Origin of the sequence: Bacillus sp. RC240 (genome assembly GCF_044907945.1) — a bacterium.
GTDB classification, from domain to species: Bacteria; Bacillota; Bacilli; order Bacillales; family Bacillaceae_G; genus Bacillus_A; species Bacillus_A mycoides.
On record NZ_JBIYCT010000001.1, the window covers coordinates 288,358 to 519,043 of the forward strand.

General features: G+C 34.7%; 220 protein-coding genes, 19 pseudogenes, 4 riboswitches and 1 other annotated feature (2 of these 244 running past the window's edge). Of the genes and pseudogenes, 175 read left to right on the forward strand and 64 right to left on the reverse strand.

What is annotated here, in order from left to right; genetic code table 11:
• The 7 genes and pseudogenes from ABH955_RS01405 to ABH955_RS01435 form a co-directional block, all read left to right on the forward strand.
• A protein-coding gene (locus tag ABH955_RS01405; RefSeq protein WP_404444303.1) for a sensor histidine kinase crosses the window boundary here: on the forward strand, positions 1 to 483 show its final stretch. 675 nt of this gene lie to the left of the window's left edge; 483 of the gene's 1,158 nt are visible here — the last part of the coding sequence; the start codon falls outside the window, past its left edge; the stop codon is at positions 481 to 483.
• A complete protein-coding gene (locus ABH955_RS01410) occupies positions 480 to 1,148 on the forward strand; it encodes a response regulator (protein WP_002087571.1) in 669 nt (222 codons plus the stop codon). Before ABH955_RS01405 ends, ABH955_RS01410 begins: the two co-directional genes overlap by 4 nt.
• Positions 1,149 to 1,248: 100 nt before the next feature.
• Positions 1,249 to 1,707 (forward strand): CcdC protein domain-containing protein, encoded by a 459-nt coding sequence (locus ABH955_RS01415; protein ID WP_002137524.1) that lies wholly within the window; start codon positions 1,249 to 1,251, stop codon positions 1,705 to 1,707.
• A gap of 420 nt (positions 1,708 to 2,127) precedes the next feature.
• On the forward strand, positions 2,128 to 3,408 hold the full coding sequence (gene aceA / locus ABH955_RS01420; RefSeq protein WP_404456722.1) for an isocitrate lyase: 1,281 nt from the start codon (positions 2,128 to 2,130) through the stop codon (positions 3,406 to 3,408).
• 633 nt (positions 3,409 to 4,041) lie between these two features.
• Positions 4,042 to 4,320, forward strand: a pseudogene (locus ABH955_RS01425) (hypothetical protein); the annotation flags it as partial.
• A gap of 294 nt (positions 4,321 to 4,614) precedes the next feature.
• Positions 4,615 to 4,809, forward strand: a pseudogene (locus ABH955_RS01430) (hypothetical protein).
• A gap of 116 nt (positions 4,810 to 4,925) precedes the next feature.
• A complete protein-coding gene (locus ABH955_RS01435; protein WP_002137521.1) occupies positions 4,926 to 5,084 on the forward strand; it encodes a hypothetical protein in 159 nt (52 codons plus the stop codon).
• A 352-nt stretch (positions 5,085 to 5,436) separates the two neighbouring features.
• Here the strand turns inward: ABH955_RS01435 and ABH955_RS01440 are convergent, their stop codons facing one another.
• Positions 5,437 to 6,018 (reverse strand): TetR/AcrR family transcriptional regulator, encoded by a 582-nt coding sequence (locus ABH955_RS01440; RefSeq protein ID WP_002066413.1) that lies wholly within the window; start codon positions 6,016 to 6,018, stop codon positions 5,437 to 5,439.
• Between the two features lie 275 nt (positions 6,019 to 6,293).
• Between ABH955_RS01440 and ABH955_RS01445 the strand changes: the two genes are divergently transcribed.
• The 3 genes from ABH955_RS01445 (at position 6,294) to ABH955_RS01455 (ending at position 9,717) form a co-directional block, all read left to right on the forward strand.
• Positions 6,294 to 7,553, forward strand: coding sequence for an MFS transporter (locus ABH955_RS01445; protein ID WP_215586666.1), 1,260 nt, complete (start codon positions 6,294 to 6,296; stop codon positions 7,551 to 7,553).
• Positions 7,554 to 7,653: 100 nt separating this feature from the next.
• Positions 7,654 to 8,727 (forward strand): LLM class flavin-dependent oxidoreductase, encoded by a 1,074-nt coding sequence (locus ABH955_RS01450; protein WP_215586665.1) that lies wholly within the window; start codon positions 7,654 to 7,656, stop codon positions 8,725 to 8,727.
• A 51-nt stretch (positions 8,728 to 8,778) separates the two neighbouring features.
• Positions 8,779 to 9,717, forward strand: coding sequence for an alpha/beta hydrolase (locus tag ABH955_RS01455; protein WP_404456727.1), 939 nt, complete (start codon positions 8,779 to 8,781; stop codon positions 9,715 to 9,717).
• Between the two features lie 920 nt (positions 9,718 to 10,637).
• Here ABH955_RS01455 and ABH955_RS01460 read toward each other — a convergent pair.
• Positions 10,638 to 11,399, reverse strand: a complete 762-nt coding sequence (locus tag ABH955_RS01460) for an MBL fold metallo-hydrolase (protein WP_404456730.1) — start codon at positions 11,397 to 11,399, stop codon at positions 10,638 to 10,640.
• Positions 11,400 to 11,758: 359 nt separating this feature from the next.
• On the opposite strand from ABH955_RS01460, the gene ABH955_RS01465 reads away from it, so the two are divergent.
• The 3 genes and pseudogenes from ABH955_RS01465 to ABH955_RS01475 all read left to right on the forward strand — a co-directional run bounded on the left by ABH955_RS01465 (position 11,759) and on the right by ABH955_RS01475 (position 15,234).
• Positions 11,759 to 12,169 carry an Lrp/AsnC family transcriptional regulator gene (locus tag ABH955_RS01465; protein ID WP_002087562.1) on the forward strand — a complete coding sequence of 137 codons (411 nt, stop codon included), beginning with the start codon at positions 11,759 to 11,761 and terminating at the stop codon, positions 12,167 to 12,169.
• Positions 12,170 to 12,571: 402 nt separating this feature from the next.
• The gene (locus ABH955_RS01470; protein ID WP_404456734.1) at positions 12,572 to 13,660 is read left to right on the forward strand and encodes a phosphotransferase enzyme family protein; all 1,089 of its coding nucleotides are present in this window, start codon (positions 12,572 to 12,574) and stop codon (positions 13,658 to 13,660) included.
• Between the two features lie 144 nt (positions 13,661 to 13,804).
• Positions 13,805 to 15,234 (forward strand): annotated as a pseudogene (locus ABH955_RS01475) (IS4 family transposase).
• 324 nt (positions 15,235 to 15,558) lie between these two features.
• On the opposite strand, the gene ABH955_RS01480 reads toward ABH955_RS01475, so the two are convergent.
• Positions 15,559 to 16,317 carry an NAD-dependent epimerase/dehydratase family protein gene (locus ABH955_RS01480; protein WP_061675664.1) on the reverse strand — a complete coding sequence of 253 codons (759 nt, stop codon included), beginning with the start codon at positions 16,315 to 16,317 and terminating at the stop codon, positions 15,559 to 15,561.
• Positions 16,318 to 16,459: 142 nt separating this feature from the next.
• Between ABH955_RS01480 and ABH955_RS01485 the strand changes: the two genes are divergently transcribed.
• From ABH955_RS01485 to ABH955_RS01535, 11 genes and pseudogenes are all read left to right on the forward strand, one after another.
• Complete coding sequence (locus tag ABH955_RS01485) at positions 16,460 to 17,347, forward strand: LysR substrate-binding domain-containing protein (RefSeq protein WP_002142572.1); 888 nt, start codon at positions 16,460 to 16,462, stop codon at positions 17,345 to 17,347.
• Between the two features lie 147 nt (positions 17,348 to 17,494).
• Positions 17,495 to 17,740, forward strand: a pseudogene (locus ABH955_RS01490) (GNAT family N-acetyltransferase); the annotation flags it as partial.
• Between the two features lie 390 nt (positions 17,741 to 18,130).
• Positions 18,131 to 18,805 (forward strand): response regulator transcription factor, encoded by a 675-nt coding sequence (locus ABH955_RS01495; RefSeq protein ID WP_001142154.1) that lies wholly within the window; start codon positions 18,131 to 18,133, stop codon positions 18,803 to 18,805.
• Complete coding sequence (locus ABH955_RS01500) at positions 18,802 to 20,169, forward strand: sensor histidine kinase (RefSeq protein ID WP_404456738.1); 1,368 nt, start codon at positions 18,802 to 18,804, stop codon at positions 20,167 to 20,169. Before ABH955_RS01495 ends, ABH955_RS01500 begins: the two co-directional genes overlap by 4 nt.
• 181 nt (positions 20,170 to 20,350) lie before the next feature.
• Positions 20,351 to 21,331 (forward strand): alpha/beta hydrolase, encoded by a 981-nt coding sequence (locus ABH955_RS01505; RefSeq protein ID WP_404456741.1) that lies wholly within the window; start codon positions 20,351 to 20,353, stop codon positions 21,329 to 21,331.
• Positions 21,332 to 21,620: 289 nt separating this feature from the next.
• Positions 21,621 to 21,716 (forward strand): annotated as a pseudogene (locus ABH955_RS01510) (YjcZ family sporulation protein); the annotation flags it as partial.
• Between the two features lie 742 nt (positions 21,717 to 22,458).
• On the forward strand, positions 22,459 to 22,569 hold the full coding sequence (locus ABH955_RS01515; protein WP_000540371.1) for a YjcZ family sporulation protein: 111 nt from the start codon (positions 22,459 to 22,461) through the stop codon (positions 22,567 to 22,569).
• A 312-nt stretch (positions 22,570 to 22,881) separates the two neighbouring features.
• Positions 22,882 to 23,628: a CPBP family intramembrane glutamic endopeptidase gene (locus ABH955_RS01520; RefSeq protein ID WP_002084319.1), complete on the forward strand. Its 747-nt coding sequence runs from the start codon at positions 22,882 to 22,884 to the stop codon at positions 23,626 to 23,628.
• A gap of 404 nt (positions 23,629 to 24,032) precedes the next feature.
• A complete protein-coding gene (locus ABH955_RS01525; protein ID WP_002016748.1) occupies positions 24,033 to 24,563 on the forward strand; it encodes an RNA polymerase sigma factor SigX in 531 nt (176 codons plus the stop codon).
• 3 nt (positions 24,564 to 24,566) lie between these two features.
• On the forward strand, positions 24,567 to 25,544 hold the full coding sequence (locus tag ABH955_RS01530) for a DUF4179 domain-containing protein (protein ID WP_404449762.1): 978 nt from the start codon (positions 24,567 to 24,569) through the stop codon (positions 25,542 to 25,544).
• Between the two features lie 800 nt (positions 25,545 to 26,344).
• Entirely contained in the window at positions 26,345 to 26,782 is a 438-nt protein-coding gene (locus ABH955_RS01535; RefSeq protein ID WP_404449760.1) for an NUDIX hydrolase, read from the forward strand.
• A gap of 784 nt (positions 26,783 to 27,566) precedes the next feature.
• On the opposite strand, the gene ABH955_RS01540 is transcribed toward ABH955_RS01535, so the two are convergent.
• Complete coding sequence (locus ABH955_RS01540; protein ID WP_002035240.1) at positions 27,567 to 28,199, reverse strand: lysozyme family protein; 633 nt, start codon at positions 28,197 to 28,199, stop codon at positions 27,567 to 27,569.
• 1,448 nt (positions 28,200 to 29,647) lie between these two features.
• Here ABH955_RS01540 and ABH955_RS01545 point away from each other — a divergent pair.
• Positions 29,648 to 29,842, forward strand: coding sequence for a hypothetical protein (locus ABH955_RS01545; protein WP_033732005.1), 195 nt, complete (start codon positions 29,648 to 29,650; stop codon positions 29,840 to 29,842).
• Between the two features lie 168 nt (positions 29,843 to 30,010).
• On the opposite strand, the gene ABH955_RS01550 is transcribed toward ABH955_RS01545, so the two are convergent.
• The gene (locus ABH955_RS01550; RefSeq protein ID WP_404456744.1) at positions 30,011 to 31,267 is read right to left on the reverse strand and encodes an ATP-binding protein; all 1,257 of its coding nucleotides are present in this window, start codon (positions 31,265 to 31,267) and stop codon (positions 30,011 to 30,013) included.
• A gap of 1,009 nt (positions 31,268 to 32,276) precedes the next feature.
• Between ABH955_RS01550 and ABH955_RS01555 the strand changes: the two genes are divergently transcribed.
• Entirely contained in the window at positions 32,277 to 35,558 is a 3,282-nt protein-coding gene (locus ABH955_RS01555) for a VaFE repeat-containing surface-anchored protein (protein ID WP_404456747.1), read from the forward strand.
• Positions 35,559 to 35,639: 81 nt separating this feature from the next.
• On the opposite strand, the pseudogene ABH955_RS01560 reads toward ABH955_RS01555, so the two are convergent.
• Positions 35,640 to 35,738 (reverse strand): annotated as a pseudogene (locus ABH955_RS01560) (3'-5' exonuclease); the annotation flags it as partial.
• Between ABH955_RS01560 and ABH955_RS01565 the strand changes: the two are divergent.
• The 3 genes from ABH955_RS01565 to ABH955_RS01575 are packed head-to-tail and all read left to right on the forward strand — an operon-like array spanning position 35,729 to position 37,024.
• Positions 35,729 to 35,938, forward strand: a complete 210-nt coding sequence (locus tag ABH955_RS01565; RefSeq protein ID WP_033708038.1) for a hypothetical protein — start codon at positions 35,729 to 35,731, stop codon at positions 35,936 to 35,938. The pseudogene ABH955_RS01560 and the gene ABH955_RS01565 sit on opposite strands and share 10 nt — an antisense overlap.
• Before the next feature lie 32 nt (positions 35,939 to 35,970).
• Positions 35,971 to 36,651 carry a hypothetical protein gene (locus ABH955_RS01570; protein ID WP_002128350.1) on the forward strand — a complete coding sequence of 227 codons (681 nt, stop codon included), beginning with the start codon at positions 35,971 to 35,973 and terminating at the stop codon, positions 36,649 to 36,651.
• Between the two features lie 49 nt (positions 36,652 to 36,700).
• Positions 36,701 to 37,024, forward strand: a complete 324-nt coding sequence (locus tag ABH955_RS01575; RefSeq protein WP_002185308.1) for a hypothetical protein — start codon at positions 36,701 to 36,703, stop codon at positions 37,022 to 37,024.
• 340 nt (positions 37,025 to 37,364) lie between these two features.
• Here the strand turns inward: ABH955_RS01575 and ABH955_RS01580 are convergent, their stop codons facing one another.
• Positions 37,365 to 37,619 (reverse strand): SunI/YnzG family protein, encoded by a 255-nt coding sequence (locus ABH955_RS01580; RefSeq protein ID WP_002128348.1) that lies wholly within the window; start codon positions 37,617 to 37,619, stop codon positions 37,365 to 37,367.
• Between the two features lie 244 nt (positions 37,620 to 37,863).
• On the opposite strand from ABH955_RS01580, the gene ABH955_RS01585 reads away from it, so the two are divergent.
• Together ABH955_RS01585 and ABH955_RS01590 are read left to right on the forward strand one after the other, a co-directional pair.
• Positions 37,864 to 38,607, forward strand: a complete 744-nt coding sequence (locus ABH955_RS01585) for a M15 family metallopeptidase (RefSeq protein ID WP_033709884.1) — start codon at positions 37,864 to 37,866, stop codon at positions 38,605 to 38,607.
• 1,280 nt (positions 38,608 to 39,887) lie between these two features.
• The gene (locus ABH955_RS01590; RefSeq protein ID WP_404490813.1) at positions 39,888 to 40,259 is read left to right on the forward strand and encodes a hypothetical protein; all 372 of its coding nucleotides are present in this window, start codon (positions 39,888 to 39,890) and stop codon (positions 40,257 to 40,259) included.
• A 68-nt stretch (positions 40,260 to 40,327) separates the two neighbouring features.
• On the opposite strand, the gene ABH955_RS01595 is transcribed toward ABH955_RS01590, so the two are convergent.
• Positions 40,328 to 40,534 carry a hypothetical protein gene (locus tag ABH955_RS01595; RefSeq protein ID WP_000834521.1) on the reverse strand — a complete coding sequence of 69 codons (207 nt, stop codon included), beginning with the start codon at positions 40,532 to 40,534 and terminating at the stop codon, positions 40,328 to 40,330.
• 503 nt (positions 40,535 to 41,037) lie between these two features.
• Between ABH955_RS01595 and sigI the strand changes: the two genes are divergently transcribed.
• From sigI to ABH955_RS01610, 3 genes are all read left to right on the forward strand, one after another.
• Positions 41,038 to 41,760 (forward strand): RNA polymerase sigma factor SigI, encoded by a 723-nt coding sequence (gene sigI / locus ABH955_RS01600; RefSeq protein WP_078422320.1) that lies wholly within the window; start codon positions 41,038 to 41,040, stop codon positions 41,758 to 41,760.
• Complete coding sequence (locus ABH955_RS01605) at positions 41,753 to 43,198, forward strand: anti-sigma factor domain-containing protein (protein WP_404490814.1); 1,446 nt, start codon at positions 41,753 to 41,755, stop codon at positions 43,196 to 43,198. Before sigI ends, ABH955_RS01605 begins: the two co-directional genes overlap by 8 nt.
• Before the next feature lie 184 nt (positions 43,199 to 43,382).
• Complete coding sequence (locus tag ABH955_RS01610) at positions 43,383 to 43,649, forward strand: ArsR/SmtB family transcription factor (protein WP_000661861.1); 267 nt, start codon at positions 43,383 to 43,385, stop codon at positions 43,647 to 43,649.
• Between the two features lie 247 nt (positions 43,650 to 43,896).
• Here ABH955_RS01610 and ABH955_RS01615 read toward each other — a convergent pair whose 3' ends face one another.
• Positions 43,897 to 44,220 (reverse strand): winged helix-turn-helix transcriptional regulator, encoded by a 324-nt coding sequence (locus ABH955_RS01615; protein WP_002033301.1) that lies wholly within the window; start codon positions 44,218 to 44,220, stop codon positions 43,897 to 43,899.
• A 124-nt stretch (positions 44,221 to 44,344) separates the two neighbouring features.
• Between ABH955_RS01615 and ABH955_RS01620 the strand changes: the two genes are divergently transcribed.
• The 6 genes and pseudogenes from ABH955_RS01620 to ABH955_RS01645 all read left to right on the forward strand — a co-directional run.
• Positions 44,345 to 44,878, forward strand: a complete 534-nt coding sequence (locus ABH955_RS01620) for an NAD(P)H-dependent oxidoreductase (protein ID WP_242310998.1) — start codon at positions 44,345 to 44,347, stop codon at positions 44,876 to 44,878.
• 210 nt (positions 44,879 to 45,088) lie between these two features.
• Positions 45,089 to 46,591: a class I adenylate-forming enzyme family protein gene (locus ABH955_RS01625; RefSeq protein ID WP_404456757.1), complete on the forward strand. Its 1,503-nt coding sequence runs from the start codon at positions 45,089 to 45,091 to the stop codon at positions 46,589 to 46,591.
• A 144-nt stretch (positions 46,592 to 46,735) separates the two neighbouring features.
• Entirely contained in the window at positions 46,736 to 47,299 is a 564-nt protein-coding gene (locus tag ABH955_RS01630) for a GNAT family N-acetyltransferase (RefSeq protein ID WP_215551954.1), read from the forward strand.
• Positions 47,296 to 48,000, forward strand: a complete 705-nt coding sequence (locus ABH955_RS01635; RefSeq protein ID WP_098167796.1) for an SDR family NAD(P)-dependent oxidoreductase — start codon at positions 47,296 to 47,298, stop codon at positions 47,998 to 48,000. The genes ABH955_RS01630 and ABH955_RS01635 overlap by 4 nt, the downstream gene beginning before the upstream one ends.
• Complete coding sequence (locus tag ABH955_RS01640; RefSeq protein ID WP_141506922.1) at positions 47,997 to 48,773, forward strand: GNAT family N-acetyltransferase; 777 nt, start codon at positions 47,997 to 47,999, stop codon at positions 48,771 to 48,773. The genes ABH955_RS01635 and ABH955_RS01640 overlap by 4 nt, the downstream gene beginning before the upstream one ends.
• A 31-nt stretch (positions 48,774 to 48,804) precedes the next feature.
• Positions 48,805 to 49,056: pseudogene (locus ABH955_RS01645) on the forward strand (PhzF family phenazine biosynthesis protein); the annotation flags it as partial.
• Positions 49,057 to 49,091: 35 nt separating this feature from the next.
• Here ABH955_RS01645 and ABH955_RS01650 read toward each other — a convergent pair.
• Entirely contained in the window at positions 49,092 to 49,301 is a 210-nt protein-coding gene (locus ABH955_RS01650) for a hypothetical protein (RefSeq protein WP_000801639.1), read from the reverse strand.
• A gap of 84 nt (positions 49,302 to 49,385) precedes the next feature.
• Here ABH955_RS01650 and ABH955_RS01655 point away from each other — a divergent pair, with 84 nt between their 5' ends.
• The 7 genes from ABH955_RS01655 to ABH955_RS01685 all read left to right on the forward strand — a co-directional run bounded on the left by ABH955_RS01655 (position 49,386) and on the right by ABH955_RS01685 (position 54,444).
• A complete protein-coding gene (locus ABH955_RS01655) occupies positions 49,386 to 50,135 on the forward strand; it encodes a Nif3-like dinuclear metal center hexameric protein (protein ID WP_098167798.1) in 750 nt (249 codons plus the stop codon).
• 5 nt (positions 50,136 to 50,140) lie between these two features.
• Positions 50,141 to 50,635: an NUDIX hydrolase gene (locus tag ABH955_RS01660; RefSeq protein WP_215551955.1), complete on the forward strand. Its 495-nt coding sequence runs from the start codon at positions 50,141 to 50,143 to the stop codon at positions 50,633 to 50,635.
• Positions 50,636 to 50,746: 111 nt separating this feature from the next.
• Positions 50,747 to 51,592, forward strand: a complete 846-nt coding sequence (locus ABH955_RS01665; RefSeq protein ID WP_404456764.1) for a phosphotransferase family protein — start codon at positions 50,747 to 50,749, stop codon at positions 51,590 to 51,592.
• A 32-nt stretch (positions 51,593 to 51,624) separates the two neighbouring features.
• Positions 51,625 to 52,182, forward strand: coding sequence for a DUF7010 family protein (locus ABH955_RS01670; RefSeq protein ID WP_404456767.1), 558 nt, complete (start codon positions 51,625 to 51,627; stop codon positions 52,180 to 52,182).
• Positions 52,183 to 52,211: 29 nt separating this feature from the next.
• A complete protein-coding gene (locus ABH955_RS01675; protein ID WP_404456770.1) occupies positions 52,212 to 53,036 on the forward strand; it encodes an MBL fold metallo-hydrolase in 825 nt (274 codons plus the stop codon).
• Between the two features lie 16 nt (positions 53,037 to 53,052).
• On the forward strand, positions 53,053 to 53,619 hold the full coding sequence (locus tag ABH955_RS01680) for an SGNH/GDSL hydrolase family protein (protein ID WP_404456773.1): 567 nt from the start codon (positions 53,053 to 53,055) through the stop codon (positions 53,617 to 53,619).
• 348 nt (positions 53,620 to 53,967) lie between these two features.
• Positions 53,968 to 54,444, forward strand: coding sequence for a heme-degrading domain-containing protein (locus ABH955_RS01685; RefSeq protein WP_404456776.1), 477 nt, complete (start codon positions 53,968 to 53,970; stop codon positions 54,442 to 54,444).
• A gap of 69 nt (positions 54,445 to 54,513) precedes the next feature.
• Here ABH955_RS01685 and ABH955_RS01690 read toward each other — a convergent pair whose 3' ends face one another.
• On the reverse strand, positions 54,514 to 54,687 hold the full coding sequence (locus tag ABH955_RS01690) for a DUF1272 domain-containing protein (protein ID WP_001162783.1): 174 nt from the start codon (positions 54,685 to 54,687) through the stop codon (positions 54,514 to 54,516).
• A gap of 195 nt (positions 54,688 to 54,882) precedes the next feature.
• On the opposite strand from ABH955_RS01690, the gene ABH955_RS01695 reads away from it, so the two are divergent.
• Entirely contained in the window at positions 54,883 to 55,737 is an 855-nt protein-coding gene (locus tag ABH955_RS01695; RefSeq protein ID WP_002185327.1) for a pentapeptide repeat-containing protein, read from the forward strand.
• Between the two features lie 20 nt (positions 55,738 to 55,757).
• Positions 55,758 to 56,294 (forward strand): hypothetical protein, encoded by a 537-nt coding sequence (locus ABH955_RS01700; protein WP_404490815.1) that lies wholly within the window; start codon positions 55,758 to 55,760, stop codon positions 56,292 to 56,294.
• 20 nt (positions 56,295 to 56,314) lie between these two features.
• On the opposite strand, the gene ABH955_RS01705 is transcribed toward ABH955_RS01700, so the two are convergent.
• Positions 56,315 to 57,202, reverse strand: coding sequence for a DMT family transporter (locus ABH955_RS01705; RefSeq protein WP_404448502.1), 888 nt, complete (start codon positions 57,200 to 57,202; stop codon positions 56,315 to 56,317).
• A 344-nt stretch (positions 57,203 to 57,546) separates the two neighbouring features.
• On the opposite strand from ABH955_RS01705, the gene ABH955_RS01710 reads away from it, so the two are divergent.
• A complete protein-coding gene (locus tag ABH955_RS01710; RefSeq protein WP_404448590.1) occupies positions 57,547 to 58,332 on the forward strand; it encodes a glycosyltransferase family 2 protein in 786 nt (261 codons plus the stop codon).
• Here the strand turns inward: ABH955_RS01710 and ABH955_RS01715 are convergent.
• The 4 genes from ABH955_RS01715 to rfbF are packed head-to-tail and all read right to left on the reverse strand — an operon-like array spanning position 58,301 to position 62,281.
• The gene (locus ABH955_RS01715) at positions 58,301 to 59,224 is read right to left on the reverse strand and encodes an NAD-dependent epimerase/dehydratase family protein (RefSeq protein WP_404456782.1); all 924 of its coding nucleotides are present in this window, start codon (positions 59,222 to 59,224) and stop codon (positions 58,301 to 58,303) included. The two genes, ABH955_RS01710 and ABH955_RS01715, sit on opposite strands and share 32 nt — an antisense overlap.
• Complete coding sequence (locus ABH955_RS01720) at positions 59,221 to 60,444, reverse strand: methyltransferase domain-containing protein (RefSeq protein ID WP_404456785.1); 1,224 nt, start codon at positions 60,442 to 60,444, stop codon at positions 59,221 to 59,223. Before ABH955_RS01720 ends, ABH955_RS01715 begins: the two co-directional genes overlap by 4 nt.
• A gap of 12 nt (positions 60,445 to 60,456) precedes the next feature.
• Entirely contained in the window at positions 60,457 to 61,512 is a 1,056-nt protein-coding gene (gene rfbG, locus ABH955_RS01725; RefSeq protein WP_404448508.1) for a CDP-glucose 4,6-dehydratase, read from the reverse strand.
• Between the two features lies 1 nt (position 61,513).
• Entirely contained in the window at positions 61,514 to 62,281 is a 768-nt protein-coding gene (gene rfbF, locus ABH955_RS01730; protein ID WP_404456788.1) for a glucose-1-phosphate cytidylyltransferase, read from the reverse strand.
• 276 nt (positions 62,282 to 62,557) lie between these two features.
• On the opposite strand from rfbF, the gene ABH955_RS01735 reads away from it, so the two are divergent.
• The 4 genes from ABH955_RS01735 (at position 62,558) to ABH955_RS01750 (ending at position 65,643) form a co-directional block, all read left to right on the forward strand.
• The gene (locus tag ABH955_RS01735) at positions 62,558 to 62,962 is read left to right on the forward strand and encodes a MerR family transcriptional regulator (protein ID WP_078178706.1); all 405 of its coding nucleotides are present in this window, start codon (positions 62,558 to 62,560) and stop codon (positions 62,960 to 62,962) included.
• Between the two features lie 119 nt (positions 62,963 to 63,081).
• A complete protein-coding gene (locus tag ABH955_RS01740; protein ID WP_002137356.1) occupies positions 63,082 to 64,404 on the forward strand; it encodes a hemolysin family protein in 1,323 nt (440 codons plus the stop codon).
• Between the two features lie 53 nt (positions 64,405 to 64,457).
• Positions 64,458 to 64,871, forward strand: a complete 414-nt coding sequence (locus tag ABH955_RS01745) for an ATP synthase subunit I (RefSeq protein ID WP_002190205.1) — start codon at positions 64,458 to 64,460, stop codon at positions 64,869 to 64,871.
• Between the two features lie 220 nt (positions 64,872 to 65,091).
• Entirely contained in the window at positions 65,092 to 65,643 is a 552-nt protein-coding gene (locus ABH955_RS01750) for a DUF2179 domain-containing protein (protein ID WP_002190204.1), read from the forward strand.
• Between the two features lie 157 nt (positions 65,644 to 65,800).
• On the opposite strand, the gene ABH955_RS01755 is transcribed toward ABH955_RS01750, so the two are convergent.
• From ABH955_RS01755 to ABH955_RS01765, 3 genes are all read right to left on the reverse strand, one after another.
• Positions 65,801 to 66,028, reverse strand: a complete 228-nt coding sequence (locus tag ABH955_RS01755; protein WP_404448513.1) for a DUF3923 family protein — start codon at positions 66,026 to 66,028, stop codon at positions 65,801 to 65,803.
• A gap of 75 nt (positions 66,029 to 66,103) precedes the next feature.
• Positions 66,104 to 66,490, reverse strand: a complete 387-nt coding sequence (locus tag ABH955_RS01760) for a hypothetical protein (RefSeq protein ID WP_404448515.1) — start codon at positions 66,488 to 66,490, stop codon at positions 66,104 to 66,106.
• A 228-nt stretch (positions 66,491 to 66,718) separates the two neighbouring features.
• Complete coding sequence (locus ABH955_RS01765) at positions 66,719 to 67,915, reverse strand: MDR family MFS transporter (RefSeq protein ID WP_404456792.1); 1,197 nt, start codon at positions 67,913 to 67,915, stop codon at positions 66,719 to 66,721.
• Positions 67,916 to 68,027: 112 nt separating this feature from the next.
• Here ABH955_RS01765 and ABH955_RS01770 point away from each other — a divergent pair, with 112 nt between their 5' ends.
• From ABH955_RS01770 to ABH955_RS01780, 3 genes and pseudogenes are all read left to right on the forward strand, one after another.
• A complete protein-coding gene (locus tag ABH955_RS01770; protein WP_078176842.1) occupies positions 68,028 to 68,570 on the forward strand; it encodes a CGNR zinc finger domain-containing protein in 543 nt (180 codons plus the stop codon).
• A 41-nt stretch (positions 68,571 to 68,611) separates the two neighbouring features.
• Positions 68,612 to 69,367, forward strand: coding sequence for a class I SAM-dependent methyltransferase (locus tag ABH955_RS01775; protein ID WP_404456794.1), 756 nt, complete (start codon positions 68,612 to 68,614; stop codon positions 69,365 to 69,367).
• Positions 69,368 to 69,544: 177 nt separating this feature from the next.
• A pseudogene (locus ABH955_RS01780) lies at positions 69,545 to 70,363 on the forward strand (collagen-like protein); the annotation flags it as partial.
• Between the two features lie 79 nt (positions 70,364 to 70,442).
• On the opposite strand, the gene ABH955_RS01785 reads toward ABH955_RS01780, so the two are convergent.
• Both ABH955_RS01785 and ABH955_RS01790 read right to left on the reverse strand, forming a co-directional pair.
• Complete coding sequence (locus tag ABH955_RS01785) at positions 70,443 to 70,586, reverse strand: hypothetical protein (protein WP_000945246.1); 144 nt, start codon at positions 70,584 to 70,586, stop codon at positions 70,443 to 70,445.
• 99 nt (positions 70,587 to 70,685) lie between these two features.
• Positions 70,686 to 70,828: riboswitch (cyclic di-AMP (ydaO/yuaA leader) on the reverse strand.
• Positions 70,813 to 71,328: a GNAT family N-acetyltransferase gene (locus ABH955_RS01790; protein WP_404490816.1), complete on the reverse strand. Its 516-nt coding sequence runs from the start codon at positions 71,326 to 71,328 to the stop codon at positions 70,813 to 70,815. It overlaps the preceding riboswitch by 16 nt.
• Positions 71,329 to 71,559: 231 nt before the next feature.
• On the opposite strand from ABH955_RS01790, the gene ABH955_RS01795 reads away from it, so the two are divergent.
• Together ABH955_RS01795 and ABH955_RS01800 are read left to right on the forward strand one after the other, a co-directional pair.
• A complete protein-coding gene (locus ABH955_RS01795; RefSeq protein ID WP_002033357.1) occupies positions 71,560 to 71,808 on the forward strand; it encodes a GlsB/YeaQ/YmgE family stress response membrane protein in 249 nt (82 codons plus the stop codon).
• A 64-nt stretch (positions 71,809 to 71,872) separates the two neighbouring features.
• A complete protein-coding gene (locus ABH955_RS01800; protein ID WP_404456798.1) occupies positions 71,873 to 72,994 on the forward strand; it encodes an AI-2E family transporter in 1,122 nt (373 codons plus the stop codon).
• Between the two features lie 28 nt (positions 72,995 to 73,022).
• Here ABH955_RS01800 and ABH955_RS01805 read toward each other — a convergent pair whose 3' ends face one another.
• The gene (locus ABH955_RS01805) at positions 73,023 to 74,180 is read right to left on the reverse strand and encodes a 1-deoxy-D-xylulose-5-phosphate reductoisomerase (RefSeq protein WP_404456800.1); all 1,158 of its coding nucleotides are present in this window, start codon (positions 74,178 to 74,180) and stop codon (positions 73,023 to 73,025) included.
• 138 nt (positions 74,181 to 74,318) lie between these two features.
• Positions 74,319 to 74,525, forward strand: a binding site (T-box leader).
• Between the two features lie 5 nt (positions 74,526 to 74,530).
• Between ABH955_RS01805 and ABH955_RS01810 the strand changes: the two genes are divergently transcribed.
• From ABH955_RS01810 to ABH955_RS01825, 4 genes are all read left to right on the forward strand, one after another.
• Positions 74,531 to 75,568: a tryptophan--tRNA ligase gene (locus tag ABH955_RS01810; protein WP_404456802.1), complete on the forward strand. Its 1,038-nt coding sequence runs from the start codon at positions 74,531 to 74,533 to the stop codon at positions 75,566 to 75,568.
• Positions 75,569 to 75,645: 77 nt separating this feature from the next.
• Positions 75,646 to 75,795 carry a hypothetical protein gene (locus tag ABH955_RS01815; protein ID WP_002014003.1) on the forward strand — a complete coding sequence of 50 codons (150 nt, stop codon included), beginning with the start codon at positions 75,646 to 75,648 and terminating at the stop codon, positions 75,793 to 75,795.
• On the forward strand, positions 75,788 to 76,546 hold the full coding sequence (locus ABH955_RS01820) for an ABC transporter ATP-binding protein (RefSeq protein WP_016100977.1): 759 nt from the start codon (positions 75,788 to 75,790) through the stop codon (positions 76,544 to 76,546). The genes ABH955_RS01815 and ABH955_RS01820 overlap by 8 nt, the downstream gene beginning before the upstream one ends.
• Complete coding sequence (locus ABH955_RS01825; RefSeq protein WP_404490817.1) at positions 76,543 to 79,032, forward strand: FtsX-like permease family protein; 2,490 nt, start codon at positions 76,543 to 76,545, stop codon at positions 79,030 to 79,032. The genes ABH955_RS01820 and ABH955_RS01825 overlap by 4 nt, the downstream gene beginning before the upstream one ends.
• A gap of 42 nt (positions 79,033 to 79,074) precedes the next feature.
• Here ABH955_RS01825 and ABH955_RS01830 read toward each other — a convergent pair whose 3' ends face one another.
• Together ABH955_RS01830 and ABH955_RS01835 are read right to left on the reverse strand one after the other, a co-directional pair.
• A complete protein-coding gene (locus ABH955_RS01830; RefSeq protein ID WP_404456806.1) occupies positions 79,075 to 79,524 on the reverse strand; it encodes an NUDIX hydrolase in 450 nt (149 codons plus the stop codon).
• 17 nt (positions 79,525 to 79,541) lie between these two features.
• Positions 79,542 to 80,381, reverse strand: coding sequence for a DUF2785 domain-containing protein (locus ABH955_RS01835; protein WP_404456808.1), 840 nt, complete (start codon positions 80,379 to 80,381; stop codon positions 79,542 to 79,544).
• A 123-nt stretch (positions 80,382 to 80,504) separates the two neighbouring features.
• On the opposite strand from ABH955_RS01835, the gene ABH955_RS01840 reads away from it, so the two are divergent.
• From ABH955_RS01840 to ABH955_RS01850, 3 genes are all read left to right on the forward strand, one after another.
• Complete coding sequence (locus ABH955_RS01840; RefSeq protein WP_002128297.1) at positions 80,505 to 81,227, forward strand: GNAT family N-acetyltransferase; 723 nt, start codon at positions 80,505 to 80,507, stop codon at positions 81,225 to 81,227.
• Between the two features lie 180 nt (positions 81,228 to 81,407).
• Positions 81,408 to 82,439, forward strand: coding sequence for a tyrosine-protein phosphatase (locus tag ABH955_RS01845; RefSeq protein ID WP_404456810.1), 1,032 nt, complete (start codon positions 81,408 to 81,410; stop codon positions 82,437 to 82,439).
• 152 nt (positions 82,440 to 82,591) lie between these two features.
• A complete protein-coding gene (locus ABH955_RS01850; RefSeq protein WP_404490818.1) occupies positions 82,592 to 83,302 on the forward strand; it encodes a YjjG family noncanonical pyrimidine nucleotidase in 711 nt (236 codons plus the stop codon).
• 426 nt (positions 83,303 to 83,728) lie between these two features.
• Here ABH955_RS01850 and ABH955_RS01855 read toward each other — a convergent pair whose 3' ends face one another.
• Positions 83,729 to 84,226 (reverse strand): DinB family protein, encoded by a 498-nt coding sequence (locus ABH955_RS01855; protein ID WP_002013992.1) that lies wholly within the window; start codon positions 84,224 to 84,226, stop codon positions 83,729 to 83,731.
• A 536-nt stretch (positions 84,227 to 84,762) separates the two neighbouring features.
• Between ABH955_RS01855 and ABH955_RS01860 the strand changes: the two genes are divergently transcribed.
• Complete coding sequence (locus tag ABH955_RS01860) at positions 84,763 to 85,725, forward strand: tubby C-terminal domain-like protein (RefSeq protein ID WP_404456816.1); 963 nt, start codon at positions 84,763 to 84,765, stop codon at positions 85,723 to 85,725.
• Positions 85,726 to 86,028: 303 nt separating this feature from the next.
• On the opposite strand, the gene ABH955_RS01865 is transcribed toward ABH955_RS01860, so the two are convergent.
• Together ABH955_RS01865 and ABH955_RS01870 are read right to left on the reverse strand one after the other, a co-directional pair.
• Entirely contained in the window at positions 86,029 to 86,229 is a 201-nt protein-coding gene (locus ABH955_RS01865; protein WP_002084410.1) for a helix-turn-helix transcriptional regulator, read from the reverse strand.
• On the reverse strand, positions 86,217 to 86,576 hold the full coding sequence (locus ABH955_RS01870; protein ID WP_404456841.1) for a DUF3796 domain-containing protein: 360 nt from the start codon (positions 86,574 to 86,576) through the stop codon (positions 86,217 to 86,219). Before ABH955_RS01870 ends, ABH955_RS01865 begins: the two co-directional genes overlap by 13 nt.
• A gap of 331 nt (positions 86,577 to 86,907) precedes the next feature.
• Here ABH955_RS01870 and ABH955_RS01875 point away from each other — a divergent pair, with 331 nt between their 5' ends.
• From ABH955_RS01875 to ABH955_RS01900, 6 genes are all read left to right on the forward strand, one after another.
• Positions 86,908 to 87,102, forward strand: coding sequence for a hypothetical protein (locus ABH955_RS01875; RefSeq protein ID WP_002066080.1), 195 nt, complete (start codon positions 86,908 to 86,910; stop codon positions 87,100 to 87,102).
• Between the two features lie 88 nt (positions 87,103 to 87,190).
• A complete protein-coding gene (locus ABH955_RS01880) occupies positions 87,191 to 87,916 on the forward strand; it encodes an ABC transporter ATP-binding protein (protein ID WP_002066081.1) in 726 nt (241 codons plus the stop codon).
• A complete protein-coding gene (locus tag ABH955_RS01885; RefSeq protein WP_404456821.1) occupies positions 87,909 to 89,573 on the forward strand; it encodes a putative ABC transporter permease subunit in 1,665 nt (554 codons plus the stop codon). Before ABH955_RS01880 ends, ABH955_RS01885 begins: the two co-directional genes overlap by 8 nt.
• Positions 89,574 to 89,629: 56 nt before the next feature.
• Positions 89,630 to 90,388, forward strand: coding sequence for an SDR family oxidoreductase (locus ABH955_RS01890; RefSeq protein WP_404456824.1), 759 nt, complete (start codon positions 89,630 to 89,632; stop codon positions 90,386 to 90,388).
• 336 nt (positions 90,389 to 90,724) lie between these two features.
• Positions 90,725 to 91,450: a hypothetical protein gene (locus ABH955_RS01895; RefSeq protein WP_002185367.1), complete on the forward strand. Its 726-nt coding sequence runs from the start codon at positions 90,725 to 90,727 to the stop codon at positions 91,448 to 91,450.
• A 248-nt stretch (positions 91,451 to 91,698) separates the two neighbouring features.
• Complete coding sequence (locus ABH955_RS01900) at positions 91,699 to 91,986, forward strand: hypothetical protein (protein ID WP_002013976.1); 288 nt, start codon at positions 91,699 to 91,701, stop codon at positions 91,984 to 91,986.
• Between the two features lie 54 nt (positions 91,987 to 92,040).
• Here the strand turns inward: ABH955_RS01900 and ABH955_RS01905 are convergent, their stop codons facing one another.
• Positions 92,041 to 92,499, reverse strand: coding sequence for a hypothetical protein (locus tag ABH955_RS01905; RefSeq protein ID WP_016096650.1), 459 nt, complete (start codon positions 92,497 to 92,499; stop codon positions 92,041 to 92,043).
• A 241-nt stretch (positions 92,500 to 92,740) separates the two neighbouring features.
• Positions 92,741 to 93,115, reverse strand: coding sequence for a winged helix-turn-helix transcriptional regulator (locus tag ABH955_RS01910; protein ID WP_016127314.1), 375 nt, complete (start codon positions 93,113 to 93,115; stop codon positions 92,741 to 92,743).
• Between the two features lie 109 nt (positions 93,116 to 93,224).
• On the opposite strand from ABH955_RS01910, the gene ABH955_RS01915 reads away from it, so the two are divergent.
• Positions 93,225 to 93,911, forward strand: coding sequence for an NAD(P)H-dependent oxidoreductase (locus ABH955_RS01915; protein ID WP_404456829.1), 687 nt, complete (start codon positions 93,225 to 93,227; stop codon positions 93,909 to 93,911).
• 84 nt (positions 93,912 to 93,995) lie between these two features.
• Here the strand turns inward: ABH955_RS01915 and ABH955_RS01920 are convergent, their stop codons facing one another.
• Positions 93,996 to 95,669, reverse strand: a complete 1,674-nt coding sequence (locus ABH955_RS01920) for an alkaline phosphatase (RefSeq protein WP_404490819.1) — start codon at positions 95,667 to 95,669, stop codon at positions 93,996 to 93,998.
• A gap of 267 nt (positions 95,670 to 95,936) precedes the next feature.
• Between ABH955_RS01920 and ABH955_RS01925 the strand changes: the two genes are divergently transcribed.
• Together ABH955_RS01925 and ABH955_RS01930 are read left to right on the forward strand one after the other, a co-directional pair.
• The gene (locus tag ABH955_RS01925) at positions 95,937 to 96,989 is read left to right on the forward strand and encodes a pyruvate kinase (protein WP_404458290.1); all 1,053 of its coding nucleotides are present in this window, start codon (positions 95,937 to 95,939) and stop codon (positions 96,987 to 96,989) included.
• 363 nt (positions 96,990 to 97,352) lie between these two features.
• Positions 97,353 to 97,634 (forward strand): DUF1292 domain-containing protein, encoded by a 282-nt coding sequence (locus ABH955_RS01930; protein WP_003190466.1) that lies wholly within the window; start codon positions 97,353 to 97,355, stop codon positions 97,632 to 97,634.
• A 195-nt stretch (positions 97,635 to 97,829) separates the two neighbouring features.
• Here ABH955_RS01930 and ABH955_RS01935 read toward each other — a convergent pair whose 3' ends face one another.
• Positions 97,830 to 99,125, reverse strand: coding sequence for a histidine--tRNA ligase (locus tag ABH955_RS01935; RefSeq protein ID WP_404458305.1), 1,296 nt, complete (start codon positions 99,123 to 99,125; stop codon positions 97,830 to 97,832).
• A gap of 342 nt (positions 99,126 to 99,467) precedes the next feature.
• Between ABH955_RS01935 and ybaK the strand changes: the two genes are divergently transcribed.
• From ybaK to ABH955_RS01970, 7 genes are all read left to right on the forward strand, one after another.
• Complete coding sequence (gene ybaK, locus ABH955_RS01940) at positions 99,468 to 99,944, forward strand: Cys-tRNA(Pro) deacylase (RefSeq protein ID WP_097833175.1); 477 nt, start codon at positions 99,468 to 99,470, stop codon at positions 99,942 to 99,944.
• A 696-nt stretch (positions 99,945 to 100,640) separates the two neighbouring features.
• Entirely contained in the window at positions 100,641 to 100,823 is a 183-nt protein-coding gene (locus tag ABH955_RS01945) for a hypothetical protein (protein WP_000875167.1), read from the forward strand.
• Between the two features lie 178 nt (positions 100,824 to 101,001).
• Positions 101,002 to 101,877, forward strand: a complete 876-nt coding sequence (locus ABH955_RS01950) for a PhzF family phenazine biosynthesis protein (RefSeq protein WP_404448557.1) — start codon at positions 101,002 to 101,004, stop codon at positions 101,875 to 101,877.
• A 342-nt stretch (positions 101,878 to 102,219) separates the two neighbouring features.
• Positions 102,220 to 103,344, forward strand: a complete 1,125-nt coding sequence (locus ABH955_RS01955) for a helix-turn-helix domain-containing protein (RefSeq protein WP_404448559.1) — start codon at positions 102,220 to 102,222, stop codon at positions 103,342 to 103,344.
• Positions 103,345 to 103,360: 16 nt separating this feature from the next.
• On the forward strand, positions 103,361 to 104,386 hold the full coding sequence (locus ABH955_RS01960) for an alpha/beta hydrolase family protein (protein ID WP_404448561.1): 1,026 nt from the start codon (positions 103,361 to 103,363) through the stop codon (positions 104,384 to 104,386).
• 186 nt (positions 104,387 to 104,572) lie between these two features.
• A riboswitch (purine riboswitch) is annotated at positions 104,573 to 104,676 on the forward strand.
• A 177-nt stretch (positions 104,677 to 104,853) separates the two neighbouring features.
• Positions 104,854 to 105,735, forward strand: a complete 882-nt coding sequence (locus tag ABH955_RS01965; RefSeq protein ID WP_404458296.1) for a 5'-methylthioadenosine/S-adenosylhomocysteine nucleosidase — start codon at positions 104,854 to 104,856, stop codon at positions 105,733 to 105,735.
• Positions 105,736 to 106,210: 475 nt separating this feature from the next.
• Positions 106,211 to 107,038, forward strand: coding sequence for an endonuclease I family protein (locus ABH955_RS01970; RefSeq protein ID WP_016135002.1), 828 nt, complete (start codon positions 106,211 to 106,213; stop codon positions 107,036 to 107,038).
• Positions 107,039 to 107,180: 142 nt separating this feature from the next.
• Here the strand turns inward: ABH955_RS01970 and ABH955_RS01975 are convergent, their stop codons facing one another.
• The gene (locus ABH955_RS01975) at positions 107,181 to 108,611 is read right to left on the reverse strand and encodes a YfcC family protein (RefSeq protein ID WP_404448563.1); all 1,431 of its coding nucleotides are present in this window, start codon (positions 108,609 to 108,611) and stop codon (positions 107,181 to 107,183) included.
• A 198-nt stretch (positions 108,612 to 108,809) separates the two neighbouring features.
• Here ABH955_RS01975 and rraA point away from each other — a divergent pair.
• From rraA to ABH955_RS02020, 9 genes and pseudogenes are all read left to right on the forward strand, one after another.
• Positions 108,810 to 109,295 (forward strand): annotated as a pseudogene (gene rraA / locus ABH955_RS01980) (ribonuclease E activity regulator RraA).
• A 395-nt stretch (positions 109,296 to 109,690) separates the two neighbouring features.
• On the forward strand, positions 109,691 to 111,475 hold the full coding sequence (locus ABH955_RS01985; RefSeq protein ID WP_404490820.1) for a DUF4430 domain-containing protein: 1,785 nt from the start codon (positions 109,691 to 109,693) through the stop codon (positions 111,473 to 111,475).
• A gap of 56 nt (positions 111,476 to 111,531) precedes the next feature.
• Positions 111,532 to 112,344 carry a DUF4430 domain-containing protein gene (locus ABH955_RS01990; protein ID WP_404490821.1) on the forward strand — a complete coding sequence of 271 codons (813 nt, stop codon included), beginning with the start codon at positions 111,532 to 111,534 and terminating at the stop codon, positions 112,342 to 112,344.
• Positions 112,345 to 112,372: 28 nt separating this feature from the next.
• Positions 112,373 to 113,257, forward strand: coding sequence for an energy-coupling factor transporter transmembrane component T (locus ABH955_RS01995; protein ID WP_404448570.1), 885 nt, complete (start codon positions 112,373 to 112,375; stop codon positions 113,255 to 113,257).
• A 478-nt stretch (positions 113,258 to 113,735) separates the two neighbouring features.
• Positions 113,736 to 114,375, forward strand: a pseudogene (locus ABH955_RS02000) (IS607 family transposase).
• Positions 114,335 to 115,465, forward strand: a pseudogene (locus ABH955_RS02005) (RNA-guided endonuclease InsQ/TnpB family protein). Before ABH955_RS02000 ends, ABH955_RS02005 begins: the two co-directional pseudogenes overlap by 41 nt.
• A 144-nt stretch (positions 115,466 to 115,609) precedes the next feature.
• On the forward strand, positions 115,610 to 117,271 hold the full coding sequence (locus tag ABH955_RS02010) for an ABC transporter ATP-binding protein (protein ID WP_404453068.1): 1,662 nt from the start codon (positions 115,610 to 115,612) through the stop codon (positions 117,269 to 117,271).
• Positions 117,244 to 117,945 (forward strand): ECF transporter S component, encoded by a 702-nt coding sequence (locus ABH955_RS02015; RefSeq protein ID WP_002165382.1) that lies wholly within the window; start codon positions 117,244 to 117,246, stop codon positions 117,943 to 117,945. The genes ABH955_RS02010 and ABH955_RS02015 overlap by 28 nt, the downstream gene beginning before the upstream one ends.
• 184 nt (positions 117,946 to 118,129) lie before the next feature.
• Entirely contained in the window at positions 118,130 to 118,852 is a 723-nt protein-coding gene (locus ABH955_RS02020) for a YwiC-like family protein (protein WP_404453070.1), read from the forward strand.
• Between the two features lie 31 nt (positions 118,853 to 118,883).
• Here the strand turns inward: ABH955_RS02020 and ABH955_RS02025 are convergent, their stop codons facing one another.
• Positions 118,884 to 119,075, reverse strand: a complete 192-nt coding sequence (locus tag ABH955_RS02025; protein ID WP_002084448.1) for a hypothetical protein — start codon at positions 119,073 to 119,075, stop codon at positions 118,884 to 118,886.
• A gap of 121 nt (positions 119,076 to 119,196) precedes the next feature.
• Positions 119,197 to 119,295: riboswitch (SAM riboswitch) on the forward strand.
• Between the two features lie 38 nt (positions 119,296 to 119,333).
• Here ABH955_RS02025 and ABH955_RS02030 point away from each other — a divergent pair.
• The 4 genes from ABH955_RS02030 (at position 119,334) to ABH955_RS02045 (ending at position 121,245) form a co-directional block, all read left to right on the forward strand.
• The gene (locus ABH955_RS02030) at positions 119,334 to 119,654 is read left to right on the forward strand and encodes a hypothetical protein (protein WP_002084449.1); all 321 of its coding nucleotides are present in this window, start codon (positions 119,334 to 119,336) and stop codon (positions 119,652 to 119,654) included.
• 253 nt (positions 119,655 to 119,907) lie between these two features.
• Positions 119,908 to 120,297 carry an SWIM zinc finger family protein gene (locus ABH955_RS02035; protein WP_002165383.1) on the forward strand — a complete coding sequence of 130 codons (390 nt, stop codon included), beginning with the start codon at positions 119,908 to 119,910 and terminating at the stop codon, positions 120,295 to 120,297.
• Between the two features lie 22 nt (positions 120,298 to 120,319).
• Entirely contained in the window at positions 120,320 to 120,895 is a 576-nt protein-coding gene (locus tag ABH955_RS02040; protein WP_404448577.1) for an NAD(P)H-dependent oxidoreductase, read from the forward strand.
• Positions 120,892 to 121,245 carry a group-specific protein gene (locus ABH955_RS02045; RefSeq protein WP_404453072.1) on the forward strand — a complete coding sequence of 118 codons (354 nt, stop codon included), beginning with the start codon at positions 120,892 to 120,894 and terminating at the stop codon, positions 121,243 to 121,245. The genes ABH955_RS02040 and ABH955_RS02045 overlap by 4 nt, the downstream gene beginning before the upstream one ends.
• Before the next feature lie 40 nt (positions 121,246 to 121,285).
• Here ABH955_RS02045 and ABH955_RS02050 read toward each other — a convergent pair whose 3' ends face one another.
• The gene (locus tag ABH955_RS02050) at positions 121,286 to 122,632 is read right to left on the reverse strand and encodes a short-chain fatty acid transporter (protein ID WP_404453074.1); all 1,347 of its coding nucleotides are present in this window, start codon (positions 122,630 to 122,632) and stop codon (positions 121,286 to 121,288) included.
• Between the two features lie 514 nt (positions 122,633 to 123,146).
• Between ABH955_RS02050 and ABH955_RS02055 the strand changes: the two genes are divergently transcribed.
• Together ABH955_RS02055 and ABH955_RS02060 are read left to right on the forward strand one after the other, a co-directional pair.
• Positions 123,147 to 123,917, forward strand: coding sequence for a putative protein N(5)-glutamine methyltransferase (locus tag ABH955_RS02055; protein ID WP_404453076.1), 771 nt, complete (start codon positions 123,147 to 123,149; stop codon positions 123,915 to 123,917).
• Between the two features lie 83 nt (positions 123,918 to 124,000).
• Positions 124,001 to 124,462 (forward strand): annotated as a pseudogene (locus tag ABH955_RS02060) (hypothetical protein).
• 112 nt (positions 124,463 to 124,574) lie between these two features.
• Here the strand turns inward: ABH955_RS02060 and ABH955_RS02065 are convergent.
• Both ABH955_RS02065 and ABH955_RS02070 read right to left on the reverse strand, forming a co-directional pair.
• Positions 124,575 to 124,922 carry a VOC family protein gene (locus ABH955_RS02065; protein ID WP_404448583.1) on the reverse strand — a complete coding sequence of 116 codons (348 nt, stop codon included), beginning with the start codon at positions 124,920 to 124,922 and terminating at the stop codon, positions 124,575 to 124,577.
• A 44-nt stretch (positions 124,923 to 124,966) separates the two neighbouring features.
• Complete coding sequence (locus ABH955_RS02070) at positions 124,967 to 125,896, reverse strand: phosphotransferase (RefSeq protein ID WP_404453895.1); 930 nt, start codon at positions 125,894 to 125,896, stop codon at positions 124,967 to 124,969.
• 743 nt (positions 125,897 to 126,639) lie between these two features.
• On the opposite strand from ABH955_RS02070, the gene ABH955_RS02075 reads away from it, so the two are divergent.
• Both ABH955_RS02075 and ABH955_RS02080 read left to right on the forward strand, forming a co-directional pair.
• Positions 126,640 to 128,280: a M20/M25/M40 family metallo-hydrolase gene (locus ABH955_RS02075; protein ID WP_404453078.1), complete on the forward strand. Its 1,641-nt coding sequence runs from the start codon at positions 126,640 to 126,642 to the stop codon at positions 128,278 to 128,280.
• Between the two features lie 403 nt (positions 128,281 to 128,683).
• The gene (locus tag ABH955_RS02080; protein ID WP_219375737.1) at positions 128,684 to 129,352 is read left to right on the forward strand and encodes a protein kinase family protein; all 669 of its coding nucleotides are present in this window, start codon (positions 128,684 to 128,686) and stop codon (positions 129,350 to 129,352) included.
• A 759-nt stretch (positions 129,353 to 130,111) separates the two neighbouring features.
• Here ABH955_RS02080 and ABH955_RS02085 read toward each other — a convergent pair.
• Positions 130,112 to 130,645, reverse strand: a complete 534-nt coding sequence (locus ABH955_RS02085; protein ID WP_404453081.1) for a GNAT family N-acetyltransferase — start codon at positions 130,643 to 130,645, stop codon at positions 130,112 to 130,114.
• A 396-nt stretch (positions 130,646 to 131,041) separates the two neighbouring features.
• Here ABH955_RS02085 and ABH955_RS02090 point away from each other — a divergent pair.
• Both ABH955_RS02090 and ABH955_RS02095 read left to right on the forward strand, forming a co-directional pair.
• Positions 131,042 to 131,329, forward strand: a pseudogene (locus ABH955_RS02090) (uridine kinase); the annotation flags it as partial.
• Positions 131,330 to 131,578: 249 nt separating this feature from the next.
• Positions 131,579 to 133,063: a WD40/YVTN/BNR-like repeat-containing protein gene (locus tag ABH955_RS02095; protein ID WP_404453083.1), complete on the forward strand. Its 1,485-nt coding sequence runs from the start codon at positions 131,579 to 131,581 to the stop codon at positions 133,061 to 133,063.
• A gap of 702 nt (positions 133,064 to 133,765) precedes the next feature.
• Here ABH955_RS02095 and plsY read toward each other — a convergent pair.
• Together plsY and ABH955_RS02105 are read right to left on the reverse strand one after the other, a co-directional pair.
• Positions 133,766 to 134,398: a glycerol-3-phosphate 1-O-acyltransferase PlsY gene (gene plsY, locus ABH955_RS02100; protein ID WP_404449694.1), complete on the reverse strand. Its 633-nt coding sequence runs from the start codon at positions 134,396 to 134,398 to the stop codon at positions 133,766 to 133,768.
• 119 nt (positions 134,399 to 134,517) lie between these two features.
• Positions 134,518 to 134,698, reverse strand: a pseudogene (locus ABH955_RS02105) (hotdog family protein); the annotation flags it as partial.
• A 146-nt stretch (positions 134,699 to 134,844) separates the two neighbouring features.
• Here ABH955_RS02105 and ABH955_RS02110 point away from each other — a divergent pair.
• A complete protein-coding gene (locus ABH955_RS02110) occupies positions 134,845 to 135,834 on the forward strand; it encodes a ketoacyl-ACP synthase III (RefSeq protein WP_404490822.1) in 990 nt (329 codons plus the stop codon).
• A 302-nt stretch (positions 135,835 to 136,136) separates the two neighbouring features.
• Here ABH955_RS02110 and ABH955_RS02115 read toward each other — a convergent pair whose 3' ends face one another.
• Positions 136,137 to 136,382 carry a hypothetical protein gene (locus tag ABH955_RS02115; protein ID WP_404453087.1) on the reverse strand — a complete coding sequence of 82 codons (246 nt, stop codon included), beginning with the start codon at positions 136,380 to 136,382 and terminating at the stop codon, positions 136,137 to 136,139.
• A gap of 493 nt (positions 136,383 to 136,875) precedes the next feature.
• On the opposite strand from ABH955_RS02115, the gene ABH955_RS02120 reads away from it, so the two are divergent.
• The 4 genes from ABH955_RS02120 to ABH955_RS02135 all read left to right on the forward strand — a co-directional run bounded on the left by ABH955_RS02120 (position 136,876) and on the right by ABH955_RS02135 (position 138,990).
• Positions 136,876 to 137,442, forward strand: a complete 567-nt coding sequence (locus ABH955_RS02120; protein ID WP_404453091.1) for an SMI1/KNR4 family protein — start codon at positions 136,876 to 136,878, stop codon at positions 137,440 to 137,442.
• 349 nt (positions 137,443 to 137,791) lie between these two features.
• Complete coding sequence (locus ABH955_RS02125) at positions 137,792 to 137,920, forward strand: hypothetical protein (protein WP_404453093.1); 129 nt, start codon at positions 137,792 to 137,794, stop codon at positions 137,918 to 137,920.
• Positions 137,921 to 138,036: 116 nt separating this feature from the next.
• A complete protein-coding gene (locus ABH955_RS02130) occupies positions 138,037 to 138,567 on the forward strand; it encodes a hypothetical protein (protein ID WP_404453095.1) in 531 nt (176 codons plus the stop codon).
• 147 nt (positions 138,568 to 138,714) lie between these two features.
• Positions 138,715 to 138,990, forward strand: a complete 276-nt coding sequence (locus ABH955_RS02135; RefSeq protein WP_002084476.1) for a hypothetical protein — start codon at positions 138,715 to 138,717, stop codon at positions 138,988 to 138,990.
• Positions 138,991 to 139,512: 522 nt separating this feature from the next.
• Here ABH955_RS02135 and ABH955_RS02140 read toward each other — a convergent pair.
• The 4 genes from ABH955_RS02140 to ABH955_RS02155 all read right to left on the reverse strand — a co-directional run bounded on the left by ABH955_RS02140 (position 139,513) and on the right by ABH955_RS02155 (position 143,037).
• Complete coding sequence (locus ABH955_RS02140) at positions 139,513 to 139,884, reverse strand: cupredoxin domain-containing protein (RefSeq protein WP_404453097.1); 372 nt, start codon at positions 139,882 to 139,884, stop codon at positions 139,513 to 139,515.
• Between the two features lie 159 nt (positions 139,885 to 140,043).
• Entirely contained in the window at positions 140,044 to 141,303 is a 1,260-nt protein-coding gene (locus ABH955_RS02145) for a serine hydrolase domain-containing protein (RefSeq protein WP_242311006.1), read from the reverse strand.
• 99 nt (positions 141,304 to 141,402) lie between these two features.
• Positions 141,403 to 142,602 (reverse strand): MFS transporter, encoded by a 1,200-nt coding sequence (locus ABH955_RS02150; protein WP_404453099.1) that lies wholly within the window; start codon positions 142,600 to 142,602, stop codon positions 141,403 to 141,405.
• Positions 142,603 to 142,617: 15 nt separating this feature from the next.
• Positions 142,618 to 143,037: a MarR family winged helix-turn-helix transcriptional regulator gene (locus tag ABH955_RS02155; RefSeq protein WP_002013810.1), complete on the reverse strand. Its 420-nt coding sequence runs from the start codon at positions 143,035 to 143,037 to the stop codon at positions 142,618 to 142,620.
• A gap of 189 nt (positions 143,038 to 143,226) precedes the next feature.
• Between ABH955_RS02155 and phaZ the strand changes: the two genes are divergently transcribed.
• From phaZ to ABH955_RS02205, 10 genes and pseudogenes are all read left to right on the forward strand, one after another.
• A complete protein-coding gene (phaZ, locus tag ABH955_RS02160) occupies positions 143,227 to 144,129 on the forward strand; it encodes an intracellular short-chain-length polyhydroxyalkanoate depolymerase (RefSeq protein WP_404449678.1) in 903 nt (300 codons plus the stop codon).
• A 140-nt stretch (positions 144,130 to 144,269) separates the two neighbouring features.
• Positions 144,270 to 145,466, forward strand: coding sequence for an MFS transporter (locus tag ABH955_RS02165; RefSeq protein ID WP_404449676.1), 1,197 nt, complete (start codon positions 144,270 to 144,272; stop codon positions 145,464 to 145,466).
• The gene (locus ABH955_RS02170; protein WP_000166302.1) at positions 145,450 to 145,650 is read left to right on the forward strand and encodes an NETI motif-containing protein; all 201 of its coding nucleotides are present in this window, start codon (positions 145,450 to 145,452) and stop codon (positions 145,648 to 145,650) included. The genes ABH955_RS02165 and ABH955_RS02170 overlap by 17 nt, the downstream gene beginning before the upstream one ends.
• A gap of 448 nt (positions 145,651 to 146,098) precedes the next feature.
• Positions 146,099 to 146,686, forward strand: coding sequence for a hypothetical protein (locus ABH955_RS02175; RefSeq protein WP_404453101.1), 588 nt, complete (start codon positions 146,099 to 146,101; stop codon positions 146,684 to 146,686).
• Between the two features lie 78 nt (positions 146,687 to 146,764).
• Positions 146,765 to 147,088, forward strand: a complete 324-nt coding sequence (locus tag ABH955_RS02180) for a hypothetical protein (RefSeq protein WP_404453103.1) — start codon at positions 146,765 to 146,767, stop codon at positions 147,086 to 147,088.
• A 698-nt stretch (positions 147,089 to 147,786) separates the two neighbouring features.
• Complete coding sequence (locus ABH955_RS02185) at positions 147,787 to 149,022, forward strand: CapA family protein (RefSeq protein ID WP_404453105.1); 1,236 nt, start codon at positions 147,787 to 147,789, stop codon at positions 149,020 to 149,022.
• A gap of 48 nt (positions 149,023 to 149,070) precedes the next feature.
• A complete protein-coding gene (locus tag ABH955_RS02190) occupies positions 149,071 to 149,802 on the forward strand; it encodes a M15 family metallopeptidase (protein ID WP_404449668.1) in 732 nt (243 codons plus the stop codon).
• 441 nt (positions 149,803 to 150,243) lie between these two features.
• Positions 150,244 to 150,405, forward strand: a pseudogene (locus ABH955_RS02195) (alpha/beta fold hydrolase); the annotation flags it as partial.
• 249 nt (positions 150,406 to 150,654) lie between these two features.
• On the forward strand, positions 150,655 to 150,966 hold the full coding sequence (locus ABH955_RS02200) for a DUF3895 domain-containing protein (protein ID WP_404449666.1): 312 nt from the start codon (positions 150,655 to 150,657) through the stop codon (positions 150,964 to 150,966).
• A gap of 382 nt (positions 150,967 to 151,348) precedes the next feature.
• The gene (locus ABH955_RS02205; RefSeq protein WP_404490823.1) at positions 151,349 to 151,807 is read left to right on the forward strand and encodes a hypothetical protein; all 459 of its coding nucleotides are present in this window, start codon (positions 151,349 to 151,351) and stop codon (positions 151,805 to 151,807) included.
• A 170-nt stretch (positions 151,808 to 151,977) separates the two neighbouring features.
• Here the strand turns inward: ABH955_RS02205 and ABH955_RS02210 are convergent, their stop codons facing one another.
• Positions 151,978 to 153,225, reverse strand: a complete 1,248-nt coding sequence (locus tag ABH955_RS02210) for an MFS transporter (protein ID WP_404453109.1) — start codon at positions 153,223 to 153,225, stop codon at positions 151,978 to 151,980.
• Positions 153,226 to 153,446: 221 nt separating this feature from the next.
• Here ABH955_RS02210 and ABH955_RS02215 point away from each other — a divergent pair, with 221 nt between their 5' ends.
• The 3 genes from ABH955_RS02215 (at position 153,447) to ABH955_RS02225 (ending at position 157,693) form a co-directional block, all read left to right on the forward strand.
• Positions 153,447 to 154,028 carry a TetR/AcrR family transcriptional regulator gene (locus ABH955_RS02215; RefSeq protein WP_404453111.1) on the forward strand — a complete coding sequence of 194 codons (582 nt, stop codon included), beginning with the start codon at positions 153,447 to 153,449 and terminating at the stop codon, positions 154,026 to 154,028.
• A 432-nt stretch (positions 154,029 to 154,460) separates the two neighbouring features.
• The gene (locus tag ABH955_RS02220) at positions 154,461 to 155,222 is read left to right on the forward strand and encodes a DnaD domain-containing protein (RefSeq protein ID WP_404490824.1); all 762 of its coding nucleotides are present in this window, start codon (positions 154,461 to 154,463) and stop codon (positions 155,220 to 155,222) included.
• A gap of 80 nt (positions 155,223 to 155,302) precedes the next feature.
• A complete protein-coding gene (locus tag ABH955_RS02225; protein WP_404449658.1) occupies positions 155,303 to 157,693 on the forward strand; it encodes a penicillin acylase family protein in 2,391 nt (796 codons plus the stop codon).
• A gap of 259 nt (positions 157,694 to 157,952) precedes the next feature.
• Here ABH955_RS02225 and ABH955_RS02230 read toward each other — a convergent pair whose 3' ends face one another.
• The 3 genes from ABH955_RS02230 to ABH955_RS02240 all read right to left on the reverse strand — a co-directional run bounded on the left by ABH955_RS02230 (position 157,953) and on the right by ABH955_RS02240 (position 161,961).
• Positions 157,953 to 159,740: a response regulator gene (locus tag ABH955_RS02230; RefSeq protein WP_404453115.1), complete on the reverse strand. Its 1,788-nt coding sequence runs from the start codon at positions 159,738 to 159,740 to the stop codon at positions 157,953 to 157,955.
• 114 nt (positions 159,741 to 159,854) lie between these two features.
• A complete protein-coding gene (locus ABH955_RS02235) occupies positions 159,855 to 160,433 on the reverse strand; it encodes a sensor domain-containing protein (protein WP_404453117.1) in 579 nt (192 codons plus the stop codon).
• 202 nt (positions 160,434 to 160,635) lie between these two features.
• Positions 160,636 to 161,961, reverse strand: a complete 1,326-nt coding sequence (locus ABH955_RS02240) for an erythromycin esterase family protein (protein WP_404449654.1) — start codon at positions 161,959 to 161,961, stop codon at positions 160,636 to 160,638.
• A 360-nt stretch (positions 161,962 to 162,321) separates the two neighbouring features.
• Here ABH955_RS02240 and ABH955_RS02245 point away from each other — a divergent pair, with 360 nt between their 5' ends.
• From ABH955_RS02245 to ABH955_RS02275, 7 genes are all read left to right on the forward strand, one after another.
• The gene (locus ABH955_RS02245; protein ID WP_113935888.1) at positions 162,322 to 163,209 is read left to right on the forward strand and encodes a type II CAAX endopeptidase family protein; all 888 of its coding nucleotides are present in this window, start codon (positions 162,322 to 162,324) and stop codon (positions 163,207 to 163,209) included.
• A gap of 402 nt (positions 163,210 to 163,611) precedes the next feature.
• The gene (locus ABH955_RS02250; RefSeq protein WP_404449650.1) at positions 163,612 to 164,679 is read left to right on the forward strand and encodes a glycoside hydrolase family 113; all 1,068 of its coding nucleotides are present in this window, start codon (positions 163,612 to 163,614) and stop codon (positions 164,677 to 164,679) included.
• An 88-nt stretch (positions 164,680 to 164,767) separates the two neighbouring features.
• Entirely contained in the window at positions 164,768 to 164,959 is a 192-nt protein-coding gene (locus tag ABH955_RS02255) for a DUF378 domain-containing protein (RefSeq protein WP_002084566.1), read from the forward strand.
• Between the two features lie 209 nt (positions 164,960 to 165,168).
• Complete coding sequence (gene serC / locus ABH955_RS02260) at positions 165,169 to 166,251, forward strand: 3-phosphoserine/phosphohydroxythreonine transaminase (RefSeq protein WP_404453119.1); 1,083 nt, start codon at positions 165,169 to 165,171, stop codon at positions 166,249 to 166,251.
• 12 nt (positions 166,252 to 166,263) lie between these two features.
• The gene (locus ABH955_RS02265; RefSeq protein ID WP_404449646.1) at positions 166,264 to 167,436 is read left to right on the forward strand and encodes a 3-phosphoglycerate dehydrogenase family protein; all 1,173 of its coding nucleotides are present in this window, start codon (positions 166,264 to 166,266) and stop codon (positions 167,434 to 167,436) included.
• A 13-nt stretch (positions 167,437 to 167,449) separates the two neighbouring features.
• Positions 167,450 to 168,697 carry a DUF1015 domain-containing protein gene (locus tag ABH955_RS02270; protein ID WP_404490825.1) on the forward strand — a complete coding sequence of 416 codons (1,248 nt, stop codon included), beginning with the start codon at positions 167,450 to 167,452 and terminating at the stop codon, positions 168,695 to 168,697.
• 86 nt (positions 168,698 to 168,783) lie between these two features.
• Positions 168,784 to 169,161 (forward strand): hotdog family protein, encoded by a 378-nt coding sequence (locus ABH955_RS02275; RefSeq protein WP_404449642.1) that lies wholly within the window; start codon positions 168,784 to 168,786, stop codon positions 169,159 to 169,161.
• A 118-nt stretch (positions 169,162 to 169,279) separates the two neighbouring features.
• Here the strand turns inward: ABH955_RS02275 and ABH955_RS02280 are convergent, their stop codons facing one another.
• Together ABH955_RS02280 and ABH955_RS02285 are read right to left on the reverse strand one after the other, a co-directional pair.
• Complete coding sequence (locus ABH955_RS02280; RefSeq protein ID WP_404449640.1) at positions 169,280 to 170,116, reverse strand: CPBP family glutamic-type intramembrane protease; 837 nt, start codon at positions 170,114 to 170,116, stop codon at positions 169,280 to 169,282.
• A 359-nt stretch (positions 170,117 to 170,475) separates the two neighbouring features.
• Positions 170,476 to 171,507: a S66 family peptidase gene (locus ABH955_RS02285; RefSeq protein ID WP_404449638.1), complete on the reverse strand. Its 1,032-nt coding sequence runs from the start codon at positions 171,505 to 171,507 to the stop codon at positions 170,476 to 170,478.
• Between the two features lie 311 nt (positions 171,508 to 171,818).
• Here ABH955_RS02285 and ABH955_RS02290 point away from each other — a divergent pair, with 311 nt between their 5' ends.
• The 7 genes and pseudogenes from ABH955_RS02290 to ABH955_RS02320 all read left to right on the forward strand — a co-directional run.
• Positions 171,819 to 172,460 (forward strand): hypothetical protein, encoded by a 642-nt coding sequence (locus tag ABH955_RS02290; RefSeq protein ID WP_404453121.1) that lies wholly within the window; start codon positions 171,819 to 171,821, stop codon positions 172,458 to 172,460.
• 215 nt (positions 172,461 to 172,675) lie between these two features.
• Positions 172,676 to 172,945 (forward strand): 2TM domain-containing protein, encoded by a 270-nt coding sequence (locus tag ABH955_RS02295; RefSeq protein ID WP_002128109.1) that lies wholly within the window; start codon positions 172,676 to 172,678, stop codon positions 172,943 to 172,945.
• A gap of 350 nt (positions 172,946 to 173,295) precedes the next feature.
• Positions 173,296 to 174,135, forward strand: a complete 840-nt coding sequence (locus ABH955_RS02300; protein WP_000747487.1) for a YitT family protein — start codon at positions 173,296 to 173,298, stop codon at positions 174,133 to 174,135.
• A gap of 227 nt (positions 174,136 to 174,362) precedes the next feature.
• Complete coding sequence (locus ABH955_RS02305) at positions 174,363 to 175,040, forward strand: response regulator transcription factor (RefSeq protein WP_000781971.1); 678 nt, start codon at positions 174,363 to 174,365, stop codon at positions 175,038 to 175,040.
• 1 nt (position 175,041) lies between these two features.
• Positions 175,042 to 176,418: a sensor histidine kinase gene (locus ABH955_RS02310; protein WP_098169107.1), complete on the forward strand. Its 1,377-nt coding sequence runs from the start codon at positions 175,042 to 175,044 to the stop codon at positions 176,416 to 176,418.
• A gap of 531 nt (positions 176,419 to 176,949) precedes the next feature.
• A complete protein-coding gene (locus ABH955_RS02315; RefSeq protein ID WP_404453125.1) occupies positions 176,950 to 177,450 on the forward strand; it encodes a GNAT family N-acetyltransferase in 501 nt (166 codons plus the stop codon).
• A 149-nt stretch (positions 177,451 to 177,599) separates the two neighbouring features.
• Positions 177,600 to 177,728 (forward strand): annotated as a pseudogene (locus ABH955_RS02320) (DinB family protein); the annotation flags it as partial.
• Between the two features lie 227 nt (positions 177,729 to 177,955).
• Here the strand turns inward: ABH955_RS02320 and ABH955_RS02325 are convergent.
• Together ABH955_RS02325 and ABH955_RS02330 are read right to left on the reverse strand one after the other, a co-directional pair.
• On the reverse strand, positions 177,956 to 179,215 hold the full coding sequence (locus ABH955_RS02325) for an MFS transporter (protein ID WP_404449936.1): 1,260 nt from the start codon (positions 179,213 to 179,215) through the stop codon (positions 177,956 to 177,958).
• A gap of 69 nt (positions 179,216 to 179,284) precedes the next feature.
• On the reverse strand, positions 179,285 to 179,908 hold the full coding sequence (locus ABH955_RS02330) for an ArsR/SmtB family transcription factor (protein ID WP_016101052.1): 624 nt from the start codon (positions 179,906 to 179,908) through the stop codon (positions 179,285 to 179,287).
• Between the two features lie 184 nt (positions 179,909 to 180,092).
• On the opposite strand from ABH955_RS02330, the gene ABH955_RS02335 reads away from it, so the two are divergent.
• Together ABH955_RS02335 and ABH955_RS02340 are read left to right on the forward strand one after the other, a co-directional pair.
• Positions 180,093 to 181,157 (forward strand): ABC transporter permease, encoded by a 1,065-nt coding sequence (locus tag ABH955_RS02335; protein ID WP_002185435.1) that lies wholly within the window; start codon positions 180,093 to 180,095, stop codon positions 181,155 to 181,157.
• On the forward strand, positions 181,157 to 181,828 hold the full coding sequence (locus tag ABH955_RS02340) for an ABC transporter ATP-binding protein (RefSeq protein ID WP_002128101.1): 672 nt from the start codon (positions 181,157 to 181,159) through the stop codon (positions 181,826 to 181,828). Before ABH955_RS02335 ends, ABH955_RS02340 begins: the two co-directional genes overlap by 1 nt.
• 72 nt (positions 181,829 to 181,900) lie before the next feature.
• On the opposite strand, the gene ABH955_RS02345 is transcribed toward ABH955_RS02340, so the two are convergent.
• Entirely contained in the window at positions 181,901 to 183,025 is a 1,125-nt protein-coding gene (locus ABH955_RS02345) for an LPXTG cell wall anchor domain-containing protein (RefSeq protein ID WP_002185437.1), read from the reverse strand.
• Between the two features lie 145 nt (positions 183,026 to 183,170).
• Positions 183,171 to 183,500: pseudogene (locus ABH955_RS02350) on the reverse strand (ATP-binding protein); the annotation flags it as partial.
• 129 nt (positions 183,501 to 183,629) lie between these two features.
• On the opposite strand from ABH955_RS02350, the gene ABH955_RS02355 reads away from it, so the two are divergent.
• From ABH955_RS02355 to ABH955_RS02365, 3 genes are all read left to right on the forward strand, one after another.
• Positions 183,630 to 184,103: a DUF4188 domain-containing protein gene (locus tag ABH955_RS02355; RefSeq protein WP_002128099.1), complete on the forward strand. Its 474-nt coding sequence runs from the start codon at positions 183,630 to 183,632 to the stop codon at positions 184,101 to 184,103.
• A 190-nt stretch (positions 184,104 to 184,293) separates the two neighbouring features.
• Positions 184,294 to 185,214, forward strand: a complete 921-nt coding sequence (locus tag ABH955_RS02360; protein WP_404453130.1) for a class I SAM-dependent methyltransferase — start codon at positions 184,294 to 184,296, stop codon at positions 185,212 to 185,214.
• Between the two features lie 67 nt (positions 185,215 to 185,281).
• On the forward strand, positions 185,282 to 185,416 hold the full coding sequence (locus ABH955_RS02365) for a hypothetical protein (protein WP_016127259.1): 135 nt from the start codon (positions 185,282 to 185,284) through the stop codon (positions 185,414 to 185,416).
• 88 nt (positions 185,417 to 185,504) lie between these two features.
• Here the strand turns inward: ABH955_RS02365 and ABH955_RS02370 are convergent, their stop codons facing one another.
• A complete protein-coding gene (locus tag ABH955_RS02370; protein WP_404449915.1) occupies positions 185,505 to 185,942 on the reverse strand; it encodes an Lrp/AsnC family transcriptional regulator in 438 nt (145 codons plus the stop codon).
• A gap of 142 nt (positions 185,943 to 186,084) precedes the next feature.
• On the opposite strand from ABH955_RS02370, the gene ABH955_RS02375 reads away from it, so the two are divergent.
• From ABH955_RS02375 to ABH955_RS02425, 11 genes are all read left to right on the forward strand, one after another.
• Entirely contained in the window at positions 186,085 to 186,666 is a 582-nt protein-coding gene (locus tag ABH955_RS02375; RefSeq protein WP_404453133.1) for a DJ-1/PfpI family protein, read from the forward strand.
• A gap of 216 nt (positions 186,667 to 186,882) precedes the next feature.
• A complete protein-coding gene (locus tag ABH955_RS02380) occupies positions 186,883 to 187,518 on the forward strand; it encodes a LysE family translocator (protein ID WP_404453136.1) in 636 nt (211 codons plus the stop codon).
• Between the two features lie 536 nt (positions 187,519 to 188,054).
• The gene (locus ABH955_RS02385; RefSeq protein ID WP_404490826.1) at positions 188,055 to 188,558 is read left to right on the forward strand and encodes a VOC family protein; all 504 of its coding nucleotides are present in this window, start codon (positions 188,055 to 188,057) and stop codon (positions 188,556 to 188,558) included.
• Positions 188,559 to 188,714: 156 nt separating this feature from the next.
• Positions 188,715 to 188,954, forward strand: a complete 240-nt coding sequence (locus ABH955_RS02390) for a hypothetical protein (RefSeq protein WP_404453142.1) — start codon at positions 188,715 to 188,717, stop codon at positions 188,952 to 188,954.
• 65 nt (positions 188,955 to 189,019) lie between these two features.
• Positions 189,020 to 190,132 (forward strand): aminopeptidase, encoded by a 1,113-nt coding sequence (locus ABH955_RS02395; RefSeq protein WP_404490827.1) that lies wholly within the window; start codon positions 189,020 to 189,022, stop codon positions 190,130 to 190,132.
• Between the two features lie 271 nt (positions 190,133 to 190,403).
• Positions 190,404 to 191,642 (forward strand): DUF4073 domain-containing protein, encoded by a 1,239-nt coding sequence (locus ABH955_RS02400; RefSeq protein WP_404453147.1) that lies wholly within the window; start codon positions 190,404 to 190,406, stop codon positions 191,640 to 191,642.
• A gap of 21 nt (positions 191,643 to 191,663) precedes the next feature.
• Positions 191,664 to 191,927 (forward strand): hypothetical protein, encoded by a 264-nt coding sequence (locus ABH955_RS02405; protein WP_113709891.1) that lies wholly within the window; start codon positions 191,664 to 191,666, stop codon positions 191,925 to 191,927.
• Entirely contained in the window at positions 191,914 to 192,909 is a 996-nt protein-coding gene (gene cuyA, locus ABH955_RS02410; RefSeq protein WP_001046600.1) for a D-cysteate sulfo-lyase, read from the forward strand. Before ABH955_RS02405 ends, cuyA begins: the two co-directional genes overlap by 14 nt.
• Before the next feature lie 134 nt (positions 192,910 to 193,043).
• A complete protein-coding gene (locus ABH955_RS02415) occupies positions 193,044 to 193,673 on the forward strand; it encodes a class I SAM-dependent methyltransferase (RefSeq protein WP_404453151.1) in 630 nt (209 codons plus the stop codon).
• Between the two features lie 537 nt (positions 193,674 to 194,210).
• Entirely contained in the window at positions 194,211 to 195,656 is a 1,446-nt protein-coding gene (locus ABH955_RS02420) for a L,D-transpeptidase family protein (protein WP_133116657.1), read from the forward strand.
• 349 nt (positions 195,657 to 196,005) lie between these two features.
• The gene (locus tag ABH955_RS02425; protein ID WP_193665134.1) at positions 196,006 to 196,221 is read left to right on the forward strand and encodes a hypothetical protein; all 216 of its coding nucleotides are present in this window, start codon (positions 196,006 to 196,008) and stop codon (positions 196,219 to 196,221) included.
• A gap of 302 nt (positions 196,222 to 196,523) precedes the next feature.
• On the opposite strand, the gene ABH955_RS02430 is transcribed toward ABH955_RS02425, so the two are convergent.
• Together ABH955_RS02430 and ABH955_RS02435 are read right to left on the reverse strand one after the other, a co-directional pair.
• The gene (locus ABH955_RS02430) at positions 196,524 to 197,897 is read right to left on the reverse strand and encodes a sensor histidine kinase (RefSeq protein ID WP_404453154.1); all 1,374 of its coding nucleotides are present in this window, start codon (positions 197,895 to 197,897) and stop codon (positions 196,524 to 196,526) included.
• The gene (locus ABH955_RS02435) at positions 197,894 to 198,568 is read right to left on the reverse strand and encodes a response regulator transcription factor (RefSeq protein ID WP_219303061.1); all 675 of its coding nucleotides are present in this window, start codon (positions 198,566 to 198,568) and stop codon (positions 197,894 to 197,896) included. The genes ABH955_RS02430 and ABH955_RS02435 overlap by 4 nt, the downstream gene beginning before the upstream one ends.
• A gap of 176 nt (positions 198,569 to 198,744) precedes the next feature.
• On the opposite strand from ABH955_RS02435, the gene ABH955_RS02440 reads away from it, so the two are divergent.
• On the forward strand, positions 198,745 to 199,215 hold the full coding sequence (locus tag ABH955_RS02440; protein ID WP_002128054.1) for a hypothetical protein: 471 nt from the start codon (positions 198,745 to 198,747) through the stop codon (positions 199,213 to 199,215).
• Between the two features lie 20 nt (positions 199,216 to 199,235).
• Positions 199,236 to 199,559 carry a PepSY domain-containing protein gene (locus ABH955_RS02445; RefSeq protein WP_002161193.1) on the forward strand — a complete coding sequence of 108 codons (324 nt, stop codon included), beginning with the start codon at positions 199,236 to 199,238 and terminating at the stop codon, positions 199,557 to 199,559.
• 147 nt (positions 199,560 to 199,706) lie between these two features.
• On the opposite strand, the gene ABH955_RS02450 is transcribed toward ABH955_RS02445, so the two are convergent.
• Entirely contained in the window at positions 199,707 to 200,378 is a 672-nt protein-coding gene (locus tag ABH955_RS02450) for a hypothetical protein (RefSeq protein WP_061674497.1), read from the reverse strand.
• Between the two features lie 334 nt (positions 200,379 to 200,712).
• Here ABH955_RS02450 and ABH955_RS02455 point away from each other — a divergent pair, with 334 nt between their 5' ends.
• Positions 200,713 to 200,874, forward strand: coding sequence for a hypothetical protein (locus ABH955_RS02455; RefSeq protein ID WP_002190108.1), 162 nt, complete (start codon positions 200,713 to 200,715; stop codon positions 200,872 to 200,874).
• 320 nt (positions 200,875 to 201,194) lie between these two features.
• Positions 201,195 to 201,593 carry a DUF1259 domain-containing protein gene (locus tag ABH955_RS02460; protein ID WP_404453156.1) on the forward strand — a complete coding sequence of 133 codons (399 nt, stop codon included), beginning with the start codon at positions 201,195 to 201,197 and terminating at the stop codon, positions 201,591 to 201,593.
• A 204-nt stretch (positions 201,594 to 201,797) separates the two neighbouring features.
• Here the strand turns inward: ABH955_RS02460 and ABH955_RS02465 are convergent, their stop codons facing one another.
• Positions 201,798 to 202,394: a hypothetical protein gene (locus tag ABH955_RS02465; protein WP_404453159.1), complete on the reverse strand. Its 597-nt coding sequence runs from the start codon at positions 202,392 to 202,394 to the stop codon at positions 201,798 to 201,800.
• A 527-nt stretch (positions 202,395 to 202,921) separates the two neighbouring features.
• On the opposite strand from ABH955_RS02465, the gene ABH955_RS02470 reads away from it, so the two are divergent.
• From ABH955_RS02470 to ABH955_RS02490, 5 genes are all read left to right on the forward strand, one after another.
• Entirely contained in the window at positions 202,922 to 204,400 is a 1,479-nt protein-coding gene (locus ABH955_RS02470; protein ID WP_404449214.1) for a DHA2 family efflux MFS transporter permease subunit, read from the forward strand.
• Positions 204,401 to 204,907: 507 nt separating this feature from the next.
• Positions 204,908 to 208,105 carry a bifunctional P-450/NADPH--P450 reductase gene (gene cypD, locus ABH955_RS02475; RefSeq protein WP_404490828.1) on the forward strand — a complete coding sequence of 1,066 codons (3,198 nt, stop codon included), beginning with the start codon at positions 204,908 to 204,910 and terminating at the stop codon, positions 208,103 to 208,105.
• Positions 208,106 to 208,391: 286 nt separating this feature from the next.
• Positions 208,392 to 209,141: a class I SAM-dependent methyltransferase gene (locus tag ABH955_RS02480; RefSeq protein WP_404453164.1), complete on the forward strand. Its 750-nt coding sequence runs from the start codon at positions 208,392 to 208,394 to the stop codon at positions 209,139 to 209,141.
• A 180-nt stretch (positions 209,142 to 209,321) separates the two neighbouring features.
• On the forward strand, positions 209,322 to 209,627 hold the full coding sequence (locus tag ABH955_RS02485) for a monooxygenase (protein ID WP_149190667.1): 306 nt from the start codon (positions 209,322 to 209,324) through the stop codon (positions 209,625 to 209,627).
• Between the two features lie 286 nt (positions 209,628 to 209,913).
• A complete protein-coding gene (locus tag ABH955_RS02490; protein WP_002142404.1) occupies positions 209,914 to 210,246 on the forward strand; it encodes a DUF1904 family protein in 333 nt (110 codons plus the stop codon).
• Between the two features lie 52 nt (positions 210,247 to 210,298).
• On the opposite strand, the gene ABH955_RS02495 is transcribed toward ABH955_RS02490, so the two are convergent.
• Complete coding sequence (locus ABH955_RS02495) at positions 210,299 to 210,622, reverse strand: hypothetical protein (protein ID WP_404449208.1); 324 nt, start codon at positions 210,620 to 210,622, stop codon at positions 210,299 to 210,301.
• A gap of 145 nt (positions 210,623 to 210,767) precedes the next feature.
• Positions 210,768 to 211,160 (reverse strand): VOC family protein, encoded by a 393-nt coding sequence (locus ABH955_RS02500; protein WP_404449206.1) that lies wholly within the window; start codon positions 211,158 to 211,160, stop codon positions 210,768 to 210,770.
• A 115-nt stretch (positions 211,161 to 211,275) separates the two neighbouring features.
• Between ABH955_RS02500 and ABH955_RS02505 the strand changes: the two genes are divergently transcribed.
• Both ABH955_RS02505 and ABH955_RS02510 read left to right on the forward strand, forming a co-directional pair.
• Positions 211,276 to 213,585, forward strand: coding sequence for an AAA domain-containing protein (locus ABH955_RS02505; RefSeq protein WP_404453167.1), 2,310 nt, complete (start codon positions 211,276 to 211,278; stop codon positions 213,583 to 213,585).
• 75 nt (positions 213,586 to 213,660) lie between these two features.
• Positions 213,661 to 213,762, forward strand: a riboswitch (SAM riboswitch).
• Between the two features lie 88 nt (positions 213,763 to 213,850).
• Entirely contained in the window at positions 213,851 to 215,056 is a 1,206-nt protein-coding gene (locus ABH955_RS02510; RefSeq protein WP_404490829.1) for a M20 family metallopeptidase, read from the forward strand.
• 105 nt (positions 215,057 to 215,161) lie between these two features.
• Here ABH955_RS02510 and ABH955_RS02515 read toward each other — a convergent pair whose 3' ends face one another.
• Together ABH955_RS02515 and ABH955_RS02520 are read right to left on the reverse strand one after the other, a co-directional pair.
• Complete coding sequence (locus tag ABH955_RS02515) at positions 215,162 to 215,695, reverse strand: DUF2199 domain-containing protein (RefSeq protein WP_328012272.1); 534 nt, start codon at positions 215,693 to 215,695, stop codon at positions 215,162 to 215,164.
• Positions 215,696 to 215,829: 134 nt separating this feature from the next.
• Positions 215,830 to 216,270 carry an Lrp/AsnC family transcriptional regulator gene (locus ABH955_RS02520; RefSeq protein ID WP_404449198.1) on the reverse strand — a complete coding sequence of 147 codons (441 nt, stop codon included), beginning with the start codon at positions 216,268 to 216,270 and terminating at the stop codon, positions 215,830 to 215,832.
• A gap of 166 nt (positions 216,271 to 216,436) precedes the next feature.
• Between ABH955_RS02520 and ABH955_RS02525 the strand changes: the two genes are divergently transcribed.
• The 6 genes from ABH955_RS02525 (at position 216,437) to mntA (ending at position 221,981) form a co-directional block, all read left to right on the forward strand.
• A complete protein-coding gene (locus ABH955_RS02525) occupies positions 216,437 to 217,201 on the forward strand; it encodes an SDR family oxidoreductase (RefSeq protein ID WP_404453173.1) in 765 nt (254 codons plus the stop codon).
• A gap of 205 nt (positions 217,202 to 217,406) precedes the next feature.
• On the forward strand, positions 217,407 to 218,390 hold the full coding sequence (locus tag ABH955_RS02530; protein WP_404453175.1) for a phosphotransferase enzyme family protein: 984 nt from the start codon (positions 217,407 to 217,409) through the stop codon (positions 218,388 to 218,390).
• Positions 218,391 to 218,442: 52 nt separating this feature from the next.
• Positions 218,443 to 219,042 carry a DJ-1/PfpI family protein gene (locus tag ABH955_RS02535; RefSeq protein WP_404490830.1) on the forward strand — a complete coding sequence of 200 codons (600 nt, stop codon included), beginning with the start codon at positions 218,443 to 218,445 and terminating at the stop codon, positions 219,040 to 219,042.
• A gap of 373 nt (positions 219,043 to 219,415) precedes the next feature.
• On the forward strand, positions 219,416 to 220,165 hold the full coding sequence (locus ABH955_RS02540; protein ID WP_002084653.1) for a metal ABC transporter ATP-binding protein: 750 nt from the start codon (positions 219,416 to 219,418) through the stop codon (positions 220,163 to 220,165).
• Positions 220,162 to 221,028: a metal ABC transporter permease gene (locus ABH955_RS02545; RefSeq protein ID WP_002165479.1), complete on the forward strand. Its 867-nt coding sequence runs from the start codon at positions 220,162 to 220,164 to the stop codon at positions 221,026 to 221,028. Before ABH955_RS02540 ends, ABH955_RS02545 begins: the two co-directional genes overlap by 4 nt.
• Positions 221,029 to 221,045: 17 nt before the next feature.
• A complete protein-coding gene (gene mntA, locus ABH955_RS02550; protein ID WP_404453182.1) occupies positions 221,046 to 221,981 on the forward strand; it encodes a manganese ABC transporter substrate-binding protein/adhesin MntA in 936 nt (311 codons plus the stop codon).
• 151 nt (positions 221,982 to 222,132) lie between these two features.
• Here mntA and ABH955_RS02555 read toward each other — a convergent pair.
• Positions 222,133 to 222,819, reverse strand: a pseudogene (locus ABH955_RS02555) (IS4 family transposase); the annotation flags it as partial.
• Positions 222,820 to 223,031: 212 nt separating this feature from the next.
• Here ABH955_RS02555 and ABH955_RS02560 point away from each other — a divergent pair.
• The 8 genes and pseudogenes from ABH955_RS02560 to ABH955_RS02595 form a co-directional block, all read left to right on the forward strand.
• Entirely contained in the window at positions 223,032 to 223,604 is a 573-nt protein-coding gene (locus tag ABH955_RS02560; RefSeq protein ID WP_016101094.1) for a histidine phosphatase family protein, read from the forward strand.
• 185 nt (positions 223,605 to 223,789) lie between these two features.
• Positions 223,790 to 224,173: a hypothetical protein gene (locus ABH955_RS02565; RefSeq protein WP_404453184.1), complete on the forward strand. Its 384-nt coding sequence runs from the start codon at positions 223,790 to 223,792 to the stop codon at positions 224,171 to 224,173.
• A gap of 392 nt (positions 224,174 to 224,565) precedes the next feature.
• Entirely contained in the window at positions 224,566 to 225,477 is a 912-nt protein-coding gene (gene menA / locus ABH955_RS02570; protein ID WP_404453187.1) for a 1,4-dihydroxy-2-naphthoate polyprenyltransferase, read from the forward strand.
• 287 nt (positions 225,478 to 225,764) lie between these two features.
• Entirely contained in the window at positions 225,765 to 226,091 is a 327-nt protein-coding gene (locus ABH955_RS02575; protein ID WP_404453189.1) for a hypothetical protein, read from the forward strand.
• 316 nt (positions 226,092 to 226,407) lie between these two features.
• A complete protein-coding gene (locus tag ABH955_RS02580) occupies positions 226,408 to 227,094 on the forward strand; it encodes a response regulator transcription factor (protein WP_404453192.1) in 687 nt (228 codons plus the stop codon).
• A pseudogene (locus ABH955_RS02585) lies at positions 227,091 to 228,874 on the forward strand (sensor histidine kinase). Before ABH955_RS02580 ends, ABH955_RS02585 begins: the two are co-directional and overlap by 4 nt.
• A gap of 183 nt (positions 228,875 to 229,057) precedes the next feature.
• The gene (locus ABH955_RS02590) at positions 229,058 to 229,900 is read left to right on the forward strand and encodes a polysaccharide deacetylase family protein (protein ID WP_002013627.1); all 843 of its coding nucleotides are present in this window, start codon (positions 229,058 to 229,060) and stop codon (positions 229,898 to 229,900) included.
• A 275-nt stretch (positions 229,901 to 230,175) separates the two neighbouring features.
• A protein-coding gene (locus tag ABH955_RS02595; RefSeq protein ID WP_404453195.1) for an alpha/beta hydrolase crosses the window boundary here: on the forward strand, positions 230,176 to 230,686 show its 5' portion. 200 nt of this gene lie beyond the right edge of the window; 511 of the gene's 711 nt are visible here — the first part of the coding sequence; it begins with the start codon at positions 230,176 to 230,178; its stop codon lies off the right edge, out of view.

Sequence of the window (230,686 nt, forward strand, 5' to 3'; positions counted from 1 at the left end):
GTTGAAGAACTTTTAAAGGTGGCACGAAAAGGAATGGAAGAAATCCGCGTCGCTGTTAAGGAATGGACAAGTGATGAAAAAGATCTCGGGCTTACTTCATTAAAAGGATTGATTTCACAGGTTCAAGCGAATTCTTTATTACAAATTGAGTTCATTCAAACTGGAAATATAACAGAGTGGACGATGGAGGAAAGTACAATTCTGTATCGCATTCTACAAGAGTCTTTAACTAATGTCTTACGACATTCTAATGCAGATTCTGTTATTGTAAACGTAACAGAAATAGACGGAGTAGTAAAACTCACAATTGATGATAATGGTATATATACAGGGGATAAGCCATTAAAATATGGCTTTGGACTCAATGGTATGATAAAACGCTGTAAATCAGTTGGAGGTAATTGTTCCTTTTTTCTAAATGAACCAAAAGGACTTCGAGTTGAAGCCACTATTCCAATTCAGAAAAATGGAGGAGAAGTATGACAGAAAAGATTCGTATTGTGCTAGCTGATGATGAACCATTTGTTCGAAAAGGCCTATGCTATATTATTGAAATGCAAGATGACATGGAGATAGTTGGGGAATGTAAAGACGGTAAGGAAGCAATTAAAGTGGCTTTAGAAACTGCACCAGATATGGTAATTATGGACATTCAAATGCCTGACTTATCAGGCATTATGGCTACTAAAAATATTATGAGTATATTACCAAACACAAAGGTTGTTCTATTAACAACATTTGATGTACAACAATATGTCTTAGATGGTATTCGAGCTGGTGCAGTGGGTTATATATTAAAAGATACTGAGACGGAGGAAATGTTAGATAGTATTCGATCTATGAATAGAGGGGCAATGATTTATAATAGCACGACAGCAAATCAAGCTTTTACACAATTTATAAAACACGATAATAATGATTATAATTTAGCTAGCGAAGAACTTGAATATACGGAAACTCTAACTAAGCGAGAGATTGATGTTTTACAATTATTAGCTTATGGAAAACAAAACCATGAAATAGCTAAAATCCTTTATGTTTCCGAAGGGACAGTCAAAACTCATATCCACAATATTCTTCAAAAACTAGATGTAACAGATCGTACACAAGCAGCTGTAATGGCAATTCGAAAAAAAATTGTAAAGTGATATCTACTGTATGTAGTAAAAAGAATAAAATTTTAAATTAACATAGTGTTTTTCTAATTGAAATTAAACAGATCATAATAAAAAAGAAGGAGAGTATAGCATGGATAATACAACTGGTCTTATTATTTTAATTCTTATAATTCTCCTTAAACTAAAAGAAAGGGAATTGAAAGTTCAACGAATGTGGATTGCTCCTGTATTAATCGCATACTATACATTTACTCATGTATTTAACGATCTCACATTAATAGAAACAGGTCTATTTGTAGTATTACTTGCTCTTGGAGGAATTGTAGGAGCTGTGCGTGGTTCTACAACTATAATACGAATCGATAAAAATAATGGGAAGGTTTATGCTAAAAATTCTTATATCGCCTTAGGTATATGGATTGTTGTATTTATTTTACGTTTTATTGTAACGTATATTTTTAAAGGTTCAAGTCAGTATGCGCTAGGTTTAGTAACGAATGGTATTTTTTGCTTTATTGCGGCGAGTGAGTGTATAAGAAAAGGGATTCTATACTTAAAAGCAAAAAGTTTGATGCATTCAAAACATTAAGTATTGCTAAGGGTAATTTTTGTAGTATAGCAAATTTCAGTGTTTTTCTAACATCAACACATTGCCATCAAGTTAAGAAACTCATTGTTCCTCAAAAATGAAAAAATGTTATGCTCTCTGTATATTCCTACAGAGAGCATAACATTTTTTATGACTCTTTCTATTCAAAATGAACTACAATTGTTTACTGAGAAATTCCCCAGACATATGTCATCACATATCTTGGATAAATTAGCTAGAGAAATAGGATTTGTTCAACAGGAAAATAAATATTAGCATCTTTCTTCCAAGAACAAATAAAAGAAAGCGTTGATTCTTATCTTCATTATCCAGGAATATACTCAGGCGGCCAAGAAAATATTTAGTGCAATAGTTACTCGAAAGAATAACTGAAAAATAACATACGAGGAGATGGAAGAAATGAAAAACGAAAGAATTCAACAATTACAAGAAAATTGGGAGTTAGATAAACGTTGGAAAGGGGTAAAACGCCCGTATTGTGCCGAAGATGTTATTCGTCTTCGAGGATCTATCGATATTGAACATACACTAGCACGCCACGGTGCAGAGAAACTTTGGCAATCGCTTCATATAGAAGACTACATCAATGCGCTTGGTGCATTAACAGGAAATCAAGCAATGCAGCAAGTGAAAGCAGGCTTAAAAGCAATTTGTGTAAGTGGTTGGCAAGTAGCTGCTGATGCCAATTTATCTGGACATATGTATCCAGACCAAAGTTTATATCCAGTGAATAGTGTGCCCTCTGTTGTAAAAAGAATCAATCAAACGTTGCAACGTGCTGATCAAATTCAGCATATGGAAGGTGGCAGTGATATAGATTATTTCGTACCAATTGTTGCAGATGCAGAAGCTGGTTTTGGTGGGCAATTAAACGTATTTGAATTAATGAAAGGAATGATTGAAGCAGGTGCAGCAGGTGTACATTTTGAAGATCAGTTGTCTTCAGAAAAGAAATGCGGACATTTAGGTGGAAAAGTATTATTACCGACACAAACGGCGGTACGTAATTTAATTTCTGCTCGTTTAGCTGCGGATGTTATGGGCGTGCCGACAGTAATCGTGGCAAGAACAGATGCAGATGCAGCAGATTTAATTACGAGCGACATTGATCCAATTGATCAAGAATTTATTACAGGAGAAAGAACAACGGAAGGTTTTTATCGTACAAAAGCGGGGCTCAATCAAGCAATTGCACGTGGCCTAGCATATGCACCGTACGCAGATCTTATTTGGTGTGAAACGTCTGAACCAAATTTAGAAGATGCGAAGCTTTTTGCAGAAGCAATTCATGAGAGATACCCAGGAAAGTTACTCGCATATAACTGTTCACCGTCGTTTAATTGGAAACAAAAATTAGATCAAAAAACAATTGAAAACTTTCAAAAAGAAATGGCATCATATGGTTACAAACTCCAATTTGTAACACTTGCAGGATTCCATTCGTTAAACCACAGTATGTTCGAATTAGCACGCGGCTATAAAGAACGTGGTATGGCAGCGTATTCTGAATTACAACAGGCCGAATTTGCAGCAGAAGAGCATGGTTATTCTGCTATGCGTCATCAACAAGAAGTCGGAACAGGTTACTTTGACGAAGTAGCACAAGTGATTACGGGTGGAACTTCATCTACGACAGCGCTGAAAGGTTCTACGGAAGAATTGCAGTTTAAAGATAATTAATTCAGTTATTGTGGAGAAAGTCTTAAATAACATTGGCATTTTGAACAAAAATTGCATGAGAAACATATATATATAATATTCAATTTATTTTGAATTTTATCAATATGGTTGTTGCATTTTTAAATTATAATATAAGTAACTCTTTTTATTGCTATATATCTGTCATTTCTTGTTACAGAATCCTTATTACAAGGATTCTGTTTTTTTGCATTAAATTTCTACAAACAAAAAAGATAAGGTCGGAGAATTCAATCTTATCTTTAGTACAAGGAGTAAACATAAGGGATAATCATCATATTTTTATCACGCTTTATAGTTTAAATTTTGAATATTCAAACTATAAATAACAAGTATATCTATATTGAGAAATTTATTGCAAATTTAGTTGTAAATGTTTCAAATTAGAAAAGGTTAGCTCCTCACTTCACCCCAGCCAAAAACCTTACACCCAAAAACGAAGGGTAACTCAATTATCAAACTCATATTAAGTTTCAATCTTGCCTAAGCACCCATTAGGATATACAATTGATCATCTATTTTTCTTTACATAATCTCCAGATACAGTCCATATCAACTATAGATTCTTGTCTTATGCTAAATGTAGTTCCAAACAAAACAAGGAGGTAATGAAAAATGATTAAAACATTATTAGCAGGAGCACTTTTAAGTACAGGATTGGTAGCGGGGGGTGCAGTAGGTGCAGATGATGCGAAAATGGACAATTTAAAATCAAATGAAGATAGTTCAAATCAAGTAATTACACGGAGTGCAGATGGAACAACGTCTTTCTCACAAAACTTTGATGTACCTAAAGATGCAGTGCCAGCAACTCCTAAAGGAGATGCAAAAACTGTTGAAAGAACAGAAGGTACAGGTTCTCAAGAAGGAAAAATGGTACCAACAAAAGAAGGAAATTAAATACTATATAGTTATAACGAAGAGCATCCAAAAAGTGGTGCTCTTTTTATATTATAGGGATCAACTGGTTTTATTCAATATAGAACTGTAGTGGGAATTCAAGCTAGAATATGGGTTACTGTCTCTTCAAATCATGGTGTTTGAAGCACTAGTTTTGATGGTAACGTTACAACATAAACATTTTATTAGAGATTTTTTAAATTTACATACACTCTAGATAAACTACATATCAACTTCAGATACTTGTTTTATGATACAAGTAATCAAACAAAAGGAGGGCAATACAAAATGATTAAACAGTATTAACAGGGCACTCTTTTAAGTACAGGAGATTATTAACAGGTGGAGAAAATGTTGAAGATGTACAGACAGATAAACATATTCCATATGAACAAAATGAATTGTAACAAACTCTAGAAAAGTACGATTCGAAGAAATTTGAGTTATAAAAAGAAAATAGATAAATATAGTGAAAATAGATAAATTGACAAGAGAAAAGCACTTTGTGTATATCACAGGTGCTTTTTATTTTCATTTTAATATAGGGCTTGCATTAAATTTTTACACTAAAATATATACGGCAAAAAGGGGGGAGTTCATTGCACAAAGTTATTTATGGAATATTAATTTTAATTTATACTTTGTATTCATTTTTTGTAAGTGATGGAAGTGAAGTAGGGTTTATTATGGTGTTAACTATAGTACTTATCTTTTCTGTGGTTTTAGAAAAAGGAAATGCAAACAAAACGACTGATTAAAGGTCTTTTTGTTTGCATTTTTTAGTTGGCTATTACAGTCCAGATGTTTTAGGGATAGCACCAAATCGCCATCAAGCTTAAAGAACGATTTATCCCCCAACAATAAATACGAGCAACATGCATAAAATTTTCGTTCTGGAGGTGGTATGAGATTTTGAGTTGATGGGCATGTGGTGTTCCCCCATACCCATCAACTTAAGAATTCAGAATTACCCCGAAATGAAAAAATGAGCAATTTTGTTACAAGTTAGCACAAAATTTCGTTCTGGGGGTACTATAAAATTGTAGCTTGATGGAAATTTGACGTTACCCCTATAAAGGTGTGGTTTTCGTACTTTTAAATACAATCATGTCACTTAAGTAATGTGAGCGTCGCTGCTATTACATTGTCCACAAATGAACGTTGGGGGCGAGATTTCATCATAACCGTTAGACCGATTAACGCTACAATCAGTGCCTGTGCCAAAGACTTTGCATCTGTGTTGAATTCCAGCTCACCTGATTGGATTCCTCGTTCGATCGTCTCCTGAAAAATGACGGCGAGGTACATTTGATGTTCTCTGGTCAAAATTTCAAATCTCTCATCATGAGGTGCTAATTCAACCATTGTATTGATACAAAAACAACCTTTACTAAGATCCCCTGCGTATTCTTCATTGACGACATCGGCAAAGAAAATAGAAAATGCCTCTTTTACAGAGGAGTGACTTTGAAGCCTATTTCGTATATCAGAGGCCCGAGACATTGTATACCTGCGAAGTGCGGCTTCAAACAATTCTTTCTTATCTCCAAAAGTCGAATAAATACTAGGGCGTTGAATGCCCATTCTAGAAGTAAGATCACTTAATGAGGTAGCCTCATATCCCTTCTCCCAAAATAACTGCATTGCTGCATCTAAAACTTGATCCTCATCAAATTCACGGGTTCTTGCCATTAAGAATTCTCCTCCTCAAACTTTGATTTTATTAATTGTTTTAGGATAGGTGTGTAGGTAATTACAATTGTTGTTTTTATTACCAAACAGTATGTAATTATTATATAATTAGCCATTCTTCCTGTCAAATCAAGCTCCATTCATTTAATGCAATATTAACTTTAGTGCAAAAAATCGTTGACATCATGAATAAGGCTAAGTTATATTTACCAGTAATCATATTGTACTGAACGGTATGTTATGATTGAAAATCTAATGTGATTGGAGGTTAAGGTATGTGCAAAACAGAGACAAATATAGAAGATGATCCACTCTACACTAAGATAAGTCATAAATCTTCCATAACAAAACCTAATTTGAATCAACAGCCATCCATGTCTCACGCTTTGGCATTATTGTTTGCGACTGCCTGTGGAATGTCTGTTGCCAATATTTACTTTGCACAGCCGTTGCTTGATCAACTATCTAATGAGTTTAGTATTAACCATTCCATTATTGGTATTGTTATTACCGTTACACAAATTTTTTATGGAGTGGGCTTACTGCTACTCGTACCGCTTGGAGATTTGCTAAACCAGCGACGTCTAATTGTCGGTCAGATGCTATTATCTACAACAGCTCTGGTTATAGTTGGTACTGCTTCCTCCAGCATGGTACTTTTCGCAGGTATGGCTTTGGTGGGTCTGCTTGCAGTTGTGACACAGACTCTCGTGGCGTTTGCAGCGACCATCGCTTCCCCTACAGAAAGAGGACGTGTCGTTGGCATTGTAACAAGTGGGATTGTTATTGGCATACTTCTTGCACGTACTTTTGCTGGTATATTAACAGATGTTGCGGGATGGCGTTCTGTATATCTATTTTCTGCTGCGCTCATGCTTTTGATGGTTTTTATGTTTATAAAGATGTTGCCCAATGTTGAGCGCGAGGTAAAATCGCTATCTTACCCTCAGTTGATTAGATCGGTGCTTGCTTTGTTTATTCAAGAACGAACGTTACGCGTTCGCTCCGTTCTAGCCATGCTGATTTTTGCTGATTTCAGCATTTTGTGGACTTCACTAGTACTGCCACTTAGTACACCTCCAATTGCTCTATCTCATAGTGCAATTGGCGCATTCGGTCTTGTAGGTGTGGCTGGAGCCTTAGCTGCGGCACGGGCAGGGAAATTGGCCGATCAAGGTTACGGACAACGAACGACAGGTATTGCTTTAGCTCTATTATTGATTTCATGGTTGTTCATCAGTTATATAGAGCAGTCGTTAATCGCATTAGTGATAGGGATAGTTCTACTTGATTTGGCCGTACAGGCAATACATGTCACGAATCAAACCATGATCCTTCCATTGCATACAGAAGCACGGAGTCGACTTACTGCTGGATATATGGTGTTTTATTCTATCGGCAGTGCTGGTGGTTCAATTGCTTCGACTCAAATATACGCACACTTTGGCTGGGGAGGGGTTTCCTTACTTGGAGCCTCTGTCAGTGCTTTCGCTCTTCTTTTTTGGGCTATGACCAGACGAGTTAAGATTTCATGAAATAAACGTGTGTTAGCCAATATGAGAAACACGTTACTACCATAAAGGAAATGCTTAATTTTTTTGACTTAAAATCTAATTGGACTAGGAGAGATAACAAATGGAAATAGGTATTACGTCTTTTGTAGAAACGAAACCAGATGTACATAGTGGTGAAGTGATAAGTCACGCACAGCGATTGCGTGAAGTTGTTGAAGAAATCGTTCTTGCTGATCAAGTAGGACTTGATGTGTTTGGTGTTGGTGAGCACCATAGGAAGGATTATGCAGCATCCTCTCCAGCGATGGTTCTATCAGCGGCGGCACCACAAACGAAAAAGATACGGCTCGCGAGTGCAGTAACCGTGCTTTCTTCAGCTGATCCTGTGCGCGTTTTTCAGGATTTTTCTACACTGGATGGCATTTCAAATGGACGCGCAGAGATTATGGCGGGTCGTGGCTCCTTTATCGAATCTTTTCCATTGTTTGGCTATAACTTGAAAGACTATGAAGAACTGTTTGAAGAACATTTGGACCTACTGCTCAAAATACGTCAGTCCGAAAAAGTGACTTGGGAAGGCGGACATAGACCAGCAATCAATAATTTAGGTGTGTATCCAAGACCTGTTCAAAATCCTTTACCGATATGGGTTGGTAGCGGTGGGAATCAGGAATCTGCTATCCGTGCCGGTTTTCTGGGATTACCACTTATGCTGGCGATTATTGGTGGTAGCCCAATGCACTTTGCACGAATTGTACAGCTATATAAGAAAGCGGCGGCTCACGCTGGTCATGATGTATCAAAACTTCAGGTGGGATCTCATTCAATTGGATTTGTTGGAGAGAATACGGAATTGGCAGCAGATACATTTTTCCCTTCCACTCAGGCAGGCATGAATAAACTTGGTAAAGAGCGGGGGTGGCCTTATTATGATCGTTCCAGCTTTGATGCTGCACGAAGTTTTGAAGGGGCGTTGTATGTTGGTGATCCAGATACAGTCGCCGAAAAAATCATACATCTTCGTAAGCATGTAGGGATTACACGCTTTATGATGTATGTACCATTAAGTACCATGCCACATGATCAAGTCATGCGTGCCATAGAATTGCTTGGAACAGAAGTTGCCCCTCGTGTAAGAGAGGAAATTGCCAAATGGGAAGTTGAAGGAGAACAGGAGACACATCTATTCCGTTAATTATTCCATAAGGATTGCATCAAGTTCCATTATTTAATTGGAGGAATTTATATGAAAATTGACAGTCGAGTATTACCAGAATTAAAACAGGCTTTCTCACAATTTCCAGGCTTTCAATTAGAGGGGGATTTGGAGGCGAGTCGAAGTCTCTTGTCGAATCCACATTTGGAAAAATCAGAGCTTGTACACATGACCAAGCGAATGATTCCTGGCGCAGCCGGCGATATGTTAGTTAAAATTTACGAACCCGTTGAGAAAAATCTTGATAAACTTCCAGCTATGCTGTGGATTCACGGTGGTGGATACGTAATGGGCCACCCTGATATGGACGATGTTTTGTGTGAACGCTTTGTTCAGACTGCTGAATGCGTTGTTGTGTCTGTCGATTATCGACTTGCGCCCGAACATCCTTATCCAGCGGCTATTGAAGATTGTTATGCATGCTTGGTTTGGATGACAAATGAGGCAGACTCGCTTGGAATTGATGTGAATCGAGTTGCGATCGCCGGTGCAAGTGGAGGCGGTGGACTAACAGCGGCACTTGCGTTAATGGCTCGTGATAAAGGAGGTCCATCTATTATTTTTCAGATGCCGCTGTATCCGATGCTTGATAGCCACAACATAACACCATCAAGCTATGAGATTATAGAAGACAATGCAACATGGAATAGATCAAACAATTTAACGGCTTGGAATATGTACTTGGGAAAGAAGAACGATACTAACGAATCATCTCCCTATGCCGTACCTTCGAGAGCAGACAACTTAGCAGGACTACCGCCAACTTATACATGTGTAGGTCAACTCGATTTATTCCGAGATGAAATTATTGAATATGTAACACGACTTGCACAAGCAGGAGTAGATGTTGAATTTCATCTCTACCCCGGCTGCTTCCATTGCTTTGAAGTGCTTGTGCCTGAAGCCGAAGTGAGTCAGCGTGCCAGTCAGAATTATTTTGATGCGATGGCACGGGCGCTTCATCCATAACTTATCTTAGTTCAGTCATCGGGGTGTTCAACTGAAGGCATGAGTGATAGCTCTAAATTTATTCGATGAGTAGAGATTACAGAAAGAAGTACAAATAGTGCCACCATATACTTTGAATTTTGCCCCTTACTCATTGATTAAAAACAGGAAATACTTCAAAGTTGGAATAGTTAACCAAGGTTTCAAAATAGTGTGCTAGCAATTCAACTTTTTTACTGCGGTTACGATGATAAGCACAATCAAAACTTTGGAGCGGTTTTTTTCGTAAGTCGAGTTACTTTTTTAATCGCATTCATACTAAACAGCAGCAGGAAAGGGAGCCAATTGAACATTGGCACCGTTTATAAGAAGCGATAGACTGCATCCTTAGCTGGATATTCATTTCAAGCTCGGAAAAAATAGAATTAAGTTCTTTTGGTAGTTGATGATATTGGTTATTTTGAGCTATTGTAGTTAAGGCACCTCTTCTGTGGTAGTGATTTCTAGGTAATCTCACTATACCAAGGATCGAGGTGTTTTTCATTTTACTCAAGTTGTACAGTACACAATTGATAGACTCTAAATTCAATATAGCTAAATCTCCCCGCTTATTTTATAGGTGCGAAAGTTGAGTTATGTAATTCCCATCTTAATGAAGAATTATTGAAATATATTTCTCCATTAGAATGGGAACACATTAATATTCTAGGAAAATACCGATTTAGTATAAAAGAAATTGCATCATTAGACTCCCTACGATCACTACAAACAACTTAACAGTAAAAAGCCAATTATTCTCTTAGAGTACCGTTGAAGTGCACCCCGATTGTTAGACTGTGTCTAACAATCGGGGTGCACTTCAGAATAATCGGCTTTTAAAATAATTAATGAGACCCTTTACGGATCTCATGTTTAGCTAAGATTGCTGTGTGTTTCTTTACCTAAAACGTGTAAGATTCACCATCGTCTGGTATTAACACATTAGACGTGATTCCTTTTTCATGAATAAAGCTCTTTAATTCTTCTCTAGACAATGCCCAATGGTTTATAGCTTCCATATGAACAGCAATAATTTTTGCGTTGGGAGCAGCCTTATACACTTCATAAACATCATCTTTCCCCATGACAAGAGAACCACCTTCAAAGAATTGGTTATCTCCAGCATTTACTACAATGATTTCTGGTTTATGTGTATCAATCACTTCTTGGACAGCGTCGTACCATACTGTATCCCCAGCTACATACAATGATTGCTCAGTTGAGTGCTTGAAGACAAAGCCACACACTAAACCAGTAAGTTTTAAAATTTCTCCTCTTCCGTGTTCGCCTTTTGTTTTGATTAATTGGATATTCTCAAAGACTGTATCCTCTTGTAAAACCTCCACATTTTGAAAACCGGCGTTTCTAACTTCTGTAGCATCCTCTTCATTTTGTATAAACATTTTTATATCTTTTGGCAATATTCTTTGAGCTGCCTCATCAAAGTGATCTAAATGCAAATGAGTCAAAATGACAGCATCTATATTATTAATAATATTTTCAACGGATACTGGTAAGCTAACTAAAGGATTATTTTGATCTTGTCTTGGTGAATTTGGAAAAGGTGAGTAAGTACCTTTCTCAGCTAACATTGGATCTATTAAAAACTTTTTTCCTGCATATTCTACAACGATCGTTGCATTCCTAATTTGTGTGATCTTCATATTTACACTTCCTTTTATTTTTGTTTAGTAACTTACGTATATTCTATAACACTTGCAATATATATTTACATAGATAAAATCAAGTGTTTTTGTAGTTTGACTTGAATTTTGAAAGACCCAACATGTTTTTGTGTTCATGAGTATTAATTAAGCTAAACCACATTTCAATTGAAGAAAATATAAAGATTCATTTAAAATAATGTGTGGAGAAAAAGAGTCACTTTATTCTTTTTTAAGTAAATGTGCTGAGCTATTTCCAAAAATTTTGTCATCAGCACAATTTTTAGCATTAACAAACTTATTAAAAAGCAATTCATTTACATAAAGATTTTTATACTTTTTTGAAAGGATTTGATTTTATGCTGGATCATACAGACATGCGAATATTAGAAGAATTATCTGGAAATAGTCGTATCACTATGAAAGAATTAGGAGAGAAAGTTCATTTGACAGGACAAGCCGCCGCATCTAGAGTTGCTAAATTAGAGGATAATGGGGTAATTGAAGGTTATAGCATTAAAGTAAATCAAGTTAAATTAGGTTGCTTTATGTATGCTTTTATTAATATCTATATAAAAGATACACATCATCAACCGTATCTTTCATTTATTAAAACATATGAGAAACACATCATAAATAACTATAAAATTAGTGGGGAAGGTTGTTATCTTCTTGAATGCAGATTTCCATCTAATGAATCATTAGATCAATTTTTGATGGATTTAAACAAGTATGCAAACTATAAATTATCCATTGTAATCAAGAAATAATGCAGCACTAAAAATGTTCGTTTAATTCAAAATAGATAACTAATAAAAAGAAACGATTTTGAAAAAAGTTTTAAATAAACTAATCAAAACAGTTTCTTTTTCTTATGAAATTTTGCTTAGCGTACGAAATTCGCGTTTTGATGGTGCTATCCCATGCCCATCAACTTAAGAATTCAGAATTACCCCAAAACGAAAAAATGAGCTTTTTTGTTACAAGTTAGTACAAAATTTCGTTCTGGGGGTGCTATAAAATTTTAGCTTGATGGCGATGTGGTGCGACCCCATACCCATCAACTTAGGGAATTCATCGTTCCCCAAAGCAAATAAAATAATTGTGAAATTTCCCTATTCACAATATGATAATAATGCAAGGAAAAATAAGGAAGCGGGGGACGTCGATTTATGAGTGTAGGTATTATGACCCATAACGAGGTTATTAGAATCGGTGATGCATATTTACTTCCATTAGTATCAAACTTGTACGGGTTGCAAGGCTATGAAGTCAAGCCGGTTAAGGCACATACCGGAGGGCGTAATGTCGTTTATACCTGTGAGAAAGAGGGCACTGATGCCAAGATACTTAGAATCTCCTTTTTAAATGACAGAAGCCAAGAAGATTTTCTGGGAGAAGTTGAGTACATCAGGTATTTATTCAAGCATGGAGGAAGTGTATCGGATGTAATCAGCTCTAAGAAGGGGAAACTGCTGGAAGAGATTATCTATAATAATCATACCTTTTTTATCTGTCTATTTAAAAAGGCAAAAGGAAAAATGCTTGTGGAAAATAATTATAGGTACCGGGAAGGAGTTCCGATCTCCGAGTATTATTATAATTGTGGTAAATCCCTAGGAAAACTGCACCAAATATCAAAGGGGTATACTCCTGTCCACCACCGGAATAGTTTTTCTGAAAAGTATAATGCCGAATATGTCGATAAACTTATACCTGACTCGTTATCGCTACTTAAGGAGAAGATGATACAGCTCCTTAAAACCTTAGAAGGATTGGACAGGAACAGTGAGTCTTTCGGTATGGTCCATTTTGATTACAACGATGGGAATTATTCGATAGATTTTGATACGGGGCAAATAACCGTATATGATTTCGATAATTCATGTTACTGTTGGTATATGTTTGACCTTGCAAGTCTCTGGACAAACGGAATGGGTTGGATACAATTTGAACCAGATGCGGATAAACGTAAAAAGTTTATGGATAATTATTTTGAAGTAGTCCTCGCAGGATACAAATCTGAGACCAAAATTGAAAATGCGATGTTAGAAAAGTTACCCTTATTTATCAAGGTAAACCTCATGGAATCTATTATAGAGGAATTCGACTGTATGCGGAACAATGGTCAAGAACCGGAATGCGATGAAGAGTTGTCATATCGCATAAAATGCTTGGAAGACGATATTCCGTATATGGGATTTTTTCATAAAATTTACTCGTGCAAAGAACCCTTTGAGTATGAGGAGCGAAATATATAGTCTTTTTGTAGCAACCTTTAATAATTTCTTAAGTTGATGGGTATGGGGTAGCACCACATCGCTATCAAGCTAAAAAATTGTATCCATAAAACGAAAAAAACGCTATTCTTTTTGTAGAAATATACAGAAAGGATAGCGTTTTTGATGAATCCTATCATTTCAAATGAACTGAATCTTTTCGCACAAGAGCTACAATACTTTTTATCTCCAGTATTCCTACAAGATATCGCCAAACAAGTTGGCTTTGTACAGCGATCTAGCAAGTATCAAGCCAACGAACTCATTGCCCTTTGCGTATGGATCAGCCAAGAAATTGCTAGCACATCACTTACACAATTGTGCAGTCAGTTAGAAGTTTCCACTGGGGTACTTATGAGCTCAGAAGGACTGAATCAACGCTTTAATCCAGCAGCTGTCGCATTTCTTCGAGAAGTCTTTACTTCTCTTCTCACACAAAAACTCTGTTCAAATCACTCACTTTCTGCACACGTGATCTCTACTTTCAATCGTATCCGTATTTTAGATGCAACAGTGTTTCAACTGCCTGACCATTTCGCCACTGACTATCAAGGTTCAGGTGGGAGTAGTAATACCGCAGGCGTGAAAATCCAATTGGAATATGATTTACTTAGTGGTCAATTTCTTAACGTGCAGCTTGGACCAGGAAAGAATAATGATAAAACATACGGTACTATCTGCCTTGAAACCGTAGAAGCGGGCGATTTGTGTTTACGTGATCTTGGTTACTTTGATTAGGAGACTTACAAACCATTCATGATAAAAAGGCTTATTATATCTCGAGGTTGAAGTTGAATACACGCATTTATATCAAGAACCCTGAACCAGAATACTTCAACAATGGTACGTTAAAAAAGCAGACAGAATATATCCAACTTGATATGACACAAATGATGTCTGGTCTAATCCCTGGTGAAACGATAGAAATCCCCGAGGTATACATTGGCCAAAACCAGAAACTTCCAGTATGTGTTATTATCCATCGTTTAACCGATGATCAAACGCAAACACGCCTGAAAAACCAAGCGATACGTGAAAAGAAGAAAGGCATTGTCATGAAGGATAAAAGTAAACGTTTAATGGGCATGAATGTATATATCACGAACACGTCGCTAGAAGAAGTACCGACGAACTACGTGCATTCATTATATTCACTTCGTTGGCAGATTGAAATTTTGTTTAAAACGTGGAAGTCATTCTTTGAAATTGATGAATGTAAAAATATTAAAAGGGAACGCCTAGAGTGCCATTTATATGGACAACTCATGGGCATTCTCCTCTGTTCTTCTACAATGTTTCAAATGCGACAGTTTCTGCTTGAAAAGAAAAAGCAGGAGCTGAGTGAATACAAAGCGATTTATATGATTAAAGATTACTTTCCTTTACTGTTTCAAGCGATAGCCGTTGGCACAGAAGAGCTTTTAAAAATTCTGCATCGCCTTTATCAGCTGCTCAAAAAAAACGGTCGTAAATGTCATAGGTATAAGAAGATGACCGTCTTTGATATTCTAGGGATTGTGTATAAAACGACGGTGAAGCATAGACAAGCTGCCTAGCGAAAAAATCGCATTTTAATAGGCTTCTTTAGCATGCCTACTTTTTTATCACTTGCTAGTTTTGAAACAAGAATCATTTCGTATCTAGTAATTTACTTGGTTAGCTTGATGGGCATGTGGTGCTCCCCCATTATGTTGAAAAGGAAAAGAACATCTGTGGAACTAGTGGTGACAATAGAGTTGTTCCACAAATGAGACAGAAGAATAGTGTGCTCTATCTGGGAAAATTGGAATATTTATGATTATAGAAACTGTAGCTATTGAAAATAGAACAAATAAAAGCTAAATAACAATAATATAATCTCTTTTCTAGATATGCCTTTATCAAGAATCAAAAAACTTAATACCACTTAGTACAAAAGCATCAGAACTTGGGCTATAACCAACTAACTTTCTTGTTCCTTCAATATCAATTCGTTTAAACCTGTTGTTAGATACACCATGTAAAATTGAAAATGGAGGTAAGTTCTTTGCCGTCATCGACTTTAAGAGAAGGTCCATAAAATCTTCTGGGCTTAAGTATGCACTCATATCTCTAGCTGTTAGTGGTTTACCATATGGATTATAATCATCATATGCACCTATACGAATAGCAAGACTTTGTAACCCTTCTTCATAAGCAAAATAAGAAGCAACAGCCTCTGCAAAACACTTACTTACCCCGTACATATTTTTGGGTCTCGTGGGTGAATAAGCATGTGGTTGATAATCCAAAGGATAGCCTTCAATTGTTTGAGCACTGGAAGCAACTATCACTTTGGATACATTATTATCGCTAGCAGCTCTAAAAATATTATAGGTTCCCTTTATATGATTTTCTAATAAGGAGCCATAAAAATCAGCATTTGGCGAAGGATTACCTGCCAAGTGTATAACTATATCTATACCTTTCGTAAATTCTTGACAAGCAGCTAAATCAGAAACATCTAAATATACGATTTCATGATTTGTATCTTTAAAAGTTTCTAAAGCAGATAAGTTAATATCTGCTAGCCGTAACTGGTAATTCCCTTGCTTATCTAGGAATCTTGTAACATCTTGGCCAATTTTACCTGCAGCACCTGTAACTAAAATTTTTTGCATTTCACTTCATCCTTCCATAAAAAATACATCCCTTGTCAAGGGTCATATAATAGAGCATGCACTTATTGTATGTTGGTAATGGCATTAAATAAAACGAAGAAATATAATGGAGACATGAATAAAATTCATGAGGAGGACCATAGTGACTTTAACAAAATATGAAATATTTAACAAAGTGGCAGAACTCAATAGTTTTACAAAAGCTGCAGAAGTGTTAGGTTTCACCCAATCTGCTGTAAGTCATGCAATTAGCAGTTTGGAAAAAGAGTTTTCCTTTCCTTTATTTATTCGTAATCACTCTACTTTAACATTGACCAAAAATGCAGAGGAGCTTTTAATTACCGTTCGGAAAATTTTATACTATAACAACATGCTGAAGCAGGAAGTAGCCGCTATCAATGGGTTCCAAAAAGGAACAGTAAGAGTGGGGGTTTTTTCGAGTATTTCTAAAAACTGGATTCCTGGTATTCTTAAAAAAATGGAGGAAAAGTTTCCAAATATTGAAATCGAATTACTGGAAGGAAACTATGCTGAGGTTGAGAATTGGTTACAAAACGGGAGATTAGATTGTGGATTTATTAATAATGATACTTACTTTGAATCATTTGAAAAATCCTTTGAAATCGTACAATTGAAGAGGGATCGACTTTTATGTGTTGTATCTAACCAATCCCCATTATGTAAGGAAAACCAAGTATCAATGCAACAAATAGAAAATGTACCTTTTATTATGCCAACATATCAGTGTTATGATGATATTCAAAAAATATTTAGGGAGAATAAAGTTAGCCCCAATATTCGATTCGAAAATATGAATGAATACTCAGTGATCTCCATGGTGGAGAATAATCTAGGAATTAGTATATTGCCAGAAATGATTATACCGACATCAAAAATTTCTTTTGCAGCCATTCCACTTGAAAGTGATAGCTATCGAACTATTGGATTAGCTATAAGAAAACCAACCTCACTCGCGACTAAGAAATTTTCTGAGATTACTAAAAGGTGGGTATCATTTGAATCAATTTAATTTTGCCAAAATCTGAGTTATTTAAACTGATAGGGTTCTTCTTGAACGGAGCAGATTAGTTCAATAAGCAATGAGAAAAAGTTATATATTATGTGTTGATGTAGAACTATAATATAAAAAAATCAGGAGGTAATTATATGGTAATATATAAATTATACGACAGAATACCCTAATAACTTTGACTAATTACTAAACCTATATGAATCTTTATGGTGGAATTCACTTAAATTAACAAGTATTGATTTGGAACGAATGTGCAATCAAAGTTGATACGCCATTTACGCATTTGATGAAAAATAATTAGTGGGTATGGGGCGTGTTATTTCAGATGGTGTAATTACTGGAGTAGTTTGGGGAATATGCGTTCTACCAATCTATCTGTCCGAAGGAATCGCCGCCATGTAAAAATCGCGCTGGGCAATTGAATCATTTTTCCGCTGGATTTAGCTGAATTTGAACGTTTCCGTATTGTTTGGCACAACATCCAATGCGTTGTTCAATCAGTTATTCACAGCTATAATTAATTGCCTATGCTTTGCTGAAATTTCTTCGTGCACAAGGCCAAAAGACAAAATAAACGCTTGTCATTTGCAGGTTTCACACGCCTGTTTCTTTGTGAAGCCTTGTCAATTGAGTGGCAAATTAGTTTGAAAGAAACACTTGAATTCTACAGGTCGATAAATCAAGAAACTGTATTACTTTGGTTAATCAACATACGTGTTAATTTATAGTATAATGATTGCTTGAAATAATGCGGTGGAAAACAGGGGGAAGAGGGAACCGATGCCTACTATACTAGTTGCTGACGACGATGCGAACATTCGCGAACTCGTCTGTTTATTTCTACGCAACGATGGATTCGCAACAGCTGAAGCAGCGGATGGCAAGGAAGCACTGGCCGTCTACATCTCAACGAATGTCGATCTTGTCGTACTTGACATTATGATGCCGATTATGGATGGTTGGACGTTAAGCAAGGAGCTCCGAAGAGCCAATCCTGATCTACCTTTACTTATGCTGACTGCGAGAGGAGAAACATGGGAGAAAGTGAAAGGTTTCGAACTTGGGACGGACGATTATTTAACCAAACCATTCGATCCGTTAGAGTTGACGGTTCGTGTTAGGGCACTACTCAAACGATACAAGATTGGCTCCACGCAGACGATCCATTTAGGGAACGTCATCCTTGATCGACAGACCTATAAGGTGATGAAAGGGACGGAGTCGCTTACGTTGCCGCTAAAGGAGTTCGAATTGCTGTATAAGCTCGCTGGAACACCCGGACAAGTCTATACGCGCGTGCAGTTGATCGATCAGATTTGGGGTATCGATTACGCCGGAGATGATCGAACGGTAGACGTACATATTAAACGGCTGCGTGAACGGTTCGCGACAACACCCGATTTTCGGATCGAAACGGTGCGCGGGCTTGGGTATCGGCTTGAGGTTTATGAATGATCAGATCCTTATATATACGTGTTGTCCTGACATTTTTAGTCTCCATCATCGGGGGCACGATCATTTCTTTTTTGGTGTCAACTTGGATATTCGAAGATAAATTGAACGAAAACGCTCAAATCAACTCACGTAACTTTGGCCAAGACATCGTCCGGATTTACAAGACCTTTCCGTTACGTGAAGCGGACTTGTTCGTAAGTGAAATGAAGCAGCTCGATTCTTATTATATTCGAATTTATGAAGCAACGGGTCAGTTCAAGTCTTACGGTAAACTTCACGGACACAAACCTGCGCCTGTGACGATGGAGCAACTAAAGAAAGTATTAGATGGAGGTGTTGTTCAGGACACTCCTAATGGTATTGCCACGGTCCTCTTAGGGTTGCCGTTGAAAACGGAAATGGGAACGAAAGCGATATTTTTGGAAGCGCTCGCCCCTCCTTCAGCCTCTTTTGTCACAAAGTGGGCATTGGTCTTTGCAACATGTTCGTTGATTGCAGGAAGCTTATTGATTCTAGTTGCCTCTGTATTCCTGGTAAGACCGATAAAAAAGCTGACAAAAGCGACCAGGCGGATAGCATCTGGAGATTTCAACGTCAAGTTGAATATTAAGCAAACGAGTGAGCTGGGTACTTTGGCTCGCAGCTTCGAAGAAATGATGCACGATCTGCAGCAACTTGAGCAGATGCGCAGGGAATTCGTAACGAACGTGTCGCACGAGGTTCAGTCTCCGCTCACTTCGATATCCGGTTATGCTCTAGTGCTTAAGCAAGTTGACCTTTCAGAATACGAACGAAGCCGTTATCTTGATATTATCATCGCTGAAGCGAAAAGGATGTCCAAAATGAGCGATAACCTGTTAAAGCTGAGTTTTCTTGAATCGCAGTCAAAGCAACTGCGGCTCGTCACGCTCAGCCTCGATGAACAAATCCGACGGATAATTGTGGCGCTCCAGCCACAATGGTCTGCTCGCGATATACATTTCGAGCTTGATTTACAGACAGTTAAAGTAACGGCTGATCATGACCTGTTAAATCAGGTATGGACGAATATCCTCAGAAATAGCATCAAATTTTCCGAGGATACCGGCGTGATTAACGTAAGCATCAAACAAGATATCAAAAACGTCACAATCCTAATATCCGACACTGGTATTGGTATTCACCTTGACGACCAGAAGCGTATATTCGAGCGTTTTTTTAAGGCCGATCGTTCCCACAGTCGTAAGTATGATGGAAGTGGTATGGGACTCGCTATCGTTAAACAGATCGTGTTGCTTCATCAAGGTGACATCCGAGTGAAAAGTGAACTTGGTCAAGGAACGACCTTCATTGTCACCTTGCCAATCACTACACCAACAGATTAGTTAGATTCATTCTCTATGCTACGACTCATATGCAAGCTTACTTGTATATAGAGCCGTAGCATTTTTTTGGCAGTTCATATTCAGTTCATATTGTCGTCATGGTGAGTACATCTTCATTGGTTAAGTTTTCATTACAGGCACATGAAGGAAGGCAAACAGATCAGGACAGGAGAAGATGACAGTGACACAACAAGAGGAAAAGAAAACGCTGAGTGGAATGAAAATAAAGAAAGTGCGAAACATCTTACTTAAAATCATAGGAGCAATCGTTCTAGCCATTGTACTTTTTTTAGGTATTGTTTATATCGTAAATGTGATGAGTAGTCATTCGGAGCAAAAACGAATAGTGCCCTACGGTCAGCACGTATCTGTAGACGGGAAAAACATGAATGTGTTAATTCAAGGCGAGGGCGAGGAAACGATCGTGCTCCTGCCTGGTTATGGAACAGCTACTCCAGGGCTTGATTTTAAGTTTCTTATCGATGAATTATCTCCATTTTACAAAGTTGTTGCGGTAGAGCCTTTCGGTTATGGATTAAGTGATGAAACTGTAAAAGAGCGAACCACGGAGAATATGGTAAGTGAAGTTCATGAAGCTCTACAGCAGCTTAATATTAACAGATACATGCTCATGGGCCACTCCATTACAGGCATTTATGGAATTGATTATGTGAACAAATATCCAAACGAGGTGACTGCATTTGTCGGAATCGATAGCAGTGTTGCAACACAACCGGGTATGGATATTAATTTCCCATTAAAAACGTTTGCATATCTCAAAAAATCAGGTCTCTTAAGATTGGCTATGAAAATCAGTGCTGACCCCTATGCTGGACTGGCATTTGATGAAAAAACCGTAGAGCAAATGAAAATGATTTCGAATAAAAACATGTATAATGAGACAACCTTGAATGAGATGGATCATATTTCGTCTAATTTTAAAGGGGCTCAAGGTTTAATCTTCCCTAAATATCTTCCACTTCTTCTCTTTGTACAAGCGAATAATGAAGATGTAGCAGGATGGATACCTCTGCATGAAGGGCAGATCAAAGACTCGGTACATGGAAAAGTAGTAACCATGGATGGATCACATTATTTACACCATACCAAATTCAAAGAAATCGCTGAAAACGTTAGACTATTTATGAAAGAAGTAAAGTAAGTGTTCAGAGAAAGGTTCATTCGTTATTTTATGCATTTGTCTACAGTTTGCAAGACCATCATTTTGATGGTCTTTTTTATGTCCAAACAGTTGTATATTTCCAAGCCAAGATTATACTTTCGCCTGAAAGACATTGGGTTTCATTTTCATATTAACTAACGAGGCAGGTGTGCGGCCGAGCCTAGGTCGTATCATATAACGGGTGGGATTCTCGTCGAGTAAGAACTAGCCATTCGCTCGTAGCGAGTCTTGGAGAAAGGTAACTTTAGTCTTTAAGCGTAGACAGTTAGGTGGCGGATTTGCTTTACTGATCGTTCTATTCATCCTGTTAATCATTATAGGATGTAGTTGTTGGGGCGGCGGTAGCGGCGGATTCGGTTACTAAAAGAAGGGTACTCATAAGAGTGTCTTTTTTCTCAATATAAGAACTCTAAGAATATGATATTATTTTAATGCAAATTCCCTTTTGTGCAATGAGATAGTAATGCCCAACAAAAAACCCACCTATTTCCGTAGGTGGGCCTTATCTTTATTACACAATATCAAAGTATACGCTCTTTTTCTCGTAAATTTTATGTAATTATACATATTTGTAAAAATTACATAAAATAAATATTACATGTAGTAAAATATAAATTGTGGACACGTTCTATAAAGCTGATTCTCCGATTAGAAGGCGTAACACATCTCAACCATATAGGTGTGGCGTTGCTTTAATCTAGCCAAACAAACGATCTCGATTCTCTTGTATTTGTACACTAACAATCTGTTGAAAATAAATGATTCTGTTTTATAGGACGTGTTTACTTAATGTCCAATACATATTATTAAATTAAAGTGGTTCAAGTCGGAGGAAGGCACCGGCACCTTAGGGTGTCTTTTTTTTATGTAATAATGCATAGAATATTAAATTTAACAGATATTATGATATACTCTCAAGGTGTGATACATACTTTCTTTAAATTGGAAAACTAAACCTTATCTACCCAATTGTGGGGGACGCCTTATGGCGTCTTTTTTTAGGACCTGCTCAATTCAGGCGTAAAAACATAAGGTAAAGTGAACCCGTTAAAATACATGGAATGAACCCTAGTTTCACCCTCTTATCTAAAGGAGGAAATATTATTATGGGATATGGTGGTAGTTGCGGCGAAGGCTGCGGTTTTGCTGGAGGATTTGCTTTACTTGTTGTATTATTTATTTTATTAATCATTATCGGATGCAGTTGCTTCTGCTAAAAAACTATTGGAAAAGACACTCTTATATGGGTGTCTTTTCTTTATGGGGTCTCACCACATCGCCATCAACTAAAAAAATATATAAAACCCCCAAAAAGGAATTTTATATATTTTCAATTTGAAGAGATCAATTTTCTCGTTTGAGGTATTTGTTTACCTTATCATGAGGATAATAAAGTGTTTTATGTTATATTTTTTGAAATATCAGTAAATTATTTGATGAATTAATAAGTTACTATTAATCTATAAATAGTAACAGTGCAGTAATCCAAAAGAAAAATGCTCAAATCGATAAATAGGGGAGGATTCTAGATGAAGGTAAATCAGAATATTGTTTTAAAAATTATTGGGTTAGAATTTTTATTAATGATTTTTTACACGCTTAACGGGGCCTATCAAACTATTACTAAGCCATCCAGTCCAGTATTACAATTTATTGGACTTGTTCCTTTAGCAGTGGGAATTTTAATATATTTAACAATAAAGAACAAGTGGAAATTCTATTTCTTTGATATTAAGTTAAATAATTCAATGAAGAATACCATTTTATTAAATTCCCCATTAGTGATTGTTCTATTAGTAATACTACTTGGTAATAAAGGATTAAACACAACATCGGTATCTGACTTATTTTTTATGTTTATCATGCAATTTTTTGTTGTTGCATTTATTGAGGAAATCTTTTTTCGTGGATTTATGCTCAAAATGTTGTTTTCAAAGGGGATAAAAAAATCAGTTTTGATTTCGAGTTTTTTGTTTGGTCTCACCCATTTATTACAACTAATTGGTGGGCAGTCTATTGAAGATACCATTTTACAAATCATATATGCATTTTTAGTTGGACTTGTTCTGTCCTTACTTATCGTAAATAAGCAATCAATTATTATCACCATTACTTTCCACACTTTTAATAATTTCTTTAATTTTATGGGGAATGTTCAAGCCTCGTCGCTTTTTGCATATGTTATTATTGCAATTTTATTCTTCTACACCATATATTTATGGAAACGTGCTAATAAAAAAGAGTGTATTCGACAGGAAATAAATATAGCAGTTTGAGTTGTGATATTACCTTTTCAGTATAGAGGGCAGCCTGGTACCGCAATATTACCTTTAAAGGGGCTTGCTGCATGCTCATCAACTTAAGAGATTAATTATTCCCCTAAAATGAAAAAATACGTTATTCTTTCTGTAGAATCATAGGAAAGGATGGCGTTTTTTTCATTCTAGGGGGCATTTCTTTTTATTAGCTTGATAGCGATGTGGCGGTACCCCATTAATAGAAAACTACTGAAAGAGTTATAGTTTTATGTTTTCATTTCCCTTTTTGCATTTATCTTTTAATCAGATGAATGCTTTTTTTAGTACATAATAAAAAAATAACCAGAAAAACTGTCACAAAATCCGTTTTTCTGGTTTCTCTATAATACAGGCATCAAATTGAAAGTGAGGTTTAAACTAACATGTTAACCATAGAAAATGAGGAAAGTCATGCTTCTGATATGCCTTTTGAAGATTTATTTAAGCAGTACTATGCTTATGCTGTGAAACAGATTATATGGATTGTTAAAGATCAATCTATCGCTGAAGAGTTAGCACAAGAAGTGTTTTTACAATTATATCGTAGCGACTGGAAAGTAATTGAAAACATACCTGGATGGTTGATTAAATCTTCTACTTATGTAGCTTATAACCATTTGCGATCTGAAAAAAGGCAACAAGCGAAGATTGATAAAGAAATACAATACCATGAAGTACAAAATGTTTCATCATTAGACGATGATTGGATAAGAAAAGAAGAAATTACAAAGGTACAAACGATACTAAATAAAATGAATGATCGAGAACGAACCCTTTTACTAATGAAATTCTCTGGTTTTCAATATAAAGAAATTGCAGAAATACTTCAAATTGAAATATCTTCTATTGGAACATTATTGGTTCGAGCCAAAATGAAATTTCGCAAGATTTATAAACAAATGGAGGAGGCATAACAAATGAAATGTTATGATATCGGATTTATTCAAACATATATTGATGGAGAACTTTCTCATGATATAAGAAAGGAATTCACAAAGCACCTAGATACATGTGAAGCATGCCAAGATTTATTAGTAGAAATCAGTAAATTAAATCAATGGGAGAACGTAATGCTAGATGAAGAATCTGCAAATTCACCACAAGAAATCAAAATTGATATAGAACAAGCATGGAAAACATTTGAAAGTCGTTCCAAGCTAGACAATGTTTCTAATATAAATCACAAAAAACAACAGAAGAAGGGACTCTTTACAAACATGAGTAAAAAATCAAAACGTTTCATGTATACAGCAGTAGCTGCAGCAGCACTTTTCACAACAGCAATGATTCCACAAGTACAAGTAGCGGCTACAAATGTTGCCTCATATTTTTCTGATGCAATTACAAATGATAAAGTTGTAAATGAAGGAATACAAGATGAAAATGGTGTCACACAAGATATGATGAAGAATGGTAAATATATTCCTATTGATGAAAAAATTACAGATCAAGGTATTACTGTACATTTCAAAGAATTATATATCGCAGATTCACGTATATCAGTTCATTATAGAATGGAAAAAGCTGACGGAAGTTTAGTACCATTTGAATTTGATACATCAGGATTAGAGCTCGAAAGTGATGGTAAAATTAATGGGCAACAAGAGGGAAACCCTGAGATTAAACATGAAGGGAGACTATCATTTATCCATGATTCAGATGACCGTCTTCCTTTTGAACTTATGGCAGCAGGTAAAAAATTAAATGATGTAGGTATTCGTGATAATGATAAACCCGAAGGTGTTGCTACATTTGTTATAGTTTCTGAGGGAAGAGACGATTTTAAACAGCCCCTTACTTTAGATGTAAATATAAATAGAATTGGAAAAGTAATTGGATCTTGGAAAGGTGAAATTCAAATTGATACTTCACATCTGAAAAATAATACTAATTAAAATGAAAAAAAGAATAGGACAATATGTATCTAATGCTCAGTTTATATGTTTTCTTGTTTTCGTTACATTTATTTCTTATATAGTTTTTACTCTATCTTTTATTTATGATTTAAGTTTATAACCTTAAATCAATCATTTAAGACCATTACGAGAAAAACCTCCCTAAAAAAGTAGGAAAATAAATAACCGGTCCCTTAACGTATAAGGAATCGGTTATTTTGTATCTAAAATGTGTCTAAACTTACAATTTTCTTTTTTGATATGGTGCCCCTATAGAGAAAGAATTTTTTCGTTTAGGGGGTACTTCAAAACCTTAACTTGATGGCGATGGGGTCCCGCCAACATAACGCGAATTTCGTACGCTAAGGAATTTTTTATTTAAAAAACTTGGTTTTCCGTACATTAAGAGTGTTCCATAAACGGTATGTGATGTTTGATATAAAACTTAGTTTTTGGTAATGAGTTTTTGAACTGAATTTTAAACATATTTCAGTCAGTTTTGATAGATATAAATAAAGTTCCTTAAACGACCGTTTTAGGGACTATTTGGACTGGTTAGTCAACATGTGATACCGCCAGCATTTCGAAAAAAAACACGCTAAGCAAATTAAATAAGAAATAAGCAGGTTTTTATCACGTTAAGAGTAAACCTATTTATGAAAAATAAAATTCTTAAAAAATGGAGAGCCGATACCATAAACCTGCATTATTAATGTAGAATTTTGATGTTGGCTCTTTATTTACTAAAATAGCAAGTTAGTGAATAAATTGTTCATATTTTTTCGAGAGGAGGTTAAGCAATGAGAGCGCCGTATCAAGTATTGATATTTCCTTATATAAAAACTGATGATTCCATTCAATATGGCATTTTTAATCGAAGTGATTATGGTTATTGGCAAGGAATAGCTGGTGGTGGAGAAGATGGTGAGACTCATATTGAATCAGCAAAACGGGAAGCGTTTGAAGAGGCTGGTATTATAAGAGAATGTCCATATATAAAACTAGATTCTGTGTCTTCACTACCAGTAGAGGATGTAGTTGGTGAATTTCTTTGGGGAGAAGATGTTTATGTAATAAAAGAATTTTCTTTTGGAGTTAAAGTTCCTACAAAAAATATTAAATTATCTAAAGAACACTTCAATTATAAATGGCTGTGCTTTGAGGAAGCCGTAACGCTTTTAAAATGGGATAGTAACAAAAAAGCTTTGTGGGAATTAAACAAAAGGCTGTTAAAATAATTTAAGTGTTAGTTAACAAAGCCGATAATAGAAATCACACATTAAACATATATTTATACGCGTTGTTACTACACGCTAAGGAATAGTAATAAAAAGATGATGCCGATAAACCTATATAAAAAACAAAAGAATCCTAAGATGGGGAATGTTTTATGAAAATTAAGCATAGTAAACCTCCTTGGATATATAAAGTATTATAATACATCGTTGGTCTATTTAGAATACTAACCATGAATGAATTGGATGACATTAGGCATGGTTAAACTAATAGAAATGATACATTAAACGTATTTAATGAGTCTGCTAGGTATAAAGATAATTGATAATCATACAATGATATGGAAGGGCCTTTTCTAACGTGTTAGTTACCTCAACGTATATGTATCTCTTGGCGCCTGGGCGAGGGTGCTTTTTTTATTGCACATTATAATATAGACAAGCATAATATTATGTAACAGGACGAGTTCTTCGTGTCCTATTCAATGCTCAGGATAAACCCCAATTCACATTGAGAGCACCAATAGCGAGGGTACTCTCTTTTTATTGAATCTACATTTATTTTTATGCCTAATGAATTCGCTAAGTGGATACTATTTCATGTAAAATGGTGATTTTATTTATATTCTGAATAGATTTCTTGCGAAATATGTAACTAGAGCCGTATTTAAATTGAAATATGATACGATAGTTGTATATATACATTTAGATGGTAAGAGGGGATAAAAGTTGATGAAAAACCATATAAAAGTAAATGGAAAACTCCTTCAAACAAATATATACAATTTTAATTTTTTTGGAGGCGTTCTTCAATAAGTTTTGCTTTTTCATTCACTTTTGTTGTATATGTGAAATCACCGTAACAATATGGATATCTAAAATTTTGTTTATTTCCACCACAAGTGTATGTAGCTGGATTCTGATCAACTTTCAACTTAGAAAACTGTTTAGCTGTATCTTCCGAGTGTTGTTTAGCTTCTTGATTGGCAATAAAATCAATATAGCCTGGCCCCATATTATAGCTTTGGATAATTGTATCCATGCTAACACCTTTTTCTTCTCCATATCTATACATTTGAACAAAGTGCTTTACCCCTTGTTTAATGCTCAAGTTTATCTCTTGGATTTCATTTGGCTTTAATCCAAGTGATTCGGAAGATTGCATAGGGTCGTTGCCCTCACCCCTACTCTCGTGGTACATAATTCCTAGTAAAATTGCTGTTTTTTCTCCCAAATTATATTTTTCTAATTCTTTTTTCATGATGGGCTCATATTGCAATAAACGTTCCTCGGTAGCAAACGCTTTATTTTTTTGAGTATTGGTTTTGTCATTAAAATATAGTATCCCGATTATTGTTCCTAACCCTAAAATACTAATAAAGAATAATATAATAGTTTGTACTTTTCTCTTATTCTTCAAATATTACTCCTCCTTTTACAAGAAACCCTATTTTCAATGGTGGCTGGTTATTAAAAAAATTCAATAATTCTCTATTTCCCAGCTTTTTTAGACTCGAAAATTTTTTTCTAAATGCTAAGTTTAATAGAAAAATTTAAAGATAAGGTAAAGATAAGATAAAGATAAAATAAAGTCCATTTTTTAGGGTATCTATTATGTGTTCTAAAGGCTCTAGATTCAAGAGATATATTATCTACATAACCCATAAGAGAGAAGGAGGTAAGCAAAATATCACTTGAAACAGATATAATTCTTTCTTTATTAGATATAAAACTGTGGATGGCCCATCATTCGGAAATTAGTCGCTTAAAAATAAAAAAATTAAAATCAGAACCGTACCTCAATAAGTCTTCAAGTGTTAATAAAAGAAAGCTATATAAGGTGAGGGAATAAAGATTCAACACCAATGATTATCAATAATTGAAGTGCTAATGATTATAATAAAAAGAACCTTCAATAGGCTCTTTTTTATAGTTGGTAAATATGTTATCAACAATAGATGGTAATAAAGATAGAAATTTAGACACTTTTTATTAATGGGCTAAGTTTTCTTAGGAAGAAATCTATTTCTCATGACTGATCGCTAGATATAACAGGATATATCATTTATTAATTTGGGTGGGTGATTTAGCTTTTTGAGTTTACCAAACTAAAATTTAAATTTTGTTTAGGGACAAAATGTTAAAGTGTTACATTCTGAATTAACAGAAAATTAAAGTGGTAAAAATCCTATTAAATCTTTTATCAGGTAACTCATATTTCTTTGGCCTTATTTTCATGGTATTACCGAACGTTTATATGTCTCTAAGGGAAAGAAATACTTTAAGTTTTATTACCATCTAATGTTTGATTAAGATGGTAACATGAAAATAAAACGTTTACAACTAGAAAATAAAGAAAAAATATAAAAATTCGACTTTTTTCGACATTACAACTATGAGAGAAAGAATCTAAATTAAGTAAATCTTATATTTAGAGGGGATATTTACCTTATACATAACGGTTAAAACATTTGCAAATGTTTCACGAGTAATTAAAAACGTCGAATATAAAATTATATTGTGACAATTTTAAACGAATATACTTTATAATTCATACTTAGACTAATAAATTAATTACTAATAAATTAAATACGCTATATTTAATAGAGTATAATACGGAATATTTAACTTTAATATTCCGTATTATATATAATTATGAATAATTTAACATATTTGTTGCGGAAAATTTTGACATAAGATATTTTAAATATTAAGCACAGAAACATTTCAAAGAAAAAGAGCTATTTTAAAATGTACCCTAAAAACGTTTTTCCTAAAAGTAGTAAGATTTTGCAAAATGTTTCTGTGCCTAATTAGATGAAAATAATATGATAAATTGTTTAAAAGAGATAAAAATAAGTTGCTTTTATGGAGAAATATACGTCCCATACTATTAGAATTATGTCAAATTGTAGTTTGCAAATTACATTTCAAAGTATAAAAGGGGCATTTATTGCAGCTCGAATATCTATTACTGATTTATTGCATAAAAAGGTAGCTGCACAAAAGTACAGCTACTTTTTTCTTGAAAACATTATTATGCAAATAGCATACTTAACGTAAACTTGCGCTTAACGGTACTTGTGAATAAATTGTGAAATTGCTACTCTATGTTTCTAACTAACATTTTTGCACCAGAACCATATAAAAAGAGGACGAATAGTTACGTCTTCTTTTTATATGGTTATATTAGCTACAAAATAATATCATTTAAATAAATCTTCTATTATATTAGCAGGGGATAGTGATAGAAAAGTGTGTTCCTTTTCCTAGTTCACTTTCTATCTCTATATCTCCGTTTAATTCTTTAATAATACTGTAAGCAATCATAGTACCAAGCCCAGTGCCTTTTTCTGTTGTTGAATAAAATGGCAAGGCAATACGTTTTATTTGTTGGGAAGACATTCCTATTCCTGTATCAATAATATCAATTACAATATTACCTTTTATTTTTTGTATATTTATTTGTAATACGCCACCATTTTTCATAGCCTCAATTCCATTTTGTATGATGTTGGTTAGACATATTTTTAATTTTTCAGTATTAGCATTTATGTAAAGGGAATCTGTTGTAATATGCTGTTTTATTTCAACATTATATGAAAGAGCGAGTGGTGAAATATTATCTTTCACTTGATTTAATATGTAATTAATATCTAGTTCCTCTTTTATAATGTTTTGTGGTTTGGTTAAAGATAAATAGTTATTAATAGTAGATTGTATTTGCTGCATTTCAAGTAACATAATTTCTAAGTACTTATCTTGAGACATCTTAGCACTCTCATCTTCATTTAGTAATTGAGTGAATCCACGTACCGTGGTCAGTGGATTATGAATTTCATGCGCAATCGATGCAGCTAGTTCGCTAGCTATATAAAATTTTTCTGCTCTTTGCATTCTTTCTTTTATTTTATATTTCTCGATCATTCCTTCTATTAAATAAACTGATAATAATACTGTGAAAATATTTATGATTATATAATTGAATAAAAATTCAATGAGAGTAGAGTCAATTTTACCACCTGTATTTATTTGCGTTACAATACCGCAGATAGAAAGGGAAGTTGTACATATCAAAATAAGTAGAATACTTAATAATATCTTCTTTTCCTTGAAATAAGTAGGTGACAAGTAACGAAACATGATTGTAATAACAGAAATAACAGTAAAGATAATAAATGATGGGAAGACTCCGCTTCCACCTAAGTAAAATCTATAAGAAAGATATAAAACTCCAATACAAAAAATGCTCTTTGTATTTCCATATAGAAAAACTAATATAATGGGAATAAAACGTAAATCATAAATGAACCCAGCGTGTAAATGAAAAGGAAAAGTCATACAAAAAATAACTGCAATGGAGGAAAGTACAGAAATTAATATATTATTACATGCCATTTTTTCTTTATGTTCTAGCCAAAATACTTGGTAACTAAGGATACAAATAATAATAATAAATGTATTTAATAATAGTGTAGGAATTCCCATAGTTTATACCTCTCTAAGAGTTTGTAAGTAGGATTATGTATGTGTTTAATCTAGGTGTTTGATTTTATTAGATTTTCTATCTTTAAAAAAGAAAAGGAAGGGCACTTGAAAAAGTGCTTTTTTACCATTTATATTAAAATCGATGAGGAAGATAGAATAAAAAGTTACTTTTACTTATGAACAAAAAAATTGAAAGTAGCCCTTGTATAGGTAAAAGATGAAGCAAATTACTGAAATAGTTACGTTTCTCTGGAGTGAATATTCCGAAAAAACATTGTGTATGGCGAAATCCATTTTATAACCTTCGCCATATTAACATGCAACTTATTAAATTACAAAGAAAAAATTAAAAATTATTATTTTTTTGTTATTTTAATTTATTTAAAAACGTAAAAGTATTCAAGAGGTTACCATTAAGATGCTAGGGTACTTAGACCAATATTCGAACTTTGTAATAACGTTGTTACTTTTTTACTAATATTCTTAATACTAATTTTAGTATAATTAATCGATTGAAAGTTCCGATAATTATCTGCGTACCCCTTTTTTTATATCATTTTATATTAAATACAATGATATTTATTGTCACATAATAATGCAAATTTCCAGTAAACTAATAGAAAAAATCCTATAAAAACATAATTTACTATCTTTTATATAAACATTGCAGGTGTAAATGCAATAAAATTTCATTATTAATACATATATTCAATTTGAAAATATCTTTGTAGTGGTCCTTCATGCGAAGAATCGTTTCCGTACTCCAACTACCGTTATTCTAGTATTTTACCAAGTTTCTTATTTTGTTAAGGCATCCTAATATTGTTACTTTTGTGAAATAAAATGTTTTAATATTATAATTTATAGTGGATGTTGAGAAAATGAATAATTTGTAAAAATAATATAATATTTGTAACTTTATGTCTTATAATATGAAATATCTTCGTTGTGATTATTTTAAATATTTGAATAATACATCGGATTCATTTTATCTAGGGAGGTTTTAAAATTGGGGAGAAGAGTTGTTAAAAGAGTTTTTGCATTATTATCAGTACTAGCATTATTCTTTAATGTCTTTCTACCGAAGGCAAATGCGGAGGTTATGACGCATGAAAAGTATTCAATGAACTGGAGTTATAGCAACAGTTTAGGTAAGTACATTCGAACTGAAATTATTAAAAATTCAAGCGGTCAAATTGCTTATTGTTTAACTCTTGGCTTAAAATCACCAAATGGTGAAGATCTTCCTGAAATGGGGAAAACAGATAATGTAGTATATAGGGTTCTATCAAATGGTTTCCCACAAAAAAGTGTAGAACAACTGGGAGTAGCTAATAAGAATGAAGCACATTATGCAACTCAGCTTGCGGTTTGGAATGCATTAGGTCAACTTGATGTAAATGAATTAAAGCATGAAAATAAAAATGTTGAAAAAGCGGCTAAGACAATTATTAATGCTGCAAATACAAGTGAAGATACTCAAGATATTTTTATGAATGTGATTCCTGCTGAAAAGCAAAAGGCAGAATTAAAGGGTGAGTTTTTTGAAACAAACCTTTACACAGTACAAACAAATGCTAAAAGTGGTTCTTATAAGGTAGTTGCGAAAAATGCACCTAATGGAGTAAAAATTGTTAGTGAAAATGGAGAAGTGAAAGATCAACTTTCAGTTGGGGAAAAATTCCGTATCCAGATTCCTAAAGATACAAAAACAGGCGAATTTAATCTAAGTGTTGCTGCTAACTTAACAAAAGTTCAAGCAATTGCTTACCGCGGTACTGATACTGTCCAGAATGCTACAGTGCTACTAGAAAGAAATGAGGAAAAGCTTAGTAGTGACCTTGCAGTAAATTGGGAAGCTGCTGGTTCTTTAAAAATTAAAAAGGTTGGGGAAAATGGAGAAATATTAGCTGGTGCAGTATTTGAAGTCTTTAATGCAAATAATGAATCAGTTGGAAAAATCACGACGGGTGCTGATGGTACTGCAGAATTAAATAACCTACCAATTGGTACCTACACAGTAAAAGAAATTAAAGCACCAACAGGTTATGTTTCAGGTGATAAACCACAAACTATTGAAGTTAAGACAGGGGAAATAGGAGCTGTTCAAGTAGTAAACAACAAAGTAAAAGGTAACATCGAAATAAAAAAACTTAGTGATTCAGGTAAGATGTTACCTAATGTTGAATTCACGGTCTTTACTGAAGATGGAAAAGAAGTGAAAAAAGTAGTAACAAAAGAAAATGGAATTGCAAATGTTGATGGTCTTACGTATGGTAAATATTATTTCTTAGAGACAAAAACACCTAATGGATATATTGGAAATAAAACAAAGTATCCTTTTGAAATTAAAGAGCACAATAAAACACTTACTTTTACAGTGGAAAATACAGAAGTGAAAGGTAGTGTGAAATTACTAAAAGTAGATAATGAAGATATCAGTAAAAAATTAGAAGGTGCAGTATTCGAGCTAAAAGATGCAAGCGGGAAAGTAATTGGGGAATATAAGACAGATAAAAATGGTGAAGTTAACGTCAAAGATTTAGCGTATGGTAAATATTCATTTGTAGAAAAGGCTTCTCCAAATGGTTACGTTCTTATTACAGAACCAATTGTGTTCGAAATAAAGGAACACGGAAAAATTATTGAGCTATTAGCAGTTAATCATCTTATCAAAGGTGATCTAGAAATTACAAAAGTTGATGTAGCTGATGGAAACAATAAGCTTCCGAATGCAGAGTTTACTATTTATAATGAAGCAGGAAAAGAAGTAGTTAAAGGGAAAACAGACGATAAAGGTATCGCGAAGTTTGAAAAGTTACCATTTGGAAAATACACATATAAAGAAACTGTTGCACCAAAAGGTTATGTATTGAATGAAGAAATATTCTCTTTTGAGATCAAAGAGAATGGTCAAATAATTAAACATATTGTCAAAGATGAAAAGATTCCATCAGTAAAAACAACAGCTACTGATAAAACCGATGGTACAAAAGAAATGCACACTTCTAAGTCTGTAACAATCCAAGATAAAGTGGAATACAAAGACCTACAAGTAGGTAAAGAGTACACTTTAAAAGGTAAATTAATGGATAAAGAGACTAATAAACTATTAGTTGTAAATGGTAAAGAAGTAACTGCTGAAACTAAGTTTACACCAAAAGAAGCAAATGGTTCTATTACACTAGATTTCACTTTTGATGCAACTGGTTTAGAAGAAAAAGAAGTAGTAGTATTCGAAGAGTTACTGAAAGACGGAAAAGTTATTACTATACATGCTGATATCAATGATAAAGGTCAAACAGTTAAGTTCGTTAAGCCATCAGTAAAAACAACTGCTACAAACAAAGCTGATGATGGAAAAGAGATTCATTCAAAAGATTCTATCACTATTCAAGATAAAGTAGAGTATACTAACTTAGTTGTAGGTAAAGAGTACACTGTAAAAGGTAAATTAATGAACAAAGCTATTAACAAACCATTATTAATTGATGGTAAAGAAATAACAGCAGAGACTAAGTTCATTGCAAAAGAAAAGAATGGTTTTGTAACATTAGACTTTACTTTCGTTGGTGCTGAACAGCAAGGAAGAGAAGTAGTTGTGTTTGAAGACTTATTGCATGAAGGTCAAGTAATTGCAACTCACGCTGACATTAACGATGTAGGTCAAACAGTTCGATTTGTAGAGCCTTCCATTAAAACAACAGCTACAAACAAAGCTGATGGTTCTAAAGAGTTAGACGCTTCTAAATCTGTAACAATCCAAGATAAAGTGGAATACAAAGACTTAATCGTGGGTAAAGAGTACGTTGTAAAAGGCAAACTAATGGATAAAGCAACAAACAAACCATTATTAGTTGATGATAAAGAAGTAACAGTAGAATCTAAGTTTACTGCAAAAGAAAAAAATGGTTCTATCACATTAGATTTCACATTTAATGCTTCTGCATTACAAGGTAAAGAAGTAGTAGTATTTGAAGAACTGTATCAAGATAATATTTTAGTAGCTATTCACGCTGAATTTGAAGATAAGGGACAAACAGTGAAATTCAAAGAGGTAAAACCGGAACAACCTAAACCAGAACAGCCGAATCAAGATAAAAATACTCCAACATCAGAGCAACCTAAAGAGCAAGTAAAAGAGCAACCACAACCTAAGAAAGAAATTCAATCTAAAATTGGATGGTTACCCCAAACAGGCGCTGACCTTACAAGTTGGATCTCTATGGCTGCAGGTGCATTATTGTTAATTGTTGGTGGAGTGATTTTCCTAAAACGTAAAAATGCATAAAAATTAAAAAATAAGCACATCTGTTTTTTTACAAGATGTGCTTATTTTTTATGTTAATAATTTAGTCCTATTTACAGTATTTTAATCTATTTGCTTATTTTTGAGTTGTTGTAATAATTCCAGGACAGCAAAACAGTCAGCAGCTGCTCGGTGTTTAATCGTTAATTCCGTTGCTCCAAGCCAAGTTTTCTACCATACAAAAAGCTGGGGCATCACTTCATAAACAAGCGGTAATGGCTGATGGACTAATTAATAGTGTCTCAACGCATGTTGCAGAAGCTCAACAAGCATTCCCAACCTTGCATACAGATATCATGTCTGGATTAGATGCTGCCAATAACATTATGGACTCTGCTATAAGATTTCAGGCTATAAAATAGATACGTCTAATATAGCTAAAAATGTTGGAAACATGGATGGTTTATCTACTCGCCTCAAAGATTTTGGTGTACCACCTGAAAAAATGGAAGAGTTTTTGGCAGAACAGAAGCGTACAAATGAACTTGGATCGATGTCACTTGATTTCATTCCAGTTATTGGGCAAATCAAACAAGGGCTACAACTCATTAACGGCAAAGAATATTTCACTAATAGAGAGTATGACAAAAACGACTATGTATGGGGAACCGTTTCTACTGTTTTTGGTGGGGCTCCTAAAGTTATTGGACGTGTATTCGGTAAATATGGTGAGTTAGAACAAAAAGCGAAGGATTTAGGAAAAGTATCAAAGGTAACTGAAGAGATTGGATGGAGTATGCCAAGAGGCGGAGGGGTCATTGATGGGCGTAAGTATACTGAACATGCTCTTGAAAGAATGGCACCTGATACAATTCAGGTTCGGGCAGAACTTACGAAGCGTGCACGTGAAAGAGCTGAAAGGAATGGTTACACATTCGGATCAAAAGAATATATGGAGGAATTAAAAAAAGTTGATCCGCGAGGTGTAACACCAAGCGTAGTAGAAGAAACAATTAAGCATGATACTAAAAAACCAGGAAATAAACCTGGTCTATGGCAATACGATGGGAAAGATGTTAGAGTCGTATTGAATGATAGTGGCGATGTTGTTTCCGTTGTACCTAATAAATCGTGAATATTATAAATAAAGTAGATTGAGCCCATTCACGAAAGGAGTTGTTAAAATGAATATTCAATATGATGAATACGAATTATTAGAAATATTCGAGAGTGAACCAGAAGATTATTTTATTCCTGGTGCAGGTGCATATAGATATAATAAAATAGATAAATTAGGATTTGAATTAGTAATGATTATGTGTTATTACGAGGAAACTGTTGAATTACAATTGTATTACAAAAATAAATGCATATTTGAAACCAAGATACATTCGGCGAAACGAATCTATACCCGTAATGACTCATTATATGTCCAAGGCGGCGTAGAAAACAAAACAATCGAAGTAAAATTCAAGCCACATTTTACAGTTCAAATAGAGAAGTTCTAGATAGATGAAATAAGAAAACACCTTATGCATATAAGGTGTTTTCTTATACAAAAAGCGCCTACATAGACGCTTTTTGTGCCACTTAAAAGGATTTAAGATACGTTTACTTGAGTTCTTTAGGTAGCTAGGGTTTGAAATACTAACTTAAAAGAAAAATGTTGAGCAGTTCATCTTTATTATTAATATATCTGAATTAAAGATGCAATTTTGCATCCCAATTTCTGCGGCATCAATTACATGCTACCCTCACAAATATAGAAAAAGGTGCGAAGTCAATTCTATGACTTTGCACCTTTTTATTTCACTTGAACTTTGTTTAAGCGCGTTTATCTACTCATTGTTACGCGTGAATTGCGTTTAAAATCGACACTTTATTCGTAGTAAATAATACATAATTTTGTTTTACAGTTTTAATTAATATACGATCAGTTGTCCCATATGCTGTTCCGATACGGATTGCACTTGGTTCTTCAACACCCGCATAGGTAGCATCTTCGGTAACCTCAATCACATCACGTAATGGAATCGTGACCTCCGCAAATTGCCATGAAATAATTAGCTCCTCTTTTGTTTTTTTGACATCAATGCCTAGCATTATACCAAGACCTTTCTATAACAGAATGCTACACTTCATATCTTATTATACAAATCTTTAGATTATTTTTCTACATGTATAAATAGAGCTGATATTTTAAGGGTATCAAAAGAACGGGAAGATATACTATCAATCTATTAAGGAATGCGTTATGAAGAAAAGTTCACAAGGAATTAATATGGATTTGATATGGTTGAAGTATGATGAATGAGTAACAGTAGGAGTTGCAGGAAGGAAATGAATGATGAGACTTAAATTAGTAGGAACCTTAACTTGTATAGTAGTAATGCTAGGTATCTTTATCATTTACACCAATATATCTATTGGTAAAGAACCATATAAGACAAACCATGAAACTAGTGAAAACTCCATAAATAAAGAAAAAAATAGTAAGCAAAATGGGACTTCAAATAAGATAGCAAGTTCCTTTGCTAGTATACAGGCTGTAGTAAATAAGGAATATGGTTTACCCGAAGACTATATGCCAGAGGATTTAGTTGTACCAAATGTACCGTTCTCATTTAGTGGAACGGTAGAAAAGAGTCATCTTCGTAAAGAAGCAGCGGAAGCGTTAGAAAAACTATTCCTTTTAGCTAAGCAAGATGGGATCCAGTTGAATGCTGTTTCAGGATTTCGTTCCTATGAGTATCAAAAAGGTCTGTATGCCAACAATGTTAAAAAGAAAGGGCAAGAGCATACGGATCGCTTCTCTGCAAAGCCAGGGCATAGCGAACATCAAACAGGGCTAACGATGGATGTTTCTTCTAAAAGTGCGAACAATGAACTAGAGCTATCCTTTGCGAATACGAAGGAAGGAAAATGGCTGAAAGAAAACGCGCATCGTGCAGGGTTTATCATTCGTTATCCTAAGGGGAAGGAAAGTATTACGGGTTATGCATATGAACCTTGGCATATTCGCTATGTAGGAGATATTGCTGAAAATATATATAAGGAAAAACTGACTTTAGAAGAATATATGAATCTGTGAAAATAGAATTGAAGAGTTAAACTGTATTCATTGTTTATGAATGCTACTTTTTCTATTAAAAAGCCTAATTTCTCAATGTTTTGTAGAGAAATTAGGTTTTTTTCATCACTTCATTAGAGTTTTTTAGGCTTCGTTCGTTGGTATACTTCACACAATATTATAAAGGAAATAGAACTTACTGAAGATAACATATGAATGTTTTATAAATGTATCAAAAAAGTGAACAAAATCGTTATTTTGCACAACAAGGTAGTCAGCTTAATGAAATAACTGCTTGTAAAAAAAGAAGCCCTACAGGAAATATTACAGGGCTTCACCAAGTTGAGTTATGTCGTATTCACAAGGGATTTTAACATGATATTTGTGTTGAATAAACTGGTAAATGTGTCCAAGTAATTTGGAGCTATTTTATAAAAAAAGAGAAGCGCTTAATCAGGACGCTCCTCTTAATGCCAATACACAATAACTATCCCATTATACTATATAAGCGTAAAATATTTAACAATTACCTTCATGGTAAATATTTCATTTTGTCTTAGTACCTTTAAATCACGAAAAAAGGTTCTGCTGTTTCCAACAGAACCTTTCCTAAAATGGCAAAGAGTAACTCTTACCTTACTCTTTGTTCATATACTACAGGAGTTTTAATGAAAATCCAAGGCTCCTTATATTGAGAAATAAAGAAGAATCATTATAAAAAAATTTATCTTTTTTCATAAATAAAAGAGCAGCTAGCAAAAACTAACTGCTCAATACAAGGAGATACAGAGAAAACTAAATGGATTTTGGCATACAGCCTATCAACATTATGGACATAATATTGATTTTTATTCGAAGGAATTCATGTTTTACAAATCAGATTATGATAGTCGATATTCTCCATATTGACCAGAAGAGAACCAAGAATTCTAGTGAAATTCCAAGTGTTCTTTTCCTAGTTTTTTGAAATTCTTTTGCTAAATAGCCAATAGCGCTAATTGCTAGAAGAATGAAAAGAATAAGTTCTAGTGTAACTGGCATTTGATCTACTCCTAATCCATTATTTTAATTTAGTATATAACGATTATAAGATATTTTTTTGTGGTTAGTGGTGAGAAATTAAACAAAACCATCTCTTTACGAAAAAAGGTCCTGTTGTTTCCAACAGAACCTTTCCTAAAATGGCAAAGAGTAACTCTTACCTTACTCTTTGTTCATATACTACAGGAGTTTTAATGAAAATCCAAGGCTCCTTATATTGAGAAATAAAGAAGAATCATTTAAATTGTTTTTGAGTAGAAATGAAAATAGGGGTTTGCCTTAAACCTTTATTATTAATCAAGAATATGAGTATAGAAACAGGCTTAAATTTTGTAATGGTGGAGGGGATTGTTGTGGACATAACTCAAAGTGTGGTAAGAATAGTGGTTAATGGGAAAGACCTTCCGTTCACTTCAGTTCAAACCTCTGCATGGAATCATGGACCTGTAAATGATTTAATCGTTTCGACGAATCAGAGAGTGAATGAGCTTTATCAATTCATGTGGTCACAAGTACCAGTTACGATCTCGGTGTATTTTCTTCAAGGGGCGGACTTAATGAGATTCGCTAGGATCGCTGGAATTAATGAACGTGTAACGGGAGAATATATATATCATTTCATTTGGGGATAAGAAGAATTCAAAGTAGCTTAACAGCTGCTTTTTTATTTTGCATAGAAAAAGGAACCATAATAGGCTCCTTAATTTGATTCAGAAGTTGTGTAGTTTTTCTTGATGATATCTTTTATGTTGATAATTAAGGATATAAGGAATCCAGCAGCTAGGATACCGTTTACCCAGTAATATGTATTCCCGGATGTAAATTTATTATAAAAGGAATCGATATTATAATACACTAAGCCTGCTGAAATGACGGTAGAGATTACTAACGTACCAAAACTTTTCATGACGCTGCCCTCCGATTCTGAAATTTTAGACTTTTAATACAATTATACATTTAAATAAAAAGGTTTACAAAGGAATTACCATAAGGAGGAGTTATAACGAGTTTCTTCCAATTGATGGTTTTTATTTTTGAAAAAATAACTATTTTATAAAAAATATTTTTTTGACCCCCATAAAATTATTTGTTCCTTCGAATATATATAAGTAGAAGAAAAAGCTAAAATTACCAAAAATATAGCGAAGAGTTATTCAAAGATTGCAGCTAAAATAGAAAAGAGCAAGAAGAACAAGTGGTATTGCAAAAGAAAACAAGAAAGTAATACAAAATACAGACTTCACTTTAGTACAAGTGGAAAAAATAGTCATATAAAAAGTCGGCCTCGAAAAATATGAGCACCAGCAAGAAGACAAGCCCAAAGAAAAGTACTAAGAAAATGTGGTTAAATGGTCACTTGTTTAGTGGCCATTTTGCTATTTGAAGCAGAAGGAGGCAGGGAGATTACTAGTGTTGAGTTTAGTAATGAAAATCTTAAAAAAAACGAAAATAGAAGATATCGTATTTAACATACAAAACAACGGAGGAGATAAGGAAGCTTTTATCATACAGTATCAGCCGTTTATTAGAAAATCAATCTCGTCTGTCTGCCGCAGGTACATTACAGAACAGGATGATGAATATAGTATTGGATTGTTTGCGTTTAACGAAGCAATTGAACAGTATTCATATAAAAAAGGAAAATCTTTTCTAGCGTTTGCTGATCTTCTTATAAAAAGAGATGTAATTGACTATATACGCAAGGAGTCTAAGCATAATCTTGTCTTTTTAAAAGAAGATAAGCAAGAGGAAATATTAGAAATACAAGTATCGCTTACGGAGTATATGAAAGAGATGGAAAATAGTAACCGTAAGGAGGAAATTCTTCATTTTCAAAGTGTGCTAGCTGAGTTTAAAATCACATTTTCAGAGCTTGCTAAGGAATCCCCTAAGCATCGTGATACGCGTGAGCACTTAATAGAAATTGTAAAGATTATTATAAAAGACGAGAAAATGATGGAAGAGCTGTTCCGAAAGAAAAAGTTACCCCTTAAACATATTGAACCACGTGTTAGGGTAAGTCGTAAAACGTTGGAGCGACATCGAAAATACATTATTGCGATGTGTATTATCTTTGCAAACAACTATACATATATTCTGGATTATATAAGAGGGGAGAAGCATGATGAATAAAGGAATTGTGATGGATATAAAGAAACATAACGTAGTTGTTTTAACTCCAAATGGAGAGTTTATTACGTTTAAAAGAAAAGTACACTCTTACATGATTGGAGAGGAAATCTCGTTTAACGAACAAGAGCAAAGAGCACCGCGTTTTTCAATCCCTTCTTTCTTAAAGCCTGCATCATTACTTGTTACTTGTTTTCTATGTGTGTTGCTGTTTTTCTACAACCAACCGGAAGAAAAAGTATTTGCTTATGTCTCAGTTGATATAAATCCAAGTTTAGAGGTGAGCGTAACAAAGGATCTTCGTGTTATAGATTTGCGAGCTTGTAATGATGATGGAAGGCGTATTTTAAAAGAAATGAAAGGGTGGGAAAATAAGCATCTGCAAGACGTAATACGTACTATTATAAAGCAGAGTCAAGGGGATAAGTACTTAACGAATGATAAGCAAGTTATGCTAACAGCTGTTACAAAGGACAAGTCGTTAGAACCACAGTTGGAAAAGGTTATGCAGGAATTAAAGAAAGAGTATGAGATAAAACATATTACAGTTGAATATCAAAGCAGTACGATGCAAATGCGGGAGGATGCCAAGAAAGCAGGGATTGGAACGGGCGTTTATATAAAACAAGAGAATGAGAAGCAAAAATCGCTTACTCCACCTGCACCTCCGTCTAATCAAGAACAACAAAAGTCATCTTCTGATGCATCATCGGACGCATCTCCTGTAAAAGAAGAAAGCAACGAGAAGAAAGAGCATATAGAACAAAAGCAATCTAAGGAACAACAACCGAAGCAAATAAAAGAAAATAATGGGAATCAGCAAGAGAACAACGGAAGAGGATCACAAGGAAATAATGGGAATGGGCAAGGAAACAACGGCAGAGGGTCACAAGGAAATAATGGAAATGGGCAAGGAAACAACGGCAGAGAGTCACAAGGAAATAATGGAAATGGGCAAGGAAACAAAGGCAGAGGGTCCCAAGGGAATAATGGAAACCAGCAAGGGAACAACGGAAGAGAATCGCAAGGGAATAATGGACATCAGCAAGAAAACAACGGTAGAGGTCCACAAAAAGAAAATAATGGACACCAGCAAGAAAACAACGGTAGAGGTCCACAAAAAGAAAATAATGGACACCAGCAAGAAAACAACGGTAGAGGATCCCAAGGGAATAATGGGCATCAGCAAGAGAATAACGGAAGAGAATCGCAAGGGAATAATGGAAATGGTCAAGGGAACAACGGAAGAGAATCGCAAGGGAATAATGGGAATGGTCAAGGAAACAACGGAAGAGAATCGCAAGGGAATAATGGGAATGGTCAAGGGAACAACGGAAGAGAATCGCAAGGGAATAATGGGAATCAGCAAGGGAACAACGGCAGAGGGTCCCAAGGGAATAATGGACATCAGCAAGAGAACAATGGCAGAGGGTCTCAGTAAGGAAAGCTCCTACCACATAATATTTAGTGAAAGAAAAATCTATAGAATATTGAACGGAGGGGAGATTCCTTCCATCTGAAGATATTTTTTAACATTTTTTTAAAATGACGGACATAAAATCGTATATCCTTTCGAATTATATATATGGATATCATTAATGTTTATATAAAAGGGGAGAAAAAATATGAAAGAAATGTATGAAGAAATCACTGAAGTATTGAAGGTATTAGCACATCCTGTCCGTTTATCATTAGTAAAAATAATGCTTGCAAAAGGTCCTATTAACGTAACGACAATGTATGAAACATTACAAATGCCTCAAAGTACAATTAGTCAACATTTATCTAAACTAAAAGCTACTAAAGTCGTTACAGGTACTCGGAAAGGATTAGAAATTTATTATGAGGTAACAGATAATCGTACAAAAGCGATATTATTAAGCTTGGCTTAAAGGGTAACTGTTTAGATTTCAAAATTAAGTAAGCAATTCAGCGACTATAATTTTCTTATTAACATTAGTCGTATGTGTTGTTGTTTTTAATTTGTTTAATACATTTCTTTATTAGGGTCTTGCCGTATCACTATCAAGCTAAAGTTTAAATGGATTATAAAAATGAAAGTTTTCTTATTAGGGTCTTTTTGTTAGCTTGATAGTGATGTGCCATTCCCACTAGTATGTAAAGAATTTGGTAGTTTTTTTAGTCATGTAATCTTTTGATCTGATGGTCTTTTCCCCATTCAAATAGTTCATCCATAATTTGCATTAAAGATTTTCCATGTTCGCTTATTGTGTACTCAACCTTTGGTGGTACTTCTTGATATACAGTACGATGGATAATCCCATCAGCCTCAAGTTGCCGAAGTTGCTGTGTGAGAACTTTTTGTGTAATGTTTGGAATTTCTCGTTTTATTTCATTTGTTCGCATTTTTCCATCCGCCAAAACACATAAAATATGAATTTTCCATTTTCCACCGATCACGTCGAGTGTCGTTGCGATTGGGCAATTATCATTTTGATTCATATAACACCTCCAAAGGTACTTTAAGGTTCCTATAGCACTTTAAAGTACGTACTTTTCAATTATATGTGACCCATTCATACTAATACTAAAGCGTTTGAATTATTTATAAGGGGGAAGAAAATATATGAAAACACTTGTAATTGTAGCACATCCTGATATTGAAAAGTCTCGAATTAATAAAAGATGGGTAGAAGAACTTGAGAAATATCCAGATGAAATAACGGTGCATGAATTATATAAAGTGGCACCAAATTGGGAATTTAATATTGAAGAAGAACAAAAGCTGTTAGTAGAGCACGACCGATATATATTCCAATTTCCACTCTACTGGTATAGCTCACCACCATTATTAAAAAAATGGTTCGATGATGTATTAACATATGGATTTGCCTACGGATCAAAAGGGGATAAAGTGAAGGGGAAAGAATTTGGTGTAGCTATTTCTATAGGTGGGTTAGAAAAAGATTATAAAAATAGCGGAATTACAATGGATGAATTAACGAAACCATTCCACGCTACGAGCTTATATACAGGAATGGAATTTATACCATCATTTTATTTATATGGTGCGGAATATGAAATCAGTGATGAAGAGATTGACAAAAGTGCACCTGAGTATGTGAAATATGTGATGAATAAGGAGTATTCTAATATATAAGGAGAAATAGCCATTTACTTGTTAAGTAGATGGCTATTTTTGTTTATCCCGCATTAACCGCCCGTAAGGTGTGGACTAATAATCAGTCGGGATGAACACCTCACATCGACTAAAGATTCACTTCATTTAAATTCACTAAGTTTAATCTTTAGTAAATTAATAGTTAATCTGGTAAAATAAAATCCTAACATATATAAAGGGGAGTTTTACTTGAGAACGATGCGACAATTATTACAAAAAAGAGCAATGCAGTCACCAAATTTGGAAGCGCTTATCGGTGGAGAGAAAAGGTATTCGTTTCAGCAGTATAATGAACGAGTAAATCAGCTTGCACATTATTTGTTACATACCGGTGTGAAAAGAGGGGATCGTATAGGAATTCTATGCAAAAATAATCATCCGTTTCCAAGCGTTATGATGGCAAGCTTAAAAATTGGAGCGGTATTTATTCCGCTTAATCATCAGCTTACTGCTTATGAATTAGAATCGATTGTAAAAGAAGCGAGATTAAAAGTATTAGTTATTGATGATGAATTTAGTGAAGTTGTATTAAAGATTAATGGAGTTAAAGAAATTCCTTATGTAATTGAGACGACAAAAGAAGGGTTTGGCTTATTTGAATTAAAATTAAAGAAACAGCCAATAACAGAGCCGAATGTGGAAGTTCATGAAGATGATGATGCCATTTACTTATTTACTTCAGGAACGACTGGACAGGCAAAAGCATGTGTAATTGGTCATAAAAACTTACATCATTATTTTACTGAAATTGCGGGGCAAAGAGAAATTCCAGCAGGTGAACGCTTTTTATCAGTGCACCCATTGTTTCATATGAGTGGCGTGCTTTCTATTTTAAATTGTATTTATCATGGCGTTACGATGGTCTTTTTAGCTGATTCGAATCCTACTCTTATTTGGGATAAGATTGAAGAAGAGAAAATTACTACAATGCTTGCGTTCCCAGCTGTTTATAGTTACATGCTTGATGAATTAGATAATAAAGAGCGCAACATTTCGACCTTTAAAGTAGCGCAAAGTGGTGGTACAAAAGTGCCAGAAACACTTATCCAAAAATATATGGAAAAAGGAATATATATGGTGCAAGGTTATGGGAGTACAGAAGGTTGGGTAGTAACTTCTTGGCATCCAAATATGGGAAAAGAAAAAATGTCTTCTGTAGGGAAAACTTTGAAACATGTAGAGCTGAAAATTGTTCATCCAGAAACAGGTGATGAGCTAACAACAAATGAAGTTGGAGAAATTCACGTGAAAAGCCCGTACATGTTTAAAGGATATTGGAATAATGAAGAGGCAACAAAGAAGGTAGTAAAAGATAATTGGTTTAACATGGGTGATGCCGGTATGATAGATGATGATGGATTTCTACATATTATGGGAAGATATAAAGACGTTATCGTACGCGGTGGTGACAACGTATATCCAGATCAAGTAGAAGATGTAATTCATGAAATAAATGGCGTTTTAGAAGTTGCAGTAGTTGGGATTCCAAATGACTTTTGGGGGGAGGTTCCAACAGCTTACATTGTAAAGGACATTCAAACGTCTTTAACAGAAGAAGAGATTATTCAGCATTGTAAAGAAAAACTAGCAAGCTATAAAATACCAGAAGTTGTATTTATGGACGAATTACCGAAAAACGCTTTAGGGAAAGTGTTGAAGAGGGAATTAAGGGATGTTTTTCTTGTAAAATAAAAGGTTATTAAATAATGAAGAATCCAGTTATGTAAAAAGCATAACTGGATTTTTGTTTATAAAAAACATAATGATTTACTAGATTTTGTATTTTGTGTAAGATAATAAAGAATATTCAATTAACGATTAAAGGAAGAGATATAAATGAAGCTGCCACTATTACAAGTAGAGACAGAGAGACTGATTATTCGTCCATTTCAAAAAGAGGATTATGAAAGTTGGTTAGATGGATTCAATAAGAGGTTACCATCTCAATATAAATACGATGATGGCTATCATGACATGTCGTCTTCAACGAAAGAATGGTTTACGGAATGGATAAGAGGATTTGATGAGGCGGCACGACGGGATGAAATGTACGTATTAGGCATATTCCGAAAAAAAGATGGAGCGAATATTGGAAAACTAGAGCTTATTAAAATTTTACGTATGGATTATCAATGGGCAATGATGGGTTATTCTATTCATAATCAATATTGGAAAAATGGATACGGAGTAGAAAGTGTAAAATCTGCACTACCGTTATTTTTTAATAGTCTTCAATTTCATAGAATCGAATTACATATACATGTTGATAATGAGCCATCCGTTCGTCTTGCGGAAAGAGCCGGATTTTCCTTTGAATGTAAGAGGGAAGCATTTTCGCAGGAAAATGGTAGGTGGGTAGATTTTCTTATTTATTATAAAAATAAGGAGATGAGTATATGAGGGTACTTATTACAGGTGGAAATCGTGGATTAGGGTTACAGTTAGTGAAAGTGTTTCATGAAAATGGACATATTGTTTATCCGCTAGTTAGAAGTGTGGAAGCGATAGAACAGTTAAAACAGATGTTTTCTTCTAGATGTTTTCCTATATTAGCAGACTTATCGATTGATGAGAGTACGGAGCAAATTAAAAAGCAGCTTGAGGAATATACAGAGTATATTGATCTAGTTATAAATAACGCTGGCATTACTGGGAAGGAGACTGAGGTTTTACATACAAATTCAGAAGAGTTAACGGACTTATTTAATATTCATTGCTTAGGTGTAATTCGAGCTGTAAAAGGTACATATGTGACTTTAGCTAAATCGGATCATCCGAGAATAATAAATGTGTCCTCTCGATTAGGTTCATTGCATAAAATGGCGAACAAAGAGTTTCCACAAGGTAAGTTCTCATATTCATATCGAATTGCTAAAGCCGCACAAAATATGTTAACGCTCTGCTTACAACAAGAGTTTGAGAATAAAGGAATTCGTGTAACCGCAATTCACCCTGGAAAATTAAAGACTGACATTGGTGCCTTTGATGCGAATATGACTCCGGCTGAAGGAGCACAAAATATATATGATTGGGTAATAGATTCAAATGAGAAGGTTTCAGGGAAGTTTATTGAGCCGGGTGTAGGTGAAATAAAGTGGTGAAGTACGATCTTACAGTTGTTCAAAATTTATTTGGTCCTTCGAGAAAAGTATTAAATGGTTTACCAAATGCAGTAACGATTGAAGAAATAGAAGAAGATGTTTTTTATAGCGCACAAACTTACAAAGAAAAGGTAAGTAGATTTGAAGAAGTTTGTTTTAACTGGGAGTTAAAAAGAGCGAGTATTGTATTAAACAAAAGGTTTAGTAGTTATAACGCAAGTGTACAAGTGTTACTTGATGAGGGCTTTGATTTGTACGCGACAAAGATAGAAGTGTGTAGAGAGTTGAACAATATAGAGGCGCTTGAAAAACAATATACATATCGCTCGATAGAAGAAGGGACATTATCGGAAAGAGAATTCACATGCATTTGGGAGCAATGTATGTTGGAATCAGGAAATCGACCGTCAATTCTGAATGTCGATGAACATTTGCATTCAGTGCAAACAGAGTTAGGTAAAGGTTGGGAAAAGTCATGCATTGTTTTTTATGATAAAAATGAGCCGATTGGTTTGTCCATACCACATATAGAGCCTGGAACAGAAAGTGAAGGACGTTTATTTTACTTTGGGGTAATGCCTTATTATCGCGGGAAAGGAATTGCTTCCCAACTGCATCTTCAATCTTTACATATGTTAAAGGAAATGGGGGCTACTTATTACATCGGAAGCACACATACTTCAAATGAAAAGATGCAGAGGATATTTTGGAGAAATAATTGTGTGATAAAAACGGAGATAGAGAGTTATTATAAATTATTTAAAAAGGGTTAGGAGATAGGTAAATGAAGAACATAAACGTATTTCATCACCTCATTCTGGAACGATTGAAGATCCAGTGACAGGAACAGCTTCAGGTGTAATGGGAGCGTATTATGCGACGTATTTGGAGAAAGATTTTGACCATGAACTGGAGTTAATCGTTGAGCAAGGACAGGAAATAAATAAAGATGGTCGTGTAATGGTTTATGTAACGAAAGATGTAGAAAATGATAACTTACAAATTGATATTACTGGAACAGCGGTATATGTGAAAGAGTTTGAAATTTCAATATAAAAGAATGAAGCCCAGTATATAATCGGGACTTCTTCTTACCTGTTCAACACTTCAATATACGAAGCATCCCCAGCTGTTCTAATAGTAGAGCGGAAATTATTGTTTTCTAACGTTTCAGCAACTTGTTTTAATTGCTGTGCATCATCGTGATGAATGAGTAAACTATCTGCACCACTTTCTTCTATATGAATATGCTCAACATTTCCAATCGCTTCATGTATAGCTTTTAAAAATTCAGGTTTCATATTGTCCTCCTATATGTATGTAACGTCGTTAAATAGTATTTCCTTATTTTTGAAATATAAAAGTAAATGAAAGGAGAAATGAAAATGAATATAACGCAGTTCAAAGAACATATTACATCACTTTTTGAAGAGCATCTTAATAAATACGGTGATGACGAGTATGGCTTCACTCACATTAGTAAAGAGGAATTTCACAAAATAGGTTACACGACAAATTTGACGCTAGAAACAATTGAAGAAGCGTATAGAAATGGTGTCGATATGATAGTTACACATCATGCACCGTGGAGTTTTCTATTCGGTATGGAAGAGGCTTGTATTGAGAAATTAAAAGAATATGAAATGAATCATTTTTGGATTCATTTGCCGTTAGATTTTGTAAAGTTTGGCACGTGTACGTCGTTATTTAATGAAATTGGGATAGATACAATACTGGAATATTCCACGTATGAGGAAGAAGAGCTACCGGGAATAGGAGAATATAAAGAAGCGATTCCGTTTTCAAATTTAGTTGAAAAACTTGAAGAGAGAATGGAAGAGAAAGTGAAGAGCTGGAAAAATCATGACAGGCCAGTAAAACGGATTGCGATATTAACAGGTGCAGGAAACAATACAAACCTTATTGAGCGTGCGCTAGAAAAAGGTTGTGATACGTACATAACGGGAGAAAAAACATTATATACAGTGCAACATGCGAAATTTAAAGGCATCAATTTGATTGTAGGAAGCCACACATTTACAGAAGTATTTGGTGTAGGAAGTTTGGCTCGTAAGTTAAAAGAAAGAGATCGTGCAATAGAGATTATTAGATTAAATGAAGAGCATTTGGAGTGAGGGAAATGGTAACTATATGCGCAAATTATGGGGAATCAAAAGTGAGGTTAACGTGGAAAAAAGATTGTATATTGCCAGAATACGAAAGAATCACGAGTGTTCACGGTTTTTGTTTTCATAATAATAATAAGGTTTTACTGATAGACCATGAGCAGCGTGGTTGGGACTTTCCTGGTGGGCATATAGAAGAAGGGGAACTACCAGAAGAATGTTTTAAAAGAGAAGCGTGGGAAGAAGGTTATGTAAAAGGAGAATGTACTTTATTTGGATATATTATCGTTGACCATAGTGATAATCCAAATTGGAATGAAAATAGTCCGTATCCAAAAGTAGGGTATCAGCCGTTCTACCGGATGGAGATTAATGAAGTGCATAAGTTTGACGGTGAGTATGAATCCGATAAAAGGATGTTTGTTAGAGTAGAAGAGAGTGCAGCGTATCATTATAAATGGAATGAATTATATGATGAAATCTTGAAGGAAGCCGTTTTGATAAAATGAAAATTAATTTCTGCAATATTAAGATGTTAGAAGGGATTCTCTTGCGATTGTCAAATAATAGTAAAGTTGTCTTTCGAATTGGGGGAATCTTCGGAATTAAAGGGTGAGAGAATGGACATTTCAATAATTGCTGCACAACTAGTTAAGGAGAAAGTTATTTCACATGATCCAAATAGCGTAAAAGCGTTGAACGGAGGAACGACAAGTACTGTATATTTGTTGGACGAAAAATATGTAGTAAAGCTGAATGAAGCGGAAGTAATACGTGAAGAAGCTAATTTTCTCTCATTTTATGAGGAGAATAGTTTATTTTCAAAGCTTTTGTATAAGGAACCTTTACATACATATTTCGTGTATTCTTTCCTTGAAGGTAATACTTTGTGTAAACAAGGATATAAACGAAGTACGCTTCGTACACTTGTAAAAGAAGTTGTCAATAAGTATAAAATGGTTCCAGGGGCAGAAGGCTGGGGATGGAAAGAAAGTCCGGTTCAATCTTGGAATGAATTTTTAACGGCAAATGTGATGGAAGCTTATGAAAATGTAAGACGTTACATAAGTGAGGAAGAGTATAGAATTGTTCTTAAACTAGCGAATAGTCCAAATAGGGGGACTGGAATAAATCAGCCATTTTTATTACATGGTGATTTCGGATTTCATAATTTTATATTCCAAGAGAATGAGCTGTATGGAGTAATTGATCCATTACCAGTACTAGGAGATCCTATATACGATTTAATTTACGCGTTCTGTTCAACACCAGAAGATTTGACGAAAGAAACCATTCAGTATGTGATGAAACAATGTGTATTTCGTAAAAGGGACCGAGATTTATATGAAGAACTAGTAATAGGTTTATATTTGCGTATCGATACATGCTTAAGACACCACCCAAAAGATTTAGAAGATTACTTAGAAGCTTGGCGTTATTGGATGGGCGAAATTGAGACGACTTGATAGCACAAATATTGGGAGGGGGAGATAGTGAAATGAACATTTCAGAAGCAAAAAGAGATTTAGCACAAAAAACGAAGAAGGGATTTCCTGTTATAATAGCTGGTCTTTTATTTTGGATTGTAGCGAGCATAACTGGTGTTCTTCTTTCAGAAAGGCAAGTTGTGTGGGTATATTTAATTGGTATGGGCTGTGTGTTTCCTTTCGGCTTAATGATAGCTGCTATATTAAAAATTGACATGTTTGCGAAAGGAAACCCGCTAGGGACTTTAGCTGGAGTAATTGGTGGGATAAATGTATTGAATATCCCGTTTGTATTACTTGCATATTTTCAATTTCCGGAGTGGTTACCTTTTGTAGTAGCGATGTTAATAGGTGTTCATTTTTTACCATATGTATGGATTTATGAAAGTAAAAGTTATGGTTTTTTATCAGTAGGAACTGTATTAGTAACGTCAGTATGTGGGATTCTTTTTGCGGGAAAAGGATTTATTGTAATTCCTATGGCGGTTACAGTTGTCTACTTTATTACTCTTATAAGCGTATCACTTGAAAATAAAAAAGCAGAAAACGATCAACAAATATCAGCTTAATAAAAAATTAAAGGGATAGGGGAATAACTATGAATAATTTCGTTTGTACAACGTGCGGAGTACAGTATGCAGCGAGTGTGGAAGAACCGGTAAGTTGTGTTATTTGTGATGAGGAGAGACAATATGTTAATCCGAAAGGGCAGTCATGGACAACTTTAGAAAACTTGCAAACGAGTGATACATATAAAAATGAAATTATAGAAGAAGAAAATGGGCTTTATAGTATTACGACAAAACCAGAATTTGCGATCGGTCAGACGGCATTTGTAGTAAAAACAGAGTCATATCGTTTGCTGTGGGATTGTATTACTTATTTAGATGAAACGACGATTGAGAAGATAAAAGAGTGGGGCGGATTAGATGCGATTGCACTGTCGCATCCGCATTATTATTCAACGCAAGTAGAATGGGCAGAAACGTTCGATGTACCAATTTATATACATGAAAACGATAAAGAGTGGGTTATGCGCCCGAGTAGTCGTATTATTTATTGGACTGGTGAGTCTTTACAATTAGCAGATGGAATTACTGTGCATCGTCTCGGAGGGCATTTTAGTGGCGGTTCTGTATTACATTGGGAAGAAGGAAATGATGGGAAAGGTATATTATTAACAGGTGATATTATTCAAGTTGTAGCGGATGGGCGGTGGGTGAGTTTCATGTATAGTTATCCGAACTTAATTCCACTACCAGCAAGGAAAGTGGAAGAGATGGCGAATCGAGTGAAGCCGTTACAATTTAATCGTCTATATAACGCCTTTCACCGAGTAGTAAAAGAAAATGCAAATGAGGCAGTTGAACGTTCTGCGGAAAGATATGTGAAAGCGATAGAAGGAAAGTTGTTTCATACGTAAAAGGAGTGCTAGATTAATGAAAACGTTAGTATGCTTTGGCGATAGTATTACAGCTGATGAAACATTTTTTGATGGAACGCCGAGGTTAACACCACGTTTGCAAGAGATGTTTCCAAATTGGAAAGTGGTTAATGCAGGTATTCCGGGTGATAATACGCTCGATGCACTACAAAGGATTGAAGAGGATGTATTATCGCATGAACCAGACTTTGTAACAGTTTTTATCGGTACGAATGATTCGGTATTATTTGATCCAGTTCCATTACAGTCGTACAAAGAAAATTTAGAGGGAATTGTAAATACGATCTCACCAGAAAAAGTATTACTTATTAGTCCTGCACCAGTTGATGAAGCAAGGCAACATAATAGAACGAATGAAGTACTCGGTCAATATGCAGACGTGGTTGAGGAAGTGGCGAAAGAAACAGGAAGTCATTTTCTCAATTTGTACGCTGAAATGATTCAAGAAAAGGATTATAAGAGATTTGTAGAAGATGATGAAAAAGACGGTTTACACTTCGGACCACAAGGTTATGAATATTTAGCGAAGTTAATTTGTGAAAAGTTAAAAGGGATTTTGTAGGAAGCAAAGCGTGGGCGCTTTGCTTTTTTGTATTTCTTGTAATGAATTCGCGTGTATTAATTTGGCTTTTTCGGTATTCACACGAGTAAAATATAGTATCTTTTCGCAAGGACATTGTAGCACTGTAAAAATGCAAACACCTTACTATATTTTAATTAATCAAGGAAGTAGACAATTCTTGTACTAAATGTTTAGTATCTATAGCACTTTAAAGAACATACATTTTTAATGTGTTAAATATAATTCATAATAGCACCAGTAAGAAGAAAACAAGCGTTACGGTACTATAGAGTCTGGTAATTCTAAAAAATGTCAATGTGGTATAAGACAATTAGGGAGGTTAAAGATATGAGTACTTCAAATTTGAGTGAAATAAGTAAACAAATATTAATAGAGGAGGAAACACTTCAATTTTCCTCTTTTACAAATGAAGATGCCTTGCAATTAGGTTTATTTATCGTTGAAACAGCAAAGCGAGAGGGAAAGTTGATTGCTGTTGATATAACCAAAAATGGTGTGCAATTATTTCATTTCAAGATGACAGGGACAACTGAGGAAAATACGAAATGGATTGAGCGTAAAAAACGGGTCGTTTCCCTGCATAATCATAGTTCGTATTATATGCAGATAGAAAGTGAAATAAGCGGAATTCCATATCATGAAAAATACCGTTTAGATGGCTCGGAATATGCTGCGTTTGGTGGATGTTTTCCTATCCAAATAAAAAACGTAGGGGTTATTGGAATGATAACCGTCTCAGGATTACCACCAGAAGTAGATCATGAGTTGGTTATAAGGGCAGTTAAAAATCATTTAAATCAATAATAGAAGTAATTTTAATGGTTAAATAAAAAGGCGAAAATGAACATATTCCTGTTCGTTTTTGCCTTTTTATTATTTCTTTTTCGGTCTACGTACTAACTCGCCGCCACAATTTGGGCAAACGTTTTGTCTTTCCTCTGTACATGGTGCACAAAATGTACATTCATACACGCATATGTATGCTTCAGAATCAGGCTGAAGGGAATGGTCGCAAATTTGACAGTTTGTTTTCATTTCTAATGCCATCGTAATCCTCCTCGTTATTTGAAAGTTCTTAATTTAATTATAATTAATATTGTAGTGGGTGTCCTTTTTAAATGAAAAGAAATAGACGGATTATGTTGTTGTTTGAAATGAAATAGGTCCATTTGTTTTAAAATTGATTATTTAGTGCAGTTGGAATATTATGAAATAGTCAAAAGACAACAGGGGGTATATATTTTGACTAATCATAACGACTATTTTCGTGTAGAAGAGGATGTAAATTACAATAGTTTAAAAGCGGATTGTGAAAAATGTTTTGGATTATGTTGTGTAGCATTACCGTTTGCAGCATCAGTAGATTTTGCGGTGAATAAAGATGGTGGTAAACCTTGTACAAATCTACAATCAGATTATAAATGTAGTATACATAGAGATCTTAGAGGAAAAGGCTATAAAGGTTGTACAGTATTTGAATGTTTCGGTGCTGGACAAAAGATTTCTCAAGTTACGTTTAAAGGAATTGATTGGCGGACAGATGCCGAGCATGCGAGAGAAATGTATGATGCTTTTCCGGTTATGCATCAGCTTCATGAAATGCTTTGGTATTTGAAGGAAGCTATTCTATTAAAGGCGACGCAGACAATTCATAAAGAGCTGAAGGAAGCAATTGAAGAGACAGAGCGTCTTTCTAATTTAAGTTCAGATGAGTTAATGGAAGTAAATGTGCCATTACACCGTGCAGAAGTGAACATTCTCCTTTTAGAGACGAGTGAATTAGTATGGAAGGAAATGAATGTTGCACGTAAAAAACGAATCAGTCACCGCGGAGCAGATCTTATGGGAGCTAACCTTAAAAAGAGGGATTTACAAGGAGCAAATTTAAGAGGAGCTTATCTTATTGCGGCTAATTTACGAGATGCAAATTTAAGGGGAGCGGATCTCATCGGAGCAGATTTGCGAGATGCAGATATTCGCGGGACAGATTTTACAAATAGTATTTTTCTTACGCAAGTGCAAATTAATGCGGCGAAAGGGGACAAATATACGAAATTACCGAAAGTGTTGTCTCGTCCAGTTCATTGGACTACGTAAAGAGTATGGAGTGAAATAGTTTGGATATTTTTCAGTATTTAGAGGAAATGCAGGAAGCCGTATTTTCGTTATCGGTATCTCAAATAGAATCGAAGTATTATGATATTTGTCGCACACTAGCGTCAAGTGAGGATGCGGAGCGAATTAAATTGATTCCATTAGATTCATACAGGGAAAGTATGAGGATAGGTTTGAAAGAAGCTTTAGAAATTACTGCAAGTGAAGAGGTAAAAGCAATTTATTTTGAATATGATCTTGATAATGAGTGGGATAGTCAGTTCTATGTTTGTGACGATTACATGTTTCTTGAAGTAGAGGATGATGATTGGGCCAGTGATTGGACGGATGAAATAGAAGGACCATCTTTAGGAGAGCTAGCTGATATTTATGGTGAAAATGGCTTTGATTCAGATAAAAAGGCTGTAGGTATTACTCTATATTTAATCGCAAGAACAGTGTGTAGTTTTATCAATGCACGTAGTGGTTTGCAAAGTAATATACCAATTTGCATTGGTTTTCACGACCAAGACCCAATTATGCGAACAGGCAGAGACTAAGTCTCTGCCTGTTTTTTATACTACGTTCTCTTTTCAAAAGTAGTAATTATAACGCTACATATAATAAGGATACCACCAATGAAAAAGTTACTACTTAACGTCTCATTTAATAGGAGCCAGCCAAGTATTGAACCGACGATAGGTTGAAAGAAGAAAAATAATGAGCCAATGCTAGCATCCATTAATTCTAACCCTTTATTCCAAAGAAAAAATGCACCTGCGGTTGAGACAATTCCTAAATAGAGTACGCCTAATAATACGTACATGTTTATATGTTCAATAGGACTTGATTGGAGTTCCCATACCATAAAAGGTGTAATGAAAAAGAGTGAAAAGAATATTGCGTACGTTGTAATAATTAAAGATGAAAATCGAGCGGAAGCGATTTTTACATAAATGGACAGTAAAGCCCACGTAATAGCGGCTCCAACTAAAATGATTGTACCGATAAAATAGGAGCCGATTTCAATATCCCATCCGATAACGATAATGACACCGATTGTCGCTATTATAGTTGATAAAAGTCTACGAGTAGTTAGTTTCTCTTTTAAAATGAACGCTGCAAATATAACCATAAATGCAGGTGTAGCTGATGTCACTAAGGAGCCTGTATGAGCATCGGATAATTTCGTTCCGATAAATTGACATGTGATTGAAATGAAATACCCGATGAATCCAATCCAAGCAAATAATAGCCAATCTTTTTTGTGGATGGGTACTTTTTTCTTTTGCTTTTTTTCAGTTATTTTCAAAATCACATATAAAACAACAAAAGCGATAATAAAACGTAGCCAAACGAGTGTAAGTGGCGGGATAAAGTCGAGTACGTATTTACTAACGACGTACATACCGCCCCATATACTTGCTGCTAGAGATAAACATATAGCTCCTAAAATTGTTTGTTTCATTTGAATTACCTCCGTCTATTTTTAGGGTTATGATTTATTCCCTAAGACGAGGCATAGTGCACTAGTTATATGAATGCCCGTCTTAGATTATAGACGGACTACAGGTTGATCGTTTTCGAATGAAGTGTTGTAGTACATGAGCGCATTCCTCCTTCATAATTTTATAATGATATTATAACTTAATTTTCAGTTTATTGGGATGTTAATTGTACGGAGTTGATTCTTTAGAAAATGGTGGTTGTCGAAGAAAGCATAGTATATGGTAGAAAAACATATTTTAAAAATAAAAGAAACCAATTACATAACTGATAAGTATATTAAGAGTAGGATGAAAAAGTAGATTAATAGAGAAAGAGGAGGAGATTATTATAACTACAACCGTTATTTCTCATTTTTACAATGAAGAGTATTTATTACCGTGGTGGCTTATGCATCATACGAAACTGTTTGATCATGGTATTTTAATTAATAAAGGTTCTACAGATCGTTCAGTCGAAATTTGCAAAAAATTCGCACCGCATTGGGAAGTGCGAGATTCTACAAATCCAGAGTTTGATGCATTAGCGACAGACCATGAAGTGATGAGGGTGGAACAAGAAGTAGAAGGTTGGAAAATGATTTTAAATACGACTGAGTTTCTTTGTGTGCAAGATAAAAATCAGTTTTGGAAATCACTAAATGAATTGGGAGAGAGGATGTATTGGCTGGAAGGGCTTATTATGGTCGATGATCTTAACTATAATTATCCGGAACTTAACTTTGGAATACCTTTAATGAAACAGCGATTTCACGGTTACTTACCGGAAGATTGGAGATTATGGAGAAGAGGTAGATTCATTCATAATAATGAACATGGAAGCTACACTGTTGGAAGGCATTTAACTGCACATGAATTTATGAATTACCCACCTCTTGCTTGTATTGCATGGTTTGGATTTAGTCCGTGGAACGATGCGATGAGGAAGAGGAAATTACAAATTGGTCCGACTCTTTCTGAAGGTAGTAAGCATGCAGGAATGGGGACACATCACATTATTACACCTGAAAGATTAGAAGAATGGTATAAGGAATTAGCGAGAGAGACGAAGGATTTACGTTTTAGTGCTGCGTATCGTTATGCTTTTTTATAAATGATTCCCACCATAAAATTGTTTCTTCGATTCCAGTATTTAGATTGTACGTCGGTTTCCAGTTTACTTCAGTTTTTAAACGTTCTACATTAACACCGACGAATAAAGGTTCATCTTTAGAGAAAGGAATCGCACCTAGTTTAATTAAATTTTCTTTTCCTATTTTTTTAGCAATGATAGAAGCTAATTCTTTAATTTGTACAGATTGACCAGAAGCGATATTGATTGTGCCTGTAACATTGCGTTCTAATACTGTTACGAGAGCATCAGCGACGTCACTCACATGGAGGAAATCTCTTAATTGTTTTCCATGTGTACATAGTGCTTCCTCATTTTTTAATAAGGACGTGATAATGTTAGAAACGAGTCGATTCCCTTGTTCGTGAGGGCCATACATATGAAAAATGCGGCTCCAACACATGCTGAGGCCGGTTTGCCCAGCGTATGATTGTAGCCAGGAATGTAGTGCGTTTTTACATAATGAATACGGGGTTTTATAGGAAAGAAGCGGTGAATCTTCAAATAATACGCCGTTAAACCATTCATATTCTGCGCCAGTACCGGCAACGATGACTCGCTTTCCGCCGCACGTTGTGAAGTGTTGAATTAATGAGATACTGGATGTAAGCCAATAGTAATTATTAATAGATACATAACACGCTGGTGGCACTGCTTCCCAAGCTAAATGAATGAGATGACTAGGCTTCATGTCGTAAATGAGTTTTTTTACTTCTTCATCGCAAAGTAAGTTTACTTTATGCCAATGGCAAGAAAGGTGAGAAGGCTTATTTGTATTGTAGGTGGCGTGCACTTCATAGCCCTTTTGTATAAGGGAATTTACAACATATTTACCAATCCATCCACTACCGCCTGTTACAAGGATTTTTTTCATGGCTCAATCACCTCAACTTCTGGAATCGTTACTAAAAATTTGCCGCCCCATTCACGAATGAAAGAGCATTCTTTCATAATTTCGTCTTTCAAATTCCAAGGAAGTATGAGAATGTAATTAGGTTTTGTACGTTTTATTTCTTCAGGAGATTGTATTGGAATGCGGGTTCCTGGTAGAAGGAGATTTTGTTTGTGAGGGTTTTTATCTACTGTATAATTTAGAAACTCTTTTCCTATCCCGCAATAATTTAAAAGGGTGTTTCCTTTAGCAGGAGCGCCGTAACCGATAATTTGTTTGTCTAAAGCTTTTGCTTCGATAAAAAACTTTAAAATACTTATTTTCAATTGTTCTATGCGTTCAGAAAAAAGGAGATAGCAATCTAATGTATCTAGCCCGTGATCTACTTCTTTTTGGATTATATTTGTAACACTGGAATGGATAGTGGATGAGTCACTGTGATGGTTTACAAAAATACGCAATGAACCACCGTGCGTTGAAAGCTCTTCTACATCAACAATTTTCAAATGATGATAAGCTAAAACTTTTTGAAGACTTATAAGAGAGAAGTAAGAGAAGTGCTCATGATAGATTGTGTCAAACTGTTTAAAGGATATGAGGTTTAATAAGTGAGGGAATTCAATTGTTATCGTGCCATCTTGCTTTAATAACGTTTTTAAACCGGCGACAAAATCATGCAAGTTTGGAACATGTGCTAATACGTTATTTGCGACGATTAAATCAGCTTGTGGTAACTTTTTTGCTAAGTCATTGCTGAAAAAATTCACTTCAGTAGGAATTCCTTTTTGGATAGCGATTTCTGCTACGTTTTTCGCTGGTTCAATTCCAGTAGTATTGATGTTTTCTTTTTGGAAGTATTGTAATAAGTATCCATCGTTACTTGCGATTTCAATCACTTTCGAATGGTTTGTTAAGTTGAAACGCTTAATCGCCATTTCTACATATTGCTTAGCGTGTAGTAGCCAACTGGAGGAATAAGAGCTAAAGTATAAATAGTCATGAAAAATATTGTGCGGAGATTCAAATTCATCTAATTGTACAAGTAAACAAGAGTTACAAACAAACGTGTGCAGCGGATAAAATGGCTCCATTTTATATGAGTGTTCTGGAGCTACAAATGAGTTAGCGAGAGGAGAAACGCCTAAATCTAAAAAAGTATTTGTGAGTAATGAGTGGCAAAAACGGCATTTTTTCTGTTCCATTTTATAGCCCCCTTATAAATTTTTGAATGCATCGATTTGTTGTCGCGTGAAAGATTCCATATTTTGACCAGATGCATATTTTTTGTACCAATCAACAGTCCAAGCGATAGAATGATCTGTTGATAATTTAGGAGTCCAACCGAGTTTATTTACTGCTTTTGTACTATCAAGTGTTAAAATAGGTGATTCATAAAGAGTATTTGTATGAGGGGAAAGGATTGTTAGTGGTTGATTCCATAATTTTATTATAGATTGAATGACATCATGAACGGTTCTGTTAAGTTCATTCATCGGGCCGAAATTCCAAGCTGCTGCATATTCGGCGTCTTTCGAAAGGTTTTCAGCTAATAGAATATAGCCATGTAAAGGATCTAATACGTGTTGCCATGGGCGAATAGCGTTTTTGTTTCTAATATTTAATGTATTATCTTGTAAATATGCACGAATGATATCTGGGAATAATCGGTCTTCTGCCCAATCACCGCCGCCGATGACGTTACCTGCTCTTACTGAGGCAAGTTTCAGAGTGTTAGTGTGGAAGAATGATTTTTGATATGATGTTGCAACTAGTTCAGCACAAGCTTTACTAGCACTATAAGGGTCGAAACCTCCTAGTCGGTCAGTTTCCACGAATGCCCGGTTACCGCTCCCATCATTTTCATAGCATTTATCACTTGTAACATTAATGATGCCACGTATACTTTCTATATGCTTTGCCGCTTCTAATACGTGAACAGTACCTAAAACATTCGTTTTAAATGTTTCGATAGGATTTTTGTATGAAGTGGTGACGATTGGCTGAGCTGCTAAATGAAATAGTATGTCAGGGTTATGTTGTTTCAGGGCATGGAATAAAGAATCGTAATCTGTAATATCGCCTTTAATTGTTATGCACTCTTTTGATACGTTACATTGTTCAAAAAGGTTAGGGGTGGATGGGGGGTGAGAAGAATAGCCAACTACTTCTGCACCTAATGAAGTTAAAAAAAGAGTAAGCCATGAGCCTTTAAAGCCAGTATGTCCTGTAATAAATACTTTTTTCTTATTCCAAAAAGATGATGAAGCCATATTACCAAACCTTCCACGGAGCGTTATTACTTTCCCATAGCTCGACTAATTTATTTTTATCGCGCAATGTATCCATTGGATGCCAAAAACCAGTATGTTGATATGCGGCCAATTCGTTTTTGTTTACTAACTGAACTAAAGTGTCTGTTTCAAAAACAGACTTATCTCCACTAATGTAATTGAAAATATCAGGATTTAAAACGAAAAATCCACCGTTAACCCATCCGCCATCACCTAATGGTTTCTCTTGAAAGGATGTTACAGACTGTTTATCTAATACGAGAGAACCAAATCTGCCTGGAGGTTGTACGGCAGTAACAGTAGCTATTTTGCTGTGTTTTTTATGAAATGCCATCAGTTCTTTTATATTTATATTACTTAATCCATCGCCATAAGTGAGGCAGAAAGGTTCGTCCCCGACGAAATTTTGTATTTTCTTAACTCGTCCACCTGTTTCGGTATTTAGACCGGTATCAATCAGTGTAATTGTCCATGGTTCTATACGATGAGAATGGTTAGTAATTGTATTGTCGCTTAAATGTATCGTGAAATCGGACATGTGTAAGTTGTAATTTAGAAAGAATTCTTTAATTGCATATCCTTTATAGCCTAAGCAAATAATAAACTCAGTAATGCCGTAATGACTATACAAACTCATAATGTGCCATAGAATAGGCTTTGTTCCAATTTCAATCATAGGTTTTGGTTTTAAATGAGTTTCTTCCCCAATCCTTGTTCCGTATCCACCTGCAAGAATAACAGCTTTCATTTTTTCCTCCTAATTATAAAAAAAATTTGATATCGATGTTATTATGATATGTACTTAAATTAGAAAGGAACGGGAAATTTCATAGTTATATTTCGTTCGTTTTGGTTTTTTGAATTTAAGTATTTTATTATATAATTAAATTAATAGATTAGATTGTATAAGATGAGACGATAAATTTTGTATAAATTATGAATGATAAACCGTCACGTTTGACTGTACAGTTTATGTATTGTATGATGGTAGTAATATAAACAAGGGGGGAAGATCGTTGGGAAGGTGTATCGAATCGGACAGTTGGCTCTCATGGCTCACGTGTCGAAACGAACGATTGATTATTATACGAATCTAGGAATCTTAAAAGCGGAGCGATCTCAATCTAATTATCGCTATTACGACGAAACAGCATTTGAGACATTACAATTTATTGAGAAGTGCAAAGAAATGCATATGCCGCTTTGTGAGATTAAAGAGAAGATCGAGGAGAAGAAGCTGCTCGGTATCAATGAACACGTTTCGAAACATGTGAATGAAGTGACAGACCATATTCATAGATTAGAAGCAGAACTAACAGAGTTAAAGCCTCTTTTAGATGAATTGACTGATTCACAACGTGAAAAAATATCGAAATCTTTATCTGGTCAAACGACAGCTTTAATACAGACACTTGCTCTATTATTATAGAATAAGTGAAATCCGACCTCTTTAATTTTTGTATCGGGCTATGTTTTCTAACGAACAAATAAGAAAACATTATAGTATACAGGAGGTGGACACCTTAGTTTTTTAACTAAGGGGATTCATTGGAAATATTTAATTTAGTCATGGTTGCGATTTTAATCGCATTTACTGGATTTTTCGTAGCAGCAGAGTTTGCGATTGTTAAGGTACGTTCAAGTCGCATTGATCAGCTTGTTGCGGAAGGGAAACGCGGCGCATTAGCAGCGAAAAAGGTAACAACAAATTTAGATGAATATTTATCTGCTTGTCAATTAGGTATTACAGTTACAGCGATGGGATTAGGTTGGTTAGGTGAACCGACAATCGAAAAGTTATTACACCCGTTATTTGAGAAATGGAACATAAATCCTTCTATTTCATCAGTATTAACTTTTGGTCTTGCTTTTATGCTAATGACATATTTACACGTTGTAGTAGGGGAATTAGCTCCGAAAACGCTGGCAATTCAAAAGGCTGAAAAAGTAACGTTGTTATTGGCAACTCCGTTAATGATGTTCTATAAAATCATGTATCCATTTATTTGGGTATTGAACGGTTCAGCTCGTGTTATAACTGGTTTATTCGGTTTGAAACCAGCTTCTGAACATGAAGTAGCTCATACAGAAGAAGAATTACGTCTTATTCTTTCGGATAGCTATGAAAGTGGCGAAATTAATCAAGCTGAATACAAGTATGTAAATAATATCTTTGAATTTGATAATCGCATCGCGAAAGAGATAATGGTACCGCGTACAGAAATCGTTGGTTTCTATCTTGAAGATTCAGTAGAAGAACACATGAAAGTAATCCAAAATGAACGATACACACGTTATCCGATTTTTGGAGAAGATAAAGATGATATTATCGGTATGGTCAACGTAAAAGATTTCTTTATTCGATATATGAACAACGATCAAGAAGATTTATCATCGATTCGCACGTATATGCGTCCGATTATTGAAGTTATGGAAACGACTCCAATTCATGATTTATTACTGCAAATGCAGAAGAAGCGAATTCCAATGGCTGTTTTATATGATGAGTACGGAGGAACAGCTGGAATTGTAACGCTTGAAGATATATTGGAGGAAATCGTCGGCGAAATTCGTGATGAATATGATGAAGATGAAGCACCACCAATTCAACATGTGAACGAGTATCATAAAATTGTTGATGGAAAAGTGCTTATCTCAGAAGTAAAAGATTTGTTTGGATTACACATTGAAGAAGACGATGTGGATACAATCGGTGGATGGATTATGATGCAAAATCATGAAATCGAAGAAGGACAATACGTTGAAGCAGAAGGCTATGAATTTAAAGTGTTAGAAAAAGATGCTTATCAAATTAAACGTGTTGAAATTCAAAAAATGGAACAAGAACAAGAGAAAGCAGCAACTGTGTAAGTTGCTGCTTTTCTTCTGACACATAATAAAATGTGAAATTAGGAGCGGATATTTTGATTCAAGTAGCCTTACGTGTATATCGATTACAATTGTATACGATCTTTAGTGGTTTACTACTAATGTGGGCGGTTACTCCGTTTGGGAAACAAGTGACAGGATTCGGTATTGGTTTAGCAGTTAGCGCATATTGTCTTTGGCTATTAGCTCGCAGAGTGGAGAAATTAGGAAGAAGTATCGTGATGAAAGAAAAGGCTCCTGGATTAGGAGTTTTAAACCGATTTGCAGCCGCAATATTAGGGGCTATCATTATGTATGAAATTGAGCATGAAATGGAAATGTGGGCATTTGGTACTGGAATATTAGGTGGACACTTTTTAATGATTGCGAATTTAGCCTATGCAAATATGCAGTTAGTAAAAGAAGAAGAGAAGCAAAGAGAACAAGCTTCGAAAAACATAGGGTTATGAGGAAAGGGACCTAATCAGGTTCCTTTTTTGGGTTTAAAAATAAATGATATAATACGAGTGAATTACTGGTACTTATCGAATTTACGCCAAACATAATACGCTTATTTTTGAGGCATTTCAATAGTATGAAAAAAAATTAAAAAAAATTTAAAAACCCATCGATTTCTAAAGCTTATGTATGTTATCATGACAAAAGACTTTTTGAAAGAGGTGGATACCAATGTTACAAGCGTTACTTATTTTTGTGCTTCAAATTATTTATGTTCCAATTTTAACAATCCGTACGATTTTGCTTGTAAAGAATCAAACAAGATCCGCTGCTGGTGTTGGATTGTTAGAAGGAGCTATTTACATTGTCAGTTTAGGTATTGTGTTTCAAGATTTATCAAATTGGATGAACATCGTTGCCTATGTCATTGGCTTTAGTACGGGACTTTTATTAGGCGGTTATATAGAGAATAAATTAGCAATTGGTTATATTACGTATCAAGTTAGTTTACTAGACCGTTGTAATGAATTAGTAGATGAATTACGTCACTCTGGATTCGGTGTTACGGTATTTGAAGGTGAAGGAATAAATTCTATACGTTATCGCTTAGATATCGTTGCAAAGCGCTCTAGAGAGAAAGAACTTTTGGAAATTATTAATGAAATCGCACCGAAAGCGTTTATGTCTTCTTATGAAATTCGTTCGTTTAAAGGTGGATACTTAACGAAGGCGATGAAGAAGAGAGCGTTGTTGAAGAAGAAGAAAGATGAACATGCATCGTAAGAAAAAGGGAGTAGTATGGCTTAAAATAAGTTTATAACCATAATCCTATATGAATACGAAAATGTAAAAGAGAGGAATCTATTTTAAAAAAGATTCCTCTCTTTTTTTAAAAAATAATTTCTCGTATAATTCTAAAAAAATTTAAAGTTATGTATGATTATTTTTTATTGCTCTTTCTCAAATTAACAATTAGCCATATAGCTTGAATAATTATCGGTAATATAAATGCAATTAATAAAACGATAAATGCTACTAATTTCAGCTCGGGTGTTTGAGTAACACCAGTACCATCAACCTCTCTTAGCCAAATGATAGCTGCCAATATCCCAAAAATGGTAATACAAAATATGTTACCAATCCACCAAAAAATCCATCGTCTTTTCATATTAGCACCTCTTATATTTACCCTCTGTTAAAAGTATATTTACGTTCGTTACATTTAAATGAAATAATTATAAAATTAATTTTTTTCAACTGTATATCTAACTTGTTTAAAGGTTGCCATGTCTCCATCTTCGTTATCATCTTTCGTTTGCAAAAGTTGAACTCTTGGCTTGTAGTCCGTCCTATGAGCGTGTTCGATATCTTTAATGTTAAGTCTGTAGGATTCACCATTATTTATTTTTTGTTCCAATACTTTTTTATTGGCTACATAAATAAAAGTCACTTTATTTTCATCAATGCCCTCGGTCTTAATTTCTAATTTATTATCTTTTGTTGTAATCGTGGGTGTTAATAATTCAATACTGCCGTTTCCAGTTTCTAAAGACTGTTCTACTATAGTTGAACATCCGTATAATGTGATTAGGATGAATAGAAGAAGGCTAAATCCTTTTATCTTTTTCACAAGATCCCCCCTAATTTAAAAACCTTTTGATTTGTCATTCCTAGACCGTTAGTGTGGAACATAGATAAATAGCTATTAATCTGACAATATTATACCATAATATGTAAAATGTAACAGGTGTATATTTACTTTAAGGGATAGCTTCAGGATTTTATGTTTTTTATCGTATTGAAAGATACGTTTATTATTGTAAATTCGCATTTCCTAATTCTTGAAAATTGTAATTTTTTAAAGGTGTTTTGTATCTTTACATAGGGATTCATGTTTTTTAGAAATAAGTTTTTTAGTATTTAAAATATGTAATGCAATAAAGCCGATAAGTCCAAATGTACCGAAAATAAGCCAAGGTGCATACATTCCGTTTAAGTTCGATGTAAACGATGTACCGGTATAATTACCAACGATAAAACCAAATGCGAGTGATAGTTGATAAAATCCGAAATAAGTAGCTGTATACGATTCGTTACTGTAATTTGCAATAGCGATATCAGCGTTAGGTAATACGAGCGTTTCACCGATTGTAAATAAAATTACACAAATAAATAGCCAATATGGATGTTGGAATAAAGGAATGAGTAAAAAGGAAATACCCATTAATAAAACACCGTATTTAATAATAGAAAGTGTGTTGTATTTATGAAAGAGTTTCCGGAATAATACCATAAATATGACGCCTGTTATTGCATTTATCGTAATAACTAGTGTAGCGAGCTGGTTGCTATGACTAATGTTTTTCATATGAAGTGGAAGTGCGACAGTAAGCTGAGTAAACATAATGTAGAAGAAAATCATAATAAATGAAAATAAAAGAAAGGTTTTATTTTGAAAGATTGCCTGTATTCCTAATGTAATAGACGTGTTTTCAGTAGAGACTTGGAAGTGATTTTTAAGCAAGTAAAAGATAAGAGAGAATAACAGCATAAGAGATCCTGTTAGAGAGAAAGCATATATCGGATTGAGTAAGAGTAAGAAACCTCCTGCAATTGGTCCGATTATCGCACCGCAATTAAAACTAAGGTTTAAGTATGTAAATAAACTTTTTCTCATATGAGCTGGTTGTGAGCCGAATATGGCGCGAGCAGCAGGTTCATAAAATGCAGTCCCAAAACCGATAAGTGCGGAAGAAATAGAAATTGTATAGAAATCAGAGCATATTCCTAAGGCTATAAATCCGATTCCTCTTAAAAATAATCCGGCTATCATCATAATGATATAACCTGTTTTATCCGCGATTAGCCCTGAGAATAAAGGGATAATTCGAGATGTGATTGTCATAACTGTTAAAACTGTTCCTACTTGCATCGCTGAAAAGTGGAGAAAATTTAATAGATAAATAGCTAAAAAGGCATATACCGCAAAATAACCAAAAGACATGAAAAATGAAGCAATAAGCATGAAACGTATCGGTATTGAGAAAATTTTCATAGAACTCCTCCTAATTTTGTAACCAGTAAAATTAATTAGTGGTTAACGATTTTATATTATAATTATACATAAAGTTAGAAAAAAGTAAATTTTAAGAAAAAGGTGAATGGAATTGAATCAGAACGCACCAAATGAATTAGAATATATTCGGGGATTTTTAAATACATGGAGAATACCAAATGATACGAGAGAGCCAATTGATTTGTTGCAAACAGAAGGTGATATAAAGCAATTTATGAAAAAACATTTTCATAAAGAGTTTCTTTTTCATACGATAGATGAATTGAAACGTTTTCGAGAAGACATTCGGCTAACAATTGAAGGGGAAGGATCGTTGCAAAAGTGGTTAGAAAAATACCCATTTCAAGTACATGTAAAGGAAGATATGAAAGGTATTACATATGAACCAATACACGAAGAGAATGTGTATACAAAAATATTAAGCGTTGTTTTAATAGCGATTCAAGAAAATTTGTGGGGAAGGTTAAAAGCATGTCCGGATTGCCACTGGGTCTTTTATGATCATTCGCGTAATGGAAGTAAAAGATGGTGCGGTATGTATGCTGGAGAAGAAGGAGGAAGAGCGTGCGGAACGATCGCAAAAGTGAAAAACTACCGAGCGAAAAGAAAAGGGAGATCAAGTTATAATGTGTAATTTATATTAGGGGAAGAAAATTGGATGGGGGGATGTAGAATATGAAAGGTACACAAATGTTAGCTTTAAATAAAAAGTGTTGGGATACAGTTGCACCTTATTTCTTTCAAGTGGATTGTTTACCGGAATATGGTCCGTATACAGCGTCTGAAGATGAGATTCATTTGTTTGATTCAATCAGAAATAAAAAGGTTCTTGATATTGGATGTGGAAGTGGGCATTCGTTGCAATATATGGCAGAACATGGGGCAGAGGAAGTATGGGGTCTTGATCTTTCAAGTGAACAAATTAAAACAGCGAAAGAAACGTTAAAGAGTTGGAATCTAAAGTTAATATGCGGAGCAATGGAAGAAGAAGGAGATATTCCGAAAGGGTATTTTGATATTGCATATTCCATTTATGCATTAGGTTGGACTTCAGATTTAGGAAAAACGTTGGAATTGATTTATTCATACTTAAAGCCAGGAGGAAGTTTTATTTTTAGCTGGGAGCATCCCGTATATTCAAACTTACAGTATGGTACAGAAGAAATTGCTTTAAAGTCTTCTTATCATGAGGAAACGCCTATTACGTTTGAAACATTTAAAGGAGAAAATGTGCAAGCGACATTATATAAGAGAAAAATAAGTACATACATAAATGAGTTAAATAGAGCGGGATTTACAATTGAGAGAATAGAAGAGCCTGAACCGTCTCGTGCATTTGATGAAGAAATAGCTGAACCTTCTACGAAATATTATTCTTTATATAAAGCTAGAATAGTGCCAACTACTTTTATTATTAAGGTGAGAAAGTAAAGTGTTTTATAAAAAGAAGCCTATCATTTCAAACAGATGAAATGATAGGCTTCTTTATTTTTTAAAAATTGAGGTCAGATGTGTACTTTTCATATGAAAATGCATTTCATATAAAAGGTGTAATTATTTTGGGGAAGGGGGATTGTTGTGCGTCATCATAGAAAGTGCAAAAAATTTGGAGTGGCACTGCCTCTTCCGCTTATAGGAGAAACGGGTCCTACTGGTAATAGTGGTTCAACAGGTCAAACCGGTCCGACGGGAGCAACTGGTCCTTAAGGTCCACAAGGAATTCAAGGTCCACAAGGAGTAACCGGTCCAACCGGAGCAACCGGCCAGGCGGGAGAAACGGGTCTTCAAGGCCCCCAAGGAATCCAAGGTCCACAAGGGATAACTGGTCCAACAGGAGCAACCGGTCCTCAAGGAATCCAAGGAATCCAAGGAATCCAAGGTCCACAAGGGGTGAGCGGATCAACAGGAGCAACCGGTCCGACGGGAGTGACTGGTGCAACTGGACCGACTGGAATCCAAGGAATACAAGGGATAACTGGAGCAACTGGATCATCTGCTATATCAACAGGTGGTGGGTACTTCTTTTCTACATCAACAAGCACAATTGCGGCAAATGCCAACATTCCAATTAATTCGGGATCAACTGTATATGGAGCTGGCGTATCTTTAACTAGTGCTACAACTGTTACAGTATCGACGCCAGGAATCTATTTAGTAAGCTACTATTTTCAAGGAAGTGCAAATGGTGGGAATGAAGTAGTATCTGTAAGATTACTATTAAATGGAACACAAGTAACAGGGAGTTTTATACAAAATGTAACGACATCAACTGTAGTACTAGAGCCAGCCATTTCAAATACACTTCTTGTGAATGTAGCGAGTGCAAATTCAACGTTTGTATTACAAAATGGCCCATTAGCTGTTGGGCATGTGACCACTATAGCAGGGACAATTACGGCAAGTTTAAATGTAGTGAGGATATTATAAAAAGCACAGGAAATATAAAAACACAAGGGATGTCTTTTTAGACACACCTTGTGTTTTGGATGTTAAATGAACAATTTCTTTATCTTTTTGGTTGAAAAATATGTTGGAAAAAGTATTTGTGATGTAAGTTATCTACAACTTTATTTGCTTGATATGTGCGATGTTGTTCGAGTCGAAGTCTTTGCTCCATCATTTTTATTGCGTGATCAGATAAACGTAACATAATACATCTCTCCTTTTCTATAAATATAGGTCTCTAAAATGATATCGATTCCACATTTTATAGTTAAGGAGGCATACTGTGTAACATAGGCAAAAAGCACCTTCCTCTCCCATTACGCTTACGAGGTTAGCTGTCGGACTCGGGAAGTGAGAGTTTCCCTACTTAAAAAAGATTCGCCCCAAGTAGCATTGCTACAAAAATGGTTCCCCCGCTCCAAAATTTGGACTCAGCAAAAGGTTTTATAAAGTAAAAAATAACATAAATAAACAGATAAGTCAAACTGTTTTATTTTTTCTGTTTTTTTAAGTTTTGTAAGAACTAGACCATCAGGGAGTTCTGTATTTGTTACTTCAATGAATCCGTGTTTTTTATATAATGCAATAGCAGGGGTATTCGCTTTACCCGTTTGTACAATGTATGTCATGGAAGAAGGGAACATGTTAAATATATAACTTAGGAGTTTCGTTGCAATTCCTTTTTGAAAAAAATCGGGCGATACAACTAGCCTGTGGATATCCATTAGTTGTTCTTCTTGTACAAAAGAAATAAAACCGACAAGTCTATTTTCAGAAAAATATCCATAGAATGTTTCAGCGCAACTTTGAATATCGTTTACAGTATCATATAAACGGGGTATGGCAGTACTATTTAAGTAGTCTGCTTCAACTTTATAAGCTGGAATTTGAACTTGTAAAATAGATACTGCTACCTCATGAGAACTGGAAAGTAACTTATGAATCATAGATAAGGAAGCCTCCTTTGAATATGGTATATTAACATAATTGATTTTTGGGTAAGTTTGACAATATTTTTCTTTTTTGCATATAATATATGTATCTCCATACATATATTATTCTTACGTTTATTTCTATAGTAGGATATGGTTAGTGTAAACGAATTTGAAATCTTATATAAGAGTTTTGCTACTCTTGTATTTGATCATACAAACTATAATAGAAATGGAGGACTAGAAATGGGATGGATTATCACATTAATAGTTGGTGCTATTATAGGTATAATTGCTAGTTCTATAACGGGTAAAAATTTTCCAGCTGGTATGTTTGGAAATATAATTGCTGGTTTACTAGGAGCTTGGTTAGGTAGTAGATTATTTGGATCTTTTGGGCCATCGTTTGGTGGGATTCATGTCGTACCAGCATTATTAGGTGCAATTGTGTTAATTCTTATTGTATCATTTGTAGTAAAAGCTGCAAGAAAATAAAGGCTATTACTGATTGTTTTATAAAGCCCTTTTAGGGCTTTTCCTAATTAGAGAGGTGGTACACTTGGAGAAAGTAAATATAAGAAAAAGAGATAAGTTGAAAAAGTTTTTTAAAGAACAAAATTATTTAGCTGTACTACTTGGATTCGCGTTGCTGTTTGTAAATATATTATTACTTACAAAAATATCATTCGTCTTTACACCGTTCGTCGTATTTTTAAAAACAATCTTTTTCCCAGTATTATTAGCGGGAGTACTATTTTATATATTGCATCCATTCGTTTCTCTTTTAGAAAGAAAAGGTGTGTCGAGAATTGTGTCAATTGCCTCGATATATATAATTGTTCTTGGATTATTTGTTTTTCTTGCGGTCACGGTTATTCCAATTATTAAAGATCAAGTAAATGCTTTAATAGATAACTTGCCATATTTCGGGCATGAAATCGAAAGGGCAGCACGTAAATTTGGAGAAAGTAATGTAATTGGTAGAATGCAGGAAAGTTTAAATATTGATTTTGCTAATATCGTAAAAGATTCTACAATGAACTTTACAAAATCATTATCATCAGTAACAGGAAATGTAACTGGATTTTTAAGTACACTTACAGAAGTTGTTTTAACATTTGTCATGGTTCCGTTTATATTGTTCTATCTTTTAAAAGATGGTGAGCAATTACCGAATCACTTTTTGAAGTTTATTTCAGAGCAAAGACAACCAGCTGCGAAGAGAATACTAGATGATATGCATTATGCGATTAGTTCGTATATTAGAGGACAAATTATTGTTAGTTTATTTATCGGTATTATGCTATTAATCGGTTATCTTATTATTGGTATTAAATATGCGGTACTACTTGCTATTTTAGCGATGATTGTAAATATCGTTCCGTACGTAGGACCAATCATTGCAATTACACCAGCTTTAATTATCGCATTTATCGACTCGCCATCAATGGTGTTAAAAGTAATTATCGTTATGATGATTGTACAATTAGCAGAAGGTAAATTTATTTCTCCGCAAGTCATGGGGAAAAAGTTAGATATACACCCGATTACTATTATATTTATCATTTTAACTGCGGGAAATTTATTTGGAATTATGGGGATTATTTTAGCAATTCCAGGATATGCGATATTAAAAGTTTTAGTTACGCACGGTTATAGATTTGTGAAGTTGAATACGTGAAAAAAGAGCTAAAACAGAGAAACCTGTTTTAGCTCTTTTTCATTAACAATTGATTTGCGTATTGGCGTGCCCATTGATCAGCTTCTAATATATCATCGAGTGAAGGATCTTTTACGTTATGATGAGCTTCAACTGTATTGTAAATTGTTTTTTCGATATCGAAAAATGCAATTTCATTTTTAAGAAATAGTGCATTTGCAATTTCGTTCGCTGCATTTAATACGGCTGGAGTTGTACCGCCAATTTTTCCACATTCAAATGCATATTGTAGACAGGGGAACTTCTCTAAATTTGGTTTTTCAAAATGCAAACTACCAATTTCTAATAAATTTAATTTTTCATAGGATGAAGGTAGTCGAGTAGGGTAGTGAAACGCATATTGAATCGGCATTCTCATATCAGGAGCACCGAGTTGTGCCATGACTGATCCATCAATAAATTCCACTAAAGAGTGAATGATACTTTCTTTATGAATCATAACATCAATTTTTTCATAAGGAATATCGAATAGCCACTTAGCTTCCATCACTTCAAACCCTTTATTCATTAACGTGGCAGAATCTATCGTTAGTTTTGCGCCCATTAACCAGTTTGGGTGTTTTAAAGCATCCTTCGCTTGTAATGTTTTCATTTCTTCACGTGTTTTATCACGAAAAGCGCCGCCAGAAGCTGTAACAATTAATTTTTCGATTTCCTTATTATTTTCCCCATTTAAACATTGGAAAATGGCTGAATGTTCACTATCAACTGGAATTAGGCGGCATCCGTTTTGTTTCGCTAGTTCGGTGACAATATGTCCAGCTGCAACTAAAGTTTCTTTGTTAGCGATAGCGATATCTTTCTTCGCCTTTAATGCTTCAATTGTTGGGAGTAAACCTGAAACACCGACAACTGAACTTAATACAAGATTTGTATCAGGATGGGTAGATACTTCAATTAAACCATCAGTTCCATATGTAATTTTTGTATTTGTTGAAATACGAGAACGTAATGTGTCCGCTAATTCTTTTGTCGCTACGCTTACAATACGAGGCTGAAACGATTCGATTTGCTTTTCGAGAAGATCGATATTATAATTTGCGGTTAAACCGACGATTTTAAAATGTTCAGGATGAGCGGAAACGACATCTAATGCAGATGTGCCAATGGATCCTGTTGAACCTAAAATGGATATATATTTTACCATGAAAAAACCTCCAAAGTTGTTTCGAGTATTTCTGCAAACCTATATATTATTAGACAATCAAGGTGAAAATTCCTGCTATATAAAACAGAAAATTAGGGTTTAATTGGAAAGGGAATGTGATAAACTGTAAAAAATAACTAAAAAGCAATGAAAGAGAAGAGTACATATTCACAACTTTTCAGAGAGCTGATATTTGGTGGGAATCAGTAAGTGATGAATATGGAATGGGCTCTGGAGCTTCTAGCTGAAATGAGTAGGCGAAGACGGTTACTTCACGTTAAGAAGTTGAAGTGAGCTATAATATAGCTAATTAAGGTGGTACCGCGGGAGTCTCTCGTCCTTTTTTTAGGATGAGGGGCTCTTTTTATTTTGAGAAAGGAGGAGTTAGGATGAGCGAGAAAATTATGTTAACAGGAATTAAGCCGACAGGTTATCCGCATTTAGGAAATTATATTGGTGCAATTAAACCTGCATTGCAAATGTCAAAAAATAATGAAGGAAAAGCATTGTACTTTATAGCTGATTATCATGCGTTAAATGCTGTGCATGATCCAGCAAAGTTCAGTAGTTATACGAAAGAGGTAGCAGCTACTTGGTTATCACTTGGGCTTGGAGAAGATGTTATTTTTTACCGACAAACGGAAGTGCCGGAAATTCTAGAATTAGCTTGGATATTAGCTTGTCTAACTCCGAAAGGGCTTATGAACCGTGCCCATGCTTATAAGGCGAAGGTAGAGCAAAATAAAGAAACGGGATTAGAAATTGATGCAGGTGTGAATATGGGATTATATACGTATCCGATTTTAATGGCAGCTGACATATTACTATTTCAAGCTACTCATGTACCAGTTGGAAAAGATCAAATTCAGCATATTGAAATTGCGCGTGATATTGCGACGTATTTTAATCATACATTCGGCACGACATTTACACTTCCGGAGTATGTCATACAAGAAGAAGGTGCAATATTACCTGGTCTTGATGGAAGAAAAATGAGTAAAAGTTACGGAAATGTGATCCCGTTATTTGCAGAGCAAGAAAAGCTACGAAAGTTAATATTTAAAATCAAAACCGATTCTTCACTTCCAAATGAACCGAAAGAATTGGAAACGTTATTTATGATTTATAAAGAGTTTGCGGCAGAAGATGAAATGCAGTCAATGCGTGAAAAGTATGAAACTGGCATTGGATGGGGCGATGTGAAAAAAGAGTTGTTTCGCGTTGTAGACCGTGAATTAGCCGGACCTCGGGAAAAATATGAGATGTATATGAATGAGCCAAATTTATTATACGAAGCGTTAGAAAAAGGTGCTGAGCGGGCAAGAGAAATCGCGAAGGTAAATTTAGCAGAAATAAAAAAACGGATTGGATTTGAGAGGGAACGTTAAGCGTTCCCTTATTTTTTTATAAAAAAATCGAACGAAATTTAAATTTGTTACCAATATAGATTAAGGGAGGGATAGAAATGGATGCAATTCTCGAATTAAAAATGTTGTTATTTCAAATAGGAACAGAAATTATACCACCTAGTAATCTAAAAGAAAAAATTTTAATTCAAGTTAATCTAATGGAGGAAATAGCATTTAATAATGTTGAGGTGAATAAAGATGAGTGAAATTGTGTTAGCAGTTCAAGGTTTAAGTAAGACTTATGAGAGTGTAGATACAAATGTTAGAGCCTTACAAAATGTATCTTTGGAGTTAAATAAAGGAGAACTTCTTGCCGTAATGGGGACGAGTGGGTCTGGGAAGAGTACATTACTTAATATACTTGGTGCTTTAGACAAGCCTGATGAGGGAGTCGTATATGTAAATGGTGAAGGTCCTAAAAATATGTTTGTTGAACCATATGCGACGGAGTACAGGCGGGATAACATAGGATTCATATTTCAGGCATTTCATTTATTAAAGGATTTATCTGTAGAAGAGAATATTGCGTTACCCCTCATATTATCAGCTGATTCAGAAGAGGAGATACGAGAAAAAACAAATAAAATATTAGATGTTCTTGGTTTAGTAAATTGGAGAAATCATCGACCAGTTCAGCTTTCTGGGGGGCAACAACAACGTGTTGCAATTGGTAGGGCGTTAATAACATCTCCTCCAATTGTTCTTGCAGATGAGCCTACGGGAAATTTAGATTTCAATACGTCTAATGATATTTTACGAGTACTGGTCGATATGAAACAAAGATTCAATCAAAGTATGATTCTTGTTACTCATGATCCTCACATTGCTACGTATGCAGATCGGGTTCTTTTCTTTCATGATGGAGAAGTTGTTGATGATTATACGTGTTCTCATGGAGTAAATGATATAAATATCATTTTAGATAAATTTAAAAGATTAATGGAGAAATCAAAATGATAAAATCAGTACGAGGATTAGGTTTACGCTTTTTTAAGACGAATAAATTTACTGCTATCTCCTCTATAGTTAGCGTTATGTTGACTGTTTCTCTAATTGTTACGATGATTGTATTTTCGAGCCATGCGAAACAGTCTGTTATAAATGAAGTTAAAAAATTATATGGAGATATGGATTTATCTGTTGGATATAACCCTGATCAAAATAAATTGATGGATAAATCTTTACTACAAAATATTAAGGAACAAGAAAATATTGAATACATGTCAAAAGTATTAGTAAATCATTTGCAAGTGAATAAATTGAATACAGCTATTTATACAGTAGGTGTTCAAAATGATTCGTTATCTAAAAGTCGATATCACTTCTCTAAAAATCTATCGAATGAGGAAGTAACATTAAATCATGGATTAGCGGAAACTTTACAAGTAAAAGTTGGAGAAAAGATTGAAATAGAAAATAAATCTTATGTAGTAAAAGAAGTTTTACCTGATATAGAAGCTGGAGGTTCAGCTCCAGATATACTTGTTTTATCGGAAGGTGCAGTGAAACGGCACGTATATGAAAAAACGGGTAAATACAATGAGGCTACTTATGTGTTGATAAAAGCAAAAGCGAATGCAGATGTGCTAGCATTGTCTAGTCAAATTCATAAAATAGACAAAGAATTAAGAATCGATATTGCGGAGGAAGACGAGTTTTTAAAAAGTAACTTAGCGTCATTACATATTTTTATAGTTGTTTTATCTGTATTAATACTTATTATTACTTCGTTATTATTAATGTCTAATTTTGAAGTGTTTTTATATAAATATAAAAGCCAATTTGCTATTATGCGATCAATGGGAGCAACAACGAAACAAATGTTTAAAGTTATATTTATTCAATGTAGTGTAATTAATTTCTTTGGTGGAATATTTGGTTTGTTACTAGCTGTAATAAGTACCCGTTTTTTACAAAGTTGGCTAGAGCATTTATTTGATTTTCAAATTAATTCGATGAGTTTTGACTTTAAAATAGCAATTGTAACAATGATTTGTAGTATCTTTTTCATCGAACTGTTTATGTTATATCCGTCATACAGAAGTTCGACAATATTGCCAGTAAAGCTTATGCGTGAAAATGAAGAATCCGACTTTTCTAATAAAAAAACACGCAGTATTATGGGGAAATTCCTTTTAATTAGTAGCATATTTTTAACTGTTTTAGGTGGATTTGTAGCAAATACTGGAGATATGCAGGCGATAGTGATAGTAATAGGATCTATATTTCTTGTTTTAGGAGTGTATGTTTTATTTCCTATTTATCTTTCTTCGATATTAGAATTATGCCTACCTATGATGAAAAAAATATTTGGAAGGAACACATTTGTTGCTATTAAAAATGTAATTCCGCAAGTAAGGAAAAATACATTTGTTATCTTAATGATAAGTACGATGATGGTGATAGTTGTCTTTGGTTCCACTATTTTTAAAACAATGCAGAAAAATAATGAAAGATATTTAAAACGAGAATTTCCAACACATATTGTTGTGGAAAATCGTTTGAATAATGATTTAACCATTACCTCACCTCATATACAAAATATATTTAAAGAAATAAGTAGTATAAAAGGAGCTAGTACAATTAGTACGAATTCACTGGCAGAATTAAAGCAAGGTAAAAATTATATTACTTTTGACTATAATTTAGGTGATTTAAAGGAAATGGAAAAGCAAGGATTACTGCCAGAAGTACCTGCAAATTTGGAGAATAGTATAATTGTTACAGAAGAGTTAGCGGGACGGTATAAACTTCATGTAGGCGATATCGTTCAATTAGGTCTATTTTCAGAACAGGAACAAAAAGTTAGAGCGACTAGTAAGGTAGAAGTTGGGTTAATTGTTAACGAGCTACCGAATTCTCCTTCGGTACTCATGGATTGGAGTAATGTAACATATAAACAAGATTATACAGTTTTTGAGCGTGCATTTATTAGCTCAAATAATGAGAGAGAGACGTTGGAACAATTAAAGAAATTGAAAGGTCAATATCCACAATTAAAAATAAATAGTTATACTCAATCGTTAAAACAATCTAATTTAATGTTTCAGCAAAGGTGGTCCATCTTCATCGTTGTTATTGTAGTAATTTTGCTTAGTGTAACATTAGGGGTGTGTAATACACTTATAAATAATATTCAATCTAAAAGAAAAGAGTTTGCTATTTTACGAGCAATAACAGTTAATAAAAAGGGTATTGTACAAATTATTTTGACGCAAGTTAATTTATATGTACTTATTGGAATCATACTAGGGGTTGTTATAGGAATATTATTAACCTATATGGTAAGTATAATAGATCGTACACCTTTATTTTTTGATTTCAAACTTATCGTAACGGTAATAGCGGGGATGTTCGGAATAGTCCTTATTATTTTTATCGCTTTTGCTAATAAAATAGGAAAAAGGGATATTGTACAAGAGTTAAATAAGGATAATAAATAAAAATATAGTCAAGATGAATTCCATCTTGGCTATATTAATAGTTCAATTCGACTTCCGAAAGTCAGTAATAATCTTCTCAATAACAGGAGGAAGATTACTAGGTAACTCATCTAGCGGAAAGAAGCGTAGTTCTTTCGATTCCGTTTGGTCGCATACAAGTTCACCATTGAATTCGCGGCAAATATAAACAACGAGTACACCATGTACTTGATCGCCGTTTGGATAGATTTGAAAGAAATCAGGTCCTGAGTATGTACGGAATAGTTCTGGATTTTTAATGATAAGTCCAGTTTCTTCATATACTTCTCGTTGTAAAGCGTCTTCTAACGTTTCGTTATATTCTAAGGCGCCACCAATAATGCCCCAGCGATTAAAATCTGTACGGAGCTGCAATAATATTTCATTTTTCTCATTCAATATAATGGCGTGTGATCCGATTAAAATGAGTGGATGATTTCCTACTAGATTTCTCATGTCTTCAATATAGCCCATATTTCTTCTCCTTATATTTAATAATAATTAGGCAGTTCTTTTAAAATTTTTTCTGTTTTACGTGCTGTAAATGCTAAGTTATGATCATCTTTTGTTCTAAAAAATAATGTGCGTAAAAAGATTTTAATGTTTGCGCATAAAATACAATACTCATTAAGGGAAAGGCGTTTTCTAATTTGAGGAAGCCTTTTTATTTTTTTATAAATAATTGAAATTAACTCATCTTGTGGGAAGTCATGATATAGCATAGATAGTAACGGTGTAACAATTCGTTCATCTTCATTATTATGAAAAAGATCCGATGGGATGAAAATTTTATTTAATAAACAATGAATTAATTCCTCGTACCATTCAAAGGTCGTATAGGAATTGTGAACAATTTCAGAAAAGGCATCAGATACGTGGGCAAGACAATGAGCCCATCCTTTATTTTCAATATAGCCTCGAAAATCCATTTCTAAGTTTGTGTATGTAATGAGTTTGTTTTTTATTTCTTCGATATCCTCCTCTGTAAAAAAGTAGTGCGAGTTAGCGAATTGGAGTATTAATGCAAGTAACGAAACAGTATAAGAACGAGTGAAAACCCCATCTGTAAGTGGGGAGTGAATGTCACAATATAAATACTCATCACTTAAACAAGTTTGTAGAAGTAATTTCAACTGATCATCCATAAGGAATTCATGATGAATGAAATGTGCAAAACATTTATATATAAGTTGGTAACGAACGTAACTATCAGTTGTTCCGATATACTGAAGCATATTGAGCGTTAACTCATTAATATCTATATGTTGCAGTTGCGTATAGTCATTTTGTTGTATAAGCTCTAACTGTTGTTGCAGCGCTGTAATATCCAATGGAGAACCTCCTCCGCACTTTAAAGATGCGATGTTTTCTAGTATTCTATATATTCAAGGACAATCCTGCTCATGCAAGGAGAACAAGTAGAAATTCGAGTATGACATAGATGAGGGAAGTATATGATGACTATAGAACAGTTAGAAAAACATTTTAAAATAAGAAAAAATGCTTCTTCTATAATGATAAAAGAAAATGATGCAGAGGTTTTTACAGAAGAGCAATTAGAAGAGATAATGCAATATTGCGTTGCTGAAGCTGAAAAAGATGGAATAGAAGAATTTCAATTTGAGATTTCTTCAAAAAGCCCAAATTATGATGTGTATAAGAAATGTTTCGAAACGTATTCATTTGAATATATTACTGAAAACATGATTGTATTTAAGGATATATATGAAGTGGAAGATATAAAAAGTGATATTGATTTTAAGCTTATTGAAGAGATGGGCGAAGACGCTTTTTATTCACTGTGGAATGAAGTGACGGGAGAACAAATCGATTATGATCAATTTGTAAATACGATGCTACAAGAAATAGGTGGGCAATGGAAAGAACATTGTTTAACAGCAAGTATCGATGAAGAGCCAATAGGAATTGTAATCCCGCATATTGAAAGAGGTACGTTAGAAGAAGGAAAACTTATGTATTTCGCAGTCGCTCCAAATATGCGAAATAAAGGGTATGAAGCAGCATTCTTTACAGGGGCAATGTTTGTCTTAAAAGAAATAGGCGCATCTTATTATATTGGCGAGACAAATGTACAAAACGAGTGGATGAAGGATGTCTTTGAAAAGAACGGATGTCAGCAGCTGAGCTCTACTGAGCGATATGTGAGAAGGTTTTAGAAGGATGGATGGCTTACTCTCTCGAACTCATTTAGCGGGAATCCGTGTACAACTTATGAACAAGTAAAAGAACTTTTTGCATGTTTGTAAGATAAAAAGAAAAATCGAAACGACAAAGTAAGCGTTCCTATAATACAATAGAGAAGGATTAGACTATACGAAGAAAGCGTTGGTGAAAGTATGAAGCAACAAAGAAATTGGCTACAAGCAACTGTAGAACGAAATGAAGATAATACGTTACATATAAAGTGGGAAAATAATATAGAAGAAGTTCGTATTTATTGGAGTACTTCACCAAATCATATTGAAGAAAATGGAGAATTACTTGTAACAGTAAGTGGGGATTCAGCATGTACAATTGAAAACCCGAGTGAAAATGAGCGTCCATATTTTAGACTAGTAGGAAGTAATGGACAAGCAGTGACAGTAGCTGAGCGTAGATTGCCATTACAAGGTGCGTTTAACTTCCGTGATATGGGAGGATATGAAACGACTGAAGGCCGTAAAGTAAAATGGGGTAAATTGTATCGTTCTGAAGAATTAGCAGGATTAACAGAATGGGATATCGAGTATTTACAGAAGTCGGGCTTAAAGTTAATTTGTGATTACCGTACAGATTTTGAAGTGAAACATAAGCCAAATCCAGATATTACAGGCGCTCGCCAAGTATGCTTACCAGTTATGCAAGACTTGGCGAAAGACTTGAATATAAATGAATTTTTCCAAGTTGGTGACCTTTCTATGTTAGGGAAACCAGGCGAGTATCTTGTGAAAATGAATCAAGATTTCGTAAGTGGTAATGAAGCATTCGTGAGCTTCTTAAACTTAGCGCAAAACCCGGAAAACTTACCGTTAGTAAACCACTGTACAGCTGGAAAAGACCGTACAGGATTTGGCTCAGCATTATTATTACTTTTACTAGGTGTACCGGAAAAAACAGTAATGGAAGACTACTTACTAAGTAACGGTTTCCGTGAAAAGTTAAATGAAAAAATGATGGCCTTTTTAGGTGCGAAATTACAGAACGACGAAAGTAGAGCAATATTAGGTGCAATGTTTGAAGCACGTGCTGAGTATTTACAAGCTGCGATTGATGAAGTTAAAAAGCAATATGGATCAGTGGAAGCATACGCTGAAAAAGCTCTTGGCTTTACGAAAGAATCGTTAGAGGAAATGAAAGTGTTATTGCTAGAAGATAAAGTGAAACTTTAATCAGTGGGGGGGCATCCCCACTGATTATTAGCCTTCACCAATCGGGCGTTAATGCGGGATAAATAATGAGGAGGGAGGCTGATTGGATTAGGCTCCTTTTATTATTGTTGCTATAATTAAGCTATGAGAATATAGGAATTGAGGCGAACATCATGAAATACAAAGTAATACTATTCGACGTAGACGATACATTATTAGATTTCCCTGAAACAGAAAGAAACGCATTACATAACGCGTTTGTACAATTTGGCATGCCTACAGGGTATAATAATTATCTTGCAAGTTATAAAGAGATTAGTAATGGATTATGGAGAGATTTAGAGAATAAAATGATTACGCTAAGTGAATTAGCGGTAGATCGATTTAGACAATTATTTGCTCTTCATAATATAGAAGTAGACGCGCAGCGTTTTAGTGACGTATACCTTGAAAACTTAGGAAAAGAAGTACATCTTATAGATGGTGCAGTGCAATTATGTGAGAACCTTCAAGACTGCAAGTTAGGTATCATTACGAATGGATATACAAAAGTGCAACAATCTAGAATTGGAAATTCGCCTTTATGTAACTTCTTTGATTATATTATTATTTCTGAAGAAGTCGGCCATCAAAAACCAGTGCGTGAGATTTTTGATTATGCGTTTGAAAAGCTTGGGATTACTGATAAATCAAGTGTACTAATGGTTGGAGACTCGCTAACTTCTGATATGAAAGGCGGAGAAGATTACGGTATTGATACGTGTTGGTATAATCCGAGTCTGAAAGAAAATACGGCAGGCGTTAAGCCGACCTATGAAGTGGAGAACCTGCTACAAATTTTAGAAATTGCGGAAGTGGCGGAAGAAAAGGTAGTTTCATTTTAATAGAGTTAAGATTTTTCGATTAGTTGATATATATTAAGTTACGGTAGATATATTTGAAAAATCGTTCATATAAGTTCATATACTATGATATGGAACAAAAAAAGATGGTATCAAGTCAAAAAAATTTTACTGAAAAAAAACAAAAATAACACTAAATAATATATTTAGCTGTTTGTAATTGGTCATTACAAACAGCTAAAAAAAACGATTGCCTCTTAGGATCCAAGCAATCGTTTTTTTATTTTTTTCGGAGATGAAATTTGTATTTTTATACCCTATCTCCATCAAGTTTAAAAAATGTTTGTTCCCCAGTAATGAAAAAAATGAATTTAATTCTCATAAATAACTGTAAAGTGGTAAAAATTTCGTTTTGGGTGTAATTCAAAATCTTAAGTTAATGGGCATGGGGTGGAACCCTTTCCTTGTTTAGACCGGATATCCGCCTGTTGGCGGTGGCCAAGCACTAAATAATCTGCGAATCAGCACAATTTCTCCTAAATGGTAGGAGTTATGAGATGCAATATTCCGTAGAACACCGCCAGGGGTTTCACCAGGCCATTCCTCCAATGTTTTGTCCAATTGAACAGTTTGGGCGATCGTGCATGCCTGTTCAATCCCTTGAAGAAAATACTGAATAATCTGTTGCCACTCTTCCTCACTGCCAGGGCATTCTTCTTCAGGCCAGCTCTCTTTTACATGGGCAGGCAATGCAGGCTTCTTCCCCTGAGCGGATAATAAGAGAAAATCTTGCCAATAGGTCATGTGTTTCACTAATTGATAAATAGAATAAGGCAGTTCCTCTCTGCGTTTTCCCGCAAGCGCCACGTCTATATCCGACAAAGCATTCTTGATGGGAAGATGTCCTCGTTCTCCTCTTAAAGATTTTACTAATGCCTGGCTAAATGCTTTATTTGATTGCTCCATAATAACTGACTCCCATCCTGTTTTATTTTCTAATTTGCTGATTTTATGATTCCGTCTTTTTTATATGTACTAAATAAATTATAGAAGCTTTACGACTATTAAGAGAAAGTAAAATAAGGCAAGAATCACTGACTTCTTAACGTACAGGAAATCGTAGGTTTTTATTTGATTAGTACCTTAATGTACAATTGTATTAACAGATAAATCAAAGGTTCGAATGACAACATTCAGGTCTGCGTTAATGTCAGCCACTTTTGATTTTAGCTTTTCCGATCCCTCCTGAATTTTATCCAATTGATTTTATTGTGAATGAACTATGAGTTGATTATAATAATTAGAGTGAACTCTAAGTCAAGAAAAAAATAATAAAAGGATAGTTATTCTATTATGAGGGAGTTCGCGAAGCAAAAATAGCGCTACTATACTAAGGTCTTTCACGTGTTATAATTCGATAATTAAATATTCATATATACATAGTTTCTCAGAGTGATGCGATGTCATGTATGAGCTGTGTAACAACTAGAGGTGAGTGAAGGATGTTAACGTTTTTATTTGAGTTAGACAAGGCTATTCCAAAGAAGGATGAGGCACGGTATGTTGCTTATGCAAATGGCTTTATCGAAGGGGATTTAACGATTTGTGTGGGTGACAGCGTATTTTTTCAGAAGTCATGCATGAAGGTTGCAGAGCTTGGCATTTATTTAGGACAGTGGATGGAACAAGTTCAACATGGGCAGAAAGAACAATTGAATTATGAAACGAGTGACCGTGAGGAAGTAATTCTCGGATTCGTATATGAAGAGGAAGATCAGTGGAGAGTTTTTTCCAGTTGGCAGCAATTTGAACTTCAAGAGCGTATATCAACTACAACATTAGTAGAGAGCGTTCAACGCTATTTGTATGAACTAAATAAGGAACTGCGTGTGATAGAATATCCTGTGACATTTGATCAGTACTTAAGAGGAGAGCGAATGATGCAGCTTTCTTATAAACGACTGTGTGATAGTAAAGCGGATACAACTTCGATAGAGGTTTACAATGGAAGCGAAGGAGTAGGCGCAGTACGGGGCTATTATAAAAATACGTTGATGAAAGTGCTAGACTTCATTCCGAAAGTCGGTAGTAATATCATTTATGAAATAAAGGATAGTAAGAACAATATTCGCGTCATTGCAAAGGATGTAAGTAGGCAGCGTCAAAGAAGGATTTTAGTAACGTACATCGATAATAATGATGCAGAGCATGAAATACTTGTATGTGACGGAAAGTTATTGGATGCAAATTTCTTATTTACTTTTACATATAAGACAGAAGAATATGTTGTTCACAAAAATTCACTTGGGATTGGAAAGCTATTACGAAAGGGCTATGTAATCGCAGATTGGAATATTCGTCTTGAGGAAGATATGTATTACATCGAGATGAATGTATATGATGAGGATTATATAGAGGATCAATACTTACTGTTAGGCGTATTTCATGCGGTTTTGTATGGGTGATAAAGTGAAACTTTAATCAGTGGGGGTCTTATTGCCCGTAAATAGTGGGATAAATGAGAAGTACCGGTATTCTTCATGGAAAGAATACTGGTATTTTTTATGTGGTTCTGGAAAAAGTACGGTATTTTCGTTGCAACATACTGGTCACTTTGATGAATGTAGTGATAAAAACCATAAAAATAGGCGTATCAAGCAAAGTGTTGATACACCTTAAAACTACATTGTTAAACAACATACGTCATCGTGTAGTATACCTTTTATTACTGTAGATTCAGTCTTATATATTAAACTTGGTGCTCTTTATTAATCTTCAAAAATAAAAACCTCATCAATCGTACTATGTAGTGCCCTCGCTATATCGTGAGCAAGCTGTAAGGAAGGGTTATACTTTCCTTTTTCAAGATGGCTAATCGTTTCACGACGTACACCAACCTTTTTCGCTAAATCTTCCTGCGTCATATGTACTTTGGCACGATATTCTTTTATCTTCGTTACGAACGCCATGGTGCATCTTCCATTTCATCAACTGGTTTATCGTAAAAGAAGATAGAGAATCCGAATGTAAGAATGAGTGTGCTGAAAATAAGAGCAATATCAATCTCTTGTAGTGTAGGATTCGGAAATAACATTTCAATAAACATAATGATAGCGGTAGTTAATAACGTAACGATAAAGGCGTTGCGGCAAGATTTATTGACAATTTGTTCAAAAAGCTCATCGTGATGAACTTTTCTATACGTCGTGAAAAAGGAGAAAAAACAAAACATAGTAAACAATCCTTTTTCATAAAAAAATCCGAGAAACCCAAAGAAACCGAGAAATCCTAAATATTTTATCCAAGTCGTTTTTATGATAGATTCTCCTTTCGATGTTAGAAATAAAGTGAAACTTTAATCAGTGGGGGGTGTTCATCCCCCACTGATTATTAGCCTTCACCAATCGGGCGTTTACGGGCAGCAGGGCTCCCACCTAACTTCTTTGCTCCAGCCGAATTTTGAGGTGGGAGTCTTACTGTCAGTTAATGCGGGATAAATCACTATATGTTATAAATATATCACATATGGAAATTCATAGTAATAATAGTTTTACGATTTATTTCATAATAATAGTAAAAAAGGTTAAATATTCTGTAAAATAAAAAGGGAAATATCGTAAAATGGATGTAAGGAGGGGGAGGAAGAAATGTTAACTGGGATAATGATTGTTATATTACTTGTAGTTATTACTGTAATTGGAACGGTGTTAATTGGGCGAAATGGTGATGCGAATTATAGTAAAGCGACAACAGGAAATATTAAACGACTTACGATGATTTATATAATACTAGCCGTTGTTTTAATCGTTGGATTAGGAATTTATATTTATTTTAAAGGTTGAAAAAACTGAAAAATATAAAAATCTAAAAATATAAGTATGCTATAATGTTAATATAGTTAATTGGTAATTAAGGAAAGGATTGGATGTAATGATCGAAATTTTGAATGTGTCAAAAAGTTATAATGGATCTAACTATGCAGTAAAAGATTTAAGTTTATCTGTACCGAGCGGAGAAATCTTTGGGTTTTTAGGACCGAATGGTGCGGGTAAATCAACGACAATTAAGATGATTACTGGTATTCATGGGGTGGACAAAGGAACCATTACAATCAACGGTAAAGATATTATGAAAAATCCGATGGAAGCGAAGAAAACATTTGGCTATGTTCCAGATAGCCCGGATATGTTTTTACGATTAAAAGGGATTGAATATTTAAACTTTATGGCTGATATGTATGAAGTACCGAAGGAAGTAAGACAAGAACGAATAGAGTCATTAGCGAAGAAGTTTGATCTGTACAATGCTTTATCTGATCAAATTCAAAGTTATTCACACGGTATGAGACAAAAGATTGTTATTATCGGTGTGCTTGTACATGAACCAGATGTGTGGATTTTAGATGAACCGTTAACAGGTCTTGATCCGAAATCTGCATATATTTTAAAAGAAATGATGAGAGAACATGCTGATAAAGGGAAGATTGTATTTTTCTCGACACACGTATTAGAAGTAGCTGAAAAAATATGTGACCGCGTCGCGATTATTAATAAGGGAAATCTTCAGTTTAAAGGGAATTTAAATGAAATGAGAGATCATTTTGAATCCAATGAATCACTTGAAAAAATGTTCTTGGAGATGACGGGCAATGAGTAAAATTTGGACGTTAACGAAAGTATTATTGAAATTAAATTATGCAGATTTCATAACAGATAAAAAGAAAAGATGGGCGTATTTATTTTCATTTGCAGCCATTTTATTTGTAGGTTTTTTAATATTCGGTTCGATGACCCATGGAATATATGCAGGAATGATACACCTCGGACAGGATCCAGGAATTGTTATTGCGATGGGATTAGCAGTTGCTAGTATATGGGTATTTTTGATGAGTATTATGAACATTTTAACAGTGTTTTACTATAGTAATGATGTTGAAATGTTGCTACCGTTACCGTTAAAACCAGCGCAAATTATTTCGGCAAAGTTCTTTACAGTGTTAATTACACAATACGTAATGAGCTCGTTTATTTTATTGCCTATCTTTATTACTTACGGTTTAAAGAGTGGTGCTTTCATTACATATTACATTTATATGATTGTCATTTACTTATTCTTCCCGATCATTCCGCTAGTTTTAGCTTCGTTAATTATGACAATTATTATGAGGTATACGAATATAGCGAAAAATAAAGATCGAGGAAGTATATTTATTGGAATCGTAAGTATACTATTTATCGTCGGAATCAATGTATTTATGCAATGGAGAAATAAAAGTGCAGTATCTGGAGCTGGAGATTCAGTTGCGAATTATCTTACAAATAATCAATCCTCCCTTTTCATACAAATGACAAATTATTTTCCAACTACATATTTTGGTGCAATGGGATTAGTAGAAAATGCATCGTGGAAGGGAATATTATACGTACTAATATACATTCTTATTTCTATCGCATTTTTCGGTTTGTTTTATTACATTGCAGAGCGTACATATTTAAAAGGGGTTATTGGACTTTCAACGAGTACAGCAAAGAAAGAGGTAATTTCAGCAGAAGGTTTACAGAAATCAACAGTACAAAGTTCTCATTTAAAAGCATATGTGAAAAAAGAATTTAAAACGTTATTCCGTACGCCACAATTTTTCTTAAATTGTATTGTGCAAACTTTCGTTATGCCAATTATGCTGTTCTTTGTTTTGTTTGTACAAGATGGAAATTTAAAATGGATTACAGGGTATATTGATAATCCAGAATCAGCAGGTTTCGCAATTGGTGTGGGCCTTTGTGCATCCTTATTTTTAATGGGGAGTAACGTTATTGCAACAACGTCATTCTCACGAGATGGAAGCTCTTGGTTTGTGAATCGTTACTTACCAGTAAAGGCTTCGGATATCTTTTTTGCGAAAGCGATAACGGCCTGGTTAATTAATGTAGTCATTTTAGGAGTATTCGGTATTACAATGGCAGTTGTAGCAGGTATTTCGCCAGTCTTCATGATACTTTGGTTCTTACTAAGTGCGAACGGTTTATTGTTAATTAATTTAATCGGTACACGCTGGGATGCACAAACTGCAGATATTCATTGGGATACAGAACAGAAATTATTTAAAAGTCGATATACAACTTTGTGGAATTTTTTAGCTAATATTTTAATAGCTTTAGTTATTGTAGCGGGTGTAAGTGTATTATACTTCTTCCTTCAAGTAGGACTTTGGATTATGTTTATCGTTTTATTTGTAATGTTTACGATTGTAAATTATATCTTTATTAAAATTTTAAAATTAGGCGCTGAGCGTATATTGTCAAATATTAATTAAAAAGGTAGATCCTCTGTATTCGTGCAGGGGATTTATCCATAGATGGAGGAGAAAGGGTGAAGAAAATAGCAATTGTAACAGGGGCAACTCGTCTGAATGGAATTGGTGCAGCTGTATGCAAGGTGCTTGCTCAAAATGGGATAGACATTTTTTTCACGTACTGGCCTCGGTATGATAAAGCGATGCCATGGAGAATGAATGATCAAGAGCCCTTTTTGTTGAAAAAGGAAATTGAAAGTTACGGCGTTCGATGTGAAATGGCAGAAATAAACTTATCGCAGTCTTATTCGCCTAATCGTGTATTGTATATGGTATCAGAACGTTTAGGGGATCCATCTATTCTTATTAATAATGCGGCGTATTCTACTCATACGAAAATTGAAGAGTTAGATGTAGAACAGCTAGATAAACATTATACGGTTAATGTTCGTGCTCCTATGCTATTAAGTTCATTATTTATTAAACATTTTTCACTTAAAACGAGTGGAAGTATTATAAATCTTACTTCTGGGCAGTCATTAGGCCCGATGCCAGATGAACTAGCATACGTAGCAACGAAAGGAGCAATAGAAGCATTTACAAAGTCAGTTGCACCAGTTGCTATGGAGAAGGGGATTACAGTCAATGCTGTTGATCCAGGACCGACGAATACAGGATGGATTACAGAGGAATTACAGCATCATTTAGTATGGAAATTCCCGCAAGGAAGAGTTGGAGAACCGGTGGATGCGGCACGCTTAATTGCTTTTTTAGTAAGTGAAGAAGCGAAGTGGGTTACTGGGCAAGTCATTCATTCGAACGGTGGTTATTCATAAAAATATTATGTTAACAATTGTTGAGAAATAAAAAAATTAGTAATTATTTTGTTTTTTGTATAAATAAAATGTCAAGAAAGATAAAAAATTGATAGGGGAGTATGTTGTCATTTGTAGATTGTAAATCTTCATGTGACAACATACTCTTTTTCTTTTGCTACAGAGGAGGAAAATGTAGTAGAAAAAACTCGAATATTAAAATGAATTTATCGTTTTTTGTACGTATTATTATGAAGATTACTGTCGGAAAGATGGTGATTCGTATGAAAAGGGATTTTTTAAGGGGAAATAGAATCGTAAAGAGAAGGATAAAATTGTAAACATAGGGGGATTTTTATGAAAATGAAAAAGGTCGCTATCGCATCAGTAGCAATTGGTACAATGCTTACAATGGCAGCTTGTAGTACCTCCACAGATAAAGATGCAGCGAAGAAGGATCAGGCAACTGCACAAAATGAAGAGCAATCGAAAACGACAAGTGCAGATGAAGCGTCAAAAACAACGAAAGATACTGAAAAAGACACAAATACTTCTTCGAATGAAAAAACAGATAAGGATGCAAAAAATACAAAGGAATCATCAGGAACAGAAAGTAACGGCAAAACAACAAAAGAAAAAGAAACGACAGGAAAAACGAATGATCAAACTACTAGCGGAAAAACAACAGATCAAAGTACAAGTACAAACAACAACGGAAAAACAACAGATCAAAGTACAAGTACAAACAATAACGGAAAAACAACGAAAGATCCGAAGAAAAGCGTCGCTGTGAAAACAAATGTAAAAGAAGTCGTTACATTAATTGAAAGCTTGGACAAGCAATTAGCTGCAAATCCTAAATTAGAAACAGTTAATAAACTTGGAAAACAAATTAATGAGAAGTGGGATGTCATTGAAAAAGAGTTAGAAGCATCACATCCGACTGAATATAAAACAATTGGCCAAAGTATGTATCCGTTAATTGTAGGAGCGGAGAAAGAAAAGATCGATATTAATAAAATGAAGTCATTAACGACGAAAACGAAAAAAGATTTAAATCAATTATTAACGAAGCTTTCATAGTTTCAAAAGCCTACTCGTGTGAGTAGGCCTTTTTAGTTTGTTGTACATTCTCGTTGGGTGTTAAGAAATAAAGACTTCATTTAAAAGGAACATCACAATGATAAAAAAGAGTGATAACTATTAAAGATATTTTTTGATAGGAAGTCATATAAAACGCTCCCTTGTATTTATATTTGCAATTTAGTAGTTTTTAAAGTTCATTATTTTCTACAAAAATTTCATTTTGTAGAAAAGGGGAATGGATTGATATGTACGATAAAGAGGAAGTTTATGATGAAGAAATTGCACCGTTAATGCAGCAGATTCTTGAAATCTGTAAAAGAGAAGAACTTCCAATGGTAGCTCAGTTTTATCTCGCTGAAGAGTCGCCATATGATGAGGAGTCAGTTACACCATTATATTGCACATCAATTATTATTCCTGGTGATCGTAACGATGAGGAAGGTATCCAACAATTGCAGGATATTGACGAGGTAATGAAATATGGAAAGAATGGTCCTCCATACTTTATGGCAGCAACAATACGAAAAGAATAGAAGAGCAGCTAGCAAAAGCTAACTGCTCCAATCGGTAATATTATTCCAAAAGTACTATTTTTCAAACTCGTCTAGTGCTCTTGCAGCAATTTTGACTTTAGAAAATGCACCACTGTTATTTTTAAATACAATCTGGTATTTACCATTAGGAAGCCAATCAGACCACTCAGTACTAAATTCATTAATAGTTTGTTGTCCAGGTGTTAACTTTCCGTTTGATAACCATCCACCTTTAGAATTATATAAATCATAACTGAAAGTTTCATTACCAATATTTTTAAGGAAAACTCTTAGATCCTTCCCGCCTTCATGGTGAAATTTGTAAATTCCTGAACCGTAAAAAGCGAATTCTTCATTAGCCTCTAAAGCATATTGAACTGGTGGAAGTTGCACTTGATTAGACTCAGTACTTGCAGGACTTACCTTTGTTTCTTCGGTTGCCGCGAATGTTGAAGTTTGACCTAAGCCGATAAGAGATGCAGCAATTACAGGGATAGCTAAGAATTTTTTCAAGACAAACACTCCTTATGGTTTTTAATTGAGATTTGCTCTCAAACACATAACAACCAATTAAGGTGAATATATTAATAGATAAATATTATGTTTTACAAAAGTAAGCAATAATTTACAAATAACGCAACATATTGACAAAAAGTTAAATAAAATAATCCTTTTACTCAAAAAAAAATCGCCTGTATACTAAGAGGCAATCTTTTTTGAGTTGTTTGTAATGGCTAATTACAGGTTTTAAATACTATTTATTGTTATCTCTACTTTCCAAAACCTGCTCCATATTATTAGTCGCCCATTCCATCATTAAAAGGATAATTGGACGTAATGACTCGCCAAGTTCAGTTAACGAATATTCTACTTTAGGGGGCACTTCACGATATACCTCCCGATGTACGATGCCATCTGCTTCAAGTTCTCTAAGTTGAAGTGTTAACATTCTTTGGGTGATATTAGGTTTTAATCTTTTTAATTCATTAAATCGTTTCTTACCATCTAATAAATGATAAAGAATAACACCTTTCCATTTTCCGCCAATAACCTCGACCATAGCTTCTACTGGACAAGAATATTTATTTAAAAATGGATAATTTACATCATCTTCTTTTGAACTAATCATAAAAAGACTCTCCCTTAACAATAGTATCTTTTTTGATACTATAGCACATAAATGTGCGTACTTGTAACGTTGATACTTAAAAAATATAATTTAGTTGAGTAATAAATTAATGAAAAGAGGATTTTTTATGACTAACACAAAACAAAAAATTATAGAAGCTTTTAACTTTAGACATGCATGTAAAGAATTTGATCCTATGAAGAAAATTTCAGAAGATGATTTTAAATTTATTTTAGAAACAGGAAGATTATCTCCTTCTTCTTTTGGATATGAGCCTTGGAAATTTATTGTGGTACAAAATAAAGAATTAAGAGAAAAACTATTACCATATTCATGGGGAGCAGGTGGGCAACTTTCAACAGCAAGTCATTTTGTCATTGTTCTTTCAAGAAACATCAAAGATATGCACTATGATGCAGAGTATATTCAGCACATGATGAAAGATATTATTGGATTGCCTGAAGAAGCCCAACAAATGAGATATGAATTCTTCAAAAAATTCCAAGAATCGGATTTTAAATTGTTAGACTCCGAACGTGCTGTATTTGATTGGTCATCAAAGCAATCTTATATTGTTTTAGCTAATATGATGACTAGTGCAGCTCAAATCGGTATTGATTCTTGTCCAATGGAAGGATTCGATAAAGAAAAAGTAGATTCTTTACTTCGTCAAGAAGGAATTTTAAAAGATGATAATCTTGAGGTATCAGTTATGGTTGCATTCGGATACCGTAAAGGAGAACCAAAATTTAATAAAACAAGACAAACTATGGATACTATTGTTGAATGGATTTAATAAGATAAATTTGTATCCATATAACGAAAAAAACGCTACCCTTTCTATAGAAAGGATAGCGTTTTTTTATGTCTGTTTTTAAATTTAGCGAGAATGCTTTGTGAATAGTTGAATTGCTTTTTCAGGGACATAGAATTTCCCGTTGCTTTCTACAACGATGCCTCCTAATTCATAATCTTTCCCACCAATATAGATAATGTTTTTATTAACAAACAATTTGGCCGCCGTATTATTGCGTTTTACTACAAGCACCGGGTTTCGTACATCTTTTTTGTCAATCGTTACAGTTGCACCAATTTGTTTAAAGGATGTTTCAGCATCTAAGAATAATTTCTTAGATAATTCTCCTAATTGAAAGCCCATTGCTTTGGCCATTATTTTCGCAACGTCTGTATTTTGGACTAAACCGTATGGCTTTTGAGGACCGTAAGAGTATAAGAATACATCTTCACCCGTATGACCACCAGTTGTAAAACCGATGTTCGCACGGTTGGCCAATAATTTAGTAAGGATTGGACCTACATCAGCTTTCTTATGTGCAGCGTTTAACTTTTCTCTTTCATCCTCAGTTAGGTCGTCTAAACCGTAAAGAGCAGCGACCTCTTTTATATTAGATAAATCATCTTTTAGTTTATTTGTAGCACCTTCAAGTGTCATTTTCGCCTTTTTCAGTGGGGCAATGTAAGCTGATACTGGTGTAGTATCATAGCCTTTTGTGGTATTGCTGTTACCAATGGAAATACCGCTATTACCATGATCCGCTAAAGCAATGACCATAGTGTTACCGTCTTTCTTCGCAAATTCTAATGCTTCTGTAACTGCATCATCAAATGCCAATACATCGCTAATCATCCCGATTGGATCATTTGCATGTGCTGCCCAATCTGCCTTACTACCTTCTACAAATAAGAAGAAACCATCTTTATCTTTTGATAATGTTTGAATTGCTTTTCTCGTCATCTGGGAAAGAGTTGGCTGCTTAGGATTGGTTATTCTACGATCCATATCGAACGCAAGGGCAGTATTAGAGAAAGAACCCCAGATTTTATTTGATTTGGAGTTTAATAACGCATCTTTTGTTTCGACAAAGTCGTACCCTTTGTCTTGTATCACTTTTACTAAATCTTCGTTGTCTTTACGAATTCCGTTGCTTGTCGTAGGCTGAAGTGCTGCTTTTCCACCACCTAATACAACTTCTATATTTTGATACACTTGCTGTTCACCAAGTACTTCGAAATCTTTACGGTTAACGTGGTGGGCAGAGAAACTAGCCGGAGTAGCATGTTGAATTTCTGATGTAGCAATGATTCCTGTCGCGCGGCCGGAACGTTTTGCGCCTTCTAAGATGTTGGCAACTGGACGAAACTTGCATTCTTCTTTCACTGGTTCTAAGCCAGGTGAATTCACAACAGAAGGTAATACGCCCACGTAGCCTGAATTTGATTTATTTCCTGTCGCTAAAGCTGTGGCTGCTGGTGCAGAGTCCGTAATAGCCGATTCTGCTGAGTATGTACGAACACCTCCGGATACAATTTGATCTAGCGCAAGAGGTGAACCTTTGTACCACCGGGCTAATGTTGTAGCAGAAGAACTTGTCCCATCTATAACCATGAAAATCACATTTTTAGGTTGCTTTCCTGCTTTTTTTACCTCAGCTTTTACCTCATTATCGTTCATTATGATTCCTGTTGCTAATGTAAATAGTGCTACCGTTCCCGCTAATGTTAGTCCCATTATTTTTTTTCGAAGAGTAGTCATTGTGGTTCCTCCATAGGTCGTTTTCGATATCCCAATCTAACGTTCGTATGTAAACAAGATTTATTATTAGTAGTACCCCATTGCAACGAAACTAACAATAACGATTGAGTCAAAATGTTGGGCACAAAAAGTTAAATTAAAGCTATTTCTTCAGCAAAATATTCTCTTCAAATAAAACCTCTTTGCACCCTTAGTTACACGGTCTTTCCTATAAAAAGAATCTTCTCTTTATTTTATGGGAAACATTTAAAAAAGGATGGTGGGGACATGACAATTGATCGAGTTTGTACAATTGGGCCAGCGAGTAATAATGATGAAACGTTAGCGCAGTTAATAAACAATGGTATGAAAATTGTTCGGTTAAATTTATCACATGGTACGCATGAAAGTCATAAAGACATCATTCGTTTAGTAAAATCGTTAGACGATTCTATTAAAATTCTAGGGGATGTACAAGGTCCTAAAATAAGATTGGGTGAAATGAAAGAAGAACAAATTACACTTGAAGCAGGGGAGTTATTTACTTTATATACCAATCCAGTGCAAGGGAATAAAGAAGAAGCAAGTGTTGATTATGTGGGGATTGCGAATGACGTAAAAGTTGGAAGTAGAATTCTTATTAATGATGGAGAAGTTGAGTTAATCGTTGAAAAGATAAGTTCGGAAAAAATAGAAACAAGAATAAAAACAGGTGGCAATATTTCCTCTCATAAAGGGGTGAACTTACCAGGTACAATTGTTAGTTTGCCAGCTATTACGGAGAAAGATAAAAAAGATATTCAATTTCTTCTAGAAGAGGAAGTTGATTTTATTGCGTGTTCTTTCGTTCGAAAACCTAGTCATATAAAGGAAATACGAAGTTTTATACATGAACATAAAGAAACTTCCCCAAATTTAATTGCAAAAATAGAAACGCTGGAAGCAATCGAGAATTTTCAAGACATATGCAAAGAAGCGGATGGCATTATGATTGCAAGGGGAGATTTAGGTGTGGAATTGCCGTATCAATTTATTCCACTGTTACAAAAAATGATGATTCGTGAGTGCAATCGAACGAATACATATGTCATTACAGCGACACAAATGCTTCAATCTATGGTAGATCATTCTATTCCTACAAGAGCTGAGGTGACAGATGTATTTCAAGCTGTATGGGACGGGACGAATGCTGTTATGCTTTCTGCTGAAAGTGCGTCAGGAGATCATCCAATCGAAAGTGTGAAAACGTTACGTCTCGTTTCTGAATTCGCTGAGCATGTAAAAAAAGACGGTCCTTTTGCGATGAAAGATGTATTGGAATTGCTGCATAAGTCTCTTTAGTTTATATAGAAGGATTTATCTCTCATCCTAAAAACGTACGGAAAGGAATCAGGATAGGAGGTGCTATTTTAGTATTTACTTACAGATTGAAAGGTGGCATTCCATCTGCCTATATGAAAGAATCATTATGGGACATGGAGGTCTTTCGGAAATCTAAAGAAGGATTTTAAATTAATTAATCCAATTATCTCATTTAAAATATGTTCATTCCTATTCATAAATGATATCCTTATAGTTGAATACTTTTGCTGAATCAGCAAGAATTTGTTGTTCTTTCTGTATGAATTCAACTTTTTTATGGAAAGATATGTTAGTAAGTGTGCAATTTGAACGTTTTATTTTTTAGAGTATGATAGGAGGAGAATGAATATGGAAGCAATTGAAGTAGGCGAAATTTTTAGTCTTACCGATGAGAATAATGAAGAACAGGAAGTTGAAGTGCTTGGAGCGATGGATGTCGAAGGTGCAGAATACATTGCGGTTGCCTTTGTAGAAGACATTCAAACAGAAACTGAGGAAGACATTGATATCTTCTTTTTAAAAATAGAAGAAGATAATGAATTCTCATACATAGAGAATGACGAGGAATTTGAAAAAGTATCTGCGGCGTTCGAGAAGATTATGGACGAGCAAGAACAAGAATAATAATAAAAAGAGTTAGACAAAAAGAGGGAGATGCATATTTGCCCTCTTTTTTTTATATGGTTGAAAATCATATTTATATCAATCGATAATTATATTATGTAAACTAAATGGTTTTTAATCCCGCTATTTGTGGGCAGTAAAAGCCTTCACTTTATTTCTTCACTAGAAAAACCACCCAAATGAGGGTGGCGCTTATTATATATAGTTATTAAATGTGTTATTTTCCAAGGAAGAGAGGGGAATCTTCACTTCAGTACCTTCCTTCATATTACGCAATACAACTGTTTCTGTAGATAGTTCCTCTTCACCAATTATTAGTACATACGGGATATTTTCTTTATTGGCATAATTAAGGGCACGTTTCAATTTACGTCCGGCTAGTTCAAGTTCGATTTTTAAGGAAGTAGTAGAACGCAATTGCTGGGCGATTTGTAAACATTGTAATTCTGTCCCGAGTGGAATGATAAAAAGATCTGCTGTAGATGATGTTGTTGCTTTCTGTGATAGAGCTGTATAAATGACATCTAATCCGAATGAAATACCGACTGTTGGATAGTTCATATTATCACCACGGAATGCTCCGATAATATTATCGTATCGACCACCGCTACCGATGCTAGATGTAATGCTAGCGTCTTTTAGAAAGATTTCATACACAGTGCCTGTATACATTGTGAGTCCTCTTGCTAAAAACGGATTGAATATCGTATTTTCATTTATTCCGAGAGCGAGTAAGTATTGCTGTAGTTGTTGTAGCTCCTCTACTCCATCGGCGACAAGTGTATTATTGAAAGTGTCTTTAAAGTCGGCAATAGGGAGCTTTAGGCAAGATAAAACAGTATTACATATGGTATCGGCCATTTCTACAGTAATCCCGCGCTCCAATACATCTTTTCGTACACCATCAATCCCAATCTTTTCGATTTTATCCAATGATAAAATTACGTCACTCGTTAATTCGGTAGGGATGTTAATAGACTGGAGAATACCATTTAATAATTTTCGATTATTATATTGAATCGTTACTTCTAAGTTTAACGTTCGGAATAGTTCAAACGCCATGCTCATGAGTTCAGCTTCCGCCATGACTGATTCTACACCGACTATATCAACGTCACATTGAATGAACTCACGGAATCTTCCTTGTTTAATTGGCCCATCTCGAAATACTTTTCCAATTTCATATCGTTTAAAAGGAAGGCGGATATTTGGGTTCATCGCGACAACTTTTGCGAATGGAATTGTTAAATCGTAACGTAAGGCAAGGTCGCGTTTTCCTTGATCCTTAAGCGTATATATTTCTTTTAAAATCTCATCACCACCGCCGTACTTGTATGACATAAGTTCATACATATTTAACGTTGGAGTTTCTAAAGGTTTACATCCATATCGCTCAAACGTATCTTCACATGCTCTTTTAATTTTATTTCGCAGTACTTGTTCCTCTGGTAAATAGTCTTTTGTTCCTTTTACATTTTTCATTTCCACTATAATCACTCCTCTTTTAAATTAAAAAAAGCTATGCAGGTATAAAAATACCCACATAGCTTTATGAACGCTTCGTGGGTCAACAGGAATAGCCCTGTACCCACGAAGAAAAATTTTTCTTCGGATACACGGCGTTACGTATGATGATGAAGTTGGAAAGAAGTATTAAAAGTTCGCATTACAAATCTCTCCTTAACATAAGTTTTTCCAAATTATATCAGATGAATTTAGAAATATCAATATTTTCAGTTTTGGAGAATACGTGAAGTTATGTAGGAGAAATTGAAAAGAGTGTATAATAAAAGAAAACTTAATAATATGAAATAACTTTTTAAGGAGAACACTATGAAAAAAGATAAAACAAATGCGATGCGAATATTAGATAAAGAAAAAATTGAATATTCCATGATGTCATATGATCCGGACGATGGGAAAATTGATGGCGTATCAGTTGCCGAGAAAATTGGACGAGAAGTGAGAGAAGTATATAAAACGTTAATCGCTCAAGGGAATAGTAAAAATTATCATGTTTTTATCATTCCAGTAGATGAGGAACTAAATTTAAAAGCAGCCGCAAAAGCAGTAAGTGAAAAGAAGATTGAAATGATTCCTGTTAAAGATATTACGAAAGTTTCAGGGTATATTCGCGGCGGTTGTTCACCGGTCGGAATGAAGAAGTTATTTTCTACATGCATTGATGAGAGCGCACAAATACTTGAAACGATGATAGTAAGCGGCGGGAAAATCGGTATACAAATTGAGCTGAAAGTTGATGACTTGGCGAAAGTGACGAGAGCGCAGTTTGGTGAGGTAACGAAGTAAATATACATAGAGGAAGAAGTTCTAGTTTTATTAAATTCAGATAATAATTTATAGGATAGTTAGTCCATTATGAGGGCGGATTATCCTTTTTTATTTACATAATGAATGAAATGAAAAGAGATTGAATTTTTAGTTTAATCAGTATAATATGGATGTGTAATTTTAATCATTTGTTTGGCTCTAGGAGGAGTACAATGCCTCGTTGCAAGGACTTTAAATAAACAAGCAGAGTTACTTTTAAAGATAGACAAAGGACGGGAGAGTGTTTTAATGAGGGTTCAAGAAATACCCATAAGAAAGCACATATTGGGGGATGCCAGTATTTTGGAAAAACCCTACGCTAACTAAAATCATGCAAGATTTTATACAGTTTTTTGGCTAATCCAGTAACAAACAAGAGCCCTAAAACCGTGCCAGGATAGGAATGTATAAAAAAATGTATAGATTCATAGAACTAAAAAAGAAGGTTCCCTTGTGAGTGCAGGGTTCTCCTTTTTCCTTGCTACCGATAATGAGACGTTACGTTAACTGATCATGTATACAATATGCAACTAAAATCAAACAACATATCATCTCTCTTAAATGGTAAAATAAGGGAAGTGTATTCTAAATAATACCTTTAGAAACCACTATTTATCACATAGAGGTTACCGAAAAAAAGAGATGAAAAAGAAAAAAAGTAAAGGAGGGGCATAAGTGAAATATATTAATGGATTGTACATATCACTTATATTGATGATGTTCATTAATTTACTTAATATTACAATGTTTGATAATAAATACTCAGGGATAACAATGTATATCTCTTCCGTTATATTCACAATTGGAAGCGCATTTTTCATAAATGCAAAACGGCTTAAAATTAGTGAGAAAAAATAAAACCTCTTGCAACTCAAAATCACTTAAGTCCTCCAGTTAAACAATCTGAAGGACTTTTAATAATTTTCTAAATACATTGAGTCCCGATAATAGGACGTTATGTTAATTAGGGATGTATGGAATGTACATGTCACTTTTTATATCTACAACATGATATACTGGGAAAAAAGGGAAAGAAGTGATTGGATTGAAGATTAAAACATATATGTTAAACGCCTTCACTAAAAATACAAAAGGTGGGAATCCAGCTGGGGTTGTTTTAGACACAAAGGATCTTACAACAAAAGATATGCAAGCTATTGCAAACAAACTAAATTTCTCCGAAACTGCCTTTGTACTTCCTTCTGTAAATTCAGATTACGAAATTAAATATTTTACACCAAATGAAGAAGTTGCCATATGTGGACATGCTACAATTGCCACTTTTTCCTTATTAGCCCAAATGAAAGAAATAAATTCAAAAGTGTATACAATAAAGACTAAAGCGGGGATGCTTAACGTAAAAATTGACGAAAATAAAATGATATCTTTACAACAAAATCTCCCTGATTTTCTTACAACACTTCCTTGTAAAGAAATTATTGAATCTTTAAATCTAGATGAAGAACAACTAATACCTGATATGCCTATTCAAATCGTATCTACAGGTTTACACGATATTATTATACCTGTCAGAAAACTTTCAGACTTGTTAAAGATTATTCCTGATATGAAGAGGATTGCTGAAATAAGTAAGAAATATAATGTAATTGGTTATCATGTATTTACACTGGAAACACTATATAATTCTACAGCTCATTGCAGAAACTTTGCACCTTTGTTTAATGTTCCAGAAGAAAGTGCCACTGGTACATCAAATGCAGCACTAGCATGTTATTTAATAAAACAAAATAAAAATTTTAAAAAACATAATACCTTCACTTTTGAGCAAGGATATGTAATGGATCAGCCTTCAGAGATTATTGTAAATGTATCAACTGATTTTAATAATATTACAGATGTTCACGTAGGAGGCTTTACTTCTAATTTTCAAGAAAAACATATTATTATTTAAGAAAAATAACTTCCACTTTCGAAAATTATGTAAATAAGCTGTTCACTGGATTCTCATAGAAAACTGTGGTGAGATGAAATTTTTGATTTTGAAGCACTTCAAAATCTTAGCTAGATGGCTATGTGTCGGTACCTCACAAATCAAAGGCAGGAACATATCAAATATGTTCCTGCCTTTGATTTTATTAAGTTTAACATCTATGACCTAAATATAATAAAATTTGGAGCTTCTTTTTATGTTAGAGAGATGTTTCCTAACAGTTGATTTTGTTAACGAAAGTCGACTCTAAATCCATATTTTATGTGGAATAAAGAACATATAATAAAAGTATGAGGTGATACAGTGAGAGAGATTCATATTCATAAAATCATTGCGGATAAGAGAAAAGAAAAGGGAATTACACAGGAAGAGTTAGCGACGTATATCGGTATTACGAAGGCATCTGTCTCCAAATGGGAGACGGGGCAGAGTTATCCGGATATTACATTTTTACCACTGTTAGCATCGTACTTTAACATAAGTATAGATGAATTAATCTGTTATACACCACAAATGGAACAGGAAGATATTAAAAATTTATATCATAGACTAGCGGAAGCTTTTAGTGAAGAACCGTTTGATGAAGTAATGATGGAGTGCAGAGAAATGATTAAAAAATATTATTCTTGTTTTCCATTATTACTTCAAATGGGGCTACTTTTTATTAACCACCATATGTTAACAGAGGATACGGATAAAAGAACTGAAATTTTAGAAGAGGCAATGTATCTCTTTAGCCGAGTGCAGGAAGAAAGTGAAGATGTTTCTCTTGTGAAAGAGGCGGTATCGTTTCAAGCAACTTGCTATCTTATACTCAATAGACCAAATGAGGTGCTTCAATTACTTGGCGAAACGATACGTCCTAACTTTCCAGAGGAAGATCTAATCGCGAAGGCGTATCAAATGCTTGGAAATACTGAGAAGGCGAATGAAATGATGCAAATTAGTATGTATCAACATTTAATACAACTCGTTGCGACAATACCGAATTATGTAGTAGTAAATGCCTCAAACGCTGAAAAGGTAGAGGTAATTTTAAATAGAGCTTTCATGTTAATAGACATGTATGAAATAGAAAAACTACATCCTAATATGACTTTAAAAGTATACTATGCTGCTGCACAAGTATATTGCATGCAAGAAAATTTTGAAGGTTCATTAGAAATGCTACGGAAGTATGCAGCAGTTTGTGCGGATAGCTTTACAGTAAATAGCCTGCATTTACACGGCGATTCATATTTTGATGCGATTGATGGATGGTTTGCAGAATTTCCGCTTGGCGCTAAAACGGTTAGAAATGAGGATATTATAAAGCGAAGCATGCTACAAGGTATTGCAGAGAACCCGATTTTCGCATCGATGAAAGATGTAAGAGAGTACAAAAATATAATAGCGAGTTTGAAGTTTAAATTGGATATAAAAGAATAGAGGGAGGATAAATATAATGACTTTTGATGAATATGAAGTAGCGATAAATAGTGAATTTACTTTGCGCGGTACGATTACTAAACCGAAAGCTGACGGGAAGTATGCTGCTGTTGTCATTATCGCTGGATCTGGAGAAGTTGATCGTGATGGAACGATAGTGCCACTGAATATGAAAGGGAATATGTATAAAGACTTGGCACATCTAATTACAAACCTCGGAGTAGTTACATTACGTTTTGATAAACGTGGTGTTGGAGCAAGTAGGGGTGAATTTATGAAAGCTGGGATGTGGGATTTAGTATCCGATATAGAAGCTGTTATTGCGTATTTGAAAGAGCAACCATTTGTTGATCCGGAAAATATCATTTTAGCTGGTCATAGTGAAGGGTGTATGTTAGCGACTGTAGTAAACGCAAGAACACCAGTTAATGGACTCATACTTCTTACAGGAGCTGCGGAATCGTTAGAAGAAGCTACTAAAAGACAAAGAGAGATTATTTATAAAGAGTTAAAAGAGCAAAAAGGAATAAAAGGAAAGTTAATGCGTCTTCTCAATATTGAGAAACGGGGAGAAAAGCAGGCGCAAAAAGCAACAGAGAAAATGATAAACTCCAAAAAAGATATTGTTAAAATTGGTTTTAAGCCAATGAATGCAAAATGGCTTAGAGAGCATTTTCAGCATGACATTTATAAAGATTTAATGAAAGTAAAATGTCCAGTACTAGCAATTGCTGGTGATAAAGACTTTCAGACAGATCCTGAAAAAGCGAAGCGAATTGGTGATTATGTTAAAGGTGATTCCGAAGTACATGTAATAAAAAATATGGATCATACCTTAAAATATTTTGAAGGTGATTTTAAAGCGTTAGAATTTAAAAAGATTTATGCGGAAAGTGCAGATAAGCTGCTTCATCCAGAGTTGGAAGAAATAATTGTGAATTGGATAGATGCGCGTTTTATCTCGCAATATGCGGGCAGTAAGACTCTCAGCTCAATATTAGGCGAAGGTGAGGAAGTTGGAAGGGAGAGTAATTGTCTGTAAAAGATCGGTTGTTGTAGGTTAATCTAGTTTAGTATATGGGTTATGAGTTTTTTAGCGTCGTTATCCATTTAGGGATGATAAATCCTAACTATCTAAGTTGTAAAAGCGAACATTCTTATTATTTTTATTAAAAATGTTAACTTTCAGATTGCGTATACACTAATAGTTTGTTATATTACCAATATAATAATTTTAAATAACATCACTCGTATATACTCGGTAATATGGTCCGAGCGTTTCTACCTAGTTCCCAATGAAAGAACTGGACTACGGGTTAAAGTATTCGGTCGTTCGGTGTATTGAGACGCTACCGATCTATAATTTAGCAATGGCCTCATCTTTTGCTTAATTAACTTTGACTACCGTAGTTCTAGAAAGTAGAGATTCTTCTACAATTTCTAGAGCTTTTTTCTTTGGACCAAAACCTCGAGTATAGAAAACAACAAGAGAAAGAGGAGAGATTATTTATGAAGAAAAATCTGTTAAAAAAATATGGTGCCCTAGCAACTACTATCGCATTGTCATTCGCAATACTTGCAGGATGTAATGCTAGTCCAAAACAAGTAGCTGAGGCAAAAAGTAATCAAAACCCTATTTTAATTCAAGGCCCAATGCCAATAGAAGCTGAAAAATTTGCAAAAAGGTTAAAAAATGTGAAAGAAGAAAAATCTGGGAGTTTCGTATTTTATAAAGGAACTGTAGACAATTATCCTGTAATCGTTGCGAAAACAGGTAAAGGAATGGAAAATACAGCAGCCGCTACAGCAGTGGCTATTGAAAAATATAAGCCTATAGCGATTATTAACCAAGGAACATCAGGTGGACATGATCCTAATTTAAACGTATTTGATATTGTTTTAGGAAAACAAGTCGCGAATATAGGGTCATTAAAAACAACAAATATGGATGAGAACCAAGGGATTGAACCGGCAAAATGGATATCTATGGACTTAATGGCTTCTGAAGGAAGTGCAGGAGAAGATCCAAATGCTGAGAAAATCCGATACTATGAGGGAGATAAGGATTTACTTGCAGCAGCTAATGCAGTGAAAGATAAATATACAAAAGGTAAAGTGGTGGAAGGTACTATAGGTTCAGCAGACGTTTGGAATAATGAAGTTGATAGAATTAAGTGGTTCCATACAAAATACGGTACATCTGTAGAAGAAATGGAAGGTGCTGCAGCGGCGCAAATTGCAAAATCTTATGACGTACCATTTTTAGGGATTCGCGTATTATCTAACAATAAAACAAACGGCGGAAAATACAATCCAAATACAGCGGCGGCAAATCAAGAATATGTATATGAAGTAGTTAAAAAGTATATAGATTCGATACCAAATAAATAGTAGTAGTTCTGTCTCAATATAAAAATGTTATCATTACTGCACAATGTGTTGTGAACTCAGAATTACCAAAATTTCTTTAATTAAAATAGATTGGTTCCTTACATGGTATCCAATCTATTTTTGTACTTATTTTTCAGAGGAAGAAGGGTTTTACACCAAAAAATAAAGACAGTTATAGAAAAAAGAAAAGTCGAACGATTTATCAAATATGCATAATTGCATAAAAAAATTGAAATTTATAAGTTAACATTAAACTACTTTTTAATTGTAAAGAATATTTTAATAATCTTTACTAGAGAAGGATATTCCTTGTGAAAAGTAGATAAACAAAAAGTGTGGAAATAATACAGAATCAATAGAGTTTTGTATTAAATAAAAAGAAAAGGATGGGTATGGCTTTCTAAAAGTTTTTGGGGGTTAGAAAGCATTTTTTAGTTAATAGCTTCAAATTATATTTTAAAGGGGAAATGGGTATATGAAGTTTCGAAATACAAAGCTTGCTATGGTTACACTATCTTCATTTTTTATTTTAGGTACTGCATCTCTATCATTCACAGATATCATACACGGTGAAGTAGCTTCTGCATCACCACAAGAGATTACTGTAAAAAGCTATGATGATACATATTATAATAACGCAATAGGAAAAACGGGTTTAGAATTAAAGAAGGAACTTCATAATATTATTGATGATCATACAAAGTTATCATACAGTGCGGTTTGGGAAGCACTAAGAGATACTGATGAAGATCCAAATAATAAAAACAATGTGATACTCTTATATACTGGGCGTTCGCAAGGGAAACTTACGAATGGTTCAGGAGTTGATAATTGGAACCGAGAGCATGTTTGGGCAAAATCTCACGGTGATTTTGGAACGACTGCAGGAGCTGGAACAGATTTGCATCATTTAAGAGCGACGGATGTATCTGTAAATAGCTCACGTGGAAATCTGGATTTTGATAATGGTGGTGTGAATCATTCAGAAGCGACAGAATGTAAGTACGATAGTGATTCTTGGGAACCTCGTGATAGTGTAAAAGGAGATATCGCTAGAATGCTATTTTACATGGCTGTTCGTTATGAAGGAGACAACGGCGAAATAGACTTAGAATTAAATGAAAAGGTGAATAACAATAAAGATCCGTACATGGGTAAACTATCCGTTTTACTAAAATGGAATGAACAAGACCCGGTAGATGATTTAGAGCGAAAGCGTAATGAAGTGATTTTTACGAAATATCAACATAATCGTAATCCTTTTATTGATCATCCAGAATGGGTAAATAAAATTTGGAATTAAAATATTTAAAGGTATTTTACTTTGAGAGAAGGGATTGATCACTATGATCAATCCCTGTTTATATCTATACTAGAATAAGTGATTTTTATAGGATTGGAGAATAGAATAGATATTTTATTAAGTTAAGTATAATATGAGTCTTTTAATACGGTCCCCACTCAATATTCACGCCAACAATAAGAAAAATAAGTCCAATGATAAACCAAATGAATGCAAGTGGAGCCATGAAGCGAATCCATTTTCCATAAGAAATGCCGCTCGCTGCGAGAACGCCCATTAAAACACCGGAAGTTGGATTGAGGCAGTTCACTACACCTTCTCCAAGCATAACAGCCTGTACTGTAACTTGGCGTGTAATATGCATGAAATCGGCTAATGGAGCTAATATCGGAATGAAAATAACAGATTCTCCTGTCCCGGATGAAATGAGGAAATGTAATGCGGCACTACTTACATACATGCCGAGAACGCCAAATACAGGGCTATGTCCTTCGAGAGACTGTGCTAGCTGATTAACAATTGTATCAAGTAATTTGCCTTGTTCTAAAATGACTGAAATACAACGAGCCATTCCGACGATCAAAGCACCGTATATGAGATTTTGGCAGCCCGCTAGAAAAGTAGAAGCGATATCGTTTGCTTTCATGCCACCTATGATTCCTGCTGCAATTGCTATGAAAATAAAAGTAGCGGTCATTTCTGCGTCCGTCCAATGTAGACGAAAAGCGCCTATTAAAAATGCAATTAATGATAAAGCTGAAACGAGTAAAATTAATTTATGACGTATTGTCCAAGGAACTTCTGTTTTCTCTGTTTCTTTCTCACTTGAAAGAGCATTACTTGGAAACCAGTTATCTCCGAGTATGCTTCCTTTATTCAATTTTTTTAAGCGTTTTACATACCAATTAATATACAAAACGGTAGCAATTAAAAAAGAGATATAAATTGCCGTACGTAAACCAATTCCTGAAAACATCGGGAGTTCTGCGATTTTTTGTGAAATGCCTAAAGGTGAGGGAGATAAAATAGTAGCATTAAAACCAGCATAAGTGCCTAAATAAATAATTGCTACGCCGACGATAGCGTCCCATTTTAATGTGCGTGCAACGATGATGCCGATGGGGATAAAGCCGATAACTGAGTTCACGATAATACCAGTCGTTCCGAGAATAGAAAAGAGTGCGGCGACAATACAAATGAAAAGTAATTGCTGATTCCGAAATTTGTTAATTACATGATAGATTAAACCGTCAAGAGCACCTGTTTTTTCAAGAATCGCAATAGCTCCACCTGTAAATAAAATTAAAAAGATGATCGGAGCAGCAAGTGTCATCCCTTTTTCAATAGCGGTAAAAAAAGAAACAAACCCTACCGGCGATTGTGGAACAGAATGATAACTTCCTGGTATTGTCGTTGTAACAGTACCGTTTGTAACTCTTTTAAATTCTCCAGCAGGAACGAAATATGTAGCAATGGCGCAAAGTAAGGCGATAAAAAATAGTAGTACGTACGCGTCAGGCATTTTAAACTTTCGTTTACTCGGCTGTTTTTTTACCTCGGTCTGTAATTGCATAAAACCCCTCCTTTTTCACCTGGTTAATTTTTAATATTCTGAAATTTATCTGTGAAATAGATTATAATAAAGGTGGCTTCTTAAGGCAATAGTTTTTCTATCCTTTTTCTGCACATACAAATTGTTGCAGCATTAGACAGGGAAACGAAAAAAATCCAAGAATATGTAATATAAAAGGAAAAGAAAGGAGGGAAAGAGATGTGGAAAACTACGGATCTATGTGATGAATTTGAAAAGGAATTACAAATATGTCGCCAGTCTTTTCGGTCTTTCGGGAAGAAAAAATAATTCTATGGGAAAATCGCAACGGTAAAAGTGAAGGATGATAATGTACTAGTAAAAGAGGGGTTACAAACACTGCCGGAAGGTACAGTATTAGTTGTTGATGGCGGAGCTTCTAAAAATTGTGCGTTACTCGGTGATAATTTGGCAGCTATTGCGGAAGAAAGAAACTTAGCAGGAATTATTGTAAATGGGTATGTTCGTGATTCTAGTGAATTAAAAAATATTAATATTGGTATTGTAGCGTTAGGGACAATGCCAAATAGAAGTGTAAAAGAAGGAAAAGGAGAAAGAAATATTCCGGTGCAATTTGGTGAAGTTGAATGGAAACCGAATGAATATGTTTATGTAGATGAAGATGGAATTATTGTTAGTGATAAAAGCTTACATAGTGAGGGATGACTTCTAATAATGGAAGGCTATTAAGCTATTATTCTTAGAAAATAAATCCGATAAATCATGGACAAAATTCTTTGTCAATAGTAAAATAATACAGAAAATCAAAATTTGTAGAATGTATAGGTTTATCGTATTTACGATAAAGTGAAATTTTAATCAGTGGGGATTTTGTTCATCCCACTGATTATTAGCCTTCACCAATCGGGCATTTACGGGCAGTTGATCCCTACCTAACTTCTTTGCTTTCGTTGAATTTGAGGTGGGGGTCTTACTGCTCGTTAATGCGGGTAGGAGGTGTTGTACATTTTTGTTCGACACTTACAAAAAGAGAGTGTCAACCGCATACCCTTAAAGGGTCTTTTTTTGTGTGAATGTTAGTAAAGGGAGGGAATTTTGGGATGGCAATGTTAAAGAAATGGCTGCTTACATCATTAATGGCAGTGGCACTTGTATTTGTTTCTTTTGCGAATACAGTACATATTACGTTTGCTGAAGGAAAGACAGCGAAACTTGCAATTATTGGTGAATCACAAAAAGGAATTATGTTATGTCCGAAAGAAGTTTCCATTGAAGATGGAGAAACAGCTTTTAGTTTGCTACAAAAAGTTATGGGTGACAAAGTAACATCTGAAAGTATGTCATTTGGAACGTATATAAAGGGCATCGATGGATTAATGGCCGGAGCAACGAGCGGTTGGTTGTATGATGTAAATGATAAATCTGCAGAAGTTGGTGCGGATAGTTATAAATTAGAGTCTGGGGATGTTGTTGCATTTCGTTACGTTGCAGACTGGAGCAATATGAGTCAACAAACGTTGCAACAAACGTTAGATAAATTTGGCACTTGTAAAACTGTAGAAGAGCCAAAACCAGAAGAACCGAAAACAGAAAAACCAGATGGTAAACCAGAGGAACCGAAAACAGAAAAGCCAGATGGTAAGCCAGAAGAACCGAAAACAGAAAAGCCAGATGGTAAGCCAGAAGAACCGAAAACAGAAAAACCAGATGGTAAACCAGAAGATAAAGTAACAGAACAACCAAAGCAAGAGAAAGTCGAAATTCCAGCAGCACAATTAAACGAAGCGATTTCTAAAACATCAGAAAAGATGTTACAAGATGGAATTGGTAGTGATTGGGTTGCGATTGGACTTGCTCGTTCAGGTGTAAATGTTCCGCTTGAAACGAAAATAAACTATGTTAAGCCAGTAGCTGAAAAGGTTAAGAAGCGTTTAAATCGTTTTTCAGCAACAGATTTAGCTAGAACGATTATTATGATGAATGCAATGAATGTAGATCCTACAAAGGTAGAGGGACAAAATTTAGTACAAAATTTATTTGAATCAGATAAAGTGAATTCCGTTACAGGATACGCATTTACATTACTTGCATTAGATACAAAGAAATATGAGATTCCGGCCGAAGCAAAATGGAATCGAGCTGCTTTAGTACAAGCACTTTTACAAGCCCAGCATACAGACGGTGGCTGGACATATGATAGTTCAAGTAGTAAAGAAAGTGCTAGTAACGTTGATGTAACAAGTATGGTATTAGCAGCATTAGCTCCTTATCAAGATCAAGCAGATGTAAAGCCAGCTATTCAAAAAGCTGTTGATTATTTATACAAGCAGCAGCTAGGTAATGGTGGTTTTGCCGCTGATGGACAAGAGAATTCTAATAGTACTGCACAAGCAATTATTGGACTATCGCTAGTTAAAGATGTAGATCAAGATCGTCTTAATAAAGCAGTACAAAATTTAATGTCATACCAGCTTCCAAATGGTGAGTTCAAATGGTTACCGAGTGATCAAAAAGGTAGCGGAATGGCTACAGAGCAAGCATTTTTAGCGTTACTTCAGTTTGAAGATCTTGGAAAATCGATTTATGATTGGTCAAATGTAGTAGAGAATGAAATCGATACGAAACCAATTGTAGAGCCAGAGACAACTGTAGAAGAAAAAGAAGTTGTAGAACAGCCGAAACAACAAGAAGAGTTACAAAAACAACCAAAAGATGAAAATCTAAAAGTTGTTGTAGATAACGAACGAGTTAATAAAGAAACAAACAAGAATAAGAATCAATTACCACAAACAGGAGCATCTTCTCATAGTGCAGCAACACAAGTAGGTATGGGTGTATTATGTATCGCTTCTGCATATGTATTATGGAGACGTAAAGCAGCTTAACAAAAATTAGGAGCAATCATTTGCTCCTAATTTTATTATGAAAGGTGAGGGGCAGCATGAGTAAGATGAAATGGTTCATTTCTTTAATTCTTTCATTGGGATTATTAGCCGGATGTGAAGAAACGGCTGTAAAACCTGAGAAGAAGGTAGAACCGAAGCTAGAAGAGCAAAAAGAAGTAGCGAAGCAGGAAGAACAAAAAGATGTACCGAAACCGGAAGAGAAGCAAGCTGAACCGGAACAAAAACCACAAGAAGAGCAGAAAGATAAACAAGAACAAAAAGTAGAAGAGAAACCGAAAGAAGAAAAAGCGCAGGAACAGCCTGAAGTAAAGAAAGAAGAGAAACCAAGGGAACAGCCTGCTGCAAATAAACAACCAGAGCAACAAAAAGTACAAGAAGAGAAACCCCAGCAGCCGAAAGCGCCAGAAGTAAAAGAAGAAGCAAAGGTTGTTAATCAGCCAAAAGAAACACCAAAGCAGGAACAAAAGAAAAATCCAGAAGAGAACAATAATGTACCAGCTCCGCCAACACCGGTACCACCACCAGATCCAGATCCAGTACCAGTACCTAAAGCGAAACAAGTCACTATCTCGGTAAAAGGAAATGAAGGGTACTTATTAGGTGCGAAAAAGGTAGATGTACAGGAAGGTGCTACTGTATATAGTGTGCTAAAGAGTACAGGATTAGATGTTGATGCGAGTGGATCTAAAGGTGATGTTTACGTAAAAGGGATTAATGATTTATACGAAAAAGATATAAGTGATACAAGTGGTTGGAAATACCGTGTGAACGGTGCATTTCCGAACCGTAGTGCTGGTGTAGTTACAGTTAAACCAGGAGATACAGTTGAATGGGTGTATGTATACTAAATTAAGAAAGGATCTTCGGTAAAGGACTATGAAAATAAATTTTTCTTCTTTACATCCTTTTGTGAATTTTTTCTATTATATTGGGGTGATGATACTATGTATGATGTGTCTTCATCCTCTTTTTTTAATTGGAGCGATTATACTAATAGTAATCTTAAATATAGTACAGGGAAATGGTGAGAAAATCAGAAAGATGCTACCTAGTACTATCGTATTCTTTCTGATGGTTATTTTATTTAACTCTTTATTAACACATAGAGGAGCGACTACGTTATTTTATTTAGGAGATAGCCGGATTAAGCTTGAGGCTTGTATGTATGGACTTGTTATGGGATTATTATTAGTTGCAATTATGTTTACATTTGCTTCTTATAACGATATTATTTCGAGTCATAAATTTTTATATTTGTTTTCAAGAATTTCACCGAAAGTTGCATTGTTAACGATGATTACAGTGCGATTTGTTCCTTTGTTTATTAGGCGGTTAAAGAAAATTACACTTGTCCAAAAAACGAAAGGTGTACAATTAGATTCAGGTTCACTCATTGAGCGTATAAAAAATGGAATGAAATTACTGCAAGTGTTATTAGTTTGTTCGTTAGAAGATGCACTACAAACAGCAGATTCTATGCAAGCTCGTGGATTTGGTGTAACGAAACGTACGACTTATATTAGGTATAGAATGGAAAGACGCGATTGGTACACGCTAAGTTATTTAAGTATTCTATTTATATCCTCATTCATATTTAGTTATTATGGCGGAGGGAAATTGATCATCTATCCGAAAGTGGAATCAATACTGTTCCAGCAATACGATGGAATTATGTTTTTCCTATTTATGATGTTTATTAGTTTACCGATTGTAATGGAAGGAAGGGTAACTAACTGTTACGATTTATTTAATCAATTATAACTAAAGTTAATTAAATATAGCAGTAAGCCCTGCTAGTCAAGTGATTGGCTAGTAGTGAGGGTTAACTGCGGGCAATCCCTAAAGCTGATTGAACTACAACGTGGCTAGAAATGGTGAGCGTGAATGTTGCGAAAGCAGAAAAAATCAATCAGATGGTGCAAGGTTAAATCCTAAACACTAGAACAATGGGTCTTCCGCATCGAATCATCTAAGTTAAAATTGATAAGATGAACGTTCAACGACTATCTCGTATAACTGACGAGAGTACATCACAAGCCTATGGTGATGGAAAAATCCTCTATCTCTAAAGAGATAAACATATAGTCTGCGCTCATGTGAAAACATGAGAAGTTCATAAGAGAACTGGCTAAGGACTTGCGCCCTTAGTTGAACAAGATAAATTTAATTAAATCTATCAAATCTCGTTGAATCTACTGAACGTATGTTCTATGGTGAATCCAATGAGGTGAGAATAATAATGAAATTTTTACGAGTTAGTCAAGTATCGGAATTAACAGGTTTGCATCCTAGTAGTCTTAGGAGAATGCACAAAAGCGGTGAATTAGTACCTGAAAAGGTGACTGCTGGTGGAACACGCTACTATTCAGAAGAACAAATCTTTCATTATCTAAAAGGGGAGCGCCCAAATAATCGCACAGTAATTGGCTATTGTAGAATCAGTTCTTCGAGTCAAAAAAACGACCTAGAAAGACAAGTCGATAGAATGAAGCAATTATCTTATCGCGCGAGGTTATCAATTTGAAATTATCGAAGATATTGGTTCTGGAATCAACTATAAGAAAAAAGGCTTTAACAAGTTAATTGAACGCATTGAGAACAATGAGGTTGAAAAAATTGTTGTCATGCACAAAGATAGACTTGTGAGGTTCGGTTATGAGTTGGTTGAAAAGATCTGTCAACTACATGGAACAGCGATTGAAGTAATTGACAATACTGCTAAAACAGAAGAACAGGAGGTCGTAGAAGACCTTGTTCAAATCATTACAGTATTTAGTTGTAAACTTCAAGGCAAGCGCTCTAAAAAGACCAAACAGATAATCAAGGAGTTGACTTCTGATGATATTGGCGAAGAAAGTCAGACTGATTCCAACGCCTGAACAAGAAAAAGTGCTTCGAAATCATGCTGGAGCTTCAAGGTTTGCTTATAACTATTGTAAAAGAATGAGTGATAGATATTATAAGCTATTTGGAAAATCTGTTTCACAGTTAGATTTACAGAAATGATTTACAAAGATCAAGAAGCGAAAGCGATATGAGTGGTTAAATGACATCAACGCACAAGTTCCCAAACAGGCTTCAAAAGATTTTGACAAGGCGCGAAAAAATTCGTTCAAAAAGTACAAAAATGGCTATCACACTTCTTATAAAACCAAAAAAGATTTAATCCAAGGATTTTATGCCAGTTATGAAAGACTGATTATAGGAAAGAAAGTAGTTGATATTCAGTCTATTGGAGAAGTGAAAACAAGCCAACAACTACCAAGAAACAAAAAACCATCAAATCCAAGAGTTACATTTGATGGTCGTCACTGGTGGATTAGTGTAGGGTTCAAAGAAGAATTCGAACCACAAGAACTAACCAATGAGTCGATTGGTGTGGACGTTGGTTTAAAAGAGTTGTTTGTAGCTTCTAATGGTACGAAAGAACGAAATATAAACAAAGATGCTAAGGTTAAAAAACTTTTGAAAAGGAAAAAGTCAGCGCAAAGAGATATGTCTAGGAGATCTAAAAAAGGTGTGAAATTTCAATATGCCGGATATGAAAAAGCTAAAACTGAGCACCTTCGGTTATCTAGGAAAATTACGAATATCCGAAATAACCATATCCATCAAGCAACAGCTAAATTGGTGAAAACCAAACCAATGAGGATTGTTGTGGAAGACTTATATATCTCAAACCTGTTAAAAAACAAAAAACTATCGAAAGCATTTTCATTTCAAAAATTAAACTTCTTCTTTCAATGTTTATCATACAAGTGTGAGAAGTATGGCATTGAGTATGTAAAAGCTGATAAATGGTTCGCCTCAAGCAAGATTTGCTCAAGTTGTGGAGTAAAATACGACCATTCAGTTCAACCAGAAGGACAGTGGAGTTTAAAAATACGTGAGTGGTGTTGTGTTGGGTGCAATAGCCATCACGATAGGGATGTAAATGCTTCGATAAATTTATCAAGATGGGTAAAATAAATGCTTGATAATAGGAGGTAACGATACTGCCTCGTGTGGAGTGTTATACCCCTCGTCCCTTCGGGGTTGCGAGAACACGATGAAGCACTAACTTGTGTAAATTTGATTAAATTGTATAGATTTAGTTAAGTTTATCGTATCGGAATGGATATGGTGGCGCATGCAGAAATAAAAAAATTATCATTTATATATACTGATGAAAATGAAGAAGCGTTACAGCATATTTCTCTTTCTATTCAAAAAGGAGAATTTATAGTACTTGCTGGCGGTTCCGGCTCTGGGAAGACAACTTTATTGAAACATTTTAAAAAGGAGTTACTTCCAATTGGCACGCGTTCTGGGCATACATATTACGATGGTGCTTTATTAGAAGATGTACCAGATTTATTATCTGCACAAGAAATTGGTATGGTATTTCAAAATCCAGAAAATCAGCTCGTAATGGATACAGTTATTCAAGAACTAGCATTCTCTTTAGAAAATATTGGGTTACCATCACATATTATTCAAAAAAGAATAGCGGAACTCCTTAGCTTTTTAGGATTTCAAGATTTATTGCACCAATCTGTTCATACGTTATCTGGTGGTCAAAAACAACTAGTAAATTTAGCAGCAGTATTAGTTATGCAGCCGAAGCTACTATTACTGGATGAACCGACAGCGCAGCTAGATCCGATTGCTGCGAAAGAGTTTTTAGGATTGTTAAAGCGTATTAATGAAGAACTTGGAATTACGATTATTTTAAGTGAACATCGTTTAGATGAAGTTATACCGCTCGCAACACGCGTTGTTTGTATGGATAATGGCAGAATCATTTATGATGGTACTTCTAAAAGTGTGATAGCGAACATGTGGGAAGTAGAAAAGTTTCGTCCATTCATTCCGCAAATTCCAAGATTGTTTTTAGAGTGGAATGTGAAAGAGATTCCATTTACAGTGCGAGAAGCACAAATGAAAATGAATGATTTTTCAGCGATATCATATAGGAATGGGCAAGTAGAACAATGTGAAAAGCAAGAAGTAATTTTAAGTGCAGAACATATATCTTTTCAATATGAAAAAAGTAGTCCACTTATTTTACGCGATTTAACAGTGAACATCGAAAAGGGAAAATGGACAGCTCTAGTTGGGAAAAACGGAACCGGGAAGTCTACGCTGTTAACGATTTTAGTAGGATTGCAAAAAGCTAGAAGAGGTAAGGTAAAGTGGAATGGAAAAATGATACATAAAATTGATTCGAAAGAACGATTTAAAAGTATAGGGTACGTATCACAACACCCGTATTATCATTTTACATTTGATACAGTGTGGGAAGAGGTTTATGAGCGCGCGCGTGAATTATATGGAGAAGAGGGAAAAGTAATAGCAGAAGAAATGTTGAAAAAGTTCTGGTTAGATTCACTTAAAGAGCGCCATCCACATGATTGTAGCGGGGGAGAGCAACAACTACTCGCATTATGTACAACTTTATTGTCAAAGCCAACTTTATTATTACTGGATGAGCCGACAAAGGGACTAGATCCATGGAAAAAGGAAAGAGTTGGAGAGCTATTTAAACAGTTGCAAAAAGAAGGTACAACTATTGTAATGGCAACGCACGATATTGAGTTTGCAGCGAAATACGTTGATCAATGTATGATGTTATTTGACGGGAAAGTCATTATGAATGATGCACCGAAAGAGTTCTTTAGTGGTAACTTCTTTTATACAACATCTATTAATCGATTCATCCGTAGAGAGTTGCCGTTTGCATTAACGTGGGAGGATGTGTACGAAGCGTGTCCAAACGATATGTTGCATTTATAATATTTATTTTTGCCGTTGTAATATGTACACTACTCTTTACGACTTTTATTATGGACGGGTATTACATGGTAAGTAGTTTGTTTTTATTAGCTGTCATTATGTTACCTTTCTATATTCGTTTTGAAAGGAAGGCGTTTGTTTCACGTGAAATTGTTATCGTTGCTGTGTTAGCGGCGATTGCAGCGGTTAGCCGGGTACCATTTTCTATTTTACCAAGTGTACAACCGACTTCTTTTGTCATTATCGTTTCTGCAATTGTTTTTGGAAGTGAAACTGGCTTTATGATTGGGGCAACGGCTGCCATTGTATCTAATATTTTTTTAGGACAAGGTCCGTGGACTCCGTGGCAAATGTTCTCTTGGGGCATGATCGGGTTTATAGCTGGACTATTACGTAATACATTTTTAATGAAAAAACTGTGGGGAAGACTGTTGTACGGATTTGCCGTTGGATTTCTATTTGGCTGGATTATGAATTTTTGGGGTCTTCTTGGTTTTATACAGGAAGCAACGTGGGAAACAGTTATTGCTTACTATGTCGCAAGTTTTTCTTTCGATCTTAGTCATGCGATATCGAATGTTATTTTCCTTCTGTTATTTAGTACGTCATGGATTACGATCCTCACAAGATTTAAAAAGAAATACGGTATATTAGATGAGCATAACGTGACATAGAAAAGCATACTCATATAAGGTAGGGTCGCGACTTACATATTCGTTTGCCTCTTTCATGCTTCTTACATATTGTAAGAAGCATTTTTTATTGTCAAAAAATAGATTCAATATATATCCGTTATTATATGAAATTATTTGTATAATAGTAGGTGAGAATTATTTTCAAGAGGGAGGTGTATAGTTAATGAAGTTAGTTATTCCGAAGCAACATGGAGCATGGGCGATGCTTGTCATACCATTTCTATTAAGTGTATTACTTGGTAAACCTACTTTTTATCATATCCCACTGTTTTTAGCCTGGTTCTTTATCTATCTAGCCACTTATCCATTTCTCATGTACATAAGGCAAAGACGAAAAAAAGAATTTCTACACGCTGCAATTGTTTATTTTATCATTGCATTTATATTTGGGATGATTTCTTTATTATATGAATGGCGAATTCTTTTATTCGCAGTATTAATGATTCCATTGTTTATTGTAAATATGTATTACGCTCGTCAAAAAAATGAACGAGCATTACTAAATGATATTTGTGCGATTATAGTGTTTTGTATAGGCGGCTTAATCAGTTATTATTTCTCCGTGAAATTCATAGATAAAACAGCATTATTCATTGCGCTTATTTCATTTCTATATTTTTTAGGAAGTACGTTTTATGTGAAAACGATGATTCGTGAAAAAAACAATCCGAAGTATCGTTTTATATCTTGGGGATACCATATTGTATTAACGGTAATTGTATTTGCTATAAATCCATGGTGTTCACTCATATTTGTACCAAGTGTAATTCGGGCCATTATGTTGTATGGCAAAAAGATTTCTATATTAAAAGTAGGGATTTTAGAAATTGTTAATTCTGTATATTTTTTAATAATAACGGTAATAATGATGAAGTATGCCATTTGAAAAAAACTTCCCATCTTTTGATGGGAAGTTTTCATTCTTGTTCTAAAATGTGAACGGTGTAATCGCAACGTTGAAGAGCTTGCTCTACAGCGTAAAGGGATTGTTCAATACGTGCGCGATTAAAATCTTCTTCAACAGTCTGTAATGCATCTTCTAAACAATGTTTCGCTTCTTGTAAGGAATGAAAAGAATCTTGTACGTATCCACGAGCATTCTTTTTCAAAGTAGTAGCCTCCTTTTGTACATCTTTTTGTAGTATGAACAATAAATAAGAAAATATAATTTTTTATATTTATTTGACAATTATAATAAAATTACGTATAGTTAAATTTAAAGTGAATATTTTCTTATCCAGAGAGGTGGAGGGACTGGCCCGATGAAACCCAGCAACCGCGATGCAGGTGCTAATTCCAGCAGAACATATTTGTTCTGGGAGATAAGACGAAGATATACGTAACTTCTTCTTATCGGAGAGGTTTTTTTGTTGCAAAAAAACCGATTACGAAAATTTATATTAAGAAGAAAGGGGTTGCGAAGTACTGTGACACTCGAAAAATACGTAAAACTGCGTAGTACAGTTTATGAATATATGATAGAGCAAGATAAGCCAATATCATTGTTAGATATTCAAGAACATATCGTTTCGCATCATGAAGGAAAATTCACTAAAAAAATGTTACATCAATTTTATTTATCAAGACTATTAGATGAACTCAAACTGGATGGGAAAATTACTTTAGCTGATGATGAATATCGCTATGCTGAAAAAGGGGTATTTTATAAGGCGGGAAAAGGGAGCTGAGCTCTCTTTTTTTTGAAGTATGTAGCGTAAAAGACTGCTAAAGCAGCCTGATACAAGGGAATGGTGTTGAGTGTGTAGTGTCAAAGATTGAATGTGCCTGAAAGAGGCACTTCATATCGGCTGCAAATGAAAAGAGACACCTCCGCCGAATAGGTGTCAGTCGTTTTGTCACGTAGACTCGCTACTTGACAGTTATTAGAATAACATGCAGGATTTTGGAAGTCAAAAGGGAATTAAAGGAAGAGGTGTTGTTATGTACGCATATTTATTAAAAGAACTACATAGGTATATTCCGAAATATATTGTTGATAGAGGTTATGAATATTATGAAGAGGGACATGTAGAAGATGTTGAAGTACATGATAATAAAGTATTTGCTTTTGTGACTGGTAATGCAGGAAATTATGAAGTGGTTATTGATCTTGAAGATTTTGCAGAAAGTAGTTGCGAGTGTCCGTACGAAAATTATTGTAAACATATGGCGGCAGTTGTGTATGAAATTCAAGGTGCTGGTGAGAGTACGGTTAAAGAGAAACTGAACGGTTTAGAAAAAGAAGAGTTACTAACAGTATTAAATCGTTTGTTACAAAGTTCGAAAAATGTGCAAATCGTAGAGAAGATGTTAAAGAAGGGGAAACTTTAACTAAAGAGGGAGTTGTTTTGTAGTGAACGTACTAATTATATACGCTCATCCTAATCCTTCAAGCTTTAATGGGGTAATTTTAGAGCATGTGCAAAAAGGACTTGAGGAAACAAATCATTCTGTTACGCTACTTGATTTATATAAAGAACAATTTGATCCAGTGCTTGTATTTAATGAAGAGAAGAAAAGACGTGATTTACTAAATGAAGAAGAGACGAAGCGATATAGAGAATTAGTGCAGAAGGCGGATATTCTTCTTTTCATATATCCGATATGGTGGTGGGGCATGCCTGCTATTTTAAAAGGATTTATCGATCGTATTTTTGTAGCTGGATTTGCTTATAAATATGAGGGGGCATTACCGAAAGGCTTATTTAAAGGTAAGAAGGCGTGGGTTATTAATACGTTAGACTCACCGTTATGGTACGTAGCACTATTATATCGATCAGCGGATTGGATTATGATGAAAAGAGGGGTTTTGCGTTTTTGTGGTATTCGCAATATAAAACGTTCTGCTTTTCAATCTGTGAAAACGAGTAAAGTAACGAAGCGTGAAAAATGGCTGTTACAAATAGAAGAAGCGGCTCGTACATTATGAATGAAATCGATCGTATTATAAAGTGCTGTAAGTATGATGACGAACTTTTTCGTACGTATATTAAGTGTTTAGTCCAATTGAAGAAGTGTAGTGAAACGTTAAAACAAATTCAGATACAATTAAGAAATGATTATTTAATAAGAGGGATTTGTGAAAGAGAAGTTGATGAGGTAATAAAGGGAAGTAAAGAATATGGAACATATTTTCTTCCTAAAGTATTGCAGTGGAATTTCCTTAAGAACAATCCTCATATGATTGAAAAAGTATGTGAAGATTTGTTTACATATGAAGCATTAAATCATGCAGAGGTAGAGTGGAGGAAGGTAATAAGCTGTATAGATAACGAATGATTTATTATATAAAAAAGCTAGTATAAAACTAGCTTTTCGTTTAAATAAATAAGAAACATAGACTAATGATAAATCCTGCATATAGTAAGTTAACAACACAAAATCCCATAATATCACGCGCGCCTAAACCAGCTATCGCTAATGCCGGTAATGCCCAGAAAGGTTGAATTAAATTTGTCCAAGCATCGCCCCATGCAATTGCCATCGCTGTTTTCGCGGCAGGTACACCAAGTTCAGCGCCAGCTGGAATCATAATTGGTGCTTGCACTGCCCATTGACCGCCTCCAGATGGAACGAAAATATTTACAATGCCAGCACTTAAAAATGTAAAGAGCGGGAATGTGGTTTCATTTGAAATGCTAATAAAGAAAGTAGAAATAGCTCCTCCAAGCGAAAGCCCTTCACTATTTACTCCAATCATCATCCCCATAATTCCAGCATAGAACGGAAACTGAAGTAAAATGCCTGAAGCACTCTTAGTTGAGTCAGAGAAAGCGCGAATATATTGAATCGGAGTACGGTGGAAAATAAGACCCGCAATCAATAACATGAAAATAACGATATCAAGTGTAAGGTTAAAGCCTTTCGTATAAAAGTAGTTGAAAATATAAATAAGACCTAATAATCCAATACAAAGTGTAATAATTATGCTATTTTCCATTTTTTCAGCGAACGTATTTTGCTCCACTTCTTGAGCGGCAGCCTCTTCATGGAACACGATAGGGTCTACAGTAATTGTATGCTTTTCATCTGGATGCATTGCTCGGTTAATAAGAGGCATCGTAACGAGAAAGATAATAACCGGAACGAGAGCGTATGGCGAGAATAACGTTTCTGTTATTGGAATCGCTTCTTTAATACTCCCAGCGGTCGTTTTGATTAACGTTTCGCCTCCTGTTGCTAACGTAAGAGGGATAGAAGCAGAAAGGCCTGCATGCCAAATGAGAAATCCAGAGTAGGAAGAAGCAATTGCTAACCTATAATCTAATCCTTCTAACTGTCTGGCCACTTCTTTTGCATATAAAACCGATACAACAATACCAAATCCCCAGTTTATGTATGCTCCTAGTAAACTTACGATTGAAATAGCAATAATACCTTGTCCATTTGTTTTCGGTAATTTCGCTGCTCTCGTTAATCCTTTTTTAATAAGAGGAGCGTTTGCTAATGCAGATCCTGTCACGAGTACAAGAGCCATTTGCATAGAAAAGGCGAGAAGTCCCCAAATTCCATTGCCCCAATGTGTAATCATTTCGACCGGTGTTTGGTGCGTTGCAAACATGCCGAAGAAGATAACGAAAACAGTTAATAAACATGATAAAATAAACGGTTCTGGTAAGAAACGCTGCACAAGAGCAACACATCCATTTGTAAATGAACGAAACAAAATAGATCAACCTCCTTATGTTATGTATGTTTATTACAATATTCGAGGTTGTTTAGGTGATAACCTTTAATGTATAGAAAATTCAGATATCTAAGGTAGTTGTCATAATGTCTAGGTAGATTAATAGTCTATGTTGAAATGTTATTTCATTTTGAACTGAAATATTTCAAAGAGGGGTAGTATCTATGCAAATCAACTTAAGCAAAGCAAATAGCCCAAAACGTTAAAAATATAGTTTGTATATATAAATCGAAATAGTGTAAAAATATGTGTTTTCGTTTATATCTCTGTTAATTAGATATAAACGAAAACAGAAATTGAAAAGAATGCTCTATATACAAGGGAAAGAGATGGTCATAGAACGAATATGCCCATCAAATGACAGTTTATGTAAGAATCAGATTATTGAAAAAGGATATTAGCTATTTTTAACGAACTCTGAATTACAAACAAACTTTATCAAAAGTGGTGAGATAATATAGAGAATAAAACAAATTTATTTTTGGATATGAAAATGGAAAAATATATAGTTAGCAAGCTTCGAAGTGCCGGTTGTGTTTTTGCAGAAGATGAGACCCGGTTACTTATGTCAGAGGCACTAACTCCAGAGGACCTTATGAAAATGGTAGAAATGCGAGTCAACGGTTTACCTCTGGAATACGTTGTTGGATACACGGAGTTTTGTGGTCTACGAATAGAAGTGGATCGAGGCGTTTTTGTACCGCGTAAACGTACCGAGTTCCTTGTTCATCAAACAGAGGTCCTGTCGCGTTCTAGCGATATCATTGTTGATCTATGTTGTGAATCAGGTGCGGTGGGTGCCGCACTGGCAGCAGCTTTGGGACGAGTTGAATTGTATTCTGTTGACATTGACCCTATCGCAGTACAATGCGCTAGCCGCAATGTAACGAATTTTGGCGGTCGTGCTTTTGAAGGTGACTTGTATAAAGCTCTACCAGACTCACTTAAGGGCCATGTAAATATCCTAGTTGCGAACGTACCTTACGTTCCTACTGAAATAATAAAGTTTCTCCCCCGGAAGGCACGCCTATATGAACCAAATGTAACGCTTGACGGAGGAGAAGATGGTCTTAACATTCTGCGAAGAGTAGCAGAAGATGCTTTACTCTGGTTAGCTTTGGATGGACATCTTTTGATAGAGACGAGCGAAGTTCAGGCACCCCGGGCCTTTGAAATCTTTGCTGGTGCTGGGCTTAGCACAAAAGTCGCTAGAAACAAGGAACTGGACGCTACTGTCATTATCGGTTCTAATTCTAGCTTTTAGAGTATTACTAGTGTTACGTACGTTTCAAATGTTATGACAATCCAAAGAGGATATAGTGTTTACTGATAGGTGGTAATAGATCAATGAAAAAAGAATATGGAATAATCATATTGGTTTTGTTTTTTATTTTGAGTGCTTGTTCTAGTAAAAATAATATTACTTTTAAACAAGCAGATGTTGAAAATGGAATAGTGTATGAATTAATTTCTAAAAATCTTAATATGAACACTGAAATATCTTATAAAATAAAAATGACTAATAATACCGATTATATTATTGTATAAAATAATGTTATGTTTTCATTTCCTAAATCACCTACTGTTTCTGGCCAAACAACAAATCCATTTAGAGTGTTAGCTAAAGGTAATAAGTTAAATATTAAACCTGGGGATAGTATTGTTTTAGAAGTATCATTTTCTCCTGATTTTTATTCTGAGTTTAAGAATACAGAAGTATCTAAAGCAAATCTGTATATAACAGGTTATATCGATAAATTAGCTGATGAAAATCATTTTGATTTTATTAAAAGTATTAATTTAGATTAAAAAAGTGCACCTCCGATTGTTAGACTGTGTCTAATAAACGGAGATGCACTTTTTTTATTTACCTTATTGAACTAAAGCATCTGTTAGCTTAATAGCAAATGATTACAACCGGCTATTTCTCCCAAAGTTCGATCAATCGCCCTTCAGGATCTTTAATCCAAATAAACTTTCCAAATTCATTAATCTCTTCTTTCTTTTCAAGAGGTACACCAATATGTTCAAGATGCTGAATAGTCTCGTTTAGATTATGTACTTGGAAATTCAACATCACTTGTTGTTCTGTTGGGAAATAATTGTCATTTTCAGTGAAGAAAGAAAAGATAGTCTCAGTTCCTAATTCGGGTTTAATCACAGTCCCGTTCCAATTTTCTATTTCAATTTTCAACACTTCACTGTACCATTTTTTTATAACATCAAGATTTTTAGTTCTCCAAAATATTCCTCCGAAACCTTTTATCATTGTATTTAACTCCTGTCTATCTTTAAATTTTTAATGACATAAGTTCAACCTTCAATAAAACGCAGTGCACAACGGGAATGGTAATCGGTTAGATCTTTTGCAAATTGTTGATTCGGAAATCCTCTGTGAAGCAATCTCAACCCGCCTGAAGTTAAGGATATATGATGATGGAATCGATAGAATAACATCCTGTTGGGGTCGAGAGTATCATTCTTTAAATATCGATAATAATCCCCAAATCGAAACTGCAAAAAACTGTGCTCATACTCAATATCAAAGAACTCGGCTCCTTCGATATCAATCAAATAAGGTTCTAGTTTGTTATTAATTAATACATGATCGGGGCCGAGTTCCCCATGTATAAATCCATAACGACTTCTTGTTTCAATTTTTGATTCAAGCTCGTACAATGTATCGAGTAGATTGCTATGACTAGCCCTGATGCTGTCAATATGTTGGCATGCGTAATCTAAATCTCTTTTTGCATTCTTCATTTGCAAGTGATGACATTTTTCCGTGTTGATCCCACTTTGATTCACTTTCCCATGAGTAAGTCTCTCGTTGGCATGCATGTCTGCCAGCATATCTCCTATCCGCTGAAACACTTTATCTTTAACATATGAATCGGAATGTTGAAAATAAACTTCTGCCTTTTGTCCATTTACATATTCAACGAGAGCATAATCATAAGGATGACGGTTTCTTTCCTTATTCAGATCATATAGAAGGGGAGTTTGAATTCCTTGTTGAATTAAATACTTGTTATTTAATTCAAATAAATCACTACTATAGGAGTGCTCATGTATATCTCGGTTTGCTATTTCTTCTTGAAAATAATTCATGGTAAGATCCCAAACATACAGAACGCAGGAAAATCCATTGCTGCAATCAATCTTATAGACTACCTTTTGTGCACCGCCATGCATTTTCGTTACACTAGAAACCAAATAACTGGTATCAAAGACTTTTTGCATATACTCTTGTAAATCAGATTGATCAAGGTGACAAGTGATTCTCAATGAATAACACCCCTTTTCTTAGGTTTTGCTGTCAATCAAACTATATAAAAAATCTAACCAAAAGTATAGAATGTTTATTTGTAATTTGTGATGTTAAATTGGGTCTGGAAAAATAGTCATATAAAAACCCGTTGGAGCTTCAATGTTTTTTTGATGAAATCATTCTTACTTCTCAAATACCTCGCCACACAAAAACTTAAAATGTATTACAATGAATGAATCTATACAATTTTCAATCCTTCTTCTTTTCGCTAACTTTACCATTATTTTTAATTGAGTATTACTGCCCCGTCAGTTTAAGTAAAAAACCTTCATAATCTCAATGATATATTCAAACTCGAATAATCTAATTTCCTGAAAACGTTCCTCAACAATCTGGCCCTTTAGTGGAGTAACTTTATTGCTACTCAGCAGTTTCTTAATCCGCCTTTCAGTTCAGATCTTCTTTTCACTATAAAAACATCTCTTTAGATAAACAGATCCAAAGGGGCAAAACATCGCGCTTTTAAATAAAAACAGTGATTTTATTTAAAAGCGATATTAAAAATATTTTTCAAATCCTGGAAGCATATTTTTGCCGCAAACAAAAAGAACCATAAGCTTGCCAAACGGCAAAATTATAATTTTGATAGCTGTCGTCATTTTTTATTCATATATTGGAAATGAATTTCATAATGCGGAAAAATAGGGGGATTTATATGTCAAAGTGGCAATCTAAAGAACAATTGGTTCAATTATTAAGCAATCTTGTTGAAATTCCTAGTATTACAGGTTCAGAAGCTGAAGTTATATTGCCAGACTTTGTTGTAGAACAACTATCTGACTTACAGTATTTCAAACAAAATCCGCATCATTTGCAAAAAAATCTGACGGGGGATGGACGATATTTTGTTACAGCTCTAGTAAAGAAAAGTGATAGTACAAAAAATACTGTAATTCTTGTTAGTCACTTTGATGTTGTAGATGTACAAGATTACGGAGTATGGAAAGAAGATGCATTTAACCCTAAAAAATTAACATCTATGTTTTATTCTCATAAAGATGAGCTACCAGATCATGTACGTGAAGATATTGAACAAGGAGATTGGCTCTTTGGTAGAGGAACGATGGACATGAAATGTGGTCTAGCCTTACAAATGGCGATGGTTGAGCAAGCTTGTGAAGGAAGATTTGATGGGAATGTTCTTTTATTGGCTGTTCCAGATGAAGAAGTGAACTCTGTAGGGATGAGAGCCGCTGTTCCAAGATTATTAGACTTAGCAAGAGAACATGACTTAGAGTATAAAACGGTCCTAAATTCAGAGCCTATGTTTTCAAGGCATCCTGGTGACCAAAATAAGTATATTTATACTGGTTCTATTGGTAAGGTGTTACCTGGTTTCCTTTGCTATGGAAAAGAGACACATGTAGGCGAACCTTTTGCAGGATTAAATGGGAGTTATATGGCTGCATTATTAACAGCTGAATTAGAGTTGAATACTGACCTTTGCGATATTGTAGATGGTGAAGCGAGTCCTCCACCAACTAACTTGCTTCAAAGAGACTTAAAGGAGGATTATTCTGTACAAATTCCTCATCGTGCAGTCACATTATTTAATTTGTTTTTACTAGAAAAAACGATGACAGATGTAGTTTCATTGTTACGCCAAAAAGTAACGAAAGTAGCAGAGAAAATTGAAGAATCGTATGAGGAGCGAGCGTATCATTTTTCTAAGCATAATCCGTTCATACCGCCTAATCTTAAAGTATATGTATTAACGTATGAAGAGCTTATTGCTTATGCAATTGAACAACATGGGCAAGGAAAAATAGATGAAATTCAATCCGATATTATAAAAAATAGAGAAGATAAAGATGATCGTGCGGTAACTATTGATTTAGTAGACAAATTAGCTATCTTATGTAAAGAAAAGGCTCCAATGATTGTACTTTTCTTTGCACCGCCATACTATCCAGCTGTGAGTTCACGCAACAATCCTTTAATTAAAGAGGTAGTTGTAGAAATGGAAAAGTATGCCCACTATAATCATAGCATTACATTTGAAAACCAAAATTATTTTGGCGGAATTTCAGATTTAAGCTATGTGGGCTTACAAAACCCATTGGATTCAATGAGTTCTCTCGTAGACAATATGCCATTATGGGATAAAGGTTATTCGATTCCACTAGAGGAATTAGAAGAGTTTGACGTTCCAGTATTAAATATGGGACCAGTAGGAAAAGATGCACATCAATGGACGGAGCGTCTGGACGTAAATTATGCATTTGAAACGTTATTAGACATGTTACCTATATGTATTGAAAAACTACTTGTTTCTAATAAAGTTACACAGTCATAGTGTTTGCATAAGAGCGAGAAAAAGACCGTAGTAATACGGTCTTTTTTTCGTAATGAATAGTTTGAAACCTTAGATTTATGAAATTGTGATGTAAGAATTCTCCTTAAAATAGATTCGCAATAAACTATTTAGAGAGAGTAGATATGGCTTGTACACTTTTTGTAACGGTATTTGCTGAGTTTTTGTATAATATAATCATGTGAAGTTAACATAACTTATTGTATCAATAATATATATTTGCGTAGAATATCCATTTTAAGGTTTTGAAGTACCCCCCTAAATGAAAATTTTATTTCGCTAAAGTTAGTTACTTAGTGAAGTCTGCTCATTTTTTTCGTATTAGGAAAGAAGGTACTTTTTAACTTGATGGGTATGGGGTAGTACCCCTTGTAGCAAAACCGGAGTGGAAATGATGAGTATAAATAGTTTTGTGAGATTGATAAAGGACGAATTATTAAAAGAGGTAAGCATAAGAAGTGAGGATGAATTCGAGCCTATAGTAGTTAAAGATATTCCTAGACTTTGGAAGTGTTTAGGGACAGGTAATTATGCCGCAGTATTTATGCACAAAGAATACAAAGATTGGGTAGTGAAAGTTTACGCGCGAGAAGGAGAAGGAATTGAAAAAGAGTCAGAAGTATACCGAAGAATCGGAAATCATCCTTCTTATTCGAAGCTTATGTATAAAGGAGAAAATTTCATAGTATTGAAACGTTTAAAAGAAATTACCTTATACGATGCTATTCATAAGGGGATTAAGATTCCTAAGCAGGTAATCCTTGATATCAATGAAGCTATAGAGTATGCAAGGGAGCAAGGATTAACTCCTTGTGATGTTCACGGAAAAAATGTGATGATGGAAAACGGAAGGGGATATGTAGTCGATGTATCTGATTTCTTAAAAACAAAAGAAGATAGTAAGTGGAGAGACTTAGAAAAGGCATATTTCACCTTTTACTTGCCTTTCATTTATAAATTGCCTTTCCCTGTTAAAGTACCGTATTTCATGTTAAACATTGTTAGACGTTCATATAGAAAATATAAGAAGCTTACAAAGAAATTCAAATTGTAAAAGGACCACATACTTATCTTTAGGTTAGATAAGTACTAGTAAACAAAAGGACCGTACATTTTAGATAGGTCTAATATGTACGGTCCCAATTTTATAACTTTATAAAGTAATTTATTTATAAAATGATTGTAACATTTGCATATAATACTGATGTTATTAATATGAGAAGTAAATCTTCTTGTTTTAATAGAATATACCAGTTCAGTACATTTCATTTTAAACATATTGATGTACTATAGTTCTAAACAAATCATAATAACGGATTAGAAGGGGAATAAACTGTGTAAACATACTCAATTGAGTATTAAACTTTTAATCTAATTTATCTTTGCATAGATGCAGGTATCAGTTAGTTTTTTACTGTCAGCTGAAAGATCTTCATTACTTTACACTCCCACCCCTAAAGGGGCCAGCTGACTAACGTCAGTGGGATTCTTGCTACCAAAGGCGAAGTCCATTTCTGGTATCGCTGACGTGCAAGATTGCGGTGTGCCATCACCACTCCCACAACAGACCATATAGGTTCGTGGGCTACGGTACTGTGACCATACCGTACAGATTGTTCGTTCTCAAATGTTTTTACGTCTTTTGCATGACGACTTAATACATTTTAAGGAGTAGAAGAATTGGCTACCCCAACCTCATATGTATTCTATTTTCAGAGAACAGTCGTTTTAGAGTCTTTTGCATGACTATGAATAAAGTATACCATGTTTTGCTATGCAAAAACGATGCTTTCATCCCACGTCTAAAGACGGACTAAAGTCCTGCGTGGGCTTTCCCGTATCGTAAATTCTGTAATATCCCTTCAAGCCCAAAACCTAATTTTTCAGGGATCATACGACTTTTAGTGTTAGTAGATTCACATCTTATTTCAATCCTTCTAAATTTGAGTAACTGAAATCCAAGGTTTGTTAACTCACTTACTACCTCTGTCATATATCCATTGCCACTAAATTGCGTGTTAATCCAGTATCCAATTTCACATTTAGAAATCTTCCAATTAATTCCGTGAAGGCTAGCAGTTCCAATAAAATCATTAGTATCCTTATGATAGATAAGATAGCGAAAGCTTTCTCTTTTTAAAAAATCTATATGGGCATTTCTCAGGATAATTTCCGTTTCTTCAACAGTAGGGATTGACTGGAATAAAAGCAACCATTGTTTTAACTCATTAATTGAATCCTTAATAGCTTGGTGTACGACATTCCCGTCACCAGCTTGAAGTGGTGCTCGAAGAATTAGTCTGTCTGTTTCTATTTGTAACGGAACATCTAATAAAATAGAATTCATATCATTTCTCCTCTCGAAAACTTTAAATTATGACAGAATGAAACTTATATAATAAAAAAACTTTCACCCAAAAGAAATAATTCTTGAGGACGAGAGTTGCAATTTCGTGGTACGTTATTATGATAAATAAATTAAAAAACACCCTATCTCACTAACAGGAGATCCCGTCACAGCATTACTATAAGTTATTACAGAACCGTGCGAAGCTCTTAGTCTTTCTTCATTAAGAACTTGATAGCAATACAGTAAAGTTTATCTCCCATAATGGGGCCTCTCAAAAATTAGTAAACAATAAATATATATTCAATTAATCACTTAGAAATCCCTTTTCACATATTGAAAACTAAACTGCCAGTTGGTACAAAAAAATGGCTACCGAAGCAGCCTTAGGTTATTCAACTAATGATTGTAAAAGGAATGAGTGTCGCATTTATTAATCCCGATTTATTTGATTTAAAAATTTACTTCTATGCAGATGGTGAAACAGAATTAATGAGAAGGTCTAGCCGCGATATTGCTGAAAGGGGAGCCGATATCAATTATTTAAGGCGGTCTCATGCAGAACGTCGGATTCAGTACGAAGTGTTTATGCATCCATACAGTCAATGTTTTGATATTATTATCAAAAATTCCGATGAAGCAATATGTCTAGAAAAAAATACATTTGAGTTTTATAGAGTTTAAATGCAAATACTCTATTTGTTATGTTTATTATGAGGGTTCATTTTCATTATTTGGCTCCCAAATGAAGCAACTTTAGTATTCACTCAAAAATCCATTGTCTATGAAACAACTAGATTTTTAAACGGCTTTAATAGACAACTGCCATTTACATAGACAGATGTCTATTGTATTTTTGGCGGCAAGATTAAATAGCTTTTTTGTTACTTTACAATAAAGTATACTTAATATCAGTAATTCATGTAATTAGGAGTGATTTCTATATTTAGGGAAAATGCAAAAAGGTTACTTCTGTCATTAGTAACAAATCCAATACTAATAATTGTATACGGCATTTTTTGTTATGAGTTAGCCTTATACTGTAAGTACGGAAGGATGAATTATAATATTTATATTTTGTTATTATGTATAGTGCTTTTTATATCCATGACTACATTTACTACAATGCAGGTGATAAAAAATAGAGAATATGAATCTAAAAAATTAACTAATTCAATAGCATGGAGATCCATTTCTATTATCATTATTGTTGCAATTACATCATTTTATGGGATGCAGATTTATAAAAGTGCAATAAATTACAATGGCAAATTGGCATGGTTTATAGAAAGGTTAAAACATGAAAGGTCAGTTAAACTTAAACATAATAATATATATGAATCTGGAGTAGAAGGTATTTTTGAAGATATAAATAAAAAACATCCTTTGCCAAAGAAATTGTATATGGCAACTGATTTTGATCTTACATTTCATTCAGATGGAACAATCACAGCGTTTGATACATTTGTTTATGGGAAAAATGTTGATGGGAAAGAAGAAACTTATTTAATCTCTTATAATAAGAAGAAATCAGAAGATATTACTATAATACGAGACGGGTATGCAAAGCCTGATTATGATGATGATAAATTAGTAGAACCTTTAATTAAAACGGTTAAGGCGATTCCAGTTAAGCAAACGGTTAGAAAGTGGAATGAAAGTAAGTATGGGTTGATTTATTATGGAAAAAGAAATTGGGGATCCAATACAGAGGGAATTATTAATATTACTGAGGATGGTAAGGGGCAGAGTCTTAAAGAAGCAGCTTCTGAAATCATTGGATATACTGTATCTATATTTGTCCCTGGAAAAGAGAAAGAGCTAGTACCTGCTAGATATAACTTAATATGTGACGCAAGTTGGAGTAAATCAAAGACGCCTCCAAATGAAGATAGGCCTAAAGAGAAGAAACAACAAGATTTAAAGAATGAAAAAGAACAGTTTTTCCTATCAAAAGAAGTTGGTTATAAACTAAATATGACAGATAAAGCATTAGGGAGCGCCTTTTATTCATTAAGCAAGACTAGTGATGAAGGGGAAACATGGGAGGTTATCAATCCAGACCCATTTAATAGGGGGATTGGTAGTGTATCAGGAATCACTTTTATAAATGATAAACTTGGGTTTTTAGGAGCAGTTAGACCTTCTGGTAATGAGGGAGAGTTATATCGCACAGATGATGGGGGGGTATCTTTCAAAAAGGTAGAATATCCGCCGCATGAAGTCAAATTAGATCATACACAGTCCACAATAAGTCCTTTTGATTCTCCTAGTATGCCATATGAGAAAGATGGGGTTTTTAATATGTTAGTGGGACAAGGGGCAGATGGAGACTACAATGGCGATAGTAGTGCACTTTATCAATCAAAAGATAACGGAGAGACATGGGAATTTGTAGAAGAAGTGAAAAAGAAATAGTCAGAATGTTTTTTTGAAAAATAAGGTAACTATTCAGCTATACATTTCATTTAGAAGTTTGGTAAGGAGTATAATTCCAGCCATGAAGATAAAAATGGACCTACACCTCGCTGCCTTTCTTTGTTTTAAAGCTTTACGCGTGGCAGGAAAAGGCCCTGACCGCTTCTATGCATGGCCAGTCCCTCTCGCCCATTTAAAAAGATGCTTTTCTGGCTTTTTTTCATAGAGGGGCTGAGTAGTTACTAAAAGTAAATAATTTAAATCGAACCATAAGCTTGCCGGCAAATTTATGGTTCGATTTTTTTTAGGGCAAAGATATCGTTCTAAACGGGTATTACCACATCGCTATCAAGTTTAAATTTTATAATGCCCCCAAAATGAAAAATTTGTGTCATTTATAGAAAGAAGTTTATTTTTATCATTTTGGGGATACTTCAAAATATTAAGTTGATGGTGGTGGGGTAGCACCACATCGCTATCAAGCTAAGATTTTAAAGTACCCCCTAAACGAAAATTTTGTGTTGTTTTAGCACCGAAGTTCATTTTTATCGTTTTTGGGGCAACCTGTTCTGTTAGGTTGATAGGCATGTGGCGGTACGCCATAAAGTACATTTTTCCTGAGTGGCTCCAAAAGTAAAGAATCGTTGCCGTACCCCTTAAACGGTTAACTAACCCCAATTTTTTTCTATTTTGACGACATGCTCAACGCCGCAGAAAAATAAGTTTATTTTCTGTTCCTGAAAGCAGCCTTTTTATATTTTCCATATGCCTGAAAATAACCATAAACGCCATTAGGAATGCAAATATATAAAAATATACGGTATTCCCAAAAACAGGAATAAATGAAATAACCGCAATAAGCAATGTAGCACATATTGTACCTAAAGAGACATAACGGGTTAAAGCTACTATTATCACAAAAAAGCCAAGGCATAAAAGGGCCATAACCCAGTCAACCATAAACAGCACAGCCACTGCTGTAAGTGCTCCCTTGCCCCCTTTAAACCCAAAATATACCGGCCAGTTATGCCCTATAACCGCCCCTGCGCCTGCCGCTAAAAGGCTTACGCAATCTTTAGCCTCTCCCGAATAAAAGTAAACGCTAAGGAACAAGCCTATATAACAGGCAATTATCCCTTTTAATATATCTCCCGCAAGAACAAACACCGCAGCAGATTTCCCAAGTACTCTCAGAGTATTGGTAAGCCCGGCGCTTTTGCTTCCATGGCTTCTTATGTCCTTTCCGTATATTCTCCCTACAATCACCGCTGTATTAAGGCTGCCTAAAAGGTAGCCCAAAACTAAGGCCGCAAAAATCTTTAAAATATCAATCATCACTCTTCTCCCTTTAAATTATTCTAAATTTCTTTTATTTCTCCATTAATACAGGGTTTTAGCATTGTTCTTCTCCAAAAAATTTTTTAATAAACTTCTACTTTTTTTATTCATGTTAAAAGGGCATCTACAATAAGGATGTTGGTAATAACTGAATAGCCAGAAAAACAACCGGTAAAAAACCCTTGATTAGTCACAACATTTTTGAGCCAAACTGCACGCTTTCCTTCTTCTAATTCAATGATCCGATAGGGGGTAACGATGGGGAATAATTTCTTTAATTTGTTGAATATTGAACATGAATTTCTCTCCTTTATACCATAGCTAGATATTTTAGTTAGTTTAATTCCCTAAAATAGCATGTTCGAATATTCACAATAATTAGCACCTGGTACTATTATTTGATTATATAATTAAGTGTAAAAATAGTAAAGGAGGATAAATGTATGCAATCAAAAGCAAGAATTACAGCTATTGGTACCTATGTACCTGAAAAAAAGCTGACCAATGATGATTTAGAAAAACTAGTAGATACAAATGATGCATGGATTGTACAAAGAACTGGGATGAAGGAAAGAAGAATTGCTGGTGATAACGAATATGCCTCTACATTAGCTTTTAAAGCTATTGAAAACTTAGTGGAACGTTATCATAAAAGTCTTGTCGACGTGGATTGTATTCTCGTTTCAACAACTACGCCTGACTACACTTTTCCAAGTGTAGCCTGCCAAATACAAGAGCATTTTAATATTCAGCATACAGGCGCTGTTGATTTCAATGCTACTTGTGCTGGTTTTACATATGGATTACATCTGGCGAATGGTTTAATTACATCTGGTCTTCATCGCAAGATTTTAATTGTAACGACAGAAACCTTATCTAAGATTACAGACTATACAGATCGAACTACATGTATCTTATTTGGAGATGGAGCCGCAGCTGTTTTAGTAGAGAAAGATGAAGAAGTGTCTAGCTTTATAGCTACCCATATTGGGACAAATGGGGAAGGGGGTATGCATGTATATCGTAAAAATTTATCTACTACCATGTTTGGAAATCCTTTAAAAACACATGGGAAGATAGTTCAAAATGGAAGAGAAGTATATAAGTGGGCAGCACGGACACTACCAATTGGTATTAAAGAATTGTTATGTCAAGCAGAGTTACAACTGGATGAGGTGAACTGGTTTGTTCCACATAGTGCTAATTTGCGAATGATTGAATCTATATGTGAAAAATCAGGTGTCCCACTGGATAAAACATTAACGAGTGTAACATACATGGGGAATACTTCTTCCGTCTCCATTCCATTGGCATTAGAAATAGGTATGAACGAAGGAAAGGTGAAAAACGGGGACACTCTCTTACTCTATGGGTTTGGAGGAGGTCTTACACACGCTGGACATATCATTAAATGGCATTTAGCAAAGGAATAGGAGATGAAATATTCAATAGTAACATAAACGTATTTTATTACATTAAAAATCTTTATAGGGATTCCGTCCCATCGCTATAAAGCTAAGTTTTTGCACTACCCATAAAGCAAAAAACGCCATCCTTTCCTATGATTCTACAGAAAGAATAACGTATTTTTTTCACTTTGAGGGGATTTCTTTTTGTTAGCTTGCTAGCAATGTGGCGAGACCCCAGGACTAACTTAAAAAGCAGTAGCCTGAAATTAATTTCGGGTTACTGCTTTTTAACTATATTCAAAAAAAATTAACTCAACCTTTTATCTTCATGGCTTTAATATTTTTTCCAATCTTACTCGTTTAATAAAATCATCTAATGCCTCTTCTTCATTACCATAATGAGCAATTGAGGTTTCTACAATACTCGCTCTCTCATCAGTTGCACAAATAACCCACTTATTATCCTCTTTATAAATTAGAACCTCATCCGGATCCACATCTTTTTCATGAAACCAGTTATAATATTTTAATCCTTCTTCTGATAGGATTCGTTTTGCCTCATCTCTTGTCATATTAAAATTATCCTCCTTATTTTATTTGTTTCAATCCTTCTAATTGTTCGACTGTTAAAGGAAGTTGTATTTGTGTTCCCCCTTTTATTGTCCCAAAACCTGGAGCTATCTCTCCAATTTGTGCTTTTAATTTGCTATAATCACCACAATAGTACTAGCATTTACCTGTGCTTTTAGTGTAGGGTCACTACAATTATCAATATAGGTTTTTATATTCGAGAAATCAGCTACAACCTCATATTGATGGTATTTACTCACATCTTCCAAATACTACTCAAATATAAATATAGGATGTTAGGTAAGAATCCTCCATTCTTCTCTATTTACCTATGCGTATACTTTAAATCAAAGAATCAAGGAAAGACCTGGTTAAAAGAAAAAAGGTTAACACCTCACCATAAAAGTTCTACTGAAATTGAGTTAATTCCAGCAGATTTACATGCTAATATACCACATATAGGTTCAGCATCAGATTTAAGAGGAGGAAAATAAAATGAAAAAAATAATAAAGCAAGTATTAAATGAAATAATTGATTCGGAAATGGTAGTATCAAAAAAAGAAGATGCATATAAGTCAATCGAAACAATTAAACGAATATATGGTGTAGATTTACCATTAGACTACAAAGAGTTTTTGCTTGAATATGGAGGGTGTTTTATTAAGGATAATAGAATGTACCAGCCAATTGAAGTTACCCCTGTAACTCCCAAGGATGGTTTTGACTCGATAGGTGGCTTTTATGGTATTACTAGTGATGCCTATGAAATTGAATCAATCATTCAAACTTATAAGGATATTTTAGGAAGTAGTGTAATGCCTATTGCAGATGCAGACGGGGGAGATTTAATATGTATAGGCTTAAAAAATAAATACAGGGGTAAAATTTATTATTGGTATCATGAAGGTGAAACAATAAACGAAGATGGAAAAGAATATTATTATCTTATAGCAAACTCATTTGAAGAATTTATTTTAAAATTTTCAATTCATGAAAGAAAAGAAAGTGTAAATTTAGATGACATCGAACTCTTTTTAGACGAAGATTTATTAAAAGATTAAATAGCATCCCATAGATAAACGATAGCGACAAACCTTATTCAAAGTTCTTTAGGGATGTAACGCTAAAAGAATTAAAAAAGTAAAAGTGTATAAGAAAAAGCCCCCACCACCGCCAAGTAGAGAAGAGCTTTTCCAGGTAAACTACGATAAAAGAAGTCGCGAAGTATTATATTAACGCATAGTGTCCTTACATAACCCTCTGTAAACCTATTAGATAAAATCAGATATTGATTATTTGGGAAACTAACAGTTATTTTAAGTTGAATGATCTGAATTCCCGTAAATAACTGTAAAATAATAAAATTTTCGTTTTGGGGGTATTTGCATTTCTTAGCTTGATGGTGATGGGGTGGTACTCCAACTAGAAAAATTGTCTCTGCGTGAACGTGAAGAACTTGAAAAATTTAAAAAAGAAGCAATGGAAGAACCACCGGATTTCTTTGAATATATTCAGTCTACCGAAAAAGATAATAAATGATACATAATGCCTCCAACAGAATATTTATCAAATTGATAACATATGTATCCCTTTCGATTTTTACAGAAATTGTAATGATATAAGTATATGCATATAGAAGGGGAGGCATAGGTTCTATGAAAAATGTTAAGTTTTATGGGTTAATTCTAGCATTCATCTTGCTACTGGCAGCTTGTAGTAGTAATTCCTTTGAAGATTATACATCAAAAGCTGATAAGAACATTAAGGATAAAAAATATAGCGAAGCTATAAAGAATTGTCAAGAGGCTTTGAAGTTGAAGGATGATAAGAAGATTAAAAGTAAGTTAGAACAAACCAAAAATTTAAAGAAAGCGCAAGATGCTTTTGATAAACATGAAATCGGGAAAGCTATGAATAATGTTCAAAAGGAAAAAAGTGATGAAAATAAAGAATTAACAAAGCAAGCCAATGCATTGCAAGGTGAGATTCAACAAGAAATTTTAGTTAAATTTAATAAGTTGAACATGAATCGTATTACTGGCGATGTAAAAGAAGCCCGTAAATCTTTAGATGATCTTATGGCTTGGATACAACAATCTGACTTATTAAAATCTCAAAAGGATTTTGTTGATACGTTACCTGAAAAAGAAGCAAGTATCTCTAAACTACAGGAAAGTAAAAAATAAAGAAAAGAGGTTACCTAAAAGTAACTATTCAGCGACTTTTGGGACAACCTCTTCTTTTCGTTGTGGATTTTTAAGAAAATTTAGAATAGAATAAAAATATAGCCATCTACCTATTATTCACTAATGAAAAGAAAAGGGGGTAGCGAAATGCAACTGAAGTATGGGAAGCACATTAATATATTATCTATTGTTCTAACTTTGTTCTCTTTTTCCGTAATTGTAAGTTTCTCTACCTGGTTGAGTGGATATTCAATTCCCAACCTTTCTACAATGCTTAAGGTAACAATGTGGAGTGCATTTATTCTTGGAATTATAGGGTTTAGACAAGAGAAAAGCGCACTGGCGATTATAATTATGGGAATATGTGCCTTTGCTCTAGTCGTTCTATATACTTATGCGGTTATAAGTTTTCTTGAGCATTAAACACAAAAAAAAGAAACGAACATTTTTGTTCGTTTCTTTTTTTTGGGGATGATTATTATAAAATAGCCTCTTCTAATGATTGAGTGCTGAATCCAAGAATTGATTTTTGAGTGCTATTCTCATGATCTTTTACACGGGAGAAAATCTCACCGGTACAAGAAGAAAACAGTCTTTGATATCTTAGGCGTCGTATATGACTTTACTATGTCTCACAATCATGTAGCATAATCAAAAAAATTGAAACCCAATAGGGTTTATTTAGTATGCAAATCTTTAAAGAACTTACACTGGACCTTTAGAAAAAAGAAAAAATTCTACGTAAAGTTAAACTTATATAAGCTTAACTTGATGGCGATGGGATAGCACCATCAAAACACAAATTTCATACGCTATGAAAATGTAACGATTTTATGCTACCAGTAAAAAACTGATTAGTGAGAGCTCATAATCTGTGGGGGATGGATACCCCCACGAATTTAAGTTTCACTTTATCAAAAAGTAAGGATCGACCGGTACCGCTCGTTATTGGACTATTACTTTTCCATCCATTCCTTTCAAGTAGTGGAACCGACATATTAGTTCATATGTACCGGGAGTTTCAGGTTTTACGGTAATTGTTATTTCTTTTCCTGACGGGACTTCGGCGTCAATTCCGAGTTTTTTCACCGTAAAGGTATGTTCTCTATTTCCTTTGTTTTTCAATAGCAACGTCGTCGTTTTCCCAACCGGAACAGTGATGATACTCGGATTAAAGTAATCATCATTCAATTCAACCTCAATAGGCTGTCTCACAACGTCGGATTCGGCCAATACGCGGAGTGATCCTAAAGTAGTAATAACTACAATCATCGCAAGTGAAATGATTAATCCAGTTAATAGCTTTTTCACAGACATTCGTAATCCCTCCTTTCCTAAGCACTAGTGTTTTCAAATTACTAAAATATTATCAATATAAATGGGGTTTACGCGTGGCTTAAATAGTAATTCTTTCGGCAACTCCTACTAACCAAGTACTAACTGGAATAGGATTTGGGTAAATAAAAAAAGCCTCCACTACTGTGGAAGCTTCTCCAAATGATGTGCAATATCAATATACATATCGGAATAAACCGAATGGATTTCATTACTAGGCGCAGCGTTAGAAGAGAAGTGGACGATTACCATACTTGCTTTCGGATCGATGTAAAGAGTTTGTCCGTAACTGCCTAACACTTCGAAAGCACCTTGTTCATTGTGCGGAATCCACCATTGATTATGATAAGAAATGGAAGCACCACGACCAATTGCGAGCTCACCTTCTTGTACATTTTTCACACTTTCTGTAATAGAAGAAGGGACGATTTGTTTTCCATTATATTGACCATTATTTAAAAGTAATTGCCCGAACCTCGCCATATCTCTAGCAGTTGCATTTAAACCAGCGCTTGCTTGTTCTACTTTTGTTTCATCTGTAACGTAATAAGCGTCTTCTTCCATACCAATTTGAGACCAAATTCGCTCGCTTACATTTTCAGCTAATGATTTTCCTGTGATTGTTCGGATAATCCAAGCGAGTGTTTCTGTTGATCCGTTATTGTAAGAAAAAGAGGAACCGGGTGGTGCAGTTTCTTCTGCTTCTAGTAACATATCATAAATTTTCATAGGCCCCTCGTAATTTTTACCTCGGGGTAAAATATTACTAGCTAAATATAGTTGTGCATCTTGATTTTCTAGTCCTAGCTGCATATATCCGTGAGTAGGGTATTCAGCGGAAACTTGCATGTCCATTAATTGTTGAAGTGTTGCTTTACCAAACGGTGTATTTTTTAATTCTTTTATGTAAGTGTCAGCTGTTTTTTCTACATCAATTCGATTTTCTTCAGCGAGAGATTGTATAATTGCACCAGTAAACACCTTTGCTAACGATGCCATTCCATGAGGTTCACTCTCGTTATATCCATTGAAATATCGTTCATAAACAAGTTGACCATTCTGTACAACGACAAAAGCATCTGTTTTGTTTTCGTCTAAAAGTTTTTTTAGAGGAGTCGTATTTCCAAATCTACGCTCCACAGCAAAATCGTCTAAGTTTTGTAACGCGGTAGGGAAGGGAGCAACTTGGTCAGGGATGTTTTTTACTTCATTTATTAAAGTGAATTCTTTCATATGTGTATACGACCAGCGTAAGTAAGGATCGTCTAACCAGTTTTCTTTTGTGACATTTGCTTTAGTGGGGGTCGTTTTATTATTTTTAAAAAAAGTAAACCCAAGCCCTGTAACTACGAATAGTAATACTAGTAACAGTAATAGCAGGGGAGATTTCTTTACATTCATGCATGTACCTCCTTTAGTTTCTATTATAAGTATACGCTCGTCTTAAAATAAATACAAAATAAGGAAAGTAAACGGGTAAGTTTACTTTCCTTATGAACGTTAAGCAGATATTTTTCCGTCTGTACTTTGTTTCTTGAATTTTTGTTTTCGTCCGTGTAATCCATAATATAGAAGTAAAGTGAACGCAACGATAATAGCTGCGATAAAATACATATTATGATAACTTGATTTGGCAGCGACTATACCTAAAATGAAAGAACCAAAGCCAATGCCGCTATCAAAGAACGAGAAGTAAGTAGCTGTCGCAGAACCACGTCGATGGTTTGGAGCGGCAGAAATTGCAATCGTTTGGAAACTTGGAATTAATGTTCCGTATCCTAAACCGATTAACATACCTGCGCCAAGGAACCAAAATGAAGTTTGCGCTTGGCTTAAAATGAACATCCCAATTGTGAAAATAATGATAGCTGGATAAATAAGTACATTTTCACCGAAACGATCAAATATTTTTCCTGTAAATGGACGAGAGATTACAACAACAAGTGCGTATAGAATAAAGAAGTAACTTGCAATTTCGCTTAAACCGAGTTCTTTCGCATAAATAGGAATAAAGGATAAAATGCCACTATAAGAAAAGGCTAAAACAAATCCTGTCAGAGCGATCGGAATAGAAGATGGTTCAATTAAGTCTTTCCATTTCATTTTTTCACGTGTTTGTTTACTTACTGGTTTTTCATGCGGAATATTGACTAGTAATCCTAATAAAAATGCGAGTAATGAAAATACTGAACACACGATAAATAGTACAGTAAATGAAAAATGAGAAATAATTGTTAAACCTAAAAAAGGACCAATTACCATCGGTAGACTCATAAATACGCCGTAATAAGCAAGTGCTTCACCGCGTCTATGAGCTGGTGCTACATCAGTTACAATTGTTCCAGTTGCTGTTGTTGCCATTCCGAATCCAATACCATGTAAGAAGCGAAGGGCAAGTAATAAAAATAAACTTTGCGTACCGAAATACATAACAGTAGCGGCTAAAAATAGTGAAAGTGAAATAAATAATATTTTCTTTCTTCCTAAATCATCGAGCCATTTTCCTGTGAATGGTCTACATAAAACAGATGAAATAAGAAAAACAGTTGCAACTAAACCAATTTCCTCAGGTTTTCCTTTTAGGCTGTCTATAACATAGACAGGCAGAGTAGTCATAAGCATGTAAAATGTTAAAAAGAGAAACAGACTACTAAAACAAGTTCCGAGGAAATCCTTCGTCCAAAGTTTTTCACTTTGCATCGTCATCCCTCCAAATTAATGATCTAAATTTTTGATAATTTGTTGTAACAATTGAAAAGCTTCATGTAAGTCTTCTTCTTTAATACCTTCTAGCGTCTTTTCTTCAAAGGAATCAACTTCTTCTTGCCATACTGGAATCATTTCTATTGCTGTTTCCGATAAGGAAATCAACTTTTCACGGCGATCTTTTCCTTCCGTCCGAATAATCCAGCCCATCGTTTCCATACGTGTTAACGTGCGGGTCATCGTTGGGGATTCAACATTTAAATACTGACATAATTCTGTTTGGGTACAAGATCCAGTTTGATTAATGCGGAAAATAACAGCCCATTGCGCACTAAATAATCCTGTTGGAGATACACGTTCATTAAATTTCTTCGTAAACTTACGAGAAGTTTGACTGACAATGTGAAAAAAATGTTGTTTTTCGTCCATGTATTTTGATCCTTTCAAATTAGTTACCTAGCTAACTATATACCTTTTTATTTTACTTGTCTAGTAATAGACATGTTGTTTTATGTGGAAATTTCGTATAGATTTTGTATTGAGAACGTACATTCTACATGGTATTCTTTAATTAAGTAAAGAATTTTCTTTCTATTAAAAGAATGGGGGGAACTTGTGATGATTAAGCCTGCAACAATGGAGTTTGTTTCACTATCGAACGGAGAAACGATTGCGTATCAGGAAGTTGGAAGGCAAAATACAGAAATTCTTGTACTCATTCACGGGAACATGACATCGTCACAACACTGGGATTTAGTTATTGAAAAGTTGCAAGATCAATACCATATTTACGCTCTTGATTTAAGAGGATTTGGCCAATCAACATATAATCAATCGATAGATTCATTACAAGACTTTGCAAGAGATGTAAAACTATTTATCGATCAATTAAAACTAGAAAAATTTTCATTAATGGGCTGGTCAATGGGCGGTGGTGTTGCGATGCAATTTACAGCGAATCATCCAACATTTGTCGAAAAGTTGATTTTAGTAGAATCAGTGGGAATGAAGGGATATCCAATTTTTAAAAAAGATATTAACGGGCAACCGATCGTATCAAGTTTAGTAAAAACGAAAGAAGAAATCGCGCAAGATCCCGTACAAATTGCTCCAGTGCTAGATGCGATAAAAAATATGAATAAATTATATTACCGTACAGTATGGAATCTATTAATATATACACATAATCAACCTGAACCGAATCGTTATGAAAAGTATTTAGATGATATGTTAACGCAACGTAATTTCGTAGATGTGAATTATGCGCTCATTACATTTAATATTTCGGATGAACATAACGGGGTTGTAGAGGGAAATAAGCAAATTCATCATATTAAAGCTCCAACACTCGTCATACAAGGTGACCGCGATTATGTCGTACCACAAGTAGTTGGTGAGGAATTAGCGAAACATTTGCCAAATGCGGAGTTGAAGGTGTTAGAAGATTGCGGGCATTCACCGTTTATTGATTGTTTAGATGTGTTTATAAAACATGTTGAGGATTGGTTAGAAGATAAGTAGGTTGAGGAAGAAGTTAGATGAAATGTATCTAGCTTCTTTTTTGTGGGAAAACCAAAATTATTTCAGCCACTAGTTCTTTCTTATTCCACAGTAAACAATATATAATGAGTGTGGTGAATTACAAAAGGGAGAGATAAGGGATGTCAATGCGTTTTACATTTTGGATTATGGTTGGGATTGTAGCAATCTCGGGTTTGTCACAAGGGATGCTCTTACCTGCCATCGCAATGATTTTTGAACAAGAAGGGGTTAGTTCAAGTATTAACGGTATTCATGCGACGGCATTATACATTGGGATATTATTTATTTCACCGTTTCTTGAAAAACCGATGCAAAAGTTTGGAATGAAACCAATTATCGTAATTGGTGGGTTTCTCGTTATTATTTCATTATTCTTTTTTACACAAACATTTTCATTTTGGGTATGGTTTATTCTTAGGTTCCTAGTTGGTGTTGGAGATCATATGCTCCATGTCGGAACGCAAACGTGGATTACGACAACGTCAGATCCTAGTAAAATAGGTAGACAAGTATCGATATACGGTGTATTCTTCGGAATTGGTTTCGCAGTTGGTCCGTATTTAGCAAGCACTGTTCAGTACGGTCTTGCGACACCATTTATCGTATCTACTATACTTTGTTTAATAGGTTGGCTCTTACTACTCCCAACGAAAAATGCATTTCCAGCACAAGATGAGGCAAAAACTGAAAGTGAATCATCCTTTTCTCGTTATAAACAAGTCGTTGGATTAGCTTGGATTGCACTAATTGGTCCGCTCGCATACGGTGTGCTTGAAGCGATGCTAAATAGTAACTTACCAGTATACGCACTTCGAAAAGGGTGGTCTGTATCGGAAGTTTCCTTCTTATTACCAGCATTCGCAGTTGGGGGCATTATTACACAAATCCCGCTCGGTATATTAAGTGATAAATACGGAAGAGACCGTATTTTAACGTGGACGTTTAGCATAAGTACAGGCATTTTCTTACTTGCGGCAGTATTTGATCAATATTACTGGATCGTCTTTGCATGTATGCTTATAGCAGGTATGGTCATTGGCTCATGCTTCTCACTAGGGCTTGGATTTATGACAGATTTATTACCGAGACACTTACTACCAGCAGGTAATATATTATCCGGAATCGCCTTTAGTATAGGAAGTATTATGGGACCTGTATTAGGAGGCGTATTTATAGAAAAAATACAGTATACAAGCTTTTTTATTGCGGTTATGATTATAATGGGAATTCTCGCAATGGTATATATGGTCTACATGAAGAATCAATTCGCATCAAGAAAAATAGAAAGTAGGTTAGGGCATGACAAAACAACCTAATAAGAAAAAATTTGAAGTACTAGAAAACGAAACGATTACAGACTGCTTAGCGCGTATGGAACAAGAAGGATATGCACCGTCTCGTCGCATGGAAGAGCCAATCTTTCATGAAGTAAAGAAAGACGGAAAAACAGAAGTTGAACCGTGTGGTAGAAAAATTGTTTTTGAGGGTAAATTGAAGTAATACAAATAATAAATTCTCTTTATCGTATAGAGCCATCCAATTCAGTCTTTGTGAGTTGGATGGCTTGTTTTTTTATTGACCAATGAAGGAATAGGAAGATGAGGAATTGAATAGAATGAATGGATATTTTCTAGGAAGAACGAAAAGAAACTAGTTGGCCGGACATGGATTGGAGAGCGAATATAATAAATTAAAACTAAAAATTTGCAGGGGAAAATAGGTGAATTAGCCGAGTGCTCGTTAATCTGTATTCCATCAATTTTGTCGTCAAGAAGAAAAGTGTAATATCAAAAAGCATACTATAAATACGTATCATTTTTTGTGTTCGGTGCGGAATGGCAAGTAAATACAACCGCAACTTTAAATCTTTCTGGAAGAGCAGAATTATACTAGCTTTGTATTTTAGTTAGTTCGAAATTGATCGCTTAAGCGAGGTGGAGTTCAAAATATGGAAGTAAATCAAAATCAGCGAATCCTCTATGCGGTTTTTGAGGATGAAATTCAATTGCCGGTGCTGGATATCACTCATCCCCTTTTTAATGAAAGTATTGATGAACAGGCGTATCATTTGAATTGCCTCAAATCAGCCCGGAGCATTGAATCGTTAAAAAAGATGCCTAGCTTTATTCAAAATATCTTTGTGAAAATGCCGAATGTTGATGATTCCTATCTTAGCGGTATGCGTACTTTACTGTACAAACTAGGCCCTGGTTTAAGTAAGGGGATAAAATTAGGCTTTCGGGACAAGTGGGCGGTGAAGCAAACTTCTTTTATGGGACTTCGGATTAGGCTGAGGGATCTTTGCAGACACCAGTCGGAAATTTTGTTTCCTCAGCTTAAGCAATTCCCTGAACGGGGTCTTTGTTTTTTTAATATAGCTGGTGGTGCTGCTACGGACAGTATCAATACTTTGATTTTAATACAGGAATCAGACCCGGAATTACTTAAGGGACGAAAGATTGAGATTAATATTTTAGATATTGATACTTACGGCCCTAATTTCGCGAAAAGGTGTATGGGTGTCTTGAAGCAGTAGGGGGAACGATTCCATGGTCTTGATATAACTCTTAATACAACTCATTATAACTGGAGCCAACCGGATTCATTATTAAAAATGAGCTTGGAACATTCAGGTTGGATTCAGCTCTGTTCATCGGAAGGGGGGCTTTTCGAGTATGGTTCGGATTCAGATATCATTGAGAATTTAAACCGTTTCTTTGAAAATTCCCCAGCGGATGCCCGTGTCACGGGTTTATTAATTTTCGACCGAGCGCATGTAAATCCGGGATACCTTGGATTTACGGAGTTTATTGGTGTGCAAATTAGGTATCTTGGATTGGAAGGGTTACAGAAGATTTTAAATCAAACTTCGTGGGTATTAGAAGAATCGCATGAAATTGAAAAAATCTATATTCTATTTTCACTGAAGAAAGCGTGAAATTATATTGAAATGATTGGATGAGGGGTTGGTACCAATGTCGGTACTACCTCTATTTTTTTTGCGGAAATTCATAGAAAACAAACGGGGAATTATGTATTTATTGTTTTTGCTAAAAATTATGTGCAATTCAGAGTACGATACATATAAAATGCCATTTCCTTTTGCATTTCTCCTAATTGGCTTCTTTATATAGGGCGTAGAAAAGATTGCTACTTTTTTTGTATATTGGTAAAATAAGTTCTTGGGTCTTACTTGTTTTTATCGGTATAATATTTGTCGCTTAACGTAAAGAAATTAGTTACAAAGCTTCCATAATATTTAAAGGGGGTTACAGCAACGATCCCCTCTTTTTGGAGCCACTCACGAACGTAAAGCAAGAGAAGAGGCTATATGAACTATTCTCCTATCTTGTTTAGATTAAATCAGTTACTGCAATTGGAACAGGTATATGAAACTCAATATCTGGAGGATTGATTAGAATCTAGTCGACATCCTGATGGATCATGTTTTTCTAGCAATCTATCAATTCTGATGGAATTGATAGATTGCTAGAGAATGGAAAATGATTATCCGTATATTCCAAAGCAAATGTAACAAAGTGTCCTTCCATAATTAAGGGTAAAGCCAAAATACGTTGTTTTAAAGAATGATTTGTTAGAACTGGTTATAAGTAATAAAACAGAAAAGAGGATCACATGTTAGATACTTTACAGAGAAGTAAAAAGTTTTTTTTATTATGTCTTATTTTTTTAGTGCTTTTAACCGCTTGTGGTAATACAGATGTTAAGACATCTAAAGCTTCATTACCACCGGCTCAATCCAATATAGATACATCATTAAAAGCACCAAATTGGGTAGATAAAAGTCCTATCCAACAGTCTCCTAATTTTACGGAAGATAAAAAAGTAAAATCGGTTGTGAATTTATTAGCAACGGGTGATAATTTATACCATGACGCAGTAATTAAAGATGGCAAACAAAAAGACGGTTCATATGATTATAACTATATTTATGAAAATATTAAAAAAGCTGTTAAATCAAGTGATCTTGCTATAGTGAACCAGGAGACCCCGATTGCAGGAAATAATTTAAAAGTACAGGGATATCCTACTTTCAATACACCTGAAGAAGTGGGTCAATCTTTAGTGGATACTGGATTCAATATAGTGACTCAAGCGACAAATCACGCTATGGATATGGGTATTAAAGGTGTTGCGAATACAAGAGAATACTGGAAGAAATATCCGGATGTTATCCCGGTAGGCATTAATGAGAGTCAAAACGAGCGCAATGAAATAAAAACGATTACAAAAAATGGGATTCGTTTTGCTTTACTTAATTATACATATGGTACGAATGGAATTAAAATTCCAGCTGATAAGTCTTGGGCATTAAATTTAATTGATAAAAAAGCGATACAAAATGATGTGGAAAAGGCAAAGAGTAGTTCTGATATGGTGATTGTTATGGTGCATTGGGGAGTTGAATATACCACTACACCTTCAAAACAACAAAAAGAAGTTGCTCAATATTTAACAGATTTAGGTGTAGATGTAGTAATTGGAAATCATCCACATGTAATTCAACCAATTGAGTGGAAACAAAATAAAGATGGACATCAAACGCTAATCTATTATTCTCTTGGAAATCTTATTTCTGCTCAAGAAAAATTAGAAACATTGGTTGGAGGATTATCCTATATACAATTTGTTAAGTATGAAGATAAAACTTTTGGTATACGACAAGCGGCACTCGTACCGACAGTAACCGACTATGCTGATGGTAAGAAACAATTTAAAATTCAATTTTTAAAAGATTATTCGGATGAAAATTCTAAAAATCATGGGATTAAAAAATTTGTAGGTCCCGTTTCTTTGAAGGATTTCAAGGATATTCCTAGAGATGTGTTGGGAAATTGGTATAAAGACTAATAAACAAAAAGGGAATGAGATACAATTAAAAAATTTATAATTTTAGCATTGGTATTGACATTGGGATGGAGCCTTGCTGCTTGTAGTGGAAAGCAAACATCTCAGGAAACTACTAATAATAACGATAAAAATAAAAATGAGATAAATGCGAATAAAAAAGATGTTTTACCTATCTCTGATCTTAATGATTGGAGAATTATCCTTGTAAATAGAGAGCATATGTTACCAAAGGAACTAGGAATTGAATTAACAAGTATTACCCAAAATGCTAAGCCAAATATGAAAATCGATAGCAGAATTGCAACTTCCTATCAGGATATGGTAACAGCTGCAAAAAAAGAGGGGATTAATCTTTATTTAAGATCAAGTTATCGAGCTATAAAATTACAACAAACGTATTATGATGCTTCAGTTAAAAGCTATAAATCTCAAGGTTTGTCGGATAAAGAGGCTAGTGCTAAGGCATTGGAATATCTTCAGTATCCTGGCGCAAGTGAACATCATACTGGATTAGCATTAGACATTATTTCAGTTGAATGGCAGAATACTGTAGAAGATTTAAATGCAAAATTTGAAACTACCGATGCATTCAAATGGTTAGATAAGAATGCTGCAGAGTATGGGTTTATTCTCCGCTATCCAAAAGATAAAGAGAATATTACTGGCATTAAGTATGAGCCATGGCACTATCGTTACGTAGGAAAAGAAGTTGCTGTTTATCTAAAAGAAAAAGGGTTAACTTTAGAAGAGTATTGCGAAAAAATTAAGTCTAGCAAATAAAAATACACTTGGATTCTATTAAAAAGCCATATCTGGTGGAAGTATTAACCTTCCTCCTAGTATTGCGAAAACGGTGTATGATAATTTGAGCACGTATGAACCAGTTATCGTGTGAAAAGATATATGTATCAAGAAATTAAATTTATAAAAGAAGCAGTGAAAAAGGATCTGATATTCATATCAGATTCTTTTTCATTCGTAACATAGAATACTTGCTTACTGTATCTGCTTAACTAGGCTTTAGAGACTGCCTACTTTCCAGATGCTACAATATTAACCTCGCCATCTTTTTTGTTTTGGATGTTAGCTTTTCTTAGCTTGATAGACATGTGGAGGTAGCCCAAACACTGCGATTGGTAGTGTTTTTATTTGTTAGCATCTTACAAATTTTGTTAAGATGAAATAGTTGGTGTAGGGAAAATATTTTAGGAGCTGAATAGGGTGAAGAGATATTTTGTTAATAATCGACATAAGAAAGTACACATCACAGAATGGGGTAATAAGAAAAATCCGGTTATCTTTTGTTTACATGGGTTAGGTGGCTCTAGTCTTACTTTTATAGAAGTGGCTGACAAACTAAAAGATGAGTATAGATTTGTTACATGTTTTGTGCAACTAACAAATCAGATGATGTTCACCATTGCTTTCATTTCTGCAATAACGAATTCTACAATAGATGATAGAACGTATATTTGGTATAATTGAAACATACTACTTAAAATGATGCATATGAGTTATAAAATTTATGTAAAGAGGTAAGGACTACATAACAATAACTAAATTTAAAAGTTCTAGTACATATAAGATTCAGTTCATGTTAAGCAAATTCATTATCAGAAAGGAAAAGATGTAATGAATCAAATTTCATTTGAAGATTTATTTGAAGAGGAAAAAGAAACGGTGGAGGTAGCTGAGATACCAGTACTTTTATCGCCATTGCAACAAGATATATTGGGATTATTTAATTCTGAAGAAATAAGTGCACTTGAGCTATGTGAACAATTAATACGAGCTGGTAAAATACCCGATGAAAGATTCACTACGAATAAGCCGAAAGCATATGGACAAGTATGCTTACTATTAGAAGGTTTTGTTAAAGAAGGAAAGCTGGTTTTTGTCAAAAGTGATGAGAAAAGAGATAGGGTATATAAAGTGAAACTTTAATCAGTGGGGGGCATCCCCCACTGATTATTAGCCTACACCAATCGGGCGTTTACGGGCAGTTATTCTCCCACCTAACTTCTTTGCTCCAGCCGAATTTTGAGGTGGGAGTCTTACTGCCCACAAATAGCGGGATAAAATGAAAGAAGAAGTTTCTAACACATAAGTTGTACAGGGTATAGTAAAGAAATAAGGATGAAGCATCATTAAGCATGTAAAGAAAAGTTAAAGTTAATGTAGGGACTAGGTTTAAACGGCCTAGTCCCTTATATAAGTGGGAAATGTAAATAATATTTTTTGTTTGGCTTTTTCTTCGCGTTGCCATGTTATCCTTTAATAAAGCGATAAATGAAACTAAAACTTAATCACGTGAGGTTAGTTATAAATGATAAAGAAATTTACTAGAGTAGTATTAACTGCAGTTATGCCAATCGGTCTTATTATTGGTTGTGGGACTACTGAAAAAACTGAAGTACAAGAGCCGAAAGCGGTACAAGCGGAGAAAAAGGACTATATGGATTACTCATATGGTAGCAAAGGTATATTAGTAAGCGGCAAAGCGAAAGAACGTCAACAATACGAGATTGGGTATATGGATGATAACAAGTTAATTGGGATCGATGAAAATATTGAGGACTGTATTATTTTAGATAATAAAGATGAAGCAGGTTACATTTGGAAACAAATAGAGCGCGGATCTATTATTGAAGTGCAATACGGTAAGGACCGCAACGACATCGTAGGCGTACAATTAGTAGGAGATCGTGAGCCATACGAAATTAGTGACAAGTTTGATCGAAATACGATAAACGAGATTGTTAGAAAAGTTAAAGGTAATTTGTAATAGATGTATTTTGCTAGTATATGATCTATTATCATGACATGGCGAATCGCATACATAAAATTTGAAATCAACGGCATTTTTAATATGAAAATGCCGTTGATTTATTTTAAAAAGTAAATGGTATTCTATAATCTTGTAGAAAAATACGTATTAAAAAATATATAAATGAATTATTCTTCTTTTAGTTGTGATGATCGCCGTAAGGTCATTGCCCAAAATAAAAGAGCACAAGCACTAACGGATGCACCTAATATACAAACTCCGTTCCATCCGTAGCTTGCATAAATGTTTGTTGAAAGAATTGCACCTGTTGCACTGCCGATAGAATAAAAAATCATGTAACTGGCAGTGAGGCGACTTCTCGCTTCTGGACGCACTGTGAAAAGTATGCTTTGGTTCGTGACATGTACAGCTTGCACAGCTAAATCTAAAAGGATAACACCGATAACTAGTAGGAATAGAGAATGGTTCATTAATTTAATTAGGAGCCATGAAAGTAATAATAAGGATAAGGCTATGCCAGTAGTTCTCTCTCCGAATCCGCGATCAGCAAGTTGTCCTGCTTTAGTGGCAGCTAATGCACCAGCAACTCCAGCAAGACCAAATGCTCCGATAGCTGTATGTGATAGATTATATGGTGCAGCACTTAGAGGTAAAACTAATGAAGTCCATAAAATACTGAATGAAGTGAAAATGAGCAATGCTAATATTCCGCGAATGCGTAAGAGACGCTCTTCTACAAATAATAAGAGAACGGAATGTAATAATTTAGGATAGGTCATAGCTGTTTTTTTATGTTTAAGATTAGGTAAATTACGATATAACAAACCAATTACGAAGAGCATAAGTACAGCAGAGGTAAGATAAACGGAACGCCATCCCGCTAAATCTGTTAATGTTCCAGCAAATGTACGTGCAAGTAGAATTCCTATTACGACACCACTCGTGACGAAACCTACTATTCGCCCACGGTCTTTTGGGTTAGCTAAAATGGATGCGTATGCGACGAGTGTTTGCGTAACAGTCGCAAGAATTCCGACTAAGGCCATACCTATAAAAAGTACGGTACTGGAAGGAGCGACTCCGACCACAATTAAAGCGAAAACGGATAAAAGCATTTGAACAATAATAAGTCTTTTTTGGTTTAACAAATCACCAAGTGGAACTAATAAAAGTAATCCGAGTGCATAACAAACTTGAGTAATCGTAATAACGACACCAATAGTTGAATGGTGGATCTTAAACGCATTTGATAAAGAATCAAGTAGAGGATGAGCGAAGTATATATTCGCCACAGCCATCCCGCAAGCTATTGAAAATAATAGAGTTATATATCCGGGCATGATTGTATTAATAGGTGATTGGAACTGATCATTATTCTGTGTAAGAGCAGTTGTCATTTTTTCTTTAGCATCCATAATATCATCTCCTTTTGTTTTTAAAATAATGTACCGAACGGTATATTATTTCGTAAGTCAAATATAATCAAGGATAAGTTGCTATGTCAAGTGAATTGTAAATTAAATTCAGTTTCTTTTGACATATCATTTATAATTTAATACGATATATAATATACTGATTAGTACATAAAAAAGTGATTTATAATTTAGAAAACAGGTGAAAAAAGAGGAGGGATTAAATGGCTCGACTACGTGAATTTGATAAAGAAAAAGCTTTGGATGCTGCTATGCAACTTTTTTGGGAAAAAGGATACGCCGCTACTTCATTAAGCGATCTAACTGCTAAAATGGAAATACAAAGACCGAGTTTATATGCAGCATTTGGTGATAAAGAAGGGCTGTTTGAAGCTGCGTTACGGAGATACACGAATTTACACGCAGCTAGCATTCGAACGAAACTTCAAAAAGAACAATCTGTAAAAGAGGCCATTCGTATATTTTTTGAAAATATGGTGGAAGAGGAATATAAAAAAGAATCAAATAAAGGCTGTTTTTGTATTAACACAATGGTGGAGCTTTCTCCTCATAATGAAAAATTTGAAGTGTTGACTAGAGAACATCAAATGTATCTTTCAGTTATATTTCAAGAATTGATCGCCAAAGGTATTCAGTCTGGAGAATTACAAAGTGATGTGAATGCTAAAGCATTGGCGCAAACGCTAGTCACTTCATTAATTGGATTAACGGTGTTAATGAAATCTCGCCCAGAACGTTCAGTTGTAGATAATACGGTATGTATCATATTATCGTTACTAAAATAAATGTAACAGAATTGTATTTCAATCAACTATTTCGATTATAGACACTTTTATTTATAAACTTTCAACCTTAAAGCACTGAATTGTCTACGAAGGCAACGGGTGCTTTTTATTTTCGTGTAAATATGAGCAGGTGAATCATAATGGTTGTCTGCAATATATGAAGATTGTTGGAGACATTTGTAATTAGGCATCGGATAAGAGAGGAATGAAAACACTATATAAGCCCCTTATAAGCCCCTACCAAGTAATAAATCACTAAGAAAAAACAAAACAAAAACAACTACAAGAACAAAAAAGCGCGAAAAAATAAAACCGTCGTTGTAGTAGTTAAAAAAATTTGGAATTCAAATGCAAAAACAAAGCCCTCATTCCTATATGTATATTGAAGGATTGAAATTTACCTTTTTATGAATAAAAGGAGGTGGGAAACATATGGCGGTGTACCGTAATGTGCAGGTGAACTTTTGGCAAGATGAATTCATATTAGATTTAACGCCAGAAGAGCGTTATTTTTATATATATTTGTTAACTGGTACGAAAACGAAGCAATGTGGTATTTACATATTGCCAAAACGTTTGGCAGAGCTTGAAACTGGTTACAGTATGGAGACTGTTGAGAAGTTATTGAACCGGTTTGTGGAATACGGGAAGATTTTATATGATGCGGAAACGAAAGAGTTATTCATTATAAATTGGCTACACTATAATCCTATTTTTAATCCGAACATAGAGAAATGTGTATTACGTGAGCTGAAAATGGTGAAAAGTAAAGAGTTCCTACATAAGTTTTTGCGTAAATGTCTTGAAGAAGAATGCAAGATTCCGTTATTACTTCAGTATTTTGGTATGCCAGAGGAAGAGGTTAGTAGTAATTCACAACAAGCAATTATTCAAGAGAAGGAAGAGGTAGAAATAGTAGAGGAGGTCACTCCGCATAGTGAAGTTTACAAGTTTTACGAACAAAATATTAGTAGTTTATCTCCATATATAGTGAAGGAATTAAAGGGATGGATGCAAAGAGTTTCAGGAGATAAAGTACTAGAGGCACTTAAAATTGCGTTTGAAAATAATAAGGGGACACTTGCTTATGTGAAGGGGATTTTGAGGAATTGGTGTAAGAAAGGACGAGTAAGCTTTAATAAAGGAAAGGAAATAGTGCGTAAGAGAGAAGTATTCAGTTTGTATGATCCATAGCATGAGCAAGTTAATGATTTCTTCTTTTCTAAAAGGTTCTTTCACAATAGAAGCGAATAGATTGAGAGAGGAGGGATTGTATGGAAGTCGTCATAAAAAAGAAACGAAAAAGGGGAAAAAGAATTTTTATTTGGTCTAGTAGTATCGTTCTTTTTTTGTTTATTTGCGCTATGATTTTTTTGAACATATATACGCTGAGATCTATGCCAAAGATAGATGGAACGATAAAGCTAGAGGATATACAACATGCTGTTGCGGTAAAGCGGGATAGTAAAGGTGTACCACATATTAAAGCGGAAAATGCGCATGATTTATATTTCTCGCAAGGGTATGTACAAGCGCAAGATCGTTTGTTTCAAATGGATTTAAGTAGAAGACAAGCTTCTGGTATGTTAAGTGAAGTTGTAGGGGAAGCAGCTGTTGATCGAGATAAATTGTTTCGAACGCTGGGTTTACGGCGAGCGGCAGAAGCATCTGTTAGTCAATATGATGGAGAAGCGAAATATGCCCTGCAATCATTCGCGGATGGGGTGAATACTTTTATACGTGAAGCGAAGGCCGAAAAGAAATTGCCAGTGGAGTTTACTCTATTAGGTTATGAACCTGCTGAATGGTCAATTGTGGACTCTTTAACGATTGGAAAGTATATGGCGTTTGATTTAGGAGGACATTGGCACGGACAAGCATTTCGATATTGGGCGTTGAAAAATCTTCCGGAAGAGCAAGCAAATGAGCTATTTCCTACATATCCGAAAGATGCGCCTAGATTGCTAGCTGAATTGAAAAATACAAATGTGGATGTAGCACAAAGTTTTTCAAAGACAGTTATTCCACCAGAGTTTAACGGTAGTAATAACTGGGTTGTGAGTGGTGAAAAGAGTGTATCTGGTAAGCCGATTTTAGCGGATGATCCTCATTTATCTCTTGCGACACCTTCTATTTGGTATCAATCGCAACTTGAAATGAAAGATTTACATGTGAGTGGCGTTATTTTCGCAGGAGTACCAGGCGTTATATTAGGACACAATGACAAAATAGCATGGGGCGTTACGAATACAGGTCCTGATGTGCAAGATTTATATATTGAGAAGCGAAATCCTAATAATGAAAATGAATTTTTGTATAACGATAAATGGGAAAAGGCTACGGTTGTTGATGAATCTATTAAAGTAAAAGGCGGGAAAACAATTCCGTATAACGTTACGGTTACGAGGCATGGTCCAGTTATTTCAGAGTTTGCGGATAAAGGAAAAGAGAAAACAAAAACAGTATTCGCTTTGAAATGGACTGCTTTGGAGCCTTCCGCTGAATTAAAGGCTGTATTAAATATGAATAAGGCGAAAGATTGGAATGAGTTTGAAACGGCTCTTCAAGATTTTCATACACCAACTCAAAACTTTGTGTTTGCATCAAATGATGGAACCATTGCTTACAAAGCGAATGGAAATATACCAGTGCGTAAAAAAGGTGATGGTAGTTTGCCAGTGCCAGGATGGACAGATGAATATGAATGGGAAGGGTATATTCCGTTTGATCAGCTACCGAAAGTAATAAATCCAAAACAAGGGTTTATTTCAACTGCAAATAATAAAATTGTTGATGATAATTATCCGTACCATATTAGTAATACGTGGGCGCAACCCTACAGGCAAATGCGTATTCAAGAGTTTTTGCAAGAGAAGGATAAGTATACGGTAAAAGATTTAGAAGAGTTACAGATGGATCAAAAAAATTTATACGGGAAAGAATTTGCTCCTATATTTTTAAAAGAGTTAAATAAAGCATCTTTAAATGAAGTAGAGAAAGAAGGCGTAAAACAATTAACAAAGTGGAATTTTTACGATAGTAAAGATGAAGCTGCACCATTAATATTCCATTTGTTAATGAAAGAGATTTCGAATACGCTATTTTCAAAAGAAATACCGAAAGATGTGATGGAGTTATTTGAAGGGAAGTCACAAGTAGTTGATGAATTGATTCGAAAAGAAGTAGCAGGAGAAAATAGCGCTTGGTTTACGAAGTACGGAGGGTTCACGAAAGTTGTGCATACATCGTACGAGAATGTAATGAAAAAATTACAGAAGGAATATGGACCGAATGTTGCAGAGTGGAAGTGGGGCGATTACCATCAACTTGCTTTTACACATCCAATTTCGAGATCATCTAGTATATTGGCACTACTCGCATTTAATCGTGAGAAACCAGTTCCAATTGGAGGAAGTCAAGTTACCGTTCAAGCAGCGAATTACGGAGATAACGGTATTGTAAATCATGGAGCTTCTTGGCGATTTGTCATTGATACGAAAGATATGTCAAACGGTTATCATATAGTGGGGCCGGGACAGTCAGGACATTTTAGAAGCGATTGGTATCATGATCAAATAGATGATTGGGTGAATGGTGAGTATCATACGACTACTTTAAATACAGATGGAATTGAAGGGGAAGTATTAACTTTACAGCCGAAGTGATAATATTTCCACTGATGAAAACTGTTAAATTAGAACATAACCCAGTTCTTAAATCATTTTAAAAGCCTACTATCAGTTAAATTGATAGTAGGCTTTTGTATTTTAGAGAATAAGATTCAATGATTTTATTATGACAAAACAGTAAGTGTTTTAACATTTACTTATACGATAACGGGCCTTATTTACTCTGTTACAAAAGAAACCACACAAAGTGTTCTTTTTCTTTGTTGCTCATTTTTATACACCGCATAACATTTTGCTATTCAATAATTCCAATTTCTAGAGCCTTTTGAACAGCTTCTTCTTTGTTACGGACTCCTAACTTTGTATAAGCTGTGGAAGCATAGTTTCTGACCGTACCATTCGATAAATATAACCTTGATGCTATGGTAGTGTATCGAAGTCCTTTTGCTACTAGCTGCAATATTTCTATCTCCCTAGCTGTTAGCTCATAGGCGGTTGCTTTTGATTGAGGTGTCTCTTTTTGCTCATCAAACTTCTCAAATATTTTGTGAGACATTCCCTGATCAATCAGTGTCCCACCTTTGTGAATAAGTTGGATCGTATTAGCTAGCTCCAACGTTTCAATAGATTTGAGTAAAAAACCATCCGCACCGTTGCGAAGCGATTCCAACGCCTGTTCGGTATCTTGAAAAGTTGTAAAAATCAATACGCGGATATGTGGCCATTGTTGCTTAATCTTTTTGGTTGCTTCGACTCCATCCATGTGCTGCATATCTAAATCCATAAGTATAACATGGGGTTGAAGGCGCCCACACAAATCGATGGCTTGATTGCCATCCTCAGCCAAACCGACTACATTTAAATCTTCATATCTATCGAGTAGTGTCCTCAAACTTTCCCGAACAAATGGCTGATCATCTACAATTAACAAACGAATAAGTCCATCTTTTATTTCAGTTTGTCGCGGTATGGTACATGTAACAAGCATTCCTTCCTCTGGCTTTGTATATACAGACAATTGACCTTGCAAATTCATTGCCCGTTCTTTCATCGCATTCATACCGAAGCCTTCCTGCCATTCTACATTTCCTTTTCCATTATCTTGAACTTCTAACCTCGTATATTGTTGTTCAAACTGCAATGAAACTATAATTTCAGTCCCCTGGCCATGACGTACTGCATTCGTAAGGGACTCTTGTAAGCAACGAATGAATGCGATCTTCGCTTGCTGAGATAGTTGATATTCCTCTCCGAATGTCCTAAAACTTACATTTACCTGAGCGTGCTCCTGAAATTCGGCTCCAAGATTTTGTAGAGATTGAATCAAGGAAGGGGATTGACACGGAGAATCCATTTGATGTAGGTAACCTCTCACGTCCTCAATACTTTTACGTCCCATTTCAAGCAGAGAATCTAGCCTCTGTATACCCATCTCAGTAGCAAGTTCGGTACGCAACGTTTCCATCCCCATAATAATAGAAGTATAAGCGTGACCAACTGTATCATGAAGCTCGCTCGACAGCCTGTTCCGTTCTTCTGCCAGTGTAATGCGTTCAATCTGAGACATATATTGCTCAAGTACCGCGTTTTGTTTACGAATTACTTCATTTTGCTTATGATTGGCGATTAATAAATGAAAAGCGAATCCCATTACATAAGCGAATCCATAGTAGGTGACCATAGTCCAATAGCTATTACTTGGCGCAACAGCATAGAAAATTCCAGTTGTTATAAAAACTGTTGTTGGAGCTGTCCAATAATAGGACAAATGCTTACTATTTACAGCAATTAGAAACACTGATATAAGAAATATGTTGTAAGCTTCCGGAAATAATGAGGTTAAATATATACATTGTCCACCATATAGCAGTATTTCTGTGAACAAGTAATATTTGTAATTGAACAGTAAGGCTACCCATGGAATTGAGAAGGCAACAACCTCCCAAAGAATAATAATCCAAAGTGGCAATGTTAACCCATCCTGAAAACTTAATGTAGCTAGGATGATAGACACACTAGTAAGTAGACGTATCCCTAACATAATCCAATCGTACCAAAACCAATACTTAACCATATCTAACAAGTCATTTACCCCCTAAGTAGCCTACCTTTTTACTTCATATATTATAATTTAATCCTTCATGCCTATTATACTTTTAAATTTAAAACTGCGATACTACGCACAGATTGCAAACTTCTATCGATTTAGTTGCCGAATCATGCTACGTGTATAGCCCCCAAGTTTCTTTGTCAAACCATCTACTATTCTAATACTTATGGCGGTAAATACTATACCCATAAACATTACAAAGAGGGACTTGGCAAAAGTATCTATCTGTATGAATATAATATTCATTTCGATGTATTGATACAGTAGTGGTGCCAACAGCAACATAAGTGGCATTACATAAAAAATGATTGCACTAATGAGACTGAAAATGCCAATCACTAATTTCTGCATTAACCAAAAGACAGCAGACCAAGTACGATGATCTGTAAGCACTAATTTCACCTGAGTCCAGTTCGATGTATCTATTGTTATACTTCTATCATAAGAGTCTGTTGAAATATCTGTATAAATTTTCGTCTGTATGCGCTCGAATTGGATAAAAGGTGTAGTAGTCTGTAGTACGCGTATAACTAGTGGAATCCCAATTACCGTAAATGAAAGGGTGAAGCTGAATAGCAGAGCTATTAGATAAAAACAAAAATAAAACAATCCTGTAACGAAAGTTAGCAATAAAAAATAACCATTCTGGATGAATCTTGATTTCATAAAGTTCATCGCTCCTATCTATGTAATAACCGAATTGTACTGCTTTTTTTGTCATTCTCACTAGTGTAAAAGTGTCATATGACATTTCTAAATGATGCTAAAAAGGGGAGAGTAACCTACTTCTGGTTAAAAAAGATGCTTATATTAATCTCCATAAAACAATCCCGTTCTTGCAGATGCGAGAAGGGATTGTTTTGTACTTTTATTTAATATGAGATGGACTTGTTTTTCGAATATGAAAAATAATATCAAATTGCTCAAGCAATGACTTATCAAAGTATGCCGATTCGTTCGGTAAGAGTCGTGCCCCTATACTTAGTAATGGTCTTTTTGCTTTAACCCATTTCTCTGCTGGTCCTTTAAGGTGACGATTATCCAATAAAAACATTTTATATGGTACTTTTCCGAGAGTATAATTGAAACTATTTACATCTTGTGGAATCGGATCCGTTATAATCTTATCTCCTGTGTCGTTGTATAAGGTGAAATTCCCCTCCGTAGTTGTACTGCCAATTGTGACATAATTATTGTCTAAACGTTCCTTCAAATACTGCCCCGCAACATAAGGGTATAATTTCTCATCGATAATTCCTTTAGCTATATGAATATTGTGTCCCCATACCATTGTTTTACCACCCAATGTCTCTTGTGCCCACATTGCATGATCGGCCAAGTATTGCTCATGTAGCCTTAACATACTTGGATAGTCGTTAGGAATTAGCATTGTGGTAAATTTCTCTATTGCACTTGCCGTTGCTTTCGCCCAGATGTACTCGGGTGAAGCTATTTCTGTGTTGGATTGCTTATTCTCATCTTTTAGTAATCGAGCTACTCTCTCAGCGTTTGCTTTGAACTTTTCTTTTATTTCAGGAGCAAGGTCCATATATTCCTGTGTACTTCCATTAAAAGCCGACAATTCTTTATAATTTTCTTCTACTTCTGCCAGCAAATCTGGTCGATGCAGCCTTACATAATCAATTACTTTATTAAAGCAACCTTGGTCCAACTCCTTTAAGTCGAGCCCAATAAATTGGATCTTTTTTTTATTGGATGGATCAGCATTATAATCTTTCATCCACTCAATCATGGCTAAAATTTCATCAGTAGGATATAAATAATTTAAAAATTCCCTAGGGTTTCCTTTTCCTGTTTGGATATATTCATTTAGCTTTAAGCCGTTTCCCCAATCTTCTTCCATTGTGAAATTTGTAAAACCCATCTCAGTAACCAAATATTTCACAAGGCGAAACTTCATAGTGAAAATTTCAGAGCTTCCATGAGTATTCTCTCCTAATCCTACATATTGTGCGCTCCCAATCATTTTCTTAAGTGGTTTTAAATCCTCAAATGATTTTGACGGCTCTATCGTTTTTAATGGATAAGCCTGTGATTGTATTGATTTAACTATATTTTTTTGGATTGATTGGCCTGAATTTTCGACTGCTACTGTTTGAGCCTTTCCTACTTCTACACATCCTGTGACTAATAAAGCTGTACTAACCATTGCAATTATTCTTTTCTTATTCATTTTTTTCCACCTCAATTGAATTATTTTTAAAAGCGAGATTGATTCATGTACTTGCACGAATCAATTGCCTTAATTCAATTGTTATTTATTCCATATCATATTTTCTAGTTACATATTGTCATAAGGTTAATTGACACAGGTCATATGCTAATCATTACACTTTTGTACTATCGGTTATGACAACTTATAAATAATAATTGCATGGATGAGTCGCAAGTAAAACTAGATTATGAATTTGGGAGGGATTTTAAAGATGAATGAATCTGTATACAAAAATATTTTTATTCTAAGTTGTGTCTGTAGAAATGACAAGAAGTAAATTCGATAAACAAGTGAATGAAAAGGGAAGGGCGGATTACAATGAGATTACACGCAAAATCGTTCCACAATAAAGATAAAATCCAACGTGCTAAAATAGGACTTCAACTATTTCTGAGTATCTTAATCATTACTTCTATTATCCTAAATGTAGTAGTAATAATTACGAAAAGTATGCCGCTTATTGTGGTATATATGTTTACCCCAGCATTATCTTCTATTTTGACTCGCATAATACTGAAAGAAGGGTTTAAAGATGTATCTTTTAGTCTCGGTAACTTAAAGATATGGAAGGGGATTGGTTTTGCTCTGCTAATCCCTATGATTATTTGCGGAATTACTTATTCTATCGCCTGGTTGAGCGGAATTGCGGGGTTTCAGCATCCCGAAGGTGGTATGTTAGAACCAATCTACAATATGCTTGGACTTCAGTATGTAACGGCACCATTCAGTTTCATTTATCTAGTAGTATTGAGCGGCATTTTCGGAAGCTTGCTTGGCTTAATCCCAGCTTTGGGAGAAGAAATGGGGTGGCGAGGTTATATGCTCACAAGGCTAGTTGATGCAGAGTTTTCACGGCCCATCCTTATTAGTGGATTGATTTGGGCAACGTGGCATGTTCCAATTGTTATTGCTGGCCTATATGTAGCGGGACCATCTGTCGTTCTTTCAGTACTTGGTATCTATCTTTGTATTGTGCCATTCGGTTATATTACAGCTTATTTACGACTTATCACAGGTAGCATTTGGCCTTCGGTTATCATCCATGCTACTTGGAATGCCATTATTCAAGGACCTTTCACACGTGCAAGTACAGGATATCAAACTGAGATTTGGATTGGAGAATCTGGCTTGATAACCGCTATTATTATCTTAATTACTGCAATAATTACGTCTCGAATAGTGAATTTTACCAAATATCATAATTAGGCGGATGTTATATACAAATATAATGGAGGTGTAATCATGAATATTCAAAGATATGAAAGTAATACGAATGAAGTAAATGTAAAAGTAATACAAACAAAAAGCGAATATAGATAAAAATTTTTTGATACATTTATGAGTATAAAAATTTATTTATAAGAAAAGATAGATGTGGTTAGATTATCAGAAAAAATTCAATAACTTCAATCGTGAAAAGATAAAAAAGGAGCGGAAATACGCTCCTTTTTTATTTACCTTACTATTTTTAGGAGGTTAGTATGAATAAGGTATGGATAAAGGGTGAATAGCATTTTTATTGATGAAATTTCATTAATATTCTTGTGGAATATATGTGAAACATTGTATAGAATAAGCAAGTATGTCAAAAATTATAGGAGGAAACTTGTGAAGAAAAGTAAGAGTTTAGTAAGTATTTTAGGAGCGTGTATCATGTTGTTTTCTTTTTGTTTCCAGGGAAATATACAGGCGGATGTAAATACTGTTCAATCTGGAAAAATAAAATCAGGAAACGTAACGGTATGGGAAGTAGGCAATGTAGCGAAAGTGTTAGCAGATGTAGAGCGCTTGAATTTAAATACGGTGAATGTACCTATTCAAGTAGATATTTCGGATGTAAATTCGGCTAATATGGTAATTAATCAGGCGCAAAAGAAACAAGCTATTATTTTAATTCAAGAATTATTAAAGCATAATATACAAGTTATATTGGAGCCGTTTCCGTTTATTCAGCAAGGAAATATTGGAGAAACAGAGTGGAACCCTAGTAATATTAACGATTTCTTCTGGAATTGGAAAACTGTTGTTTTACAAGATATTTTTAATTCCATTACAAGTAAGTACAATATTTATGGGCTGAAAATCGCTTCTAATTTCGTGAATATGGAATATGCAGAAGGATATTGGAATGATACGATTAATTTTGTTCGCCAGCAGTATAAAGGAAATGTTTTGTATCAAATGAACTGGTGGTTAACTGCAAGTTGGGATCCTTCTTTTGAGGCGAAATTTAAAGAGAAAATAAATCGCCCGTATTTAAAAAAGGTGGACATTGTAAGTATTGATAGTTGGTTTGAAGTTTCAGGAAAAAGAAATCCATCATACGAAGAAGTAAAACAAAGCTTATTTGCGACGACAGTATACAATCGTGGCCAAAATGTCGTTCAGCAACTTGAGACATTACATAAAACAACTGGAAAGCCAGTTTATTTTGGTGGATTTAATGTGCCAGCACGTGAACTTGGACTACAAAGCCCGTGGAACCCAGATGTTACGAATGTGTTTTCGAAAGATGTACAACTTAACGGGTGGCGTGCTTACCGAGATGTATTAGAAGCGAAGCCATATTTTAAAGGTTTTTCAATTTGGTTTATCGGATCTAATGATAGTAATCATTCATATCAAATACATAGTAAAGAAGCAGAGACAGTTATTAATGGCTGGTATCGAAAATAAATTTTATAAAATAGGTAAGTTTTAGAATCTATTACATATATTTTAGTGAAAGGCCTTTCACCATCTTATCACCTAGGGGGCAATCATAATGAAATTTTTGTCATACCTTACAGTAATTTTGGTGATTCTTGGCGGTTTGAATTGGTTGTTTGTGGCGTTAGATTATAATGTAGTTGAGAAATGGTTTGGTTCTATGCCGGCGCTTGTGGATACTATTTATTGGCTCTTTGGTCTTTCAGCTATTTATCAAATTTTCGATCGGTTCTTTACGAGTAAGTAGCTATTATACTTAATTACTAGAGTGTTAAGTACGATTATGTACTTAACACTTTTTTGTATGTTTATAAAAAGCAGGGTGCACATGCAAGCGATTCCATTGCGTCTTGCGCCGTAATAACGGAAAACAAATTGACCGTGTATTGTATATAGGTTATAATTCAGAAAGTTTAAAAAATAATAAAAATGAGAAATAGGGAGGTTATCTGGGTGATGGAGAGAGTGTATAATTTTTCAGCAGGACCATCTATACTCCCTTTGCCAGTTTTAGAGAAAGTGCAAAAGGAGCTTGTAAATTATAACGGGACAGGCATGTCTGTTATGGAAATGAGCCATAGATCTTCTTATTTCCAAAGTATTATTGATGAAGCAAGTAGCTTACTTCGTGAATTAATGAACATTCCTGATGAGTATGAAGTTTTATTTTTACAGGGCGGTGCGTCATTACAATTTTCTATGATACCGTTAAATTTAATGAGTACGTATAAAAAAGCTGGGTACGTACTGACAGGTTCATGGTCTAAAAAGGCGCTGCAAGAAGCCGGAAAAGTAGGAGAAGTACAAGTGATTGCTTCTTCTGAAAAAGAGAAGTTTACTACGATTCCTAAAATGGATGATTTACCAAATGGTGAAGAACTAGATTATGTACATATTACAACGAACAATACAATTGAGGGGACAAAATATGTGGATATTCCACATTTAGAAAGAGTACCGCTCGTTGCGGATATGTCCTCAAATATTTTATCAGAACAATATGATGTTACGAAGTTTGGTCTCATATATGCGGGTGCGCAAAAGAATTTAGGGCCAGCGGGTTTAACGATTGTAATTATAAAAAGAGATTTAATTGGCAGTGCAAATAGTACTTGTCCTACGATGTTAAACTATGAAACTTACAGTGAAAATAACTCCCTATATAATACACCGCCAACCTTTAGTATTTATGTAGCAAAACTTGTACTAGAGTGGTTGAAAGAACAAGGCGGGGTATCTGCGATTGAAGAACAAAATAGAATGAAATCTTCACTTCTTTACAATTTTTTAGATGAATCTAAATTGTTTACTTCACCAGTTGATCCCACGTATCGGTCACTTATGAATATTCCGTTTACAACACCGTCAGAGGAGCTTAACAATCAGTTTTTACAAAAATCGAAAGAGCGCGGTTTCGTTACGCTAAAGGGACATCGTTCAGTCGGCGGTATGCGCGCTAGTATTTACAATGCGATGCCAACCCAAGGTGTACAAGAATTAGTAGACTATATGAAGGAATTTGAGCTTGAAAATAGATAGGGAGATGGGGATATGTTTCGTGTTCAGACGTTAAATCAAATTGCGGAAAAGGGTTTGCAAATTTTTGATGGGAATCGCTATGAAATTGGAGACAAAGTAGGTCATCCAGATGGTATTTTACTTCGCAGCTATTCTTTACATCAAGAAGAGTTTTCCGAAGATTTAAAGGCAATTGCAAGAGCTGGTGCCGGTGTAAATAATATTCCTGTTGAGCGTTGTACGGAAAAAGGGATTGTAGTATTTAATACGCCAGGGGCTAATGCGAATGCAGTGAAGGAACTTATTATCGCAAGCCTTATTATGTCTTCCCGTAATATTATAAACGGAGTGAGCTGGACGAAAGAGTTGGATGGAGAAGAAGTACCACAGCTTGTTGAAGCTGGGAAGAAGCAATTCGTTGGGTCAGAAATTGCAGGGAAACGTTTAGGTGTTATCGGTCTTGGCGCAATTGGTGCTTTAGTTGCGAACGATGCGTTATCTTTAGGGATGGACGTTGTCGGATACGATCCGTATATATCTGTTGAAACAGCATGGCGTCTTTCTACGCAAGTACAAAGAGCGTTTAGCTTAGATGAAATTTTTGCAACATGTGATTATATTACACTTCATATTCCTCTTACGAACCAAACGAAGGGGATTATTGGTGAACACGCGATCGAAACGATGAAAAAAGGAATGCGTCTATTCAATTTCTCAAGAGGGGAACTTGTTGATGAAACAGCTCTTCGAAAAGCGCTAGATGAAGAGATTATTCAGCATTACGTAACGGATTTTCCGAATGAAAATGTTATAAAGATGAAAAATGTAACAGCAACTCCTCATCTCGGTGCATCTACGTCTGAATCTGAAGAAAATTGTGCAGTAATGGCTGCACGTCAATTACGTGAATATTTAGAGACAGGTAATATTCGTAATTCAGTAAACTATCCAAACGTAGAACTTCCGTACATTGGAAAAAAACGAATTACAATTATGCATCAAAACGTTCCGAACATGGTAGGACAAATTACAGGATGTTTAGCAGAACATCATATTAATATTGCGGATATGATTAATCGTAGTAAACATTCTTGGGCGTACACAATGATTGATATTGATAACGGAATTGATGATATAATGAAAGAGAATATTGTGGAAAATATAAGCAAAATCACAGGTGTTGTAGCTGTTCGAATGATTGTGTAAAGGAGAGAGAAACTTGGCAAAAATCCGACCGTTTCGTGCTATTCGTCCAGTAGAAGGAAAAGCAGCACAAGTAGCAGCTTTTCCTTATGACGTATTAAATAGTGAAGAGGCAAGAGAAGTTGTAAAAGGGAATCCATATTCTTTCTTACACGTTGATAAAGCAGAAATTGATTTAGACCCGGCACTTTCACCGTACGATGATCGCGTATATGAAAAAGCGGGTGAAAATTTAAAGCAATTTATACAAGAAGAAGTGTTCGTTCAAGATGAGGAGCCAGCGCTTTACATTTATGAACTGACGATGCAAGGAAGAACGCAGTCAGGCCTTGTCGTTTGTACATCGATTGACGAGTATGAAGATGATACAATTAAAAAACATGAAAGAACGCGTCATGAAAAAGAACTTGATCGTATTCGCCACGTAGATGTGTGTGACGCAAATACGGGGCCAATCTTTTTAACGTATCGTACAAAAGAAGAAGTGAAACGTTTCATTGCAAGCTGGAAAGAAGAACATGCGCCAATCTATAAATTTACAGCAGAAGATGGTGTGGAGCATGTTGCGTGGAAGATTGCAGATGAAGAAGTAATTGCCACTTTAGTAAAGGCATTTGAAGATATTCCTAACTTGTACATTGCAGATGGACATCACCGCTCTGCATCAGCTGCAAAAGTAGGGCTAATGCGAAGAGAGCAATATCCGAATTACATAGGAGAAGAGGAATTCAATTTCTTCCTATCTGTTTTATTCCCTCATGATGAATTATCAATTTGGGACTATAACCGGGTTGTGAAAGATTTAAATGGCTTATCAGTAGAGCAATTTTTAAAGCAAGTTGCGCAATATTTTTATGTGGAAGAAGCAGGGGGTTCACCGTATAAACCAAATGAGCCAAAATCATTTGGAATGTATGTAAACGAGAAGTGGTATAAGCTCACTGTGAAAGAGGAAACGTTTGATGCGAATGATCTTGTTAGGCGTTTAGATGTATCTATTTTACAAGATCATTTAGTAAGTCAGGTGCTTGAAATACATGATCCACGCTCAGATTCACGCATTGATTTCGTCGGCGGAATCCGCGGATTAGAAGAACTAGAACGTCTTGTGAATAGCGGTGAATACAAAGCAGCATTCGCATTATATCCGACATCAATGGAAGATTTATTAACAATCGCAGACGCTGGAGAAGTAATGCCGCCGAAATCAACGTGGTTTGAACCGAAACTTCGTAGTGGGTTGTTTGTTCATTCGCTAAAGTAAATATAGACTTCTACAGTTTTGAAAACCGAAATGATTTTTAATTTCGGTTTTTCTTATTTTAAAAGTGTTTTTGAGGAGGGGTATGGATGAAATTGCAAGTAGGCGAAAAAATCACCTTTGAGCGAACTTTTACAAAAGAAGATGTTGTTTTATTTACAGAAGTATCTAAAGATGAAGGTGTTCATCATGTTACACCGGATGAACAAGGACGATTTGTTGTACAAGGACTTTTAACATCAACGTTGCCTACAAAAATTGGCGGTGATTATAACGTGCTAGCTCGCAAGATGGACTTTGAATTTTTACGTCCTGTCTTTAGCGGTGATACCATTCGTTGTGACGTAACCATTGAACAATTTGAACCCGATGAAAAAAATCGCACAAAAATTATTGCGCTATTTACATGTAGGAATCAACTTGAAAAAGAAGTAATGAAGGGGAGTTTTTCTGGGATAATTCTGTAATGGTTAGGCAGAGGGGGTGAATGAAAAGGATATAAAGTGGTTGATGGTCCCTTGTCCATCAACCTAAGAAAACAGATTAACCCAAAATGAAAAATCCTTCACATAGTAACAATTTTAATTAAGTTGTGGTGTGCTTCAATGGTGGTAAACTATTATATCTTAATAGTTCTGAATGCCTTTTAATAAAAGGGATAATCCACATTAATCCAATTGTTATTAGCACAGTAGATATTAAAAGAATGATAGTTAAATCAGGTTGTGCTGAAGGTGTGCTTGTAGACTGTAAAGCAGAAAAGATATCTCTCGAAGCTACAATTATATTATTAACCATGTGAGCTATTATAGAAGGGAATAAACTTTTAGTTTTCAAGTACATTAAACAAGAAATAATCCCAAATAGTGTGGTTCCAAATACATTATTTAAATGTAAAATACCGAAGCAGACGGAAGAGAATATAACTGCCTTTTTTATTCCAAATTTATACGTAAAACGACTAAGAATAAAGCCTCTGAACAAAATTTCTTCACAGATAGGAGCGATGAAAGAAAGAGTTATGGCTTTCATTAAAACAAACCACATGCTTTTTGTTTTAACTATTTCGTTTGTATCCTCTAACGAAGTGTCCGTTGGTAGTAATGAAAATACCATCACGATTAGCAATAACATACCTAATCCAAAAAGCATAGTCATAATTGCTGATGCAAAAATTGTTCTAAAAGAAAAGGAAGATGGTTTTGACAAGTAAGTTTTAAACGAGATATTATATCTTTTAAACTTAAAACCAATCCAAAACATAGGGATAGCATAAATTGAAATAATAAGAGCGATATTTAACTTTACATCTTTAGGAATTTCTTTGAATAATAAAGGTAAAATAAACATCATTATTACAAACGAGATAATAGCCCACATTAAAATGAACCTTGTTTTCATATGATCAAAAAGTTTATCCAATAATAGCCTCCTGTAGTTTTATATAGTATTCTATATTTCATTATATCAGTTTAAAGGGATATTTTGGTATTTTGTTTAGTGTAGGTTATCGGCTATTTTGGGTCACGCTACATCGATATCAAGCTAAGGTTTTATACAACCTATAAAGCAAAAAAATAAGCTATCCTTTCTGTAGAATTATTAGGAAAGGATAATTTATTTTTTTTTGGTGATTCGTAACGAACTGCAACTGATTATTCAATAATTACAAAGACATAGGTGTCCTCATGTTCTAGAACACCTAACATTTATAATTTCTTAACACTCTAAGCTTGATTGAGATGGGGGAGGGAACCCCCACGCTTATTTAAATTTCCACTTTATTCCACACCACTTTCTAAAATAGAGAAAGACTCATTTTCACAATCAATTTCTGCCATCGCACCGTAAGGTAAAATAAACTTTGGTTCGGTATGGCCAAAATTTAAATTATAAAGAATCGGCAAATCTTCTAAGTTATGTTCTTTCATAACTTTCAGTATTTCGTGTTTATATTCTTCATAATACTTTTCGTCTTTTGGTTTACCAAAAATGATGCCTTTTGCTTTTTGTAGAATGCCTTGCGCTGCATAATTTCGTAACCAATACTTTATATAACTTGGTTCTGGATGGTCTTCAGAAGTTTCAAAGAAAAGGATACTATTCTCCCAATGTTTTTTCTTAGGCCAAAGTTCCGTTCCTTTTGCAAATTCCAGTACTTCCATACAACCACCAATTAAACGCCCTTGTACAGTAGTAGAGCCTTGAAGTAGCTCATATCCATTGTTTTGCTGCATCGTACGCCGTTGATCCTTATTCGCCTCTATCCATTCTAGACGCTCACTCGTCCATTCATGAGCTGGTTGAATCTCGCCAATATTCTCATTTGAAAAGAGAGTTCGATTCACCATTTCAATTGTATATGGATCCATCTCCACATTTTCGGCAAAATCAGTTAAGATTGCTGGACCGTAAAAAGAGGGAATTCCTGCTTTATGACAAAACAAATGTGAAACGGTATCGTCAGAGTAGCCCATAAAGATTTTCGGATTTTCGCGTATAACATTAAAATCTATATAAGGAAGTAAACGGATGCTATCTTCACCGCCAATATTCGTAATAATTCCTTTAATACGAGTATCTTTAAATGCTGTCATTAAATCTTCTGCACGAGCCTCAGGGTTGTTGTAAAGGTATTCGCTACCTTTTAAACTATTTGGCATTGGGACAACCTTAAGACCGAAGACGTCTTCTAATCTTTTTACTCCTTGCTCATATCGCCATCTTAGCTTAGAATCACCAGCACCTCCCCATGAAGAACTTACTGTCGCCACAATATCTCCTGGCTGTAATCTTTTTGGTTTCATTAACATATTAATTCCGCTCCTACATATGTAATTAACTACGACTATACAAACCGTAGAGTTGAAGAACATAGTACATGACATTTAATTTCGCCACCATTAACAAATACACCTGCTGTTATTTATGAACCTAACAATATTGTTGAATATATGAATAAAATACAATAAATCTTTTTATCAAACTTTATATTTAAAAATTACAGTATGCAACATTGCATGCGAAAGGAGGTTGCTATTTTTTATAACCTGTAACTATAATGGTTACAGGTTGGTCGTATCCAATCAAAAAAATATAATCATCATGAATGGAGAGGTTACATATGGGTATGAAAAAAATAATTTTAGCAGGTGCTTTAGGGATCGCAGCATTATCAGGAACGAATTTACCAGGATTAGAACTATCAAAAGCGAGTGCCGCTTCTATTGAATCGAATTTCTCGACGTTAGAAGGGCGAGTAGTAGAAGTAGATAACGGTGTAATTGTCGTAAAATCTAAGCAATATGAGGAGCCTGTAAGTGTATATATAGATTCCCTTTCAAATGTGAAAGTAGGGGATGAGGTTAAAGCTACTGGATCTATGATGCGTAATTTTACTGAATATATGAGTGCAAATACAGTTGAAAATACGTCAAATAAATTAGGTATGCACATGAAAGAAGATGGTTCTCCTGATTATGTAATTGGGGAAGTATCAAAAGTAGGAACGATGGAAGATGAAGGAGATAGTTCTACTAAATATGTTGTAGTGCAGTATCCATCAGTAAATGGGAAGAAAGCTATTATTGAAGTGTACTTAACTAAAGGACAAGTATTTAATACGGGTGAGAAAGTAAAAATTGATATGAAGTATGTAGGCTGGGGCGGAATTTCTATTAACTACAACACAACGGATCATATCGAAAAAGTTCATGAAGTAAAGAGCAACGTTGAAAATAATGAGGATGTATGGATCTGGTCTTAATAAGGCGAGTATAAGTCGTTATTTGCAATTTACTCCAAACAATAAATGTAAAAACTAAATGTATCATGCAGTACCCATCAAATTATCATGTGTATGACAATTTGATGGGTATTTTTTATTTTGTGTTTTTTTGAGAATAAGGGATTTTCGATTAGAATATGATGTTTAAATCGGAGCGAGTTTAAAAAATACAATAATGAAAGAGGTGTTTAAGGATGGAGCGAGATGAGGTTTATTTACGAGCTAAAAAAAGGATGGAGAATTTAAAAGCGTTTTACATTCATTTAACGGTCTATATACTAGTTAACTTAATGCTTTTTTTTATAAATATAAGCTCTGATTCAAGCAAATTATGGTTTTTATATCCACTTGGAGGTTGGGGGATCGGTATCGTTATACACGGTTTGACAACTTTTCCATTTGGGATATTCGGAAAAGAGTGGGAAGAACGAAAGATTAAAGAATATATGGAGAAAGATAAGTAAATTTATTCCTGTAATGTATGAATATAAAAATTTATATAAATCTCTGTGCTCACACGCTTGATGCGAAGTCTATTCTATAGCTTCGCCTATTTGTTTTTTATTCGAAGTTTGTGCGAGTAAGTGTTCATATTCATTTTTTAGCGTGAATTGCATGTGAAATCAAAACTTTACTTGTAGTACATAATAAATACAGTTGTTTTACTTTTTAAATTACATGTGGATATAGGATAAAGTTGTTTTATCATCCTATATTAAAATAAAAATAAACCACTGTTCGATTTGAATATTCCACGATATAATGGTGAGAGTTTATGGCAGAATAAATATTTACATAAGAAGTGAGGTACTGTATGAAAAAAAGAACGACAGACATTATTTTTATTATTATTGGTGCATTTCTTTTTGCGTTAGGTGTCAATTTGTTTGTTATCCCGAACGAGTTTGGTGAGGGCGGGGTAACAGGTATCACGATTATTACGTACTATTTATTTGAGTGGTCACCAGGCTTAGTCAACTTAATTTTAAATGCAATATTGTTAATAGCTGGTTATAAATTTTTAAACAAGATCACAACAATTTATACGATTATCGCTGTAGTTACGAACTCGCTATTTCTTCATTTGACAGAAGGCTGGACGATTGCTTCAGATGAAATGCTCGTAAATGCCATTTTCGGAGGAATATTTATCGGGTGCGGGATTGGTCTTATCATTCGTGTTGGCGGAACAACTGCAGGTACTACGATTTTAGCAAGGATGACGCATAAGTATTTAGGGTGGAGCATTAGCTACGGTCTACTGTTCTTCGATTTAATCGTTGCGTTTTCATCTTATTTCATCATTGGTGCAGAAAAACTGATGATAACAATTATTATGCTATATGTAGCAACGAAAGTGATGGAGTTTGTAATTGAAGGTTTAAATCCGAAGAAAGCCATTACGATTATTTCTGATAACCCGAATGAAATTGCCGGGAAGGTAACTACCTTAATGGGCAGAGGGGTTACCGTGTATTCAGGTCATGGCTATTACACGAAAACTCCGAAGGAAATTCTTTATATTGTTATTAATAAGCAAGAAGTAGTGAAGCTAAAACGGATTGTTCAAACTACGGACCCGGCTGCGTTCATCGCTATACACGATGTTCGTGATGTATTTGGAGAAGGATTTGTTGATATTTCTAAGGCTTAGAAATTATTTTTTATTAAAATAATCTTAATACTAAAATGTGAGAATCTATTTTGAATAATTTTTTTCAAAATAGATTCTTTTTATTTATCTTAAAATGTTGGCTTGTAGCGTATTATGTATCAACTCTTATTCAAAAAAACTAATAGCAGTTTGTTTTTCTTTTTCTTGCAAAAAGTACAATTGTTTCTTAATGTAAGAATGTAGAAGGATGAACAAGAGAGGGTTTAATGAAGATGATACATATTTTATTAGCTGATGATGATAAACATATTAGAGAGTTATTGCATTACCATTTACAAAAAGAGGGCTTTAAAGTTTTTGAAGCGGAAGATGGAAAGGTAGCGCAAGGCGTTTTAGAGAAAGAAAATATTCATCTTGCGATAGTAGACATTATGATGCCGTTTGTTGATGGCTATACGTTATGCGAAGAAATCCGGAAGTATCATGATATACCTGTTATTTTATTAACTGCAAAAGATCAGCTAGTCGATAAAGAAAAAGGATTCATTTCTGGTACGGACGATTATATTGTAAAACCATTTGAACCAGCTGAAGTAATTTTCCGTATGAAAGCTTTATTGCGCCGTTATCAAATGCTTAGTGCTGATATTATTACATTACACGGAACGACTATTGATCGAAAAGGGTTTGAAGTGAAGTGTAACGGTCAGACGATTTTGCTTCCATTAAAGGAATTTGAATTATTATCACAACTTGCTAGTTATCCTGGAAGAACCTTTTCAAGAGAAGAATTAATTGAATTAGTATGGGGAATGGATTTTGAAGGAGATGAACGAACAGTTGACGTTCATGTGAAGCGACTGAGAGATCGTTTTTCAAAACGAACAGATGATTTTCAAATTACGACAGTACGCGGACTCGGTTATAAGTTGGAGTTGAAATAAAATGAAATCACTATATTCTAGATTTGTTTTTATGACAGTCGGTATTATGCTTCTTAGTAGTATTATCGGTTTTTTATTAACGAACGTATATTATCAAGTGAAGTTAAAACCGTACAATAGTGAAAAGATTTTAATGTATGCTAAAGAAGTAAAATCATTATATGAAAAGCAAAGTGAAGAGAATAAAGAGGCATACTTACAGTCTATTGCGAAGTTAGGGTATGAAATTTATATTGTAGATGACGAAAATCATGGAAAGCGTATTGGGAATGCGTTTCGTAAGATAACAATTAGTGATGATACCGTTCATAAAGTATTGCAAGGTGAGACGTTTAATGGCGTTTCCACATATCCAACGCGCCTCTTTATTACAGGATTTTTCGATAATGAATTAATTAATAGTGTCGGTGTACCGCTAAAACACGATGATAAACAGTACGCTTTATTCATTCGCCCTGATATTCAGCAACAATTCGGCGAGATGAGAATTTTTCTAGCGGTATTACTCGGTTTCATCGTTGTATTAAGTATCATTTTTATAGCGATTGCAGCAGGGTATATTGTTCGTCCTATTCGAACATTTACGAAAGCGACTCAAAAGATTGCAAGTGGTGAATATGATATCGAATTAGATGAAAATCGAAAAGATGAAATTGGTACACTAGCGACTAATTTTCAAAAGATGACAAAGAGCATTAAAGAATTAGACCAAATGAGACAAGAGTTTGTTTCTAACGTTTCTCATGAATTCCAATCTCCACTTTCTTCGATACAAGGTTTTTCGAAAACATTACAATCGGAGAATATGAGTGAAGAGGAAAGAAAACGTTACTTGAAAATTATTGAGGGTGAAAGTAAGCGGATGTCTAGTTTATGTAAACAGTTACTTACGCTTGCTTCATTAGATAAAGAAGAGAAAGTTCTACAAATGAAAGAGTTTCACTTACAAAAGCAAATTAAAGACGTCATTTTTATGCTCGAATGGAAATGGCGGGAAAAAGATATCGCTGTTGAGTTTGATGTGCCAAACATCGTCATAAAAGGTGATGAAAACTTACTTCATCAAGTATGGAGTAATATTTTTACGAATAGCATTAAGTTTTCAAACGATGGCGGAACCGTTGAATTTGTTGTAGAAGAATTAGAATCTAGCGTTATAATCTCTATATCAGATAACGGAATTGGTATGGAAAAAGAAGAAATGGATCGTATATTTGATCGTTTTTACAAAGTAGATACAGCAAGAGCGAGAAACGTAGAAGGTAGCGGTTTAGGGTTATCAATTGTGCAGAAAATTGTTGAACTGCATCAAGGAACCGTTTCGGTATATAGTACGAAAGGGGAAGGGACGACTGTTCGGGTTGAGCTTCCGAAATAAATGAAAAAGAAGAAATGTGAATGTACATCATGATTATCATTGTAGTAACGTGTATTCAATGTCACACATAATATCAAAAAAGTACATCACTTATATATTTAAAGATACATAAATATCAATAGTAAAGATAGTAAGGGGTGAATGCCCCTACTATCTTTTTTTATCTAAACAGATAAATTTAAAATACATAGTCATAATAGATAATCTATGATATTAGGTATATTATTTTATGGTGGAGGACGTAGCCTTGGTGCGAGGACCTTGACTTTAAGTATTTAAAGGAGTTAGTAGCTAAATGACAATATCCCTTAAGCAAAAAAATAAAGGATAAATAGCATGAGGTTGTATCCATTAGAGAAGCACAAACAGATAATGGGACAATGTACTATCTTAGGGATGAAAACTTGGACTTTATACCATTGGCCAATAAATAAACTTTTTAATTCAACTAACTGGCATAGTTGAAGAAGGAATTTCTCTAAACTTTGAAGAATTTATATTCAAAAATATGTTAAGGAGCTTGTCAATTATATGGAATCCATTAGCAAAAGCGAAGTGAAGCTACGAGATATCATAGAGGAAGATCTTCCTATCTTTTTCGAACAACAACTAGATTCAACGGCGAACTATATGGCTGCTTTTACAGCTAAAGACCCCACTGATAAGGACGCATTTTTTGACCATTGGAAAAAAAATATTGCTGACGAGACTATTACAATTAAGACTATATTATTCAATGGCATTGTCACTGGACACGTCTCGAACTTTGAACAGTTCGGCGAACCCGAAGTAAGCTACTGGATTGGGAAGGAATATTGGGGTCATGGTATTGTAACTTTAGCGTTGTCAGAGTTTCTGGAGTATATTAAGATACGCCCACTTTATGCTCGTTCCGCTAAAGATAACCTCGCCTCCATCAGGGTATTGGAAAAATGCGGGTTTAAAATCATCTCTGAAGATAAGGGTTTTTCCAACGCAAGAGGCAAGGATGTTGAAGAATTTATTTTGAAGCTTGAACCTTATGATATGTAATTTAATACCTCAATTCGTATTTGATGAAGATGAATATAGGACAGAGATTAATAAAATCTTATTGAACTAACGCATGTGTTAGTTGAACAAAAATTAAAAAAGCCTGTATCAACGATTACTTGGTAATCAACGATACAGGCTTTACCTTTTCCGAAAAAGAGCTTGAACAAAATTCATTTGAGGGTAAATTACTGGACACCATGCTTCATGATGCTTATCATACAGGCCGAATTATTCAATTAAGGAAGATACAGAGGGCATGGCCATCAAATCGTTAACTGAACGTTTTAGTTATTCCATTAAAGGGCGCTCTTGTTGAATAAAACTTAGATTTTTAAACAACTTTATTGTTATATTTTTTAGTGAAGTGAAGTATCTTACATACAAAATTAAACAAGCATAATCCCGTCCTATATTTAGAACGGGGTTATGCTTGTTTGAGATAATAAAATTAAATAATTTTATTATAACTACACATTACGGATTAGATAATATTTTCTTTCTGCTATAAAGCCGCACCTTTCCCGCGCTCTTCCTTAAACCGAAGCTCAAAAGTATCCGCTGTAATTTCATCAGCTTTCGGCAATGAACGTAATTTCGGATGAAGTAGCCATACGAGAGAAATGAATAAAATTCCGATGCTAGCGAGCGCGAAAATGAGTTGGCTACTAAATACATTTGCGGTGTAACCGCCAATTAAAGAGCCGAACGGCATAGCGATTGTACCCATGCTTCGTGTGACTGAATTGATGCGTCCAAGATATTGATTTGGAATTAAAGTTTGACTAATTGTCGCAAATAATATGTTGGTCGCACCAATTGGTATCCAAGCTAAGCCGAATAAAAAAATTGATAACCATTGAAACGGTACAAACGTAGAGAGAAACCAAAAGAAAGCGCTAGTCGCAAAGCTAATAATAGAGACATGGCTAATATTATGTTTACCAACCCATGAACTGAATAGTGCTCCAATTAAACTACCGGCGGATATAGCGGCTAAAAAGAAACCGTATAATTTAACCCCTCCTAAAGAATCGGCGAAAGAAGGGAGTATTGCCATCGTCATACCGATTGAAAAATTAGCGACAACTGAACCGATTAAGAAGATGCCCATTAATGAACGAAAGACGATTGAAAAGCCTTCTTTTAAATCAGAGAAATATTGCTTTGTTGAAAGTGATGTGCCTGTTTCGGTTTGTGTCGGCATTTTTAATGAAATAAACAAAATCGCAGTAATCGCGAATGTGAAAGAGTCGATTACATATAAAGTGATTGCGCCAAATAGTGCTACTAATATTCCAGAAAGGGTCGTACAAATTAAGTCAATGCCTTGATACGCAAATGAAAAGAGAGAGTTTCCTTTTAATAATTGTGTTTTATGCAGTAGAAGTGGTAAAGCTTTTGACTGTGCGGGATAGGCGAATTGTTCGATAAAGGCTACGATGGGCATAATGATGAGTAGTAGTTGAACTGTTAATAGATCGAAGTAGTGTGTAATAGGAATGATTAATATAAGAATGCATTGCAGGACTTGTGTGATTACAAGGGTGTTTTTGATTGACCATCTATCAACGAATGGACCGGTAAGAAATTGTAATGCAGAAGGTAATAATGTAAGGAAACCAGCCAATCCAGAATAAAAAGGATCACCACTCAGCTCATATACGAGCCACATCGCTGCTACATAATACAAACTATCTCCTATGTTTGTAAAAATTCTCCCTAAAAATAGTAAGAGGAAATTCCGGTTTTTTAATATGTCCACTTTATCTACTCCTTTATAAAAAATTTATTCGGTAAAATAAATTTGACCGTTTATGTAAAAAAAATCGCATTACGATTTTTCTTCTTTTTTTACAAATTGCTGCATTGTTCTCTCAGCGATTTGAAGTGCAGTAGTAGAAATATAATAAGCTTTACTATTTGGATCTTTATCCGCACTTTTTGTGATTTCGTTTAATTCAGCCATTAATTCATGAAACTTTTTCACCCACACTTGAAATTGTTCTGGCGTAGCATCAAATTCCCAGCAGGATGAAACGTAATTCCACTCAGCTGGGTCTTCACTTGCATTTCGTAATGTAAAAGATTCTTCTGGTGCAGCGAGAATATGGCTTTTCGTTCTTTCCGTCATTTGTAAAAAGATTTGGCGACCTGATTCGCTTAATATTTCTAAATGAGGTAATAGGTCCGCGGCAGGGGTAAATCCTTTAGCGACAGATTGATAAAACTTTTGAACGATGCCATTCTTTTCTTCTGTATATACGATTTCTATAAGGCCATTCTTCTCTAATTCTTTTAAATGATAATGAATTTTCGCCCTTGAAATGCCGAATTTTTCAGATAGCAGTTGTCCTGTATAAGGACGTTCGCATAGACGCATCATCATTTCGGCACGTAGTGGATCGCTTATTGCTTTTAGTTGGCTATAAGTAGTTAGTGTTAACACGGGCTTCAAAATGATCAACTCCTCAAATTAAATTACTCGGTCAAGATTATTTGACTGAATTGTATCAAGGATTTCATTTGTTTTCAATACTTTCTGAAAATTTAATCTTTCTTCTGTAATCTTCTGTTCATATTCCGTTCATATTTCTTTTTTATGATAAGTGCATAGAAAGTAATAGGAAGGAGCGAGCGAAATGTTTTTAGCTCTGCGTGAATTAAAACAATCAAAATTAAGATATGGATTAATCGGACTTATTATGGTGTTATTATCATTTTTAGTCCTTGTAATTTCAGGATTAGCAAATGGATTATCATATGATAATGCTTCATCGATTCAAAATATGGAGGCAAATAAATTTGTACTAGCGGATGATGCGGAAAATAAATTACTTCGTTCACAAATTAAGAAAGAAGATGTAGATAACGTAGTAAATCAAGCAGGCGAGAAAGAGGCAGTTCCGTTTCGTGTGAAAGTTTCAACGTATGAAAAGAAAGATAGTTCGAAAAAAGTGGATGTTGCTATTTTCTCAAGTGAACGTGATTCATTTTTAGAACCGAAAATTGTAAAAGGTGAGAAATTAGGTACAGCAAATAACGAAATGGTTGCTGATGAATCAATTAAAGAAAAAGGAATCGATATTGGGGATACAATTATTGATCCTGTTTCAAAGAAAGAATTTAAAATCGTTGGATTTACGAAAGATCAAATGTTTAGCCATACACCAGTCGTTTATGTAAATGAAGACGTATGGGGCGCTATTTCACAACCAAACCAAAAAGATTATAGTGCAATTGCGCTTAATACAGATAAAGAAATTAAAAATGCACATGTTATCGACAAAAAAGAAGTGCTACAAAGTATTCCAGGATTTAAAGAAGAGCAAGGAACATTAACGATGATCATTGCGTTCTTACTTGTTATCGCTGCGTTACTAATCGGTGTATTCTTCTACGTAATTACACTGCAAAAAACACAGCAATTAGGTGTACTAAAAGCAATTGGAACGAAAAATTCTTATTTAGCAAATAGCTTAGTCGTACAGGCGTTATTCTTATCAGTCGTTGCGATGGTAATCAGTATTGTTCTTGTACAAGGATTAGAACAAATTTTACCAGCGGGTATGCCGTTCTTATTAACAACACCGATGATTGCACAATATGCAGCAATCTTTATCGTAATTAGTATTTTAGGAACACTTATTTCGTTATACCAAGTATTAAAAGTTGATGCATTAGAAGCAATTGGAGGCGGGATGTAATGACTTCATTATTAAAATTAGACAAAGTAAGTAAAGTGTACGGAGAAGGGAATACGGAAGTAACAGCCCTTCATCCGATGTCGCTTGATGTGAAAGCTGGAGAATTTATCGGAATCGTCGGTCCTTCTGGATCAGGGAAAAGTACGTTATTATCAATCGCGGGTGCTTTACTATCACCGTCAAAAGGGGATATTTACATTCGCGAGCAAAATATTACGAAGTTATCAGAAAAGGAAATGACAGACATTCGTTTGAAAAAAATCGGCTTCATTTTCCAGTTCGCAAATCTTGTTCCATATTTAAATGTAAAAGAACAATTGCTTTACATTGCAAAGTTAAAAAAAGACAGCAAACAAGAATCGGAAAAGCGTGCGGATCACTTGCTAGCAGCATTTGGATTATCTGAAAGAAAAACTCATTATCCAAATCAACTATCGGGCGGGGAAAAACAAAGGGTAGCAATCACTCGTGCTTTCATGAACAACCCAGATTTAATATTAGCGGATGAACCAACTGCAAGCTTAGACTCAAAACGCGCACGTGAAGTCGTGGAAATGATGAAACGTGAAGTGAAAGAAAGTCAAAAAGCAGCAATTATGATTACGCATGATGAAAGAATGCTTGATGTATGTGATCGTATATTGACACTTAGAGATGGACAGTTAATATAAAGAAAAAAGGCCAACCGTACATATATGTGCAGTTGGCCTTTGTATGATTATTTTAAAATAGATATAATGGCTTTATTTTGAGAATAACGTTTTAATTTTATTTCGTGTTACTAATAAAAGTCCACCTAAGACAGATAACATTCCTAAAGGCACGTTACTTGATTGCTCACTACCAGCGTTAGGAAGTTCTCTAGCACTGTTTTTCGCTGGAACAGTAGTATTGTTATTGTCTGTTTGCGTTTGTTTCGATTGTGATACTTCATTAATTTTGTTATCTACATTTTGCTTTGTTGTATGTAACTCAGCTAATTTGTCATCAATTTTTTTCTCAGTATGTTTAAAATCGTTTATTTTAATATCTAAGTCTTGTTTTTTCTTTGTTAAATCATCTGAAACAGTTTGTTTCGCTTGTTTCATTTCGTTTATTTTATTTAGTAAATCTTGTCTAGCTTCTTGTAATTCAGCTAGTTTGTTTTTTACATCTTGTTTAGCTAGTTCTAAGTTAGCGGAAAGACTATCTAAATTGCCTTTAATTTTCTTAAGCTCCTCTAACGTGTTCCCAGTATTCGGCTTATTTTCTTTTAGCTCAGCAAGTTTGTCCTCAGCAGTTTGTTTCGCTTTCTTTAACTCAGCTAATTTGTCATCTACCTGTTTTTTTACTTCCTTAAGTTCATTAACCTTCTGATCGATGTTCTCTTTATGTTGCTTAATTTCATTCACTTTTTCATCGACAGTTTGTTTATGTTCTTTAATCTCAGTAACCTTATTATCGATATTTTGCTTATGTTCTTTAATTTCAGCAACTTTATCATCTACTTGTTTTTTATGCTCTTTAATTTCCGCGATTTTATCCTCGGCAATTTGTTTGTCTTGCTGAAGTTTTGCATCTAACTCTTGTTTATGTTGTTTAATTTCGTTAATTTTTTCATCAGCAACTTGTTTACGCTCATGTAGTTCATTAACCTTTGTGTCAACATTTTCCTTAACTTGGTTAAGTTCATTTAATGTTTGATCCACATTTTCTTTGTGCTGCTGTAATTTCGCATCTAACTCTTGTCTATGTTGCTTAATTTCAGCTAAGCGATCTCCCGTACTTTGCTGGGGAGTAGCTTCATTTACTTCTGCATGAGTAGGGGTAGATCCCGCAATCATTGCTAAAGCTAGTGTAGAAGCAGCGATTGTTTGTTTTGTTTTCATATTTTTGTACCTCTTTCCTATGAGTGAACTCTATTGTGTAAAATTGAGCATATAGAAGTAGATTATTTTATTATTATATACCATGTTCGGCGCCTAGAGGAAGTATTTGCATAATAATCTATGATTATGTGATTCTTATAGTCTCTTATTTTGGGATAGGGGACAAATCTTCAGCAAGATGAACAATTTCTTCTATAGTAGATTTTACATCTTTACTATCGCGAATAACAAACAAATAATCAGCCTCATTTTCTACAGGATCTACCACATCTTCATGCAGTGATTCGGCCTGTTGGCGATTGAGTACCTCTTTGAAACTAGAATAGTTACCTCTAAATATATTTGTACTTCGCTTGCTACGAGTCACTCTTTCATAAAGAACATCATCTGGGATGTCAAAATGAACTAATATGCGTACATATTCCTCTTCCTTAAACAGCTCATTCAGCAAATACATTCGTCCGTTTCGGCTTCTATATACCCTTTATTGTTAAATACGGCCTTTCATAATCTGTGTTAAATTAATTGGAAAATTCAGGGGGGAGTGTTATGGTTTATTTGGGAGCTGTACATTATTTATGTTCAGTAAAAAAGGGGGATTAAAGTGGGGGCTAAAATTTTTAACGGCAGGCATATAGCCAATAGCAAGGATCAAGAATTTGTTGTTTTTATTATTGGTATGCGTATTAATAACCTATTAAAATTTTGGAAGTGGATACCAGTTTTTAATGCTATGGGACCTATGATTAAAGAATTGTATCAAAATCCACAATGGGGTTTCTTACATACAGAATTCTTATTTAGTTGGAGAAAAGTAATCCTAATTCAATACTGGAAGGGATTCGACGAATTAGTAAACTATGCTCACGGAAAAAATCATTCATATGCTTGGAAATCGTACAATAATAAGATTAAAGATAATGGGAGTGTCGGTGTTTTTCACGAAACCTATCAAATAGAAAAAGGTGCTTCTGAAGCAATCTATGTTAATATGCCAAAAACAGGTTTATCTAGAGCTACCGAACACATACCGGTATCTCAAGATACTAATACTGCTCAAAAAAGAATGAATAAATAATTCGGAAAATTGTGTATATAATTTCGGTGTTCCTGCCGGAGAATATACAAAGTGTCGGAGTGTTAGCGGGCTGAAAACTTGACAAAAAAACTTATTTATGCTATAATGTAACAATGTAAAAATAAAGTGTATAATAGGGTTCTCCTGGCCAGGGGGACCCTATTTTTGTTGTGGAAATGAAGGAGAGTGTATGTGCGTGAAAAAAGGTGAAGCAAGTGTAACGTCGTTAGTATCAGCTTTCGGAAGGGCGTATCATAGTGAATTTGATAGTTCTAAAATCTTTGATGATTATGTAGCTAAAGATCTTATTTCACAAAAAGAACGTAATGATATTGAAACGAACATGGTTCAAGGAATACATTTTTTTAATAAAGGCATTGCACAGCAGTTTCAAGACAATCCGAAAGAAATTTTAAAATGGATTACACAAGTTCAATTATCACCAACACCTTTGGCACGCGCGGCATATTGTGAAAGAGTGCTATTACATGAAATTGCATTAGGCGCGAAGCAATACGTCATACTCGGTGCAGGCTTAGACACGTTTAGTTTTAGACACCGAGAATTAGAAAATAAAATAGAAATATTTGAAGTGGATCATCCTTCTACGCAAGCGTTTAAAATACAAAGAGTGAAAGAATCAGGTCTAGAAATTCCAAGCAATCTTCATTTTGTTTCGATGGATTTTACTAAGGATTTCTCTAAGCAAAAATTAGTAAATGAAGGATTTGAAAATAAAAAGACTTTCTTTAGCCTTTTAGGTGTTACGTACTATTTAACAAAAGAGGAACTTTCCAGTTTAATAGAATGTTTATTCGAGATGGTTCCAGAAGGGAGTTCTATCGTTTTTGATTACCCTGATGAAAACTTATTTACGGAAAAAGGATTATCCAATCGAGTTGAAAATATGATAAAGATGGCTGAGATAGGCGGGGAGCCGATGAAATCGTGTTTTTCTTATACCGAAATGGAAGCACTATTAGAAAAGGCGGGCTTACTCATTTATGAGCACTTATCACCAGAGGATATTAATAAACTATATTTTGAGGGACGAAACGATTATTTAGAAGCTTTTGAGACGGTGCATTATGTGCATGCGGTGAAGAAGTAGAGAAGTAGTAGGCATGGGGAGGGATCTCTGTGTCTTTTTTTTGTAAAAAAGGAAATGAGGTGTAGTGATGGGAAGTAATAAGCATGTTGCTATTGGAAGTAGAGGGATTGTGAAGAATAATTTAAATGTTTATATAGGGGGAAGTGCACATCGTTACCCAGCTAATAAAAATGGGTTACCCAAAAACGATAAAAATGATTAGAGACCCTGATTTTTATACAGTCAAAAAATCAGGGCTATTTTTAAAGGATTATTGAGTAAGTAATAGTTAATTGATTGTGCCAGTATTTTTATTTTTCACTAATAAAGGGAGCAATTATTTTTTTTTCATAAGAAGATAACACGATATTCGTTGATGGTGTACCATATTGCATTGTATCATCAATAAATTGTTCTAAACTTTCTACAGAATATGTTGCTAATTTGACAATATAGCTAATTTCCCCTGCTACTCTGTAACACTCAAGTACATCTGGATGATTATAGCAAAAGTTAGCTAATGATTTACAATCCTTTGATTTAAACAATATAAGTGCAGAAATTGGACGGTTTATTTTTTTTAGAGAAACATGTGCATGGTAACCTTCAATAATTTTTTGCTCCTCTAACTTCCGTACTCGCTCAGTTACTGACGGAGCAGATAAGTGAACGGCTTCTGCTAGATCCTTCATTGAAATTTTTGCATTTGACTGTAATAATCCCACGATTTTTTTATCAATTTGATCCATAAATTATCCAACCTTTTTTTATAAAATAGAATAACCTAAATTCCTTATATAATAAAGCCAAACAATCAAATATCCTTATCAAACTTATTTATCAGCCTTATATATTTGTATAAAATAAGGATAACGGGAGGCGATTTACGATATGAAAAAGGTTTTATTATTATTAGCTGATGGATTTGAAGCAGTAGAAGCTAGTGTATTTACAGATGTACTAGGTTGGAATAAATGGGAGGGAGATGGATCAACTGAGGTCGTAACAGTTGGCCTTCGGAATAAATTAACCTGTACTTGGAATTTTACTGTCATACCCGAAAAAACGGTTGATGATATTCAATTAGATGAGTTTGATGCATTAGCTATTCCAGGAGGTTTTGAAGAAGCTGGCTTTTATCGGGATGCATATAGTAGAGAATTCTTACATGTTATTCAACATTTTTATGCCCAGCAGAAGCCTATTGCCAGTATATGTGTCGCATCATTAGCGCTTGGAAAAAGCGGAATTCTTACAGATAAAAAAGCCACCACATACAGTCATCCGACGAGTAAACGAAAAGAGCAGTTAAAGAATTTCGGTGCAATAGTACAAAATGATTTAATCGTTCAAGATGGAAACATTATTACATCTTCAAATCCAGGTACAGCTTTTGATGTTGCATTTTTATTACTTGAAAAACTAACATCTAAAAAGAACGCTAAACATGTAAAGGATCTTATGGGGTTTTAGGCATTGCTCTTCAACAAAGGGGTACTTGGAGTATTTTAAAATATCTTAACGAACATGGTCCAAAAGAGTGGTCATCTAATTGGGTGACTGCTCCAGATAAAAGAGAATGGAAATAATCTGTAATAACAGATGGTAATGAATCGATCAAAGGTAAGTGCCCTTTTCATGCATAATTTAATAAAAAGAATAATAATTGATTAAAATAGGAGAATTTTTATGATTGTAACACTCTTTACATATATATTGTTAGGCTTATCTTTATCAATACCTGCAGGTGCTATGACTGTCCAAATGACTAAACAAGGAATGAGAAATGGTTTCGTACATGGTTGGTTTGTAGGTATAGGAGGAATGACTGTAGATTTATCTTTAATAGTTCTGATTTATCTAGGGTTCTCTAGTGTATTAACCAATCCGTGGGTAGAAGCAGTTATGTGGTTACTAGGTTTTGGGTTTTTAATGTTTATTGGAATAGAAAGTATTAAAGAAGCAAAGTCAGAAGTTAACATAGAGGGAGAAGATCCTAATAAATCTTTATTAACAGCTTATTTATCTGGTTTTATGATTGCTATATCACCGGCTAATATTGTCTTTTGGATAGGGGTCTTTGGGCCGGTTCTAGTTTCTTCATTAGGTAGTGCAAGTACATCAACATTTATATTAATAGCTGTAGGTATTTTATTAGGTATCTTTATGCATGATATGGTCTTATTAAGCTTTGTTCATTTTACTAGACGGTTTCTAAATCCAACCTTTATTAAAGGGGTATCTATATTTGCCGCAATAGTACTATTCGGATTTAGTGGTTATTTTGGTTACGAGTTTATAAAACAAGTAATTACTTTTATTTAAAAAGCATAACTCTTATAAACTTAAATATGGTAGTTGAAATATAGATGAAAAAGATACGCATTTTAAACCTAAACGCAACGTAATTGTAAATATGTTATATTACGTAGGCATCCCCTCAAAAATTTTTTGATTCCTGGGGGAGGGTTAAATTCCTTACACATAGCCTTTAAAAAAGAAACAACCTTTACTATAATTGACGGTGTATGAACTTAGCTTGATAGTGATGGGGTAATTGCACATACCTATTTACTGAAAAATATTAACTAACTCCAAGAGTCAAAAGCGCTATTCTTACTAAAAGAATAGCGCTTTTTTATTATTTTAGTATGATTTCATCTGAATGTATTGGAGATTTCTCCTGCAAAAGTAGTAGAATTTTTATTTGAATTTACTACCTCAGTTGGATTTATCATATTTCAATTTCGATAGAATAGTAAATAGGTATATTGGATATGGAGATAAATTACAATGATTATACATACTTCAGATTTAGAATTACAGTAACTACTTAACTAATAAAGAAAGGAATAAGCAGAATGATACAGAACATATATGAAACACATTTACATGTAAGAGATTTAGAAAAGGCGATAGATTTCTATCAAAATAAGTTGGGGTTAGCATTAGCAAGAAAACTATCCAAAAGAAAGGTGGCCTTCTTTTGGGTAGGAGAAAGTAAAAAGCAAATGCTTGGATTATGGGAAGTACATAATATTGAAGATTTTGAGATAAAACACTTTGCTTTTGGTGTAGATTTAGAATTTCTAAAGTCTTCTAAATTGTGGTTAGAGAATCGTGGAATAGAAGTGGTGGGAAGCCAAGGGAAAGGAAATCAAGAGCCAATTGTCCAAAGGTGGATGCCAGCTGCAAGTGTATACTTTCTGGATTGTGATGGGAATAAATTAGAGTTTATTTCTATGTTACATGATAATCCAGATGAATTAGAATACGCATCTTATTTAAGTGAATGGGGTGCGGAGCACCTGGCTAAAAAACAGGATTCGTTCAACGAAAAAGTAAATATCAAGCACAAGAATTAATTCCTTTATGTGTATGGCTTAGTCGTACTCCATTCAGCGGTACACTTTCTTCAACAAGTTTCAGCTAACCTTTGAACTCAAAAGATACGTTCAGTACAAAAAATTGCTATTGGAAGTAGGGGATTATGAAAAAAAATCAATGTTTATATAGGGGTAGTGGCGGCTGTAAGCATTTTTATCCTTTCAATTGTTTTTCTATATTTTAACCCTTACAGCAATCAAACACTTAATAAGGAACTATATATCACTGTATTTTTCATGTTTTTGCTTCCTTCTTTTTTAGCAGTAATTGCGGCAGTTGCAAGGAAAAAGGATTTTATGATTGCTTGTAGCATTTGGTTGTTACCAGGAACTTTTTATTTTGGTGTAGCGGTGATTCCGGCTGTTTGGAATTAATATATTTTATTTCTAATTGTTTATTGTGTATCTATTGTTTGGATGAAAAAGGGGTGAAGAGTCTCATGAAGCGAGAACTATCGAAGTTAGCGGATGTACTAGTCAATCATTCAACTAAAGTGCAGCCCGATGATCAAGTATTGATTCAAAGTGTTACTGAAATAGATCCCGCAGTAGTTCGTGAAATTATTAAGTTTGTGGAAAAAGCAGGGGGATACGCACATGTATCAATGCGTGATGTTTCTGTTACAAGGCAATTGATTCTATCAGGATCTGAAGAACAATTTAAGTTATTTGCAGATTGGGAATGTTACCGCTTAAGTAAGATGCAAGTATATATTAATCTCCGTAGCCCTAGAAATGCATATGAATTAGCAGATGTGCCAGCAGGAAAAATGAAGTTATATCAAAAGATATTTGGAAAAGCTCATAGTGAAGCAGTGTATAAAACAAGATGGGTGACAACTCGAATTCCGAATGCGGGGTCTGCGCAAGAAGCGAATATGAGCACTGAGGCTTATGAAAAATTTTATTATGATGTATGTACGTTAGATTACAATAAAATGTCGAAAGCAATGGAGCCATTAAAAGAATTAATGGAAAAGACAAAGCAAGTTAGGATTATTGGAGAAGGTACGGATTTGAATTTTTCAATTGAAGGAATTGGCGTTTTAAAAGGAGATGGAACGGATGATATACCTGATGGTGAAGTGTATACAGCACCTGTTAAAAATTCAGTAAATGGAGTAATAACGTTTAACACAGTATCTGTTCAACAAGGTTATGCGTTTCAAAATATAAAGTTACATGTCAGACAAGGGAAAATAATAGAGGCATATGCAAATGATACAGAGCGAATGAATCGAATTCTTGATACGGATGAGGGAGCAAGATATATTGGAGAATTTGCACTAGCTTTTAATCCTTACATATTACACCCAATGAATAATACGTTATTCGATGAAAAAATAAATGGTAGTTATCATGTAGCAATTGGAGATTCGTTACAAGGTGCAGATAATGGGAATAAATCAGCGATACATTGGGATTTAGTAAACATTCAAAGGCCAGAGTATGGCGGGGGTGAAATTTGGTTCGATGACGTACTGATAAGAAAAGATGGACGTTTTATTTTACAAGAGCTGTTCAGATTAAATGAAGAAAATTTGAAGGGGTAAAGTGCTTTATTGAGAGTGTGTAAAGTAGATTAAAATACAACATATTAAACGAAGCGATTTATCGCGTAACTATACATTCATTTAATATTAGTAGGTTAACTGAAAAGATAGCTCCATGAGGAGTGTAAAAACGACAAAATCTCTTAAAAAACAATTAATTTTTAACGTCATCTATCTTTACAATCCCTCCTTATAATTTGAATTGGGCAAGCATCTAAGAGAAAGCAGAACATGTCAGTTTATACATTTTATTATTAGGGGGAGAAATTGTATGAAAAAGGTAGTTGCTTCGTTAGCCGTTATGGCAGTGTTATTACCAACGTTTTCGATGAATGCTGAGGGAAAAGAACAAGCACAAGCACGAAAAACAGCGACGATGTTTAATGTTATTAGTGACATTCAAGGGGATTTATCGGATTTTGATCACGTATTAAAAGATATGAACAAAGTGACGCCGCTATCTAGAGCACTTATTATGAATGGGGATATAACGTCAAAAGGACAGCAATCACAATATGATGATGTGAAGCGTGTGTTAAACCAAAACAAGCATCCGGAAAATGTATGGTCGGCTATTGGGAACCATGAGTTTTACGCTGGGAAATGGACAGCTGATGGAAAGTTATCTCAAAGTACATGGCCAAACGGTGTAGCAGAAGATACGCTATTTAATCGATATTTGAAATTTAGCGGACAAGAAAAGGTGTACCATAAAAAAGAATTAGATGGTTATCCACTATTATTTTTAGGGACAGAAAAATATATGAGGTACCATGATTCAAAAATGTCAGATCAAGTGTACTTAAGTGAGGAACAATTAGGTTGGCTGAAACAAAATTTAGAAGACTACAGTCAAAAAGATAAAAATAAGCCGATTTTTATTTTTTCTCACCACGTTTTACCTGATTCTGTATCTGGTTCAAGACAATCACCGTATTTAAATGACTATTTAAACGTGGATAAATTGTACGATATATTAAAAGATTACCCGCAAGTTGTCTTTTTCACGAGCCATACGCACTGGGATTTAAATTTACCAGACTGGGCTGGTAAAAAGAAAATTGCAGGCGGAGATGAAAAAGGATTTACAGTTGTAAATACGGGCGGCATTGAAACAGGATGGAGGTCAGCTGGTCCAAATGGCGGCGAGATTCATGCTCCGGATGGATCTTCTTTTAAACAAGGGTTGCAAGTGAAAGCATATGGTAACGATGTTGTCGTAACGGCTTACGATTATAAACGTGATAAAGGTATAAAGAACTTATTAATTAGTGATGCAAAAATTGCACAAATGGCACCAGATGTAACGGCTGATGATAGTAAAAACGTAATCGTTGGTGCAACAGAGTATATGGAGTACAATGTAGAAGGAACGAATGAGTGGTACACGTACAATAAAGCGAATCCTCCAAAATTTGATGGGAACAAAATTGTATACGTACGCCATAAAGGCGAAATGAATTTAGAGCCAGGATTAACGCAGCTTCTTCGTTTTTCGGTAAATAAGTGATTGGTAAGGGCCTACTTCTTAATGAGTGGGCTCTTTTTATTTTGTCGTTTTTTATCGGCAAGTCGATATATTTTAAGTATCGGTCGATATAATTTGAGAATCGCTGATATAAATTTCATGTACCGTATTGAAGTTAAAATCGTTAATGCAATTTCATGCACCGAAACGAAATTCCCTACATTTTTAATCCAGAAAGGTGACTTCATCATTTTTCCATGTAATAATAGTATGGTTACATTTACTGTGAAAGAGTATAAAAGGAGCGTTATTGATGAATTTAGCTAAATTTCCGAGAAAAAAATATACAGAATCATATACACCAATTGAAAAATTAAACAATTTTTCTGAAGCACTTGGTGGGCCAACTATTTATTTTAAACGAGATGATTTACTTGGTTTAACAGCTGGCGGTAATAAGACGAGAAAGTTAGAGTTTCTAGTTGCGGATGCACAGGAAAAGGGTGCAGATACGTTAATTACAGCTGGTGGTATTCAGTCAAACCATTGCCGTCTAACACTTGCAGCTGCGGTAAAAGAAAAAATGAAATGTATTCTTGTGTTAGAAGAAGGGCTTGAGCCAGAAGAAAAGCCAGACTTTAACGGAAACTATTTCTTATATCATTTATTAGGTGCTGAAAACGTAATTGTTGTGCCAAACGGAGCAGATCTTATGGAAGAGATGCATAAAGTAGCGAAAGAAGTTAGTGAAAAAGGTAATACACCATATGTAATACCAGTTGGTGGATCAAATCCTACTGGTGCAATGGGATACATTGCTTGTGCGCAAGAAATTATGGCTCAGTCATTTGAGCAAGGAATTGATTTCAGTTCAGTTGTTTGTGTAAGTGGTAGCGCTGGTATGCATGCTGGTTTAATTACTGGCTTTTCCGGAACGCAAAGCAAAATTCCTGTAATCGGAATAAATGTAAGTAGAGGAAAAGCGGAGCAAGAAGAGAAAGTAGCAAAACTTGTAGATGAAACTTCAGCTCACGTTGGTATCCCAAACTCTATTTCACGCGAAGCAGTTACATGCTTTGATGAATATGTAGGACCAGGATACGCTTTACCAACACCAGAAATGGTTGAAGCAGTACAGTTACTTGCGAAAACTGAAGGTATTTTACTTGACCCAGTTTATACAGGTAAAGCAGTAGCGGGACTAATCGATTTAATTAGAAAAGGTAAATTTAATAAAGAGGACAACATTTTATTCGTACATTCAGGTGGTTCACCAGCTTTATATGCGAATACATCTCTGTTTGCGTAAGTGTGAAAAAGCATTGGATATCCAATGCTTTTTGTTTTAAATTAATGTTGAAATTTGATACAATTTCGTGAATATGCGATGATTTTTCAACATTCAATGGTGAATAACGATATATATATATAGGAGATTGATGTATGACAGAATTTTGGGAAGCAAGTTTTATAGAAAATCAAATGATGTGGGGATTTGAACCTTCAGATTCCGCAATTTTGACGAAGGACATTTTCCTTGAAAAGAAAGTGAAGGATATATTGATTCCTGGTATTGGGTACGGTAGAAATGCGAAGGTTTTTATTGATAACGGAATACATGTAACAGGTATTGAAATTTCAAAAACGGCGATTGAATTGGCGAGGGCAAATGAACTCAATGCTAATTTCTTCCACGGTTCAGTTACGGATATGCCTTTTGATAACAAACTGTATGACGGTATATTTTGTTATGCACTTATTCATTTGTTGAATAAGGATGAGAGAGAGAAGTTTATTAAAGATTGTTATAGTCAGTTAAAACCAAACGGATATATGATTTTTACTACTATTTCTAAAGATGCCCCAATGTTTGGGAAGGGGAAACAACTTGGTAAAGACTACTTCGAGATAATGGAAGGGGTAAAAATGTATTTTTATGATGTTGACTCGGTACAACAAGACTTTGGAAAATATGGACTGATGGAAACTACGGAAATTGTGGAGCCACATAAAAATATGGCAAGTAAACCTCCATTTAAATTTATAATGATCAAATGTCAAAAAACACTATAATTACAATTGTGTAAAAAATAGTGAAAGGTTACTTAATAAGCTGGTTGAGTAAGCGATTCACTCATTGTTCTTTAAAGGCGAAGTAAGGGGAGTCAAATGGCGTCCCTTACTTCGCTTAATTTAGGTTTAAAACATGTTTTAAACTTCCAACGAATTATTTGTTATATAATGGAATTATTGAAGCGTGAGAGGGGTGATTATATGAGTACAACATTAAGAGGGGTCATATACACAATACTCATTATTTCTATAATATTAATAATTTTTTTAGGTTACGGATTATATTTGTATTTTAAGTGAAATGATAACCGAACCAAAGGGAAATAAAATAGTACTTAACTTTTTCAGATTTTTTGTAATGATTCACTACTTGTAAGGGATTATTCAGTGTGTCTTTCTATTAAAAAGTCTAAATTTAATCAATTAAATGCGATAAAATCTTTTTAAAAATAATGAAATTTTAGGAAAAATAAGGTACACTAGTCAATGGTTTTAGTTTAAAATCGATTGACGTTAATGTATACGGGGGAAAGATTGATGAACAATAATCCAATAAATGAATCAGTTGAAGAAGTTGAGAGAAAACGAGTAAGATCAAGCAAACGTTTTACAAATTGGAAGCTTATTGCAGCGGGTGTTGGTGTAATTGTACTTCTCATTGGAGGAATGAGTTATTATCAGGCAACTCACTTCAATTCAAATGTTACGATTAATGACACAAAAGTCGGTGGTCTGAACGCTGATCAGGCAATACAGAAATTAAAAACATCTGGACTAGAAAACAAAGTCTATGTTGATCAACAACAAATTTTAGATGAAAAAGATACAAAAACGGAACTTACGGAAAAAGATTTGCCTCAAGTTAAGAAACTATTAAAAAGCCAGTGGACATTTTTCCCTTCCTCAAAGGAAAAAAAATATTCAGTGCTACCGGAAAAGGCGGATCAGTATCGTAGTGAAACGATGAAAAAACTTGTAGAAGAAAAGCTCATCTCTATGAATGAAAAACTACAAGCGCCTCAAGATGCTATGGCGAAGCTGGAACAAGGAAAAGTTGTTATTTCGAAGAGCGTTGATGGAAAACAGTATGACGTTACTAGTCTACTGAAAGATTACGACAAGCAGAAGTATAAAAGTGAAATTCATCTGAAGTCTACATACATACAGCCTATTAAAGAAGACGATCCGATTGTTAAAAAAGAGGAGAAAGCACTACAGAATCTTCTTGGGCAGTCAGTTGAATATAAAGTGCAGAATGAAGTGTATCCTTTAAAAGCGAAAGATTTAATTCAAAATGCCTCTATGTCAAAGGATATGAAAGTTACAATCGATGCGAGCGACATTAAGAATAAGATTGCTGAAATTAATAATGCTAAATCAACATTAAATAAAAATTTCAGCTTTAAAACCCATTCCGGTTCGGTCATATCAGTAAAAGGACAAGGCTACGGCTGGGCACTAGATGTTGAAAAAGAAACAAAACAAGTTCAACAAGCTTTTGAAAAGGGTGAAAAATCGCTATCTGCTTCTAATATCCATGGAAATGGTTGGGAGAAGGAAGGTATCGGTTATGAAACAACATCGAATAATGGCATCGGAGACACGTATGCGGAAGTTTCAATTGCAGATCAACAAATTTGGATTTATAAAGATGGGAAATTAGTCGTCACAACAAATGTAGTAACTGGTAAACATAGCACGAGTGAAGATACATCACCAGGTGTGTGGTACGTTCTATATAAACGAACACCATACACGCTGAAAGGCAGCGCAGTAGGTAAAGCTGATTATGCAGTTAAAGTAGATTACTGGGTTCCATTCACAAATAGTGGCCAAGGATTCCATGATGCAGGCTGGCGAAAAGACTGGGCAAATAATGCTTATTTAACAGGGGGATCAGGCGGGTGTGTAAACCTTCTTCCTAATGTTGCAAAAACTGTATATGATAGTTTGAACACTAATGATCCAGTTATTGTGTACTAGAAAATAGCTACGTATCAAAAAATAAATAAAGTAGGAAATCTTATCTGATGGTACATGAAAAAACACCTCTTGAATTCGCATATTTAGTGTGCAAATTCAATGGAGGTGTTTTTGTTTGAAAACAAGAGTTCATTGCCTATAAGAAACGAAGTAGAAAGAGATTGAGATGATAAATAGATATTCAAATAGTCAATAAAATTGACACTGAATATCATTTTCATTTATTATGAAGTCGTCACATGTAATTGGACATGATTTTTGTGAAAAAGTTTACTTTTTTATTAATATAATAGATTTCTATTAAGGTGTCCCATTTAAGAATTAAAACGTAGGAAAGGGTAAAATAAAAATGAACTGGAAAAAAGGCGGATTATGGATTATTATTTTTTTCATTGTAAAAGGTACGATTTCTACACTTTTAATAGTTACAGGTGCTAAATATTTTGATTTATCATTTATGCAACTTTTCATACTAATACTGATCTTATTACTGATTTCTCTCATAAGTCGAAAATTGCTGCATAGACATAAACAAAACAAAAAGCAAAAAGAGCTAAATATATAATGAAGCCTCTTACTATTTGTGGAAAGTAAAACTCCCAGCTCAAAATTTAGGTGGGTACAGAAGTTTGTTGGGAGCTGATTAAAGTCATGATCTATGTTGATTAGAATATTTCAGATTGTTGAATGGTATACTTGGAAAATAGATTTAAGTAGATGGTTTTATAAAATCTCATATATAGCTAAAAAGAGTAACTCCATTTTGATCGCTTTTTTTCAAAATGGAGTTTTTGTATTTACTTTTAAATAAGGACTGAAGAGAGCTTTTTAATCAATCTGTATTCTAAAGCTAAAACCGAGCATACATTATGCTCGGTTTTCAATTGGTAGTTTAAATGTAAAAGTACTGCCTTCTCCTAATTCACTTTCAACGGTAATTTCTCCTCCGTGTAGTTCTATAATCCATTTTACCATCGACAATCCTAAACCTGTGTTTCCATTGTTTGAAGATGTTCGTGCTGCGTCAACTCGATAGAAGCGGTCCCATATTTTCACAATATGCTGCTCGCTGATGCCTATGCCATTATCGGAGACTTTACCTATTATGTTGGTTTCATCCCGGAACAGTTGCATATTCACAGTGCCGTTCGCTTTGCTATAAGCAATCGCATTCGTTAGTAAATTCATTAATAAACGCATCATCAATGTTTGATCTGCTTTAATAAACAGGTCTTCCTCTATATGTGTTGTTATATTAATCGAAGCTTCTTGAACCATTAATGAAAGCTCTTCTACAACGATTTCCGTTAATTCACTCATATTGATACATTCAAATTGAAAAGTATTATGCTTTTCTTGGTCAACTCGTGCTAATAATAAGAGTTGCGAGATTAACGCGGACATTTTACGCGATTGCCTTAAAATTACTTCTAACGATTCTTCCATTTCTTTCGGATTATTCCTCTGCGATAAAGCGTATTCGCATTGCGAAATAATAACAGATGTTGGTGTTCTTAATTCATGAGATGCGTCAGATGTAAATTGTTTTTCACTTTCGAATGATGTCTCCAATCGCTCAAACATTTTGTCAAAGGTTTGTGCTAAATGATACATTTCGTCTTTCGATGAACCTTGTAAATTAATTCTCTTCGAAAGGTCTTTACCATCACCAATTTCACTGGCTGAATCACTCATTTGTTGCACAGGTCGAAACGCTCTTTGCGTAATAAAATATCCTCCCACTGCCGCAATGAGAATAAGTAATGGAAATGAGATGAGTGTTACCACAATAAGCGTATTCATGGTCGATGATAATTGATTCATGGTCATTATGCCACGAACCCAGACTTGCTCATCGCCGCCTACATTATGGAGAAAATCATATACTATCCATTCCTTATTACCGTCTTTAATGGTTTGTATTTCATCGGATTTAAGCGATACCTTTTTATTAAAGGTTGTTGGATTATGTCCTGCCATCAGCTCACCTTGTTTACTATAAATGATGATATTTACTCCATCTTCTAAGGCCTCAAATTCATCGTCAATCTTTAACTGTCCATGCTTATATTCGATATCTTCAATGCTTTCTTTTACTGTGCTCTTCAATTGATTTTTCATATTAAAAAGCAAAACTTTATCTGACGAAGTTAAAATAAAAGCTAACACGAGTGCCATAATAATTACAACTAGCCCCGTATACCATAGGGTCACTCTCATTTTTATTGATAGTCTTTTCATGATTCTACTCGCAATACGTAACCAGTTCCTCGTACTGTATGAATTAACTTCGTTTCAAACTGGCTATCAATTTTTTTGCGAAGATAGCGGACGTAAACATCAATAATATTCGAGCCACCTTCATAGTCGTAATTCCACACATGTTGCTCAATTTTATCTCGTGTCAACACAACGTCTTTATTACGAATCATATATTCTAAAATAGCAAATTCTTTACTGGAAAGATTGATAACTTGATCTCCTCTTGTTACTTTATGCATATTGCAATCCACCACTAGGTCAGCGATTTCAAACACATTAGATGTATTTCCTGTTTTTCTTCGCATCAACACTCGAATTCTTGCTAACAGCTCATCAAAAGCAAAGGGCTTTACTAAATAATCGTCCGCACCTAAGTCGAGTCCTGTTACGCGATCATCAATTGTATCTTTAGCTGTAAGAAGCAAGACAGGAGTTGTATTATTGTCCGCACGTAATCTTTGTAATACTTGTAAACCATCTATTCCGGGAATCATAATGTCAAGCACAATCAAATCGTAGGTAGCCATGCTTATATAATCCAAAGCATCTTCTCCATTCCCACATCCATCGACACTATAATATTCTGCATTTAATCGTTTTACCAATATATTTTGTAAGTCTTTTTCATCTTCGACAATAAGAACTCGCATTAACATTCTCCTTTTCTTCTTATTTATATGTATCACTATAATTCCGAAACATTAAAGAAAGATTAGAAACTATTTAATTATATCATTTTATTTTTTTGCGCATTAATCTTCCTTTAATGTTTGTTCAGTAATATAAGGACATGGATAAGGTGCACATGTAAAGGGAGGAGAACATAATGGGAAAATGGATGATGATTGGAGCAATGTCTTGTTTATTCTTAACAGCTTGTTCTACTCAAGCTGATAACGATACAGAAATACAACAACTGAAAGTAGAAAACGATACATCACAAAAAGAAGGTACGCAACTACAACAAGAACCACACAAAACAGGGCCTGCTATGAATGATACTAAGCAAACACAAGATTTCAAAAACGAAGTCACATCTATTGTAGAAAAGGCAAATAATACGAAACCAGTTGGAGCAAAAGAAGATAACTTAAATACGTACTTAGCAGCAAAAAAAGAAATTGACCAATTAGATGACAAGATAGATCTATCTGATGATCAGCTAGAAGCAGATTTTCACGCTGGAACGATAACTGTTGAACAATATCAAATACAAGAAAGAGAACAAGATATACTTGAAGATCAATTAGAGCAAGCAGAAAATGTACTTGAAGCAAGATTTGGAATAAATGATTAATTATTCAGGAGTGGATGGAAATGTTAAAACATAAAAAGAAAATAATTATAAGTGTAATTGCTATTTTAGTAAGTGGTATTGCTATTGTTGGTGGATATTATGGTATGGGCTACAATTATGCGAAAAAGAATGAAAACTATACAGAGAAACAAGTTCGTGAAATTTCTTTAGCTCATACAAATGGAGAAATTATTAATGTGAAAAAAGAATTCGAATTAGAAGATGACAACTTAGCTCAATCTAAATTTGAATATGAAGTGGAAATCAAGACACCTGAGAATCTATTAAATATTTTAAAGGTTAGTGCTAGAACAGGTACAATAGAAATCAATAATGAAGATTAAAAAATTATCGACAAATAAAATATCGCGTATTTGAAAAAATCCAATAAGCTGCCCATATGGACAGCTTATTTAAATAATTCTCGTTAGCGGAAGTAAAAAATGCTACTTATTTAACATTAGCACTCCGTTAGTTTAAGAACAATTGAGTTAATAAATATATCTAAAAGTCTCATATTCGCCATAATTGATAACGGTTTTAAATTCTCCTCCACCATTTTTATCCTTTAAAAAAGCATCCATCTTATCATCTTTAATATTGTAATGTCTCTTATTCAGAAAGCCTACACTTCGGATTGTTGGATGTTCTAAAATTGGTGATAAGTCACCATCTAACACATTAGTATCAACAAATCTAAAGTCAATTAGATTAGGGAAATGATTTAAAAAATTCAAATTCTCAAGATTACCGCAAGAATTAAGGCACAGAACCCGAAGATTCTTCAGAGAGAATAATTCTTCATTTGGTACAAATTTCTTTGATTGATTAATATGTAAATATTCTAGCGTATCGGCTAATCCAGACAAACCAAAATCATTTTGTAATTTAGTACAATAATGTAATTCTAAACGCTTTAATTTATTCATTTTTTCTACCCCAAGGAAATCGTGTATATTGGACCAGTTTAATTCTAAATAGAGGAGATTTTCTGGCATACCCAAAAAGTTGCCAAGCTTATTTTTTTTATGATACCAAAAAGTTAAATACTCAATATTTTCAAGCTGCATCTCATTAAATTTATCTTCTTTTAAGTTTAAGCAAGCCTGAAGATCATCTGGTATTTGTTCAAACCAAATTGTGTTATTTCTCCAGTTATCCATTTTGAATCGCCCCTATATTCATCATTATTTCTTCTATCTTATCATTTGGACTTATTAAACTAAACTACCGGCTAGCTAAATAAAGAAAAATGAATTTCATTGCTATAAAAGCCTCTAATTTTTCGTTTTGAGGAAACCTTTTCTATTAGATTTATAGACATGTGGTGTTAACACCATAAACAATGTTTTTGATTATAAAATAGAGTACTAAGCATCCGATTTGAAAGCAGATATCCCTGAAAGTGCTAAACCTAAGCAAAAAAATTAACCATCCTATGCAAGAAAGTTTAGATAGCTAAAAGCATATGTTTTATTGAAAGGGTGTGATTGAATTATGGAACGGACGAATTGGGGAATTGGAGGATTAGTATTTGTTGGCTGCATGTTTCTTGGCGGAGGAGTGGGATCTATATTAGGCGATACTCATGCTGGATGGCTAATAGGAATGGGCGCTGGATTTATTGGGATGGCTTTAACGAGACTGGTCAGAAAGTAATATAACGGGATTCTTCTTATGATGAACAATGTAATTAATTAATGGCATAAGAGCTCTATAAATTATAGTTAGAACCTTATCTTTAGTATTTGTCTTTTCTAAATTTCTCCATACATAGATACGATTCTCAAGTTGGAGGCTGGCACCTTAGGGTGTCTTTTTTATGCTCTTTAAAAATGTTTTAACATATAATAGCCGAGTTAATTCAAGTAATCAAGCTAATAGATTTCGTTAGATTGCTATCATCTTTTTTGTAATAGAATAGATTCATTACCGTTTCAGACGTATGTATTCATTCATAACCTAACAGTAAAAGGGGGATGATTCAAGGTATGGCGTTTAATGATGAATTAATTTGTCAACAGTTTGCAAGAATTATCGGTGGCCAAGAAGGATTCGCCGGTGGAAAATGCGTGGCAACAATAAATCGGGATGAAATACAAGCAACTATCTTAGGAAAACGTTTTAGAGTAACAACTTCCTTCTCATTCGAATCAAGAGATAATAAAACTGGACGGGCATTATGTCTAGGGCGGATAGCGCTCTTACAAAAAGAAGTTACTGAATTTGTTGCTACAATTATTAAACAAGGAATAATCGTTTCGTCTATACACAATGAGTGGTTATGTGATGAGCCGAATTTAATTTACGTTAATATCGAAGACGTTGATGATCCGCTAAGTTTCGCAAGGAAAGTTAGAAGAGCGTTATGCAATTAACCAATTTATTTAGTTAAATGAGCAATATAAAAGGATCTTTAATTGAAAGATCCTTTCATACATAAGATGAAGGTTTTCCCTTGTATTTTATTAATTAAGTTCGCTTGACTAGCAAACGAACTTGGAGGGAGTACTGGAACCTATACAATAAATACATTGAGGGGGCATGTTTGAGCTATGGACCTATCCTCCCGTTCTAATTAACTAAAAGAAGAATTTTCCCATACCGATTAGACTACTAAGCATTCCGATTCCATTCATGGTGCCTTTTCCTGCTGTCAGTAAGTTTCCAAGCATTCCTGGCTGCCCGTTATTCCCCCATCCCATGGGATTTATCTGTCCTCCCCATCCTGGAGAATTTCCAAAAACACCCCAGTTATTATTGGTATTAAAATTAAAAGCTTTGGCTGGCGGTGATAGTAAAGCGGCAATATGACCCTGTGCGAACATCCCTGTATGATTGAATGGTTGGGGCCAGGGGATGGGAGGTTTTTGAAAATTAAAACCTGCATGGCCTGGTAATGGAGCCCAATTACCAGGATGTCCTTGGGGCATCATCCCTGCATAATGGATTGGCTGACCTAAAGGGAAGGGAGGGGGCTCGGGAGTGAAACCCGTATAATTGGCTGGTGAATCCCAACCAAATGGATAGACTCGACAACTCAAATTCTCAGGAACCTTCAGACCATCCATTCCCTGAGCTTTAGTTATTTGAGGTTGTGAATGTAATGATGACATTGAAATTTGGTTATTATATTGCTCCCCGTTTCCATTTGAATTCAAATACCAATATTGGTGCATAAGCTTATTCCCCTCACTTTAAAAATGTAATGTTAGACTTAGCCTATGTAATATTCCTTTTTATGGATGGTTACATAACTAGATTTACAAGCCCGTATTTAAAAGAATGGGTGAGTGGTCTTGTTGATTTATCCCGCTATTTGTGGGTAGTAAGACACCGCCCCCTCAAAATTCAGCGAAAGCAAAGAAGTTTGAGGGGGGGGACTGCCTGTAAAAGTCCCACTGAGTAAAGTTTCACTTTATTTTAGAAGGGTATTTTCAGTTGCTCCTTTTGTTTATTTCAGCCTAATTTAATTTCGGTTAACAAACGTGTTTAAATATTCATTCAAAATCTTATTTAAATGTTTATAAAGGTTTAATCAATAAAAAAGATTTTAAAATGTTATGTCGAGCAAATAGAATTGCTAAAAAGAGAATATCCATTCGAAGAGTTTGGCAAAATACTGCAAGGACAATATATTCTTATGCAGATATACAAACGATTTAAACTAATCAATGGAATTTATAATGAAGGGGCAAATAAATATATGAGTGAAACATTACATAAAAGAAAACCACCATATTTAATGCTTGTAATCCTTTTTATTGGGGCATTTGTTTCATTTCTAAATAACTCGCTTTTAAATGTAGCTTTGCCATCAATAATGAAAGATTTAGACATTAAAGATTATTCAACGATCCAGTGGCTTTCTACAGGGTATATGCTTGTAAGTGGTATATTAATTCCGGCATCAGCATTTTTAATAACCCGCTTCTCCAATAGGAGCTTATTTATTACATCTATGGTGATTTTTATTTTTGGTACGGCCTTAGCGGCTTTAGCACCGAACTTTAGTTTATTACTTACTGGCCGGATGGTTCAAGCAGCAGGTTCTTCAGTCATGGGGCCTTTGTTAATGAATATTATGCTAGTAAGCTTTCCAAGAGAAAAAAGGGGAACCGCAATGGGGATTTTTGGATTAGTTATGATTACAGCTCCAGCAATTGGACCGACACTATCAGGTTATATTGTAGAGTATTATGACTGGCGTTTGCTTTTTGAAATGATTTTACCGTTAGCAATCATTAGTTTACTGTTAGGGATTTGGAAATCTGAGAACGTCATGAGACAAAATAAAAATGCAAAACTTGATTATCTCTCATTACTATTATCTTCTGTCGGTTTTGGCGGTTTGTTATATGGATTCAGTTCTGCAAGCTCCGACGGTTGGACGAATAAAATTGTTTTAACAACCTTAATCATAGGCGCTATTGCCCTAATTGCTTTCATTGTCCGCCAATTAAAAATGAATGAACCGTTATTGGATTTACGTGTTTACAAGTACCCAATGTTTGCACTTGCGTCTGTAATTGCAATTGTTAACGCAGTGGCCATGTTTTCGGGTATGATTTTAACACCAGCTTATGTACAAAACGTCCGTGGTATTTCTCCACTGAGCTCTGGGCTGATGATGCTCCCAGGTGCGGTAATAATGGGGGTTATGTCACCCATTACAGGTAAACTATTTGATAAATATGGCCCTCGGATTCTTGGTATAGTAGGACTTTCCATTACAGCTGTTTCAACTTATATGCTGGCAAACCTGCAAATCGAATCTAGTCACACACATATTATTCTTATTTACACATTGCGGATGTTTGGGATGGCGATGGTGATGATGCCACTTATGACAAACGGACTTAATCAATTACCAACTCGCTTAAATCCGCACGGTACAGCTGTTAATAATACAGCTCAACAAGTGTCCGGTTCGATTGGTACTGCTATTCTTGTTACGATTATGAATTCTGTAACAAAAACAAAAGCTGAAAGTCTAATGGTTGATGTAGATCCTACAACCTTCACAGAGGCTACGAAGGCAATGTTAACTCAGAAGGCTTTATTATCCGGAATTCAATATTCATTCTATGTAGCGCTTGGCATGAATGTTGTTGCACTACTATTAGTTTTTTTCGTTAAACGTGTAGATACAAGCGCGGAAGCTGTCGAGAGGTTAAATCGGTAGGGAAAAATAAGACTCTAGATCATGATTCCTACAAGTTTTTTTACTGTTTAGTTAGACTATGAAGAAATGCAAATTTCTGCTGCTAAGGCGCTGGTATTTAAATTTGGAAAAGGACCAGTGAAATAATTATATATAGTAAAAAGGATCTGATATTCATATCAGATCCTTTTTCATTAGTAACACAGTATACTTGCTTATCGTATTTGTTTGAATTGACATTAGGAACTACTGGTTTTCCCAATACTACAATCTTTAGCTCTCAATTTGTGATAAACATTATAATAATACGCTTCATTTTAATTTAGTATTTTCTCTGCAAGTTATAAATCTAATATCAACAAACAACTTAGATTACCAACCTTATAAGCAATATCATAATCGTGAATAGTTCGGGAAAAGATAAAATAAGGTAATCAATTACATATCTTTATCCCAGGCGATTCATTGCTATCTTCTTTTTATTGAATGGGATATTTTATTTCATGCTTTTTTGAAAGGGTGTTTTTAATGGATAAAAAAGTATCTGCCATTCCTCAACCGAAAACATATGGATTGCTGGGGAATCTCCCATTAATCGATAAAGATAAACCGACCCTATCCTTTATCAAGATAGCGGAAGAGTATGGTCCCATTTTTCGAATTCAAACTTTAAGTGATACCATTATTGTCGTTTCTGGACATGAACTGGTAGCAGAAGTCTGTGACGAAACAAGATTTGATAAAAGTATAGAGGGTGCTTTAGCGAAAGTTCGCGCCTTTGCTGGAGACGGATTATTTACAAGCGAGACTCACGAGCCTAACTGGAAAAAAGCTCATAATATTTTGATGCCTACATTCAGCCAACGAGCAATGAAAGGTTATCATGCTATGATGGTCGATATTGCTGTACAACTCGTTCAAAAATGGGCACGGCTTAATCCGAATGAAAACGTAGATGTTCCGGAGGATATGACTCGCCTTACATTGGATACAATTGGTCTATGTGGTTTTAATTATCGATTTAATAGCTATTATCGTGAGACCCCTCATCCTTTTATTACTAGCATGAGCCGTGCTCTAGATGAGGCGATGCACCAATTACAGCGGCTGGATATAGAAGATAAACTCATGTGGAGAACGAAACGTCAATTTCAGCATGATATTCAATCTATGTTTTCTTTAGTAGATAATATTATTGCTGAACGTAAAAGTAGTGGAAATCAGGAAGAAAATGATTTACTTTCCCGTATGTTAAATGTGCAGGATCCGGAAACTGGTGAAAAATTAGATGATGAAAATATTCGTTTCCAAATTATCACTTTTTTAATAGCTGGGCATGAAACAACAAGTGGATTATTATCTTTTGCAATCTATTTTTTATTAAAGAATCCAGATAAATTGAAAAAAGCCTATGAAGAAGTAGATCGGGTTTTAACAGATCCCACTCCAACATACCAACAAGTTATGAAATTAAAGTATATCCGGATGATTTTAAATGAATCGCTACGTCTATGGCCTACTGCTCCAGCATTCAGTCTCTATGCAAAAGAGGATACAGTGATTGGTGGGAAATATCCAATTAAGAAAGGAGAAGATCGTATTTCTGTTCTTATTCCACAGCTACATAGGGATAAAGACGCGTGGGGAGACAATGTGGAAGAATTCCAACCTGAACGATTTGAAGAGCTGGATAAGGTTCCTCATCATGCTTATAAGCCATTTGGAAATGGTCAACGAGCATGTATCGGTATGCAGTTTGCACTTCATGAAGCCACACTCGTAATGGGAATGCTTCTTCAACATTTTGAATTCATCGATTATCAAGACTATCAGCTGGACGTAAAACAAACATTAACGCTAAAGCCTGGTGATTTTAAAATTAGGATTCTACCCCGAAATCAAACTATTAGCCATACTACTGTTATTGCGCCTATAGAGGAGAAACTGAAAAACGATGAAATCGAACAGCAAGTTCAGAAGACTCCTTCTATTATTGGAGCCGATAATCTTTCGCTTCTTGTTCTGTATGGATCGGATACAGGGGTAGCAGAAGGTATTGCAAGAGAACTAGCAGATACAGCTAGTTTAGAAGGTGTTCAAACAGAAGTGGTAGCACTTAACGATGGAATTGGAAGTCTGCCAAAAGAAGGGGCGGTTCTTATTGTAACTTCTTCTTATAATGGAAAACCACCAAGTAATGCAGGGCAGTTTGTGCAATGGTTGGAGGAATTAAAATCGGATGAGCTAAAAGGTGTTCAATACGCAGTTTTTGGTTGTGGAGATCATAATTGGGCTAGTACTTATCAGCGAATTCCAAGATACATTGATGAGCAAATGGCTCAAAAAGGAGCAACAAGATTTTCGACACGTGGAGAAGCAGATGCAAGTGGTGATTTCGAGGAACAGCTCGAGCAATGGAAACAAAGTATGTGGTCTGATGCGATGAAGGCATTTGGATTGGAACTTAACAAAAACATTGAGAAAGAACGCAGTACATTAAGTTTACAATTTGTTAGTCGTCTTGGAGGATCTCCTCTTGCGCGAACATATGAAGCAGTTTATGCATCTATACTAGAAAATCGTGAACTTCAATCATCTAGCAGTGAAAGAAGCACGCGACATATTGAGATATCCTTGCCAGAAGGCGCTACGTATCAAGAAGGTGACCACCTTGGGGTGCTGCCAATTAATAGTGAGAAAAATGTCAACCGAATTTTAAAACGCTTTGGATTAAATGGGAAGGATCAAGTCATACTGAGTGCAAGTGGACGAAGTGTAAATCACATACCTTTAGACAGTCCTGTTAGTTTATTTGACCTTCTTAGTTATAGTGTAGAAGTTCAAGAAGCAGCCACTCGAGCACAAATACGAGAAATGGTGACATTCACAGCATGCCCTCCTCATAAAAAGGAATTGGAATCATTATTGGAAGAGGGAGTTTATCATGAACAAATATTAAAGAAACGTATGTCAATGTTGGATCTTCTTGAAAAGTATGAGGCTTGTGAACTCCGATTTGAACGCTTTTTAGAACTTCTTCCTGCGCTCAAACCGCGTTACTATTCTATTTCAAGCTCTCCACTCGTTGCACAGGATCGTCTGAGCATTACGGTTGGTGTTGTTAATGCACCTGCATGGAGTGGGGTAGGGACATATGAAGGAGTCGCTTCTAATTATTTAGCTCAGCGTCATAATAAAGATGAGATTATCTGTTTCATTCGAACGCCACAATCAAACTTTCAATTACCTGAAAATCCAGAAACACCAATTATCATGGTTGGACCAGGTACTGGAATTGCACCATTCCGTGGATTCTTGCAAGCGCGTCGTGTTCAAAAGCAAAAAGGTATTAACTTAGGACAAGCACATCTATATTTTGGTTGTCGTCATCCTGAAAAGGATTATCTCTATCGTACAGAACTAGAAAATGATGAAAGAGATGGATTAATCTCTTTACACACAGCTTTTTCTCGCCTAGAAGGATATCCTAAAACATATGTACAGCATTTAATAAAACAAGATAGAATCAATTTAATTTCGTTATTAGATAATGGAGCGCATCTTTATATATGTGGTGATGGAAGTAAAATGGCTCCTGACGTAGAAGACACCCTTTGTCAAGCATATCAAGAAATTCATGAAGTCAGTGAACAAGAAGCAAGGAATTGGCTGGATCGTGTGCAAGAAGAAGGGCGATATGGAAAAGATGTTTGGGCCGGAATCTAAATTCGTCTTAATTAGATAAGTAATATTTAATTCACGAACTTCTTTCGACTAAGTATAACTGTAAACGAAATAAACTGCTTCATAAAAACCCTGTATTTTTCATTGAATATGGGTTTTTTTTATTTTTAAATAAAAGGGACGTATATGTTGATTCAAAATCCAACAATCTTTATGCTTTATATACACAACATGAATAAAAGGATGACAAAATTTTTATGGTTAGTATGGTAATTTGGAAACAGAAGTCAGCTTAATCTATGAAAACCTTATCAGAGGAGTGATGTAAGTGAGACAAAATGTTTACGATAATCCGAATTTCTTCAAAAACTACACAGCGTTGCGTGAAAGTGGAATAAGTGCTAATGACTTCATAGAACAGCCAGCAATCAAATCATTAATTCTGTGTTTGAAAGGAAAATCGGTACTAGACTTGGGTTGCGGTGATGGTCATTTTTCAAAGTATTGTATAGAAAATGGTGCAAAAAACGTAATAGGTGTAGACATATCCAAAAATATGATTGAACGTGCTAAAAAGTTAAATCAGGATGATAACATAGAATTTATGTGTCTTCCTATGGAGGATATGGGACTAGCCAATCAAAAGTTCGACCTGATTATAAGTTCCCTCTCTATACATTATATTGAAGATTACTCGGCAATGATTCAAAAGATTAATGAATTATTAAAAAGCGGTGGTGAATTTATCTTTTCAACCGAACACCCAATAGCAACAGCTCGCAAAGGAAGCAACCATTGGATAAAAACTGAAGATGGTAATAAATCACACTGGGCATTAGATAATTATCAAGAAGAAGGAATGAGAGTACACAACTGGTTTGTTGACGATAGTGTGGTTATTTATCATAGAACTGTTGCCACATTAATAAATACTTTAATTGAACACGGGCTTTCGCTGGATAAAATAATCGAGCCGCAATCAACTTTGGCAGGGATAGAGAAAATGCCAGATTTAATAAACGAATCGCGAAGTCCATCTTTTATTATAATCAAGTCAAAAAAACAAAATAATATTTAAAAATATCTACCGCAATCTGGGAGCTTTTATTGAATTACGAAAACAGCCGTTTCACTAAGGAATGGCTGTTTTTTTAAACATAACCTAAAGCCGTTAAACTGTATGCGTTCAAGTTGCTATCATTTTTTAATTATTTTATAAAAGAGGTTGTGAAAATATTGAACATAGGAGTGAGTGAAAATGGCATATTTACTACAAGTTGATTTTCCGTTTGAAGGTCCTTTTGGTGAAGAAATGGAAAAAGCATTTTTGGATTTAGCAAAAAGTATTAATGAAGAAGAAGGATTCCATTCGAAAATATGGACGGAGAATCAAGAAACGAAAGAAGCTGGAGGCATCTATGTATTTGAAGAAAAACAAGATGCTGAAAAATACGCGGAAATGCACAAAAATAGACTTCAAGCATCTGGTGTTAAAGATATTAGAGTAAGAATTTTTCACATCAATGAAAAGTTAACTAAACTGAATCGCGGTTATAGTAAATAATGAGGGACACGGAATTCAAAAAAGAAGGGGGGAATCCCTTCTTTTTTGAATTGATGCTACAGAAAGAATAGCGTGTTTTTTAATTTAGGGTCATCTCTTTTTGATAGTTTGATATCGATGTGACAATACCCCTTTATTATTTTTCAGGTTACAATACATGTATTGCTTCAATAACATATGATCATTCTTAAGAATGTCATTGAAATGTACCAATAGATGTTAGTGCAGCAAAATAAATTGTGTTATGATGTGAGCAAATATAAAGCTATCTAACGGAGGGATTCACATGCCGCATGTTGTGTTTCGTGGAATTACTATTGAACAATTAAAAAGCATAAGCAAGCCATTAGTAGAAGAGCTCGCAGATATCTGTGAGTGTGGTACGGATAATTTCACCTTGGAACTACCAAGTTCTACGTTTGTATTCAATGGAGAAGAAATAGAAGCGTTTCCTCTTATTGAAGTGAAATGGTTCGAGCGTGGACAGGAAATTCGTGATCGATTTGCCAAGGCCATTACTACATATGTAATGGATTTTGGACTTCCAGAAGTAGAGGTTGTATTTACGGTTTTCACAGAATCAGCGTATTATATTAACGGGAAGCATTGTGCAAGTTAGAGCTATTTGAAAGATTTTTATAACATTAAGAAAAGAAATAGGAGAGAACACCCTATTTCTTTTTATTAATATAATAAAATGTGATGACAAGATCCAAAGTAATGATAATAATTAGAAGTACCAAGTGTATAAGTGCATCAGTTTTCCCGTTTAATAAAGATTTTATAAAGAAATCCCATTCTGTTTCATAGGGAGGCTCTGACCAATTTCGCTGCATTCCTAACACCATTCCATTTATGAAAAAGATAATACTTAATAGGATCCTTCCAACAAATACGGCAGCCACTTTTATATTCCAGCGCTGTATCTTAATTACATACAGGATTGGAAATAGAATAAGTATCCAAAAAATAATAATATAGATTGTATTAATCATTCTCTACTCCTAACAAAAGGATTGTGTTTTTAATCTTGGTGAATTCTCAGGTTGGAGGTATGTTTTATTGTTACTGGATATGCACTTGTAAAAACAAGGGCCGGAATTCCGGCTCTTTTTCTATCCCGCAAAATAAAGGTTTACTTTATCTCTCCGTCTCAAAAAACTCAATCCACTCTCCGTCAGGACCAGCGAAGAATATGTAACGTGTTCCATCTGGTAATTTTTCAATTTCTTCTCCTAGTAGGAAGGTTATTTTGTGTTTCTGTAGTCTTTCGATTTCATCCTCTAATGAATCCACTTTAAAGCAAATGTGATGTACTTTTCCTTCTGCCGGAAGGGAAGAGTTGTAACCTTCAATTAGTTCAAGTATCGTTTCTTTCGATTCTTCCACACCTAAAAAAGCGAGTTTTAAGTCTGGATTTGGATGTCCCATACGTTTAATGAGTTGTAAGCCGACTACTTCTTCATAAAATGAGATAGATGTTTCTAAGTTTGTAACCATAAGTCCAACGTGTTCGATTCTTCTAACTGGCATGTAGATTCCTTCCTTCTTTCTGAAAATTATATACAATATATTATTGAAAATTAAGAAAATAAGCAAGATAAAAACCTTACAAATTTTAGCGTGTTATATGGTATAGTGAGAAAGTATGTTTGGGGAGAAGGAAGGAGATTATACGATGAATACACCTACTCAAACTCCTTCATTATCGGCAACGATGAAAGAGTGGCATTATGCATTAGCGTATGAAATTAAACATTGGAAAACGATAGGTGGTAGTAAAATTTCTATCATGAACGGTCGTTTTTTATATACAGATTATGAAAGTACAGTATACGTATTTCAACTTATTTCGGAAGTAAGCTTACCTGAAGGTTCACCAATTCGAATTGAGTTCGATGGTGAGGAAGCGACAGGAGAAGTATTATCTGTACATGGATTAGAAATAGAACTGAAATTAAACGATTATATACAAGGTGAAATACGAGAAGCGGTTTTATACAGTGAACCGTGGCAACTGTTAGAACAACTGCAAGAGAGATTGAAAGAAGCTCATAAAGATAAGCTAAAACGTAATCGTATAAAGCGTCTTGTTGATGGGACGAGCAGTCCGAAACATATTGAAAAGATGAAAAATACGAAAAATGAATTGGCGTATCGTTCATTTTACAATCCGACAACGTATGTGTGGGGACCGCCTGGAACAGGGAAGTCGTACAATTTATCACGTATTATTTCGGCTCATTATCAAAAAGGAAAATCGGTACTTGTGTTAGCTCATAGTAATGCGGCAGTTGACGTATTAATGAGTGAAGTAACGAAGCAAATTGAAAAGAAAAAGAAATGGACACCTGGCGAAATTGTTCGTTACGGTTATAGTCAACATGAGCATATACGAAATCATGAAACGTTACTTGCATCGAAGTTAGTTGAAACGACGAATGGATCTTGGGGAGAAGAAAGACTCTATTTAGAAGAGACACGACAAGATCTTCGTGAAAAGATTTTATCATATAAAGCGACTTCTGCTGATAAGAAGCGTATACAAGAGATTGAAAGTAATCTTCGAAAGCAAAAAGCGAAAATTAAAGAAGTAGAAAAAGAATACATTGAAAATGCGAAAGTAATCGGTGCGACTTTATCGAAATGTGCAATTGATTCCCTTATTTATGAGCGTACATTTGATTTAGTTGTCGTAGATGAAGTAAGTATGGCTTATGTTCCGCAAATCGCATTAGCTGCTTCACTTGGGAAACGTATTGTCGTTTGTGGTGACTTTTTACAGTTACCTCCGATTGCGATGGCGAACCATGAACTCGTTCGAAAATGGCTCGGTGAAGATATGTTTTATCATGCAGGGATTGTTGATTCTGTAAATAAATCAGAAGCACATCCGAACCTTTTTATGCTGCAGGAGCAAAGACGTATGCATACGGATATATCGAAGTTTACGAATTCATTTATTTATAAAAATAGAGTGTACGATCATCCATCTGTTTCAGAGCGTAAAGAACTTGCGAAACTGCAACCGTTCGCAAATGAGGCGAGTGTTTTATTTGATACGAGCTTAATGGGAGCCTTTTCTTTAAAAGACGCTGCTTCCGGTTCTCGTTTTAATATTATGTCTGGTTTAGTAGCGATGCAAATGATGTTAATTGGATTGTTAGATGGTGTTCAATCTATCGGTGTAGTTACGCCTTACAGGGCACAGTCCCGCTTTTTATCAACGTGCATTAGAGAAATGTTGCAGAGAACGAAATATCAAAACATACCAGTTTTAGCGGCGACAGTTCATAAGTTTCAAGGGTCTGAAAGAGATATGATGATCTTTGATACGGTAGATAGTTATCCGCAAGAACGCCCTGGCGTGTTATTCTTTGATCATAAAAACCATCGCCTCGTCAATGTAGCAGTAACGAGAGCGAGAGGGAAGTTCATTCAATTATCAGATTGCCACTACATGCGTAAAAATCTTTCGAGAAAACAAGCGTTATCGCAATTAACAGCTCATATAGAACGTCACGGAGATGTGTATGATCGCACGACATCAAGACAATTGTGGGAGCGAAAAATCTCGAAACGTTTACGCTGGTTTATGGAAATGAATCTTGAAGAGCCGAAAGGGTTATTGAAAGATATTTTAGCCGCAAAACGAAAAATTATTATTTCACTTCCAAGTACAAAACAAGTGGATAAGCGAGTATGGCAAGCGTTAATGCGTACAAATGCGCAAATAACAGTGTATAGTGATGGACCAGTTCCATTGAAAAATCTAAAGTTACAAAGACAAAATAAAGCATTCCCGTTTATCGTAATCGATGATGAAATCTTTTGGGCGGGAGCACCACTTACATCTCAAATGATGTTTGAAGGTAGTATGGAATTTCCGTACGTATGTGCAAGACTGCAAGCACCAGAAACAATTGGTGTGTTAAAAGGATTTTTAGATATTCGGTAAATTCGGATAGGAATTCCTTGACTTTTAATCAGAATGAACTTAGAATGAATGTAATTTAATATAATTTTATGAAAATTCTTATCACGAGAGGTTGAGGGACTGGCCCTATGACACCTCGGCAGCGGATTCTTTATGAATACTGTGCCAATTCCAGCAAGGTAACTTGAAAGATAAGAAAGAAGCTCATTTTGACTGTATATACAGAAGCCTCTTTCTATCTTTTAGAAAGAGGCTTTTTTACGTGAAAATAAAAGGAGGAAGAAAAATGGGAGCGACAGGAGTAACGTCACAAAGAAAAACAATTGAAGAGAGTATAGAAAGAAATAAGGAAAAGTACATAGAAACAAGTCATAATATTCATGCGAATCCGGAGATTGGTAACCAAGAATTTTACGCATCAAGAACGTTAAGTTTGTTGTTAGGAAGCGCAGGATTTCAGTTGCAGCACAATATAGCTGGTCATGAAACAGGGTTTATCGCGCGAAAAAGTTCCGGGAAACAAGGACCAGTTATCGCATTTTTAGCTGAGTATGACGCTTTACCAGGACTCGGTCATGCGTGTGGTCACAATTTAATCGGAACAATTAGCGTTGCAGCAGCGATCGCGTTATCAGAAACGCTTGAGGAAATCGGCGGAGAAGTTGTCGTGTTCGGAACACCAGCAGAAGAAGGCGGGCCAAATGGTAGCGCAAAATCGAGTTATGTGAAAGCTGGCTTATTTAAAAACATTGATGCGGCGCTTATGATTCATCCGAGCGGAAAAACAGCTCCAACGAGTCCATCACTAGCGGTCGATCCACTTGATTTTCATTTTTACGGAAAAACAGCTCATGCAGCAGCCTCACCAGAAGAAGGAATTAACGCATTAGATGCGATTATCCAGCTGTATAACAGTATTAATGCACTTCGCCAACAACTCCCATCAGATGTGAAAATTCATGGAATCATTACAGAAGGTGGCAAAGCACCTAACATTATTCCGGATTATGCTGCGGCACGCTTCTTCATCCGTGCTGCAACGAGAAAAAGATGTGCGGAAGTAACAGAAAAAGTAAGAAATATTGCACAAGGGGCAGCGTTAGCAACAGGTACGAAAGTAAAAATTCATCAATTCCAAAATGAAATCGATGAACTACTCGTAACAAAAACATTTAATGACGTCGTAGCCGAAGAGTTAGAACTACTAGGTGAAGATGTAAACCGTAAAGAAAGAGTAGGAATTGGCTCAACAGATGCAGGAAACGTAAGCCAAGTCGTACCGACAATTCATCCGTACATTAAAATCGGTCCAGACGATTTAATTGCGCATACGAATGAATTTAGAGAAGCAGCTCGTTCAGAACTCGGGGACAAAGCATTAATTACATCGGCAAAAGCACTAGCGAATACAGCGTATCGATTAATTACGGAAGAAGGGTTGTTAGAGAAGGTGAAGGAGGAGTTTAGGGAGGAGCAGAGGAATCAGGGGTAGGTGGTTAAAATACAGTTGAGATTTCTCTTTTCGAAGAGAAATCTGATTAATAAGTGAAAATGCAATAAAAAAGAACATTGATTTTTCAATGTTCTTTTTTATTTACTAATCATTTATTTCTTCGTTATTTTGATAACAAATTTCTTCAGCAATTTCTTGGATGCGATCTAGTTTAATACCATCTTTTTGTTCAATAGATAATGGATGGTCTGTTAGTTCGAGTTCAATATAAGGTTTGTAACCGATTTCTCTAGTATGAACCATTGTTTTTAAACTTACTGTATCTGGATAACAAGGAAGTTGGGTAGATAACCAACCAAACATTGGCTCTAATTCGTTTTCTCTTCCTTTCGTTTCCCAGTAATCAAGCGTCTTTTGGAAGTTTGTTTCACTTAAAGATACCCATACATCCCATATAAAAGGTCCCTCTCCATCTAAAACTGGAATTTCAATACAACCTTTCATAAAGAAATATTCATCATCAATTACACATAGATCTTCATCCATTTCAACTCGACTCTCTAGCTCTTCTTCAGGGATATAGTAAAAATAATCGGGAGCCTCATTCCCATAACATATAGGGAGTTCATCGTGAAATACTCCGCAAAATTTACAAACATAGCCTATTTTTTCGTTCATTAATTTTCTCCTAACCATCTATATCAATTGTGTTTGATCATTTGATTTTAAATAGATTATATCATTTATTTTGTTGATTTCTCTCACAAAGAAGCAACTTTTAATGTTAGCGGAGGATAATACGTACCCTCTTATCAGAACGACAATTTTTCTTCAAATTCACTCTTTAAAACAATTAAAGGAGACGATAATCCAAATTGCATTAAAGAGTCTAAAAATGCAGCGAGAGAATCCATCGAATCGCTCATGACTTTCATCATATAATTAAATTCCCCGCTAATTCGATATAAATCTGTTACTTCAGGAGCGGCATTACAAAATTGGATAAAATCAGAGCATTGACTCGTTTTGAACATAATGAATGCTTGAATGTCTTTATTAATTTTGGAAGGCTCAAACTTCGTTCGGTAAGCGGCTATAACCCCTTGATCTTCAAGCTTGTTAATGCGTTCTTTTACAGCGGGCTGCGTCATGGATATAATACGTCCTATTTCTGAAACAGAAATTCTCGCATTTTCATGCAACAAGTTCATAATTTTATGGTCAATTTCATCTAGTTTTACTGCGTTTTGCATTGGATAGCCCTCCTTTTTATTTTCTAAAGTAAATCGTAAATTATAACTATAATATCATAAGTGAAGGAACTAAATTACCTATAAATCTATATTTAAAATTATTAGTATTTGCATAAAAATATAAGTATAGGATTTATTAAACGAAAATGTAGGAAGGGTGGAAAAAATGAAGAATCTTGATGGGAAAGTAGCGTTAGTAACAGGAGCGAGTCGGGGCATTGGTCGTGCGATTGCGATGAGATTGGCGAAAGATGGTGCATTAGTTGCAGTTCACTACGGCCGAAATAAAGCAGCTGCAGATGAAACAGTTAGAGAAATTGAATCTAATGGAGGAAAAGCGTTCTTAATTGAATCTGAACTCAATTCAATTGATGGTGTCAAAAGACTAGTAGAGAAATTAAAGGAAGAACTGCAAGAGACAGTTTGTACATCAGAGATTGATATTTTAGTAAATAATGCAGGCATAGGTATACAAGGAACGATTGAAAATACGACAGAAGAAATTTTTGATGAAATTATGGCCGTAAATATTAAGGCGCCGTTCTTCTTAATTCAGCAAACATTACCGTTATTACGAGCGGAGGGGCGAGTTATTAACATTTCATCAGCTGAAGTAAGACTTGGTTTTGCAGGGTCCATTGCATACGGCTTAAGTAAAGGTGCATTAAATACGATGACACTTCCTCTAGCTAAACATCTTGGAGAAAGAGGTATAACAGTGAATACAATTATGCCTGGATATACGAAGACAGATATAAATGCGAAATTGCTAGATAATCCGGAAATACGAAATTTTGCTACGAATTCATCTGTTTTTGGACGAATAGGACAAGTTGAAGATATTGCAGATGCAGTAGCGTTCCTTGCTTCTTCGGATAGTCGCTGGGTAACAGGGCAGATTTTAGATGTTTCTGGTGGGTTTTGTTTATAGGCGGAATCACTCTATAATTATTAATTTGAGATTATTTAAAAGCTATAGAGACTCCACCTTTCGAAAATATTTTAACTATTGAGTTGTAAAAAGAACCGTAGTTTTTCATTTTGGGAAAGGCTATGGCCTTTTTTAATGGTGGCATGGATATGATGAGAGGAAGTTGAGTTGTATTGAAAATTTTTTCACATGAAAGGAAAAAAGGATGAAATACATAATAAAAGATGTATTAATAAATTATTTTAAAGAAATTCACTCACTAGCAGTGGAAGAAGAGTTACATAAAAATAGCTGGAATACAGATTTACACTATAAAATTATGGTGAATGGAAAGCGATATTCCGCACGGTTTATCAATAGCAAGCGAACGATCAATCCGGCTTTTGGGGCGTTATCAAACGAACAATTGATAGAGCAAGTACGTTTTACGTATTATTTACGCGAGCATGGGATCCTTTTTATGCAAATTAATAAAAATAGGTCAGGGGAGTCATTTACATTAGTCGCATGGAATGATGAACAATACCGATTTATATTGTCTAATTGGATTGAAGGAGAACATATTACACTTTGTACAGAAGCTATCGCAGAAGCATTTGGAAAGGAAGCAAGAAAGGTTCATGATATTTCTAGTGCATTTCAAAGCGCGATTTTTCAGAAGAAATCTCATTTGGATGGGTATGTTGAGTTTATTAATATGTTAGAAAGCAAGACAAGCGCATGTAAGGAATTGCGGGAGTATATAGATTTTGCTAAATATCATATAGACTGCGCATATACGAGTGAATTAGAGTTTATTGTACAAACAGACTTAAATCCTTTGAATGTTTTATGGGACTCAAGTCAACAGGTAAAGGGAATTGTAGATTTTGAATCTATTAGTTATGTTGACCGTATTGAAGGATTAGCCTTTTTAATAAAATGGTACTCTCGAACGAAAGGAATACAGTCGCATAAAGTATGTCCGGAAGTTGCTAGAGCATTTTTAGAAGGGTATAAAGCTAATAACATTTTAACTTCAAATGATTATAAAAGACTTTCTTCGTTGCTATGGTTATCCGGTAGTTTAAATTGGAACTTCGTTAAAAAGACGATGAGTCTATTAGGTGACGGGAGAGAATTAGAGGGACATTTGAAAGTTTATAGAGTAAGGGGAGAAAGGTTGTCTTCATTGTTAATTTGTAGATAACATTTCTTCTCTTTTGGGATTTATAAAACAAAGCATATGAGGTGTTCTAAAAATGAAAATACAAATTGTATTGTTTGACGGCTTCGGAGAACTTGTCTCCTTTGCACCTTTTGAGGTATTGAAAAGAGCGATAGAAGAAGGTGCTCCGTTTACGGTTGAGTTAGTTTCTAGTGAACAAAAACAAGAAGTTACTACCTCGTTTGGAGTTACGGTGAAACTACATGATTTTTTACGAATGGATAATCGCCCAGATTTGTTAATTGTACCTGGTGGTGGCTGGAATCATAAAGCTGAGCACGGGGCACGAAAGGAAGCTGAACTTGGTACTTTAACTAAAATAATTAGAGAGATGCACAATGAAGGAACGATTGTTGCGGGAGTTTGTACTGGAGGTATGTTACTAGCTGCATCCGGTATATTGAATGATAAAAAGGCAACAATGCATCGTTTGGCGCAGAGTGAAATGAGTGAATATGGAGGAGAGCTTCTTCCTTACAGAATTGTGGATCAAGGAAATGTTATTACTGCAAGAGGAGTTACTTCAGGAGTTGACTTAGGACTTTGGATTACGGAAAGGTTCGCAAGTCCTAAAATTGCAGCTGCTGTTGAATATAGAATGGAATACGAGCGGCGGGGTGTTGTTTGGAAGTGATTTGACTTTAATCATAGTTTTTTGCTGTAAAGCGTATTGGATATTCTCAAAGAGAAAGAGCCAACTCATACGAGTAGGCTCTTTCGTTTATATACTATAGTGCTAATTTTTCACAGTAATATCCTTTCCAAAAGAGCATAGAATGGATCATGTATTTTGTTTCATAGTGATAATGATTTTTATTGTATATTCATAAATTAGTAAAAAGTAGTTTACAAATTTGCATTAGGCTTATATAATTTGACTCATATAAAAAAGTTTCCTCAGGGAAACTTAGGTATGAATGTAAATTCATATTATATTTTTTGTCCGAAAGTTGCCTTTGTGCAAAATAATTATATTAAAGAAAAAAAGAAGGGGGAATACACAAAAAATGAGTGAGGCTATAATCGTCAAAGATTTGTTTGTATCCTATCAAGGGAATCAAGTAGTTCAAAACGTTTCTTTTGAAATTGAAAAAGGAAAACTCGTTGGAATTATCGGTCCAAACGGTGCGGGGAAATCTACTTTAATGAAAGCTGTTTTAGATTTAATCCCAAGTGATAAGGGATATGTTCGGATTCTTGGAGAGGATATTCGAAGCGCTAGAAAACATGTTGCATATGTACCGCAAAGAAGTGATATAGATTGGGATTTCCCGATCACAGTAATAGATGTCGTACTAATTGGAACGTATCCATCTTTAGGGATGATGAAAAGGCCGAAGAAAGAGCATCGGGATTGGGCGTTTGAATGTTTAAAAAAGGTCGGAATGGAAGAGTTTAAAAATCGTCAAATTGGTGAGCTTTCAGGTGGACAACAACAACGTGTCTTTTTGGCGAGAGCGCTAGCACAAAAGGCAGAGATATTTTTCTTAGATGAACCATTTGTTGGAATTGATGTAACAAGTGAAGAGACAATTATTAAAATTCTTAGAGAATTACGTATAGAAGGGAAAACGATTGTTGTTGTACATCACGATTTAAGTAAAGCAGAGTCCTATTTTGATAAATTACTATTACTGAATAAAAGCTTAATTCATTACGGGGAAGTACGACAAGTATTAGAACCAACTGTTATGTCAAAAGCATATGTGAATCAAGGAATATTGTTTAATAATGCAGCGGAGGTACATTCATCATGAAGATTGTAGAATTTATAGATGCATTAACGCAGTACAGTTTTCTGCAGAAGGCGCTTTTAACTTCCGTTATGGTAGGAGTGATTTGTGGGGTAATAGGATGTTTTATTATTTTACGAGGTATGGCATTAATGGGTGATGCGATCTCACATGCCGTTCTTCCTGGAGTAGCACTTTCTTATATGATCGGTATGAACTATTTCATAGGGGCGGTTTTAACAGGTGTTATTACTGCAGTTGGAATTGGATTTGTAAGTCAAAATAGTAGAATTAAACATGATATGGCGATAGGGATTATGTTCACATCTGTTTTCGCTATAGGGATTATTTTAATTACCTTTATGAAGAGTAGTTCTGATTTGTATCATATTTTATTCGGGAATGTCCTATCAGTTCGTTCTTCTGATATGTGGATGACACTTATTATCGGAGTGGTTATTATCGGGCTTGTGATGCTGTTTTACAAAGAATTACTCGTATCCACTTTTGATCCAACGATGGCGCAAAGTTACGGATTACCGAACAAATGGATTCATTATGGCTTAATGATTCTACTTACAATGGTTACAGTAGCATCACTTCAAACTGTAGGAATTATTCTAGTTGTCGCTATGCTTATTACACCAGCGGCTACAGCGTATTTATTAACAAATCGTTTATGGGTCATGATTTATTTAGCCGCAGGTATTGGTGCACTTTCATCTGTAGTAGGGCTATATTTTAGTTTCTCTTATAATCTTGCCTCAGGTGCAACAATTGTTCTTGTCGCAACATTCTTGTTCGCATTGGCATTCTTTTTTTCACCGTCACAAGGTTTGTTTTGGAGAGCTATCAAAATTAGAAAAAATAGAGCAGAGTTGTCATAATTGATTGGAGGATAAAGATGAAATTCAAAAATGTTTTATTATCGATACTTTGTATTTTCGTATTTGCATTAACAGCGTGTTCGAGTAACACCAATGGAAAAGAAGAGGGCAATGGAAAATTAAAAGTTGTAACTACATACTCCATTATATATGATATGGTGAAGCAAATTGGTGGAGATAAAGTTGAGATTCATAGTCTTGTTCCGATTGGAGCTAACCCGCATGAATATGATCCATTACCAAAAGATGTTATGAAAATGACAGATGCAGATATGGTGTTTTACAATGGATTAAACCTAGAAGAGGGCGGAGCATGGTTTAAAAAACTATTGAAAACTGCAAACAAATCAGAAAAAGATGCACCGGTTTATAAAGTAAGTGAAGGTGTAGAGGCTATTTATTTAGAAACTAAGGGATTAGAAAAAGAACCAGATCCACATGCATGGATGAATATTAAAAATGGTATTTTATATGCTGAAAATGTGAAAAAGGCATTAATTAAAGAAGACCCTAAAAATAAAGAGTTCTATACTAAAAATGCCGACAAGTATGTAGCAGAACTCCAAAAGTTACACGATGAGACAGTGAATAGAATTCATCAAATTCCTGAGGGAAAACGTTTCTTAATCTCTAGTGAAGGTGCTTTTAAATACTTTGGAAAAGCGTATGACATTAAGACGGGATACATTTGGGAAATTAACTCAGAGAACCAAGGTACGCCAGATCAAATTAGAGATGTTGTAAGTGTAATTCAAACAAACAAAGTTCCAGCTTTATTTGTAGAAACAAGTGTAGATCGACGTAGCATGGAAACTGTTTCAAAAGAAACAAACGTGCCGATTGCAGGGACAATTTTTACAGACTCACTAGGTAAAACAGGCGAGGATGGAGATACGTATTTGAAAATGATGAAATGGAATACAGATACAATTATTAATGGGTTACAAAAGTAAAATCTATCTGTTTATCAAGGTAGAGTAACTATTGAAGATTTTTAAAATAAGAGAAAAAAGGCCAACTCCTAGGAGTTGGCCCTTTCGTTTATGTATTATGTTTTAATTTTCTATGTTTAATAATTAGGATGTATCCAATGTAAATCGGATGTAATTGTACAAAATTATTTAGTTTAAGTCGCGATATATAATACACGCCTCGTTGGTCCATTTGATCTAAATCGTCCAGTGAATAATAGCCTAAATCCCGAATACATAAATCGCCAGGTCGTAATGTTGCTAAACATTCTGTTCCAAAGGTCTTATCAGTGTTCTTACCCGGTTCAACTTGAAAATTTAAAACCTGTCCACTATGTAAATCATATTCTAATTGAATCTTTATACCTGCTGTTTGTGCACAACCACCCGATCCAGGATACACACTAGCTAAATGTTTTGGCACTTGAAAAATCGTCGCATCTAAAATATGAATCTGTTGAAAATAGGTAATTGAAGAGCTTGGAATCACTGATGTTTCACAAATTTTATTTTTAAATAATATAGAGAAGATATGTTTTAAAAAGCAAACAGCCTTCTTATTGAAGCGTTTATTTAGTCCTTCTGGACTCATAAGAGTTCCTGTAACAGCATGAAGTTGACTACACAGTCGAACTAAGGAATCATTCGCTACACGTTGACTAATCCATACACAAATAATAGCTAAATCACGTCCTGAAAATTTACGCTTTCGTTGTACAAAAGCGAGTTCTCTAGCGAGTTTTTCTAAAAATGATGGGGTAAGATGTTGATGTAATTCTTCAGCAAATAATTGTAGCTCGCTTCGAATCGAAAGATTCATAAAAATCTCATCCTTTCTAATAATCAAGCTTGTTTAGAAAGAATAACGTTTTTTTATACCTGAGGATAGTGAAAACTTCGCGTCTTTCTTACAAATATCGTGAATTCATTTTAAATTCGCACAGTTTTCTGTTAATTAAAGGAGACAAACTTGGATATATATGCTAACATCAGGGAGGAATTGTAAAGGGAACTGGAAAAATGGAGGTAATTATGAAAACTTTCATATATATGGTGAGACACGGGGATTCACCGAAATTTGGAAAAGAAGAGACAAGAGGATTAACTGAAAAAGGAAAATTAGATGTTCAACGAATAACAGATGCATTACAAGGTGAGGGAATCGACGTTGTTATCTCAAGTCCATACAATCGCTCAATTCTAACTGTTCAGCAGTTAGCGAAGCAAATAGGACAAGAAGTTATAGTATTTGAGGACTTAAAAGAGAGAATTTTTATTGCTGAAGAGGAACGAATGTCGGATAAAGAATTATTCCCTTTGATAGAAAAGTCATTCTTAGACCCCGACTTTGCTTTAATGGGAGGAGAGTCGAATGTCGACTGTCAGAAACGTGCTATAAAAGTTTTAAAAGAATTATTAAACACCTATCGAGGACAGAAAGTAGTATTAGGCACTCATGGAGCTGTAATGACTTTGATGATGGGATATTATGACAGTAAGTATGATTTGAATTTTTTACTACAGACATCAAAACCAGATATATATAGAATGGAATTCAATGGGCAGGAATTGGTGGAAGTTAAAAGATTGTGGGAAATTTCATAGATTGACTTTATTCATCCATAGCTTACCTAAATGACGTGTATTATAAGAAAAAGGGTTACTGCGGTAACCCTTTTTCTTATGGCACTGACGGGGATTGAGTTCAACAATATAAAAATTCGGTTTCTTAGCGTACAAAATTCACGTTTTGTTCTTGCTATCCCGAGGTGAAATGGGAGGGAATGTTTTTGGGCAGGATATTTTTAAAGTTATTTTTTAAATCAATCCTATTTGTTTTCTTATGCGGTATGGTTGTTTTTTCTATATTTCAGATTATTTTTGTCTGGAGTGTTTCGACAGGATTAGGGAGAGATGATATAGTCGGATTTTCTGATAATAAGTATGTAATTGGTCGTCCACCTGTTAGCTATAATTTATATAAAAAAGATAGTGGAGAAACTATATTAGATAATGTTATTGGTTATAAAAAAGGAAAAACTAAAAGCTATATTCGGAATGAAATTGAATTTGTAGTAATAAATGAGACAAAAGGTAGCTATGAATTGTATAAAATAGAAAAGGCTTCAGAAAAGGATATAGAACGGCTGAAAGAAATGAAGAAATTAGAATAAAAGAGACCATCTGAAAGGTAAAAATGTACACTTGTTATTGTTAAATCTAAAAAATGGTTTAGACTGATAAATGGGTTTTATTTTATGAAAAGAATTATTATTAAAATAAAGCATTAGGGGTTCAGTCCCATGCCCTCAAGCTAATATTTTGAAGTGTCCTCAAAACGAAAATTTTCTTCGTTTTGGGGAACTACCAATTTCTTAAGTTGACGGACATGCGGCTGTACCCCATATTAGAAAAACGATATTTTGATGCAAAGTTATGGTGCAAGCAAGAGCATTACAGTTCTATCATCAATTCTTTTTTTGATATAATAGATATGAAGCAGAAAATAGATAGAAAGATACTGCTAGTCATTTATACTTAAAATGTAGGGAGATTGAATAGAGTTATGGGGAATGAAAAAGAAATTAGTTCCGCTAAATTAATATGGAAGATGACGCGCCCGCATACATTAACGGCGACGTTTTCTCCTGTAATTTTAGGAACAGTGTCATCACTTTATGTTGCAGACATTCATTGGCTTTTATTTATTGCGATGATGGTTGCATGTTTAGCATTGCAAATAGCAACGAATTTATTTAATGAGTACTATGATTTCAAACGTGGATTAGATACAGCTGATTCTGTTGGCATCGGTGGTGGAATTGTCCGTCATGGATTGAAACCAAAAAATGTTTTAACAGTTGCGCTTTTATTGTATGTGGTAGCAGCATTTATTGGAATTTATATTTGTATGAATAGCAGCTGGTGGTTAGTCGTCATTGGTTTAATTGGGATGGCGGTTGGCTATTTATATACAGGTGGTCCATTACCAATTGCGTACACTCCGTTTGGAGAATTAGTTTCTGGATTGTTAATGGGGACATGTTTTGTACTCATTGCTTTCTTTATTCAAACGAATACTATAACGATTGAAAGTATACTGATTTCCATTCCAATTGGAATTTTAGTAGGTGCAATTAACATGTCGAATAACATCCGAGATATCGAAGAAGATATTAAAGGTGGAAGAAAGACGTTGGTAATCCTCCTTGGGAGAGAAAAAGCAGTGGTAACACTAGCTGTAGCCTTTTTCATTGCTTATTTATGGATTGCCGTAATTGTATTGATGGGTTATATAAGCCCTTGGGCATTAGTTATGTTCCTAGGTTTGAGAAAGCCAATCTCTGCTATTCAAAGTTTCCAAAAAGGAGCAAAGGATCCCGGATATATGCGCATCGCAATGAAATCAACAGCGATGACAAATACGATTTTCGGCTTCTTATTATCGGCAGGCTTATTAATTAGTTACTTGTTTTAAATGAAAACTATTGTTAAATAACTTAACCCCAATTTCTCAATTTTAATATAGAGAGATTGGGGTTTTTATTTTTGTAGTTCTTTAATAATGATCAAACTCTTTTATAACTCTACATTATGTAATAGATTAGTTGAGATAAAGATCAGGATAGTTAGAGGAATGATTTTTATATTTGTCTAAGTTATAGAGGTTTTCAATAAAAAAATAACAAAATACAATATTTTTTTATTGAAAAACAATAAATAACATGTTAATCTTTAAAAAAAGATAGACAAGGATGAAGAAGAATGAAAAAAATATTTTTAATTGGACTTTCTACCATAACTTTAATTATTGTTGGTTTTGTCTCTTACATTACATTAACAACGAAAGATCCATTAAGTGACAAAGAATTTCCAAAAACTCAAGAAAAAGCAAAGGCAACTGCTATTGAATATTTTCAAAAAGAAAAACAGTTAGATGTTGTTATAACTAAAGTTGGAGTAGTGGGAGAAATAGGATATAAAGTTTGGATCGCAGGACATGAGCTGAATAATGAACAACAAAAAATTGATGCAATTATAGATGTTGCAAAAGACGATAAATATAAAGTAATAAGTTCTAATATCAATTAAATATCAATTATTACGTATAATTGATATTATTCATCATAGAATTCTACCTTTAATATGAAAAAACGCTATCCTGTTTGTAGAAATATACAGAAAGGATGGCGTTTTTGTATGGATCTTTCGATTCAAGATGAGTTTCATTATTTGCTGAAGAATTACAGTTATCTCTGCATTTTATCTTTATATTAGCATGCTATTATCTTGATATAACTATGTTGCATTTAGTAGTGACAGAAATAGTGAAAGATTTCTAATTGGTTAAAATATAAAATGAACTATTTCTTCATAAAAATAAAATTAATCGTGGGGAAGATGAAATATGCAAAGAACAATTTTAATTGTAGAAGATGAAGATATTTTACGTGAAATAATGAAGGATTACCTACTAAACGAAGGATATAACGTCTTAGAGGCGATTGATGGGAAAGAAGCATTATCTATATTTGAAGAACATGAGGTACATTTAATTATTTTAGACATTATGTTACCGGAATTAGATGGTTGGGCGGTCTGCCGGCGAATTCGTAAGAAATCTAATGTACCTATTATTATGCTAACGGCTCGGGTGGATGAAGATGATACTTTACTGGGATTTGAAATGGGAGCGGATGACTATGTTACAAAACCATATAGTCCTTCTATTTTATTGGCAAGGGCAAAACGATTAATTGAAAGCCGATATTTTTCCACTATTAATGTATCTACTGCAGACACATTAACTAGTAGTGGTATCCATGTACATTTCCCTTCTCGTACAGTAACTGTAGATGGGGAAGACATAAGTATGACACATACAGAATTTGAAATATTAACGTATTTCATGCAAAATCAAGGGATTGTAATTTCGAGAGAACAACTAATCACTAAAATTTGGGGTTATGAATTCGCTGGGGATGATCGTACTGTTAATAGTCATATCCGTAACTTGCGTCATAAATTAGGGCAAAAAGCGACTTGTATTGTAACCGTTGTGCGAGCTGGTTATAAATTTGAGGGACAGGTATGAAAAAAGGAATTGTATTAAAGTTATTTATATTAACAACGGCATTATGTACACTTATTTTAGTGACTATTTTTATTGGACAAACCATATTTTTCAAGCAATATTATTCGAATCGAAAAGTTAATGATATTAAAACGAATATTCAATTCTTTGAAAAGGCATATATAAAAGCTGGAGATGACGCGAAAAGGATTCAAGAGTTGGAACAAAATTTCTATCAAGATAATGCGACATGGATTACAACGTTAGATAGTGTAGGGAATATAAAATATGCAAGTGATTTTTCTTTAGAAATTCAGTTAGATCCTAACGGAAATAACACCTTTTCTGAACGTTTAATTCAGATACCGTTGTATAGTTTTGTTAATTTAGAAGATATACAAAGGATAAAAGATAGTTTAGAACAGGGGAATCATATTATTATCGATGGAGTGCAGGAAGGTGATGCAGTAGTCCCTGCGATGTTAACAATAAAAGAGAAGAATGTTGGTTTGGAGAACAAGCAGTTGTCAGAGAAGTTATATGGCCCAAAAGCCGTATCTTCAAAAGAAAGTTCACAAGTATATTTAGCAGGGAGCATTAAGAATGTACAGTTACCGGAGGGTACTGTAGGAACTAACTCTATTTATGGAAATCGTGTGTTAATAGATAGAATAAAACAATTTCAGGTTGATTTAATATTAAATCAACAACCAAATAATATTACTTCTACAGAAATAGTGGATTATGAAGAAAATGATATTAAATATAAACTATTAATCAAACCAACAATAGATGCAGATGGTAAGGTGAATTATATATTTGCTATGACATCATTACAGCCAGTTGATGAAGCTGTGCAAATGATAAAGGATTATTATGTATATTTAATTATCTTTGTTTTGATTTTAATCGTTTTGATATCGTTCTATTATTCAAATAAAATCGCCAAACCACTATTACAAATAAATGATACTACAAAAAAATCGCTGGTTTAGATTTCTCAGAGACGATACCTATTACTACAAAGGATGAAATAGGTGCTTTATCACAAAATATTAATACACTTTCTAAGGCTATGCATTCGTATATTAATCAATTGCAGCAAGATATAGAGAAAGAAAAGCAATTAGAAAATACACGTAAAGAATTTATCGCGGGTGTTTCACATGAGTTAAAAACACCTTTAAGTATTATGAAGAGCTGTATTTCAATTTTGGAGGATGGTGTTGCTAGTAATAAAAAGGATTATTACTTTAAAGCAATGTCAAAAGAAGTAGATAAAATGGATATGCTTATTATTGATATGCTGGAGTTAGCAAAATTCGAGTCTGGTACGTATAAGATGGAAATGGATGTTTTCCATATTGATGAGATGATTGATTATATATGTGAGCAATTAACCTCGGATATAACAGCTAAGCAATTACATGTCCATAAACAACTTTCTAAAACTGAGGTAGTTGCAAATCCACATCGAATAGAGCAGGTGGTGACTAACTTTATTACGAATGCGATTCGTTACACACCAGAACAGGAGAATATTATTATTTCTACAATAGAAGAGAATGAACGTGTAAAAGTATGTGTAGAAAATAAAGGAGCACATATTGAACTAGAACATTTAGAGAAAATATGGGATCGTTTTTATCGAGGAGATACGTCTCGTCAACGCTCCAAAGGTGGAACAGGATTGGGCCTTGCTATTTCAAAAAATATATTAGAGCTGCATGGCGCGGAATATGGTGTTTTGAATACAGAAGATGGAGTATTATTTTTCTTTTATTTAAATAAAAACGTGTAGAATTTTCGTTCTACACGTTTTTATCATTTTTAAACAAAATCGACATTATCTGCATTTTATCTTTATCCGTCTCTATTAATCTATTTATTGTAGATACCGGTTGAAACTAATGATTCAGTCGAGTAAAGGCTCAGCCTTATAAATAATGAATATGAAAATTAATAGGGAAAGGATCGAAAAATAATGAAAGAATCACAAAGTAAGAAAAAAACAAGTCGATTAACTAAGGTAATAATATCTCTAGGAGTTGTTTTAGCAACGACCTTTTTCACGTTCTTTTTAATTGGAAAATGGCACTCTATCCCAGCGAAGGGAGTAGCTAATGAAAGTATGAAACAAGTTAATACGCAACAACAAGAAAAGAAAAAGGAAACATCACCAGCAAAACAAAAAAGACCTGATGGAAAACCGGTAGGAAAAGTTGTCTATTTAACATTTGATGACGGTCCTAGCGAATTGACTGGAAAATTTTTAGATGTACTAAAAGAGCAAAATGTTGCTTCGACATTTTTTATGCAAGGTAGTAATTTACAAAATACAGGTTTTCAGGAAAATGTAAAACGAGCAGTAAAAGAAGGACATTATATTGGTGCACATAGTATGACACATAATAGTGATAAGTTATACAAAAAGGGACAATTTGTACCAGAGATGAAAGAAACGTTAGATCTTATCCATAATATTACGGGGACAACTCCTAAACTAGTCCGTCCGCCATATGGATCTGCACCAGGATTAAAGGGCGAGGAAATTCGTAATCAAATTGTAGAAGCAGCAATAAAAGTTTGGGATTGGACAATAGACTCAAATGATTGGAAATTAAAAGATAATCCAACTCAGATTATCGAAAATGTAAAAAAACAGACAACAGAAGAAGTAGAAGTTGTTTTAATGCATGAAAAAGCACAAACATTACAAGCTCTTCCTGAAATTATTAAATTTTATAAAGAGCAAGGGTATGAATTTGGGGTATATAATGATGAGGATCATTTTCGTCTAAACTTCCAAAAAGATCAACGTCTATAGTATAAACATAGTTATTTTAAAAGGTGTTTTTATTACTAAATCAATAATTAAGCCAAAAGTCGATTTCCTATACGATAAAGAAATCGGCTTTTTCTTTATGGAATTTTACTTTGTGTATGAAGCCTGTGTTTTAGGATGAATATATTGAACTCATTTTAAAACGGCATTTGAGGGCTCGTATTATTTTTTCTAAATTTATTAGTTAAGATTATTCGACAATTATATAAATAATCATTTAAAGTATAAAATATACACATCTTAGGGAGGGCATATATGTGAAGAAGTGGATGAAAATTGTTCTTTACTCTTTACTAGGTATTTTACTTATAGGAAGTATTACGTTTTTGACTTGGTCTCAGTTTACTTATAAACCAACGAAAGAGGGTTTGTCGTTAGTAGATGATAAAAAAGATGAAGGTAATATAGTATTTGGAGAGAAAGATGCTAAAATAGGGGTTATTTTTTATCAAGGAGCTAAAGTAGAAGCTGAGGCTTATAGTTACTTAGGAAAAGCTCTTGCAAAAGAGGGGCATGTTGTAGTAATGCCTAAGTTACCATTAAATTTAGCGATATTTGGAATCAATGTGGTAGACAGTGTAATGGAACAGTATCCTGAAGTTCAAAAATGGTATGTTGCGGGGCATTCAATGGGGGGAGCTATGATTTCTAAGTATGCTTTTCAACATGAAGACAAGGTAGACGGGATCATTTTCTTAGGTTCTTATCCTGCAGATGATTTCTCTACAAAATCGATTCCAATGTTATCAATTTATGGGGAAGTAGATG

What these genes read in the sequence shown, in the direction of transcription:
- ABH955_RS02215 (WP_404453111.1), top strand. Translation starts at nt 153,447, where the DNA reads ATGGCTCGACTACGTGAATTTGATAAAGAAAAAGCTTTGGATGCTGCT.
- ABH955_RS02115 (WP_404453087.1), bottom strand. Translation starts at nt 136,382, where the DNA reads ATGACAAGAGATGAGGCAAAACGAATCCTATCAGAAGAAGGATTAAAA.
- ABH955_RS02540 (WP_002084653.1), top strand. Translation starts at nt 219,416, where the DNA reads ATGAGTGAGGCTATAATCGTCAAAGATTTGTTTGTATCCTATCAAGGG.
- ABH955_RS01965 (WP_404458296.1), top strand. Translation starts at nt 104,854, where the DNA reads ATGAAGAAAAATCTGTTAAAAAAATATGGTGCCCTAGCAACTACTATC.
- ABH955_RS01590 (WP_404490813.1), top strand. Translation starts at nt 39,888, where the DNA reads ATGAAAATAGGGGTTTGCCTTAAACCTTTATTATTAATCAAGAATATG.
- ABH955_RS01650 (WP_000801639.1), bottom strand. Translation starts at nt 49,301, where the DNA reads ATGAAACCTGAATTTTTAAAAGCTATACATGAAGCGATTGGAAATGTT.
- ABH955_RS01655 (WP_098167798.1), top strand. Translation starts at nt 49,386, where the DNA reads ATGAATATAACGCAGTTCAAAGAACATATTACATCACTTTTTGAAGAG.
- ABH955_RS01990 (WP_404490821.1), top strand. Translation starts at nt 111,532, where the DNA reads ATGAGTAAGATGAAATGGTTCATTTCTTTAATTCTTTCATTGGGATTA.
- ABH955_RS01585 (WP_033709884.1), top strand. Translation starts at nt 37,864, where the DNA reads ATGAGACTTAAATTAGTAGGAACCTTAACTTGTATAGTAGTAATGCTA.
- ABH955_RS02345 (WP_002185437.1), bottom strand. Translation starts at nt 183,025, where the DNA reads ATGAAAACAAAACAAACAATCGCTGCTTCTACACTAGCTTTAGCAATG.
- ABH955_RS02220 (WP_404490824.1), top strand. Translation starts at nt 154,461, where the DNA reads ATGGCGGTGTACCGTAATGTGCAGGTGAACTTTTGGCAAGATGAATTC.
- ABH955_RS01545 (WP_033732005.1), top strand. Translation starts at nt 29,648, where the DNA reads ATGGAGAAATATACGTCCCATACTATTAGAATTATGTCAAATTGTAGT.
- cypD (WP_404490828.1), top strand. Translation starts at nt 204,908, where the DNA reads ATGGATAAAAAAGTATCTGCCATTCCTCAACCGAAAACATATGGATTG.
- ABH955_RS01970 (WP_016135002.1), top strand. Translation starts at nt 106,211, where the DNA reads ATGAAGTTTCGAAATACAAAGCTTGCTATGGTTACACTATCTTCATTT.
- ABH955_RS01910 (WP_016127314.1), bottom strand. Translation starts at nt 93,115, where the DNA reads ATGATTAGTTCAAAAGAAGATGATGTAAATTATCCATTTTTAAATAAA.
- ABH955_RS01480 (WP_061675664.1), bottom strand. Translation starts at nt 16,317, where the DNA reads ATGCAAAAAATTTTAGTTACAGGTGCTGCAGGTAAAATTGGCCAAGAT.
- ABH955_RS02225 (WP_404449658.1), top strand. Translation starts at nt 155,303, where the DNA reads ATGGAAGTCGTCATAAAAAAGAAACGAAAAAGGGGAAAAAGAATTTTT.
- ABH955_RS02275 (WP_404449642.1), top strand. Translation starts at nt 168,784, where the DNA reads ATGAAATTGCAAGTAGGCGAAAAAATCACCTTTGAGCGAACTTTTACA.
- ABH955_RS02425 (WP_193665134.1), top strand. Translation starts at nt 196,006, where the DNA reads ATGAACTGGAAAAAAGGCGGATTATGGATTATTATTTTTTTCATTGTA.
- ABH955_RS01690 (WP_001162783.1), bottom strand. Translation starts at nt 54,687, where the DNA reads ATGGCATTAGAAATGAAAACAAACTGTCAAATTTGCGACCATTCCCTT.
- ABH955_RS01880 (WP_002066081.1), top strand. Translation starts at nt 87,191, where the DNA reads ATGATCGAAATTTTGAATGTGTCAAAAAGTTATAATGGATCTAACTAT.
- ABH955_RS02360 (WP_404453130.1), top strand. Translation starts at nt 184,294, where the DNA reads ATGTGCGTGAAAAAAGGTGAAGCAAGTGTAACGTCGTTAGTATCAGCT.
- ABH955_RS02210 (WP_404453109.1), bottom strand. Translation starts at nt 153,225, where the DNA reads ATGGATGCTAAAGAAAAAATGACAACTGCTCTTACACAGAATAATGAT.
- ABH955_RS02370 (WP_404449915.1), bottom strand. Translation starts at nt 185,942, where the DNA reads ATGGATCAAATTGATAAAAAAATCGTGGGATTATTACAGTCAAATGCA.
- ABH955_RS02200 (WP_404449666.1), top strand. Translation starts at nt 150,655, where the DNA reads ATGAATCAAATTTCATTTGAAGATTTATTTGAAGAGGAAAAAGAAACG.
- ABH955_RS01815 (WP_002014003.1), top strand. Translation starts at nt 75,646, where the DNA reads ATGGATGCAATTCTCGAATTAAAAATGTTGTTATTTCAAATAGGAACA.
- ABH955_RS01455 (WP_404456727.1), top strand. Translation starts at nt 8,779, where the DNA reads ATGAAAATTGACAGTCGAGTATTACCAGAATTAAAACAGGCTTTCTCA.
- ABH955_RS02245 (WP_113935888.1), top strand. Translation starts at nt 162,322, where the DNA reads ATGAGATTACACGCAAAATCGTTCCACAATAAAGATAAAATCCAACGT.
- ABH955_RS02340 (WP_002128101.1), top strand. Translation starts at nt 181,157, where the DNA reads ATGACTTCATTATTAAAATTAGACAAAGTAAGTAAAGTGTACGGAGAA.
- ABH955_RS01440 (WP_002066413.1), bottom strand. Translation starts at nt 6,018, where the DNA reads ATGGCAAGAACCCGTGAATTTGATGAGGATCAAGTTTTAGATGCAGCA.
- ABH955_RS01530 (WP_404449762.1), top strand. Translation starts at nt 24,567, where the DNA reads ATGAAATGTTATGATATCGGATTTATTCAAACATATATTGATGGAGAA.
- ABH955_RS02205 (WP_404490823.1), top strand. Translation starts at nt 151,349, where the DNA reads ATGATAAAGAAATTTACTAGAGTAGTATTAACTGCAGTTATGCCAATC.
- aceA (WP_404456722.1), top strand. Translation starts at nt 2,128, where the DNA reads ATGAAAAACGAAAGAATTCAACAATTACAAGAAAATTGGGAGTTAGAT.
- ABH955_RS02240 (WP_404449654.1), bottom strand. Translation starts at nt 161,961, where the DNA reads ATGAATAAGAAAAGAATAATTGCAATGGTTAGTACAGCTTTATTAGTC.
- ABH955_RS02010 (WP_404453068.1), top strand. Translation starts at nt 115,610, where the DNA reads ATGGATATGGTGGCGCATGCAGAAATAAAAAAATTATCATTTATATAT.
- ABH955_RS01620 (WP_242310998.1), top strand. Translation starts at nt 44,345, where the DNA reads ATGAAAACACTTGTAATTGTAGCACATCCTGATATTGAAAAGTCTCGA.
- ABH955_RS02470 (WP_404449214.1), top strand. Translation starts at nt 202,922, where the DNA reads ATGAGTGAAACATTACATAAAAGAAAACCACCATATTTAATGCTTGTA.
- ABH955_RS01975 (WP_404448563.1), bottom strand. Translation starts at nt 108,611, where the DNA reads ATGCAATTACAGACCGAGGTAAAAAAACAGCCGAGTAAACGAAAGTTT.
- ABH955_RS02415 (WP_404453151.1), top strand. Translation starts at nt 193,044, where the DNA reads ATGACAGAATTTTGGGAAGCAAGTTTTATAGAAAATCAAATGATGTGG.
- ABH955_RS01415 (WP_002137524.1), top strand. Translation starts at nt 1,249, where the DNA reads ATGGATAATACAACTGGTCTTATTATTTTAATTCTTATAATTCTCCTT.
- ABH955_RS02055 (WP_404453076.1), top strand. Translation starts at nt 123,147, where the DNA reads ATGGAAAAATATATAGTTAGCAAGCTTCGAAGTGCCGGTTGTGTTTTT.
- ABH955_RS02290 (WP_404453121.1), top strand. Translation starts at nt 171,819, where the DNA reads ATGGGTATGAAAAAAATAATTTTAGCAGGTGCTTTAGGGATCGCAGCA.
- ABH955_RS02155 (WP_002013810.1), bottom strand. Translation starts at nt 143,037, where the DNA reads ATGGACGAAAAACAACATTTTTTTCACATTGTCAGTCAAACTTCTCGT.
- ABH955_RS02170 (WP_000166302.1), top strand. Translation starts at nt 145,450, where the DNA reads ATGACAAAACAACCTAATAAGAAAAAATTTGAAGTACTAGAAAACGAA.
- ABH955_RS01570 (WP_002128350.1), top strand. Translation starts at nt 35,971, where the DNA reads ATGGATGGTTTATCTACTCGCCTCAAAGATTTTGGTGTACCACCTGAA.
- ABH955_RS02380 (WP_404453136.1), top strand. Translation starts at nt 186,883, where the DNA reads ATGATTGTAACACTCTTTACATATATATTGTTAGGCTTATCTTTATCA.
- ABH955_RS01900 (WP_002013976.1), top strand. Translation starts at nt 91,699, where the DNA reads ATGTACGATAAAGAGGAAGTTTATGATGAAGAAATTGCACCGTTAATG.
- ABH955_RS01795 (WP_002033357.1), top strand. Translation starts at nt 71,560, where the DNA reads ATGGGATGGATTATCACATTAATAGTTGGTGCTATTATAGGTATAATT.
- ABH955_RS01515 (WP_000540371.1), top strand. Translation starts at nt 22,459, where the DNA reads ATGGGATATGGTGGTAGTTGCGGCGAAGGCTGCGGTTTTGCTGGAGGA.
- ABH955_RS01500 (WP_404456738.1), top strand. Translation starts at nt 18,802, where the DNA reads ATGATCAGATCCTTATATATACGTGTTGTCCTGACATTTTTAGTCTCC.
- ABH955_RS02575 (WP_404453189.1), top strand. Translation starts at nt 225,765, where the DNA reads ATGAAAAAAATATTTTTAATTGGACTTTCTACCATAACTTTAATTATT.
- ABH955_RS02465 (WP_404453159.1), bottom strand. Translation starts at nt 202,394, where the DNA reads ATGCACCAATATTGGTATTTGAATTCAAATGGAAACGGGGAGCAATAT.
- ABH955_RS01925 (WP_404458290.1), top strand. Translation starts at nt 95,937, where the DNA reads ATGACAATTGATCGAGTTTGTACAATTGGGCCAGCGAGTAATAATGAT.
- ABH955_RS01605 (WP_404490814.1), top strand. Translation starts at nt 41,753, where the DNA reads ATGAATAAAGGAATTGTGATGGATATAAAGAAACATAACGTAGTTGTT.
- ABH955_RS02180 (WP_404453103.1), top strand. Translation starts at nt 146,765, where the DNA reads ATGAGCTTGGAACATTCAGGTTGGATTCAGCTCTGTTCATCGGAAGGG.
- ABH955_RS01845 (WP_404456810.1), top strand. Translation starts at nt 81,408, where the DNA reads ATGAAGCAACAAAGAAATTGGCTACAAGCAACTGTAGAACGAAATGAA.
- ABH955_RS02460 (WP_404453156.1), top strand. Translation starts at nt 201,195, where the DNA reads ATGATTCAAGGTATGGCGTTTAATGATGAATTAATTTGTCAACAGTTT.
- serC (WP_404453119.1), top strand. Translation starts at nt 165,169, where the DNA reads ATGGAGAGAGTGTATAATTTTTCAGCAGGACCATCTATACTCCCTTTG.
- ABH955_RS01840 (WP_002128297.1), top strand. Translation starts at nt 80,505, where the DNA reads ATGATGACTATAGAACAGTTAGAAAAACATTTTAAAATAAGAAAAAAT.
- ABH955_RS02175 (WP_404453101.1), top strand. Translation starts at nt 146,099, where the DNA reads ATGGAAGTAAATCAAAATCAGCGAATCCTCTATGCGGTTTTTGAGGAT.
- ABH955_RS01810 (WP_404456802.1), top strand. Translation starts at nt 74,531, where the DNA reads ATGAGGGGCTCTTTTTATTTTGAGAAAGGAGGAGTTAGGATGAGCGAG.
- ABH955_RS01615 (WP_002033301.1), bottom strand. Translation starts at nt 44,220, where the DNA reads ATGAATCAAAATGATAATTGCCCAATCGCAACGACACTCGACGTGATC.
- ABH955_RS01750 (WP_002190204.1), top strand. Translation starts at nt 65,092, where the DNA reads ATGTTACAAGCGTTACTTATTTTTGTGCTTCAAATTATTTATGTTCCA.
- menA (WP_404453187.1), top strand. Translation starts at nt 224,566, where the DNA reads ATGGGGAATGAAAAAGAAATTAGTTCCGCTAAATTAATATGGAAGATG.
- ABH955_RS02520 (WP_404449198.1), bottom strand. Translation starts at nt 216,270, where the DNA reads ATGCAAAACGCAGTAAAACTAGATGAAATTGACCATAAAATTATGAAC.
- ABH955_RS01575 (WP_002185308.1), top strand. Translation starts at nt 36,701, where the DNA reads ATGAATATTCAATATGATGAATACGAATTATTAGAAATATTCGAGAGT.
- ABH955_RS02485 (WP_149190667.1), top strand. Translation starts at nt 209,322, where the DNA reads ATGGCATATTTACTACAAGTTGATTTTCCGTTTGAAGGTCCTTTTGGT.
- ABH955_RS02590 (WP_002013627.1), top strand. Translation starts at nt 229,058, where the DNA reads ATGAAAGAATCACAAAGTAAGAAAAAAACAAGTCGATTAACTAAGGTA.
- ABH955_RS02255 (WP_002084566.1), top strand. Translation starts at nt 164,768, where the DNA reads ATGAAATTTTTGTCATACCTTACAGTAATTTTGGTGATTCTTGGCGGT.
- ABH955_RS01595 (WP_000834521.1), bottom strand. Translation starts at nt 40,534, where the DNA reads ATGAAAAGTTTTGGTACGTTAGTAATCTCTACCGTCATTTCAGCAGGC.
- ABH955_RS02295 (WP_002128109.1), top strand. Translation starts at nt 172,676, where the DNA reads ATGGAGCGAGATGAGGTTTATTTACGAGCTAAAAAAAGGATGGAGAAT.
- ABH955_RS01765 (WP_404456792.1), bottom strand. Translation starts at nt 67,915, where the DNA reads ATGAAAATTTTCTCAATACCGATACGTTTCATGCTTATTGCTTCATTT.
- ABH955_RS01895 (WP_002185367.1), top strand. Translation starts at nt 90,725, where the DNA reads ATGAAAATGAAAAAGGTCGCTATCGCATCAGTAGCAATTGGTACAATG.
- ABH955_RS01785 (WP_000945246.1), bottom strand. Translation starts at nt 70,586, where the DNA reads ATGTTACGTTTATCTGATCACGCAATAAAAATGATGGAGCAAAGACTT.
- ABH955_RS01445 (WP_215586666.1), top strand. Translation starts at nt 6,294, where the DNA reads ATGTGCAAAACAGAGACAAATATAGAAGATGATCCACTCTACACTAAG.
- ABH955_RS01790 (WP_404490816.1), bottom strand. Translation starts at nt 71,328, where the DNA reads ATGATTCATAAGTTACTTTCCAGTTCTCATGAGGTAGCAGTATCTATT.
- ABH955_RS01720 (WP_404456785.1), bottom strand. Translation starts at nt 60,444, where the DNA reads ATGGAACAGAAAAAATGCCGTTTTTGCCACTCATTACTCACAAATACT.
- ABH955_RS01410 (WP_002087571.1), top strand. Translation starts at nt 480, where the DNA reads ATGACAGAAAAGATTCGTATTGTGCTAGCTGATGATGAACCATTTGTT.
- ABH955_RS02400 (WP_404453147.1), top strand. Translation starts at nt 190,404, where the DNA reads ATGAAAAAGGTAGTTGCTTCGTTAGCCGTTATGGCAGTGTTATTACCA.
- ABH955_RS02075 (WP_404453078.1), top strand. Translation starts at nt 126,640, where the DNA reads ATGTCAAAGTGGCAATCTAAAGAACAATTGGTTCAATTATTAAGCAAT.
- ABH955_RS02525 (WP_404453173.1), top strand. Translation starts at nt 216,437, where the DNA reads ATGAAGAATCTTGATGGGAAAGTAGCGTTAGTAACAGGAGCGAGTCGG.
- ABH955_RS01550 (WP_404456744.1), bottom strand. Translation starts at nt 31,267, where the DNA reads ATGGGAATTCCTACACTATTATTAAATACATTTATTATTATTATTTGT.
- ABH955_RS01470 (WP_404456734.1), top strand. Translation starts at nt 12,572, where the DNA reads ATGAGTGTAGGTATTATGACCCATAACGAGGTTATTAGAATCGGTGAT.
- ABH955_RS02070 (WP_404453895.1), bottom strand. Translation starts at nt 125,896, where the DNA reads ATGCAAAAAGTCTTTGATACCAGTTATTTGGTTTCTAGTGTAACGAAA.
- ABH955_RS02385 (WP_404490826.1), top strand. Translation starts at nt 188,055, where the DNA reads ATGATACAGAACATATATGAAACACATTTACATGTAAGAGATTTAGAA.
- ABH955_RS01495 (WP_001142154.1), top strand. Translation starts at nt 18,131, where the DNA reads ATGCCTACTATACTAGTTGCTGACGACGATGCGAACATTCGCGAACTC.
- ABH955_RS01660 (WP_215551955.1), top strand. Translation starts at nt 50,141, where the DNA reads ATGGTAACTATATGCGCAAATTATGGGGAATCAAAAGTGAGGTTAACG.
- ABH955_RS01995 (WP_404448570.1), top strand. Translation starts at nt 112,373, where the DNA reads ATGAAAATAAATTTTTCTTCTTTACATCCTTTTGTGAATTTTTTCTAT.
- ybaK (WP_097833175.1), top strand. Translation starts at nt 99,468, where the DNA reads ATGAAAAAAGATAAAACAAATGCGATGCGAATATTAGATAAAGAAAAA.
- ABH955_RS01665 (WP_404456764.1), top strand. Translation starts at nt 50,747, where the DNA reads ATGGACATTTCAATAATTGCTGCACAACTAGTTAAGGAGAAAGTTATT.
- ABH955_RS01960 (WP_404448561.1), top strand. Translation starts at nt 103,361, where the DNA reads ATGACTTTTGATGAATATGAAGTAGCGATAAATAGTGAATTTACTTTG.
- ABH955_RS02150 (WP_404453099.1), bottom strand. Translation starts at nt 142,602, where the DNA reads ATGCAAAGTGAAAAACTTTGGACGAAGGATTTCCTCGGAACTTGTTTT.
- ABH955_RS02235 (WP_404453117.1), bottom strand. Translation starts at nt 160,433, where the DNA reads ATGAAATCAAGATTCATCCAGAATGGTTATTTTTTATTGCTAACTTTC.
- ABH955_RS02035 (WP_002165383.1), top strand. Translation starts at nt 119,908, where the DNA reads ATGTACGCATATTTATTAAAAGAACTACATAGGTATATTCCGAAATAT.
- ABH955_RS02300 (WP_000747487.1), top strand. Translation starts at nt 173,296, where the DNA reads ATGAAAAAAAGAACGACAGACATTATTTTTATTATTATTGGTGCATTT.
- ABH955_RS02130 (WP_404453095.1), top strand. Translation starts at nt 138,037, where the DNA reads ATGAAAAATGTTAAGTTTTATGGGTTAATTCTAGCATTCATCTTGCTA.
- ABH955_RS02515 (WP_328012272.1), bottom strand. Translation starts at nt 215,695, where the DNA reads ATGAACGAAAAAATAGGCTATGTTTGTAAATTTTGCGGAGTATTTCAC.
- ABH955_RS01825 (WP_404490817.1), top strand. Translation starts at nt 76,543, where the DNA reads ATGATAAAATCAGTACGAGGATTAGGTTTACGCTTTTTTAAGACGAAT.
- ABH955_RS01460 (WP_404456730.1), bottom strand. Translation starts at nt 11,399, where the DNA reads ATGAAGATCACACAAATTAGGAATGCAACGATCGTTGTAGAATATGCA.
- ABH955_RS01715 (WP_404456782.1), bottom strand. Translation starts at nt 59,224, where the DNA reads ATGAAAAAAATCCTTGTAACAGGCGGTAGTGGATGGATTGGTAAATAT.
- ABH955_RS02395 (WP_404490827.1), top strand. Translation starts at nt 189,020, where the DNA reads ATGAAGCGAGAACTATCGAAGTTAGCGGATGTACTAGTCAATCATTCA.
- ABH955_RS01775 (WP_404456794.1), top strand. Translation starts at nt 68,612, where the DNA reads ATGAAAGGTACACAAATGTTAGCTTTAAATAAAAAGTGTTGGGATACA.
- ABH955_RS02500 (WP_404449206.1), bottom strand. Translation starts at nt 211,160, where the DNA reads ATGCCAGTTAGAAGAATCGAACACGTTGGACTTATGGTTACAAACTTA.
- rfbG (WP_404448508.1), bottom strand. Translation starts at nt 61,512, where the DNA reads ATGGCTTCATCATCTTTTTGGAATAAGAAAAAAGTATTTATTACAGGA.
- ABH955_RS02455 (WP_002190108.1), top strand. Translation starts at nt 200,713, where the DNA reads ATGGAACGGACGAATTGGGGAATTGGAGGATTAGTATTTGTTGGCTGC.
- ABH955_RS01875 (WP_002066080.1), top strand. Translation starts at nt 86,908, where the DNA reads ATGTTAACTGGGATAATGATTGTTATATTACTTGTAGTTATTACTGTA.
- ABH955_RS02110 (WP_404490822.1), top strand. Translation starts at nt 134,845, where the DNA reads ATGCAATCAAAAGCAAGAATTACAGCTATTGGTACCTATGTACCTGAA.
- ABH955_RS01885 (WP_404456821.1), top strand. Translation starts at nt 87,909, where the DNA reads ATGAGTAAAATTTGGACGTTAACGAAAGTATTATTGAAATTAAATTAT.
- ABH955_RS02265 (WP_404449646.1), top strand. Translation starts at nt 166,264, where the DNA reads ATGTTTCGTGTTCAGACGTTAAATCAAATTGCGGAAAAGGGTTTGCAA.
- ABH955_RS01630 (WP_215551954.1), top strand. Translation starts at nt 46,736, where the DNA reads ATGAAGCTGCCACTATTACAAGTAGAGACAGAGAGACTGATTATTCGT.
- ABH955_RS02375 (WP_404453133.1), top strand. Translation starts at nt 186,085, where the DNA reads ATGAAAAAGGTTTTATTATTATTAGCTGATGGATTTGAAGCAGTAGAA.
- ABH955_RS02020 (WP_404453070.1), top strand. Translation starts at nt 118,130, where the DNA reads ATGAAGTTAGTTATTCCGAAGCAACATGGAGCATGGGCGATGCTTGTC.
- cuyA (WP_001046600.1), top strand. Translation starts at nt 191,914, where the DNA reads ATGAATTTAGCTAAATTTCCGAGAAAAAAATATACAGAATCATATACA.
- ABH955_RS01705 (WP_404448502.1), bottom strand. Translation starts at nt 57,202, where the DNA reads ATGAAACAAACAATTTTAGGAGCTATATGTTTATCTCTAGCAGCAAGT.
- rfbF (WP_404456788.1), bottom strand. Translation starts at nt 62,281, where the DNA reads ATGAAAGCTGTTATTCTTGCAGGTGGATACGGAACAAGGATTGGGGAA.
- ABH955_RS01465 (WP_002087562.1), top strand. Translation starts at nt 11,759, where the DNA reads ATGCTGGATCATACAGACATGCGAATATTAGAAGAATTATCTGGAAAT.
- plsY (WP_404449694.1), bottom strand. Translation starts at nt 134,398, where the DNA reads ATGATTGATATTTTAAAGATTTTTGCGGCCTTAGTTTTGGGCTACCTT.
- ABH955_RS02165 (WP_404449676.1), top strand. Translation starts at nt 144,270, where the DNA reads ATGTCAATGCGTTTTACATTTTGGATTATGGTTGGGATTGTAGCAATC.
- ABH955_RS01860 (WP_404456816.1), top strand. Translation starts at nt 84,763, where the DNA reads ATGTTAACGTTTTTATTTGAGTTAGACAAGGCTATTCCAAAGAAGGAT.
- ABH955_RS02335 (WP_002185435.1), top strand. Translation starts at nt 180,093, where the DNA reads ATGTTTTTAGCTCTGCGTGAATTAAAACAATCAAAATTAAGATATGGA.
- ABH955_RS01805 (WP_404456800.1), bottom strand. Translation starts at nt 74,180, where the DNA reads ATGGTAAAATATATATCCATTTTAGGTTCAACAGGATCCATTGGCACA.
- ABH955_RS02545 (WP_002165479.1), top strand. Translation starts at nt 220,162, where the DNA reads ATGAAGATTGTAGAATTTATAGATGCATTAACGCAGTACAGTTTTCTG.
- ABH955_RS01685 (WP_404456776.1), top strand. Translation starts at nt 53,968, where the DNA reads ATGAGTACTTCAAATTTGAGTGAAATAAGTAAACAAATATTAATAGAG.
- ABH955_RS02405 (WP_113709891.1), top strand. Translation starts at nt 191,664, where the DNA reads ATGAGTGGGCTCTTTTTATTTTGTCGTTTTTTATCGGCAAGTCGATAT.
- ABH955_RS02450 (WP_061674497.1), bottom strand. Translation starts at nt 200,378, where the DNA reads ATGGATAACTGGAGAAATAACACAATTTGGTTTGAACAAATACCAGAT.
- ABH955_RS01580 (WP_002128348.1), bottom strand. Translation starts at nt 37,619, where the DNA reads ATGCTAGGCATTGATGTCAAAAAAACAAAAGAGGAGCTAATTATTTCA.
- ABH955_RS02365 (WP_016127259.1), top strand. Translation starts at nt 185,282, where the DNA reads ATGGGAAGTAATAAGCATGTTGCTATTGGAAGTAGAGGGATTGTGAAG.
- ABH955_RS02285 (WP_404449638.1), bottom strand. Translation starts at nt 171,507, where the DNA reads ATGTTAATGAAACCAAAAAGATTACAGCCAGGAGATATTGTGGCGACA.
- ABH955_RS02135 (WP_002084476.1), top strand. Translation starts at nt 138,715, where the DNA reads ATGCAACTGAAGTATGGGAAGCACATTAATATATTATCTATTGTTCTA.
- ABH955_RS01855 (WP_002013992.1), bottom strand. Translation starts at nt 84,226, where the DNA reads ATGGAGCAATCAAATAAAGCATTTAGCCAGGCATTAGTAAAATCTTTA.
- ABH955_RS02140 (WP_404453097.1), bottom strand. Translation starts at nt 139,884, where the DNA reads ATGTCTGTGAAAAAGCTATTAACTGGATTAATCATTTCACTTGCGATG.
- ABH955_RS02065 (WP_404448583.1), bottom strand. Translation starts at nt 124,922, where the DNA reads ATGATAAAAGGTTTCGGAGGAATATTTTGGAGAACTAAAAATCTTGAT.
- ABH955_RS01820 (WP_016100977.1), top strand. Translation starts at nt 75,788, where the DNA reads ATGAGTGAAATTGTGTTAGCAGTTCAAGGTTTAAGTAAGACTTATGAG.
- ABH955_RS01525 (WP_002016748.1), top strand. Translation starts at nt 24,033, where the DNA reads ATGTTAACCATAGAAAATGAGGAAAGTCATGCTTCTGATATGCCTTTT.
- ABH955_RS01635 (WP_098167796.1), top strand. Translation starts at nt 47,296, where the DNA reads ATGAGGGTACTTATTACAGGTGGAAATCGTGGATTAGGGTTACAGTTA.
- ABH955_RS01610 (WP_000661861.1), top strand. Translation starts at nt 43,383, where the DNA reads ATGAAAGAAATGTATGAAGAAATCACTGAAGTATTGAAGGTATTAGCA.
- ABH955_RS01915 (WP_404456829.1), top strand. Translation starts at nt 93,225, where the DNA reads ATGAAAAGAGGATTTTTTATGACTAACACAAAACAAAAAATTATAGAA.
- ABH955_RS01920 (WP_404490819.1), bottom strand. Translation starts at nt 95,669, where the DNA reads ATGACTACTCTTCGAAAAAAAATAATGGGACTAACATTAGCGGGAACG.
- ABH955_RS01850 (WP_404490818.1), top strand. Translation starts at nt 82,592, where the DNA reads ATGAAATACAAAGTAATACTATTCGACGTAGACGATACATTATTAGAT.
- ABH955_RS02185 (WP_404453105.1), top strand. Translation starts at nt 147,787, where the DNA reads ATGTTAGATACTTTACAGAGAAGTAAAAAGTTTTTTTTATTATGTCTT.
- ABH955_RS02305 (WP_000781971.1), top strand. Translation starts at nt 174,363, where the DNA reads ATGAAGATGATACATATTTTATTAGCTGATGATGATAAACATATTAGA.
- ABH955_RS02315 (WP_404453125.1), top strand. Translation starts at nt 176,950, where the DNA reads ATGGAATCCATTAGCAAAAGCGAAGTGAAGCTACGAGATATCATAGAG.
- ABH955_RS02560 (WP_016101094.1), top strand. Translation starts at nt 223,032, where the DNA reads ATGAAAACTTTCATATATATGGTGAGACACGGGGATTCACCGAAATTT.
- ABH955_RS01985 (WP_404490820.1), top strand. Translation starts at nt 109,691, where the DNA reads ATGGCAATGTTAAAGAAATGGCTGCTTACATCATTAATGGCAGTGGCA.
- ABH955_RS02120 (WP_404453091.1), top strand. Translation starts at nt 136,876, where the DNA reads ATGAAAAAAATAATAAAGCAAGTATTAAATGAAATAATTGATTCGGAA.
- ABH955_RS01930 (WP_003190466.1), top strand. Translation starts at nt 97,353, where the DNA reads ATGAATATGGAAGCAATTGAAGTAGGCGAAATTTTTAGTCTTACCGAT.
- ABH955_RS01680 (WP_404456773.1), top strand. Translation starts at nt 53,053, where the DNA reads ATGAAAACGTTAGTATGCTTTGGCGATAGTATTACAGCTGATGAAACA.
- ABH955_RS02440 (WP_002128054.1), top strand. Translation starts at nt 198,745, where the DNA reads ATGGGAAAATGGATGATGATTGGAGCAATGTCTTGTTTATTCTTAACA.
- ABH955_RS02435 (WP_219303061.1), bottom strand. Translation starts at nt 198,568, where the DNA reads ATGCGAGTTCTTATTGTCGAAGATGAAAAAGACTTACAAAATATATTG.
- mntA (WP_404453182.1), top strand. Translation starts at nt 221,046, where the DNA reads ATGAAATTCAAAAATGTTTTATTATCGATACTTTGTATTTTCGTATTT.
- ABH955_RS02045 (WP_404453072.1), top strand. Translation starts at nt 120,892, where the DNA reads ATGAATGAAATCGATCGTATTATAAAGTGCTGTAAGTATGATGACGAA.
- ABH955_RS02085 (WP_404453081.1), bottom strand. Translation starts at nt 130,645, where the DNA reads ATGAATTCTATTTTATTAGATGTTCCGTTACAAATAGAAACAGACAGA.
- ABH955_RS02580 (WP_404453192.1), top strand. Translation starts at nt 226,408, where the DNA reads ATGCAAAGAACAATTTTAATTGTAGAAGATGAAGATATTTTACGTGAA.
- ABH955_RS02490 (WP_002142404.1), top strand. Translation starts at nt 209,914, where the DNA reads ATGCCGCATGTTGTGTTTCGTGGAATTACTATTGAACAATTAAAAAGC.
- ABH955_RS02145 (WP_242311006.1), bottom strand. Translation starts at nt 141,303, where the DNA reads ATGAATGTAAAGAAATCTCCCCTGCTATTACTGTTACTAGTATTACTA.
- ABH955_RS01830 (WP_404456806.1), bottom strand. Translation starts at nt 79,524, where the DNA reads ATGGGCTATATTGAAGACATGAGAAATCTAGTAGGAAATCATCCACTC.
- ABH955_RS02535 (WP_404490830.1), top strand. Translation starts at nt 218,443, where the DNA reads ATGAAAATACAAATTGTATTGTTTGACGGCTTCGGAGAACTTGTCTCC.
- ABH955_RS02310 (WP_098169107.1), top strand. Translation starts at nt 175,042, where the DNA reads ATGAAATCACTATATTCTAGATTTGTTTTTATGACAGTCGGTATTATG.
- ABH955_RS02495 (WP_404449208.1), bottom strand. Translation starts at nt 210,622, where the DNA reads ATGATTAATACAATCTATATTATTATTTTTTGGATACTTATTCTATTT.
- ABH955_RS01675 (WP_404456770.1), top strand. Translation starts at nt 52,212, where the DNA reads ATGAATAATTTCGTTTGTACAACGTGCGGAGTACAGTATGCAGCGAGT.
- ABH955_RS01520 (WP_002084319.1), top strand. Translation starts at nt 22,882, where the DNA reads ATGAAGGTAAATCAGAATATTGTTTTAAAAATTATTGGGTTAGAATTT.
- ABH955_RS02505 (WP_404453167.1), top strand. Translation starts at nt 211,276, where the DNA reads ATGTTTGGGGAGAAGGAAGGAGATTATACGATGAATACACCTACTCAA.
- ABH955_RS02430 (WP_404453154.1), bottom strand. Translation starts at nt 197,897, where the DNA reads ATGAAAAGACTATCAATAAAAATGAGAGTGACCCTATGGTATACGGGG.
- phaZ (WP_404449678.1), top strand. Translation starts at nt 143,227, where the DNA reads ATGATTAAGCCTGCAACAATGGAGTTTGTTTCACTATCGAACGGAGAA.
- ABH955_RS02445 (WP_002161193.1), top strand. Translation starts at nt 199,236, where the DNA reads ATGTTAAAACATAAAAAGAAAATAATTATAAGTGTAATTGCTATTTTA.
- ABH955_RS02420 (WP_133116657.1), top strand. Translation starts at nt 194,211, where the DNA reads ATGAACAATAATCCAATAAATGAATCAGTTGAAGAAGTTGAGAGAAAA.
- ABH955_RS01865 (WP_002084410.1), bottom strand. Translation starts at nt 86,229, where the DNA reads ATGGCGTTCGTAACGAAGATAAAAGAATATCGTGCCAAAGTACATATG.
- ABH955_RS01670 (WP_404456767.1), top strand. Translation starts at nt 51,625, where the DNA reads ATGAACATTTCAGAAGCAAAAAGAGATTTAGCACAAAAAACGAAGAAG.
- ABH955_RS01535 (WP_404449760.1), top strand. Translation starts at nt 26,345, where the DNA reads ATGAGAGCGCCGTATCAAGTATTGATATTTCCTTATATAAAAACTGAT.
- ABH955_RS01450 (WP_215586665.1), top strand. Translation starts at nt 7,654, where the DNA reads ATGGAAATAGGTATTACGTCTTTTGTAGAAACGAAACCAGATGTACAT.
- ABH955_RS01755 (WP_404448513.1), bottom strand. Translation starts at nt 66,028, where the DNA reads ATGAAAAGACGATGGATTTTTTGGTGGATTGGTAACATATTTTGTATT.
- ABH955_RS02530 (WP_404453175.1), top strand. Translation starts at nt 217,407, where the DNA reads ATGAAATACATAATAAAAGATGTATTAATAAATTATTTTAAAGAAATT.
- ABH955_RS02510 (WP_404490829.1), top strand. Translation starts at nt 213,851, where the DNA reads ATGGGAGCGACAGGAGTAACGTCACAAAGAAAAACAATTGAAGAGAGT.